The organism is Variovorax paradoxus (assembly GCF_902712855.1).
Lineage (GTDB): Bacteria > Pseudomonadota > Gammaproteobacteria > Burkholderiales > Burkholderiaceae_C > Variovorax > Variovorax paradoxus_Q.
In genome coordinates this window covers 957,312-1,183,082 of sequence record NZ_LR743507.1, presented here as the reverse complement: position 1 = coordinate 1,183,082, position 225,771 = coordinate 957,312, and the positions used below count along the sequence as shown (strand labels likewise).

Annotated in this window: 198 protein-coding genes and 4 pseudogenes (2 of these 202 running past the window's edge); 93 read left to right on the top strand and 109 right to left on the bottom strand. The window is 68.7% G+C overall.

Annotated features, from left to right (window positions below; all coding sequences use genetic code 11):
- The 3 genes from AACL56_RS05470 to thiL form a co-directional block, all read left to right on the top strand.
- Positions 1–1,115, top strand: the 3' portion of a protein-coding gene (locus tag AACL56_RS05470; RefSeq protein ID WP_339088812.1) for a cation:proton antiporter. The gene continues 157 nt to the left of window position 1, outside the view; the window shows 1,115 of its 1,272 coding nt (coding positions 158–1,272); its start codon lies off the left edge, out of view; its stop codon occupies positions 1,113–1,115.
- Positions 1,112–2,320 (top strand): YbdK family carboxylate-amine ligase, encoded by a 1,209-nt coding sequence (locus AACL56_RS05465; RefSeq protein ID WP_339088811.1) that lies wholly within the window; start codon positions 1,112–1,114, stop codon positions 2,318–2,320. Before AACL56_RS05470 ends, AACL56_RS05465 begins: the two co-directional genes overlap by 4 nt.
- A gap of 133 nt (positions 2,321–2,453) precedes the next feature.
- On the top strand, positions 2,454–3,410 hold the full coding sequence (thiL, locus tag AACL56_RS05460; RefSeq protein WP_339088810.1) for a thiamine-phosphate kinase: 957 nt from the start codon (positions 2,454–2,456) through the stop codon (positions 3,408–3,410).
- Between the two features lie 224 nt (positions 3,411–3,634).
- Here the strand turns inward: thiL and AACL56_RS05455 are convergent, their stop codons facing one another.
- The gene (locus AACL56_RS05455) at positions 3,635–4,342 is read right to left on the bottom strand and encodes a DUF3053 domain-containing protein (RefSeq protein ID WP_339088809.1); all 708 of its coding nucleotides are present in this window, start codon (positions 4,340–4,342) and stop codon (positions 3,635–3,637) included.
- A gap of 36 nt (positions 4,343–4,378) precedes the next feature.
- On the bottom strand, positions 4,379–5,275 hold the full coding sequence (locus tag AACL56_RS05450; protein WP_339088808.1) for a LysR family transcriptional regulator: 897 nt from the start codon (positions 5,273–5,275) through the stop codon (positions 4,379–4,381).
- Positions 5,276–5,377: 102 nt separating this feature from the next.
- Here AACL56_RS05450 and AACL56_RS05445 point away from each other — a divergent pair, with 102 nt between their 5' ends.
- Positions 5,378–6,400: a Bug family tripartite tricarboxylate transporter substrate binding protein gene (locus tag AACL56_RS05445; RefSeq protein ID WP_339088807.1), complete on the top strand. Its 1,023-nt coding sequence runs from the start codon at positions 5,378–5,380 to the stop codon at positions 6,398–6,400.
- Between the two features lie 37 nt (positions 6,401–6,437).
- Positions 6,438–8,147 (top strand): FAD-dependent oxidoreductase, encoded by a 1,710-nt coding sequence (locus tag AACL56_RS05440; protein ID WP_339088806.1) that lies wholly within the window; start codon positions 6,438–6,440, stop codon positions 8,145–8,147.
- Between the two features lie 10 nt (positions 8,148–8,157).
- Here the strand turns inward: AACL56_RS05440 and AACL56_RS05435 are convergent, their stop codons facing one another.
- Positions 8,158–9,606, bottom strand: coding sequence for an MFS transporter (locus AACL56_RS05435; protein ID WP_339088805.1), 1,449 nt, complete (start codon positions 9,604–9,606; stop codon positions 8,158–8,160).
- Positions 9,607–9,809: 203 nt separating this feature from the next.
- On the opposite strand from AACL56_RS05435, the gene AACL56_RS05430 reads away from it, so the two are divergent.
- From AACL56_RS05430 to AACL56_RS05415, 4 genes are read left to right on the top strand one after another with little or no spacing between them, the layout of a single operon-like run.
- A complete protein-coding gene (locus AACL56_RS05430) occupies positions 9,810–10,322 on the top strand; it encodes a phosphatidylglycerophosphatase A (protein ID WP_339088804.1) in 513 nt (170 codons plus the stop codon).
- Between the two features lie 5 nt (positions 10,323–10,327).
- Positions 10,328–10,870 (top strand): CinA family protein, encoded by a 543-nt coding sequence (locus AACL56_RS05425; protein WP_339088803.1) that lies wholly within the window; start codon positions 10,328–10,330, stop codon positions 10,868–10,870.
- Between the two features lie 33 nt (positions 10,871–10,903).
- A complete protein-coding gene (locus tag AACL56_RS05420; protein WP_339088802.1) occupies positions 10,904–11,398 on the top strand; it encodes a nuclear transport factor 2 family protein in 495 nt (164 codons plus the stop codon).
- The gene (locus tag AACL56_RS05415; RefSeq protein ID WP_339088801.1) at positions 11,395–11,715 is read left to right on the top strand and encodes a GNAT family N-acetyltransferase; all 321 of its coding nucleotides are present in this window, start codon (positions 11,395–11,397) and stop codon (positions 11,713–11,715) included. Before AACL56_RS05420 ends, AACL56_RS05415 begins: the two co-directional genes overlap by 4 nt.
- Positions 11,716–11,939: 224 nt before the next feature.
- Here the strand turns inward: AACL56_RS05415 and AACL56_RS05410 are convergent, their stop codons facing one another.
- Positions 11,940–13,181 carry an MFS transporter gene (locus tag AACL56_RS05410; RefSeq protein WP_339092803.1) on the bottom strand — a complete coding sequence of 414 codons (1,242 nt, stop codon included), beginning with the start codon at positions 13,179–13,181 and terminating at the stop codon, positions 11,940–11,942.
- A 264-nt stretch (positions 13,182–13,445) separates the two neighbouring features.
- Positions 13,446–14,180 (bottom strand): annotated as a pseudogene (locus tag AACL56_RS05405) (UPF0149 family protein); the annotation flags it as partial.
- Positions 14,181–14,290: 110 nt separating this feature from the next.
- Here AACL56_RS05405 and AACL56_RS05400 point away from each other — a divergent pair.
- The gene (locus AACL56_RS05400) at positions 14,291–15,988 is read left to right on the top strand and encodes an FMN-binding glutamate synthase family protein (protein ID WP_339088800.1); all 1,698 of its coding nucleotides are present in this window, start codon (positions 14,291–14,293) and stop codon (positions 15,986–15,988) included.
- A gap of 64 nt (positions 15,989–16,052) precedes the next feature.
- Complete coding sequence (locus AACL56_RS05395; protein ID WP_339088799.1) at positions 16,053–16,958, top strand: hypothetical protein; 906 nt, start codon at positions 16,053–16,055, stop codon at positions 16,956–16,958.
- Between the two features lie 19 nt (positions 16,959–16,977).
- On the opposite strand, the gene AACL56_RS05390 is transcribed toward AACL56_RS05395, so the two are convergent.
- From AACL56_RS05390 to AACL56_RS05320, 15 genes are all read right to left on the bottom strand, one after another.
- Positions 16,978–19,242 (bottom strand): spermidine synthase, encoded by a 2,265-nt coding sequence (locus AACL56_RS05390; protein ID WP_339092802.1) that lies wholly within the window; start codon positions 19,240–19,242, stop codon positions 16,978–16,980.
- Positions 19,242–20,453 (bottom strand): TadE/TadG family type IV pilus assembly protein, encoded by a 1,212-nt coding sequence (locus AACL56_RS05385; RefSeq protein ID WP_339088798.1) that lies wholly within the window; start codon positions 20,451–20,453, stop codon positions 19,242–19,244. Before AACL56_RS05385 ends, AACL56_RS05390 begins: the two co-directional genes overlap by 1 nt.
- Before the next feature lie 32 nt (positions 20,454–20,485).
- A complete protein-coding gene (locus AACL56_RS05380; RefSeq protein WP_339088797.1) occupies positions 20,486–20,827 on the bottom strand; it encodes a DUF192 domain-containing protein in 342 nt (113 codons plus the stop codon).
- A gap of 8 nt (positions 20,828–20,835) precedes the next feature.
- The gene (locus AACL56_RS05375; RefSeq protein ID WP_339088796.1) at positions 20,836–21,726 is read right to left on the bottom strand and encodes a type II secretion system F family protein; all 891 of its coding nucleotides are present in this window, start codon (positions 21,724–21,726) and stop codon (positions 20,836–20,838) included.
- A gap of 7 nt (positions 21,727–21,733) precedes the next feature.
- Positions 21,734–22,591, bottom strand: a complete 858-nt coding sequence (locus AACL56_RS05370; RefSeq protein WP_339088795.1) for a type II secretion system F family protein — start codon at positions 22,589–22,591, stop codon at positions 21,734–21,736.
- Positions 22,588–24,231, bottom strand: coding sequence for an ATPase, T2SS/T4P/T4SS family (locus AACL56_RS05365; RefSeq protein WP_339088794.1), 1,644 nt, complete (start codon positions 24,229–24,231; stop codon positions 22,588–22,590). The genes AACL56_RS05370 and AACL56_RS05365 overlap by 4 nt, the downstream gene beginning before the upstream one ends.
- A 12-nt stretch (positions 24,232–24,243) precedes the next feature.
- Positions 24,244–25,881, bottom strand: a complete 1,638-nt coding sequence (locus tag AACL56_RS05360; RefSeq protein WP_339088793.1) for a type II and III secretion system protein family protein — start codon at positions 25,879–25,881, stop codon at positions 24,244–24,246.
- A gap of 53 nt (positions 25,882–25,934) precedes the next feature.
- Entirely contained in the window at positions 25,935–26,894 is a 960-nt protein-coding gene (gene cpaB, locus AACL56_RS05355; protein WP_339088792.1) for a Flp pilus assembly protein CpaB, read from the bottom strand.
- 6 nt (positions 26,895–26,900) lie between these two features.
- Positions 26,901–27,113, bottom strand: a complete 213-nt coding sequence (locus AACL56_RS05350; RefSeq protein ID WP_339088791.1) for a hypothetical protein — start codon at positions 27,111–27,113, stop codon at positions 26,901–26,903.
- 11 nt (positions 27,114–27,124) lie between these two features.
- Complete coding sequence (locus AACL56_RS05345; protein ID WP_339088790.1) at positions 27,125–27,862, bottom strand: hypothetical protein; 738 nt, start codon at positions 27,860–27,862, stop codon at positions 27,125–27,127.
- Positions 27,862–28,851, bottom strand: a complete 990-nt coding sequence (locus AACL56_RS05340) for a hypothetical protein (RefSeq protein WP_339088789.1) — start codon at positions 28,849–28,851, stop codon at positions 27,862–27,864. Before AACL56_RS05340 ends, AACL56_RS05345 begins: the two co-directional genes overlap by 1 nt.
- Positions 28,852–28,868: 17 nt before the next feature.
- The gene (locus AACL56_RS05335) at positions 28,869–30,773 is read right to left on the bottom strand and encodes a TadE/TadG family type IV pilus assembly protein (protein ID WP_339088788.1); all 1,905 of its coding nucleotides are present in this window, start codon (positions 30,771–30,773) and stop codon (positions 28,869–28,871) included.
- Positions 30,774–30,809: 36 nt separating this feature from the next.
- Complete coding sequence (locus AACL56_RS05330) at positions 30,810–31,115, bottom strand: Flp family type IVb pilin (RefSeq protein WP_339088787.1); 306 nt, start codon at positions 31,113–31,115, stop codon at positions 30,810–30,812.
- A 135-nt stretch (positions 31,116–31,250) separates the two neighbouring features.
- Complete coding sequence (locus AACL56_RS05325) at positions 31,251–32,189, bottom strand: AraC family transcriptional regulator (protein ID WP_339088786.1); 939 nt, start codon at positions 32,187–32,189, stop codon at positions 31,251–31,253.
- A 388-nt stretch (positions 32,190–32,577) separates the two neighbouring features.
- Positions 32,578–33,027, bottom strand: coding sequence for a putative toxin-antitoxin system toxin component, PIN family (locus AACL56_RS05320; RefSeq protein WP_339088785.1), 450 nt, complete (start codon positions 33,025–33,027; stop codon positions 32,578–32,580).
- A 104-nt stretch (positions 33,028–33,131) separates the two neighbouring features.
- Between AACL56_RS05320 and AACL56_RS05315 the strand changes: the two genes are divergently transcribed.
- Positions 33,132–33,608, top strand: a complete 477-nt coding sequence (locus AACL56_RS05315) for a surface-adhesin E family protein (protein ID WP_339088784.1) — start codon at positions 33,132–33,134, stop codon at positions 33,606–33,608.
- Here AACL56_RS05315 and AACL56_RS05310 read toward each other — a convergent pair.
- A complete protein-coding gene (locus AACL56_RS05310; RefSeq protein ID WP_339088783.1) occupies positions 33,594–34,832 on the bottom strand; it encodes a THUMP domain-containing class I SAM-dependent RNA methyltransferase in 1,239 nt (412 codons plus the stop codon). The genes AACL56_RS05315 and AACL56_RS05310 overlap by 15 nt on opposite strands.
- Before the next feature lie 83 nt (positions 34,833–34,915).
- On the opposite strand from AACL56_RS05310, the gene AACL56_RS05305 reads away from it, so the two are divergent.
- The 4 genes from AACL56_RS05305 (at position 34,916) to AACL56_RS05290 (ending at position 38,654) form a co-directional block, all read left to right on the top strand.
- The gene (locus AACL56_RS05305; RefSeq protein WP_339088782.1) at positions 34,916–36,700 is read left to right on the top strand and encodes an ATP-binding response regulator; all 1,785 of its coding nucleotides are present in this window, start codon (positions 34,916–34,918) and stop codon (positions 36,698–36,700) included.
- Between the two features lie 96 nt (positions 36,701–36,796).
- The gene (locus AACL56_RS05300; RefSeq protein WP_339088781.1) at positions 36,797–37,390 is read left to right on the top strand and encodes a cytochrome b; all 594 of its coding nucleotides are present in this window, start codon (positions 36,797–36,799) and stop codon (positions 37,388–37,390) included.
- Positions 37,387–37,968: a YceI family protein gene (locus AACL56_RS05295; RefSeq protein WP_339088780.1), complete on the top strand. Its 582-nt coding sequence runs from the start codon at positions 37,387–37,389 to the stop codon at positions 37,966–37,968. Before AACL56_RS05300 ends, AACL56_RS05295 begins: the two co-directional genes overlap by 4 nt.
- A gap of 50 nt (positions 37,969–38,018) precedes the next feature.
- Positions 38,019–38,654, top strand: coding sequence for a YceI family protein (locus tag AACL56_RS05290; RefSeq protein WP_339088779.1), 636 nt, complete (start codon positions 38,019–38,021; stop codon positions 38,652–38,654).
- Positions 38,655–38,678: 24 nt separating this feature from the next.
- Here AACL56_RS05290 and AACL56_RS05285 read toward each other — a convergent pair whose 3' ends face one another.
- Positions 38,679–38,933 (bottom strand): hypothetical protein, encoded by a 255-nt coding sequence (locus tag AACL56_RS05285; RefSeq protein ID WP_339088778.1) that lies wholly within the window; start codon positions 38,931–38,933, stop codon positions 38,679–38,681.
- 145 nt (positions 38,934–39,078) lie between these two features.
- Here AACL56_RS05285 and AACL56_RS05280 point away from each other — a divergent pair, with 145 nt between their 5' ends.
- Positions 39,079–39,735, top strand: a complete 657-nt coding sequence (locus AACL56_RS05280; protein WP_339088777.1) for a LysE family translocator — start codon at positions 39,079–39,081, stop codon at positions 39,733–39,735.
- Between the two features lie 19 nt (positions 39,736–39,754).
- Here the strand turns inward: AACL56_RS05280 and AACL56_RS05275 are convergent, their stop codons facing one another.
- The 7 genes and pseudogenes from AACL56_RS05275 to argS form a co-directional block, all read right to left on the bottom strand.
- On the bottom strand, positions 39,755–41,308 hold the full coding sequence (locus AACL56_RS05275) for a phospholipase D family protein (RefSeq protein WP_339088776.1): 1,554 nt from the start codon (positions 41,306–41,308) through the stop codon (positions 39,755–39,757).
- 144 nt (positions 41,309–41,452) lie between these two features.
- A complete protein-coding gene (gene rpoN, locus AACL56_RS05270; protein WP_339088775.1) occupies positions 41,453–43,054 on the bottom strand; it encodes an RNA polymerase factor sigma-54 in 1,602 nt (533 codons plus the stop codon).
- A gap of 154 nt (positions 43,055–43,208) precedes the next feature.
- Entirely contained in the window at positions 43,209–44,003 is a 795-nt protein-coding gene (gene lptB, locus AACL56_RS05265; RefSeq protein ID WP_339088774.1) for an LPS export ABC transporter ATP-binding protein, read from the bottom strand.
- Positions 44,000–44,707 carry a lipopolysaccharide transport periplasmic protein LptA gene (lptA, locus tag AACL56_RS05260; RefSeq protein WP_339088773.1) on the bottom strand — a complete coding sequence of 236 codons (708 nt, stop codon included), beginning with the start codon at positions 44,705–44,707 and terminating at the stop codon, positions 44,000–44,002. Before lptA ends, lptB begins: the two co-directional genes overlap by 4 nt.
- A 191-nt stretch (positions 44,708–44,898) precedes the next feature.
- Positions 44,899–45,546, bottom strand: coding sequence for a thiol:disulfide interchange protein DsbA/DsbL (locus AACL56_RS05255; protein ID WP_339088772.1), 648 nt, complete (start codon positions 45,544–45,546; stop codon positions 44,899–44,901).
- Between the two features lie 149 nt (positions 45,547–45,695).
- A pseudogene (locus tag AACL56_RS05250) lies at positions 45,696–46,459 on the bottom strand (SPOR domain-containing protein).
- A gap of 11 nt (positions 46,460–46,470) precedes the next feature.
- A complete protein-coding gene (gene argS, locus AACL56_RS05245; RefSeq protein ID WP_339088771.1) occupies positions 46,471–48,156 on the bottom strand; it encodes an arginine--tRNA ligase in 1,686 nt (561 codons plus the stop codon).
- A 132-nt stretch (positions 48,157–48,288) separates the two neighbouring features.
- Here argS and AACL56_RS05240 point away from each other — a divergent pair, with 132 nt between their 5' ends.
- The gene (locus tag AACL56_RS05240) at positions 48,289–48,630 is read left to right on the top strand and encodes a hypothetical protein (protein ID WP_339088770.1); all 342 of its coding nucleotides are present in this window, start codon (positions 48,289–48,291) and stop codon (positions 48,628–48,630) included.
- Positions 48,631–48,729: 99 nt separating this feature from the next.
- On the opposite strand, the gene AACL56_RS05235 is transcribed toward AACL56_RS05240, so the two are convergent.
- The 6 genes from AACL56_RS05235 to AACL56_RS05210 all read right to left on the bottom strand — a co-directional run bounded on the left by AACL56_RS05235 (position 48,730) and on the right by AACL56_RS05210 (position 55,605).
- Entirely contained in the window at positions 48,730–50,799 is a 2,070-nt protein-coding gene (locus AACL56_RS05235) for a spermidine synthase (RefSeq protein ID WP_339088769.1), read from the bottom strand.
- Positions 50,800–50,814: 15 nt separating this feature from the next.
- A complete protein-coding gene (locus AACL56_RS05230; RefSeq protein ID WP_339088768.1) occupies positions 50,815–51,267 on the bottom strand; it encodes a DUF2214 family protein in 453 nt (150 codons plus the stop codon).
- Between the two features lie 187 nt (positions 51,268–51,454).
- Positions 51,455–52,381 (bottom strand): LysR family transcriptional regulator, encoded by a 927-nt coding sequence (locus tag AACL56_RS05225; RefSeq protein WP_339088767.1) that lies wholly within the window; start codon positions 52,379–52,381, stop codon positions 51,455–51,457.
- A gap of 90 nt (positions 52,382–52,471) precedes the next feature.
- Complete coding sequence (locus AACL56_RS05220; RefSeq protein ID WP_339088766.1) at positions 52,472–53,452, bottom strand: Bug family tripartite tricarboxylate transporter substrate binding protein; 981 nt, start codon at positions 53,450–53,452, stop codon at positions 52,472–52,474.
- Between the two features lie 4 nt (positions 53,453–53,456).
- Positions 53,457–54,665, bottom strand: coding sequence for a CaiB/BaiF CoA transferase family protein (locus AACL56_RS05215; protein WP_339088765.1), 1,209 nt, complete (start codon positions 54,663–54,665; stop codon positions 53,457–53,459).
- Entirely contained in the window at positions 54,658–55,605 is a 948-nt protein-coding gene (locus AACL56_RS05210) for a hydroxymethylglutaryl-CoA lyase (RefSeq protein WP_339088764.1), read from the bottom strand. Before AACL56_RS05210 ends, AACL56_RS05215 begins: the two co-directional genes overlap by 8 nt.
- A gap of 122 nt (positions 55,606–55,727) precedes the next feature.
- Between AACL56_RS05210 and AACL56_RS05205 the strand changes: the two genes are divergently transcribed.
- Entirely contained in the window at positions 55,728–56,468 is a 741-nt protein-coding gene (locus tag AACL56_RS05205; RefSeq protein WP_339088763.1) for an IclR family transcriptional regulator, read from the top strand.
- A 412-nt stretch (positions 56,469–56,880) separates the two neighbouring features.
- Here AACL56_RS05205 and AACL56_RS05200 read toward each other — a convergent pair whose 3' ends face one another.
- Both AACL56_RS05200 and hisC read right to left on the bottom strand, forming a co-directional pair.
- On the bottom strand, positions 56,881–57,849 hold the full coding sequence (locus AACL56_RS05200) for a Bug family tripartite tricarboxylate transporter substrate binding protein (protein WP_339088762.1): 969 nt from the start codon (positions 57,847–57,849) through the stop codon (positions 56,881–56,883).
- Positions 57,850–57,935: 86 nt separating this feature from the next.
- Positions 57,936–58,919: pseudogene (gene hisC, locus AACL56_RS05195) on the bottom strand (histidinol-phosphate transaminase); the annotation flags it as partial.
- A 200-nt stretch (positions 58,920–59,119) separates the two neighbouring features.
- On the opposite strand from hisC, the gene AACL56_RS05190 reads away from it, so the two are divergent.
- Complete coding sequence (locus AACL56_RS05190; protein WP_339088761.1) at positions 59,120–61,294, top strand: malate synthase G; 2,175 nt, start codon at positions 59,120–59,122, stop codon at positions 61,292–61,294.
- 230 nt (positions 61,295–61,524) lie between these two features.
- A complete protein-coding gene (locus tag AACL56_RS05185; protein WP_339088760.1) occupies positions 61,525–62,856 on the top strand; it encodes an MFS transporter in 1,332 nt (443 codons plus the stop codon).
- A 28-nt stretch (positions 62,857–62,884) separates the two neighbouring features.
- On the opposite strand, the gene AACL56_RS05180 is transcribed toward AACL56_RS05185, so the two are convergent.
- Positions 62,885–63,100 carry a hypothetical protein gene (locus AACL56_RS05180; protein ID WP_339088759.1) on the bottom strand — a complete coding sequence of 72 codons (216 nt, stop codon included), beginning with the start codon at positions 63,098–63,100 and terminating at the stop codon, positions 62,885–62,887.
- Between the two features lie 412 nt (positions 63,101–63,512).
- Between AACL56_RS05180 and AACL56_RS05175 the strand changes: the two genes are divergently transcribed.
- Entirely contained in the window at positions 63,513–64,091 is a 579-nt protein-coding gene (locus AACL56_RS05175) for a fasciclin domain-containing protein (RefSeq protein ID WP_425336987.1), read from the top strand.
- A gap of 34 nt (positions 64,092–64,125) precedes the next feature.
- Here AACL56_RS05175 and AACL56_RS05170 read toward each other — a convergent pair whose 3' ends face one another.
- Positions 64,126–65,079, bottom strand: coding sequence for a LysR substrate-binding domain-containing protein (locus AACL56_RS05170; protein WP_339088758.1), 954 nt, complete (start codon positions 65,077–65,079; stop codon positions 64,126–64,128).
- 82 nt (positions 65,080–65,161) lie between these two features.
- Between AACL56_RS05170 and AACL56_RS05165 the strand changes: the two genes are divergently transcribed.
- From AACL56_RS05165 to AACL56_RS05145, 5 genes are all read left to right on the top strand, one after another.
- Entirely contained in the window at positions 65,162–65,515 is a 354-nt protein-coding gene (locus AACL56_RS05165) for a DUF2917 domain-containing protein (protein ID WP_339088757.1), read from the top strand.
- 128 nt (positions 65,516–65,643) lie between these two features.
- Positions 65,644–66,822 carry an acetyl-CoA C-acetyltransferase gene (locus AACL56_RS05160; RefSeq protein ID WP_339088756.1) on the top strand — a complete coding sequence of 393 codons (1,179 nt, stop codon included), beginning with the start codon at positions 65,644–65,646 and terminating at the stop codon, positions 66,820–66,822.
- Between the two features lie 2 nt (positions 66,823–66,824).
- Complete coding sequence (locus tag AACL56_RS05155) at positions 66,825–67,631, top strand: enoyl-CoA hydratase-related protein (RefSeq protein WP_339088755.1); 807 nt, start codon at positions 66,825–66,827, stop codon at positions 67,629–67,631.
- A 54-nt stretch (positions 67,632–67,685) separates the two neighbouring features.
- On the top strand, positions 67,686–68,942 hold the full coding sequence (locus AACL56_RS05150; protein WP_339088754.1) for a 6-phosphofructokinase: 1,257 nt from the start codon (positions 67,686–67,688) through the stop codon (positions 68,940–68,942).
- Positions 68,939–69,175, top strand: a complete 237-nt coding sequence (locus AACL56_RS05145; RefSeq protein WP_339088753.1) for a cysteine-rich CWC family protein — start codon at positions 68,939–68,941, stop codon at positions 69,173–69,175. The genes AACL56_RS05150 and AACL56_RS05145 overlap by 4 nt, the downstream gene beginning before the upstream one ends.
- Here the strand turns inward: AACL56_RS05145 and AACL56_RS05140 are convergent.
- Positions 69,166–70,542 (bottom strand): zinc-binding metallopeptidase family protein, encoded by a 1,377-nt coding sequence (locus tag AACL56_RS05140; RefSeq protein ID WP_339088752.1) that lies wholly within the window; start codon positions 70,540–70,542, stop codon positions 69,166–69,168. The genes AACL56_RS05145 and AACL56_RS05140 overlap by 10 nt on opposite strands.
- Before the next feature lie 187 nt (positions 70,543–70,729).
- Here AACL56_RS05140 and AACL56_RS05135 point away from each other — a divergent pair, with 187 nt between their 5' ends.
- From AACL56_RS05135 to AACL56_RS05115, 5 genes are all read left to right on the top strand, one after another.
- Positions 70,730–72,181, top strand: coding sequence for a DHA2 family efflux MFS transporter permease subunit (locus AACL56_RS05135; RefSeq protein ID WP_425336986.1), 1,452 nt, complete (start codon positions 70,730–70,732; stop codon positions 72,179–72,181).
- Positions 72,182–72,253: 72 nt separating this feature from the next.
- Positions 72,254–73,393, top strand: a complete 1,140-nt coding sequence (locus tag AACL56_RS05130; protein WP_339088751.1) for an ABC transporter substrate-binding protein — start codon at positions 72,254–72,256, stop codon at positions 73,391–73,393.
- 49 nt (positions 73,394–73,442) lie between these two features.
- On the top strand, positions 73,443–74,216 hold the full coding sequence (locus AACL56_RS05125; protein ID WP_339088750.1) for a class II glutamine amidotransferase: 774 nt from the start codon (positions 73,443–73,445) through the stop codon (positions 74,214–74,216).
- Positions 74,217–74,330: 114 nt separating this feature from the next.
- A complete protein-coding gene (locus AACL56_RS05120; RefSeq protein ID WP_339088749.1) occupies positions 74,331–76,553 on the top strand; it encodes a TonB-dependent receptor in 2,223 nt (740 codons plus the stop codon).
- Positions 76,553–77,821, top strand: a complete 1,269-nt coding sequence (locus AACL56_RS05115; protein WP_339088748.1) for a PepSY-associated TM helix domain-containing protein — start codon at positions 76,553–76,555, stop codon at positions 77,819–77,821. Before AACL56_RS05120 ends, AACL56_RS05115 begins: the two co-directional genes overlap by 1 nt.
- 1 nt (position 77,822) lies before the next feature.
- Here the strand turns inward: AACL56_RS05115 and gshB are convergent, their stop codons facing one another.
- From gshB to AACL56_RS05090, 5 genes are read right to left on the bottom strand one after another with little or no spacing between them, the layout of a single operon-like run.
- Positions 77,823–78,776 carry a glutathione synthase gene (gene gshB / locus AACL56_RS05110; RefSeq protein WP_339088747.1) on the bottom strand — a complete coding sequence of 318 codons (954 nt, stop codon included), beginning with the start codon at positions 78,774–78,776 and terminating at the stop codon, positions 77,823–77,825.
- On the bottom strand, positions 78,776–80,050 hold the full coding sequence (locus tag AACL56_RS05105) for a benzoate/H(+) symporter BenE family transporter (protein WP_339088746.1): 1,275 nt from the start codon (positions 80,048–80,050) through the stop codon (positions 78,776–78,778). Before AACL56_RS05105 ends, gshB begins: the two co-directional genes overlap by 1 nt.
- Before the next feature lie 52 nt (positions 80,051–80,102).
- Positions 80,103–82,604, bottom strand: coding sequence for a branched-chain amino acid ABC transporter ATP-binding protein/permease (locus AACL56_RS05100; protein ID WP_339088745.1), 2,502 nt, complete (start codon positions 82,602–82,604; stop codon positions 80,103–80,105).
- A complete protein-coding gene (locus AACL56_RS05095) occupies positions 82,601–83,476 on the bottom strand; it encodes a branched-chain amino acid ABC transporter permease (RefSeq protein ID WP_339088744.1) in 876 nt (291 codons plus the stop codon). The genes AACL56_RS05100 and AACL56_RS05095 overlap by 4 nt, the downstream gene beginning before the upstream one ends.
- A gap of 34 nt (positions 83,477–83,510) precedes the next feature.
- Positions 83,511–84,713, bottom strand: a complete 1,203-nt coding sequence (locus AACL56_RS05090; RefSeq protein ID WP_339088743.1) for an ABC transporter substrate-binding protein — start codon at positions 84,711–84,713, stop codon at positions 83,511–83,513.
- A gap of 244 nt (positions 84,714–84,957) precedes the next feature.
- On the opposite strand from AACL56_RS05090, the gene AACL56_RS05085 reads away from it, so the two are divergent.
- From AACL56_RS05085 to AACL56_RS05075, 3 genes are all read left to right on the top strand, one after another.
- A complete protein-coding gene (locus AACL56_RS05085; RefSeq protein WP_339088742.1) occupies positions 84,958–85,386 on the top strand; it encodes a nuclear transport factor 2 family protein in 429 nt (142 codons plus the stop codon).
- Positions 85,387–85,396: 10 nt separating this feature from the next.
- Positions 85,397–86,320, top strand: coding sequence for a polysaccharide deacetylase family protein (locus tag AACL56_RS05080; RefSeq protein WP_339088741.1), 924 nt, complete (start codon positions 85,397–85,399; stop codon positions 86,318–86,320).
- 72 nt (positions 86,321–86,392) lie between these two features.
- Positions 86,393–87,145, top strand: a complete 753-nt coding sequence (locus tag AACL56_RS05075) for a GntR family transcriptional regulator (RefSeq protein ID WP_339088740.1) — start codon at positions 86,393–86,395, stop codon at positions 87,143–87,145.
- A 37-nt stretch (positions 87,146–87,182) separates the two neighbouring features.
- Here AACL56_RS05075 and AACL56_RS05070 read toward each other — a convergent pair whose 3' ends face one another.
- The 6 genes from AACL56_RS05070 to leuS form a co-directional block, all read right to left on the bottom strand.
- Positions 87,183–89,051, bottom strand: coding sequence for a potassium transporter Kup (locus AACL56_RS05070; RefSeq protein WP_339088739.1), 1,869 nt, complete (start codon positions 89,049–89,051; stop codon positions 87,183–87,185).
- Between the two features lie 180 nt (positions 89,052–89,231).
- A complete protein-coding gene (gene gshA / locus AACL56_RS05065) occupies positions 89,232–90,569 on the bottom strand; it encodes a glutamate--cysteine ligase (protein WP_339088738.1) in 1,338 nt (445 codons plus the stop codon).
- 135 nt (positions 90,570–90,704) lie between these two features.
- The gene (locus AACL56_RS05060; RefSeq protein WP_339088737.1) at positions 90,705–91,997 is read right to left on the bottom strand and encodes a glutamate-5-semialdehyde dehydrogenase; all 1,293 of its coding nucleotides are present in this window, start codon (positions 91,995–91,997) and stop codon (positions 90,705–90,707) included.
- A gap of 121 nt (positions 91,998–92,118) precedes the next feature.
- Entirely contained in the window at positions 92,119–93,192 is a 1,074-nt protein-coding gene (holA, locus tag AACL56_RS05055) for a DNA polymerase III subunit delta (RefSeq protein WP_339088736.1), read from the bottom strand.
- A 26-nt stretch (positions 93,193–93,218) separates the two neighbouring features.
- Entirely contained in the window at positions 93,219–93,755 is a 537-nt protein-coding gene (lptE, locus tag AACL56_RS05050; protein ID WP_339088735.1) for an LPS assembly lipoprotein LptE, read from the bottom strand.
- 11 nt (positions 93,756–93,766) lie between these two features.
- Positions 93,767–96,397 (bottom strand): leucine--tRNA ligase, encoded by a 2,631-nt coding sequence (leuS, locus tag AACL56_RS05045; protein WP_339088734.1) that lies wholly within the window; start codon positions 96,395–96,397, stop codon positions 93,767–93,769.
- 203 nt (positions 96,398–96,600) lie between these two features.
- Between leuS and AACL56_RS05040 the strand changes: the two genes are divergently transcribed.
- On the top strand, positions 96,601–97,575 hold the full coding sequence (locus AACL56_RS05040) for a Bug family tripartite tricarboxylate transporter substrate binding protein (RefSeq protein WP_339088733.1): 975 nt from the start codon (positions 96,601–96,603) through the stop codon (positions 97,573–97,575).
- 117 nt (positions 97,576–97,692) lie between these two features.
- A complete protein-coding gene (locus AACL56_RS05035; RefSeq protein WP_339088732.1) occupies positions 97,693–98,769 on the top strand; it encodes an NAD/NADP octopine/nopaline dehydrogenase family protein in 1,077 nt (358 codons plus the stop codon).
- Here the strand turns inward: AACL56_RS05035 and AACL56_RS05030 are convergent.
- The 3 genes from AACL56_RS05030 to AACL56_RS05020 are packed head-to-tail and all read right to left on the bottom strand — an operon-like array spanning position 98,764 to position 101,369.
- Positions 98,764–99,360: a peroxidase-related enzyme gene (locus tag AACL56_RS05030; protein WP_339088731.1), complete on the bottom strand. Its 597-nt coding sequence runs from the start codon at positions 99,358–99,360 to the stop codon at positions 98,764–98,766. The genes AACL56_RS05035 and AACL56_RS05030 overlap by 6 nt on opposite strands.
- Entirely contained in the window at positions 99,357–99,884 is a 528-nt protein-coding gene (locus tag AACL56_RS05025; protein ID WP_339088730.1) for a CMD domain-containing protein, read from the bottom strand. Before AACL56_RS05025 ends, AACL56_RS05030 begins: the two co-directional genes overlap by 4 nt.
- A gap of 33 nt (positions 99,885–99,917) precedes the next feature.
- Entirely contained in the window at positions 99,918–101,369 is a 1,452-nt protein-coding gene (locus AACL56_RS05020) for an NAD(P)-binding domain-containing protein (protein ID WP_339088729.1), read from the bottom strand.
- Between the two features lie 132 nt (positions 101,370–101,501).
- Between AACL56_RS05020 and AACL56_RS05015 the strand changes: the two genes are divergently transcribed.
- The 6 genes from AACL56_RS05015 (at position 101,502) to AACL56_RS04990 (ending at position 113,605) form a co-directional block, all read left to right on the top strand.
- Positions 101,502–103,166 (top strand): alpha-amylase family glycosyl hydrolase, encoded by a 1,665-nt coding sequence (locus AACL56_RS05015; RefSeq protein ID WP_339088728.1) that lies wholly within the window; start codon positions 101,502–101,504, stop codon positions 103,164–103,166.
- A 5-nt stretch (positions 103,167–103,171) separates the two neighbouring features.
- On the top strand, positions 103,172–105,343 hold the full coding sequence (gene glgB, locus AACL56_RS05010) for a 1,4-alpha-glucan branching protein GlgB (RefSeq protein ID WP_339088727.1): 2,172 nt from the start codon (positions 103,172–103,174) through the stop codon (positions 105,341–105,343).
- 709 nt (positions 105,344–106,052) lie between these two features.
- Entirely contained in the window at positions 106,053–108,164 is a 2,112-nt protein-coding gene (glgX, locus tag AACL56_RS05005) for a glycogen debranching protein GlgX (RefSeq protein ID WP_339088726.1), read from the top strand.
- A gap of 79 nt (positions 108,165–108,243) precedes the next feature.
- A complete protein-coding gene (glgC, locus tag AACL56_RS05000; RefSeq protein ID WP_339088725.1) occupies positions 108,244–109,560 on the top strand; it encodes a glucose-1-phosphate adenylyltransferase in 1,317 nt (438 codons plus the stop codon).
- A 22-nt stretch (positions 109,561–109,582) separates the two neighbouring features.
- Entirely contained in the window at positions 109,583–111,070 is a 1,488-nt protein-coding gene (gene glgA, locus AACL56_RS04995; RefSeq protein WP_339088724.1) for a glycogen synthase GlgA, read from the top strand.
- A gap of 51 nt (positions 111,071–111,121) precedes the next feature.
- Complete coding sequence (locus AACL56_RS04990) at positions 111,122–113,605, top strand: glycogen/starch/alpha-glucan phosphorylase (RefSeq protein ID WP_339088723.1); 2,484 nt, start codon at positions 111,122–111,124, stop codon at positions 113,603–113,605.
- A gap of 112 nt (positions 113,606–113,717) precedes the next feature.
- Here AACL56_RS04990 and AACL56_RS04985 read toward each other — a convergent pair.
- The 5 genes from AACL56_RS04985 to AACL56_RS04965 form a co-directional block, all read right to left on the bottom strand.
- A protein-coding gene (locus tag AACL56_RS04985; RefSeq protein WP_339088234.1) for an IS3 family transposase occupies positions 113,718–114,988 on the bottom strand; the annotation gives its coding sequence in 2 pieces (ribosomal slippage) (positions 113,718–114,626 and positions 114,629–114,988; 1,269 coding nt in all).
- Between the two features lie 73 nt (positions 114,989–115,061).
- Positions 115,062–115,535 carry an ExbD/TolR family protein gene (locus AACL56_RS04980; protein WP_339088722.1) on the bottom strand — a complete coding sequence of 158 codons (474 nt, stop codon included), beginning with the start codon at positions 115,533–115,535 and terminating at the stop codon, positions 115,062–115,064.
- Between the two features lie 16 nt (positions 115,536–115,551).
- On the bottom strand, positions 115,552–116,247 hold the full coding sequence (locus AACL56_RS04975) for a MotA/TolQ/ExbB proton channel family protein (protein ID WP_339088721.1): 696 nt from the start codon (positions 116,245–116,247) through the stop codon (positions 115,552–115,554).
- Positions 116,248–116,287: 40 nt separating this feature from the next.
- A complete protein-coding gene (gene dapB, locus AACL56_RS04970; RefSeq protein WP_425336985.1) occupies positions 116,288–117,130 on the bottom strand; it encodes a 4-hydroxy-tetrahydrodipicolinate reductase in 843 nt (280 codons plus the stop codon).
- A gap of 98 nt (positions 117,131–117,228) precedes the next feature.
- Positions 117,229–117,789 carry an outer membrane protein assembly factor BamE gene (locus AACL56_RS04965; protein WP_339088720.1) on the bottom strand — a complete coding sequence of 187 codons (561 nt, stop codon included), beginning with the start codon at positions 117,787–117,789 and terminating at the stop codon, positions 117,229–117,231.
- 89 nt (positions 117,790–117,878) lie between these two features.
- Between AACL56_RS04965 and fur the strand changes: the two genes are divergently transcribed.
- Entirely contained in the window at positions 117,879–118,298 is a 420-nt protein-coding gene (gene fur / locus AACL56_RS04960; RefSeq protein ID WP_339088719.1) for a ferric iron uptake transcriptional regulator, read from the top strand.
- A gap of 99 nt (positions 118,299–118,397) precedes the next feature.
- Here the strand turns inward: fur and hprK are convergent, their stop codons facing one another.
- The 4 genes from hprK to AACL56_RS04940 all read right to left on the bottom strand — a co-directional run bounded on the left by hprK (position 118,398) and on the right by AACL56_RS04940 (position 123,012).
- On the bottom strand, positions 118,398–119,357 hold the full coding sequence (gene hprK / locus AACL56_RS04955) for an HPr(Ser) kinase/phosphatase (protein ID WP_126748815.1): 960 nt from the start codon (positions 119,355–119,357) through the stop codon (positions 118,398–118,400).
- Positions 119,358–119,502: 145 nt separating this feature from the next.
- The gene (locus tag AACL56_RS04950) at positions 119,503–119,970 is read right to left on the bottom strand and encodes a PTS sugar transporter subunit IIA (protein ID WP_339088718.1); all 468 of its coding nucleotides are present in this window, start codon (positions 119,968–119,970) and stop codon (positions 119,503–119,505) included.
- Between the two features lie 197 nt (positions 119,971–120,167).
- Positions 120,168–120,497 carry a ribosome hibernation-promoting factor, HPF/YfiA family gene (hpf, locus tag AACL56_RS04945; RefSeq protein WP_081270768.1) on the bottom strand — a complete coding sequence of 110 codons (330 nt, stop codon included), beginning with the start codon at positions 120,495–120,497 and terminating at the stop codon, positions 120,168–120,170.
- A gap of 364 nt (positions 120,498–120,861) precedes the next feature.
- On the bottom strand, positions 120,862–123,012 hold the full coding sequence (locus AACL56_RS04940; RefSeq protein WP_339088717.1) for an ATP-dependent helicase: 2,151 nt from the start codon (positions 123,010–123,012) through the stop codon (positions 120,862–120,864).
- A gap of 238 nt (positions 123,013–123,250) precedes the next feature.
- On the opposite strand from AACL56_RS04940, the gene corA reads away from it, so the two are divergent.
- Positions 123,251–124,237: a magnesium/cobalt transporter CorA gene (corA, locus tag AACL56_RS04935; RefSeq protein ID WP_093053979.1), complete on the top strand. Its 987-nt coding sequence runs from the start codon at positions 123,251–123,253 to the stop codon at positions 124,235–124,237.
- 74 nt (positions 124,238–124,311) lie between these two features.
- Positions 124,312–125,076 (top strand): YoaK family protein, encoded by a 765-nt coding sequence (locus AACL56_RS04930; protein ID WP_339088716.1) that lies wholly within the window; start codon positions 124,312–124,314, stop codon positions 125,074–125,076.
- Here AACL56_RS04930 and AACL56_RS04925 read toward each other — a convergent pair.
- The 10 genes from AACL56_RS04925 to AACL56_RS04880 all read right to left on the bottom strand — a co-directional run bounded on the left by AACL56_RS04925 (position 125,069) and on the right by AACL56_RS04880 (position 136,677).
- The gene (locus tag AACL56_RS04925) at positions 125,069–125,809 is read right to left on the bottom strand and encodes a 5'-methylthioadenosine/adenosylhomocysteine nucleosidase (protein ID WP_425337049.1); all 741 of its coding nucleotides are present in this window, start codon (positions 125,807–125,809) and stop codon (positions 125,069–125,071) included. The two genes, AACL56_RS04930 and AACL56_RS04925, sit on opposite strands and share 8 nt — an antisense overlap.
- 266 nt (positions 125,810–126,075) lie before the next feature.
- The gene (locus AACL56_RS04920; RefSeq protein ID WP_339088714.1) at positions 126,076–127,707 is read right to left on the bottom strand and encodes an ABC transporter substrate-binding protein; all 1,632 of its coding nucleotides are present in this window, start codon (positions 127,705–127,707) and stop codon (positions 126,076–126,078) included.
- Positions 127,708–127,753: 46 nt separating this feature from the next.
- Entirely contained in the window at positions 127,754–128,800 is a 1,047-nt protein-coding gene (locus AACL56_RS04915; protein ID WP_339088713.1) for a dipeptide ABC transporter ATP-binding protein, read from the bottom strand.
- The gene (locus AACL56_RS04910) at positions 128,797–129,822 is read right to left on the bottom strand and encodes an ABC transporter ATP-binding protein (RefSeq protein WP_339088712.1); all 1,026 of its coding nucleotides are present in this window, start codon (positions 129,820–129,822) and stop codon (positions 128,797–128,799) included. The genes AACL56_RS04915 and AACL56_RS04910 overlap by 4 nt, the downstream gene beginning before the upstream one ends.
- A 118-nt stretch (positions 129,823–129,940) precedes the next feature.
- Positions 129,941–130,846: an ABC transporter permease subunit gene (locus AACL56_RS04905; RefSeq protein ID WP_339088711.1), complete on the bottom strand. Its 906-nt coding sequence runs from the start codon at positions 130,844–130,846 to the stop codon at positions 129,941–129,943.
- Between the two features lie 3 nt (positions 130,847–130,849).
- Entirely contained in the window at positions 130,850–131,854 is a 1,005-nt protein-coding gene (locus AACL56_RS04900) for an ABC transporter permease subunit (protein WP_339088710.1), read from the bottom strand.
- 51 nt (positions 131,855–131,905) lie between these two features.
- Positions 131,906–133,585 carry a long-chain-fatty-acid--CoA ligase gene (locus tag AACL56_RS04895; protein WP_339088709.1) on the bottom strand — a complete coding sequence of 560 codons (1,680 nt, stop codon included), beginning with the start codon at positions 133,583–133,585 and terminating at the stop codon, positions 131,906–131,908.
- 99 nt (positions 133,586–133,684) lie between these two features.
- Positions 133,685–135,184: an NAD(P)(+) transhydrogenase (Re/Si-specific) subunit beta gene (locus AACL56_RS04890; RefSeq protein WP_339088708.1), complete on the bottom strand. Its 1,500-nt coding sequence runs from the start codon at positions 135,182–135,184 to the stop codon at positions 133,685–133,687.
- The gene (locus AACL56_RS04885; protein WP_339088707.1) at positions 135,181–135,510 is read right to left on the bottom strand and encodes an NAD(P) transhydrogenase subunit alpha; all 330 of its coding nucleotides are present in this window, start codon (positions 135,508–135,510) and stop codon (positions 135,181–135,183) included. Before AACL56_RS04885 ends, AACL56_RS04890 begins: the two co-directional genes overlap by 4 nt.
- A 24-nt stretch (positions 135,511–135,534) precedes the next feature.
- Entirely contained in the window at positions 135,535–136,677 is a 1,143-nt protein-coding gene (locus AACL56_RS04880) for a Re/Si-specific NAD(P)(+) transhydrogenase subunit alpha (protein WP_339088706.1), read from the bottom strand.
- 407 nt (positions 136,678–137,084) lie between these two features.
- Between AACL56_RS04880 and AACL56_RS04875 the strand changes: the two genes are divergently transcribed.
- The 3 genes from AACL56_RS04875 to AACL56_RS04865 all read left to right on the top strand — a co-directional run bounded on the left by AACL56_RS04875 (position 137,085) and on the right by AACL56_RS04865 (position 138,836).
- Positions 137,085–137,798 carry a response regulator transcription factor gene (locus AACL56_RS04875; protein ID WP_339092798.1) on the top strand — a complete coding sequence of 238 codons (714 nt, stop codon included), beginning with the start codon at positions 137,085–137,087 and terminating at the stop codon, positions 137,796–137,798.
- A gap of 95 nt (positions 137,799–137,893) precedes the next feature.
- Positions 137,894–138,328 (top strand): DUF4019 domain-containing protein, encoded by a 435-nt coding sequence (locus AACL56_RS04870; protein ID WP_339088705.1) that lies wholly within the window; start codon positions 137,894–137,896, stop codon positions 138,326–138,328.
- 10 nt (positions 138,329–138,338) lie between these two features.
- Positions 138,339–138,836 carry an NUDIX hydrolase gene (locus tag AACL56_RS04865; RefSeq protein WP_339088704.1) on the top strand — a complete coding sequence of 166 codons (498 nt, stop codon included), beginning with the start codon at positions 138,339–138,341 and terminating at the stop codon, positions 138,834–138,836.
- Position 138,837: 1 nt separating this feature from the next.
- On the opposite strand, the gene mnmA is transcribed toward AACL56_RS04865, so the two are convergent.
- Complete coding sequence (mnmA, locus tag AACL56_RS04860) at positions 138,838–139,941, bottom strand: tRNA 2-thiouridine(34) synthase MnmA (RefSeq protein WP_339088703.1); 1,104 nt, start codon at positions 139,939–139,941, stop codon at positions 138,838–138,840.
- A 183-nt stretch (positions 139,942–140,124) separates the two neighbouring features.
- Here mnmA and AACL56_RS04855 point away from each other — a divergent pair, with 183 nt between their 5' ends.
- Positions 140,125–141,852: a long-chain-fatty-acid--CoA ligase gene (locus AACL56_RS04855; protein ID WP_339088702.1), complete on the top strand. Its 1,728-nt coding sequence runs from the start codon at positions 140,125–140,127 to the stop codon at positions 141,850–141,852.
- Positions 141,853–142,326: 474 nt separating this feature from the next.
- On the opposite strand, the gene AACL56_RS04850 is transcribed toward AACL56_RS04855, so the two are convergent.
- From AACL56_RS04850 to AACL56_RS04830, 5 genes are read right to left on the bottom strand one after another with little or no spacing between them, the layout of a single operon-like run.
- The gene (locus AACL56_RS04850) at positions 142,327–143,307 is read right to left on the bottom strand and encodes an LLM class flavin-dependent oxidoreductase (RefSeq protein ID WP_339088701.1); all 981 of its coding nucleotides are present in this window, start codon (positions 143,305–143,307) and stop codon (positions 142,327–142,329) included.
- A gap of 43 nt (positions 143,308–143,350) precedes the next feature.
- Positions 143,351–145,042 carry an FxLYD domain-containing protein gene (locus tag AACL56_RS04845; protein ID WP_339088700.1) on the bottom strand — a complete coding sequence of 564 codons (1,692 nt, stop codon included), beginning with the start codon at positions 145,040–145,042 and terminating at the stop codon, positions 143,351–143,353.
- 18 nt (positions 145,043–145,060) lie between these two features.
- Positions 145,061–145,666: a hypothetical protein gene (locus AACL56_RS04840; RefSeq protein WP_339088699.1), complete on the bottom strand. Its 606-nt coding sequence runs from the start codon at positions 145,664–145,666 to the stop codon at positions 145,061–145,063.
- 13 nt (positions 145,667–145,679) lie between these two features.
- On the bottom strand, positions 145,680–147,482 hold the full coding sequence (locus tag AACL56_RS04835; protein ID WP_339088698.1) for a VanW family protein: 1,803 nt from the start codon (positions 147,480–147,482) through the stop codon (positions 145,680–145,682).
- On the bottom strand, positions 147,479–148,084 hold the full coding sequence (locus AACL56_RS04830) for a DUF6891 domain-containing protein (protein ID WP_339088697.1): 606 nt from the start codon (positions 148,082–148,084) through the stop codon (positions 147,479–147,481). Before AACL56_RS04830 ends, AACL56_RS04835 begins: the two co-directional genes overlap by 4 nt.
- 145 nt (positions 148,085–148,229) lie before the next feature.
- On the opposite strand from AACL56_RS04830, the gene AACL56_RS04825 reads away from it, so the two are divergent.
- A complete protein-coding gene (locus AACL56_RS04825) occupies positions 148,230–149,348 on the top strand; it encodes a hypothetical protein (RefSeq protein WP_339088696.1) in 1,119 nt (372 codons plus the stop codon).
- Positions 149,349–149,468: 120 nt separating this feature from the next.
- On the opposite strand, the gene AACL56_RS04820 is transcribed toward AACL56_RS04825, so the two are convergent.
- Positions 149,469–149,849: a helicase SNF2 gene (locus tag AACL56_RS04820; RefSeq protein ID WP_339088695.1), complete on the bottom strand. Its 381-nt coding sequence runs from the start codon at positions 149,847–149,849 to the stop codon at positions 149,469–149,471.
- Positions 149,850–150,107: 258 nt separating this feature from the next.
- Here AACL56_RS04820 and AACL56_RS04815 point away from each other — a divergent pair, with 258 nt between their 5' ends.
- A complete protein-coding gene (locus tag AACL56_RS04815; RefSeq protein WP_339088694.1) occupies positions 150,108–150,587 on the top strand; it encodes a DUF6314 family protein in 480 nt (159 codons plus the stop codon).
- A 15-nt stretch (positions 150,588–150,602) separates the two neighbouring features.
- Here the strand turns inward: AACL56_RS04815 and AACL56_RS04810 are convergent, their stop codons facing one another.
- Genes AACL56_RS04810 through AACL56_RS04795 form a run of 4 tightly spaced genes read right to left on the bottom strand, consistent with a single transcriptional unit; the run spans position 150,603 to position 153,457 of the window.
- On the bottom strand, positions 150,603–151,193 hold the full coding sequence (locus AACL56_RS04810; protein ID WP_339088693.1) for a biotin transporter BioY: 591 nt from the start codon (positions 151,191–151,193) through the stop codon (positions 150,603–150,605).
- A gap of 42 nt (positions 151,194–151,235) precedes the next feature.
- Complete coding sequence (locus tag AACL56_RS04805) at positions 151,236–151,829, bottom strand: CbiQ family ECF transporter T component (protein ID WP_339088692.1); 594 nt, start codon at positions 151,827–151,829, stop codon at positions 151,236–151,238.
- Entirely contained in the window at positions 151,822–152,577 is a 756-nt protein-coding gene (locus tag AACL56_RS04800; protein WP_339088691.1) for an energy-coupling factor ABC transporter ATP-binding protein, read from the bottom strand. Before AACL56_RS04800 ends, AACL56_RS04805 begins: the two co-directional genes overlap by 8 nt.
- 43 nt (positions 152,578–152,620) lie before the next feature.
- Positions 152,621–153,457: an isocitrate lyase/PEP mutase family protein gene (locus AACL56_RS04795; protein ID WP_339088690.1), complete on the bottom strand. Its 837-nt coding sequence runs from the start codon at positions 153,455–153,457 to the stop codon at positions 152,621–152,623.
- 172 nt (positions 153,458–153,629) lie between these two features.
- Between AACL56_RS04795 and AACL56_RS04790 the strand changes: the two genes are divergently transcribed.
- The 3 genes from AACL56_RS04790 to AACL56_RS04780 all read left to right on the top strand — a co-directional run bounded on the left by AACL56_RS04790 (position 153,630) and on the right by AACL56_RS04780 (position 155,288).
- Complete coding sequence (locus AACL56_RS04790; protein ID WP_339088689.1) at positions 153,630–153,974, top strand: hypothetical protein; 345 nt, start codon at positions 153,630–153,632, stop codon at positions 153,972–153,974.
- A 182-nt stretch (positions 153,975–154,156) separates the two neighbouring features.
- A complete protein-coding gene (locus tag AACL56_RS04785; RefSeq protein WP_339088688.1) occupies positions 154,157–154,870 on the top strand; it encodes a YebC/PmpR family DNA-binding transcriptional regulator in 714 nt (237 codons plus the stop codon).
- A gap of 19 nt (positions 154,871–154,889) precedes the next feature.
- Positions 154,890–155,288 carry a GFA family protein gene (locus tag AACL56_RS04780; protein ID WP_339088687.1) on the top strand — a complete coding sequence of 133 codons (399 nt, stop codon included), beginning with the start codon at positions 154,890–154,892 and terminating at the stop codon, positions 155,286–155,288.
- A 71-nt stretch (positions 155,289–155,359) separates the two neighbouring features.
- Here the strand turns inward: AACL56_RS04780 and ssb are convergent.
- Positions 155,360–155,801, bottom strand: a pseudogene (ssb, locus tag AACL56_RS04775) (single-stranded DNA-binding protein).
- 238 nt (positions 155,802–156,039) lie between these two features.
- Here ssb and AACL56_RS04770 point away from each other — a divergent pair.
- Positions 156,040–159,270, top strand: a complete 3,231-nt coding sequence (locus tag AACL56_RS04770) for an excinuclease ABC subunit UvrA (protein ID WP_425336984.1) — start codon at positions 156,040–156,042, stop codon at positions 159,268–159,270.
- Between the two features lie 43 nt (positions 159,271–159,313).
- Positions 159,314–160,210, top strand: a complete 897-nt coding sequence (locus AACL56_RS04765; protein WP_339088685.1) for a DMT family transporter — start codon at positions 159,314–159,316, stop codon at positions 160,208–160,210.
- A gap of 22 nt (positions 160,211–160,232) precedes the next feature.
- Here the strand turns inward: AACL56_RS04765 and AACL56_RS04760 are convergent, their stop codons facing one another.
- The 3 genes from AACL56_RS04760 to AACL56_RS04750 are packed head-to-tail and all read right to left on the bottom strand — an operon-like array spanning position 160,233 to position 164,322.
- Positions 160,233–160,988: a GntR family transcriptional regulator gene (locus AACL56_RS04760; protein WP_339088684.1), complete on the bottom strand. Its 756-nt coding sequence runs from the start codon at positions 160,986–160,988 to the stop codon at positions 160,233–160,235.
- Positions 160,985–162,778 (bottom strand): glycerol-3-phosphate dehydrogenase/oxidase, encoded by a 1,794-nt coding sequence (locus tag AACL56_RS04755; RefSeq protein WP_339088683.1) that lies wholly within the window; start codon positions 162,776–162,778, stop codon positions 160,985–160,987. Before AACL56_RS04755 ends, AACL56_RS04760 begins: the two co-directional genes overlap by 4 nt.
- On the bottom strand, positions 162,775–164,322 hold the full coding sequence (locus AACL56_RS04750; RefSeq protein WP_339088682.1) for an FGGY family carbohydrate kinase: 1,548 nt from the start codon (positions 164,320–164,322) through the stop codon (positions 162,775–162,777). The genes AACL56_RS04755 and AACL56_RS04750 overlap by 4 nt, the downstream gene beginning before the upstream one ends.
- 181 nt (positions 164,323–164,503) lie before the next feature.
- On the opposite strand from AACL56_RS04750, the gene AACL56_RS04745 reads away from it, so the two are divergent.
- From AACL56_RS04745 to AACL56_RS04720, 6 genes are all read left to right on the top strand, one after another.
- Complete coding sequence (locus tag AACL56_RS04745; protein WP_339088681.1) at positions 164,504–165,556, top strand: substrate-binding domain-containing protein; 1,053 nt, start codon at positions 164,504–164,506, stop codon at positions 165,554–165,556.
- Between the two features lie 14 nt (positions 165,557–165,570).
- Entirely contained in the window at positions 165,571–167,082 is a 1,512-nt protein-coding gene (locus AACL56_RS04740) for a sugar ABC transporter ATP-binding protein (protein ID WP_339092797.1), read from the top strand.
- Positions 167,079–168,107, top strand: a complete 1,029-nt coding sequence (locus tag AACL56_RS04735; RefSeq protein ID WP_339088680.1) for an ABC transporter permease — start codon at positions 167,079–167,081, stop codon at positions 168,105–168,107. The genes AACL56_RS04740 and AACL56_RS04735 overlap by 4 nt, the downstream gene beginning before the upstream one ends.
- Complete coding sequence (locus AACL56_RS04730; protein ID WP_339088679.1) at positions 168,104–169,108, top strand: aldo/keto reductase; 1,005 nt, start codon at positions 168,104–168,106, stop codon at positions 169,106–169,108. Before AACL56_RS04735 ends, AACL56_RS04730 begins: the two co-directional genes overlap by 4 nt.
- 41 nt (positions 169,109–169,149) lie before the next feature.
- Positions 169,150–170,028, top strand: coding sequence for a class I fructose-bisphosphate aldolase (locus tag AACL56_RS04725; RefSeq protein ID WP_339088678.1), 879 nt, complete (start codon positions 169,150–169,152; stop codon positions 170,026–170,028).
- A 128-nt stretch (positions 170,029–170,156) separates the two neighbouring features.
- The gene (locus tag AACL56_RS04720) at positions 170,157–174,863 is read left to right on the top strand and encodes an RICIN domain-containing protein (protein ID WP_339088677.1); all 4,707 of its coding nucleotides are present in this window, start codon (positions 170,157–170,159) and stop codon (positions 174,861–174,863) included.
- Between the two features lie 219 nt (positions 174,864–175,082).
- Here AACL56_RS04720 and AACL56_RS04715 read toward each other — a convergent pair.
- A protein-coding gene (locus AACL56_RS04715; protein WP_339088234.1) for an IS3 family transposase occupies positions 175,083–176,353 on the bottom strand; the annotation gives its coding sequence in 2 pieces (ribosomal slippage) (positions 175,083–175,991 and positions 175,994–176,353; 1,269 coding nt in all).
- 194 nt (positions 176,354–176,547) lie between these two features.
- Here AACL56_RS04715 and atpE point away from each other — a divergent pair.
- The 6 genes from atpE to AACL56_RS04685 all read left to right on the top strand — a co-directional run bounded on the left by atpE (position 176,548) and on the right by AACL56_RS04685 (position 182,069).
- Complete coding sequence (gene atpE / locus AACL56_RS04710; protein ID WP_339088676.1) at positions 176,548–176,787, top strand: F0F1 ATP synthase subunit C; 240 nt, start codon at positions 176,548–176,550, stop codon at positions 176,785–176,787.
- Between the two features lie 187 nt (positions 176,788–176,974).
- Positions 176,975–178,180: an ABC transporter substrate-binding protein gene (locus AACL56_RS04705; protein WP_339088675.1), complete on the top strand. Its 1,206-nt coding sequence runs from the start codon at positions 176,975–176,977 to the stop codon at positions 178,178–178,180.
- Positions 178,181–178,330: 150 nt separating this feature from the next.
- A complete protein-coding gene (locus tag AACL56_RS04700; protein ID WP_339088674.1) occupies positions 178,331–179,251 on the top strand; it encodes a branched-chain amino acid ABC transporter permease in 921 nt (306 codons plus the stop codon).
- Positions 179,248–180,258: a branched-chain amino acid ABC transporter permease gene (locus AACL56_RS04695; RefSeq protein WP_339088673.1), complete on the top strand. Its 1,011-nt coding sequence runs from the start codon at positions 179,248–179,250 to the stop codon at positions 180,256–180,258. Before AACL56_RS04700 ends, AACL56_RS04695 begins: the two co-directional genes overlap by 4 nt.
- On the top strand, positions 180,255–181,010 hold the full coding sequence (locus tag AACL56_RS04690; protein WP_339088672.1) for an ABC transporter ATP-binding protein: 756 nt from the start codon (positions 180,255–180,257) through the stop codon (positions 181,008–181,010). Before AACL56_RS04695 ends, AACL56_RS04690 begins: the two co-directional genes overlap by 4 nt.
- 345 nt (positions 181,011–181,355) lie before the next feature.
- Entirely contained in the window at positions 181,356–182,069 is a 714-nt protein-coding gene (locus AACL56_RS04685; RefSeq protein ID WP_425337048.1) for an ABC transporter ATP-binding protein, read from the top strand.
- 14 nt (positions 182,070–182,083) lie between these two features.
- On the opposite strand, the gene AACL56_RS04680 is transcribed toward AACL56_RS04685, so the two are convergent.
- Complete coding sequence (locus tag AACL56_RS04680) at positions 182,084–183,301, bottom strand: multidrug effflux MFS transporter (protein WP_339088670.1); 1,218 nt, start codon at positions 183,299–183,301, stop codon at positions 182,084–182,086.
- A 77-nt stretch (positions 183,302–183,378) separates the two neighbouring features.
- Here AACL56_RS04680 and AACL56_RS04675 point away from each other — a divergent pair, with 77 nt between their 5' ends.
- Positions 183,379–184,332 (top strand): AraC family transcriptional regulator, encoded by a 954-nt coding sequence (locus AACL56_RS04675; protein WP_339088669.1) that lies wholly within the window; start codon positions 183,379–183,381, stop codon positions 184,330–184,332.
- 18 nt (positions 184,333–184,350) lie between these two features.
- On the opposite strand, the gene AACL56_RS04670 is transcribed toward AACL56_RS04675, so the two are convergent.
- The 12 genes from AACL56_RS04670 to gtdA all read right to left on the bottom strand — a co-directional run bounded on the left by AACL56_RS04670 (position 184,351) and on the right by gtdA (position 196,659).
- The gene (locus AACL56_RS04670) at positions 184,351–185,808 is read right to left on the bottom strand and encodes a SulP family inorganic anion transporter (RefSeq protein WP_339088668.1); all 1,458 of its coding nucleotides are present in this window, start codon (positions 185,806–185,808) and stop codon (positions 184,351–184,353) included.
- A gap of 309 nt (positions 185,809–186,117) precedes the next feature.
- Positions 186,118–186,825: an SDR family oxidoreductase gene (locus AACL56_RS04665; RefSeq protein ID WP_339088667.1), complete on the bottom strand. Its 708-nt coding sequence runs from the start codon at positions 186,823–186,825 to the stop codon at positions 186,118–186,120.
- Between the two features lie 67 nt (positions 186,826–186,892).
- Complete coding sequence (locus AACL56_RS04660) at positions 186,893–187,528, bottom strand: SMI1/KNR4 family protein (RefSeq protein ID WP_339088666.1); 636 nt, start codon at positions 187,526–187,528, stop codon at positions 186,893–186,895.
- Between the two features lie 5 nt (positions 187,529–187,533).
- Entirely contained in the window at positions 187,534–188,142 is a 609-nt protein-coding gene (locus tag AACL56_RS04655) for a glutathione S-transferase (RefSeq protein ID WP_339088665.1), read from the bottom strand.
- Between the two features lie 11 nt (positions 188,143–188,153).
- Positions 188,154–189,050 (bottom strand): acyl-CoA thioesterase, encoded by an 897-nt coding sequence (locus AACL56_RS04650; protein WP_339088664.1) that lies wholly within the window; start codon positions 189,048–189,050, stop codon positions 188,154–188,156.
- A 132-nt stretch (positions 189,051–189,182) separates the two neighbouring features.
- Positions 189,183–189,872, bottom strand: coding sequence for a hypothetical protein (locus AACL56_RS04645; protein ID WP_339088663.1), 690 nt, complete (start codon positions 189,870–189,872; stop codon positions 189,183–189,185).
- A 63-nt stretch (positions 189,873–189,935) separates the two neighbouring features.
- A complete protein-coding gene (locus tag AACL56_RS04640; protein WP_339088662.1) occupies positions 189,936–191,282 on the bottom strand; it encodes an FAD-dependent oxidoreductase in 1,347 nt (448 codons plus the stop codon).
- Between the two features lie 124 nt (positions 191,283–191,406).
- Complete coding sequence (locus tag AACL56_RS04635) at positions 191,407–192,384, bottom strand: Bug family tripartite tricarboxylate transporter substrate binding protein (RefSeq protein ID WP_339088661.1); 978 nt, start codon at positions 192,382–192,384, stop codon at positions 191,407–191,409.
- Between the two features lie 78 nt (positions 192,385–192,462).
- Entirely contained in the window at positions 192,463–193,446 is a 984-nt protein-coding gene (locus AACL56_RS04630; RefSeq protein WP_339088660.1) for a Bug family tripartite tricarboxylate transporter substrate binding protein, read from the bottom strand.
- Positions 193,447–193,515: 69 nt separating this feature from the next.
- Positions 193,516–194,781: a 3-hydroxybenzoate 6-monooxygenase gene (locus AACL56_RS04625; RefSeq protein ID WP_339088659.1), complete on the bottom strand. Its 1,266-nt coding sequence runs from the start codon at positions 194,779–194,781 to the stop codon at positions 193,516–193,518.
- 29 nt (positions 194,782–194,810) lie between these two features.
- Positions 194,811–195,515, bottom strand: a complete 705-nt coding sequence (locus AACL56_RS04620) for a fumarylacetoacetate hydrolase family protein (RefSeq protein WP_339088658.1) — start codon at positions 195,513–195,515, stop codon at positions 194,811–194,813.
- A gap of 82 nt (positions 195,516–195,597) precedes the next feature.
- Entirely contained in the window at positions 195,598–196,659 is a 1,062-nt protein-coding gene (gene gtdA, locus AACL56_RS04615) for a gentisate 1,2-dioxygenase (RefSeq protein WP_339088657.1), read from the bottom strand.
- Between the two features lie 120 nt (positions 196,660–196,779).
- Between gtdA and AACL56_RS04610 the strand changes: the two genes are divergently transcribed.
- The 6 genes from AACL56_RS04610 (at position 196,780) to AACL56_RS04585 (ending at position 200,854) form a co-directional block, all read left to right on the top strand.
- Positions 196,780–197,676, top strand: a complete 897-nt coding sequence (locus tag AACL56_RS04610) for a LysR family transcriptional regulator (RefSeq protein WP_339088656.1) — start codon at positions 196,780–196,782, stop codon at positions 197,674–197,676.
- A gap of 100 nt (positions 197,677–197,776) precedes the next feature.
- Positions 197,777–198,226 carry an acyl-CoA thioesterase gene (locus AACL56_RS04605; protein ID WP_339088655.1) on the top strand — a complete coding sequence of 150 codons (450 nt, stop codon included), beginning with the start codon at positions 197,777–197,779 and terminating at the stop codon, positions 198,224–198,226.
- A 100-nt stretch (positions 198,227–198,326) separates the two neighbouring features.
- Positions 198,327–198,827: a phasin family protein gene (locus AACL56_RS04600; protein ID WP_339088654.1), complete on the top strand. Its 501-nt coding sequence runs from the start codon at positions 198,327–198,329 to the stop codon at positions 198,825–198,827.
- A gap of 148 nt (positions 198,828–198,975) precedes the next feature.
- Entirely contained in the window at positions 198,976–199,683 is a 708-nt protein-coding gene (locus tag AACL56_RS04595; protein ID WP_339088653.1) for a TetR/AcrR family transcriptional regulator, read from the top strand.
- Positions 199,684–199,688: 5 nt separating this feature from the next.
- Entirely contained in the window at positions 199,689–200,525 is an 837-nt protein-coding gene (locus AACL56_RS04590) for a hypothetical protein (RefSeq protein ID WP_339088652.1), read from the top strand.
- 74 nt (positions 200,526–200,599) lie between these two features.
- A complete protein-coding gene (locus tag AACL56_RS04585) occupies positions 200,600–200,854 on the top strand; it encodes an acyl-CoA-binding protein (RefSeq protein ID WP_339088651.1) in 255 nt (84 codons plus the stop codon).
- Between the two features lie 192 nt (positions 200,855–201,046).
- On the opposite strand, the gene AACL56_RS04580 is transcribed toward AACL56_RS04585, so the two are convergent.
- From AACL56_RS04580 to AACL56_RS04565, 4 genes are read right to left on the bottom strand one after another with little or no spacing between them, the layout of a single operon-like run.
- Positions 201,047–202,291 carry a CaiB/BaiF CoA transferase family protein gene (locus AACL56_RS04580; protein ID WP_339088650.1) on the bottom strand — a complete coding sequence of 415 codons (1,245 nt, stop codon included), beginning with the start codon at positions 202,289–202,291 and terminating at the stop codon, positions 201,047–201,049.
- Between the two features lie 5 nt (positions 202,292–202,296).
- Positions 202,297–202,611 (bottom strand): polyhydroxyalkanoic acid system family protein, encoded by a 315-nt coding sequence (locus AACL56_RS04575; protein ID WP_339088649.1) that lies wholly within the window; start codon positions 202,609–202,611, stop codon positions 202,297–202,299.
- Complete coding sequence (locus tag AACL56_RS04570; protein ID WP_339088648.1) at positions 202,604–203,821, bottom strand: aminopeptidase; 1,218 nt, start codon at positions 203,819–203,821, stop codon at positions 202,604–202,606. Before AACL56_RS04570 ends, AACL56_RS04575 begins: the two co-directional genes overlap by 8 nt.
- Positions 203,818–205,893, bottom strand: coding sequence for a molybdopterin-containing oxidoreductase family protein (locus AACL56_RS04565; protein WP_339088647.1), 2,076 nt, complete (start codon positions 205,891–205,893; stop codon positions 203,818–203,820). Before AACL56_RS04565 ends, AACL56_RS04570 begins: the two co-directional genes overlap by 4 nt.
- A gap of 51 nt (positions 205,894–205,944) precedes the next feature.
- Here AACL56_RS04565 and AACL56_RS04560 point away from each other — a divergent pair, with 51 nt between their 5' ends.
- Positions 205,945–207,075 (top strand): ABC transporter substrate-binding protein, encoded by a 1,131-nt coding sequence (locus tag AACL56_RS04560; protein WP_339088646.1) that lies wholly within the window; start codon positions 205,945–205,947, stop codon positions 207,073–207,075.
- A 113-nt stretch (positions 207,076–207,188) separates the two neighbouring features.
- Here AACL56_RS04560 and AACL56_RS04555 read toward each other — a convergent pair whose 3' ends face one another.
- A complete protein-coding gene (locus AACL56_RS04555; RefSeq protein ID WP_339088645.1) occupies positions 207,189–208,283 on the bottom strand; it encodes a M14 family metallopeptidase in 1,095 nt (364 codons plus the stop codon).
- Positions 208,280–209,479 carry a M20 aminoacylase family protein gene (locus AACL56_RS04550; protein WP_339088644.1) on the bottom strand — a complete coding sequence of 400 codons (1,200 nt, stop codon included), beginning with the start codon at positions 209,477–209,479 and terminating at the stop codon, positions 208,280–208,282. The genes AACL56_RS04555 and AACL56_RS04550 overlap by 4 nt, the downstream gene beginning before the upstream one ends.
- A 107-nt stretch (positions 209,480–209,586) precedes the next feature.
- On the opposite strand from AACL56_RS04550, the gene argE reads away from it, so the two are divergent.
- From argE to AACL56_RS04495, 11 genes are all read left to right on the top strand, one after another.
- Entirely contained in the window at positions 209,587–210,753 is a 1,167-nt protein-coding gene (gene argE / locus AACL56_RS04545; RefSeq protein ID WP_339088643.1) for an acetylornithine deacetylase, read from the top strand.
- 22 nt (positions 210,754–210,775) lie between these two features.
- On the top strand, positions 210,776–211,999 hold the full coding sequence (locus AACL56_RS04540; RefSeq protein ID WP_339088642.1) for a DUF445 domain-containing protein: 1,224 nt from the start codon (positions 210,776–210,778) through the stop codon (positions 211,997–211,999).
- Positions 212,000–212,152: 153 nt separating this feature from the next.
- Entirely contained in the window at positions 212,153–213,820 is a 1,668-nt protein-coding gene (locus AACL56_RS04535; protein ID WP_339088641.1) for a hypothetical protein, read from the top strand.
- Between the two features lie 132 nt (positions 213,821–213,952).
- A complete protein-coding gene (locus AACL56_RS04530; RefSeq protein ID WP_339088640.1) occupies positions 213,953–214,732 on the top strand; it encodes an MHYT domain-containing protein in 780 nt (259 codons plus the stop codon).
- A gap of 71 nt (positions 214,733–214,803) precedes the next feature.
- Entirely contained in the window at positions 214,804–216,414 is a 1,611-nt protein-coding gene (locus AACL56_RS04525) for an acyl-CoA carboxylase subunit beta (RefSeq protein WP_339088639.1), read from the top strand.
- Positions 216,411–218,393 (top strand): acetyl/propionyl/methylcrotonyl-CoA carboxylase subunit alpha, encoded by a 1,983-nt coding sequence (locus AACL56_RS04520; RefSeq protein ID WP_339088638.1) that lies wholly within the window; start codon positions 216,411–216,413, stop codon positions 218,391–218,393. Before AACL56_RS04525 ends, AACL56_RS04520 begins: the two co-directional genes overlap by 4 nt.
- 34 nt (positions 218,394–218,427) lie before the next feature.
- A complete protein-coding gene (locus AACL56_RS04515) occupies positions 218,428–219,327 on the top strand; it encodes an SDR family oxidoreductase (RefSeq protein WP_339088637.1) in 900 nt (299 codons plus the stop codon).
- A gap of 29 nt (positions 219,328–219,356) precedes the next feature.
- On the top strand, positions 219,357–220,517 hold the full coding sequence (locus AACL56_RS04510; protein WP_339088636.1) for an acyl-CoA dehydrogenase family protein: 1,161 nt from the start codon (positions 219,357–219,359) through the stop codon (positions 220,515–220,517).
- Between the two features lie 13 nt (positions 220,518–220,530).
- A complete protein-coding gene (locus tag AACL56_RS04505; protein WP_339088635.1) occupies positions 220,531–221,697 on the top strand; it encodes an acyl-CoA dehydrogenase family protein in 1,167 nt (388 codons plus the stop codon).
- Between the two features lie 141 nt (positions 221,698–221,838).
- Positions 221,839–222,144 (top strand): YciI family protein, encoded by a 306-nt coding sequence (locus AACL56_RS04500; RefSeq protein ID WP_339088634.1) that lies wholly within the window; start codon positions 221,839–221,841, stop codon positions 222,142–222,144.
- Positions 222,141–222,464, top strand: coding sequence for a Dabb family protein (locus AACL56_RS04495; protein WP_339088633.1), 324 nt, complete (start codon positions 222,141–222,143; stop codon positions 222,462–222,464). The genes AACL56_RS04500 and AACL56_RS04495 overlap by 4 nt, the downstream gene beginning before the upstream one ends.
- Positions 222,465–222,473: 9 nt before the next feature.
- Here the strand turns inward: AACL56_RS04495 and AACL56_RS04490 are convergent, their stop codons facing one another.
- Positions 222,474–223,760, bottom strand: coding sequence for a DEAD/DEAH box helicase (locus tag AACL56_RS04490; RefSeq protein WP_339088632.1), 1,287 nt, complete (start codon positions 223,758–223,760; stop codon positions 222,474–222,476).
- 56 nt (positions 223,761–223,816) lie between these two features.
- Between AACL56_RS04490 and AACL56_RS04485 the strand changes: the two genes are divergently transcribed.
- From AACL56_RS04485 to AACL56_RS04465, 5 genes are all read left to right on the top strand, one after another.
- Entirely contained in the window at positions 223,817–224,197 is a 381-nt protein-coding gene (locus AACL56_RS04485; protein ID WP_425336983.1) for a translation initiation factor Sui1, read from the top strand.
- A gap of 7 nt (positions 224,198–224,204) precedes the next feature.
- Positions 224,205–224,441 (top strand): DUF3820 family protein, encoded by a 237-nt coding sequence (locus AACL56_RS04480; protein ID WP_339088630.1) that lies wholly within the window; start codon positions 224,205–224,207, stop codon positions 224,439–224,441.
- 180 nt (positions 224,442–224,621) lie between these two features.
- Positions 224,622–225,041 (top strand): RNA recognition motif domain-containing protein, encoded by a 420-nt coding sequence (locus AACL56_RS04475; protein ID WP_339088629.1) that lies wholly within the window; start codon positions 224,622–224,624, stop codon positions 225,039–225,041.
- 196 nt (positions 225,042–225,237) lie between these two features.
- On the top strand, positions 225,238–225,726 hold the full coding sequence (locus AACL56_RS04470) for a tripartite tricarboxylate transporter TctB family protein (RefSeq protein WP_339088628.1): 489 nt from the start codon (positions 225,238–225,240) through the stop codon (positions 225,724–225,726).
- 13 nt (positions 225,727–225,739) lie between these two features.
- A protein-coding gene (locus AACL56_RS04465) for a tripartite tricarboxylate transporter permease (protein ID WP_339088627.1) crosses the window boundary here: on the top strand, positions 225,740–225,771 show its beginning. 1,480 nt of this gene lie beyond the right edge of the window; the window shows 32 of its 1,512 coding nt (coding positions 1–32); the start codon lies at positions 225,740–225,742; its stop codon lies beyond the right edge, outside the window.

The window sequence follows — 225,771 nt, the reverse complement described above, 5'->3', positions numbered from 1 at the left end:
TCGGCTATTCGCTGGTGGGTGCGGTGGTCGGCTTCGCCGGCTTCGAGGGCGCGATCTGGCCGCTGCGCGGCATCAGCCTCTTCCTGCTGGAACTGGGGGTGGCGGTGGTGCTGTTCGAGGCCGGCGGCCGGCTGCCGCTGCGCTGGTTCCGCCACAACCCGATGGTGCTGGTGCAGAGCCTGGTGGAGGCCACGCTCACCTACTTCGGCGTGTACTGGATATTGACGCTGCTGGGCCTGCCCGAGCCGGTGGCCAACCCGATCGCGCTGATGGCGATCGTCGCCTCGCCCGCGGTGCTGAGCCGCGTGATCATCGACACCCGCGCCGCCGGCCCAGTCACCGAGCGCGCGATGACGCTGGCCACGCTCAACACCTTCTATGCGCTGGCGCTGGGTTATGCGCAGGCCGGGCTGATCGAGCGTGCGCCGCAGACGATGCTGCAGAAGCTCTACCCCGTGGCGGTGGTGCTGGGCCTGTCCTTCGTGGTGGGCGCGATCATGGCGCTGGCCCTGCGGTCGGCGCTGCGGGTGATGAGCCCGACCAGCGAGAACACCTCCATCCTGCTGCTGGCCATCATCGCGGCGGGCGCCGCGCTCACCGCGCACGTGGGCGGCTCGGCGCCGCTGGCCGCGCTCATCGGCGGCGTGCTGCTCAAGACGCTCAATCCCAAGCCGTGGGCCTGGCAGCGCCAACTGGGCACCGCGGCCTCGCTGCTGACCATGCTGATGTTCGTGCTGGTGTCGATCGTGGCGGCGCAGGCCGACTGGACCTTGCCCGTCGCCAGCGTGGTGCTGGCGGTGATCGGCGTGCGCCTGGTCACCAAGATCGCGGGCGTGGCCATTGCCAATCCGGGCAGCGGCGCCAGCTGGAAGCAGGCCTTCTGGGTCGGCTGCGCGATGTCGCCGCTGTCGTCGATCGCGCTGCTCATCGCCTCCAATTTCGCCACCGCCTCGCCGCTGCTGGGCACCATGATCACGCAGGTCGCGCTGCCCTCCATCCTGCTGATGGAAGTGGTGGGCGCGGTGCTTGCCACGGTGGCCATCCACGCGGTCGGCGAGAGTTCGGTGCCCTGGGCGCCCCAGGCATTCAGCACCACCGAGGACACGCAGCGATGAGCACCGCAGCCACACCCCCCTTTGATCCGGACAGCGACGACGTCCGCTCGGCCCCGTTGCCGACCGATCCGGAAAGCCGCACCGTCAAGCTCGAGCCCTTCAACAAGTCGGAGGCGCTGTCGCTGGGCGTGGAGCTGGAGCTGCAGCTGGTCAACACGCACGACTACGACCTGGCCCCCTACGCCGAGGACATGCTGCGCCTGATGGCCCAGACCCCGCTGCCCGGCAGCGTTGTGCCCGAGATGACCTCGAGCATGATCGAGATCTCGACCGACATCTGCCATTCGGCGCAGGACGTGATCACGCAGCTCTCGCCGATCCGCGAGGCACTGATCCGCAATGCCGACAAGCTCAACATCGCCGTGGTCGGCGGCGGCACGCACGCCTTCCAGCAATGGCACGAGCGGCGCATCTACGACAAGCCGCGCTTTCGCGAGCTGTCGGAGCTGTACGGCTACCTGAGCAAGCAGTTCACGATCTTCGGCCAGCATGTGCACATCGGCTGTCCCGATGCCGATGCGGCGCTGCTCATGCTGCACCGCATGTCGCGCTACATCCCGCACTTCATCGCGCTGTCGGCGTCCTCGCCCTTCGTGCAGGGGCAGGACACGCAGTTCGACTCGGCGCGGCTGAACTCGGTGTTCGCCTTCCCCCTGTCGGGCCGCGCGCCCTTCACCACCAGCTGGAAGGAGTTCGAGGCCTACTTCGAGCGCATGACCCGCACCGGCGTCGTGCGCAGCATGAAGGACTTCTACTGGGACATCCGCCCCAAGCCCGAGTTCGGCACCATCGAGATCCGCGTGTTCGACACGCCGCTCACCGTGGAGCGCGCCGCCGCGCTCGCGGGCTACGTGCAGTCGCTGGCCGCATGGTTCCTGCAGGAGCAGCCCTTCGAGCCGAGCGAGGACGACTACCTCGTCTACACCTACAACCGCTTCCAGGCCTGCCGCTTCGGGCTCGACGCGGTGTACGTCGACCCCGCCACCGGCCAGCACATGCCGCTGCGCGACCACATCCTGATGACCATGACCCAGCTCGAATGGCACAGCGAGGCGCTCAACGCCACGCAGGCGCTGGGCGAACTGCGCACCAGCGTCGAAGCCAACCGCAACGACGCGCGCTGGCTGCGCGAGAAGCAGGGCAAGGAACGGCTGCTGGCGGAAGTGGTGCGGCAGGCGGCGTTGAGGTTCCGCGGCGCGGCCTGACGGTTTCGGCTCCTTCCCCTTCGGGGAAGGTTGGGATGGGGGCAGGCAGAGCGCCCAATGGATACGCCGCTTGCCCCCACCCCGCCCTCCCCGGAAGGGAGGAGAGAGACGGCACCCCTTATGCTCCACCCCCATGGGTGAATTCGACCTGATCACACGCTATTTCAAGCGCCCCGCCACGCGCTCCCCGCTCGGCGTGGGCGACGACTGCGCACTGCTCGCGCCCGCACCGGGCATGCAGCTCGCCGTGTCTTCCGACATGCTCGTGGAGGGCCGGCACTTTCTCTCGACCGTCGAGCCGGCGCGGCTAGGCCACAAGGCGCTGGCGGTGAACCTCAGCGACCTCGCCGCGTGCGGCGCCAAGCCGTTGGCCTTCACGCTCGCACTCGCGTTGCCGGGCGTCGACGAGCACTGGTTCGAAGGCTTCTCGCGCGGACTGTTCGCACTGGCCGATGCGCATGGTTGCGAACTGGTGGGCGGCGACACCACGCGCGGTCCGCTCAACATCTGCATCACCGTCTTCGGCGAAGTGCCGGCCGGCGCGGCGCTGCTGCGCTCCGGCGCACGCGCGGGCGACGACATCTGGGTGAGCGGCACGCTGGGCGACGCGCGGCTGGCGCTCGAGGTGTTTCGCGGAACGATCGCGCTCCCGGCCGAGGCCTTCGAGTCGGCGCGCGCCCGCATGGAGCAGCCCACGCCCCGCGTTGCGCTCGGGCAGGCGCTGCGCGGCATTGCCACGTCGGCCGTGGACGTGAGCGACGGACTGATCGGCGACCTGGGCCACATCCTCGCGTCGAGCCGCGTGGGCGCCACGCTCGACGCCGACGCAGCCGCAACCCTGATCGCCGCCGAGGCACCCGGGCTGAGCACCGAGATCCTGCGCACCTGCGCGCTCTCGGGCGGCGACGACTACGAACTGGTCTTCACCGCTCCCGCCTCGTCGCGCGACGCGGTCGAGGAAGCCGCATCGCGCAGCGCCACGCGCGTCACACGCATCGGCCGCATCGAGCCTGATGCCGGCCTGCGCATCGTCGACGCCGCCGGTGCCCCCGTGTCACAACGCTTCGGCTCGTTCGACCACTTCCTCTGAGAAGCCGCGCCCCTCGCGCAGGCCCGCCCCATCCATAAGCCCAAGGAGTCCCGCCAGCCTGCTGGTGCCGCTGGCAATGGGAGGGAAAGCGACACGAAGTGCGCGCATCCTGGGGGCGAGCCAGAAACACCGAGGAACCGGCTCTGCCGGGCCTCTGGTGTTGCCCCCGGTAGGGGGAAGGAGAAGCGGACACGAAGTGCCGCGAAGCCTGGGGGCGAGTTCAGCTACCCGCGCACCATCGACTGCAGCTTGCGCTGCGCGGCATTGATGGCAGCCGACTGGCTGTTCAGCTGCTGCAGCATCTTGTTGAGCTCGGCCTGCACCGCGGGGTCGGTCACGCTCACGCTGCTGCCCGAGATCTGGATCTTCGACTTGTTCTTCTCGAGAAAATCGCCGATGGCCAGCGCGCTGTCGAACACGCTGTCGAGCGCGGGGAACACTTCCTTGAAGGTGCTGGCCGGCGCGGTCACGGTCTTGTCGTAGGCCTTGTCGTAGACCTGCTTCAGGTCGTCGGGCTGCTTGAGCTGCGCGTGCGCGGCGTCGGCCTTGGCGGTCTGCTGGTCGAGCGCGGTGCGCAGGCCGCCCATGCCGTCCTTCGCGGCCTTGAGGTCGTCGCGGCGCGAAGACAGGTCGGCGATGGAACGCAGTGCACCCTTGGCCATGATCTGCGTCATGGGCTGGCTCACCGATTGGTTCATGCCTTCGTTGAAATCGGTGATCACCGCGTAGTGCTGCGCGTAGTCGCCGAACGAGGCCTTCTCCTCGGCCGTGGGTGTTGGCACGCGCAGGCCGGGCTTGTCGATCACGCGGGTCTGCAGGAACGAAATGAAGGCCTTGCGCTGCTCGGCTTCCTTGTTGCCGCAGCCCGCCAGCGCGAAGCTGAAGACAGCGAGGAGGGCCACGGCGCCGAGACGTTGAATGAAGGTTCTCATGGTGCCGCAGCTCCCTGTTGTATGTTGAGCGAAAAATTATAGGGAGCGCTTCAGTGCCTCGATGAAGGCGCGCGCCGCGGCCGAGAGCGAATGGCCGCGCTTGGTGACGATAGAAATGTCGCGCGCCACGCGCGGCGAGCTCAGCATCTTGATGACCAGCGACGGGTCGGCCTCGGCCCGCGCGAAGGCCGACGGCATGATCGACGCGCCCATGCCGGCCGCGGTCATCCAGATGGCGGTGGACAGGAACGACACCTCGTTCACCACGTCGAGCGCCACGCCCGCCTCGGCCGCGGTGCCGTCGATGAGCGGGCGCACGCCGTAGCCCGGTCGCACGGTGATGAGCGGGTGGTGTGCGAGGTCGCTCCAGCGCACCACGCGGGCACCGGCCAGGGGATGGTCGTCACGGCAGACCAGCGCGAGGTGGTCGCGCATGAGCCGCTGCACCTCCACCTCGGCGCCAGGCCGCTCCGGCGTGCCGATGCCGAAGTCGACATGCTCGCCGAGGATGCGCGCGATGAACTGGTCGGGCGCGCAGTCGTTCACCAGGATGCGCACGCCGGGATGCTGCGCGGTGAACGCGCGCACCGCCTCGGGCAGCAGGAAACCCGCGAGCGTCGGCGTGATGGCCAGCGTGACGCGGCCGCGCTCCAGCGTGGCGAGTTCGCGGAAGTCGGCGGACAGCGAATCGACGTCGCGCAGGATGCGCTCGACCGTCACCATCATCTGCTCGCCTGCGGCAGTGGCCTTCAGCGAACGCGTGGTGCGGTCGAACAGGCGCGTCTCGAGCCCTTCCTCGAGCTGGCGGATCAGCATGCTCACCGCCGACTGCGTGACGAACAGCTTCTGCGCCGCCGCGCTGAGCTTCTTCAGCTGGTAGACGGCGAGGAATGCACGCAGCTGGCGTATCGTAGGACTGAAGTTCGCATTCATCAGGAAAGATGATATTTCATTCGAAATTTCTTGATTTACGAATGAATGGCGCAAGCGTTCAATCCGGCGGCAGAACCGAACACAACAACGCAAGGAGCCGCGATGACCGCACCCCTGGCCGGCGGGACGAACGCACGCCGCCGGCAGCTGACGCTCGCTGCCGCCGGCGCGCTGCTGGGCCGCACGGCTTTCGCGCAGGTGCCCGCGGCGCCGGCGTCGGCCGCGGACTTCCCAAACAGGCCGATCCGCATCGTCGTGACCTTCCCGCCGGGCGGCAGCGCGGACGCGGTGCTGCGCCTGATGGTGCCGCGGCTCAACGAGAAGCTGGGCCAGCCGGTAGTGATCGACAACAAGCCCGGAGCCGGTGGCAACGTGGGCCTCTCGCTGGTGGCCAAGTCGCCGCCGGACGGCTACTCGCTGGGTCTTGGCGCGGCCGGCGCGCTCACCGCGAACGTGAGCCTCTACCCGCAGATGCCTTTCGACCCGGTGAAGGACTTCAAGCCCGTGGGCATGGTCGCGGCCATTCCCTTCGTGATCGTGGGGCATCCGTCGATCGCCGCGCGCACGCAGCGCGAGCTGATCGCGCTGGCCAAGGCGAAGCCGGGTTCTCTGTCGATCGGCCACGGCGGCAACGGCACGGCCATGCACCTGTCGGCGGCGCTGTTCGCGCAGATGGCCGACGTGAAGCTGGTCGAGGTGCCCTACCGCGGCTCGGGCCCTGCCGCGCTCGACGCGATGGCCGGGCAGATACCGCTGGCGCTGGTCGACCTGCCGGCCTCGCTGCAGCAGATCAAGGCCGGCAAGCTGGTGGCCTTCGCGGTGACGAGCGCGCAGCGCGTGCCGATGCTGCCGGACGTGCCCACGGTGGCCGAGGCCGGCCTGCCGGGCTACGACTCCACCGGCTGGTTCGGCGTGGTGGCGCCGGCCGGCACGCCCGCGCCCGTCGTGATGCGGCTCAACGCAGAGATCAACGCCGCACTGGCCGACGAGCAGATCAAGGCGTCGGTCCGCAACCTCGGCGCCGAACCCGCGCCGACCAGTGCGGATGTCTTCGAGGCGTACATCCAGTCCGAGACGAAGAAGTGGGCCAGGGTGATCCAGGCGGCGCACATCCGTCTCGACTGACCGCACCCGCCCGTTCATTGCCCTTGCGCCCATCGACATGCCCGACAACACCGCAGCACTGAAAGCCGACGTGATGATCGTCGGCGCCGGCCCCGTGGGCCTCACCCTGGCCATGGACCTCGCGTCGCGCGGCGTGTCGGTGGTCATCTGCGAGACGCGCCGCTTCGCCGAGCCGCCGAACGTCAAGTGCAACCACGTGGCCTCGCGCACCATGGAGCAGTTCCGCCGGCTGGGCGTGGCGCAGAAGCTGCGCGACGCGGGGCTGCCGGCCGACCATCCGAACGACGTGGTGTTCCGCACCAGCGTCACCGGCACGGAGCTCACGCGCATCCCCATTCCGTGCCGGCGCGACCGCTACACCGAGACCGAGGGCCCCGATGCGTGGTGGCCGACGCCCGAGCCGCCACACCGCATCAACCAGATCTATCTCGAGCCGATCCTGCTGAAGCACACTGCCGCGCTGCCGGGCGTGCAGCTGCTCAACCGCACGCGCTTCGAGGCCTTCACGCAGGACTTCGACGGCGTCTGCGCGGTGGTGAGCAACATGGACGACAGCACGATGCGCACCATCCGTTGCCGCTACATGGTGGGCTGCGACGGCGGCAGCTCGGTGGTGCGCAAGCAGATCGGCGCGAAGCTCGAGGGCACGGCGGTGATCCAGCGCGTGCAGTCGACCTTCATCCGCGCGCCGAAGCTGCGCGCCATGATCCCGGGCAAGCCGGCGTGGTCGTACTACGCGATGAACCCGCGCCGCTGCGGCACGATGTTCGCCATCGACGGGCACGAGACCTGGCTGGTGCACAACCACCTGAACGCGGAGGAGCCCGAGTTCGACTCGGTCGACCGCGACCAGTCGCTGCGCCACATCCTCGGCGTGGGCGCCGACTTCGAATACGAGGTCATCAGCAAGGAGGACTGGGTCGGCCGCCGCCTGGTGTCCAACCGCTTCCGCGAGGGCCGCGTGTTCCTCGCGGGCGACGCGGCGCACCTCTGGGTGCCCTACGCAGGCTACGGCATGAACGCCGGCATTGCCGACGCGCTCAACCTCTCGTGGCTGCTGGGCGCAGTGGTCCAGGGCTGGGGCGACGAGGCCATCCTCGACGCCTACGAGGCCGAGCGGCAGCCGATCACCGAGCAGGTGTCGAAGTTCGCGATGGACCACGCGCAGAAGATGATCCGCGCGCGCCGCGCGGTGCCGCCGAACATCGAGGAGCCCGGGCCCGACGGCGACGCGCTGCGCGCCGACATCGGGCGCGAGGCCTACGAGCTCAACGTGCAGCAGTTCTGCTGCGGCGGCCTGAACTTCGGCTACTTCTACAGCGGCTCGCCGATCATCGTGCCCGACGGGGAACACACGGCGCCGCCCTATTCGATGGGCGAGTTCACGCCGTCGACCGTGCCGGGCTGCCGCGCGCCGCACTTCTGGCTGGCGGACGGCCGCTCGCTCTACGACGCCTTCGGCCCCGGCTACACGCTGCTGCGTTTCGACCGCAGCGTGGACGTGCGGCCGCTCGAGCGCGCCGCGACCGCCTACAGCATGCCCCTCACCGTGCTCGACATCGAGACAGAGGACGTGCCCAAGGCCTACACCCACGCCCTGGTGCTGTGCCGTGCCGACCAGCATGTGGCATGGCGCGGCGCGCACCTGCCGGCCGAGGTCTACGACCTGGTGGGCCTGCTGCGCGGCGAGGGCCCGCGGCTGCGTGCGCGCCGGCGGGCACTGGCCTGGGAAGGCGTGATCGCCTGAGCCTGCGGCTTCATGCGCCGCGTCCCGATGCGGCGCGGCGGGCGAGCCACGCGGCAGCGGCCGGTGCCAGCGCGAAGCTCGCGAACAGCCATGCGGCGGCCGACTGCGCGCCGGCCGGGCCGCCCGGCGTCGTGAGCCCGGCCGCATTCGCCACCAGCCCCGCCACCGCCGCGCCCACGGCCATGCCGTAGAGCTGCACGGTGGTGATCGACGCGGAGGCCAGCCCCTCCTCGCCCTTCGGCGCAAGCGCCATCACGCGCGTCAGCAGGTGCGGCCATCCGATGCCCACGCCGAGGCCCACGGCGGCCAGCGCGACGGCGACCATCAGGGTCTCGGCGGCGTCGCCGAGCACGCCCGGCGACGGCAGCAGCCAGGCCAGCAGCGCGAGCCCCAGCGTGCAGATCACCGGGCCTGCGCGCAGCATGCGGTCGGCGCCGGCGCCGCTGCGTCCCGACGACAGCAGCGACCCCACGCTCCAGCCGCCCGCCATCGCGGCCGTGAGGTAGCCCGCCGCCAGCGGCGAATGGCCGTGCAGCACCTGCAGGAAGTAAGGCACGAAGATCTCGGTGGTGGTGCCGATGAGCAGCAGCGCCACGCTCGCGTAGATGGCCCCCATCGGCGTGCGCATCGAATAGGCGCCGCGCGGCAGCACGCGCACGGTGGCGCGGCTGTCGATGCGCGTGGCGGCGAAGCCGATGGCCAGTCCGAGCATCACGCCGGCCGCCTGCCAGCGCAGGCCGGGCCACAGGCCGCTGGCCGCGATCACCAGCACCGACAACGCGAGCAGGCCGATCTGCACGGCCGGCACGCTGGGCATGACCGCCGGCCGCACATGCGTGACGCCGGCCGAGGGCCGCAGCTGCACAAGCACCAGCAGCGCTTGCGCGGCAGCCACCGGCAGCAGGAACCAGAAGGCCCAGCGCCAGTGCCCGGCCTGCGCGAAGAGGCCGCCCACGGCCGGTCCGCAGAGCGTGGCGACACCCCACATGCCGGACACCAGCGCCACCGCGCGCGGCCAGAGCCGCTGCGCGAACACCAGTTGGATCAGCCCGTAGCTCAGCGCCGCGAGCAGGCCGCCGCCCAGCCCCTGCACCGTGCGGCCCGCGAGCATCCAGGGCATGGACGACGCCACCGCGCAGCCGACGGAGCCGGCGCCGAACACCGCCAGCGCGGCCAGGCAGGCGCCGCGCGGGCCGAGCACCGCGAGCAACCGCACCGACAGCGTGGCGCCGAGGATCGAGCCGACCACGAACAGCGTCGTGCTCCAGGCGTACCAGTCGAGGCCGCCGATCTCGCGCACCACCGACGGCAGCACCGTGGTCACGATGTGCACGTTGACGGCGTGCAGCGCGACACCGCCGGTCAGTGCGAGCGCGCGCCAGCCATTGCGGCCGGTGAAGAGTTCGCTCCACGCAGCAGTGGGCGGAAGGGATTGAAGGGTGGCGGAAGAGGAAGACATGGCAGCACGCACGAAACCGGAGAAGGCCTGGATGCTAGACCTCGATCGTCAATTAAACAAGTTATTGCTTTGATAAATAAAACCATCGCCAGGGGGCGTCGGCCGCAGAATGCGCGACACTCTCGCCCCTGATGCAAGCCGCTTCGTCTTCCACGTCTTCGCCCATGGCCTCCGCTGATTCCGGCACCGCGCTCCGCCCCTCGATGCGCCGCCCCACGCTCGGCTTCCTGCTCTCCCACCCGGCGCACTTCATCGCGCTGGGCTTCGGCTCGGGCCTGCCGCGCGTCGCGCCGGGCACGGTGGGCACGCTGTGGGCGTGGGCCGCGTTCGCGGTGATGCAGCTTTGGTTCACGCCCGCCACCATCGGCTGGATCGTCCTTGCATCGCTGCCGATCGGCTGGTGGGCCTGCACCGTGACCGCGCGCGACATGAACGTCGCAGACCCCGGTGCGGTGGTGTGGGACGAAGTGGTCGCCTTCTGGATCGTGCTCTGGCTGGTCACGCCGGCCGGGCTGCTGGCCCAGGCCATCGCCTTCGGGCTGTTCCGCTACTTCGACGCCGCCAAGCCCGGCCCGGTGGCCTGGGCCGACGGCCTCTTCAAGCAGCACGACGCGGCGCAGGTGCGCTGGTGGCACGCCGGCTTCGGCATCATCCTCGACGACCTGGTGGCCGCCTTCTGCACGCTGCTCGTGATCGCGCTGTGGCGCGCCTGGTGAACACGATGGACACCCTTTCCCCGATGCCCGCGCTCTCCCCCACCTCCCCTGCTGCCCTGGCCGACCTGGGCACACCCGACCTCGTCGTCGCGCTGGCCGCCCTGCTGCAGAAGAAGGGCTGGATGCTGTCCACCGCCGAGAGCTGCACGGGCGGGCTGATCGGCGCAGCCTGCACCGAACTCGCGGGCTCGAGCGTGTGGTTCGAGCGCGGCTTCATCACCTATTCGAACGCGGCCAAGACCGAGCTGCTGGGCGTGGACGCAGCCGTCATCGCGGCCCACGGCGCGGTCAGCGAGCCGGTGGCCCGCGCGATGGCCACCGGCGCCATCGCGCATTCGCCCCCGTCTCGCGTGGCGCTGGCCGTCACCGGCGTGGCCGGCCCGACCGGCGGCACGGCCGAGAAGCCGGTGGGCACGGTGTGGTTCGGCTGGTCGGTCGATGGCGACGTGCGCACCGAGCGCCGCCGCTTCGACGGCGACCGCGCCACGGTGCGCGCGGCCACCGTGCGCCATGCCCTGCAGACGCTGGTCGAACTGCTCGGCCGCTGACCCGCCCCGTTTCTTCACAAGCCCAGAGGCCTCATGACAGCAGCCACCAACGCCCAGACCATCGAGCGCTTCTACAGCGCGTTCGCGAAGCTCGACGCCGCCACCATGGAATCCTGCTACGCACCCGACGCGGTTTTCGACGACGAAGCCTTCTCGCTGCGCGGGCGCCGCGAAGTCGGCGGCATGTGGCGCATGCTGTCGGAAGCGACCAGGGCCAAGGGCGCGGACGTGTGGCGCCTGACCTGGCGCGACGTGAAGGCCGACGGCACCACCGGCAGCGCCCACTGGGACGCGCACTACCGCTTCAGCTCCACCGGCCGCATCGTCGACAACAGCATCGACGCGCGCTTCACCTTCACGCCCGACGGGCTCATTGCGACGCACCGCGACAGCTTTCCTTTCTGGACCTGGTCGCGCCAGGCGCTCGGCACGCCGGGCCTGCTGATGGGCTGGACGCCGATGCTTCGCAAGAAGGTGCGCGCCACCGCGGCAGCCAATCTCGCCAACTACCTTGCACGCCAGCCATGAGCAACCCCGACACCGCCCTCGCCTTTTCCAACAACGAAGCGCAGCACCGCTACGAAGCCGCGCTCGACGGCAAGCTCGCAGCCTATGCCGAGTACAACCTGCTGACCGACGCGATCATGTTCACGCACACCGAGGTGCTGCCCGAGCACGAAGGCAAGGGCGTGGGCTCGGGCATTGCGCGGCACGTGCTCGACGACGCGCGCACAAAGGGCCTGCACGTGATCCCGGTGTGCCAGTTCATCGCCGGCTACATCCGCAAGCACCGCGAGTACGCGGACCTCGTGCGCGCCGACGTGCAGCGCGCCTTCAAGATCTAGAGCTCGCCCCCAGGATCTGCGCACTTCGTGTCGCTGCTCCTTCCCCTACCGGGGGCAACACCTGAGGCCCGGCAGAGCCGGTTCCTCGGTGTTTCCGGACTCGCCCCCAGGATCCGCGCACTTCGTGTCGCTCTCCTTCCCCCTACCGGGGGCAACACCGGAGGCCCGGCGAAGCCGGTTCCTCGGTGTTTCCGGCCTCGCCCCGAGGCTTCGCGTTGCTTCGCCTAGTCGCTATCGGTGGGACGCCGGTGGCCCAACTCAACCGGTTCCTCGGCGTTGCTTGATCGGGCGGCTGCCGTCTTCGGTGCGGGGAGCCAGGCGAAGGCAGCGATGCCCGCCACGAGCAGCACGGCGATGGTGGCCAGCACCGCGGTGAGCGGATCGCTGCCGTGCGCGGAGGCCACGGAGGCGGCCACGCCGGTGCCCCACTGCATGAGCGCGACGCCGAGGAACATGGCCATGGTGAACACCGCCATCGCGCGGCCGGTGAGCGTGGCGGGGTAGGCGCCGCGCACGTCGGCGTATTGCCACACGATGAAGCCCGAGAGCACCCCGATCGCCAGCATGCCGGCGATGTCGAGCCAGGCCGAATGCAGCACAGCGATGAGCGCGAAGAGCGCCGCGTAGCCGAGCGCGCAGATCACGATCCAGCGGCGCCGCGAAGCGCCGTCGCGGTCGAGGCGGCCGAACAGCGGTGCGCCGAACAGCGAGATCACCGACACCGCCAGCGCGACGTTGCCGCTCTGCACCAGCGAGTAGCCGTGCCGTTCCATCATCAGCGGCCCGAGCCACAGGCCGCGCAGCGAGATGAACGCCGCATAGGTGACCGCGCCGAGCACGATGATGCCGAGCGTGTGCGGCATGGCGAACAGCGCGCCGAACTGGCGGATCGCCTCGGGAATCGACTCCCTGACCTGCGGCACGGCCGAAGCGGGCTCGTGCACCCAGCGCCAGATGGCGAGCCACGCCAGCGCCGCGGCCACCGCGAGCACCAGGAAGCCTGCGCGCCATGAATACGCCTGCACCAGCCACGCCAGCGGCGTGCCCGTGACCAGCATGCCCAGCCCGCCGATGGCCAGCACCATGCCCGACACCGTCGCGAAGCGCGCCGCCGGGAAATGCCGCGCGATGAACACCGTGCACACCAGGAAGGCCGGCGCGCAGCCCACGCCGATCAGTGCCTGCCCGGCCACCAGCACGAGGTAGCTCGACGACACCGCCGACAGCAGCGCGCCCGCGATGGCGATCGGAAACGCCACCAGCACCGTGCGGCGCACGCCGTGCAGGTCGATGCCGATGCCCATGAAGAGCTGCATCGCCCCGAACGCAAAGTGAAAAGCCCCCGAGAAGATCCCGAGGGCTTGAGCGGAGAGATGGAAGTCGTTCTGCAGCGGACTCGCCATGATGGCGCCGACCGTGCGGAAGGCCTGGCTGAGGGCGACGCCGGCGCACAGCGCCAGCACCATCACCCAGGCGGAGCGCAGCGTCAGTGGCTGCGCGTCATCGCCTTGCCTTGGGAGCGAGTTCATTCAGGAACGCTGCGGAACCGGCTTTGCCGGGCCGCTGGTGTTGCCCCCGGCAGGGGGAAGGAGAAGCGGACACGAAGTGCCGCGCAGCCTGGGGGCGAGCCAGGAACACCGCGGAACCGGCTTTGCCGGGCCGCAGGTGTTGCCCCCGGTAGGGGGAAGGAGAAGCGACACGAAGTGCGCGCATCCTGGGGGCGAGCCCAGTCAAGCACCGTGGCACTTCTTGTACTTCTTGCCGCTGCCGCAGGGGCACGGGTCGTTGCGGCCGGGCTCGGCCTCCTTGCGGATCGTCTCGACCTTCGGGCCCAGGCTCTTCCAGAGCTGGCGCAGGTCGTACACGGCCCAGATGGCGGCGCCGAAGTCGTCGAGCCGCTGCTGGCTCACGCTGGGTGGCGCGTCGTCGCTGTACATCGACAGCGTGGGCTTGGCCTTGTCGTCCTCGGTGAGCGCAACGATGTTGTCGAGCGCGTCGTCGAGCATCTGGGCGGCTTCCTTGTCGCGGGGCGTGGCCCATTCCTCGGGCCAGTTCTCGACGGCGTACATGAAGCCCAGCGCCCAGACCTGCGCGAACGAGGGAATCTCCTCGCCGGCGACCTCGGCACGCTCTTCTTCCGGCAGGGAAGCGATGGCGCCGCGGGTGTCGAGCACCTCGGGCTGCCAGCTGCGCTCGTCGTCGAGCGTCTCGACCGGGGCGTCGAGGCCTTCCTCGATCTCGCGCCAGCGGCGCTTCCAGTTCCAGACGAACTCCATGTGCTGGGCCGCCGAGAAGCCGTCGCCCAGCAGCACGGGCCAGTATTCGGAAGGCGGAATGGGACGGCGGGTGCAGATCAGCGCGGCCATGAAGCCTTCGCAGAACTCCCATTGGGGAATTTCCTCGTCATGCTCGCGCATGGCGTCCAGGGCCTGGTCGAGGGCGTCGAAATCGTCGGGGCCAAGCGGCTGGTCCTGTGGGGAGGCGCTGGGGCTGCTGTTGGGGAGTCGGGGAGTTCGTCATGGCAAGTTCGGGGCAGCCCTCTATGATGCAGCAGGCTTCGGTCGACACTATTTCTATGCCCACGATTATTCCGTTTCCGGCGCGCTACAGCGCTTTCGCCTTGTGCGTGGCCGGTCTGGTGGCCTGCCTCGCCTTCGTGCTCGTGTCGCCCCATCTGTGGCTGGCCTGGGTGGGCCTGGTGGTGTTCGCGGTACTTTCAGGTACCGGCGTGCACGACCTGCGGCAGGCGCGGCACGCCATCCTGCGCAACTACCCGGTCATCGGCCACCTGCGCTTCCTGCTGGAGTTCATCCGCCCCGAGATGCGGCAGTACTTCATCGAGAGCGACTCCGAGGCCGCGCCCTTCTCGCGCGCGCAACGCTCGCTGGTCTACCAGCGCGCCAAGGGCGACCCCGACAACCGCCCCTTCGGCACCCAGCTGAACGTGACCATCGCGGGTTACGAGTGGATCAACCACTCGATGCAGCCGACGAAGCTCGCCAACCACGATTTCCGCATCGTGATCGGTGGCACGCCGCAGCCGGCCGATGCGAATCCGGCACAGGTGTGTACACAGCCATACAGCGCCAGCGTGTTCAACATCTCGGCGATGAGCTTCGGCGCGCTGTCGGCCAACGCCATCCTCGCGCTCAACCAGGGCGCCAAGATGGGTGGCTTCGCGCACGACACCGGCGAAGGCTCGATCTCGCAGCACCACCGCGTGCACGGCGGCGACCTGATCTGGGAGATCGGCTCAGGCTACTTCGGCTGCCGCAACGACGACGGCAGCTTCAGCCCCGAGCGCTTCACCGCCAACGCGCGCGACCCGCAGGTGAAGATGATCGAGATCAAGCTGAGCCAGGGCGCCAAGCCGGGGCACGGCGGCGTGCTGCCCGCGCCCAAGGTCACGCCCGAGATCGCGGCGGCGCGCGGCGTGCCGGTGGGCGTGGACTGCATCTCGCCCTCGTCGCACAGCGCGTTCTCCACGCCGACCGAGATGATGCACTTCGTCGCGAGGCTGCGCGAGCTCTCGGGCGGCAAGCCGACCGGCTTCAAGTTCTGCCTGGGCCATCCGTGGGAGTGGTTCGGCATCGTCAAGGCGATGCAGGCCACGGGCATCACACCCGACTTCATCGTGGTCGACGGCGCCGAGGGCGGCACCGGCGCGGCGCCGGTCGAATTCAGCGACCATGTGGGCGCGCCGCTGCAGGAAGGCCTGCTGCTGGTGCACAACACGCTGGTGGGCGTCAACCTGCGCCACCGCATCAAGATCGGCTGCGCCGCCAAGGTCATCACCGCCTTCGACGTGGCCCGCATGATGGCGCTGGGCGCCGACTGGTGCAACGCGGCGCGCGGCTTCATGATGGCGCTGGGCTGCATCCAGGCGCAGAGCTGCCACACCGGCCACTGCCCCACCGGCGTGACCACGCAGGACCCGCTGCGCCAGCAGGCGCTGGTGGTGCCCACCAAGGCCGACCGCGTGCGCAACTTCCACCGCAGCACACTGCACGCGCTGCAGGAGCTGGTGCAGGCCGCCGGGCTCGACCATCCACAGCAGATCACCGCGCACCACATCGTGCGCCGCATTTCCGATACCGAGGTGCGCCTGTTGAGCAACCTGGTGATGCAGGTGCAGCCCGGCGCCTTGCTCGGCCCGCTCGACGAGCAGCACAATGTCTTCCGTACCTACTGGCCGCTGGCCAGTGCAGAGAGTTTCCAGCCCGTCACGCAAGGTCCGCAGGGACTGGTGGCGGGCTTCGCATTGGCCGCATGAGCGCAGCGCCGGGCCGCCCCAAGAAAGCTTGTACCGCAGCACGAAGTGCGAAGGTACCGACCTGATGAACCCATTGAGACGAGGCGCCTCCGGGCGCCTGCAATCGCGCAAGGGCGCAGCTTCGGCGCCCGCGCCCCTGGACACGTTGGCGCGCACGCCGGCACCCGGCGACTACGCGGAGTTCCTGCGCACCACGCTGCCGCGCCAGGAGAAGAACGTGGCCAGCCACCGCTTCGGCAGCGAGCGCGTGTGGCTCAAGAAGGCCGGCCCGCGCCACGGCAAGTGGGGCTACCGCGTGATGGCGGCGGTCGCGCGCATGGTGCGGCTGGACATCATCAAGCCCGTGCCCAACCCGGGCGGCGAGGCCGCAATTGCCACCGAGGCGCGCCGGCTGAAGCAGCTGGCCGCCGCGGGCCTGCGCGTGCCCGCCGTGCTGGCGCAGCAGGCCGACGGCCTGCTCATCTCGGACCTTGGCGAAAGCGGCCGTGCCACCGTGGTGCTCCAGGAGCGGCTCGACCAGGCCGCCGCCGCAGGGCCGGCGGCGCTGCTCTCGGTATGGCGCGAAGGGCTTGCGGCCATTGCCGCCGTGCATGTGCGCGGCCAGCACCTGAGCCAGGCCTTCGACCGCAACCTGGTGCAGTGCCCCGACGGCACGATCGGCTACATCGATTTCGAGGACGACCCGGCCGAGGTGATGACGCTGGCCGAATGCCAGGCACGCGACTGGCTCAGCTACCTGCACTCCACGGCCATGATGCTCGAGGCCGCCGCGCCGCAGGCCGCCGGGCAGCACTGGCATGCCGCGCTGGGCGGCGTGAGCGACGAGGTGCGCGACCGCATCGAGAACGCGGCACGGCGCATGAAATGGGCGCAGAAGCTGCCGGCCAGCCGACGCTGGGGGCGCGACACGCAGCGGGTGCGCGCCGTGGCGCGGCTGCTGGGGCGCTGGCACCTGGCGCCGGCCGCCTGAATCCACGCCGGCTTGCGCCTCACTGCTGCCACTTCAGCACGCCCAGCAGGTTGCTGAAGTCGTCCGTCCACAGTGCCGCGCGGGCTGCGGTGTCGGGCGCCATCGGCTCGGCGCGCTCCTGCACCATCGGGTCCGCCATGAAGCGCGCATCTCGCGTCAGCAGCACGTAGTCCGAGGTGTGCTCCAGCGTGGGGTTGCCGCGCTCGGGCTCGAAGCGCACGCGCAGTGCCTGAAGGCCTGCGTCGTCGCCCAAGCGCTTCAGCACGGGCGCCAGGTCCAGGTGCCGGTTGCTGATGTGGAAGGCGATCACGCCGGTGGGCTTCATGTGCCGCAGGTACAGTGCCAGCGCTTCGCGGGTCATCAGGTGCATGGGAATCGCGTCGCCGGAGAACGCATCGACGACCAGCACGTCGAAGCGCTGCGGCCCCTGCGCATCGAGCTCCTGCTGCAGCACCAGCCGCGCATCGCCCGGCACCACCTCGACGTTCGCGGCCGAGTCCGCCAGGAAGGTGAAGTGCGCGCGCGCCGCCGCCGTCACCAGCGGGTTGATCTCGTAGAAGCGCATCGCATCGCCCGCACGGCCATAGGCCGCGAGCGTGCCCACGCCCAGGCCGATCACGCCCACGCGCTGCGGCGCCGCGCGGTTCGCGGCAAGCGCCACGCCGGCGCCCGACTTGGGTCCGTAGTAGGTCGTGGGCAGGCGCCGGTGGATGGCGCCCATCACCTGCTCGCCATGCGAGATCACGCCGTGCATCAGCCGGCGCGACGAAGTGAGCGCGCCCGGAATGCCGAACTGCTCCACGCGCAACGCACCGTAGAAATTGCGCACGCGCAGCGTCGTGCGGTTGTCGGCCTCGAGCACGCTGGAAATCGAGAGCCATGCCACGGCCACGGCCGCGAGCGCGCCGGCCAGGCCCGCGGCGGCGGCCCACGCACGCGCGCGCCACGCGGTGTAGCCGATCGCGAAGCAGGCCATCGCGGTCACCGCCGCGTAGAAGACGTTCAGCGACACCGCGACCGCGTCCATCTTCAGGAAGGCCCCGAAGCCCAGCACCGCCGCGAAGGCGAAGACGAACCACACCCACTGCTGGCGCGCACGCACGAGCCACAGCATGACGAGCCCCGGCACCGCGAGGCTCGCCGGCAGCTCCCAGTAGCCGTTGAAGAAATGCGGCGCGAACACGCCCGCGAAGAGGCCGCCCACCGCGCCGCCGAGCGCCAGCAGCAGGTAGAACCGCGTGAGCCGCGCGGGCCCCGGCCGCGCCCGCGCGAGTTCGCCGTTCGCGAACATGCAGATCGCGAACAGGCCCGCGCAGTAGAGCCCGATGGCTGCGGCAATGGGCAGCGAGCGCTGCGGCGTGGTCAGGTACCAGCCCATCGCCGGCGTGAGCACCAGCACCAGCGGCCAGAAGAGCCAGCGCCGGTACCAGAAGTCGCTGTCGAAGCACAGCACGAAGCTCAGCAGGTACAGCGCGAGCGGCACGATCCACAGCATCGGCACCGAGGCGATGTCCTGCGTGATGAAGGCCGACACCGCGAGCAGCGCGACGGTGCCGAGCGCGGCCAGCACCAGCCACAGTAGCTGGTCGCGCCACGACAGCGGCGGCGCAGGCGATGCCGATGCGGCCTGCGCGGGGGTTTCGGTGCTCACCGGCGCGGGTGCGGCCTTCGCGACCGTCAGCACCGACATGATCGCCAGCACCGCGAACGCGCCGAAGCCCGCCGACCACGCCACGGCCTGCGCATGCAACGCGAACACCGGCTCGAGCACGAACGGGTACACCACGAGCGCCGCCAGCGCCGCGAGGTTCGACAGCGCGAACAGCCGGTAGACCTTTGCCTGCCGCGACTCGGCACCCGCGTGCAGCCGTGCGACCCAGCTCTGCACCAGCGGCCCCGTGGTGCACACCGCGAGGTACGGCAGCCCGACGGTGACCGCCAGCACCGCGAGCACGCCCGCCGCCGGATCGCCCTGGCCGGTCGGCTTCCATGACGCATCCGGAATCACCGGCAGCATCGCGCACGCCGCGAGCAGCAGCAGCGCATGCACCGCGGCCTGCGTGCGCAGCGGCCGGCGCGACAGCCGGTCGGCATAGAAATAGCCGAGCAGCAGCACCACCTGGAAGAACACGAGGCACAGCGTCCACACCGCGGCGGAGCCGCCGAACCACGGCAGGATCTGCCGCGCGATCAGCGGCTGCACCAGGAACAGCAGGAAGGCCGAGACGAAGATCGTGGCCGCGCACAGCGCCAGCGCGCCCGCGCCATTCGCCGCCTTGCGCATCAAGGCGCGGTGCCCGGGTTCGGCACCTTGTCGAGCTGGCCCTTCACCGAACCGTCCCAGATGGCAGGGCAGAAGGAATTGCCGTCGCCGATCTTGTCGGCGGCCGCGTCGATGCCCTTGGCCAGCAGCTGCGAGGCCCACTCGGTGCTGTTGTTTCGCACGAAGGCGAAGATGTTGGTCATGGCGTCCTGCGGCTTCTCGAGCACGTTGATGCCCTCATTGTTGCTCCACGCAGGGTCCCACTGCAGCTCGATGCTGCGGTCGCTCTTCGGGCCGAAGGAATAGAACGGATGCCAGTACATCGGCGACTCCATGCCCACCACGCCGTCGGCCGACAGCGGGATCTTGCCGTTGGCGATGTAGTAGGCGTCGAGCTGGTTCAGGCGGAAGTCGGTGCCCGGTGCGCTGGCGCCGTCGGTCGACAGCAGCTTGAACCATGCCTCGCCCGCGAACTGGTAGCCCTTGAGCGCGGTGAGGATGATCTTGTTGGCCACCGGAATGCCCAGCCGGTAGCCGTAGTGCACGCGCAGGTGCAGCACGCTGGTCTCGCCGAGCGTCTTGTTCGACACGTTGCCGCGCAGCTCCGCGTCGGGCGGCAAGGGATCGCCGATGCCCACGGTGGTGCTCATGGCCTTGGCCTTGAAGTCGTAGGGCAGCGGCTTGCGATAGCGCATGGTGTCGTTGGGGATCTGCATGATCCAGCGGTTCTCGCCGAAGTTCTCGATGAAGCCCCAGTCCACGAAGGTGGTCTGCGTCGGGTTCAGGTACTCGATGCAGGCCGACTCGATCAGGTCGGTGTTGGTGTCGATCCATCCCTTGAACATGCCGCCCACGCTGGCGTCCCTCACGTTCAGCGGCATCATGCCCTTCACCAGCCCCTGCCACACGCTGCCGCGCGTCAGCGCGTTGGTGGTGAGCTCGAGCGCGGCGCTGTTGAGCGTGCTCAGGCCCGGCGTGGTCGAGTTGCCGATGCGGAAGACGAAGGGCAGCGGCATGCCGTTGTTGAGCGAGCCGGCGCGCGCGGCCTCGTGCGCGGCGTATTCCAGCGTAAGGCGCGCGCGGTAGATCAGGCCGAACTGCACCACGCACATCACGAAGAGGATCAGCAGCGGCAGCGCGATCATCGTCTCGGTCATGGAGGCGCCGCGCTGCGCCCGCACCGCAAGGTGCCGCGCCCGTGCCGGACGGTGCCTGTGAAGAATGGAATGCATGGCCTTCGCCTCCTGGATGTTCCTGCGTGTGCTCACCAGCCGGACAGCTGCAACCCCGGGCGCAGCGCCAATCGGCGCGCCTGTCCGGCGGCCAGTTCAAGCACGCTGGCCGCGCCGATGCACATGGCCATGCGCATCGGGCGCAGGCTCTCGACCACGCGCGCGATGCCGCCGTGCCGGTCGAGAAAGACGACATCGATCGGATAGCGCATGCCCACCGTGTGCACCGAGCTGCACCGCATGATCAGCAGGCCTTCGCTGGCATCCAGCCGCGGCCGGCCGAGCAGGCCGCGCGTGCGGTCCCAGCCGCGCTCGGCCACGCGAACGGGCCCGAAAGGCTGGGCCTGGGAAGAGCGGAGGGAGACGATGCGCATGGACGGTTTCAGCGGTTCTGGGTTTCGAGGAACTGCATCACCAGCGGGAAGAAGATGATGATGAAGGTCACCGGGAAGATGAAGATCACCAGCGGCCCGATCATCTTCACGGGTGCCTCCATGGCGAGCTTCTCGGCCATCTGGAAGCGCTCGGTGCGGCGCTGGTCCGAGATGGCGGACAGCGTGTCGGCCAGGCTCGCGCCGAGCGACTCGGCCTGCGTGAGGTTCGACACGAGGCTCTTGATGTGCTTGTTGTCGAGGCGGTCGGCCAGCGCGTTGAGAGCGTCCATGCGGCTCGCGCCGGTGCGCATCTCGCGCATCATGCGGTCGAACTCCTGGCCCAGCGCGCCGCCCGGCCCCTTCTGCACCGCCTGCGCGATCGCGCCGGTGAGGCTCAGGCCGGCCTGGCAGCACAGCGTGATCATGTCGAGGTAGCCCGGCAGCGTGCGCAGGATGTCCTTCTCGCGGCGCTTGCGCCGGTCGCGCATCCACATCACCGGGTACAGCCACCCCGCCACGCACGACGCAAGCGTGACCCACACCTTGGTAGCCGCCATCGCATCGAGCAGGCCGGCGGTCCACAGGCCGAGCGCGGCCACGACGATCAGCGACACCACCTGCACCGCGATGAATTCCTCGGCCTTCAGCACGAACTCCAGTCCTGCCAGCTGCAGCTGCCGCTTGCGCTTGACCAGCATCGAGGTCGGCGCGATCTCCGACACGTGGAACTGCAGGATGTTCACCACCGGCCACACCAGCCGCAGCATGCGTGGCAGCGGGTCCATGTGCGTGCGCTCCGAAGGCCTCGCCTTGCGGATCAGCGAGATCATGTAGAGCAGCAGGATCACGCCCGTGGTCGCGCACAGGAAGATGATGGCCAGGAGGATCAGCGAGCGCATGGCTGTCTCAGATGTCGATGGCGACGATCTTGCGGATCATCGCGTAGCCCAGCAGCAGCATGATGGCGATCACGGTCAGCACGATCCAGCCGATCGTCGTGGAAAACAGGAGGCCCATGGTCGGCTGCATTAGGTACAGCACGCCCATCAGCAGCAGCGGAAAGAGCGTCATCACCAGCCCCTGGATGCGCCCCTGGGCAGTGAGCGCCTTGATGCGGCCCTCGAGGATGGCCTTGCGGCGCAGCGTCTCGGCCAGCACCTGCAGCGGCTCCGACAGGTTGCCGCCGACTTCCTTGGACACGCGCAGCGCCACCACCACCAGCACGAAGTCGGGAATGCCCAGCCGCTGCGACATCTTCTGGATGGCGTCGTCGAAGCTCACGCCCAGGCGTTGTTCCTTGAGCACAAGGCCGAATTCCTGGCCCAGCGGCCCGACCTGGTCGCGCACCAGCACCTGGATGGCGACCGACAGCGCGCTGCCGGCGCGCAGCGCGCTCGCGATGAAGAGCAGCGCATCGGGCAGCTCGGATTCGATCTGCTGCCGGCGCTTCTTGCGCTGCCACGCGAACCAGCGCGCGGGCAGCAGGTAGAGCACCACCGCGGCCACCACGCCGCCGATCAGGTTGCCGGAGATGAGCCAGCCGATGCCGCCGCACAGCGCCACCAGGAACGCATGGCCCGATGCGAACGCCACCGCATGCTGCGCCTGGAACTCCGAGAGGTTCAGCGTGCGGCGTCCGCTCGCCTGCAGCTTCGCCATCACCTTGCCGACCAGCTCCGGCGAGCGCTGCAGCAGCAGGTAGCCGCACAGCGTGATGAAGCCCATGCCGCAGAGCACGGAAGCCAGCAGGATCATGCCCTTCATGGCACGGTCTCCCCGAAGAGGTATTCGAGGTCGAGCTTCAGGCCGTGCTCCTGCAGGCGCGTGAAGAATTCGGGCACGGTGCCTGCCGCGGTGAAGTGGCCCACGGTCTTGAACGAGTCGTCCACGCCGGTCTTGCGGAAGGCGTACACGTCCTGCATCTGGATCATGCCGTCGGCGAAGCCGGTGATCTCGGTGATCTGCGTGACCTTGCGGCTGCCGCACGGAAAGCGCGTGAGCTGCACGATCAGGTCGACCGCCGAGGCGATCTGCTCGCGGATCGCCGCCACCGGGATGTTCATGCCCGCCATGGTCACCAGCACCTCGAGCCGCGACATCGCGTCGCGCGGCGAGTTGCTGTGCAGCGTGGTCAGCGAGCCGTCGTGGCCGGTGTTCATGGCCTGCAGCATGTCCAGCGCCTCGCCGCCGCGGCACTCGCCCACCACGATGCGGTCGGGCCGCATCCGCAGCGAGTTGCGCACCAGGTCGCGGATGGCGATGGCGCCCTTGCCCTCGATGTTGGCCGGACGCGATTCCAGCGACACCAGGTTGGGCTGGCCCAGCGAGAGCTCGGCAGCATCCTCGATGGTCACGATGCGCTCGTTCGGCGGAATGAAGTTCGACACCATGTTCAGCAACGTCGTCTTGCCGGTGCCGGTGCCGCCCGAGACGATGATGTTGAGCTTCTCCTCCACCGCGATGCGCATGAAGTCCACCATCTGCGCGGTGATCGAGCCGGTGCGGATCATCCCCTCGTGGCCCATGCGGTTCTTCGGGAACTTCCGGATCGTGACGCTGGGCCCGCGCAGCGCGAGCGGCGGAATGATCGCGTTCACGCGCGAGCCGTCCTTCAGGCGCGCGTCCACCATCGGCGAGCTCTCGTCGATGCGCCGGCCCAGAGGCGTCACGATGCGCTCGATGGCGCCGAGCACCGCGATGTTGCTGGTGAAGGCGACGTTGGTGCGCTCCAGCCGGCCCGCGCGCTCGATCCAGATCTCGTCGAAGCGGTTGACCATCACTTCGGTCACGCTCTCGTCCTTCAGCAGCACCTCGAGCGGGCCCAGGCCGATGGCTTCGTCCAGCAGCTGCTGGCTCAGCAGCGCGCGGTCGAGCTCGGCCGGCAGCTCGCGCGTATCGCGGATGATCTCTGCGATGAGCGCGCGGATGTTGGAGCGCAGCTCCTCGTCCTTCATGTTCGCGGTGTCGATGCGCCGGTTGTCCAGCTGCTGCAGCAGCGTGCGGTGCAGCGAACGGCGCCATTGCAGCAGCGGGTCCTCGATGGCGAGCGAGGTCTCGGCCATCTGCGCCGCCTCGGCCGCGTCCTGCGGCTCGGCGCCCGCGGGCCTGAGCGCGGTGTCGAGCGACACCACCAGCGTGTGGCCGCCGATGATGATCTCCTCGCCGCCCTTCATCGGTCCGAAGCGCGTGACGCGGTTGCCGTCGACCCAGGTGCCGAACAGGCTGCCCAGGTCCTGCACGAACACCTCCTCATCGTGCAGCACGAACTGGGCGTGCAGCTTCGCGACGTTCCATCCCGACAGCACGATGTGGTTGCCGCTGTCCTTGCCGACCTGGAGTTCCGCGACGTCGATCGGGACCTCGCGCACGGCCTGCTGCGGGGAATTGACGAAGACCTTGTGCATGGCGGCGTTGCCTCAGGGAGCGACGGGCTGGCCGGGCGTGCCCGCGGGGATGCCGCCGATGTCGGCGGCAGGCGCCGGCGGGCGCGTGCCGTCGGGGTCGGACTTGTCCTCGGTCAGCGTGCCGAAGTTGCGGCCGACGTCCTGCTCGATCTGGCGCGCACGCTCGATGCGCGGCTGGCTGTAGGCCGGGTCGACCACGCGCGGCGTGATGAACACCACCACTTCCTGCTCCTTGTCGGTGTCGTTGTCGGCACGGAAGGCGCGCCCGATGATCGGCGTCTTGCGCAGGCCCGGCACGCCGTCGCTGGCGCGCGTGGACTCGCGGCTCAGCAGGCCCGACAGCACGATGGTCTCGCCGGCCTTCACGTTGAACTCGGTGTCGGTGCGGCGGATCAGCAGGCCCGGAATGCCCTGCACCGCCACGCTGCGGTCGATGCTGCTGACCTCGGTGAGGATGCTGCCCGAGATGTTGCCCTCGCCGTCCGCGATGGGCTTGATGTTCAGCCGCACGCCGTAGGGCTTGAACTCGACCGAGCCCGCGCCCTGCGTGCTGAGCGCGGGAAGCGGGATCTCGCCGCCGGCGAGGAACTTGGCCTCGCCGCCGCTGCGCGTGGAGAGGTTGGGCGAGGCGAGCAGGAAGGCGTTGCCGCGCTGCACCAGCAGGTTGATCTGCGAACCCAGCGTGAGGCCGATGCCCAGGTAGGCCTGCGGTGTGCGCCGGTTCTGGCTCAGCAGCGCCGCGCCCTGCGGCGTGGAGGTGTTGAACGGCGAGCCCTCGGGCAGGACGCGGTAGTTGCCGCTGGAGGCGATGTCCGAGAACAGGCCGAAGTTGAAGCCGTCGCCCGAGCTCTGCCAGCGCACGCCCAGGTCGTCGAGCGCGGTCTTGCTGAACTCGACGATGCGCACCTGGATGTCCACCATGCGGTCCACGCGGATGCGGTCGGCCGTGGCCAGCGACACCACCGCGGGCGCATAGAGCTGGGCCACCGTGTTCAGGCGCTCGACCGCGGCGGGGTCGAGGTTGTTGCCGTCCATGATGATGCGCTCGCCGATGCGGCGGATGTTCACGCCCGAGATGCCGTGCGTGATCTCGCGCAGCTCGTCGGCGATGCGGTCGAGGTCGACCACGTTCACGCGCACCTTGAGCTTGCGCACGGTGCCGTTCTTGTCCCAGACGTGCAGCGTGCTGTCGCCGGCGTCCTGCGCGGTGATGAGCATGTTGGCGCCGTCGAGCACGCGCGCCTCCAGCACCTTGCCGCTGCCGATCGCCACGCGAGCCACGCCCGGCATCTTGACCAGCACCATCTGGCCGACATAGAGCGTGAGCGTGTCGGGCAGCCGTTGCAGCACGGTGGCGCGCGCGGCGATGCGCTGCAGTTCACCTTCGGTGATGGATGCCTGCGGCGCGGGCTGCGCCGGTGTGCGGATGCCGGGCGACGCCTCGGGTGCGCGGGACACCGGCATGTTGGCAGGCGGCGACGGGAACGACGGCGCGGCCGAGGACCGCGACGGCAGCGCCGAAGCACCGGCGGGGCCGACCGTGCCGGAGGGCACCGGCGAGGCCGCCGCGCCCGGGTACGGGCCCTGCGCCTGGGCCTGGAGAACAAGACACAGCGCCGTCGCTGCCAAGGTGCATCGCTTGAGATTCATCGAACTTTTCTGGAGATCAGGAAAACGCACGCGCCTGTCGGGGCGGGAAGACTTCAGCGCACCGGCAGTTCCGCCGGCGGCAGCGAGGCGCCCAGGCCCGCACCGCCGGCCCGGCTCTGGTTGCCGGCGCCGCCGACGATGTATTCGACGCCGGGCCGCGAAGGCGCGGTGGACACCGCCATCGGGCGCGCGCGCTGCGGCCTGAAGCCGCTCACGATGGCGTCGAGGTCGACCGCGTCGACCCCGCTGGTCATGGTGGCTCGGTCGTCCGGATTGCGCAGCGTGGCGATGATCTTTCCGAGGCGCTGCGCCAGGATGAGCTTCTGCGCGTCCTGCGGCTGGATCGCCACGGTGACGGTGGAGTAGCGCTGCTGCGCGTACGGATCGGTGTCGGCCGAGACGTCGGAGCGCTTCCTCATGGCGGCGAACTGCTCCGCGGTGATCTGGCCGGTGGCGCGCACCTCGACGTCCTGCAGCAGCGGGATCACCACCGACGGGTCGTTGGCCGCGTTCTTGTCGACCATGTACATGAAGTCGATGCGGTCGCCCGCGCGCAGCATGCCCGAGATGGAGCTGATCTCGTCCACCGGGATGGTGATGGCGCGCACGCCCTGCTCGATCTCCTGCGCGAACACCTTGCGCGGCGCCGAGAAGAACGAGGCCAGCAGCGGCTTGCCGGCGGCCACCGGCACGGAGAGCTGCCGGCCCGCGAACTGCGAGAAGGTCTCGGGCGTGAGCGCGTCGTTGTGCACGTACTCGTTGGGCACCGAGCGCTTGGCCACCATGCCGGGCAGCACGGTGGCGCCGTCGGCGATGTTCTGGCGCGCGACCACCACGTCGCGGCGCTGGCTGTCGGCGTCCTTCTCGAGGCTGGCGGCGATCTCGCGCTCGCTGGCCCTCAGGTAGTACCAGCCGAGGCCGGCGGCCAGCAGGCCGAGCATCAGGGCACCGATCAGGGGGGACAGCCGTTTGACGCTTTGCTTGAACTTGAGAAGTCCCGGAGATGATTTCATGCCACGCTACAGAGGATAGGAAAGGGTGTACGAGTAGGTCGACCACGCATCGCGGAAGGCCTTGATGAGCAGCTCGATCACGGAGCGGTCGGCGCCCGGGAAGGTGGCGAACAGCATCACCGCGAGGATGCCGGCGACGATCACGTATTCGGCGATGACCTGGCCGTGCTGGGCCCGGCGGGAAGAAGCACGTTGCAGGCGGCGGTGGCGTGGACGCATGGCGGTCGCTCTCATTCCGGCGTGGTCTGGCTGGCGACGATGAAGTAGCCGTCGTCGCGCCTCGAGATGGTCACGACCATCTCCTCGCTGTTGCGGCGGAACACGAGCGCCGAGCGCGTGCCGCCCTCGATAGTGCGGTCCTGCAGCAGGGTCCAGCCCAGGCGGATCATCTGTTCGCGCAGGTAGAGCGCGTTGGTCTCCACGCTCACGCCGTTGGTGACCACGATCGTGCGGTTGCGCTGGCCCTCGTCGAAGGAGAGCGTGTCCGAGACCACCTGCGAGCCGGGCGGGCGCGGAAAGCCCTTGCCGATGCGCTCGGCGCGCTCCTGCATGCGCTGCTCGCTCTGCGGCTCGTCGTAGACCAGCGCCGCCACCAGCCTGCCGGCGGTGCCCTCGGGCCGTGCGCGCAGCTGCACAGTGACCTGGTACTTGCCGAATCGCGCGCCGAGCACGCGCATCGGGCCGACGGTGTTCACGCCATAGCCGGCCTTGTCGGCCAGCCATTTCTCGTAGTAGCGCGACACGGCCTCCATGGACTCCGTGGACTCGATGCCGCGGATCTGCATGGGAATGGTGTTCTGCTCGATGTACTCGGCGATCCAGAAGGTCTTCGCGCCCGAGGGAGACGGAATCGCCGGCCAGTCGAGCTGGGGCGGTGCCGCAGCGGCCGCAAGGGGCACGAGCGGCGCGCCGCACAGGCACAGCCAGGCGGCGAGCATCCATCGCAGGAACGGCGCGGGCACGGTCATCAGGGCAGCGTGTTGACCACGGGGGTCGGCGGGAAGGCGCGGTAGTAGCGGAAGTGGTCCTTGACGCTGCCGCCGTTCGCCTCGCCGTCGCCGCCGGTCTCGCCGGTGGCTCCGGGCGGGATGCGCTCGAAGCGGTCCAGCGGCGTCTTCTCGAGGGCATCGCCCGGCGTGAAGCCCATGGTGAGGTTGTTCATGTCGAAGGCCGGAAAGATCTGCTTGATCTGGTAGGCCGTCTGGTGCATGCCGCCGCGCAGCTGCTGGTAGAAGGCGCCGTCGAGCAGCTTCAGCGGCACGAGGCCCTGGATCTTCGATTCCTCGCGGTTCGTGCCGCCGGCGTTCCACGCTTCGGTGAGCATGGTCATCTGCTCGCTCATGTCCAGCGCAGGCACCAGCGTGAACTTGGTGTTGGTCTGGCTCACCTTCACCTCGTGGCGCAGGTAGCCGCTGCTCACCATCTGGAACTTGCCCAGCGGCCCGGTGATCGCGTTGGAACCCAGCGCGGCCTGCGCCACCCGGATGCCGTCGAACACCACGTCGCTGGCATTGAGCAGCGACGGCATGGGCGCGGCCGTGCTCGACGCGGTGACCGCCGTGGTGCGCGGATCGATCGCCGGCACCGTCGGCTCGAACTCCGCGATGTCGGCGGCGTGGATCGAGATGCCGGGCTCGGTGCGGTCGCGGAAGATGTGGCGGCGCAGGTCGCGCGTGACTTCCGCATCGGTCTTCTTGATGGCGCCCGACGCACCCTTGGCTTCCGTGTCGTCGATGCCGTGGCTTTCGGGCATCCACACGGTGCGCTGCCAGGCGACGAGCCTGGCGGCGGCCACGGTCTGCATGCGCTTGGTGCCGTATTCGGCAATGGCCGGGATCGCCGCCAGCGTGATGGCCGCGAAGCTCGCGATGAGCAGGGTCTCGACCATCGCATGGCCGCCAGCGGCGGCACGCCCGCGAGGCAGGCGTGCGGAAAGGCGTCGGTGCGGGCGTGTCATGCGCGGGGCTTTCCTCGTCAGTTGCCGTTGTCTTCGTCGGCCGATCCGCCGACGGCCGCGCCACCCATGGCGATGGCGCGTGCCCACAGCGAGGGCTCCACGTTGTGCACGTGCCAGTAGGGGCTGAAGAGGCTGCGGTGCTCGATGTAGCCGCCGGCGAAGCCCACGTTGTACTTTCCGACCGTCGAAGGATCGGCGACCGCGTTGTCTCGCCGCGCCCAGCGGTCCTGCGGCCGGCGGAAGTAGACCTGCGAGGTCGACACTGCCTTGATCTCGCGGCCCTGGAAGTTGTCTCGCAGGCCCGCCTTGCCGTCGGCCGCGGAATTGCCGAAGCCGGCGACCTCGCCGGTGCGCACCTTGTCGCCGCCCTTCTGCACCACGAGCGTGAAGGCTGGTCCCTTGTCGGTGTTCTTGCCCCACTTGAGCGGGTTGGCGCCCTTGAAGCCGTTCTGCGCGAGCCAGTTGTCCGACTCGTTGGCCACCATCGGCGGATGGTCCTTGATCTCGGTGAAGCGGGGCATCGCCCAGTTCTTCGTCAGGCCGGTGCCGATGTCGGTGCGCGGGCTGTAGTGCAGCTTGGCGTTGAACACCAGCACCGCCATCGGCGCCAGCAGGATCTCGCCGTTGCTGTCGCGCGCGGCCCGCTCGAAGGACTCGCGCTCCATGTACGCGGTGTCGCCGATCTCGCCGTTCAGGCCGCCGTAGGTGCGGCCTTCGCGTGCGTAGCTGCGCAGCGTGAGGCGCTGGCCTTCCCAGCTCTTCATGTAGTTGGGTCCGCCCGCGGCGGCCGCGCCGGCGCCGAGCCCGAAGCGGCCGCGCAGGATGTCGTCCCAGCCGCCGATGAGGTCGGTGTAGAGCACCCCGATGGGCAGCTTGATCTCGATCGAGTCGGCCGACTGCCAGCGGATGCGCCCGGTCTCGTCGCCCACGGCGCCCTCGGTGGCGACGAGTTCGGTGCCGCCCTTCCACTCGAGCAGCCCGCCCATCATGTCGCCGGTGACATCGCCGAAGCCCGGCGGCGTGACCGGACTGCTGGAGATCATGCCCTGCAGGGCGCCCGACATGCCCGAGGCGACCCAGCCGAGCACGTTCGGCAGGAAGCGGCGGTTCTTGGTCCAGTCGTCGCGCGTGGCCTGCGCGGCGTGCGCGAAGCGCAGCACCTCGTTGAACTCGTCGTCGTCGAACGAGAGGCTGCCCGACTGGTGGTAGGTCCTGAGATAGGTGCCGATGTCGGCCACGAACTTCACGACGAAGAGCGCAGTTTCTGCGGGCGGGACCGACGCGTCGGGGTCGTTCGAGTTGATGACGTCCTTCACCAGCTGCGGCAGCTGCGCGGTGGTGCCCACGAGCATCGCGACCTGGCTGGCCGAGATGCCCTGGTTGAACGCGCGAAGGATGTCGACACCGATCTGCAGCGGCTTTGCGGAGGGCTCGACGAAACCGGCGATGCGGTCGGCCGTGCGCTGCAGCCGCTGCGCCTTGGCGAGGTTGCCCAGGTACTGCAGGAAGAAGATGGGCCCCACGATCGGTATGCGGCTGCGCTCCAGGTTGCGCACGCCCTTCAGCGCTTCTGCGACGACCAAGCCTTCCTGGATGTTGGCCGCGCTCGTGATGAGCATGGCCATCGAGGTCTGAACGCTCGCCAGCGTCGCGATGCTCGCCTCGTTGGCGGCCATCGCGCGGTTGGTGTAGGCCATGTAGTTGAGGGCGCGCGCCGTGAGCACGCTGGCGCTGTAGGTGGTCGCGTCAGCCGTGTTCTGCAGCTTCATCTTCTCGCGCGTGGCGGTGGCGGTGTTGTAGACCACCAGCACGGCGAGGAAGATGATCGGCAGCATCGCCACCAGGTACACGATCGCCTGGCCCGACTGGCGCCGGCGCGAACCGGCAGTGGCCCTGGAGAGCGATGCGGCCGCTGGAGGCATCACGCGATCCGGCTCGGCACGTGATGTGTGTGCGCCTTACTTCGCGCCGTCCGCACCGCCCTTGGTGTAGGTGCTCATGTTCATGTTCACGTCGGCGTTGGTGGATGCCTTGCCGGCGGCGGTCTGCGCCTTCGTGACTTCGGCGGAGCCGGTCTTGCCGCCCACTTCCTGCGCCATGCCGGCGACCTGGTTGCGCATGGTCTGGCCGAAGAAGCTGAACACCGCGATGGCGGCGATGGCGATGAGGCCGAGGATCACGAGGTACTCCGTCATGCCTTGTCCGCGAATCTTGATCTGCGAGGCAACGAGACGGCTCAGATGGGTCAGGCGATTGATTTGCATGAAAGAGGTTCCTGAAAGGTGGCTGAAAGAAGCAGCCGGATCGTAGGGACGCTCTTGCATTGCGTTCGATACACTTTTTGCGATTACCGATACGAATTGACTTTCTGATAACAGTGTCGCAATAGCGCGTGGCCTTTAGTTCTCCGAACTCGCGGCGCCTTCCAATCGCAGCTGGCTCTGCCTTCGAAATTCGGTCGGCGTGACACCCTTGATCTCCAGGAACTTTCGATTGAAGTTGGAGACGTTGTTGAAGCCGACCTCATAGCAGATCGACGTGACGTAGCGATCGCTGTGCATCAGCATCAGGCAGGCCTTGTTCACGCGCACCTGGTTCACGTAGCTCAGGAAGCTGTGGCCCGTGGCGCGGCGGAAGAGCCTGCTGAAGCGCCCGGCGTGCATGCCGAGCTCCGCGGCGATGTCGCCCGCGCTCACGTCCTTCGACGGATCGCTGGCAATGCGCGTGACCACGTCGTTGATGCTCTCCAGGTGCGGGTCGCCGTCGGTCTGCATGCCCGACAGCAGTCGGTAGTCGTCGCACTGCGCCATGTCGGCGAGGAAGTCGCAGAACAGGCTGAAGCGCTTGAGTCCGCGCGCGGCCTTCACGCTGCGGAAGTGCTGCTCCGCACGTTCGGCCATGCCGAAGAACTCGATGCCGAAGCGTGCGCGCTCGAGCATGCGCACCGCTTCGAGCAATTCGGGAATACGCTGCGCCGCTTCGAAGATCGGATCGTGCAGGAACTGGATCACCAGGTCGCGCTGCGGGACGCCCTCGGGCGGTGCATCGAGCGAGATCCAGTTGTGCGGCAGCTTCGGACCGCACAGCACGAGATGGCCCGGATCGAAGGAGCCGATCCAGTCGCCGACGAAGGCCTGCCCCGACGTGGCGACGATGAGATGCAGCTCGTACTCCTCATGGCAATGCCAGCGCGCCAGCGGCGTGGGAAATCCGTGTTCGAGGCAACGCACGAGACCCACTTCCTCGGCGGGCTCGTAGCCGAGGTCGGGTGAGCGTGCGAGCTCGACCTCCAGTTCGGGCAGCAGGTGACGCGGCGATCGCAGATGTGAACTCGGCATGGCTTTGCTTGAAGGACTGGCGCATTTCCGGCGATCGGCCGCACCGCACGCAGGTTGCGCGCAGGCGGAGGACGATCGTGGTGTTCGAAGTCGGCATGGCTCGCTTCAGGCGCTCCCGCATGGGGGCCGCGCGAACCGCTTCGGCGCGCCGGAAGATAGTGGGGAGCCCTTGCAAATGCCAGACCCTATGCGGGCGACAGCGGACGATATGCGCGCATGGCAAGCACCCCGGGCAGGCGCAAGGCATGCCTGCCGGGTTTGTCTATACAGCTGAGACAACGGCAACTCCCTCCGTGGTTTGCCGATGAGTAGATCCGATGGACGAAGTTGTCTGTAAGTCGAAGCGATGCCGTCGCGAAGTAAGCCTTTTTCGCGCGGCAACGAAGGTTCACATCGCGGCGAACACCGCCTGCACCACCACGCCCTGCAAAGCCAAACGTTTGCGCATGGTGAGCACCGCCTGGTCCTTGCTGATGAGGCGCGCGCGCTGCGCGACCGCGAGATCGATGAAGACCTGGTCGTCGGGATCCTTGCACACGCATGGTGCACGCGGCGGCGCATCGGCCACGACGTGCACGCGCGCATCGAACGCCGCGAGCACGCCGGCTGCTTCCATCTGCCGCTGTGCGAGCCGCTTCGCGATGAGCGGATAGCCGAGCACGCGTGCGAGTTCGCTGCGCATCGGCGCGGTGGCGAGCCAGCGCAGTTCGCCGGCCGCGAGCGCGCCGGCCAGCGGCGCGCAGTCGGGGTTGTCGAACACGAGCAGGTCGAGCGCGATGTTGGTGTCGATGACGACGGGGCCGGCGGCTGCCGGGATTGCGGGTTCTGTCAACGTCATGTGATGCATGGGGTATTTCGCCGATGTTGCACCATGCAGGTCCTCGTCAGGCTCGCGTCGGCTGGCTTCGGAACAATGCCGCAGCCTCCTTGCCCTCTTCCTTCATGAAACGACTTCCGCTGTTCTGCATTGCCATCTTCGCCTGCACGTGCGCGAGCGCCGAATGGCTGACGCTCGCAGGCTCGCCCGGCGACGGCGACAACGACTACGTGCAGGTCGATCCGACCCGTGTCGAGACCGAGGGCTCGCACCGCATCGTCAAGCTGCGGCTGAGCCTGGCGCGGCCGCGCACCACCTCGCGCGACGGCATCGTGTTCCGCTCCTTCGATGCGAAGGTCGATGTCGACTGCGTTGCGCGCAACGCGCGTTATGTGAGCGCCACCTACTTCGGGCAGCCGAACTTCGTGGGCGAACCCATCGCGGTTCGGCACTTCGCACAGGACGATGTCCGCCCGATGACACTGGGCGGCGCGCCGCGCGAACTCGCGGCACGCACCATCAATGCGGCCTGCAGCGTGCGGCCGAAGGACACCAGGGAGCAGCAGCAGCCCGCGCCGGAGGCCGAGCTACTTCCGCGCTGAGCCGGCGACCATGTCGAAGCGGAACAGCCGGCATTCGATCGGGCCGTTCCACATCGGCACGCGGCGCGACTCCTTCAGGCGCATCTGCCTGGGAAGCTTGAGGTCGGGCGTGAGCACCCAGGCAGTCCAGCCGGCGTAGTTCTTCTTCCAGTGGGTGGCGAGCTGCGGGAAGAACTCGCCGCCGCCGCCTTCGTCCGACTGCGCCGATTCGCGCGCACCCGACCGCCCGGCACCTGAAGCGCCGGCCACGCCGCCCACCTCGATGCGCTCGCCATACGGCGGGTTGAGCATGATCACGCCCGACTCGACCGGCGGCATGCGCTGCAATGCGTCGCCGCCGCGGAACTCCACCGCCTGTGCCACGCCGGCACGCTCGGCATTGCGCTCGGCGAAGTCGACCATGCGGTGCGACACGTCGGAGCCGAATATCCGCACGCCGCGGTCGGCGACGGCGGCTTCGGCTTCCTGGCGGATGGCGTGCCAGACATGCGCCTGGAACGGCAGCAGCTTCTCGAAGCCGAAGCGCCGCAACGCGCCGGCGGCCATGCCGCGCGCGATCTGTGCGGCCTCGATGGCGATGGTGCCGCTGCCGCAGCAGGGGTCGTACAGCGGCTGCGCCGACACCTCGCCCGTCTCGGGGTTCCACCAGCCGCTGGCGGCCAGCATGGCCGCGGCCAGCGTTTCCTTCAGCGGCGCGTCGCCCTTGTCCTGGCGCCAGCCGCGCTTGAAGAGCGGCTCGCCGGAGGTGTCGATGTAGAGCGTGCAGGTGTCGGTGGTCAGGTGGGCGAACACCCGGCAGTCGGGCCATTGGGTCTCGATGCTCGGGCGCACGCCATGGGCCTTTGCACGGAAGCGGTCGGCCACGGCGTCCTTGATGCGCAGCGTGGCGAAGTTCAGGCTCTGCAGCGGGCTGTGCTGCGCGGTGGTCTCGATCTTGAAGGTCTGCTTCGGCGTGAACCAGATCTCCCAGGCCACACCGCTGGCAATGGCGTAGAGGTCGTTTTCGTTGCGATAGGGCCCATGGGCCAGCTCGACCAGCACGCGCTGCGCGAGCCGGCTGTGCAGGTTGAGCTTGAGGGCGTCGCGCCAGTCGGCGCGCACGCGCACGCCGCCACGCAGCGTGAGCAGGTCCTGGCCGGCGCGGCCGGTCAGGGCGTGCACCTCCTGGGCGAGGAATTCCTCGACGCCGGCGGCGCAAGGCAGGAAGAAGGAGAGATCGTTCACGGAAATTTCGCCATCGGGAAGCCCGAGCAGAGGACCTCCATTGTCGCCGCGTCACAAACCTTCTCTATATAGTCGATTCGCCGATGAACTCCACGCCCGCACATTCCACCGCCGGAAGCGACCGCTTCGAGATCCAGTGCGAGGTGCTGCGGCTGTCGATCCGCCCGATCGGGCCGGTGCTGCTGGTGCAGTACCTGCTGAACTGCGGCGTGGCGGCGCTGTTCGCCTGGCAGTACTCGCCGGCGCGTGCGCTGGTGTGGATCGCGCTCATCACCGCGGTCACGCTCATGCGCGGCTTCTTTCCCCAGCGCCTGCCGGAACCGTTCACGCCCGAGACCCTGCGCGCGGCGCAGCGCACGCACACCACGCGCACCGGCATCTGGGAGCTGGCCCACGGGCTGGCCGGCGTGCTGCTGTTCGCACCCGCGAACGTCGACCTCCAGCTGCTGCTGGGCCTGATCCTCATGGGCATGACGCTGTCGTCGGCCTTCTCGGTGTCGTTCTACACACCGGCCACGCAACTGGCGATCACGCTGCTGCTGGCACCGATCATCGTCACCGGCCTCTGGCTGGGCGCGCCGGTGATGATGGCTGTGGCGGTCATCGGCATCGGGCTCACGGCCATGATGTGGAAGCTGGTGGCCGAGCACTCGCGGCAGCTCGAGGAGAACATCGGCCTGCGGCTCAACGAGCGCACGCTGCGCGAGCAGGCGCTGGCAGGCCTGCGCGCCTCCGAGCAGGCGCAGGCCGAGCGGCTGCGCTTCTTCTCGGCGGCCAACCACGACCTGCGCCAGCCGGTGATGGCCATCGGCCTGCAGGCCGAGGTGCTGCGCCAGCAGCTGATCGGCGGTGCCGACATGCAGGCGGTGCAGCGCACGGTCGGCTCGCTGGCCCGCGCGCAGCAGGCCCTCGAAGGCCTGACCAACCAGCTGCTCGAGATCGGCCGCATCGAAGCGGCCGTCGATCCGCTGCGCCCCGCGGCGGTGGCGCTGGCGCCGCTGCTGCACGAACTGGCGCGCCAGGCGGGCGACGGCCGCGTGGGCGTGCGCTGCCCGCCGGGCGCCATCGCCTGGACCGACACCGTGTCGCTGCGCCGCGTGCTGGCGAACCTGGTCGACAACGCGATCAAGTTCACGCCCCGCGGGCGGGTGCTGCTGGCGGTGCGCGCGCGCCGGCGCGCCGGCGGCTTGGTCTGGCGCGTCGAGGTGCGCGACAGCGGCATCGGCATCGCCGCCGACGCGCAGGCACGCGTGTTCGACGACTTCGAGCAGATCGGCAACGTCGAGCGCAACCTTCAGCGCGGCCACGGGCTGGGGCTGGCGATCGTGAGGCGCCTGGCGGCGCAGCTGGGCATCGAGGTGTCGCTGCGCTCGTCGCCGGGGCGCGGCTCGGTCTTCGGCTTCGAGCTGCCGGCGGTCTCGCCCGGCCTCCTGGCCACCGTGCCCACCGCGGCACCGGCCGCCGCCGACGACGACACGATCGCCGCTACCGGCACGCTGCGCCCCGGGCTGGCCGTGCTGGTGGTGGAGGACAACGCGGTGGTGGCCGACAGCATTTCCGCTCTGCTGCGGCAGTGGTCGGTGGAGCCGCGCGTGTACGCCAGCGCGGCGGAGGCCCTGGCGCTGGCCGACCTGCGCGCGCTCGACGCGGCGCTGTGCGACATCCGCCTGCCGGGCGCGCTCGACGGTATCGCGCTGGCCGAGCGGCTGCAGCGCCAGAAGCCCGAGCTGGCGATCGCGCTGATCTCGGCGGACATCAACGAAGCCACGCACCGGCTCGCGGTCGAGCGCGGCTGGCATGCATTGCGCAAGCCGGTCCAGCCGGAAGAGTTGCGCGGCGTGCTGCTGCGGGCGCAGCTGCGCGGCTGACGACCCGGCGGGCCGGAACCCGGTTGGCACGCGCCGTGCAATCCTGTCATGCCTTAAGAGATATGCTCCGCGCACAGGCCGCAGGTCCTGCCCCCGATGTCTGCAGACGCCCCTTCCTTTCCTCCCGCCGTTGCGCCGCTCAGCCCGCGCTATGACCCGTTCGCCATGGCCCTGCACTGGCTGCTCGCGACGCTGATCGTCGGCTCGCTCGGCGTCGGGCTCTACATGACGGGACTGCCGTTCTCGCCGCTGCGGCTGAAGGTCTACAGCTGGCACAAGTGGGCGGGCCTCACGATCCTGGCGCTGTCGGCGCTGCGGCTGCTCTGGCGGCTGGGTCACCGTCCGCCGGCGCTGCCGCCGGGCATGTCGCGCCTGCAGCTCGCGGGCTACCGCGTGAGCCACGCGCTGATGTATCTGCTGTTCTTCGCAGTGCCGCTTTCAGGCTGGGCCTACAGCTCGGCCATGGGCATGCCGGTCGCGTGGTTCGGCGTGCTCGCGCTGCCCGACTTCGTGGCGGTGAACCAGCCCTTCGCCGAAGCGGTGCTGCAGCCGCTGCACCGCAACTGCGCCTTCACGCTGGCAGGCGTCGCACTGCTGCACGTGGCCGCCGTGCTGAAGCACCACTGGATCGACCGCGACGGTCTGCTCAAACGCATGTGGCCCGCGCCACGCAAGGAATCCGCCCGATGAATCCGCATTTTTCACGCCTGCTGCCGTTCGCGGCGCTGGCCTTCGCCGCAGCGCTGCCGGCACTCGCCGAGCCCCCGGCCTCGAAGCTGGTGGCCGACAAGAGCCAGATCGTCTTTGTCACCAAACAGATGGGCGTGCCGGTGGAAGGCACGTTCAAGAAGTTCGACGCGCAGGTCGCATTCGATCCGAAGAAGCCCGAGGGCGGCACCGTCGCGCTGCAGATCGACACGGCCAGCGCGGGCTTCGGCATTCCGATGAGCGACGCCGAGTTGCCCAAGGCGCCCTGGTTCGACGCGGCGCACTTTCCGCAGGCCAGGTTCCAGTCGGACGCCATCAAGGCGCTGGGCGACGGCAGGTTCGAGATGGCCGGCAAGCTCACGCTCAAGGGCACGACGAAACCGGTGACGGTGCCGGTGGCCATCACGGCGTCGGGCGGCAGCGCGGTGGCCACCGGAAGCTTTACGATCCAGCGGCTCGACTACAAGGTGGGCGACGGCGAGTGGACCGACACCTCGGTGGTCGGCAACGACGTGCAGGTTCGCTTCAGGTTCACGCTCACCGGGCTGGGCCCGCTGTGAGCCGCCGTGCCGGCCGGGCGCCCTCTTCTCCAGTTTCCAGAACGCAAGCCATGAACAAGCTCCTTTCCGTCGCCGTGCTGTCCGCCGCGGCCCTCGCCTGCGCGAGCGTCCCGGCCCAGGAGTACACCGCGCCGGCGGTGGCCGCCAAGCCTTCGGGCGGCCCGGCGAAGAATGCCGCCTACGTGGTCGATCCCACCCACACCTTCGTGATGTACGAGATGGGCCACTACGGCACCACCACCAACCGCGGGCGCTTCAGCACCAAGGACGGCACGGTGAAGATCGACGGCTCGGGCGCCAGCGGGTCGGTCGACATCACGATGGACATCACGTCCATCAACACCGGTGTCGACCTGCTCAACCGGCACGTGCAGAGCAAGGACTTCTTCAACGTGGCGGAGTTTCCGACCGGGCGCTTCGTCGCCGACAGGATCGAGTTCAGCGGCGACAAGGTGGTCGACGTGCCCGGCAAACTCACGCTGATGGGGCAGACCCGGCCGGTGACGCTGAAGGCGGTGCGCTTCAACTGCTACCTGAGTCCGCTCATCAACCGGCAGGTGTGCGGCGGCGACTTCGAGACCACCGTGGAGCGCAGCGACTGGGGAATCACCTGGGGCCTGAACTTCGGCTTCGAGAACAAGGTGAAACTGCTGGTGCAGGTCGAGGCGGTCAACATCCAGCCCTGACCCCGGCCCGCCGTGGCCGGGCGCTCAGCGGGCGACCGGCTTGCGCGAATCTGCGGCGCGGAGGTGCTTGGCACCGTCCTTGGGCGATTTCAGCCAGTTGCGCGCGGCGGTGATGGCGCGCGGGAGGTTCAGCAAGGCAAGCATCCAGCCGCCGGTGGCGACCGTCATGAGCGCGCCGAACAGCAGTTGCTCGGCGATGGGGGCGTCGCCCCAATAGAAGAAACTGAGCAAAAACGCCAGCGCTACTGCCCAGACGGTCAGGAGAAGAAGGTTTTTCATTTTTGGCATCGTTGTTACTCCGATGGACAAAATGTAAACCAAAAGTTATCTGTGTACTACTTAGAGTTTAATTTTCAATCTTTGATGAACGTGCATTTGTGCACGCACTTCGGCCATTCGTAACAGGACCGCGAGACAGAACCCGATGAACAACACGCTTTCCCTGCTCGGAATTGCCGGAGCGATGGCCGTCGGCGCCATGAGCCCGGGCCCCAGTTTCGTGATGGTCGCCCGCACGGCGATGGTTTCCCGCCCCGAGGGACTGGCAGCCGCACTCGGCATGGGCGCGGGCGGGCTGCTGTTCGCGATCGCGGCGCTGGCCGGCCTGCAGGCGGCTTTTCTGGCGGTGCCGGGGTTGTATCTGGCGATCAAGGGATTCGGCGGTGCCTATCTGGTGTACCTCGGGGTACGCATCTGGCGCGGCGCGCGCCAGCCGCTGTCCGTGGCACAGGAATCGGGTAACTCCCCCGGCCAGCCGGCGCGCAGCGGTGTCCGGCGCGGGCGCACCTTCCTGTACGGCCTGGCCACGCAGGTCAGCAACCCGAAGACGGCGGTGGTCTACGCCAGCATCTTTGCCGCCTTTCTGCCGCACGACGTGCCGCTCGCGCTGGCGCTGGCGGTGCCGGCAGTCATCTTCTGCATCGAAACCGGCTGGTACACGGTGGTGGCGCTGGCGCTGTCGTCGGCGGCACCGCGCTCGGCCTACCTGCGCCACAAGGCCTGGATCGACCGCATGGCCGGCGGTGTGATGGGCCTGCTGGGCCTGCGGCTGGTGTGGTCGGCGGTGCGCGGCGGGACCTGAAAGAGGCCCGCGCACAGGCTCAGAGCACGCTTTCGGGCGTCAGCGGCGCCAGGATCTCGAGCATGATCCGGTCCCACAGTCCCGAGTCGGGCTCCTCGGTCAGCACGGTGAGCTTGCCGGCGTCGTCGCTGGTCCATTCGAGGCGCGACTCGTTGCTCCCCTGCGCAAAACGCAGCCGGTAGGCGCCCTGCTGCTTGAGCACGTCGAGCAGCTTGAGCACCTGCTGCGCCATCTCGGGGCTGTGGATGATCAGCCCGATCTCGGTGTTGGCCGACTCCGAGCGCGGATCGAAGTTCATGGAGCCGACGAACAGCGTGCGTCGGTCGATCACCGCCGACTTGGCATGCAACCGCCCCACCGAGGTGCCGAACAACCCCAGGCGCACGCTGCGCCGAGTGCGGGTCGAGCTCAGCTCGTACAGGTCGGCGCCGAGCTTGAGCATGTCCGCGCGATAGCGGCGATAGGCGGTGTGCACCAGCGGCTCGTCGGTGGCGGCCAGCGAATTGGTGACCACGCTGATCTTCACGTCGCGCCGGCGGATCTCGCGCATCACCTCCAGCCCGGTCGCCCCCGGAATCAGGTAGGGCGAAACGATGGTCACCTCTGAGCGCGCACGGCGCATCTGCTCGACCACGTTGTAGCGAACGCTGTCCACGTCGAGCAGCGGCACGCCGCCATAGGAGGCGGTCTTGCCGATCACGCGGTCGGGCGAATCGGCATAGGCCTCGGCCAGGGTCCAGATCAGGTTGAGCTTGCCGCTGTCCAGATCGTCCGCCATCGGGCTGTAGCCCAGCAGGTCGTTGGGCGCGGGCGGCGGCGGGGGCGGCGTGGTGTCGGGCGCGGTGGCGATGTCGAAGCGGCGCTGCAGTTCCTCGCGCGACAGGTCGATGGCCACGATCGATTCGACCGGCCGCACGTAGACGCTGTTCCAGTACTGGTCGAACAGGCTGCCCAGCCGCGGGATCAGCGCACCGGAGACGAAGGTGTCGAGGTCGAGGAAGTTCTCGCCCGCGGTGCGCCGGAAGTACTGGTTGCCGATGTTCCGCCCGCCCGCCACCGCCATCGCGCCGTCGGCGATGAACAGCTTGTTGTGCATGCGGCGGTTGACGCGGCTGAAATCGAACAGCGACGCGGTGAAGCGCTTCAGCAGGCTGCCGCGCCCGGCCGGGAACGGGTTGAACAGGCGCAGCTCCACATTGGGCGTGGCGGCGAAACCGCGCAGCAGCTCGTCCTCGCCCGAGGTGTAGAGGTCGTCCATCAGCACCCGCACGCGCACGCCGCGCAGCGCGGCGTCGCGCAGGGTGCGCAGCAGGTAGCGGCCGGTCTCGTCGTTCTCGATCTGGTAGTACTGGACGTCCAGCGTGCGCTGCGCGCGGCGGGCGAGCTGGATGCGGGTGTCGAAGGCGAAGTCGCCACCGGGCATCAGGCGGAAGCCGCTCAGGTCGGGGTCTGGCTGGGCGGCCATCGCGATCCTGCCCAGCGCCGTGTCGGCCGAGACGGCCATGGCCTTGGTGGGCGCGCGCGGGGCCTCGTCGGGCAGCGTGGCACAGCCGCTGACAAGCAGCACGAGCATGGCAAGCACCACAGCCACGCTCCGATGCCACGCGAGCCCATTCGAGGAACACCGCGGAACCGGCTCCGCCGCTCCGCGGGTGTTGCCCCCTGCAAGGGGGTTGGCGAAGCGACACGAAGTGCGCATGGCCTGGGGGTGTGCCAATTACAAGGCTTTACGCAGGTTGGCAGGGGCGATGCGCAGTGCTTCGCGGTACTTGGCGACGGTACGGCGCGCGCACTCGATGCCCTGCTCCTTCAGCATCTCGGAGATCTGGCTGTCCGACAGCGGCTTCTTGATGCTCTCGGAACTCACGAACTGCTTGATGAGCGCGCGCACCGCGGTGCTCGACGCGTTGCCGCCGGTCTCCGTGCCCAGCGCGGAGCCGAAGAAGTACTTGAGCTCGACCGTGCCGTACGGCGTGGCCATGTACTTGGCGGTGGTCACGCGCGAGATGGTGGATTCGTGCAGGCCCAGCTCGTCGGCGATCTCGCGCAGCACCAGCGGGCGCATGGCGAGCTCGCCGTGCACGAAGTAGCTCTTCTGCCGCTCGACGATGGCGTTGCTCACGCGCAGGATGGTGTCGAAGCGCTGCTGGATGTTCTTGATGAACCAGCGCGCCTCCTGCAGCCGCTGCGACAGCGCCTGGCTGCCCTCGCCCTTGTGCGACTTGAGCGCGCCGGCGTAGATGTCGTGCACACGCAGGCGCGGCATGACCTCGGGATTCAACATGACGCGGAACTTGACGTTGGTGCCGCGGCCCGTCTTGGTGACGATAACGTCCGGGATGACGATGTTGCGCTCGACGTCGACGAAGCGCCGTCCAGGCTTGGGCTCCAGCCGTGCGATGACCTGCAGCGCCGAGCGCACCAGCTCCTCGGAACTGCGGGTGAGCGTGGCCAGCCGCTTGAAGTCGCGCCGCGCGAGCAGTTCCATCGGCTGTTTGCAGATCGCCATGGCGGTCTTGCGGACCAGTTCGTCTTCCTCGGTGTCGTCCTCGCCGGCCATGGCGCGCAGCTGGATGGTCAGGCATTCGCCCAGGTCGCGCGCGCCGACACCGGCGGGCTCCAGGCTCTGCAGCAGGCCGAGCGCCACCTGGAAGTGGTGCACGAGGTCGTCGAACTGGTCGTTGTCGTCGCCGGCCAGGCCCGAAGCGAGCGCGGGCAGCGAGTCTTCGAGGTAGCCGTCGTCGTTGAGCGATTCGATCAGGAAGCGCAGCGCGGCGTTGTCGTTCTCGTTCAGCCGCAGGCTCAGCGCCTGGCGGTGCAGGAAGGACTGCAGCGATTCCTGGCTGCGCGCGAGCTCGGTGGCGTCGGCGCGTTCGTCGTCGCCCAGGTTGTTCTGGCGCGCGGGCGCATCGCTGCCCCATTCGCTGTCGTCGGGCGCCATGTCGACGGTGCCGTCGCCTTCCCAGTCGGGCTCGCGCTCGGCGATCTCGGCGGCGGGACCGTCGGAATCGGTGGCGGCGGTGCCGGTTTCCGTGGAAGCGGTGGCGGTGCTGGCTGCCGGGGGCGCATAGTCGCTCTCGCCGTCGATGCTGCCGCCGCCGTCGTCGTCGCGCGGGACCGGCGCATCGGCCGTGTCGAGCCCGAACTCCTCGCGCGCGGCTTCTTCGGCCGTGCGCTCGAGGAACGGGTTCTCGTCCAGCATCTGCTCGACCTCCTGGCTCAGCTCGAGCGTGGAGAGCTGCAGCAGCCGGATGGACTGCTGCAGTTGGGGCGTCAATGCCAGATGCTGCGAGACGCGAAGGGACAGCCCTTGCTTCATGAAGAAGTGGCTCCCCCCCAGGCTGCGCGCTTCGCGCTGCGCCAACCCCCTGCCGGGGGCGGGCTGGCCGCTTCGGGCGGCCGTGCGCGGCGGCCCTCCCAAGCGGACCCCGCGCGCATGGCGACCATGCCTGCCGTTGACCCTCGCAACATGGTCACATCCGGAAGTGCTCGCCGAGGTACACCCTGCGCACTTCGGCGTTGTCGACGATCTCCGAAGGCGTGCCTTGTGCCAGCACGTGTCCATCGCTGATGATGAATGCGTGATCGCAGATGCCCAGCGTCTCGCGCACGTTGTGGTCGGTGATGAGCACGCCGATGCCGCGTTCCTTCAGGAAGCTGATGATCCGCTGGATCTCGATCACCGCGATCGGGTCGATGCCGGCGAAGGGCTCGTCCAGCAGGATGAAGCGCGGCTGGGTGGCCAGCGCACGCGCGATCTCGACGCGGCGGCGTTCGCCGCCGGACAGCGCCAGCGCGGGCGAATCGCGCAGGTGGTCCACCCGCAGGTCGGCCAGCAGCTCGGCCAGGCGCTCCTCGGTGTGCGCCTTCGACAACGGCGCCATCTTGCCGTTGGCGTCGGGCTCCTGCTGCAGCTCGAGCACGGCGCGCACGTTTTCCTCGACCGTGAGCTTGCGGAAGATCGAGGCTTCCTGCGGCAGGTAACTCAGGCCCATGCGCGCGCGGCGATGGATCGGCATGTGGGCGATGGGCTCGCCGTCGATGGTGATGTCGCCCGCGTCGGCACGCACCAGCCCGACGATCATGTAGAACGAGGTGGTCTTGCCGGCGCCGTTGGGGCCGAGCAGCCCGACGACTTCGCCCTTCTGCACGTCGAGCGAGACGTCCTTCACCACCGTGCGGCTGCCGTAGCTCTTCTTCAGGCCGCGCGCCACCAGGCGGCTGCCCGGCGCGCCGTTGGCGTCCTGCGTTCCAGCGGATTCGATCACTTGCGGGTTTCTCCCTCGTCACTGAGCGTGTTGCTCGGGCGCAGGCCCTTGCCGGGCGCCGGGGTGGGTGCGGGCGGCGGTGCCTTGGCACCGGCCGGGGCGCCCGGGGCTGGCTGGGTCGCCGACTTGGGGGTCAGGATGGTCCTGACGCGTCCGCCCGGGCCCGACGCGTTGACGGCGGTGTTCGGCGGCACGGTGGAACCGTTGACGGTGTAGGTGTCGTTGCTCTGGTCGTAGACGATCAGCGCGCCCTGGCTCTCGTCGTTCGGCGTGGCGCCGAGCAGGCGGCGCATGACGGCGTTGCGGATGAACTTGACGTTGTCGGCACGGCTGTCGTATTCGATGACTTCCGATTCGCCCTCGATCCACTCGTCGGGCGCGTTGCGCTTCTGCTTGTAGTAGGCGCGCTTGCCGGGTGCCGCGGTGACCACGCCGTACTGGTAGCCCTCGGCGTCCTGGCGCACATCGAGGCGCGCGCCGCGGATGATGATCGTGCCCTTCGTCACCAGAACGTTACCCGTGAACACGCTGGTCTGCTTCAGGTCGTCGTAGCGCATCGCATCCGACTCGATGTTCATCGGCTTGGTGCGGTCGGCGGTCTCGGCCAGCGCGCCCGAAGCGAGACCGGCCAGCAGGAGAGCGCCGGCGGCCATGCGGCCGATGCGACGAAGGAGGGGAGTGGTGGAGTAAGAATGCAATGTCATAGAGGCACGAAACTTGCTCGGCATTGTATGCGGCTGATTGCGTCAGCCCCGCACGCACAGATGGAAAAAGCCCGCCGAGGCGGGCTTGACTTTCGTTCCAGCTTTCTACCAGAACACCGCGGAACCGGCTTTTGCCGGGCCGCAGGTGCCGCCCCCTGCGGGGGTTGGCGAAGTGATGAGAAGTCCGGGGATCAGCCCTTCTTTGCCTCGCCGATCAGGTAGTTCACGACCTGGAGCACCTTGGTCATGTTGCCGGCGGTCTCGCCATCGACATACCAGCGGCCGGCCACTGCCATGGCGGGGACGCCCGCCACCTTGTAGGCGTCGGTCATCTGCGTGGCGCGCTTCGCCTTGCTGGCGACGCTGAACGAGGTGAAGGTTTCCTTGAACTTGGCACCGTCCAGGCCGTTGGCGGTGGCCCAGGCAATGATGTTGGCGTCGCCGTTCACGTTCTGGCGCTGCGCGTGGATCGCGTTGAACACCTTCGGCTGGAACTCGTCGACCTTGCCCATGGCTTCCAGCGCGTAGTACAGACGCTGCTTGGCCTCGACGTCGTTGCCCACGAACGGCACGGGAATGCGGCGGAACGCGACTTCCTTCGGCAGCGTCTTGACCCAGGCTTCGAGGGCCGGTTCGAAGTCGTTGCAATGCGGGCAGTTGTAAGAGAAGAACTCGACCACTTCGATCTTGCCGGCCGGCGCGTCGACCGGTGCGCGCTTGTCGAGCACCAGGTACTCGGTGCCGGCCTTGGGCGCGCGCGCCTGGGCGTTGGCCGGGTTGGCGGCCAGGGACAGCAGCCCGAGCGAGGTGGCGGCCAGCGAAAAGTCACGACGTTTCATTGAAAGGGTTCTCCAGTTGGTACGGCAGACTGAGCCGGCGCGTGGCGGGGAGTTCCCCCGCCCCCGGCGCGCACAGGCTTAGCGCGATGGATGGTGGCGGCAAACGCCGCCGCGCGGAGCTTAAGGGCTATTCGTGTCGTTTGCGGGGGTCAGCGCTGCACGCGGACCAGCGCAGATTCCATGCCGCCGCCGTCGAGGCGGTCCTTCAGGCGGTCGGCATCGTCCTTCTTGTTGAACGGGCCGGCGCGCACGCGGTAGACGGTGCGGCCCGCCTGCTCGCGCTCGGTGACCTTGGCTTCCACGCCCATCAGCGAGAGCTTGGCGCGCTGCGCCTCGGCGTCGTCGGTGGTGCGGAAGGCGCCGGCCTGCACGAAGTACATGAACGGATCGGCGCCGGAACTGGCGGCCGCATTGCTGTTGGCGCTCGGCGCGGCGGACGCCGTGGTGGTGGCGCCGCTGTTGCCGGACACGCTGCCGGAGCGTGCACGGGCCAGATCGCCCAGCGGATCGTTCGACGGCGGCAGCGCGTTGGCTTCGGCCGGCACCGGCGCGGTGCGCGGCGGCTTGGGCGGACCACCACGGGCACCGGTGCCGCGGTGGTGGGCGGTGGGGTGCCGGGGGCGACGGCGGCGGTGGCCGGTTCACCGGTGATCGGGTTGACCGGGCCGGTCGCGGCGGGCGCCGGCTTGGCAGCCCCCGCCTTGCCGGCCAGCGGCGCGTTCGGATCCCAGTCGCGGTTCTTGCGGGCCTCGGCCTCGTCCTGCTCGGCGCCGCCGCGCTGCGTCTTGGTCACGAACGGGATCGGCACCTTGGTCACGTAGACCGCGATGCCCAGCGCGACACCCAGGCCGAGCACCAGCCCGATGATCAGGCCGATGACGATGTTGCCGCGTTGTCTGGTTGTCTTCTTCATGGTGAGGTGGTTCACATCTTGCTCGGCGCACTGACGCCGAGAATCGCGAGGCCATTGTGCAGCACCTGCGCGGTGGCGGCGACCAGCGCCAGGCGGGCCAGCTTGACCTTCTCGTCGTCGACCAGGATGCGCTCGGCGTCGTAGTAGCTGTGGTAGCTGGCGGCCAGTTCGCGCAGGTAGAAGGTGACGTCGTGCGGCGCGAAATCGCGTGCCGCGGCGGTCAGCATGGCGGGGTACTTGGCCAGCAGCAGCATCAGGGCCTGCGCGGCCGGGCTTTCCAGCGGCGACAGGTCGGCGTTTTTCAGCGTGGCGGCGTCGCCGCCCCAACCGGCGAGCACCGAGCAGATGCGCGCATGCGCGTACTGCACGTAGTACACCGGGTTGTCGTTGTTCTTCGTGACGGCGAGGTCGACGTCGAAGGTGTATTCGGTGTCGGGCTTGCGGCTGAGCAGGAAGAAGCGCACCGCGTCGGTGCTGGTCCACTCGATCAGGTCGCGCAGCGTGACGTAGCTGCCGGCGCGCTTGCTGATCTTGACCTCCTCGCCGCCCTTCATGACACGCACCATGGTGTGCAGCACGTAGTCGGGATAGCCCTCGGGAATGCCTTCGCCCGCCGCCTGCAGCCCGGCGCGCACGCGCGCGATGGTGCCGTGGTGGTCGGTGCCCTGGATGTTGATGACCTTGTGGAAGCCGCGCTCCCACTTGGCGATGTGATACGCCACGTCGGGGACGAAGTACGTGTACGTACCGTCCTGCTTCTTCATCACGCGGTCCTTGTCGTCGCCGTAGTCGGTCGACTTCAGCCACAGCGCGCCGTCCTGCTCGTAGGTCTTGCCGGCAGCCACGAGCTTGCGTACCGCGGCATCGACGCGGCCGCTGGTGTAGAGGCTCGACTCCAGGTAGTACTGGTCGAAACGCACGCGGAAGGCCTGCAGGTCCAGGTCCTGCTCGCGGCGCAGGTAGGCCACGGCGAATTCGCGGATGGCCTCGATGTCCTCGATGTCGCCGGTCGCGGTGACTTCGCGGTCTTCCGACTTGACGGTCTTCTTCGCCTTGAAGTCGGCGGCGATCTCGGCGATGTAGTCGCCGTTGTATGCCGGCGCCTTCTCACCGCTGGGCCATTCGGCGTCGCCGGGCTTGAAGCCGCGGGCACGCAGCTGCGTGCTGTTGGCCAGCGTCTGGATCTGCACGCCGGCGTCGTTGTAGTAGTACTCGCGCCACACGCTCTCGCCCTGCGAGGCGCGCAGGTTGCAGATGGCGTCGCCCAGCGCAGCCTGGCGGCCGTGGCCCACGTGCAGCGGGCCGGTCGGGTTCGCGGAGACGAACTCCACCAGCACCTTCTCGCCCGTGGCCGGCTGCTGGCCGAAGGCCTCGCCCGCCGACAGCACCTCGCGCACGATCTGCTGCTTGGCGGCCGTCTTGAGACGGATGTTGAGAAAACCGGGACCGGCGATCTCGATCGCCTCGACCCATTGGGCGAAGGCGGGGGTGGCGAGCAGCGCGGTGCTCAGTCGCTCGGCCAGCTCGCGGGGCTTCTGGCCCAGCGGTTTGGCGAGCTGCATGGCGGCCGTGCTGGCGAAATCGCCATGGGCAGCCACCTTGGGCGACTCGAACGCGGCCTTGGAGCCGGCGCCGGGCGAGAGGGATTCGAGCGTGTTCGCGAGCGCCGCGAGCAGCTCCTGTTTGACCAATAGCATGCGCAAATTTTACCGGGGGCAAACCCGGGGCCAGTTAACGATCGTCATCCAACCGGCAACTTCGGCCGTTGAGGTGGTCGGCCCCGGGGCGGGGCAACTGTCACAACCAACCTTGCAAGGACACATCCCATCATGAAGAAGCTCCTTTCCCTGGTCGCCTCCACCGTCGCCCTCGGCGCCTGCCTGTCTTTCAGCGCCTACGCCCAGGACAAGGCCGCCGCGCCCGCGGCAGCCCCCGCCATGGCCGCACCGGCTGCCGGCGCCACGTGTGACGCCAAGGCCGTCGACAAGAACGGCAAGGCCCTCGCCGGCGCCGCCAAGGCCAGCTTCGTCAAGAAGTGCGAGAAGGACAACAAGTCCGCCGCCGCCCCCGCCTGCGCCGCCAAGGCCGTGGACAAGAACGGCAAGGCCCTGGCCGGTGCCGCCAAGAACAGCTTCATGAAGAAGTGCGAAGCCGACGCCGCCAAGGGCTGAGCCCGCGCCGCTGCTGACACTTGTGAAAAGACGCCCGCTGCATGCGGGCTCTTTTTTTTTTTTGGGGGGGGGCCGCGCCTGTCCCGGACGTCCGTACGTCTATTTCAGCGCGCCCAGCAGGTTGTTGAAGTCGTCGGTCCAGGGGCGCTGGTCTGCTTCGGTGGCAATGGGCGTCGCTACCGCGCCCACCGGCTCGCGCGACAGTACCTGCGGGTTTCGCGCCACCAGCACCCAGTCGGTGCGACGCAGCCATTCGGCCTGCTCGGCCTCGTCGTGCACCAGCACCGCGTGAAGCCCGCGCGTCTCGGCCACCTTCGCGATCACCGGCGCCAGGGCCAGGAACCGGTTGGTCACGTGGAAGGCGATCACGCCATCGGGCCGCATGTGCCGCAGGTAGGTGTCCATCGCCTCGGCCGTGAGCAGGTGCACCGGCACCGAATCGCCCGAGAAGGCGTCGACCGCCAGCACGTCGAAACCCTGCACCGGTTCGCGCTCCAGCGCCAGACGGGCGTCGCCGAGCACGCGCTCGATGCGGGCGGCGCTGTCGCGCAGGAAGGTGAACTCCTCGTCCGCCAGCGCGAACACCTGCGGGTTGATCTCGTAGACCCGGTAGACGTCGCCGCGGCGGCCGTAGGCTGCAAGCGTGCCGGTGCCCAGGCCGATCAGGCCCACGCGGCGCGGCCCGTCCGGCGCGGCGGCGATCGCGCGGCCGATGCCGGAGGTCTCGCCGTAGTAGGTGGTCGGCACGCGCCGCCGTGCCGGGTCGAGGAACTGCGCGCCGTGCTTCACCGAACCGTGCGCCAGCTGGCGCACGCTGTCGGACGGCGGATCGCGCGCGGTGTCGTACGCCAGCAGCGAGCCATAGAAATTGCGCTGCAGGCTGCGCGCACCGGCGCGGTCGCTGCCGACCTGCAGCAGCAGGAAGAGCGTGCAGCAGGCCGCGAGCGCCACGCAGCAGCCGCGCAGCCACGCCCGCTGCCGCAGCACGGCGACCGCCGCGAGCGCGGTCAGCATCAGGCCGAGGCCCAGTTCGTAGTACGCGGCCAGCACGTGCGGCGCGACCAGCCCCACCGCGACCCCGCCCAGCGCGCCGCCGAGCGACAGCATCAGGTAGAAGCGCGTCAGGTAGCGCGGGCCCGGCCGCAGCCTCGCGGTCTCGCCGTGCAGGAACATGCACAGCACGAACAGGCCCGAGACGTAGAGCGGCAGGGCCACATGCACTTCGGCGCCGATGCGGTTCTGCAGCCCGAACGCGCACAGCAGCAGCATGGCGGCGGCCAGCGGCAGGAACACGCCGCGGCGGTACCAGCGGTCGCTCTCGAAGCACAGCACGAAGGTCAGCAGGTACAGCGACAGCGGCAGCACCCACAGGAACGGCACCGCGGCCACGTTCTGGGTGATGTGGTTCGTCACGGCCAGCAGCAGCCATGACGCCAGCGCCGGCAGCGCGAGCCACAGCAGTTGGTCGGCGACGCGGGGCGGCGTGCCGGCCATGGCGGACTGGCCCGGCGCGGACGTCGTGGGCGTCGTGGGCGTCGTGGGCGAAGGCGGGGGCGTCTCGTCGGCGGACCACTGGCGGGCCATGTACAGCGTGGTGCCGGCGCACAGCAGCACGAACGCCGCGTAGCCCCACGACCATCCATGCGCCTGCTGCAGCAGCGAGCTGCGCGGCTCGATCAGCACCGGATAGCTCAGCAGCGACAGCAGCGAGGCCAGGTTCGACAGCGAGAAGTAACGGTACACCTGCGCGCCCCACGGCGTGCGCGCCACCCACGACTGCACCAGCGGCCCGGTGGTCGACAGCAGGAAGTACGGCAGGCCGATGGTGCCGAAGAGCAGGCCCAGGATGCGCCAGGCCGGGTCTTCGGTGCCCGCCGGCTTCCACTGCGCGCCCACCACGATCGGCAGGAACGCCAGGCTGGCGAGCAGCAGCGCCACGTGCAGCATGGCCTGCGCGCGCAGGCGCAGGCGGCGGGTGACCCAGTCGGCGTACGCGTAACCGCCCAGCAGCACGACCTGGAAGAACACCATGCAGATCGACCACACGGCGGCCGAACCGCCGAACCACGGCAGGATCTGTTTCGCGATCAGCGGCTGGACCAGGAACAGCAGGAACGCGCTGCTGAAGATGGTGCCGGCAAACAGGAACTGGATGCCGGGGTGTCGCATGACGGCGGCGCGTGCCTACTTGCCGAAGCCGCGGGCCAGGAACACGGCCACCAGCGGAATCAGCGCGATCAGGTGCGCCTGGATCATCACCAGCTTGCGCGTCTTCTTCACGTCGTCCTCGGCGGGCAGCTTGCCGGTGGCGCGCAGCGTCTTGCGCCAGCGGAAGTAGGTGAGCGTCGGAAAGATCGACACCACGCCGACGATGATGAAGAGCCCCAGCTTCACGTGCAGCAGCGGGTTGGTCCAGTACCAGGCCGTGCCCTTCACGCCCCACCAGGTGCGCGCGATGCCGGTGGCGAGCACCGCGATGGCGGCGATGCCGTAGACCATGTCGACCCTGGCCAGCCGCTCCACCACCGCTGCATTGAGCCACTGCACGCGGCACAGCGCCGCTTCGCTGGAGATGAACACGACCATCGTGAGGATGGCCAGCAGGTGAAGGTAGGCGAGGATGGCTTCGAGGGTCATCGAGATTGGCTCGCCCCAGGCTTCGCGCACCTCGTGTCGCTTCTCCGACCCCCTGCCGGGGGCAACACCCGAGGCCCGGCAAAACCGGTTCCTCGGTGTTCTGCGAAAAGACTCGGGCGCCGTCGTCTCAGGGAGCGACTATGGAATTTTGGAATGTGGGCAGATTGTGACGCAGCGTCTACTGTGTCTACACCCTTCCGCCCCAGAATTCCGGGTTGCCGTACTGCTCCTTGAGGAAATCAAGCCACAGTCGCACGCGCAGCGGCAGGTGCTTGGCGCCGGCGAACACGGCGTAGATGCCGTTGGGCGGGGCGGCGAACTCGTCGAGCAGGGGCACCAGCAGGCCGGCGTCGATCTCGGCCTCGACCTCCCAGGTGCTGCGCCACGCGATGCCGTGGCCGGCCAGGCACCAGTCGTGCAGCACCTGGCCGTCGGAGCAGTCGAGCGGACCGCTGGGGCGCAGGTGGATCAACTCCTGCGCGCCGCTCTCGGCGGTGATGCGAAAGGCCCAGCCGCGCGTCTGCGAGGCGTCGCTCGACAGCGTGAGGCAGGCAAAGCGCGACAGCTCGCCCGGATGCTTCGGCTTGCCGTGCCGCCGCACGAACTCGGGCGTGGCGACGCAGCGGCGGCGGTTGTCGGCCAGCCGCACGCTCACCAGCGAGGAGTCGGGCAGGTCACCCACGCGCACCGCGCAGTCGAAGCTCTCGCCGGTGACGTCGACCACGCGGTCGCTGAGGTTCAGCGAGATCGTCACTTCGGGGTGCAGCGCGTGGAAGCGCGGCACCAGCGGCGCGACGTGGCGGCGCCCGAAGCCGGCCGGCGCGGTCACGCGCAGGTGCCCGCTGGCCTTGACGCCACCTGCGCTGACGCTGGCTTCGGCGTTGGCGAACTCGGTGAGCAGGCGTTGGCAGTCCTCCAGAAAGGCACTGCCCTCGTGCGTGAGCGTGATGCGCCGCGTGGTGCGCACCATCAGCTTCACGCCCAGGCGCTCCTCCAGCGCGTCGAGCCGGCGGCCCATGATGGCGGGCGCCACGCCCTCGGCCTTGGCCGCGGCCGTGAGCCCGCCCCGGGTCGCGACCGAGACGAAGGATTCGAGCTGCTTCAAGCGGTCCATGGGGCGGAAACTATATCGTCCTCATCGTCCTGTATCCGTCCGCCCGCCGGGCAGGCACCGCCTGTTCGCGCCAGCCCGGTACTTTGGGGCTTATTCCGGGCGAACGCCGGCCGAGCGCACCGCCGCGCCCCAGCGCGCGTGTTCCGCCTTGATGTACTGCGCCGCCTGCTCCGGGCTGCCGCCGACGGGCGTGCTGCCTTCGGCCAGCAGCTGCGAAATGGTGGCGGGCTTGGCCAGCGCCTTGTCGACGGCGGCGTTCAGCTTCTTCACGATGTCGGGGCTGGTGCCTGCCGGCACGACCAGGGCCTTCCAGTCCACCGCCTCGAAGCCCTTGTAGCTCTCGGCCACGGTCGGTACCTCGGGCATCACCGGCAGGCGCTTGGCCGAGGTGACGGCCAGCGCGCGCAGCTTGCCGCCCTTCACCATCGCCAGCGCGCCCTGCGGCGTGGCGAACATGCAGTCGGTCTGGCCGCCCAGCAGGTCGGTGATGGCGGGCGCGGCGCCCTTGTAGGGCACGTTCAGCACCTTGAAGCCCGCGCGCTTGGCCAGCACCTCGCCGGCCATGTGGCCCAGCGTGCCGGTGCCCGCGAGCGCCTGCTTGATCTCGCCCGGATGGGCCTTGGCGGCCGCGATCAGGTCGGCCAGCGACTTGTAGGGCGCGTCCGCGCGCACCACCAGCACCACCGGCTGCGACGCCACCACGGCCACGGGCACGAGGTCCTTCAGCGCGTCGTAGGGCATCTTGGGAAACAGCGTCGGGTTGATCGCCAGGTTGGCGGTCTGGCCCAGGCCGATGGTGTAGCCGTCGGGCTTGGACTTGGCGACCACGTCCATGCCGATGTTGCCGTTGCCGCCCGCGCGGTTGTCGACGATGAAGGTCCACTTCGTGTCGTCGATCACCTTCTGCGCGATCAGCCGCGCCACGATGTCGGTGGCGCCGCCGGGCGTGTAGGGCACGACCAGGCGCACCGGCTTGTCGGGCCAGGCGCCGTCGGCGAGGGCGGGCGCGGCGTTCAGGCATGCGGCAGCCGCGGCGCACGCCAGCAAGGCGCGCCGTGAGATGGAATTCATGGGGTCAGTCTCCGAGGGTGATGTGGTGTGTCTCGAGCGCAGCGATCTCTTCATCGCTGTAGCCCACTTCCTTCAGCAGCTCGCGGCTGTGCTCGCCGATGTGCGGCGGCTGCAGCCGGATGCCCGGGCGTTCGCCGTCCAGCGTGAACGGCGCCAGCGGCACCTTGGCCATGCTGCCGTCGTTCATGCGCACCGGCGCGAGGCCGCCGGTGGCGTTCAGGTGCGGATCGTCGAACAGCTCCTGCGGCTTGGTGATGGGCGCGAACGGCAGTTCGTTCTGCTCGAACACCGACGCGAGCTCGGCCGCGCTGTGGTTCGCCAGGTGCGAGCGCAGGATGGGCATCATCCATTCGCGCGCCCGCACGCGGTCGTTGTTGGTCTTCAGGCGCGGGTCGGCCAGCATGTCCTCCAGGCCGAAGGCCTTGCAGAAGATGGCCCACTGCTTGTCGCTCACGGCCGCCAGGAAGATCTGCTCGCCGTCCTTCACCGTGAACACGTCGTACACGGCCCAGGCCGAGATGCGGCTGGGCATCGGGTCGGCGGGCTTGCCGGTGGCGGCGAACTGCATCATGTGCTGCGCCACCAGGAACACGTTGTTCTCGAACAGCGCCGACTGCACCTCGCAGCCCTTGCCCGTGAGCTCGCGCTGGCGCAGCGCGGCCATGGCGCCGATGGCGCCGAACATGCCGCCCATGATGTCGTTCACGCTGGTGCCCGCGCGCAGCGGGTCGCCCGAGCGCCCGGTCATGTAGGCCAGGCCGCCCATCATCTGCACCACCTCGTCGAGCGCGGTGCGGTGGTCGTACGGGCCGGGCAGGAAGCCCTTGTGGCTCACGTAGATCAGGCGCGGGTTGAGCTTGCTCAGCGTCTCGTGGTCGAGCCCCAGCTTCTTCATGGTGCCGGGCTTGAAGTTCTCGCTCACGATGTCGGCCGTGGCGATGAGCCGCAGCGCGGCCTCCACGCCTTCGGGCTGCTTCAGGTCGAGCGCGATGCTCTTCTTGTTGCGGTTGAAGGTCGGGAAGAAGCCCGAGCCCGAGCCCAGCAGGCGGCGCGTGTTGTCGCCCTCGATCGGTTCGACCTTGATGACCTCGGCGCCGAGGTCGGCCAGCAGCAGGCCGCAGGTCGGGCCCATGACCATGTGGGTGAACTCGACGACGCGCACGCCGGCGTAGGGCAGCGGGTGGGCGGCGTTGGCTGTGTTTGCTTCAGACATGTGCGGTGTGTTCCTGGGCAAGACCTTGGACGAAGCCCTTCGGCAGGCCGGCTTCGGGCGTCATGCCGTAGACCGGTTCGCCCGGCAGGCCGGCCATGAGCGGCGCGCGCGCCGCGATGAGTTTCTGGATGTCGATGCCGGTGCGCACGCCCATGGCCTCGAACATGAAGACCAGGTCTTCGGTCACGGCGTTGCCCGACGCGCCGGGCGCATAGGGGCAGCCGCCGAGCCCGCCGAGCGAGGCGTCGAAGGTGCGCACGCCCTCGTCCCACGCGGCCAGGCAGTTCGCGATGCCCAGGCCGCGCGTGTTGTGCATGTGCGCGGCGCCCGCGTGTTGGCCGAGCTCGGCGCGCAGGCGCCTGAACAGGCGGCGCACCTGCGCGGGGTTGGCGTAGCCCACGGTGTCGGACAGGCCCGATTCGTCGGCGCCCGCTTCGATGCACTGCGCGGCCAGGCGGATCACGTCGTCCTCGGGCACCAGCCCCTGCAGCGTGCAGCCGAAGGCGGTGGAAATGCCCGCTTCGAGCTTCACCTGCGGCGCGGTGGCGCGGCGCAACTCGGCGATGGCGCGCACCTCCTCGACCATTTCTGTCGGCGTCTTGCGCACGTTGGCCAGCGAATGCGCCACGCTGGCGGACACCGGCATGGTGAGCTTGTGCACGCCCGCCTCGAGCGCGGCCTGCGCGCCCTTGCGGTTGGGCACCAGCGCCATCACCACGAGGCCGGGCAGCGTGACGGCGTGGCGCACCACGTCGGCGGCGTCGGCCATCTGGGGCAGCAGCTTCGCGGGAACGAAGGAAGCGACCTCGATCTCGCGCACGCCAGCGGCGTGGAGCGCGTCGATCCAGCGCAGCTTGTCGGCGGTGGGCATGGTCGCCTTCACCGATTGCAGGCCGTCGCGCGGGCCCACCTCGCTGATGAGGACGTCGGGGGATGTCATCGAGGGTGTCTCCTGGGACGAAGCTCGGATGCTTCGCTTGACAATTCTATCTGACAGAACTAAATTCCAATCAACAGAATTAGACCGTCGATCCCGCCGGCTGTCAACCCAAGGCCCGTCCCATGCCCCGCAAAGCCCAGACCGAATCCGTGTCCGACCTCAACGCCGCGCCCGGCGGCGCCGCCGCGGTCGATCGCGCCCTGAGCCTGCTGTCGGCCTTCCAGCCCGGCGACGAGGCGCTGACGCTCGCGCAGTTCGCCGAGCGCACGCAGCTGTACAAGAGCACCGTGCTGCGGCTGCTCGCCTCGCTCGAGCATGCGCGGCTGATCCGCCGGCAGGACGACGGGCGCTATGCGCTCGGCATGGAGATCGCGAGGCTGCACGGGCTCTATGCCGCGTCGCAGTCGCTGGACCGCATCGTGCTGCCGGTGCTGCGCGCGCTCGTCGCGGCCACCGGCGAGAGCGCGGCGTACCACGTGCGGCAGGCGCAGGGCGACAGCTGGGTGCGGCTGTGCCAGTTCCGCGTCGATTCATCGCATGTGGTGCGCGACCACGTGCGCGCGGGCGACCTCCTGCCCAACGACCGCGGCGCCGGCGCGCGCGTGCTGATCGCCTTCGGCCCGGAAGCCGAGCTGCCGCGCGGCGCCAAGGAGCGCAAGCTGTACGACGGCATCCGCGCGCAGGGCTGGTGCGCTTTGGTCGGCGACCGCACCGCCGAGCTGGCGGGCATCTCGGCGCCGGTGTTCCATGCGGACGGCAGCCTCGCCGCGGCAGTCACGCTGACGATGCCCACGCACCGGTACGACGAGGCTTATGTCGAGCCCGTGCGCGCCGCGGCGAAGGGGCTCAGCGGGCAGGTCTGATCGGCTTGCCCAGTCCTGGCCAGAAACACCGACGAACCGGCTCTGCCGGGCCGAAGGTGTTGCCCCCGGAGGGGGTACGAGAAGCGACACGAAGTGCGCGAAGCCCGGGGGCGAGTCCAGGAACACCGAGGAACCGGCTCTGCCGGGCCTCCGGTGTTGCCCCCGGTAGGGGGAAGGAGAAGCGGACACGAAGTGCCGCGCATCCTGGGGGCGAGCCAAGAACACCAAGGAACCGGCTTCGCCGGGCCTTAGGTGTTGCCCCCGGTAGGGGGAAGGAGAAGCGGACACGAAGTGCCGCGCATCCTGGGGGCGAACCAAGAACACCAAGGAACCGGCTTCGCCGGGCCTTAGGTGTTGCCCCCGGTAGGGGGAAGGAGTAGCGACACGAAGTGCGCGAAGCCTGGGGGCGAGCTTATGCCTCTGCCTTGAAGCCCGAGTTCTTGATCGGCATCTCCCAGCGCTTGAGGTGCGCCGCCTGGATGGCCGCGAGCTCCGCCGGCCCGGCATGCGCGGGCACCAGGCCCAGCGAATAAATCTTCTCCTGCACGTCGGGCATGCGCATCGCGTCGGCCACCGACCTGTCGATGCGTGCGACCAGCTCGGGCGGCATGCCCGGCGGGCCGTACAGCCCGAAGAAGGCATCGGCCGTCACGTTGATGCCCGCCTCCTGCAGCGTCGGCACGTCGGGCAGCGCGCGGCTGCGCTGAGCGCCCGTCACCGCGAGGATGCGCACCTTGCCCGCGCGGTGGTGCTCGATGGTCTCGGAGGCCGTGTCCACCATCAGCGGCACCTGCCCGCCGATGAGGTCCTGCGCGGCGGGCGCGCCGCCGCGGTAGGCCACGTGCGTCATCGGCACGCCGGCCGCCTGCGCGATGAGCTGTCCCGCGAAGTGCGGCACGGTGCCCGCGCCCGAGGTGGCGTAGTTGGCCTTGGCGGGGTTGGCCTTCATCCAGGCCAGCACCGCCTTCAGGTCGCCGGCCGGCGCACCGGGGCCGGCCGTCACGGCGAAGTCGAATGTGCTGCCGAGCGAGATCGGCGTGAAGTCCTTCGCCGGGTCGTAGCCGAGGTTCGGGTAGAGCCACGGGTGGATCACCATCGCGCCGCTCGGCGAGAAGGCCAGCGTGTAGCCGTCCGGCGCGGTGCGCCGGAGTTCGCCCAGCGCCAGCCGGCCGGCCGCGCCCGGCTTGTTGTCGATGATCACGTTCTGGCCGAGCGACACGCGCATCTTGTCGGCGAGCACGCGCGCCACCACGTCCACAGACCCGCCCGGCGGAAAACCGACCAGTATCCGGACCGTGCGGTCTTGCGCGAACACCCACGGCGCGGCGGCCGTGGCGGCAAAGGCAGCAGCGGCGCGCGCTGCGAACTGTCGGCGTTTCATCGTCTTCGTCTCCTCGGGGTGGTGGTCTGAAGAAAACCGGCCCGGCCGGCGCGGCCTGGGCTCATGTCAACGCATCTCGACGAATCTCAGCGCAGCGCAGCCAGCAGCGCCCGGTTCTGCTCCGGCAGGCCGATGCTGATGCGCAGCCATTCGGGCAGCCCGTAGTTGCCCAGCAGCGAGACTTCGATGCCGGCCGCCAGCAGCCGCGCGTGCACGGCCTGCGCGTCGCCGACCTGCACCATCAGGAAGTTGCCCGACGACGGCACGTACGGAAGGCCGAGTTCGGCGAAGCCCGCCGCGAGCTGCTCGCGGCCCGCGGTGTTGAGTTGGTAGGTGCGCGCAAGGAAATCCGCGTCGCCCAGCGCGGCCACCGCCGCGGCCTGCGCCGGCGTGGTCACGTTGAAGCGCGGGCGCTGCGCGTTCATGCGCAGGGCCAGCGCCGGCTGCGACACGGCGTAGCCGATGCGCAACCCCGCCAGGCCGAAGGCCTTGGAAAAGGTGCGTGCCACGATCAGGTTCGGCAGGCGGCGCACCCACCCGATGCTGTCGTAGCGCTGCGCGGGCGAGAGGTATTCGGTGTAGGCCTCGTCCAGCAGCACCGTCACGTGCGAAGGCACCGACTGCAGGAAGGCCAGCAGCGGCGCGGCTTCGATGAAGGTGCCGGTCGGGTTGTTGGGATTGGCGACGAACACCAGCCGCGTGTCGTCGCCGATGGCGGCGCGCATCGCATCGAGGTCGTGGCCGTGCTCGCGCGCCGGCACCACGGTGGCGCGCGCATGGGCGTGCGCCGTGGCCTGCGCATAGACCACAAAACCGTACTGGGAGTAGACGACGCCCTCGCCCGGCTTCAGACTCACCTGCGCCGCGAGCTCGAGGATCTCGCTCGAGCCGCTGCCGAGCGTGAGCCAGTCCGGCGGCACGTCGAGCCGGGCAGCCAGCGCGTGCTTCAGCGCCGTGCCGTTGCTGTCGGGATAGTTGCCCGCGCCTTCGAGCGCCGCGGCCGCCGCGCGGCGGGCCGATTCGGGCATGCCGAGCGGGTTTTCGTTGGAAGCCAGGAGGATCATGGAAGCAGGCCGGATTTATTTAAGAACTTAAATATATCGCCGGCCTTCGGCGCCTTTATTGGTGCCTACCCTCGTCGAGATGCCACTGCCAACCGCTCATTACCCTCATTTTTGTCACAGATAAATCCCGCTTCCGGCTCTTACTTGCCAACAAGGTATCGAATAAAGTTCATTCCAGGATTGCATCTTTCTCAAGGAGAACCCCCATGACCGCCCGCACCACCGCCCACGGACTCCAGGTCGCGACCGAACTCCACCGCTTCATCGAAGACAAGGTCCTGCCCGCCACCGGCGTGGCCAGCGACGTCTTCTGGAAGGGCTTCGACACCATCGTGAGCGACCTCGCGCCGAAGAACATCGCGCTGCTCGCCGAACGCGACCGCCTGCAGACCGAGCTCGACGCCTGGCACAAGAAGAACCCCGGCCCGATCGCCGACATGCCGGCCTACCGCGCCTTCCTGGAAAAGATCGGCTACCTGCTGCCGCAACCCAAGGGCACGAAGGCCACGACCGCCAATGTCGACGCCGAACTCGCCCAGCAGGCCGGCCCGCAACTGGTGGTGCCGATCCTGAACGCGCGCTATGCACTCAACGCCGCCAACGCACGCTGGGGCTCGCTGTACGACGCGCTCTACGGCACCGACGCCATCCCCGAGACCGGCGGCGCCGAGAAGGGCAAGGGCTACAACCCCGCGCGCGGCGCCAAGGTCATCGAGTTCGCGCGCAGCGTGCTCGACCAGGCCGCACCGCTGGCCAACGGCTCGCACAAGAACGCCACCGGCTACAGCGTGAAGGACGGCAAGCTGGTCGTCGCACTGCAGAGCAGCAGCACGGGCCTCGCCGATGCTTCGCAGTTCATCGGCTACCAGGGCGACGCCGCGGCGCCGTCGTCGGTGCTGCTCAAGCACAACGGCATCCACCTCGACATCCGCATCGACCGCAGCACGCCCATCGGCAAGACCGACACCGCCGGCGTGAGCGACCTGGTGCTCGAAGCCGCGCTCTCGACCATCCTCGACCTGGAAGACTCGGTGGCCGTGGTCGACGCCGCCGACAAGGTCGTCGCCTATTCCAACTGGCTCGGCATCGTCCAGGGGACGCTGACCGAGGAAGTCGCCAAGGGCGGCAAGACCTTCACGCGCGGACTGAACCCCGACCGCGAGTACACCGGTGCCGACGGCAAGCCCGTGAAGCTGCACGGCCGCTCGCTCATGTTCCTGCGCAACGTGGGCCACCTGATGACCAACCCGGCCATCCTGTATGCGGGCGGCAAGGAAATCCCCGAAGGCATCCTCGATGCCGTGGTCACCACCACCATCGCCACCATCGACCTCAAGCGCAAGGGCAACTCGCGCACCGGCAGCATCTACATCGTCAAGCCGAAGATGCACGGCCCGGCCGAAGTGGCCTTCGCGAGCGAGCTGTTCGGCCGCGTCGAGCAGCTGCTCGGCCTGCCCGCCAACACGGTGAAGCTCGGCATCATGGACGAGGAGCGCCGCACCAGCGTGAACCTGAAGGCCTGCATCGCCGAAGCGGCTGCGCGCGTGGCCTTCATCAACACCGGCTTCCTCGACCGCACCGGCGACGAGATGCACACCGCCATGCAGGGCGGAGCGATGATCCGCAAGGGCGACATGAAGTCCAGCGCGTGGATCGGCGCCTACGAAAAGAACAACGTGCTGGTCGGCCTCTCGTGCGGCCTGCGCGGCAAGGCGCAGATCGGCAAGGGCATGTGGGCCATGCCCGACCTGATGGCCGCGATGCTCGAGCAGAAGATCGGCCATCCCAAGGCCGGTGCCAACACCGCCTGGGTGCCCTCGCCCACCGCCGCCACGCTGCACGCGCTGCACTACCACCAGGTCAGCGTGACCGCGGTGCAGCAGGAACTCGAGAAGATCGACGCCGACGCGGAGCGCGACAACATCCTCAACGCGCTGCTGCAGGTGCCGATCGCCGCCGAAGCCAAGTGGACAGACGCCGAGAAGCAGCAGGAGATCGACAACAACGTGCAGGGCATCCTCGGCTACGTGGTGCGCTGGATCGACCAGGGCGTGGGCTGCTCGAAGGTGCCCGACATCCACAACGTCGGCCTGATGGAAGACCGCGCCACGCTGCGCATCTCCAGCCAGCACATCGCCAACTGGCTGCTGCACGGCGTGGTCACGAAGGCGCAGGTCGACGAGACCTTCCAGCGCATGGCCAAGGTGGTCGACGAGCAGAATGCCGGCGACCCGCTGTACCTGCCGATGGCCGGAAACTTCGACACCTCGGCGGCGTACAAGGCGGCGCAGGACCTGGTGTTCAAGGGCATCGAGCAGCCCAGCGGCTACACCGAGCCGCTGCTGCATGCTTGGCGTCTGAAGGTGAAGGGCGAGGCTTGATGCCCGGTCCGACCGGCACATGAAATGACGGCGCCTTCAGGCGCCGTTTTCATTTGGTCGTGCGCTTGCGGAAAAGGGCGACGCCACGTGCTTTGCCGATTTCCAGGTGCCATCGCGGAAATCGCCGCATCAACAGCAGCCGGGATGCAATGCACCGATCGCCCCGCGACGCATCACGCGCGTCGATCCATTAGCATTCAAGCCGCCTCATCTTCCCGGCCTCTCCCCTCATGAACCCGAACGCGGCGTCCAAACCCGCGGAGCGCAACGGCGACGCCGCCACGCGCTCGCGCCCCTCCCGCCTTTCCCGTCTTTCCCATTGGTCGGCTTCCGCATCCGCGATGCTGGTCGCGCTGGCATCGGCCTTCGCACTGAGCCAGGCCTTCCGCACGGTCGGCGCCATGATGGCCACGCCGCTGTCCGGCCACTTCGGCCTGTCGCCGCAGCAGCTCGGCATATGGGCCGGCACTTTCCACTTCGCCTTCGGGATCATGCAGCTCGCGATGGGCGTGTCGATCGACATGTTCGGCGTGCGCCGCACGGTGCTCACCGCGTTTCCGCTCGCGGTCGCGGGCGCCGCGCTGTGCGCGGTGGCGCCGAACTACCACGTGCTGCTGCTCGGGCAGGCGCTAATCGGCGTCGGCTGCGCACCGGCGTTCCTGGCGTGCACGGTGTTCATCGCGCGGCACTTCGACGCCGCGCGCTTCACCGCCATGTCGGGCATGGTGATGAGCATGGCCGGCCTGGGCATCGTTTTCACCGGCACGCCGCTGGCGCTGCTGATCGAAGCGGCATCGTGGCGCGCGGGCTATGCGGTGCTGGCGGGCATGGCGGTGCTGTCGTGGATCGTCATCTTCTGGCGCGTGCGCGAGCCCACGCGTGCGCCAGCCTCTGCGGACAGCGTGCAGGCCGCACCGGCCGGGCGCCAGTCGCTGGGCAAGGCGGTGCGCGAACTGCTGCCGCTGTTCGCCATGCCGCACACGCTGGGGCTGGTGTGCTTCGCGTGCGTGTCCTATGCGGCGTTCATCACGCTGCGCGGCCTGTGGCTCGGGCCGGTGCTTCACGAGCGCCATGGCCTCTCGCTGGTGGCCAGCGGCAACGTGGCGCTGGTGATGACGGTGGCCGGCATGATCAGCCCGGCGCTGTTCGGCCGCATGGACCCGGGCGGCGTGGCGCGCACCCGCTGGATGATGGGCTGCGCGCTCGCCGGCGCGCTGATGTTCGCGGCCATGGCGTTCACGAATTCGAGCGCCATCGACATCGGCCTGCCGATCGTCTACGGCTTGCTCTCGGGCTACAGCGTGCTGCAGTACGCGTACACCAAGAACGCCTATCCGGCGGCCATGACGGGCCGCGCCCTGGCGCTGATGAACATGGCGATGTTTCTCGGCGTGTCGCTGATGCAGTGGACCACCGGCGTGGCCGCGTCGTGGGCGGTGGCGCATGGCGCGGAGCCGTTTCGCGCGGTGTTCCTCACGGTGGCGGGCATGCTGGCCGCGGGCACGCTCGCGTTCCTCGTGCTGCCGCGAAAGGCCGGCGCCGCCGTTCCCCCGCACTGCTGACGACGACGCCGCCGCCACGGCCGCTGCGTCATTCCTCCGCCAGGCGGCGCGCCGCCTTCTGCAGCGCCACCTTTTGCGCACGCCGTTCGGCACGGTGCGTGCGCAGGTGGCGGCCCGCCCTCTGGTTCGATTCGCCGCGAGCCATCGCGGCCACCACGGGGTTGCGCGGTGCCGCGACGGGCACCGAAAAGTAGAACCGGCCCAGGCGCTTCTTGTCGTCGCGGGCCTTTCGTTGAGCACTCATGTGCACACACTCCAGAAACAGGAAAGCCCCGGCGAATGGCTGCGCGGGGCCCTTGTCGATGGGCCTCGGCGGATGCATGGATGCACATCCGGCCGGGGCGGTCGGTGTGCGGGTCAGGTGTTCAGGAAACGGTTCATTGACTGCGTTGTGCACCAGGGAGGTCGATCGTCGCCGGGCGCGGTGAAAAGAAACTGTTGCTGAAAAACGAAGGGCGGATTCTGTCGAGCGTGTGTGCGATGCGCAAGCGCGTCGCGCAGGCCTGTGGCGCAAAGCCGACGCGCCACCGATTCGAAGCCGCATGCGAATCCAAATGCGAAACGCCCCCGTATCCGACTCAAGCGCATCGCGCCCCCGTGCTGACGGCGGTTTCCGCAGACACCTTTGAACAATCATTTCCTCAAGGAGACTTTCGATGAAAAAACTCGTGATCGCACTCGGCGTTTCGGTCCTGCTCGGCGCTTGCGCGGGCGGCATGGGCATGAGCGGCAGCGGCAGCAGCGGCATGTCGTCGAACCCGATGGTCGGCGGCGCCGCGATGTACCCGACGAAGGACATCGTCGACAACGCGGTGAACTCGAAGGACCACACCACGCTGGTCGCCGCGGTCAAGGCCGCCGGCCTGGTCGACACGCTGAAGAGCCCCGGCCCGTTCACCGTGTTCGCACCGACCAACGCGGCCTTCGCCGCACTGCCGGCCGGTACGGTCGACACGCTGCTCAAGCCGGAGAACAAGGCCACGCTGACCAAGGTGCTCACCTACCACGTGGTGCCCGGCAGGATGGACGGCCCGGCGCTCATGAGTGCCATCAACGCGGGCGGCGGCAAGGCCGTGCTGAAGACCGCCAGCGGCGGCACGCTCACCGCCACCATGAGCGGCAAGGACGTGCTGGTGACCGACGCCAAGGGCGGCACGGCGATGGTGACGATCGCCAACGTGTACCAGTCGAACGGCGTGATCCACGTGGTGAACAAGGTGCTGCTGCCGGGTTGATGCTCCCGGCAACCGGCACCGGCGTGGCGGACCTTCAGGTCCGCTGCGCCGCTTTCATCTGCTCGGCCTCGTCGCGCAGCCACTGCGCGAACTCCAGCGCGTCGCGGTTGCCTGCGGCGCGGCGCGAGGTTTCCACGAAATAGCCGCGCCTCGACGCCGCCCCTTCGCCCAGCGGCGCCACCAGGCGCCCTTCGCGCAGCAGCTCGTGCAGCAGCGGCAGCCGCCCGATGACCACGCCCTGCCCCGCCACCGCGGCGGCCACGGCATCGGCGTATTGCGTGAAGCGCAGCGTGCTCTTCATGCGCAGGTCTTCCAGCCCCATCACCTTGAGCCACGGCTCCCAGTCGGCCGTGGGTGCCTCGCTGTGGTCGGGGTAGTCGACCGTGAGCAGCGTGAGCTTCGCGAGGTCCGCGGGCACATGCAGCGCACCGGCGAGCGCGGGCGAGCACAGCGGCATCACCGTTTCCTCGAACAACGCGCGGCCCACGCCCCTGGCGATGGGCATGAGGCGGACGGCGACGTCGATGCGGCTGCGCTCCATGTCGAGCACGTCGAGCGTGGCCGACACGCGCACGTCGACCTGCGGGTGGCTGCCGGTGAAGTGCGCGAGCCGCGGAATGAGCCACAGCGAGGCGAAGCCCGGCGTGGTGGTGATGGCGACCTGCCGCGGCGCCGAGCTGGCGCGCACGCGCGCCGTGGCGTCGCGCAGCCGCTCCAGGCTGTCGGTGACGGCGCGCTGCAGCACGCCGCCAGCCTCGGTGAGCGACAGCGCGCGGTGGCGGCGCTCGAACAGCGGCACACCCAGGTGGGCCTCGAGCTGCTGGATCTGCCGGCTGACGGCCGACTGCGTGAGATGCAGTTCGCCTGCCGCCAGCGTGAAGCTCAAACGACGCGCGGCCGCCTCGAAGCTGCGCAGCAGTTCGAGCGGCGGCAGCTCGCTGACGTTGCCAGCCGCCGCGCCAAGCGTCTTCGCATTCTCTGGGTGCATGCAACGAGTTCCGAATGACCGCGTGTAAAGCCAGGGTCGGCTCACTATATTCATTCGCATCACGAATGCAATGGAGCTTGCCATGAGCGCCGACCACCGTTTTTCCGACCCTTCTTCCCATCCTTCCTCGAATGCATCGCGCTTCCATGTGAGCCTGCCCGTGCGTGCCGTCTTCGCCGTGCCCGACGGCGCGGGTGTGGGCATCGAGTGCCGCAGCGGCTCGGTATGGGTCACGCTCGACCGCGATCCGCGCGACATCGTGCTGGCGCCGGGCGAACGTTTCGAGAGCAGCGACCATCGCCGCGTGCTGGTGTCGGCGCTCGAAGCCTCGTGCATCACGGTGTCGGACGCGCAACCGGCCGCGATGCCCCTGGCGCGCCGCCCCCGCGCGCGGTCGCCTTGGCGACTCCTGCCCCACGGGTTGTCCCCGGCTTGACCATGGCCCATGGGCATCGAACCATCGATGCCCATGAGTTCTCTCGCACCGTTGGCCGCCGTCGTTCGTGACGGGCGGCTTTTTTGCGTCCGGACCTCCCCGATCTACTTTTCGTGAAGGACATGAAGATGGCAGAGGCATACATCGTTGCCGCCGCACGCACGGCCGGCGGCCGGCGCGGCGGCAAGCTCTCGGGCTGGCACCCGGCGGACCTCGCCGCGCAGGTGATCGACGCCCTCGTGGCACGCAGCGGCATCGATCCGGCGGCGGTGGAGGACGTGATCCTCGGCTGCGTGAGCCAGGTGGGCGAGCAGGCCACCAACATCGCGCGCAACGCGGTGCTGGCGTCGAAGCTGCCCGAGTCGGTGCCGGGCACCTCGGTCGACCGGCAATGCGGCTCGTCGCAGCAGGCCCTGCACTTCGCGGCGCAGGCCGTGATGTCGGGCGCGATGGACGCGGTGATCGCCGGCGGCGTCGAGAGCATGACGCGCGTGCCCATGTTCACGCCCAACGCGCTGCCGGCCAAGGCGGGCCTGGGCACCTACATGAGCCCCGCGATGAAGGCACGCTACCCCGGCGTGGAGTTCAGCCAGTTCACCGGCGCGGAGATGATCGCGAGGAACTACGGCATCGAAAAGGACGCGCTCGACCGCTATGCGCTGGAGAGCCACCAGCGTGCGATCGCGGCCACGCGCGCCGGCGCGTTCAACGAGGAGATCGTGCCCATCGAGATCCTGTTGGCCGACGGCACCGGCGCGGGCGAACGGCACACGGTGGACGAAGGCATCCGCTTCGACGCCACGCTGGAAGGCATCGCGGGCGTGAAGCTCATCGCCGAGGGCGGTCGCTGCACGGCCGCCACCGCCAGCCAGATCTGCGACGGCGCCAGCGGCGTGCTGGTGGTCAACGAGCGTGGGCTGAAGGCGCTGGGCGTGAAGCCGCTCGCGCGCATCCATCACATGAGCGTGATGGGGCACGACCCGGTCATCATGCTGGAGGCGCCGCTGCCGGCCACGCAGCGAGCGTTGAAGAAGGCAGGCATGAAGATCGGCGACATCGACCTGTACGAGGTGAACGAGGCCTTCGCGCCGGTGCCCATCGCGTGGCTGCAGGCGCTGGACGCCGACCCGGCGCGGCTGAACGTGAACGGCGGCGCCATCGCGCTGGGCCATCCACTGGGCGCCTCGGGCACCAAGCTGATGACCACGCTCGTTCATGCGCTCGGCCAGCGCGGCAAGCGCTACGGCCTGCAGACCATGTGCGAGGGCGGCGGCATGGCCAACGTCACCATCGTCGAGAGGCTCTGACGATGAGCGACCAGGCGCCCTTCATCCTGTACGCGCTGAGCGACGGCATCGCCACGCTCACGCTGAACCTGCCCGCCAAGCTCAACCCGATCGCGCGCGACCTGCAGGTGGAACTGCGCGACGCGCTGGAGCGCATCCGCGACGACCGCGCGGTGCGCGCCGTGATCCTCACGGGCGCGGGCAAGGCCTTCTGCGTGGGCGCGGACCTGAGTGCGATGTCGCCCGGCGAGGAAGGCAAGTCGCTCGGCACGCAGACGGCCGAGTGGATGCAGACGCTCAGCAATCCGCTGATCGAGACGCTGCGCACGCTGCCGGTGCCCGTGGTGGCCGCGGTGAACGGTCCGGCGGCCGGCGCGGGCGTGGGCCTGGCGCTGGCGGCCGACGTGACCATCGCGGCGCGCAGCGCCTACTTCTATCTGCCGTTCCTGCCCAAGCTCGGCATCGTTCCCGACCTGGGCTGCACCTGGGCCATTCCGCGACGCGCCGGCCGGGCGCGCGCGATGGGCATGGCGCTGCTCGACGAGCGCGTGGGCGCGGGGCGTGCCGTGCAGTGGGGGCTGATCTGGGCCTGCGCGGACGACGAACAGCTCATGGACGAAGCCAGGAGCATCGCGCAGCGGCTGGCGCGCCTGCCCGCGCATGCGGTGATCGAGGCGCGCGAAGCCTTCGACGCCTCGGAACGGCACACGTTGAAGGAACAGCTGCACTACGAGAGCGAGCGCCAGCGCGAGCTGATCGACAGCCCGAGCTTCCGCGAGGGCGTGAGCGCGTTCCTGCAGAAGCGCGCGCCGCAGTTCGACAGCCGCTGACACTCTGAAACCCCGGCACTGGCGCCTGCCTGAGGGCTGCGGGAGAATGCCCGCATGCCCATCCTCAATGCCTTCTACGCCCAGTCCGGCGGCGTCACATCGGTCATCAACGCATCGGCCTGCGGCGTCATCGAGACGGTGCGCCGGCACCCGGAACGCATCGGCAAGCTCTATGCCGGGCGCAACGGCATCATCGGTGCGCTGACAGAAGACCTGATCGATACCGGCGCCGAATCGGCCGAGGCCATCGCGGCGCTGCGCAGCACGCCTTCGGGCGCGTTCGGATCGTGCCGCTACAAGCTCAAGTCGCTCGAGAAGAACCGCCGCGAGTACGAGCGGCTCATCGAGGTGTTCAAGGCGCACGGCATCGGCTACTTCTTCTACAACGGCGGCGGCGATTCGGCCGACACCTGCTTCAAGGTGAGCCAGCTGTCGCAGTCGATGGGCTATCCGCTGCAGGCCATCCATGTGCCGAAGACCATCGACAACGACCTGCCGCTGACCGACTGCTGCCCCGGCTTCGGCTCGGTCGCGAAGTACGTGGCGGTGTCGACCATCGAGGCGTCGTTCGACGTGCGCTCGATGGCAGCCACGTCCACGAAGGTGTTCGTGCTCGAGGTCATGGGCCGGCACGCCGGCTGGATCGCGGCGGCAGGCGGGCTCGCGGCGGACCAGGGCATTCCGGTGGTGGTGCTGTTTCCCGAGATCGAGTTCGACAAGGCGCGCTTCATCGCACGCGTCGACGAGCTGGTGAAACAGCACGGCTACTGCTCGGTGGTGGTGTCCGAAGGCTGCCATCACCCCGACGGCACCTTCCTGGCCGAGCAGGGCACGCGCGATGCGTTCGGCCATGCGCAGCTCGGCGGCGCGGCGCCGGTGGTGGCGCAGATGGTGAAGGACGCGCTGGGCCACAAGTTCCACTGGGCCGTGGCCGACTACCTGCAGCGCGCGGCGCGCCACATTGCCTCGGCCACCGACGTGAAGCAGGCCTACGAGCTGGGCCGGCGCGCGGTCGAACTGGCGCTCGAAGGCCGCAACGCGGTGATGCCCACCATCGAGCGCACCTCCGACCTCCCCTATGCCTACACGCTCGGCAGCGCGCCGCTCGAAGCGGTGGCCAACGTCGAGAAGCCGATGCCGCGCGACTTCATCTCGGAGGACGGCTACGGCATCACCGAGAAGTGCCGCCGCTACCTGCTGCCGCTGATCGAGGGCGAGGACTACCCGGCCTACAGCGGCGGCCTGCCGGTGTACGTGACGCTGCAGAACGTGGCCGTGCCGAAGAAGCTGCCGGCCTTCGAGATCGCATGACCATGGCTGGCGTGGCCCCCGGCCTGATCGACGCCACGCGCTGCCCGCTGTGCGGCGAGCAAAACCGCTGCGCGATGGAGATCGAACGGGAGACCGGACAGGCGCAGCCGCCGTGCTGGTGCATGCAGGTCGACTTCAGCAACGCGCCGCTGACGAACCTGCCCGAGTCGATGCGCGGGCTCGCGTGCATCTGCGCGCGCTGCGCGACGGGCGCGCAGGTGCCTCAGGACTGAGCGGCGGCCTGCGGCGGGGATGGCGGCGGAGATTGCGCCTGCGACTGCGGCTCCGGCTGCGCCGGGTTCGCATCGTCCGACGGCGCGGGCGCCACGGCGGGGTCGGGCGCCGGCGCGGCCACCTCGCTGGCCAGCACCATGCTCGGCGCATCGCCGGGCCGCTGCTGCGTGACCACCTGGTGGATGAACTGCAGCTTGCCTACCGCCGCGCGCGGCAGCACGAAGGGGTAGTAGTCGGGCTGCCCCATGCTGCGCGACAGCTCGTTGAGCACGTTGGTCAGCCGCACCCAGCCGTTGATGAAGTCCAGGAACTTGCCCGCATCCTCGTGGTCGGGCTGCCACAGGTCGTCGGGCGTGAAGAGGTCGCTGGTGAGTTCGACGTTGGTGGCATCCACGCCGAAGCTCATCGCCGTGTCGGCGGTATCGGCCATGTGCAGGTAGTGCGCCCAGGTCTCGGCCCAGTCTTCCCAGGGGTGCGTGCTGGCGTAGCTGCTCACGAAGCGGTCGGCCCAGTCGGGCGGCGGGCCCTGGTCGTAGTGGGTCTGCAGCGCCGCGGCATAGTCGGCGCGGTCGTCGCCGAAGAGCGCGCGGAAGTCGTCGATCCACGGCGTGGGCAGCACCAGCAGGTCCCAGTAGTAGTGGCCGATCTCGTGGCGGAAGTGCCCCAGCAGCGTGCGGTAGGGCTCGCGCATCTCGGCGCGGATGCGCTCGCGCACGGCGTCCTCGGCCTCCTCGGCGTTGAGGGTGATCACGCCGTGCTGGTGGCCGGTCATGACGTGCGGACCGCCGGGCATGTTGCTGAGGAAATCGAAGGTCAGGCCGTGCGCCGGGTCGGCATGGCGGCTCACCACCGGCAGGCCGAGCGCCAGCAGTTGCGACAGCAGCCGCCGCTTGGCGGATTCGAGCTTGCGCCAGAGCTCGCCGTTGCTTTCCACCGAAAGATCGGGAATGGTGCGCGTCACGCTGCACGCGAGGCAATAGCCGGCCGCAAGGCCATGCACGTCTTCTGGCGGCGCCTCGCCCTCGCGCGCGGCGGGCACCATCCAGTTGCAGGCCGCCGCCGTCATCAGGTTGGCGCAGCGATGGTAGGTGGGGCCGCCGGGATCGCCGAACACGGTGAAAGTGTCGGGCTGCGCACCACCGCCCTCGGCCGGTGCGAGCGGCACCACGCCGAGGCGGTCGATCACGTAGCCCAGCGGCGTATGGCAGGCGAGGCATTCGCTGTTGCGAAGGAACACGGGACGCCCGCACTGGCACCGGTAGGCACGGCTGACGGTGGGCGCCGCGAGTTCGGTCGCGAGCGTGGGGGCGCCTTCCTCGGGCACGGGAGCGGCGGCGGCTTCGTTCGGTTCGGCTGTGGTGTCCATGTGGTTGTTCTGCGATTTCCTGGCACGGCGGGACGGCCGACGCATTGTGTTCCGCGCCCGGACACCGCCCGCACCGCAAACGCCGATATGCTTGTAGGACGACGGACCCCGACACATTCCGCCGCCCCATGACCTCCCCACAAGCCCCCGAAGCCGCGAGCACGCCGGCCACCCCACCATCGGCACCTTGCGCGAGCGCTATGGCGAACGCTACCGCTGGTACCTGCTGCTGTCGGTCATGGTGGGGACGATGGCGTCGATCATGTCCTCGACCATCGTCAATGTGGCGATCCCCGGCATGAGCCACCACTTCTCGCTCGGCCAGGAGCGCGCGCAGTGGGTGAGCTCGGGCTTCATGGTGGCGATGACGGTGTCGATGCTCACCACGCCCTGGCTGCTGTCGCGCTACGGCTACCGCCGCACCTACGTGGGCACGATGCTCCTGCTGCTGGTGGGCGGCATCGTGGGCGGCGTGGCCAACGACTTCTCGCTGGTGCTGCTGGCGCGCGTGGCCGAAGGGCTGGCGGCGGGCGTGGTGCAGCCCATTCCGGCCATCATCATCCTGCGCGCCTTCGAGCCGCACGAGCAGGGGCGCGCGAGCGGCATCTTCGGCATGGGCGTGGTGCTGGCGCCGGCCATCGGACCGAGCATCGGCGGGGTGCTGGTCGACCTGTTCGGCTGGCGCTCGATCTTCTTCATGGTGGTGCCGTTCTGCCTGGCCTCGATCTGGCTCGCCTACAAGTTCGTGCCCAGGACGGCGCCCGGCGGCGTGGCCGCGGTGCGCGGCAGCGGACTCGACGCGCGCGGCCTCGCGCTGGGCACGGTGGGCACGCTGTGCCTGCTGAACGGCCTGGTCGAGCTGCGCGGCGATTCGCCGCTGCAGGCCGGGCTGCTGCTGGCCGGTGCGCTGGCCTCGTTCACCGCCTTCGTGTGGTGGCAGCGCCGGCTCGCGGCCTCGGGCGGCACGCCGCTGATGAACCTGGCGCTCTTCAAGTACCGGCAGTTCGCCATGGGCAGCGTGGTCGCCTTCATCTACGGCACGGCCCTGTTCGGATCGACCTACCTGCTGCCGGTGTACATGCAGGTGGGGCTGAGCCTGTCGGCCTCGCACGTGGGCACCATCCTGCTGCCCGCGGGGCTGGTGCTCGCACTTACCATCGCCGGCGTCGGCCGTCTCGCCGACAGGCAGCCGACGTGGCTGCTGGTGACGATCGGCCTCGCGCTGCTGGCGGCCTCGTTCGCGCTGATGATGGTGCTGCGGCTGGACAGCGCGCTCTGGCTGCTGGTGGCCTTCGCGGTCATCGGGCGCATCGGGCTGGGCTTCATCCTGCCCTCGCTCAACCTGGGATCGATGCGGCCGCTGGCCAAGCCGCTCATTCCGCAGGGCGCGAGCGCCATCAACTTCGTGCGCATGCTCGGCGGCGCGGCGGGCGTGAGCCTGTGCGCCATCGTGCTCGAGTGGCGGCTCGCGGCCCACGGCGATTCGCTGGCCAACCCGGTGAGCAGCCCGGCGCGGCTGGCCGCGTTCGACGAGGTGTTCGCCATGCTGGCAGGACTGTGCGCGCTGGCGATCTGCGCGGCGTGGCAGCTGCGCCAGCAACCGGAGCCACCGGACGAGCCTGCGCGCAACACGGGGTAAACCCCGGCGGCGGATGGCAGGGCTTTCGCATTCAATTGTTTTCAGTTGTATCTCGACCGCCCCTTCCATCCCATGCATCGCAGAAATTTCATCGCCGCCTCCGCTGCGGCCGTGGCCGGCTTCGGCCCGCTGTCTTCCGTTCGCGCCGCAGAGAGCGGCGTCAGCGACACCGAGATCGTGCTCGGCCACACCGGCATCCTCAGCGGCCCGCTGGGCGCGCCCATCAAGGTGGTGATGGCCGGCGCGGGGCTGGCTTTCGACGCCGCCAATGCACAGGGCGGGCTCTCGGGCCGCAAGATCAGGCTGGTGTCGCTCGACGACGAACTGGTGCCCGAGAAGGCGGTGGCCAACTACGAGAAGCTGCTGGGCGAGCATCGCGCCTTCGCCTTCTTCGGCTGCGTGGGCTCCGGCACCACCGCGGCGGCGGCCAAGGTACTGAACCAGAGCGGCGCGCCGATGGTGGGCGGCTATGCGGTGTCAGACTCGGCACGCGACAGGGTGGCCGGTTCGGGCTATTTCGTGCGCGCCACCTTCGCACGCGAAGCGCAGGCGCTGGTGCAGCACCTGACGACCATCGGCGTCTCGCGCATCGCGGTGGCCTATCTCGACAACCCGGGTGGCGCGGAAGTGGCAAAGCTGGTCGATGCGGCGCTGGCCGCGCTGCAGCTCAAGCCCGTGGCCGCCGTGCCGGTGAAGGGCGACGGCTCGACCAACGAGAGCGCGGGCAAGACGCTGGCCGAGAGCAAGGCGCAGGCCGTCATCATGTACCTGGGCGGCGGCATCGGCGGCGAGGTCATGAAGAGCGCCTGGTCCGCGGGCGGCCGGCAGATGTTCTACGGCATGTCGATCGTGCCCGGCGACGTCACCGCGAAGCTGGTGGGCGACAAGACCAGCGGGCTGGCCATCTCGCAGGTCGTGCCGTACCCGTGGAGCGAGGTCGACGCCGGCACCAAGGAATACCGCCAGCTGGCCGAGCGCGCCAAGGTCGACATCGGCTACCTGAGCTACGAGGGCTACGTGAATGCGCAGGTGATGATCGAGGCGCTGCGCCGCACCGGGCGCGACCTCACGCGCGCCAGGCTGCACGCCACGCTCAAGAGCATGAAGCTGCGCGTGAGCAACATGGAGGTCGACTTCACCGGCGCGAGCAACACCGGCTCGCGCTTCATCGAGATGGTGCGGGTGACGAAGGAGGGCAAGTTCCTGCGCTGAACGCCCGCGCTGGACAAGGGGCGCGCCGAATCGCGTTCTAATGGCACCCATGTGCCAATTGCTAGGGATGAACTGCAACACGCCGACCGACGTGACCTTCAGCTTCACGGGGTTCGCGCAACGCGGCGGCCGCACCGACCACCACGCCGACGGCTGGGGCATCGCGTTCTTCGAGGATCGCGGGCTGCGCCACTTCGTCGACCACCAGCCGGCGTGCGAGTCGCCGGTGGCGGAGCTGATCCGCCGCTACCCCATTCAAAGCCGCAACGTCATCGCGCACATCCGCAAGGCGACGCAGGGCGAGGTCAATCTGCAGAACTGCCATCCTTTCGTGCGCGAACTGTGGGGCCGCTACTGGGTGTTCGCCCACAACGGCGACCTGAAGGACTTCCGCCCGCGGCTGCACGGCAACTTCCATCCGGTGGGCAACACCGACAGCGAGCACGCCTTCTGCTGGATCATGCAGGAGCTGGCCAAGTCGCATGCGGGCGTGCCGAGCATCGAGGAACTCACGATCACGCTGCGCGAACTCGCGCCGCAACTCGCGAGCCACGGCACCTTCAACTTCATGCTGTCCAACGGCCAGGCGCTGTGGGCGCACGCCTCCACCCACCTCTGGTACGTGGAGCGGCGCCATCCGTTCGTGACGGCGCAGCTGTCCGATGAAGACCTTGCGATCGATTTTGCGCAGCACACCACGCCCACCGACCGCGTGGCGGTGGTCGTGACAGCGCCGCTCACCACCAACGAGACGTGGACGCAGTTCGCCCCGGGCGAGCTGAATGTCTTCGTGGACGGGCAACGGATGGCGTTCGACGTGTAAACAAAAGTGCGGTCTTTTGGCTGACACTTTTTCGCAACAACGCAAGAAAGTATCGGTGGAACGCGGAAAGCAGATGAACAATAACGGTTCTCATTTGCACTTTTCCGATTGCCCATGCCTGCTCCTTCCTTCTATCTCCGGCCGACCGTGGCTGCATCGCTGCTCGCGTTCCACGCCGTCGCAGCCCTGGCCCAGACCGCCGCGACCGAGCCGGCTGCCGAAGCGTCCGCGAGCGGCACGCTGTCCACCGTCACCGTCGAGGCCAGCGCCGACGCCTCGGCCGAGGGCCTGACCAAGCCCTATGCCGGCGGCCAGGTGGCACGTGGCGGCAGAGTCGGCATCCTGGGCAACCAGGACATGATGAGCACGCCGTTCTCGAGCACCAACTACACGAACGAACTCATCCAGGACCAGCAGGCCAAGAGCGTGGCCGACGTGCTGCTGAACGACCCGTCGGTGCGCCAGGCCCGCGGCTTCGGCAACTTCCAGGAGCTCTACGTGGTGCGCGGCTTCCCCGTGTACTCGGACGACGTCTCCTACAACGGCCTGTACGGCATGCTGCCGCGCCAGTACATCACCTCCGAATTCTTCGAGCGCGTCGAGGTCTTCCGCGGCGCCAACACCTTCCTGAACGGTGCGGCCCCCGGCGGCTCCGGCATCGGCGGCGCCATCAACCTGCTGCCCAAGCGCGCGCCCAACGAACCCCTCACCCGCGTCGGCTTCGGCGTGCAGACCGGTGGCCAGGGCTACGTCAACCTAGACCTGGCTCGCCGCTTCGGTCCCGACGACAGCCTGGGCGTGCGCGTGAATGCGGTGCGCCGCGATGGCGGCACCGGCATCAGGAACGAGAGCCAGCAGGTCAGCGCCTTCGGCATCGGCCTCGACTGGCACAACCGCAACGTGCGCCTGTCGGCCGACTTCGGCTACCAGGACTTCGACCTGAAGGACGGCCGCCCGAGCCTCACGCCCTCTTCCACGCTGCCGATCCCGCGCGCGCCCGACGCCCGCACCAACTTCGCCCAGCCCTGGTCCTACTCCAAGGAAAAGGACAAGTTCGCCACCTTCCGCGGCGAAGTCGACATCACCGACAACATCACGGCCTGGGCCGCCGGCGGCGTGCGCCGCAGCGAAGAAGACAACGTGCTGTCGAACCCGACGCTGACCAACGTCTTCGGCGACACCAGCAACACGCGCTTCAGCAACACCCGCAAGGACCGCATCGGTACCGCCGAGATCGGCGTGCGCGGCAACTTCACCACCGGTCCCGTCAAGCACACGGTGGTGGCCTCGGCGGCCAAGTACAGCAACGACCGCGACAACGCCTACGCCATCTCGGCCGGCAGCGTGCGCAACAACATCTACACGCCGTATCCCTCGCCGTACCCGGTGGCCAACGGCACCGGCGGTTCTGTCGGAAACACGCTCGCAGACCCGCGCCTGACCGACAAGATCGACACCTCGAGCGTGGCCGTCGCCGACACCATGGCCTTCATGGACGACCGCCTGCTCGTCACGCTGGGCGTGCGCCGCCAGACCATCGAGCAGACCAGCTTCGCATACACCACGCTCAGGCAGACCAGCACCTACGACAAGAGCAAGACCACGCCGGTGGCCGGCATCGTGTTCAAGATCACGCCCACGGTGTCGGCGTACGCCAACTACATCGAAGGCCTGGTCAAGGGCAATGTGGCGCCTGGCACTGTGAACAACCGCCCGGTCACCAACAGCGGCGAAATCTTCGCGCCGTACCAGGCCAAGCAGAAGGAAGTCGGCGTCAAGTACGACGGCGGCACGCTCGGCGCGAGCGCTGCTTTCTTCACCACCGACCAGCCCACCTACGCCTACTCGGGCCAGACCTACGGCCTGTACGGCAAGCAGCGCAACCAGGGCCTGGAGTTCTCGGTGTTCGGCCAGCCCACCAAGGGCCTGCGCCTGCTGGGCGGCCTGACGCTGCTCGACGCCAAGCAGAAGCAGACGCAAGGCGGCGCCACCGACGGCCTCACCGCCATCGGTGTGGCCAAGCAGCAGGCCAACCTGGGCGCCGAATGGGACGTGCCCGGCCTGCGCAACCTCTCGCTGAATGCGCGCGTGCTCTACACCTCGAAGCAGTATGCCAACGCCACCAACACGCAGTCGGTGCCGTCGTGGACGCGCGTGGACATCGGCGCGCGCTACCTGGTCGACCTGGGCAACAGCCGCACGCTGACGCTGCGCGCGCGCATCGACAACCTGTTCAACAAGTCGTACTGGGCCTCGGTGGGCGGCACGCAAGGCTCCAACTACCTCGTGCTGGGTGCACCGCGCACCTTCGCGGTGAGCGGCACGATCGACTTCTGATGCGCGCCTTCGCGACCGCAGTCCACCGCTGGGCGGGACTCGCGGTCGCGTTGTTTCTGATCGTCTCGGGGCTGACCGGCGCCGTCATCTCGTGGGACCACGAGATCGACGGCTGGCTCAACCGCAAGCTCTACGACACCACGGCGCGCGGCCCGTTCAAGGACCCCTTCGAACTGGCCGCCGCCGTCGAACGGCACGACCCGCGCGCGCGGGTTGCCTACCTTCCGCTCGGCTTCGAGGAGGGCCACGCAGCCGGGTACTTCGTGCAACCGCGCACCGACCCGGCCACCGGCAAGCCCTACAGGCTCGGCTACAACCAGGTCTTCGTCGACCCGGTGACGGCCGAGGTGCGCGGGCAGCGCGACGCGAGCGCCGTGTCGCTCAGGCCCGAGACCCTGATGCCCTTCCTGCGCAAGCTGCACTACATGCTGCACGTGCCGGCAATGTGGGGCAGCGACCGCATCGGCTGGTGGATCATGGGCACGGTGGCGCTGGTGTGGCTGCTCGACAGCTTCGTGGCGCTCTACCTGACCATGCCGAGACGGTTGCGCCGGTCGGTGCAGCCGGAACACCGCCCGCCTGCCGCCTGGTGGCAACGCTGGAAGCCGGCCTGGACCGTGCGCTGGGCCGCCGGCGGCTACAAGCTCAACTTCGATCTGCACCGCGGGGTCGGGCTGTGGATCTGGCTGCTGATCGTCGTGATCGCCTTCACCTCGTTCTCGCTGAACCTCTACAAGGAGGTTTTCTATCCGGTGCTGTCGCTGGTCTCGAAGACCACGCCCGGTCCTTCGGCGCTGGTGCCGCTCGCGCCGCTGGGCACGCGCATCGAGCCGACCATCGGGTTCCGCGAGGTGGTGGCGCAGGCCGATGCGCAAGCGCGGCGCCGCGGCTGGACCACGCCGCTGGGCGGCGTGTTCTACAACGCGCGCGGCGGCTTCTACAACGTCTCGTTCTTCGACCACGCCACGCACGACGACAGCGACGGCATGGGTCTTTCGAACCTCTACATCGACGGGCGCGACGGCCACGTCATCAGCAGCAACCGGCCATGGCACGGCACCGCGGCCGACGTGTTCGCGCAGCTGCAACTGCCGCTGCATGGCGGGCGCATCCTCGGACTGCCGGGACGCATCCTGATGTCGGTGATGGGCCTGCTGGTGGCGATGCTGTCGGTCACCGGCATCGTCATCTGGGCGCGCAAGCGGCGCTCGCGCGTGCTGCAGCAGCGGCAGCGGCGAATGGCACCGCCGACGGCTGCGAAGGCCTGAGTCAGGCCTTCGCCAGATGCGCCTCCAGCGCATCGATGAACATCTTCGGCACGTCGAAGCCGGTCTGCTCGGTGATTTCCTGGAAGCAGGTCGGGCTGGTCACGTTGATCTCGGTGACCGCGTCGCCGATCACGTCGAGCCCGATCAGCAGCAGTCCGCGCGGCGCCAGGGCGCGGCCCACGGCTTCGGCGATCTCGCGGTTGCGCGGCGTGAGCGGCTGGGCCACGCCCTTGCCACCGGCCGCGAGGTTGCCGCGCACCTCGGTGCCCTGCGGAATGCGCGCCAGCACGAAGGGCGCCGGCTCGCCCGCGATGATCAGGATGCGTTTGTCGCCCTGCACCACCTCCGGCACGAAGCGCTGCACCATGATGGTCTCGGCGCCGTCCTTGTTGAGCGTCTCGACGATGGAGCCGAGGTTCAGCGCGTCCTGCTTCACCCGGAAGATGCCCATGCCGCCCATGCCGTCGAGCGGCTTCAGGATGATGTCGCCGTGCTCCGCGTGGAAGTCGCGCACGGCCCCCGCGCTGCGCGTGACCAGGGTGGGCGTGACGAACTGCGGAAACTCCATGATCGCGAGCTTCTCGGGGTGGTCGCGCAGCGCGCGCGGCGAGTTGACCACCTGCGCGCCCTCGCGCTCGGCCTGCTGCAGCAGGTGCGTCGCGTAGATGTACTCGGCGTCGAAGGGCGGGTCCTTGCGCATCAGCACGGCGTCGAAGTCCTTCAGCGCCTTGGCTTCGGTGATGTCGACCGTGTACCAGTCCCTGGCATCGCCGGTGAGCGTGATCTGCCGGACCGTCGCCGTCACCTGGCCGCCCGACTTCCACTGGATGTCCTGGGGCAGGCAGGCCGCGATGCGATGGCCGCGGCGCTGGGCCTCGCGCATCATCGAGAAGGTCGTGTCCTTGTAGATCTTGAACTGGTCGAGCGGATCGGCGACGAAGAGGATGTTTTTCATCAGATGTTCTTTCCGGCGCCGGGAGCGGCGGCCTCTGGGGTATCGGGCGCGATGTTGCCGGAAGCGGCGATGTCCTTGCCGGCGGGGGCCTTTTCGACGGCCGGCGCCCGGCGCCCGAGTTGCTGCACCGCCAGCGCCACCGCGCCGGCCACCACACCCCAGAAAGCCGAGCCGATGCCTGCCAGCGTGACGCCAGAGAGCGTCACCAGGAAGGTGATGAGCGCCGCCTCGCGGTGCGACTCGTCGCGCACCGCGGCCGCCAGACCGCCGCCGATCGTGCCCAGCAGCGCCAGCCCGGCGATGGCCGCGACCAGTTCCTTGGGAAACGCGGTGAGCAGGCCCGTGACAGCCGCTCCGAACAGCCCGATCACCACGTAGATGGCGCCGCAGCTCACTGCCGCCGTGTAGCGCCGCGCCGGGTCTTCGTGCGCCTCGCGGCCCATGCAGATGGCCGCGGTGATGGCGCTCAGGTTGAGCGCGAAGGCGCCGAACGGGGCCAGCACCAGCGTGGTCAGCCCGCTGATGGTGATGAGCTTGCTGACCGGCAGGTCGCCGTAGCCGGCTGCGCGAATGGCGGCCACGCCCGGCAGGTTCTGCGAGGCCATGGTCACAACGAACAGCGGCAGCGCCAGGCTGACGATGGCCTGCCACGTGAAGACCGGCATCGTGAACACCGGCCAGGTCAGCGAGAAATGCACGCCCGACCAGGCCAGCTGGCCGCGCGCCGCCACGAAGACGGTGGCCACCAGCAGCGTGAGCGGTACGGCGTAGCGCGGCAGCAGCCGCTTGGTTGCAAGGTAAGTGCCGAGCATCAGCAGCACCAGCGGGAGCGCGGTCTGCGCGGCGATGAATGCGCCGAGCCCGAAGCGCGCCAGCACACCCGCGAGCAGCGCGGAGGCGATGGCCATCGGAATCCGGTTCATCACGCGCTCGAACCAGCCGGTGGCGCCCGCAAGCACCACCAGCACCGCGCAGACGATGAACGCGCCCACCGCCTCGTTCATGCTGTGGCCCATGCCGGCCACTGCCAGCACGGCCGCGCCGGGCGTGCTCCAGGCGATCATCACCGGCTTGCGCCACCACAGCGACGGCAGCGCGGACGCCAGTCCCATCCCGAGGCCCAGCGCCCACATCCAAGAAGCCGCCAGCTCGGGCGTGGCGCCGAAGGCCTGCGCAGCCTGGAACACGATGGCCACCGAACTCGTGAAACCCACGAGCACGGCGACGAAGCCCGCGGTGAAAGCGGAGAGGCTCAGGTCCTTGAAAAAACGCATCGCGCGATTGTGCCGGGAGGCCGGCACGGCCGCATCCAGCCGCCTCGAAGGTTCAGGCCGCGCCCAGGTAGGCCTTCGCCAGCGCGCCGTCCGCGGCGATCTCCGATGCGCTGCCCTGTGACACGATGCGCCCGCCTTCCATCACATAGGCCCGGTCGCACAGCGCCAGCGCCAGCGCAGCCATCTGGTCGACCAGCAGCACCGTGAGCCCTTCGGCCCTCAAGCTGTCGAGCGCGTCGAACAGCTCCGCGATGATCTTCGGTGCCAGTCCCAGCGAAGGCTCGTCGAGCAGCAGCACGCGCGGCCGCGACATCAGCCCGCGCGCGATGGCCAGCATCTGCTGCTCGCCGCCCGAGAGCAACCCGGCGCGCTGGTGCAGCCGCTCGCGCAGGCGCGGGAAGCGCCCGAGCATGGCTTCGGTGCGCGCGTCGATGTCGCGGCCGTCCAGGAAGGCGCCCAGGCGGATGTTGTCGCGCACGCTGAGCTCGGGGAACACCTGCCGCCCCTCGGGCACCAGCACCAGCCCGCGCGCCACGATGCGCTCGGCCGGCAGGCCCGCGAGCTCCGTGCCTTCGAGGTGGATGCCGCCGCGCACCGGCCGGTGCAGTCCGGCCAGCGAGCGCATCAATGTCGACTTGCCCGCGCCGTTGGCGCCCAGCAGCGCCACCAGTTCGCCGCGACGCACGCGCAGGTCGATGCCGTGCAGCACCGGCTCGGCACCGTAGCCCGCAACCAGTGCGCCGATGCCGAGCACCTCCGGTGCATCCGCCGGCAATGGGGAGCGCGGCGCTTTCGTGGATGAATCGGCTGTCAGCGCTTCGCCCAGGTACGCCTTGCGCACCGCCGGGTCGGCCTGGATCGCGGTGACATCGCCCACCGCCAGCCGCTGTCCCGCATCGAGCACCACGAGGTGGTCGGAGATGTCCATCACCAGTTCCATGTCGTGCTCGACCAGCAGCACGCCGATGCCCGCCGCCGCGATGCGCTGCAGCAGCGCCGCGAGCCGCGTCTTGTCTTCGCGCGACAGGCCGGCGGCGGGCTCGTCGAGCAGCAGCGCCTGCGGTGATGTGGCCAGCGCGCGTGCGATTTCGACGAGGCGGCGGTCGACGTGTGCGAGGCCGTCGGCCGGCGTGTCGGGTGAGCCCGCATAACCGCAGAAGGCCAGCAGCCGGCGGGCCTGCGCGCGCGCTTCGCCCGACCGGTAGCGCCGCGCGGCCAGCAACGGCCCGAGCGTGCCGCGCCCCAGCGCGAGCGCCACGTTGTCTTCCACGCTCAGGCTGCCGAAGAGTTGCGAGGTCTGGTAGGTGCGCGCCACCCCGGCGCGCGCGATGCGAAAGGCGCGCAGCCCCTGCAGCGGCTCGTCTCCCAGGCGGAAGCCGCCACCCGTGGGCCTGTAGAAGCCGCTGAGCATGTTGAGAACGGTCGTCTTGCCCGCGCCGTTCGGCCCGATCAGGCTGGTGATGCCGCCCGCGTGCGTGCCGAAGGCCAGGCCGCTCACGGCGCGCACGCCGCCGAACTGCATCGTGAGGCCGTCGGTGCGGATCGGTGCGCCGACCTTGCGCGGTGCCAGGCCCGCGCCGTCGCGTTGCAGCGGCGGCGCCATCGGCCGCACGGCGAAGCGCCCCATCGCGCGGCGCCACAAACCCGCGGCACCGTCGGGCGCCGCCCACAGCACGACCAGCAACAGCACGCCGAAGAACAGCAGCCGGTACTCCTCGAGACTCGCGAGCACCTCGGGCAGCAGCGCCACCACGAGCGCGCCGACCAACGGCCCCGCGACCGAACCCGCGCCGCCGATCATCACCACCAGCACGAAAAGAATCGACTGGCCGAAGCCGAAGGTGTGCGGCGTGACAAAGCCGGACAGCGGCGCGAACAGCCCGCCCGCTGCGCCCGCGCACAGCGCCGACAGCGCAAAGGCGACCGTCTTGATGCGCAGCGGATCGAGCCCGATCGACTCGGCGGCCGTCTCGCTGTCGCGCACCGCGCGCATCGCCGCGCCCCAGCCGCCGCGCGACAGCAGCGCGAAGGCCGCAAGCGCCACGCCGGCCGTGAGCACGGCCAGCATGGCCGCCGCGCGCTCGCCCTGCGCCAGCCCGAACAGCGATGGCCCCGCGATGCCCATGATGCCGTTCTGCCCACCCGTGAGGTCGCGCGCCTCGACGATGGCGTGCTCCACGATGAAGCCGAAGGCGATGGTGATCATCGCCAGGTACGGCCCCTTCGCGCGCAGCGCGGGCAATGCGAGCAGGGCGCCCATCGCACCCGCGACGAGCGCGCCCACCGGCCATGCGGCCCAGAAGCTCCAGCCCGCCTTGCTCGTGAGGATCGCGACCGCATAGGCGCCGATCGCATAGAAGCCGACGTGCCCGAACGACATCTGGCCCGTGAGCCCGAGCAGCACGTTGAGGCCGATGCCCACGATCGCGAACAGCGCGACGTTGGCAAGCACGAAGACGTAGTAGCCGTTGACCGTGGCCGCGAGCGCGACGCCCACCACCATCGCAACCACGAGCCCGAGAAGCGCGGGCCAGCGCAGGCCTGCCGCGCTCATACCTTCTTCACCGCCGCGCGGCCGAAGAGCCCCTGCGGCCGCAGCGCGAGCACCACGATCACCAGGCCGAAAGTCAGGATCTGCGTGTAGCCCGAACCCAGCGTGGCGGTGACGAGCGCCTCGGCCAGGCCGAAGAGCAGCCCCGCGCCCATTACGCCCCAGGCGCTGGTGATGCCGCCGAGGATCGCGACCGCGAAGGCCTTCAGGCCGAAGAGCGTGCCCATGTCGGCCTGCACGTTGAACAGCGGCGCGATCAGCACGCCCGCCACGCCCGCGAACACCGCCGACAGCGCAAAGGCCGCGGCCACCGCGCGCCGGATCGGGATGCCCATGAGCCGCGCAGCCGCCGGGTTCTGCACCACGGCCAGCATGCCCACGCCCCAGCGCGTGCGCCGCGCCACCACATGCAGCGCCGCGGCCAGCGCGAGGCCGGCCAGGGGGATCAGCAACTGCAGCGGGTACACGCCCAGCCTCACGTCGCCGACCTGCAGCGGCGTGAGCGCCAGCGGTGACGGCAGGCTGCGCGGTTCCTTGCCGAAGGTGAACATCACGAGGTTGTCGACCACGATGCCCAGCGCCACGGTGGCCATCAGCCAGCTCTCGGACCCGCGGCTCGCAAAGGGCCGCACCGCCGCGAACTCGACCGCCAGCCCGTACACGCCGCACAGCGCCAGCGCGAGCACGATGGCCAGCGGCATCGGCCAGCCCAGCGTCTGCGCGAACCAGAACGTGAAGACCGCGCCCAACATCATCGCGCTGCCCTGCGCGAAGTTGACAGTGCCCGAAACGGCGAAGGTGACGTAGAAGCCCAGGGCGATCAGCCCGTACATGCTCCCCAGCCCCAACCCGCTGATCCATGCGGAAAGCAGCATTGCGCGCGGTCCTTTTCTTTCGTCCCTGTCGTGCTTACTTCGACGCGACCAGGCCCACGGGCAGGATGCGGTTGTCGATGAACTGCGCCCACACGTAGTCGCCGGCGGTGACGGCGTCGTGCACCGCGGGCGAGAAAGGCTTGTCGTAGGTCTTGATGAGGCCTTCGTACCTGCCGATCTTGTAGAACCCCTGGCGCACCGCATCGCCGTCGGTCGAGCCGGCCGCGGCAATGGCCAGCGCGGCCAGCTGCATGCCGTCGTAGGCGTTGGCCACGCCCACCGCGGGCGTGATGTCGTCCGGGCCCTTGATGGCCGGATACCTGGCCTTGAGCGCGGCGATCACCTTCTCGCCCACCGGCGACTGCTTGCCGAAGAAGCTGTAGGTCTGCACGAAGTGCACGTTCTTGCCGTTGGGGCCGGCCAGCTCGGTGAATCGGCCGCCCGCGGGCCCCCAGTGGGACACGATGGGCACCTGCCAGCCCATGCGGTCGAGCGACTTCACCACCTGCGCCGAAGGACCGACGTTGCCGACCATGAAGAGCGTGTCGGCGCCAGCGGCCTTCAGGCGCGTGAGCTGCGGCACCACGTCGACGTCGTTGCCGTCGAACTTCTCCACGCCCACGGCCTTCAGGCCCTTGGCGGCGAGCGCCGCATGCAGGCCCTTCTCGTTCGATTCGCCCCACGGGTTGTTCACCAGGATCATGCCGAACCTGCTGGCCTTGAAGGTCTTCTGGGCGTAGTCGAGCATGCCCACGTTGACGATCTCGTCGACCGCCGACACGCGGAAGGCATAGTTGGGATTGGCGCCGTTCTTCGTGATCGGCGTGCCCGCCGCCCAGGGGCCCATGAAAGGGGTCTTCTCCTGGTTGGCGATGGGCACGATGGCCATCGACACCGGCGTGTCGAGCCCGCCGAAGAGCACCGCCACCTTCTCCTTGAAGATCAGTTCGCGCGCGGCCACCACGCCCTTGGCGGGGTTGGCCTCGTCGTCGCGGCGCACCAGCTCGAGCTTGCGCCCGCCCAGCAGGCCGCCCTTGGCGTTGATCTCGTCGATGGCCACGGTAAGGCCGCGCGTGATGGCTTCGCCGGCCAGTGCCGACTGGCCCGACAGCGCCGTGACCAGGCCGACCCTGATCGGCTCGGCGGCGAAGGCCGCACCGTGGGAAAGGCAGGCAGCGGCAACGGCAACGGCTGCAAGGCACAACGTGCGGCGGTTGAAGCGAGGCGAACGGGACATGGCGGACTCCTGGGTCGAAGAGAAGCAGGGGATGGACAGGGATGAGGCACCCAACAAGGTGCATCGAAATGCGCCGAAGCGACTGGCCAGCCCGGATGCAAGCGGCATGCCAAGTTGACAATTCATCATTCAAATTGTCGACAATTTATATTCGAGCGTGTCGACGATCGGGCACAGGAATTGCACGATTCCGCCACGACATACCGCCGTGCACCGCCATGGCTCACAACGACTGGAGAACCGCATGACCACACCCGCCGCACCAGCACCCCACACGCTCGACCCCGCCGCGGTGGTCGACGAATTCCTTCGCCTCGTGATGATTCCCGACCCGCAGTCGGCCTCGCGCTTCACCGCGCCCGACATCCGCATCCGCTTCACCGGCAACCGCCCGATGAGCGCGCCGGGCGACACCTCGGCCTTCAATGCGAAGCGCTATGCATGGGTCAAGAAGAAGATCGAGCGCACCGAAACGGTGGCCGGCGGCACGCCCGAGGACACCGTGGTCTACAGCCTCGGCACGCTGTATGGCGCATGGCCCGACGGCACCGCGTTCGAAGGCAACCGCTATGTCGACCGCTACGTGGTTCGCCACGGGCTCATCGTGCAGATGGACGTGTGGAACGACAGCGCGGAATGGCTGCTGGTGCGCGCCGGTCTCGCCGTGCTGTGAGGCTGCGGGCATGACAACGCGCTGGCCCGACCGGCTCCCTTCGCACGACCGCTTCGACTACCGCCCCATCACGCGGCGGCCCGACTACGTGTGGCCCAACGGCGCGAGGCTGGCGGTGTACCTGGGCTTCAACGTGGAGCACTTCGCGTTCGGCGACGGGCTGGGCGCGTGCATCGGCCCGGCCTCGCCGCAGCCCGACGTGCTGAACCACGGCTGGCGCGAGTACGGCAACCGCGTAGGTGCCTGGCGCTGCCTCGAACTCTTCGACGCGCTCGCGCTGCCGACCGGTGCGCTCATCAACACCGCGCTGTACGACCACTGCCCCGAGCTGGTGCAGGCATTGGTGGCGCGCGGCGACGAACTGATCGGCCACGGCCACAGCAACGCCGAGCGCCAGGGCGTGCTCGACGAGGAACACGAGCGCGCGTTGCTGCTGCGCTGCCGCGAGCGCATGGCGCGCGAAAGCGGGCAGGCGCCCGCGGGGTGGCTGTCGCCGTGGATCTCGGAGAGCGCGGTCACGCCCGACCTGCTGGCCGAGACAGGCTACGGCTACACGCTCAACTGGTGCCACGACGACCAGCCGGTTCGCATGCGCACGCGTGGCGGCGGTGCGCTGTGGTCGGTGCCGTATCCGCAGGAACTCAACGACATCCCGATGATCGTCGGCCGCATGATGGACGCGAAGGACTTCAGCGCGATGGTGATCGACAACTTCGAGGAGATGCTCGGGCAGTCGCGCGCACAGCCGCTGGTGATGGGCCTTGCGCTGCACCCGTACATCGTGGGCCAGCCCTACCGCCTGCGGCACCTGCGCACCGCACTGGCCCACCTGGCGCATGCGCGCGACCGCGGCGACATCTGGTTCACCACGCCCGGCGCCGTCGCCTCGCACATGACGAAGCTCGCAACGCAGCGGCCGGCAGAATTCGGCTGAGATCACGGGTTCGGCGGGCCCGTTCGATAATCGGCCGCGTTGCCCCACACCGCGCCGTCCGCCGTTCACTCCATGGCCCGTTCTCCCTCGCCGCCCAAGCCAGCCGCCCGGCGCAAGCCATCGCCCCCAGCCGAAGCCGCCGCACCGGCAGCCGAGGATGGCGACATCGAGGAACGCATTTACCGATCGGTCTTCGAGGGCGTGACCGGGCAGCGCCTGGCGCCGGGCACCAAGCTGCCCGAAGCCTCGCTGTGCGAGCTGTTCGGCGTGAGCCGCGCACTGGTGCGCAAGGTGCTGCAGCGCCTGGCGCACGACCACATCGTCGAACTCCGGCCCAACCGCGGCGCCATCGTCGCGATGCCCTCGCCGGATGAGACCCGGCAAATCTTCGAGGCGCGCCGTGCGCTCGAGGCCGCATTGGTGCGCATGGCGGTGCGCAACGCCACGAAGGCCGAAGTGGCCGAACTGCGCCGGCACCTGAAGGAAGAGCATGCGGCCATGCACCGCTACACGCAGCCCGACTGGGCACGGCTCGCGAGCTCGTTCCACCTGCGGGTGGCGCGGCTGGCGCGCAATCCCATTCTGGAGCGCTACCTGAGCGAACTCATGTCGCGCTGCTCGCTGATCGTGGCGCTGTACGAGCCGCCCGGCAATGCGTCGTGCGAGCACGAGGAGCACGCGGCGGTGGTCGATGCGATCGCACGCGGGGACGAGGACACCGCGGTGCGCGCGATGGAAGAGCACCTGCTGGTGCTCGAGCGGAACATTGCGCTGGACCGGCCTGCGTCGCAGCGCAGCCTGGGCCAGATGCTGGGGCTGGGCTGAGCCCTGGGCCCAGGGCCCAGGGCCCCCAGCGGCCCCGTCAGATCTCGATCTTCGACCCCAGCTCCACCACCGCGTTGTTCGGCAGGCCGAGGAAGGCCGCTGCGCCGCTCGCGTTGTGGTGCATCTGCGCGAACAGCTTCTCTCGCCACGGCGCCATGCCGCTGCCGAGCGTGGGAATGACGACGTCGCGCGACAGGAAGTAGCTGGTGGTCATGGGCTCCAGCTGGCAGCCGCGCATGCGTGCGTTCTCGAGCGCGCGCGGCAGTTCGACGTCGTTCTTGAAACCGTAGTGGACGATGATCTGCCAACAGTGGTTGCCGAGCGGCTCGATCTCGATGCGCTTGTCCATCGGGATCCACGGCACCTCGTGGTTGCGCACGGTGACGAACATGTTCTGCTCGTGCAGCACCTTGTTGTGCTTGAGGTTGTGCAGCAGCGCATTGGGCACGGTGCCCGGCTCGGCGGTGAGGAACACGGCGGTGCCCTCCACGCGCACCGGCGGGCTCACGAACACCGAATCGAGGAACGACTTCAGGTCAATCGCGTCGGCATGCTGCGCCTCTCCCATCAGGCGACGGCCTTCCTTCCAGGTGATCATCAGCGTGAACACGAAGCCGCCGATCAGCAGCGGGAACCAGCCGCCTTCGAACAGCTTGAGCAGGTTGGACGCGAAGAACAGGAAGTCGACGATGAAGAAGGCCGCAGTCGACACGATGCACAGCGCCAGCGGCAGCTTCCATGCGTAGCGGATCACGAAGAAGGTCAGGATCGTGGTGATCAGCATGTCCGTGGTCACCGCGATGCCGTAGGCCGCGGCAAGGCTGCTCGACGAGCGGAACATCACCACCGCCAGCACGATGGCCACGAACAGGCCCCAGTTGACCAGCGGGATGTAGATCTGCCCGGCCGTGCGCACGCTGGTGTGCTCGATGTTCAGGCGCGGCAGGTAGCCCAGCTGGATCACCTGGCGCGTGACGCTGAAGGCGCCGGTGATGAGGGCCTGCGACGCGATCACCGTGGCTGCGGTGGCCAGCAGCACCAGCGGAACGAGCGCCCACTCGGGGGCCATCATGAAGAACGGGTTCTTCACTGCCTCGGGGTTCTCCAGCAGCAGTGCGCCCTGGCCGAAGTAGTTGAGCGTGAGCGCCGGCATGACGACAGAGAACCAAGCGAGCCGGATCGGGCGCTTGCCGAAGTGCCCCAGGTCGGCATACAGCGCCTCGGCGCCTGTCACGCACAGCACGGTGGCGCCCAGCAGGATGAAGCTGGTGCCCGGGTTGTCCCACATGAACTTCAGCGCATAGAACGGATTCAGCGCCTTCAGGATCTCGGGGTGGTGCACGATCTGCGACACGCCGAGTACCGCGATCGCCATGAACCACGCGAGCGTGACGGGGCCGAAGAACTTGCCGATGCCCGCCGTGCCGCGCTTCTGCACCACGAACAGGCAGAACAGCACCACCAGCGTGAGAGGAATGACGTAGTGCGTGAAGTGCGGCGACACCACTTCCAGGCCCTCGACCGCCGAGAGCACGGAGATTGCGGGGGTGATGACGCCGTCACCGTAGAAGAGCGAGGTGCCGAAGATGCCCACCACCAGCAGCAGGTGGCGCAGCCTGGGCTTGTCGGCCACCGCGCGCGACGCCAGCGCGAGCATGGCCACGAGGCCGCCCTCGCCTTCGTTGTCGGCGCGCAGCACCAGCACCACGTACTTGATGGAGACGATGACGGTGAGCGTCCAGAAGAACATCGACAGGATGCCGTAGACGTTCTCGACGGTGAAAGGCACATGGCCGTGGCCGAACACTTCCTTGACGGCGTACAGCACGCTGGTGCCGATGTCGCCATAGACGACGCCGATGGCGCCGACGATCAGGCCGGCTGAGAGAGATTTGGGGGCTGACACGAAGTCGATGGGAAAAGGACAGGCTGCTGGTATCGGCGCGTCAGACACGCCGGGGTGCGATGGATGCGAACTTTAGTACACCAGCGTGCGCTCGCATCACCCCTCCCGCCCTTTTGTTTCCGTTGATGTGGGGCCGCTATTTTGCCGCCGCCCGCCGTCGCCGCAAGACGGCCCCCGGAATCATTCGTAGATTTCGGCGTCCGGATCGGTCGCTTCCATTTCGTAGCTGGCGGCCACCATCGCGAGCCGGCCGACCACGCCATACATGTAGAAGCGGTTGGGCGCACTGGCGCCAGGCTTGGCGCCCGGCTGAGGCAAGTGCGCACTTTCAGAGAACGCGAGCGGCACGTAGCTCGCACCCGGCAGCTTCAGGTTCTCGTCGGCCGCGCGCTCTGCGTGCACCCGGTAGAAGCCGCCGACCACGTAGCGGTCCATCATGTAGACGACCGGTTCGGCCATGCCGTTGTGAACGCGTTCGTTGGTGAGCACGCCTTCCTGCACGATGAGCTCGGTGGGCTCGCGCAGCTCGCGCGGTTCGCGTGACTGGCTGGCCTTGGTGGCCGGCACGGCGGGCGCGGGCGCGGTGCCGCGTGGCTTGCCGATCAGCGACTCGACATCCTTGGCGTCGCGCACCGTCACCACGCCGGGGCTGCCGCTGCCGCTGTGGCCGCCCTTGACCACCACGAATGGCTTCTCGTTGATGCCGTATTCCTTGTACTTGCGGCGCACCTTGGTGAGCACCGCGTCCACGTGGCTGGTCAGCACGTCGATGCCGCGGCCGCCGGCCACGTCGACGCCTTCGGCGCGCGCATAGATCGGGTTGATGAGCCACGGGTCGATGCCCAGCAACTTGCCGAAGCGCTTGGAAAGCTCCTCGTAGCTGTGCAGGTGGTTGCTCTTGCGGCGCACCGACCACCCCGCGTGCAGGGGCGGCAGCAGATACTGTTCGTGAAGATCCTCGAGGATGCCGGGCGTTCCTGCGGAAAGCTCGTTGTTGAGGAGAATCGTGCAGGGATCGAAATTCTTCAGGCCCAAACGGCGCTTGGTGCGCACCACCGGCTCCAGCGTGACGGTGTCACCGTTCGGCAACTCGATCTTCTTGGGTGTCTTGATCGCCGGATCGATCGACCCGATGCGCACATTGAGCCCCGCCATGTGGAAGATGCGCACCAGTTGCGCGACGTTGGCGAGATAAAAGGTGTTCTTCGAGTGGTTTTCCGGAATGACGAGCAGATTGCGCGCCTCCGGACAGATCTTCTCAATGGCAGCCTGCGCGGCCTGCACGGCCAGCGGGAGCATTTCCTTGGTGAGGTTGTTCCAGCCACCGGGAAAAAGGTTGGTGTCGACCGGAGCGAGCTTGAAACCTGCATTGCGGATGTCCACGGCGCTGTAGAAAGGCGGCGTGTGCTCCATCCATTCGAGCCGGAACCAGCGTTCGATGGCAGGCATCGAGTCGAGCACCCGCTGCTCCAGTTCGTTGATCGGGCCGGTCAGGGCGGTGACGAGATGCGGAACCATGCGGCGGCCTTGTTGGTTTTGTGCTTAAAGGTGGAGCGGAATTGTAGGATTTGGGGATGGCCGCCCCAATGACAAGACCGTGCAGGGCCTGCGCGGCAGACTTGGTTCGACCGGTCCGCCTTGCACGGCAATGCCTCAGCTGCGGACTTCGCCCTGCCCGAGCACGACGTACTTGAGCGAGGTCAGTCCTTCGATGCCCACCGGTCCGCGGGCGTGGAACTTGTCGGTGCTGATGCCGATTTCGGCGCCCAGCCCGAACTCGAAGCCATCCGCGAAGCGCGTGCTCGCATTGACCATCACGCTGGCCGAATCGACCTCGCGCAGGAAACGCTGCGCATGCACGTGGTCGCGCGTGACGATCGCGTCGGTGTGGTGGCTCGAATAGCGGTTGATGTGCGCGATGGCCTCGTCCACGCCGGCCACCACCTTGATGCTGATGACCGCCGCGAGGTATTCCTCGGACCAGTCGGACTCGACGGCATCGACCACCTTGGCCTGCGGGCTCGCGGCACCCTCAGCGCGCAGGATGGCGGCGGCGGCCGGGTCGCAGCGCATCTCCACGCCCTTGGCCGCGAAGATGGCCGCGATCTCAGGCAGGAAATCGTCGGCCACCGCGGCCGACACGAGCAGGCCTTCCGCGGCGTTGCACGGGCTGTACTTCTGCGTCTTGGCGTTGTCGACGATGCGCAGCGCCATGGCGAACTCGGCCGTGTCGTCCACGTAGACGTGGCAATTGCCGTCCAGGTGCTTGATGACGGGCACCTTGGCGTCGCGGCTGATGCGCTCGATCAAGCCCTTGCCGCCGCGCGGAATGATCACATCGACGAATTCGGGCATGGCGATGAGCTGGCCGACGGCTTCGCGGTCGGTGGTCTGCACCAGTTGCACCGCGTCGACCGGCAGGCCGGCCTCGGCCAGTGCCTCGGACACCAGCAGCGCCAGCGCCTTGTTCGATTCGATGGCTTCCGAACCGCCGCGCAGGATGGCGGCGTTGCCGCTCTTGATGGCCAGGCTAGCGGCCTCGATGGTCACGTTGGGCCGGCTCTCGTAGATCATCCCGAACACGCCGATCGGCACGCGCATCTGGCCCACGCGGATGCCGCTGGGCTGCTGCTTCATGCCGATGATCTCGCCGATCACGTCGGCCATGCCGGCCAGTTGCTCGCAACCGAGGGCAACGGTCTCGATGACCTTGGGCGTGAGCTTGAGGCGATCGACCATCGGCGCCGACAGGCCCGCGGCCGTGGCGCGCTCCAGGTCTTTTTGGTTGGCGACCGCCAGCACAGGGCCGGCTTCGCGAAGACGCTTGGCAAGCGCCTTCAATGCTATGTTTTTGGTAGCTGCATCCGCTCGGGCCATGAGGAATGCAGCTGCTTTGGCTTGCAGACCGAGGGTCTGCATGTGCTCGCTGACGTTGAACGCGTTCATGCCCGGCATTTTCCTGCATTTGGATGACCCGCAGGCTTCGCGCATTTCGTGTCGCCTCTCCAACTCCTTCCAGAGGGCAACACCCACGGCCCGGCGAAGCCGGTTCGCGGGGGTTCCAGCCTCAGGCCCTGCGCGGCGGCGGGGCCGCGCTGCTGCACGCGCGGCACAGCATCAGTGCAAGCCGCTGCAAGGCCTGCCAGCCGCTGGCGGGCCAGTCGGGTTGCTTGAGGCCCTTCACGATGCCATCCACGAGGTGCGCCGCACGCAGCAGTCGCGCCAGCATGCGGTCGTCGAGCCGCGGCAGCACGCGCTCGAAGGCACGTTCGCGCGGCCCCCAGATGCGGTTCTCGCGCAATGCCATCGGCAGCGGGCGGCCGGAGGCCATGGCGTCCTTCACGCGCTTGAGCGCACGGATGTCTTCGGCGATCGTGTAGTGCACCAGCACCTCGGCCTCGCCTTCGGCCTGCAGGCCATCGAGCATCCGCGCCACGCGCTGCGGGTTGCCCGCCAGCACGGCCTCCGACAGCTTGAACACGTCGTAGCGCGCCACGTTGTTGACCGCGCCCTCGACCTGCTCCCAGCTCAGCTCGCCCGCCGGGTGCAGCAGCGCGAGCTTCTGGATTTCCTGGTGCGCGGCCAGCAGGTTGCCCTCCACGCGATCGGCGAAGAACTGCAGCGTGCGCTGGCCTTCGTCGCCGGGCATCACGCGCTGGCCCTGGTGGCCCAGGCGCTGCGCGATCCATTGGGGCAGCGCGCTGCGCTCGATCGGGTCGACCTGGATGCTCGCGCCGTTGTTCTCCAGCGCCGAGAACCATGCGCCGGTTCGCGTGGCCTTGTCCAGCCTCGGCAGCATCACCAGCGTGAGCGTGCTGTCGTTGCCGGGGGCCGATTCGGCCAGCTGCTGCAATGCCGCGCTGCCGTCCTTGCCGGGCTTGCCCGACGGAATGCGTATCTCGACGATCTGCTTGTCGGCGAACAGCGAGAGCGAGCCGCCCGCGGCGAGCACCGCGCTCCAGTCGAAATGCGCGCCGGCCACGGTGTACGAGCTGCGCTCGGTGTAGCCCTGCGCGCGCGCCGCGGCGCGGATGGCGTCGGCCGCTTCCTGCGCGAGCAGCGGCTCGTCGCCATGGATCGTGTAGAGCGGCTTGAGGCCCTTCTGCAGGTGGGCCCCGAGTTGGGCACTGGCAAGTTGCATGGAGATCGGGTTGCCGGAGCGCGGGCTCAGAGTTCCTTGACCGCGGCCAGGCGGCGCATCAACTGCTGCGCGATATCCGATTGCATGTCGCGGAACAGCAGGTCGGCTTCGCCTTCCTTGGCCAGGGCGTTGGTTTCGTTGAAGCTCAGGTCGCGCGTCTGCGAGACCTCGGTGGCGGGCAGCAGGTCCTTGCCGCCCGGTGTATGCAGGCGGAATCGGACACGCAGCTGAAGCTGGACTTCGCGCACCAGGCCTGCCGAATTGGTAGAAATCACAAAGCGGGTTCGATCCTCGCCCAGGATTTCCAGCACCACATCGGCCTTGGCGGCGTCTTCCGCCGACAACACAGTCACCGTTCCGGTGGCCCGCAGTTCGCGCCGTATCTGGTTGATCATCGCCGACTTGAGCAGCGCGTCGCTGCCCGACACCGACAGCGTCTTGAACGCGAAGACTGGCGCCTTGCGCAGCTCGAAGCCGCAGCCGGCCAGGCCGAGCGACGCGCCCGCCGCCGTCAGACCGAGGAGAAAGCCGCGGCGCGGCAGCGAGGCATTGCGAGTGTTCATGCTTGAGCCGTTCAAATGACCACGTTGACCAGGCGGCCGGGAACCACGATCACGCGCTTGGGTTGCGCGCCTTCGGCAAAAGTGACGAAGTCGTCGCAGGCCAGCGCGAGCTTCTCGATCTCGTCCTTCGATGCGCCGGCCGGCACGCTGAGCTTGCCGCGCAGCTTGCCGTTGACCTGCAGCATCAGCTCGATCTCGTCCTGCACCAGCGCGCCCACGTCGACCGTGGGCCAGGCCGCGTCGAGCAGGCCGCCCAGGTCCTCGTCGTAGCCGAGCTCGCTCCAGAGCTGCTGCGCGATGTGCGGCGTGGCCGGGTAGAGGCAGCGCAGCAGGATGCCGAAGCCCTCTCGCACCGCCGCGGCGTCGCCGGAGCCGCCATCGGGCTTGAAGCCTTCCAGCGCGTTGAGCAGCTTCATAGCGCCCGACACCACCGTGTTGTATTGCATGCGCTGGTAGTCGTAGTCGACCTGGCGCAGCACCGTGTGCACCTCGCGGCGCAGCGCCTGGGCGCCCTTGCCGAAAGCCTGTCCGGCGATGGCCGTGCGCGCGGACTCGGCCTGCGCCACGCCGAAGTTCCACACCCGGCGCAGGAAGCGGTAGCTGCCTTCCACGGCCGCGTCGTTCCACTCGAGCGTGGCTTCGGGCGGCGCGGTGAACATGGTGTACAGGCGCGCGGTGTCGGCGCCGTACTTCTCGATCAGGTCCTGCGGGTCGACGCCATTGCGCTCGCTCTTGCCCATCTTGCCCACGCCGCCGTATTCGACACGGGTGCCGTCGGCGGTGGTGCCTCCCACGATGCGGCCCTGCGCGTCGAGCACCGTCGTCACCTCGGTGGGCGGGAAGTAGTCCTTGCCGCCCTTCTCGTTGCGCTTGTAGAAGATGTGGTTGAGCACCATGCCCTGCGTCAGCAGCTTGCTGAAGGGCTCGTCGGCCTTCACCAGGCCCAGGTCGCGCATCACCTTGGTCCAGAAGCGGGCGTACAGCAGGTGAAGAATCGCGTGCTCGATGCCGCCGATGTACTGGTCCATCGGCATCCAGTAGTCGGCGCCGCCGGCCACCATGGCCTCGTCGTTCTTCGGGTCGCAATAGCGCATGAAGTACCACGACGAATCGACGAAGGTGTCCATCGTGTCGGTCTCGCGCCGCGCGGCCTTGCCGCACACCGGGCAGGTCACGCCGGCGTGGAAGCCCTCGTGCTTGTTCAGCGGGTTGCCCGAGCCGTCCGGCACGCAGTCGGTGGGCAGCACCACCGGCAGGTCCTTCTCGGGCACGGGCACCGCGCCGTGCTCCTCGCAATGGATGATCGGGATCGGCGTGCCCCAGTAGCGCTGGCGGCTCACGCCCCAGTCGCGCAGGCGCCAGGTGGTCTGCAGCTCGCCCAGGCCCTTCTGGCCCAACGCATGCGCCACGGCGGCCACGGCCTCCTTGTAGGTCATGCCGCTGAAGTTGTCCGAGTTGATGGTCACGCCGCGCTGCTTGTCGCCGTACCAGTCCTGCCACTTGTGATAGTCGAAGTGCGGCTCGTCGTCGACCAGCACCACCTGCACGATCTCGATGCCGTACTTGTTGGCGAAGGCGAAGTCGCGCTCGTCGTGCGCGGGCACGCCCATCACGGCGCCGTCGCCGTAGCCGATCAGCACGTAGTTGCCGACCCACACCGGCACCTGTTCCTCGGTGATCGGGTGCGTCACCGTGAGGCCGGTAGGCACGCCCTTCTTTTCCTGGGTGGCGAGCTCGGCCTCGGTGGTGCCGCCGCTCTTGCATTCCTCGATGAAGGCCGCGACCTTCGGGTCCAGCGTGGCGGCGTGCGCGGCCAGCGGATGCTCGGGCGCCACGGCGCAGAAGGTCACGCCCATGATGGTGTCGGCGCGCGTGGTGAACACGTACATGCGGCCGTCCTGGATGAGCTTGCCGCCCGCATCCTTGATGTCATGCGTGAAGGCGAAGCGCACGCCCTCGCTCTTGCCGATCCAGTTCTCCTGCATCAGCTTGACGCGCTCGGGCCAGCCCGGCAGCTTGTGCTGGGTGTGCTCGAGCAGCTCTTCGGCGTAGTCGCTGATCTTCAGGTAATAGCCCGGGATCTCGCGGCGCTCGACCGTGGCGCCGGTGCGCCAGCCCTTGCCGTCGATCACCTGCTCGTTGGCCAGCACGGTCTGGTCGACCGGGTCCCAGTTCACGACCTGGGTCTTGCGGTAGGCGATGCCCTTCTCGAGCATCTTCAGGAACAGCCACTGGTTCCACTTGTAGTAGCTCGGGTCGCAGGTAGCGATCTCGCGGCTCCAGTCGATCGCCAGGCCCATGGCTTGGAGCTGGCCCTTCATGTAGGCGATGTTCTCGTAGGTCCACTTGGCCGGCGGCACGCCGTTCTTGAGCGCCGCGTTCTCGGCCGGCAGGCCAAAGGCGTCCCAGCCCATGGGCATCAGCACGTTGTAGCCGCTCATGCGCAGGTAGCGCGTGAGCATGTCGTTGATCGTGTAGTTGCGCACGTGGCCCATGTGCAGCTTGCCGCTGGGGTACGGCAGCATCGAGCAGGCGTAGTACTTCTTGCGGCTCGCGTCCTCGGTGACGCGGTAGGCATCGGCGGCGCTCCATTGCGCCTGGGCAGCGGACTCGACGTCGCTGGGTTTGTAGCTGGGATTCATGGCGGTTCGGCAAGAGCCCGGCGCGGAGTGGCCGGGAACGCGGGATTATCGCGCCGGACTAGACTTGCCCCCAGGATGCGCGTACTTCGTGTCGCTTCTCCTTCCCCACAGGGGGCAACACCCGCGGCCCGGCGGAGCCGGTTCCGCGGTGTTTCGCGAAGAATGCATGCCTGCCCGTTCAACGCCGCGGACGAAAACACACCATGAAACTGCGCCTGAAACACCTCGCACTGGCCTTCGCGGCGGCAGCCGGCCTCGCCGCCCTGCCGCTGCGGGCCCAGCAGAACGACAAGCCCCTGCGCATCGTCGTGCCCTTCGCCACCGGCGGCGCGCAGGACGTGATCGCCCGCTACCTGGGCGCCAAGCTGACCGACCGGCTGGGCCAGCCGGTCATCATCGACAACAAGGCCGGCGCCGGCGGCATCGTGGCCGCCGAGTCGGTGGCCAAGGCGACCGACGGGGCCACGGTGCTTCTGGCCACTGGCGGTGCGGTCACCATCGCTCCGCACCTTCAGGCCAGGCTGCCCTACGACCCGGCGCACGACCTGGTGCCCGTGGCCTTGGTGGCCGACACGCCCATGACGCTCTCGGTGCGCACCGAAAGCCCCTACAAGACCGTGGCCGACGTGCTGCGCGACGCCAAGGCGCGGCCCGGACAGGTGACCTACGCCTCGACCGGCAACGGCACCGTCTCGCACCTGACCGGCGCCCTGCTGGCCCAGGCCGGCGGCGTGGAACTGCTGCACGTGCCCTACCGGGGTGCCGCCCCAGCCATGACCGACCTGCTGGGCGGACAGGTGGCCACCATCGTGACCAGCGTGGCGTCCATCGAACCCATGGTCGCCAGCGGCAAGGCGCGCGTGCTCGGCACCTTCTCGCACGCGACCCTGCCCAGCATGGGCTCGGCCCCGACCATCGGCGAGGCGACGAAGCTGCCGGGCATGGAAGTGCCGGTCTGGGTGGGCGTGATGGCGCCGGCGAAGATGCCGGCTGCCAGCATCGACAAGCTGTCGGCCGCGCTGGTCGAGGTCTGCAACCTGCCGGAAACGAAGCAGCGCTTCGCCCAGCTGGGCGCGGTCAACACCTGCGGTGGCGCGGCGGCGCTGGGCAAGGTCGTGACGGAGGACAGCCAGCGCTGGGCCAAGGTCATCAAGCAGGGCGGAATCAAGGTTGACTGACCTGGCACTCCCCCAGGCTTCGCGCACTTCGTGTCGCTTCGCCTACCCCCTCGCCGGGGGCAACACCGGTGGCCCGGCAGAGCCGGTTCCACGGTGTTCCTGGACGGAAGCGCGATCTTGACTGCCGCGATACGACTCCGTCGCGTCGGCATCGCCGGCACCGGTGCCGTCGCGCTGGCCAGCGCCGCATGGCTGCGCCACGCGGGCCACGGCGTCACGCTCTGGTCGCCGGGCGGCCGGGGCGCCGAGGCCCTGCGCACGCAGCCGCTGGAAGCCGGCGGCGTGCTGCCGTGCACCGTGACGGTCGAGGTCGCCGACGACGCGGCCGCGCTCTGCGCCGCCTCCGACGTGCTGCTGCTCGCCCTGCCGGTCAACGGCCACCGGCGCGTGATGGATTCGCTGCTGCCCTTCCTGCGCGACGGACAGGCGGTGATCGTCAGTTCGATGGCGTCGCTGTCCTCGCTCTATCTGCACGAGGCCGCCCGCCGCACCGGCAGGCAGGTCACGGTCGCCAGCTTCGGCACGACCGTGCTGACCGCGCGGCGCGAATCCGCCACGCAGGTCAAGGTGATGACGCGACGCAAGGCGGTCGGCGTTTCCGCCCTGCCCGCTTCGAGCGCCCACGAGGCCGTGGCGCTGTGCACCGACCTCTTCGGCGAGGGTTTCTCGGTGCAGGGCAGCGCGCTCGCGAGCGCGCTCGCCAATGTCAATCCGCAGTCTCACGGCCCGCTGGCGGTGTTCAACTGGACGCGCATCGAGCGCGCGGAGAACTGGCCGCAGTACCACTGCATGACGCCCGGCGTGTCGCGCGCCATCGAGGCGCTCGACACGGAGCGCCGCGCCGTGGCGGCCGCGTTCGGCATCGAAGTCGGGCCGATCGAGGCGCACTTCGCGCGCTCCTTCGGTACCGCGTCGGAAAAGCTCGCCGACATCGCCGCCGAACTGCACGCCAAGCGCGGTGGCCCGCCCGGCCCCACGCAGGTCGACACCCGCTACGTGACCGAGGACATGCCCTACGGCCTGGTGTTCGTCGAGGCGCTCGGCGCCCTGGCCGGCGTGCCGACGCCCGCGACGCGCACCATCGTGGACGCGGCATCGCTGGTCAACGGCGTCGACTACCGCCAGCAGAACGACCTGCTCGGGCCGCTGGGGCTGGCCCGAGAAACCGTCGCGGGGTTGCTCGCTCGCCTATGACGCGGCAGTTTCGGGGAACACCGGCTCCCCGAGGTTGAGCATCAGGCGGTTGGCCCAGGCGAACAGGGCCACCGAATGGATCAGGTCCAGGATTTCCAGTTCGCCGAGCCCCACCGCCTTCAGCGCAAGGATGTCGTCCGGCGACACCTTGCCGGGCTCCGCGCCCAGGCGGATCGAGAACTCGACGATGGCCTTCTCGCGCGGCGTGGTGCCGGCGGTGGCGGGCTCCTCGAACACCTGCGAGATCACGTCGTCGCGCTTGGCCAGCTGCTCGAAACGCTGTGCATGCACCGAGGCGCAGTACACGCAGCCGTTCACGCGGGACTCGACCGTGGCGCCCAGCTCGCGCTCGGCGCGCGGCATGCCGCCCGGCGCGAACATGATCGCGTTGAACGCGATGGAGCGCTGCAGCAGGATCTCGGGCTGGTGCGCCAGCACCAGGAAGTACGGCGAGCTGCGCGCCTGCGGGCTCATCTCGTCGAGCGCCGCGAGCTGGGCCGGCGTGGCGGTGTCGACGTTCACCACGTCGAGCCATGGCTTCCACTTGAGCACGTCGGTGGTGAAGCCCTTGATGCGGATCGGGAACGTCATGCCGAGGCCTCCGCGCCCGCCAGCGCCTTGAGTCCCGCGACGACGCGGACCTGGTAGGACAGGAAGGCGATCAGCTGGCTCAGCGCCACGAGCGCGGGCGTCGACAGCCCCTGCGCGGCCAGCGCCTCGATGGCGGCGCGGTCGCCCTCGATCGGGCGCTCGATGAGCCTGCCCGCGAAGGACAGCATCGCGCGCAGCCGCGGGTCGGCGAGCGAGTCGATCTCGCCGCGCTCCACTGCGTCGGTCACGGCGGCATCGGCGTTTTCGCCGGCCAGCCGGTCGCGGTAGTGCGCAACGAGGGTGGTTGCATTCGAAACGCGGCACGCATGCAGGGCGACCAGCAGGTGTTCGGTGCGCGACAGCCCTTCGACCGCGTGCGAGAACATCGCGTCGTGGCTGCTCTGGGTGGCCGCCACGACCTTGTCGCGCTGCCGCCGCAGCGCCCAGGTCGGCTGGTCGGGCGAGAGGGGCACGGCGTCATCGACCACGTCGATGGCCGGCGGCGCCACGGAAAGATTCGTCATGCGAAGTCCTTGGAGAAGAAAGAAGGCCGCGGGTCAGGCGCGTTCGCCGGGCGGCAGCGCGGGGACCCATTCGTCGCCGAACAGTTCGGGCTCGGCATAGGCCTCGAGGTTGGCGTAGTGGTGATCGAAGTCTTCGCGGTAGAACAGGCTGGCGATGCCGCCCGCCAGGCGCCTCGCGCCTTCGCTGATGGCCGGGATGTCGCCCGACACCGTGCCGTGCGACAGCGCCGCCGGGTAGCAGAAGCAATGGATGCGCGCGAGCCCCGGGCATTCGCCCGGCACGCGCTCCTGGAACTCGAACACCGGCCCGAGGTCGGGCGAATCGGCCAGCTCCTGGTCTTCGTCGCCGGGCGCGGGCGTGAAGCGGTCCTTCCAGGTGCGGACGAAGGGGGCGATGGCGGCGAATTCCGGCCGGTGCGCCCAGTCGACCTTGAAGCCGGTCGAGACGATCAGGAAGTCGAACTCGAAGTCGCCCTTCGGCGTCGACACGCGCATCGCGTCGCCCGCCTGCGCGACCGACAGCACGGGGCATCCGAAGTTGAAGAAGGCATGCGGATGGCGCGACACCCGCAGCGTGCTGCCGTGCGGCGGCGGCACGTTCAGCACGTTGATGTAGTGACGCACGCGCCACTTGAGCGCGTCCGGCAGGTCGTAGTGCCCCTGCGTGAGGCCGGGCACGCCCGCGCCCTTGCCCTTGTTGACGCGCGGCAGGTCGGCACGGCGGATCAGCAACTCGACGCTGCGCGCACCGGCTTCCAGCGCGGTGGCCGCGCTGTCCATGGCCGAGGAGCCCGCGCCGATCACGCCCACGCGCAAGCCCTTGAGCAGGCCGTAGTCCATCTCGTCGGACGAATGCGCCCATTTCGCGCGCGGCAGCGCATCGACGAAGGCCGGCACCGCCGGCCCGCCGAGCCCGTCGCGTCCCGTGGCCAGCACCACGCGCCGTGCCAGCACGCTGCGCTCGCCCTGCGGCGTGCGCAGCTCGAGCCGCACGCCGCTGGCGTCGGGCAGCGGGTGGATGCCGGTCACGGCGGTGTCGTTGCGCACGTCCACGCCCATCACGCGGCGGTACCAGACCAGGTAGTCCATCCACTGCAGGCGCGGGATCTTGTCCATCGCCGTCCAGGCCTCGCGCCCGAACTGGGCTTCGAACCAGGCGCGGAAGGTCAGCGCGGGCAGGCCCATCGCGGGACCGGTGAGTTCCTTGGGCGAGCGCAGCGTCTCCATGCGCGCGGTGGTCGCCCACGGGCCCTCGCTGCCTGCGGGCGAGCGGTCGAACACCACCGGGCGTATGCCTTGCTGCATCAGCGCGACCGAGGCGGCGAGGCCGGCCTGGCCGCCGCCGACGATGGCCACGTCGAGCATGGCTTCGCCATTCATCTGCCGGGGCGGCATCCAGTTGCGGCCGGGCCAGCCGAGGTATTCGAGGTCCTGGGCGAGCCGCGCCTCGAGCGCGGCGAGGGGGGAAACGGAATCTGAGGTCATGTCAAAAAGCGGCAACGGCGCCCAGTGTAGAAAGCTTCGCGGATCGCCGACGCGCGGCCGGGGCGCATGCAGGCCGGAACCACTGGCCCGGATTTCGCATGCCACAATGATTTTCAGACCACAGGGGCCGGCATGGGCAACACGAGCAAGAGCGAATGGTGGCGCGGCGCGGTGATCTACCAGATCTACCCCCGCAGTTTCATGGACAGCAACGGCGACGGCATCGGCGACCTGCCGGGCATCACCTCCCGCCTCGAGCATGTGGCCCGCCTCGGCGTCGATGCCATCTGGGTCTCGCCCTTCTTCCGCTCGCCCATGAAGGACTTCGGCTACGACGTGTCCGACTACCGGGCGGTCGATCCGATCTTCGGCACGCTGGCCGACTTCGACGCCATGCTGGCGCGCATGCATGCGCTGGGGCTGAAGCTCATCATCGACCAGGTGCTCTCGCACACCTCCGACCAGCACGCCTGGTTCGCCGAGAGCCGCAGCTCGCGCGACAACCCGAAGGCCGACTGGTACGTGTGGGCCGACCCGAAGCCCGACGGCACGCCGCCGACCAACTGGCTGTCGGTGTTCGGCGGCTCGGCCTGGCAATGGGACGCGCGCCGCAGACAGTACTACCTGCACAGCTTCCTGGCCGAGCAGCCGGACCTCAACTTCCACTGCGCCGAGGTGCAGCAAGCCTTGCTGGGCGAGGTGCGCTTCTGGTGCGAACGCGGCGTGGACGGATTCCGCTTCGACGCCTGCAACCACCAGTTCCACGATGCGCTGCTGCGCGACAACCCGCCGGCATCGCTGGCCTCCATCGACGAAGTCAGCACGGTGCGCGCCGAGAACCCCTACGCGATGCAGCAGCACCTGTACGACAAGAGCCAGGTCGAGAACCTGGCCTTCCTCGAAAACCTGCGCCGCCTGCTCGACGGCTACGGCGCGGTGGCGCTGGGCGAGGTCGGCGACGAGAACGCACCGCCCGTCATGGCGCAGTACACCGAGCTCGGCAAGCGCCTGCACCTGGCCTACAGCTTCAGCCTGCTGACGGCCGACCACACGCCGAAGCACCTGCGCCACCAGGTCGAGGCGCTCGACGGCGCGCTCGCACCCACCGGCGGCTGGGGCTGCTGGGCGGTGTCGAATCACGACGTGCCGCGCGTGGCTTCGCGCTGGAGCGGCGGTGCGCCCGCCAACACGCGGCGCGACCGGCTCTGGCTCGCGTTGCTGCTCACGCTGCGCGGCAGCGCCAGCATCTACCAGGGCGAAGAGCTGGGCCTGCCCGAGGCCGACGTGCCCTTCGAGCTGCTGCAGGACCCGTACGGCCGCGCCTTCTGGCCGGAATTCAAAGGCCGCGACGGCTGCCGCACGCCGATTCCCTGGACCGCTGAGGCGCCGCACGGCGGCTTCACCACCGGCACGCCCTGGCTGCCCGTCGACGGCGCGCACCTGCCGCTGTCCATCGAGCGGCAGGCCGACGACCCCGGATCCATGCTCGCCTTCAGCCGCAGCCTGCTGCACTGGCGTCGCACGCAGCCGCTGCTGCGCAGCGGTGCCATCGCCTTCATCGACGCGCCCGAACCGTTGCTGCACTTCGAACGGCGCGACGGCGGCCGGTCGCTGCAGGCGATCTTCAACCTTGGCGGCGAGCCGGTGTCCGTGCCCTTGCCCGACGGCCTGGTGCCCCTTGTCGGACAGCCGCTCGCGTCCACCGCTGTCGTGCAGGGCGCGGGCGAAAGGCGCATGCTGGTGCTCGAGCCGTATGGCGTCTTCCTCGGCGCGCCCGCCGGCGAAAGACAAAGCTGACCACCATGCCCCTGAAACCGTTGCCCCGGTCCGACATCCATGCACTGATGCACGCCGAGCATGGCGACCCCTTCGCCGTGCTCGGACCGCACGAGACGCCCGAAGGCCTGGTGGTGCGCGCGCTGCTGCCCGGCGCACAGCGCGTGGCCGTGGTGCATTCGCGCACCGGCTGGCCGCTGGCCATCCTGGCGCGGCACGAGGGTTCCGACCTGTTCAGCGGCCTGGTGCCTGCGGCCGAGGCCCGCATGGGCTATTCGTTCCAGGTTGACTGGGACTCGCACACCTCGCGGCTCGAAGACCCTTACCGCTTTCCGTTCGTGCTCGGCGAGACCGACGTGTGGCTGCTGGCCGAGGGCACGCACCTGCGGCCGTGGGAGCGGCTGGGGGCGCACCTGCGCGAGTTCGACGGCGTCAAGGGCGTGGCCTTCGCTGTCTGGGCACCGAACGCGCGGCGGGTGTCGGTGGTCGGCAACTTCAACAACTGGGACGGCCGGCGCCATGCGATGCGGCTGCGCCGCGAATGCGGCGTGTGGGAGATCTTCGCGCCGCACGTGTCGGTGGGCGACAGCTACGAGTTCGAGATCCTGTCGTCGCAGGGCGAGGTGCTGCGCAAGGCCGATCCCTTCGCCTTCTCGTCGCAGCTGCGCCCCGACACCGCCTGCGTGGTGCAGCCCCTGCCCGCGCCCGTGGCGATGCCCGAAGGCCGCGCAGCGGCCAACGAGCGCCACGCGCCCATCAGCATCTACGAAGTCCACCTCGGCTCATGGCGCCGCAAGAACGGCCACGAATGGCTGGACTACCGCGAACTGGCCGACACGCTTGTGCCCTACGCGCGCGACATGGGCTTCACGCACATCGAGCTGCTGCCGGTCAGCGAGCATCCGTTCGACGGCTCCTGGGGCTACCAGCCGATCGGCCTGTACGCGCCGACCTCGCGCTTCGGCACGCCGGGCGACTTCCGGCATTTCGTGGAAGCCGCGCATGCGGCCGGCCTGGGCGTGATCCTCGACTGGGTTCCTGCGCACTTCCCGACCGACGCGCACGGCCTGGGCCGCTTCGACGGCACGGCGCTGTACGAGTACGCCGATCCGCGCGAAGGCTTCCACAATGACTGGCAGACGTTGATCTTCAACTTCGCGCGCACCGAGGTACGCAACTATCTGGTCGGTAATGCGCTGTACTGGCTCGAGCGCTACGGCGTCGACGGCCTGCGGGTCGACGCAGTGGCCTCGATGCTTTACCGCGACTACAGCCGCAAGGCCGGCGAGTGGGTGCCGAACGCGCTCGGCGGCCGCGAGAACCTCGAGGCGATCGACTTCCTGCGCCGCATGAACCAGGTGGTGGGCGTCGAGCGTCCGGGCACGGTGACCATCGCGGAGGAATCGACCAGCTTTCCCGGTGTGACGCGGCCGCCGGAAGACGGCGGGCTGGGCTTTCACTACAAGTGGAACATGGGCTGGATGAACGACACGCTCGCCTATGCGGGCACCGACCCGGTCTACCGCAAGCACCATCACCAGCAGATCACCTTCGGGCTGATGTACGCCCACACCGAGAACTTCGTGTTGCCGCTTTCGCACGACGAGGTGGTGCACGGCAAGGGATCGATGATCGGGCGCATGCCCGGCGACGAATGGCAGAAGTTCGCCGGGCTGCGTAACCTGTACGGCTACCTCTGGGGGTATCCGGGGAAGAAGCTGCTCTTCATGGGCGGCGAGTTCGCGCAGCACGCGGAGTGGAATGCGGACCGGGGACTGGACTGGCACCTGCTGGAGCACGCGTCGCACCAGGGCGTGCGGCGGCTGGTGCGAGACCTGAACAACGTGTACCGGCACTTTCCTGCGCTGCATGAGCTGGACAACGACGGGGCCGGGTTCGAGTGGATCGTGCATGACGATGCGGACCAGTCGGTGTTTGCCTTTGTGCGCAAGGCGCGGGATGGGGCGTTTGTCGTGGTGGTGTGCAACTTCACGCCCTTGCCTCGACATTCGTATCGGCTCGGCGTGCCTTGTGCGGGGGCCTACCGCGAGATCATCAATACCGATGGTTCGGTGTATGGGGGAAGTGGCGTGGGGAACGGCATCGTGGAAAGTGCGCCGACCGCCTGGCATGGGAAGACGGACTCGATTGTTGTCAGCGTGCCGCCACTGGCTACCGTGATGTGGGTGGTTGTTTGACAGGCCTGGAATCGTTTTGCTTTCCGAGGCCGGGTCTCGCCCCGGCGGGCGACTTACTTTCTTTTGCTTCGCCAAAAGAAAGTAAGCAAAGAAAAGGCGACCCTGCTGTCTGCGTCCCTACGCTTCGCTTCGGGCAACCTGCGGTGCTCGACGCAAGAGGGGGCCCGCAGAACTCGCTTCGCTCAAACAGCTGCGGCCCTGATCCCTCCTACGTCTGCGCTCCTCGGCGCGGCCAGAAGGGAGCTGGAAACCAAACGGGCCATCGTTGCGCTCGGCCTTTTCCACAGCCCGAACTGGCCTTCGCTTCGCTCGACCGGGGATACAGTTTCAGAACCCGTCTCGACGGCACCAACCGCACCCAAAGACCCAACACGACAGCCACCCCCTTCCAAGCACGGCAGGCGCAAAGCGCCTTCCGTGCCTTGGTGGCCGAGCGAAGCGAAGGCCCGAACGTCTTCCCTCCCCTCTGGCTGCGCCGAGGAGCGCAGCGTTTCGCGGATCAGGGCTCGCAGCTGTTTGAGCGAAGCGAGTTCTGCGAGACCCCGCGAAACGCGAGCACCGCAGGTTGCCCCGTAGCGCAGCGAAGGGGTCGCAGACAGTGGGGTCGCCTTTTCTTTGGCTACTTTCTTTTGGCGAAGCAAAAGAAAGTAGCTCGCCCGCCGGGGCGAGACCCGGCCTCGGAAAACAAACCAATCCAAGTGCAAAAAGAATGCTGAGCCCAGGCACTCCATTCCCCCTGGGCGCAACGTTGTCCCCCCACGGCGTCAACTTCGCCATCACAGCCCCCACCGCAGAGTCCATAGAACTCTGTCTCTTCGACAGCACCGGCCAGAACGAACAGCAACGCCTCCGCCTGCCAGCGTGCACAGACGGCGTCTGGCACGGCCTGCTCCCCGCAGGCCGCGAAGGCCTGGTCTACGCCTACCGCGTCCACGGCCCGTGGGCGCCACATGAAGGCCAACGCTTCAACCCCGCCAAGCTGCTGCTCGATCCGTATGCGAAAGAGATCGTCGGCCGCTACGACGGCAGCGACCTGTTCCTCGGCCACGACCCGGCGAATCCCGATCGACGCGACAGCCGCGACAACGGCCCCGTCGCGCTCAAGGCGCGTGTGACGGCGAGGGCAAGCGCCGCAACGCCGGCAGGCCATGCGCGCATTGCGCCAGGAGAGCGCGTCCTCTACGAACTGCACGTCCGCGGCCAGACCCGCCTGCACCCCGGCGTGCCCGCCGCCTTGCGCGGCACCTACGCCGGCCTCGCCGAACCCGCCGTCCTCGACCACCTCCAGCGCCTCGGCGTGACGACGCTGAGCCTCATGCCCGTGCAGCACCGCGCCGACGAGCAGCGCCTGCAGCACATGGGCCTGAGCAACTACTGGGGCTACACCACCATCGGCTGGTTCGCCCCCGAGTCACGCTACTGGAGCGGCCGCCCCGGCACCACTCCCGCGAGCGAATTCCGGGCGATGGCCGATGCCGTCCACGCGCGCGGGATGGAGCTCGTGATCGACGTGGTCTACAACCACAGCGCCGAGACCGACGAGTTCGGCCCCACCCTGTCGATGCGCGGCATCGACAACGCGCTGTACTACCACCTGCGCCCCGACGACCGCGCCCTCTACGAGAACTGGACCGGTACCGGCAACTGCCTGAACCTCGGCGAGCCGCGCGTGCTCCAGCTCGTGATGGACAGCCTGCGCTTCTGGGCCTGCGAAATGGGCGTCGACGGCTTCCGCTTCGACCTGGCACCGATCCTGGCGCGCGATGCCCGACGCGGCTTCGACCCGCGCGCGCCCTTCCTCGCCGCCATCGCGCAGGACCCGGTTCTCTCGCGGACCCTGCTCATCGCCGAGCCCTGGGACATCGGCCCCGGCGGCTACCGCCTGGGCGAGTTCCCGCCGGGCTGGCTCGAATGGAACGACCGCTACCGCGACACGCAGCGCGGCTTCTGGCTGCGGCAGGACCGCGACGACCGGGCCGGCCTCGGCGAGTTCGCGCACCGCTTCACCGCATCGAGTACGCAATTCGCCCACAGCGGTCGCGCGCCGACCGCCAGCGTCAACTTCATCACCGCGCACGACGGCTTCACGCTGCGCGACCTCGTGAGCTACGACGAGCGCCACAACGAGGCCAATGGCGAGGACAACCGCGACGGCCACGGCCACAACATGAGCAACAACTGCGGCGTCGAAGGCCCGAGCGACGACCCCGCCGTGCGCGCCCTGCGCAGCCGCCTGCAGCGCGCGCTGCTCGCCACGCTCATGCTCTCGCAGGGCACGCCGATGCTGCTGGCCGGCGACGAGCTGGGCCACAGCCAGCAGGGCAACAACAACGCCTACTGCCAGGACAACGAGACCACCTGGCTCGCATGGGTCGGCGCGTCCGCGCCCGACAGCGAGGCCGCGCGCCTGAGCGCCTTCGTGGCGCGCCTCGCAGCGCTGCGGCGCGAGGCACCTGCACTGCGCAGCAACCGCTGGTGGCCCGCCGATCCGGCCGAGGGCGCGCCCGGCATCCGCTGGCTCCGCCCCGACGGCGCGCCGATGACCCCGGACGACTGGCGCACGGGCACGGCCCTTGCAGTCCTCTTCACCCATGCGGCAACGACGGCGAACGACACCGGGCAGGACGACGGGCGCAACGGCGGCGGCTGGCTGGTCATGGTGAACGCGGGCGCGCAGGATGTCGCCTTCACACTGCCTCCGGGCGCATGGCGCAGCTGCCTGGCCACCGCCCCCGAGCTCGATCCGGCGGGCGGGGCCCACCCTCTTGCCGACGACCCGGCGCACGTGCCTTTCTCGAGCCTCAGGATTGCAAGAACGTAGAAGCCATGGACACACCGCGGTGCTAGTCTCGATGCAGAAACTTTGAAGACCGACTCCAACGAACGAACGGAGACACAAGATGGACAAATTCACACCCCAGGCGCAAGCCCAGCCTCCGCACGAGCTGCAGGCCCATCAACTGGTGCGCCGCACCATCGCCCTGGTGCTGGCCGGCGGGCGCGGCTCGCGCCTGAAGCAACTGACCGACCGGCGCGCCAAGCCGGCCGTGTACTTCGGCGGCAAGTTCCGCATCATCGATTTCGCGCTGTCGAACTGCCTGAATTCAGGCATCCGGCGCATGGCGGTGGTCACGCAATACAAGTCGCACTCGCTCATGCGCCACCTGCAGCGCGGCTGGAGCTTCCTGCGCGCCGAGCTCAACGAGATGGTCGACGTGCTGCCCGCGCAACAGCGCGTGGGCGACGAGCACTGGTACCGCGGCACCGCCGATGCGGTGTTCCAGAACCTGGACATCATCCAGACCCGCTCCACCAAGCACGACTACGTGGTGGTGCTGGCCGGCGACCACATCTACAAGATGGACTACTCGCTCATGGTGAAGGACCACGCCGAGCGCGGCCTGGGCTGCACCGTCGGCTGCATCGAGGTGCCGCGCATGGAGGCCACGGCCTTCGGCGTGATGGCGGTGGACGAGGACCGCCGGATCACCGACTTCCTCGAGAAGCCGGCCGATCCGCCCGCCATGCCCGGCCATCCCGACACGGCGCTGGCGAGCATGGGCATCTACGTGTTCGACTCCGAGTACCTCTACCGGCTGCTGGAGGAAGACAGCGTCAACCCCGACTCGAGCCACGACTTCGGCAAGGACATCATCCCGCGCGCCGTGGCGCAGGGCCGAGCGCTGGCGCACCCGTTCGGCATGTCGTGCGTCACGCGGGCCTCGCGCGGACCGGACGCCAAGACCTACTGGCGCGACGTGGGCACGATCGATGCATTCTGGGCCGCCAACCTCGACCTGGCCGCCATCACCCCGGAGCTCGACATCTATGACACCGACTGGCCCATCTGGACCTACCAGCGGCAGCTGCCGCCGGCCAAGTTCGTGCTCGACCGCAACGGCCAGCACGGCATGACCGTCAACACCATCGTCTCGGGCGGCTGCATCGTGTCGGGCTCCAAGGTCAGCAGCTCGGTGCTGTTTTCCGGCGTGCGCATCCATTCCTTCTGCGAGATCAACGAGGCGGTGCTGCTGCCCGACGTGGAAGTCGGCCGCGGCTGCCGGCTCAGCAAGGTGGTGATCGACCGCGCCTGCGTGATCCCCGACGACATGGTGATCGGCGAGGACGCGGCGGCGGACGCCGCACGCTTCGAGCGCACCGAGAACGGCGTGGTGCTGGTCACGCGCGAGATGCTCCGCCGGCTCGAAACCGCCTGAGCCCACGTCCGACGCTTCCACGATGCGAATCCTCCAGGTCAGCGCCGAACTCTTTCCCCTCCTCAAGACCGGCGGCCTGGCGGACGTCGCCGGCGCATTGCCGATCGCGCTCAGGACCGAAGGACAGGACGCGCGCGTGCTGCTGCCGGGCTTTCCGGCCATCGTGTCGGGCGTTCGCGACCTCGCGCCCGTGGCGGAGTTCGACGCGCCCTGGGGCGAACGCTTCGGCCTGCGTTTCGGACACGTCGCCATCGACGGCGCGCCGGCCATTCCGGCCTACGTGATCGACGCGCCCGCGCTCTACGACCGGCCCGGCAACCCGTACGAGGATGCGTCGCGCCAGCCTTACGGAGACAACCACCGGCGCTTCGCGCTGCTCGGCTGGGCTGCGGCACGACTCGCGCAGGGACTCGATCCGCTGTGGCGGCCCGAGGTGGTGCACGCGCACGACTGGCACGCGGCGCTCGCGCCGGCTTACCTGCACTTCGCGCGCGAGGCGGGCCTGCTTGCAGGCGCCCGCGTGGGCACCGTGTTCACCGTGCACAACCTGGCCTACCAGGGCCTGTTCGCGCCGTGGAACTTCACCGAGCTGGGCCTGCCCGGACCGGCGTTCCAGATGAACGGCATCGAGTACCACGGCCAGGTCTCGTTCATGAAGGGCGGCCTGAACTATGCCGACCGGCTCACCACCGTGAGCCCGACCTACGCGCAGGAGATCCAGACGCCCGAACAGGGCTGCGGGCTCGACGGCCTGCTGCGCCAGCGCAGCGGCGTGCTCAGCGGCATCCTCAACGCGGTGGACGACAAGGTCTGGGACCCGTCGCACGATGCGGCCCTGGTGCAGGGCTTCCACACGCCCGAAGGTCGGCACATGGCCGGCAAGGCGCGCTGCAAGTCGGTGCTGCAGCATCAGCTCGGGCTGGCCGAGCGGCCCGATGCGCCGCTGTTCATCCTCGTGAGCCGGCTCACCGAGCAGAAGGGGCTGCACCTGGTGCTGGGCGGGCTCGATGCGCTGCTGGCCCAGGGCGGCCAGCTGGCGCTGCTCGGGGCCGGCGAGGCATGGCTCGAAGACGCCTTCCGGCAGCGCGCGGCGGCCGCGCCCCAATCGGTCAGCGTCACCATCGGCTACGACGAGACGCTGGCGCACCGGCTCTTCGGCGCGGGCGACGTCACGCTGGTGCCCTCTCTCTTCGAGCCCTGCGGCCTCACGCAGATGTACGGCCTCAAGTACGGCAGCCTGCCGCTGGTGCGCCGCGTCGGCGGCCTCGCCGACACGGTGGTCGACAGCTCGCTCGAGGACATGGCCAGCGGCGAGGCCACCGGTTTCGTGTTCGACCGCTTCGACGTGGCAGACTACGAGCGCGCGGTGCGCCGCGCCTTCGCCCTCTACCAGCGTGCGCCCGACTGGCGCCGCGTTCGCGGCCATGCCATGCGCCGCAGTGCCGACTGGGCCGCCGCGGCAGCCCGGTATATCGCCGTTTACCAGCAGGCCATCGACACCGCCCCGTAAGCGGCGGCCTGAACGCCACGGCGCCCCCTCAACCTCCACGGACCCACACCCATGACGATCAAGGACTTCGCCTACGACCATCCCGACCGCGACGTCGCGGCCTTCAAGCGCGCGGTGGCCAACAAGCTGATCTACGCGGTCGGCAAGGACCCGGTCGCCGCCAGCCAGGACGACTGGCTCAACGCCACGTCGCAGGCGGTGCGCGACCAGCTCGTCGAGCGCTGGATGATGACCACGCGCGCCAACTACGCGCAGGACCTCAAGCGCGTGTACTACCTCTCGATGGAATTCCTCATCGGGCGCACCTTCACCAACGCGCTGCTCGCGGTCGACCTGTACGACACGGTGCGCGAGGCGCTGGCCGACTTCGGCGTCGACATGGAAGCGCTGGCCGAGCGCGAGCCCGATGCGGCCCTGGGCAACGGCGGCCTCGGCCGGCTGGCAGCCTGCTTCCTCGACTCGATGGCCACGCTCGGCGTGCCGGGCATGGGCTACGGCATCCGCTACGAGTACGGCATGTTCCGCCAACGCATCGTCGACGGCCAGCAGGTCGAGACGCCTGACTACTGGCTCACGCGCGGCAACCCCTGGGAATTCCAGCGGCCGGAGGTGAACTACCGCGTGCGCTTCGGCGGGCACGTGCAGAAGCGCGAGAGCGCCAACGCGCCCTACGGCGCGGCCGACTGGGTCGACACGCACGACGTGCGCGCCGTGGCCTACGACACCATCATCCCGGGCTACGGCACGCAGGCCACCAACACGCTGCGGCTGTGGTCGGCGCGCGCCACCGAGGAGATCGACCTGTCGGCCTTCAACCGCGGCAACTACATGGGCGCGGTCGAGAGCAAGAACCAGTCGGAGAACGTGTCGCGCGTGCTCTATCCCGACGACTCCACGCCGTCGGGGCGCGAACTGCGCCTGCACCAGGAATACTTCTTCTGCAGCGCCAGCGTGCAGGACCTGCTGCGCCGCTACCTACGCAACCACAAGACCTTCGAGCACCTGTCGGAGAAGGTCAGCATCCATCTCAACGACACGCACCCCGTGCTGGCGGTGCCCGAGCTGATGCGGCTGCTGCTCGACGAGCACGGCCTGTCGTGGGACGAAGCCTGGGCGCACACGCAGAAGGTGTTCAGCTACACCAACCACACGCTGATGCACGAGGCGCTGGAGACCTGGCCGGTCGAGATGCTCGGGCGCATCCTGCCGCGCCACCTGCAGATCATCTACGACATCAACGCGAAATTCCTGGCCACCGTGGCGCAGAAGGCCGGCAACGACGTCGAGCTGATGCGCCGCCTGTCGCTGGTCGACGAGGCCGGCGAGCGCCGCGTGCGCATGGCCTACGTGGCGGTGCTGGCGAGCCACTCGGTCAACGGCGTGTCGGGGCTGCACTCGGAGCTGATGAAGCAGTCGATCTTTGCCGACTTCGCCAGGATCTTTCCCGAACGCTTCAACAACAAGACCAACGGCGTCACGCCGCGCCGCTGGCTGGCGCAGGCTAACCCGCCGCTGGCGTCGCTGCTCGACCAGCGCATCGGCAAGGGCTGGCGGCGCGACCTGTCGCAGCTCGAGGCGCTCAGGCCGATGGCCGAGCAACCGGCCTTTGTGCGCGCGTTCCGGCACGCCAAGCGCGAGAACAAGCTGCGGCTGGCGAACTGGGTCGAGCAGCACCTGAAGATCGACATCGACACCGACGCGATGTTCGACGTGCAGGTCAAGCGCATCCACGAATACAAGCGGCAGCTGCTCAACGTGCTGCACGTGGTGGCGCGCTACCACCGCATCCTCGATGCGCATGCGGCGGGCGGCACGCCCGACATGGTGCCGCGCGTGGTGGTGTTCGCGGGCAAGGCCGCCTCGGCTTACGTGATGGCCAAGCTGGTGATCCGGCTCATCAACGACGTGGCGAGCACCATCAACGCCGACGAGCGCGTGGGCAAGCTGCTGAAGGTGGTGTTCCTGCCGAACTACAGCGTGAGCCTGGCCGAGATCATCATGCCGGCCGCCGACCTTTCGGAGCAGATCTCCACCGCCGGCACGGAAGCCTCGGGCACCGGCAACATGAAGTTCGCGCTCAACGGCGCGCTGACCATCGGCACGCTGGACGGCGCCAACGTCGAGATGCGCGAGAACGTGGGCGCGGAGAACATCTTCATCTTCGGCAACACCACGCCCGAGGTGGCCGACATCCGCGCCCGCGGCTACCAGCCGCGCGACATCTACGAGGGCAACGCCGAACTCAAGCGCGTGCTCGACGCGATCCGCGACGGCGTGTTCTCTCCGGGAGAGCCGGCGCGCTACCAGGGCATCTACGACGCGCTGGTGAACTGGGGCGACCACTACCTGCTGCTCGCCGACTACGCGAGCTATGTCGCCAGGCAGGCCGACGTCGATGCGCTGTACCGCGACCCGGATGCATGGATGAAGATGGCGATCCTCAACGTGGCGGGCATGGGCGCGTTCTCGTCGGACCGCACGATCGCGCAGTACGCGCACGAGATCTGGAACACGAAGCCGGTAGTACTTGGCTAACCCCCAGGCTTGCCCACTTCGTGTGGCCGCCCACCCCCTTGCAGGGGGCGACACCTGCGGCCCGGCAAAGCCGGTTCCGCGGTGTCTGACCCGTCCTGCCATAGGTTGACACCTATGAAGGACACACAGCCGGCTTGATCCAGCCGGCAACGGACGCCCGATGAACCTCATCGGGCGTTTTCAATTTTAGGGACAGGTGCGGTCTCTCTTGGTTGTAGATCTGCACGGCCTGCTGGACCATCCGGCTGGCCTGGGTCAGATCGGCAGGCCGGTGCAGCAGGAACTCCATCTTCAAGATCCCGTTGACGCGCTCGGCCAGCGCGTTCTGATAGCAGTCGTAGCCGTCCGTCATCGAGCAGGCGATGCCGTGGCGGCGGTGGATTTCCTGATAGTCGTTCGAGCAGTACTGGATGCCCCTGTCCGAGTGATGCACCAGCATTTGCCCAGTCTTGCGGCCCTTGAGCGCCACCTTCAGCGCCCGGCTGACCTGCTCGGTGTGCAGGCTGTCGTGCACGTGATGGCCCACGATCTTGCGCGACCACGCATCCGTCACCAGGCTGAGATAGACGAATCCTTGATCGGTCGGCAGGTAGGTGATGTCAGCCACCCAGACCTGCTCGCTGCCGGTGGGGCGCACCTGATCCGGCCCCTGCTTGAGCAGGTTGGGATGACGGCGCAACCGGTGATGGCTGTCGGTGGTCTTGTGATACGCCCGCCTGGGCTGAACCAGCATGTGGGCCTCGCGCAGCACGTCCAGCAACGCATCGCGCCCCAGGCTCGCGTTGGCCTGGTGCAGCGGCTGCTTGAGAAGATGGTGCAGCTTGCGCGCGCCCAGCCGCGGCTGGCGCAGGCGCACGGAACGCACAAGCTCGATCACTGTGTCAGAACGGGCACGGCATTGCTGCTGGTGCTGCAGTTGTTGGTAGTAAGCCTGGCGGCTGACGCCCCAATGGCGGCAAGCCCTCAACACGCTCAGCCCCGGGACGAGCTTTTGCGAGAGGACTTGCCCGAAGGCTTTTTTACGACACGCACCCCATAGTCCTTCTTCAGGACATCGAGCACGGCCTCGAACAACTGAGCCTTCTCATTGGCCTCGCGAAGCTGGACTTCGAGAGCCTTGATCCTCTGCTCAGGAGTCAGCGGCGCAGCGGATGGCGATGCGGAATTCTTGATCGGTACTGGCATGGGAAGCCGACATGATGCCGAACCCCAGCTCTGGCGGCCATGCTTGCGCAGCCACACCAACACCGTCGAGCGACCCTGGATGCCGTAGCGCTCCTGGGCCTGCTTGTACGTGAGCTCGCCTTTTTCTACCTGATCGACCACCGACAGCTTAAAAGCCAGCGTGTAGTCGCTCTGCGTGCGTTTGATGCCTGATTCCATTGACTTGCCTTTTCTGAGAGGAAAAGGTGTCAACCCAGGTCAGGACGGGTCAGTCCACGAAAAAAGAGTCAGATCAGCGAGGTGGCTTCTGCGGCGCAGCCTCCGCCTCGGTCACGAACCCGATGCGGCTGAGCCCTGCCTTGTTCGCGATGCCCATCAGCGCCACCACCTTGCCGTAGGGCACGGTCTGGTCGGCGCGCAGCTGCACCTCGGTGTCCTTGCTGTCGGCGGCGGCCTTTTCGAGTTGCTGCGCCAGTTCCTCGTCGGTCACGGCCTTGTCGTTCAGGAAGACCTTGCCCGACGCATCGACCGACAGGCTGACGAACTTGGGCGTCTCGTTAGGCTGGCCCGCGTCGGTCTGAGGCAGGTCGAGCTTGATCGAACTGGCCATCAGCGGCGCGGTGATGATGAAGATCACCAGCAGCACCAGCATGACGTCGACCAGCGGCGTCACGTTGATGTCGGACAGCGGCCGCTGCGCGCCGGCGCCCATGGCGCGCCCGCCGCCTCCGGTGCTGCTGCCCAGTGAAGTGCGTCCGAAGGCCATGTGGCTTGTGCCTTACTCAGACCGGCATCGGCCGCGCGGGCGGCGGCTCAGCCGGCGCCGGCGGCGCGCCGAAGCTGCCCAGCAGGTCGTGCGCGAAGCCTTCGAGCTCGGCCTCGATGCGGCCGATGACGCGGCCGAAGACGTTGTAGGCGAGCACGGCCGGAATGGCCACTGCGAGGCCGAAGGCCGTCATGACCAGCGCCTCGCCCACCGGGCCGGCCACCTTGTCGATGGTGAAGCCGCCGGTCTGCCCGGCAATGCCCGACAGCGCGCCGTAGATGCCCCACACCGTGCCCAGCAATCCGACGAAGGGCGCCGTGGCGCCGACCGTGGCCAGCAGGATCTGGCCGGCCTGCAGGCGGCGCAGGGCGCCATGCAGTGCGTCGCGCAGTACACGGGTCAGGCGCTGGTTGCGATCGACAACGGCACCCAGCGTGCCTTCGGGCGCGCCCGTGGCGACATGCCGGATGGCCGAGACCGCGGGCGACACGAGCGTCGCCCTGTCGAAGGTCTTGAGTTTCTGCTCGGCGTCGGCCAGCGTGGACGACTGCCAGAACGCAGCGATGCTGCGCAGCACGTCACGGGTGCCGCCGCGCAACAGCCAGGCCTTCCAGAAGATGATGACCCAACTCGCGATCGACATCGCCAGCAGCAGCGCCGCCACCGAACGGCTGACGCCGTCGCCATGGGTCAGCAGTTCGAGCACGCTCATCGGCGGTGGTCCTTCGGTTCAGCGCAGGCCGGGCACGTCTTCAGCGAAGACCCAGCACGTCGTACATGTCGAACAGGCCGGCGCGCTGGGCGGCCAGGAATCGCACCGCGCGCAGGCTGCCCTGCGCGTAGGTGGTGCGGCTCGACGACTTGTGGGTGATCTCGATGCGCTCGCCCGTGCCGGCGAACAGCACGGTGTGGTCGCCCACGATGTCGCCGCCACGGATGGCCGAGAACCCGATGGTGGAGGGGTCGCGCTCGCCGGTGATGCCTTCGCGGGCGTACACGGCGCATTCCTTCAGGTCGCGGCCCAGCGCGTCGGCGATGACTTCGCCCATCTTGAGCGCGGTGCCCGAGGGCGCGTCGACCTTGTGGCGGTGGTGCGCCTCGATGATCTCGATGTCGTAGCCGGTGGACATGGCCTTGGCCGCCATCTCGAGCAGCTTGAGCGTGACGTTGACGCCCACGCTCATGTTGGGCGCCATCATGATGGCGATGTCCTTGGCGATCTCGGCGATCTCGGCCTTCTGCGCGTCGCTGAAGCCCGTGGTGCCGATGACCGCCTGCACGCCGAGTTCGCGGCACACCGCGAGGTGGGCGAGCGTGCCTTCGGGGCGGGTGAAGTCGATGAGCACCTGCGCGTTCTTCAGGCCAGTGCGCAGGTCGGACACGATCGGCACGCCGCTGTCGAAGCCGAGGAAGGCGCCCGCATCGGTGCCGAGCGCGGGACTGCCGGCGATGTCGAGGGCACCGGCGAGGTGGCAGTCCGGCGCGTTGCGCACGGCCTCGATCAGCATGTGGCCCATGCGGCCGGAAGCGCCTGCAATGGCGACGCGGCGCGGCGCGGAGGTCGAACTGGAACTGGCGGAGGTGGATTCAGTCACGCGGATTCAATCATGTAGGTACACGGGAACACGGGACGGAGCACCGCCTGACTCGGCGGGCCCCGCCCGCTACGGCTGTCTTGTGGCTGCCGATGCGCTCAGCGCGCCGCTTCGAGCGGGGGGTAGGCGGCCGGCAGCGGCGGGAGGGAAGCCTGTGCGTCGGCGGAGTCGGCCTTCTTCTCGTCCTTGGCAGGCGCGAATTTCTTGAGCTCGTCTTCCGTGGCCTCGAGCGGCGGCACCTTGCCTGATTTCTTGCGGGTGTCGAGCGTGGCGACGAAGTCTTCTTCGCTGGGCATCTCGTCGCCTTCGAAGCGGTCCATGAGCTCGCCGTTGAAGAACACGGTCAGGTGGCGTTCCTGCGGGTCGACGCCCTGGCGGCGGATGGTGAACACGTAGTCCCAGCGGTTGGCGTGGAAGACGTCGGTCAGCAGCGAGGTGCCGAGGATTTCACGTACCTGCTGGCGCGACATGCCGGGCTTGAGCGCCGCGACCTGTTCCTTCGACACGAAATTGCCCTGCACCACTTCGACTTTGTAAGGAGTCACGGCCGACAGCGCGCCACGCGTGCGTTCGCTGAAACCGCTGCAGGCACCGAGGCAAAGCGTGGCGGCCACGGCGGCGACCAGCAGCCAGGGACGGCGTTGGAGAATGGCAGGCATGGGAGGAAAAGGGGGTAGCGATATGATCGGCCATTGTAGCGGCAGCCCTTTTCAGGGCCTTTGCCGCAGCCCAGGGCGCAGGAATCAACATGGCCAACATCGACGAACTCAAGAATACCGGCCTCAAGGCCACATTGCCACGCCTGAAGATCCTCGAGATCTTCCAGACCGGCAGCCAGCGGCACATGACGGCGGAAGATGTCTTCCGCGTGCTGCTCAACGAACACTCCGACATCGGCCTGGCCACCGTCTACCGCGTGCTGACCCAGTTCGAGCAGGCCGGCATCCTCGAACGCAGCCATTTCGAGAGCGGCAAGGCGGTCTACGAGCTGAACGAAGGCACGCACCACGACCACCTGATCTGCACCTCGTGCGGCAAGGTCGAGGAGTTCTACGACGCCGAGATCGAGCGCCGCCAGCAGCTGGTGGCCAAGGACAAGGGATGGATCCTGCAGGACCACGCCATGTCGCTGTACGGTCTTTGTGGAGACTGCGTCAAGAAGCGTTGATCGCGCAGCCTTTCGCTTCGCTTCACTGCGCGTGACCCGGACGGGAGCGCAGCTCCTCCGTGTGACCGCCCGCCGGCAGCCGCCCTTCACGCGGCCTGCTCAGTCCCCGTCTCGGGAGTTTTCCATTGCCTTGTGGTGGCGCGCCACGAAGTCGGCATAGGTATCGATGCCGCGCAGCTGCAGGATCGAGTTGCGCACCGCCGCCTCCACCAGCACGGCGATGTTGCGCCCCGCCACCACCTGGATGATGACCTTGCGCACCGGGATGCCCAGCACGTCCTGCGTGAGCGGCGCCGAGGGCATGCGCTCGTAGTCGCGCTCGAAGCTGTCGCGCCGCACCAGGTGCACGATGAGCTTCAGGCGCATCTTCCGCCGCACCGCCGTCTCGCCGAAGATCGCGCGGATGTCCAGCAGGCCGATGCCGCGCACTTCCAGCAGGTTCAACAGCAGGTCGGGGCAGCGGCCCTCGATCGTGTTCTGGTTGATGCGGTAGAGGTCGACCGCGTCGTCGGCCACGAGGCCATTGCCGCGCGAGATCAGCTCCAGGCCGAGTTCGCTCTTTCCGAGCCCCGACTCGCCCGTGATCATCACGCCCATGCCCAGGATGTCCATGAACACGCCGTGCATCGAGGTGCGCTCGGCGAAGTGCTTGGACAGGTAGGCGCGCAACAGGTCGATCACGAAGGCCGACGATTCCCGCGTGGCGAAGAGCGGCAGCTGCGCGCGTTCGCAGATCGACAGCAACTCGTCGGGCGCGGCCTGGCCGTCGGCCAGCACCAGCATCGGCGGCTCGAGCGTGACGATGCGGGCGATGCGCCGGGCGCAGTCTTCCTGGCTTCCACGCGTCAGGTAAGCCACCTCGCGGGCGCCCAGGATCTGCACGCGGTACGGATGGATGTAGTTGAGATAGCCGACGAGGTCGGCAGCGGACTGCGCGCGGCTGATGACCTCGGGATCGAACTGGCGTTCGGACGCGCCGAGCCCTGCGAGCCATTCCCAGCGGAGCGATCCGCGGAACTCCTCGAACATGGCATCGGCGCTGATGACGGTCGGCTTCATGCGTTCAATGGATGGCGCTCAGCGCAGGGTTTTTGCGTTGCGCAGAATACCGTGGAACCGGCTTTGCCGGGCCACCGGTATTGCCCCCCGGCAGGCGGTTGGCGAAGCGACACGAAATGCGCGCAGCCTGGGGGCGAGCCACAGGTTAGGCGATCTGCGTCGACTGCCAGCCGGCGATCAGGCCGTGCAGGGCGGCCGCGTCGGTGCTGGACTTGATCTGTTCGCGCAGGCTGGCGTCGCTCAGCAGCTCGGCGATTTCAGAGAGGATTTCGAGGTGCTTCTGCGTGGCCGCTTCGGGCACCAGTAGGAAGATCAGCAACGCAACGGGTTGCTCGTCGGGTGCATCGAAGCCGATGGGATTGGCCAGCTGGAACACGGCGGCCATCGGTGCCTTCAGGCCCTTGATGCGGCCATGCGGAATGGCGACACCGTGGCCCAGACCGGTGGAGCCGAGGCGCTCGCGCGCGAACAGGCTGTCGGTGATGAGGGCACGGCCCAGGCCGTGAAGGCTCTCGAACAGCAAGCCGGCTTCTTCGAAAGCACGTTTCTTGCTGGTGGCGTCAACGCTCACGAGCACTTGAGCGGGCGGCAGGATGGACGCGAGGCGATTCATGGTGGGTGCAGAGCGGGGGCGATTATGCACCCGCTTGGTAAAAACCCCCAGTCCCTCTATCTACTTTCTGTCTACATGTTGCCCGAAGGCCTCGCCGGCCCTCTGTAAGTGCGACAAATTGGCCAAAGCCCTACCTTCGCACTCGGACAAAGCAAAAGGCCGCCCGAAGGCGGCCTGGCAGGAGCCGGGGCTCTTGTTTACATCAGGCGCTTGGGCGCCGCGTGATGGTGGTCCTGCAGGCGATCCTTGTGGCGCACCACCTGGCGGTCGAGCTTGTCGACCAGTTCATCGACTGCAGCGTAGAGATCAGCGTGGCTCGACTCCGCGAACATGTCATTGCCCTTGACGTGGATGTTGCACTCCGCCCTTTGGCGGCGTTCCTTTTCCTTCTGCTTTTCCACCGTGAGGATCACCTTGACGTCGACCACCTGGTCGAAGTGGCGGGTGATCCGGTCCAGCTTGCTCGTGACGTAGGTGCGCAAGGCAGGTGTGACGTCGAGGTGATGACCGCTGATCGTCAAATTCATGAATGACCTCCTGGAATTGACGGTTGGGGAAATGACCCCGCTCCGGAATGAAGCGTGGCCGGGGAACTCTGTGTACGTAGGGGGTGGGAAGGGGAAACGGAAGGGATTCTGTTGAATCGGGAGACGGTCGATTCACTATGCCCAAGCTGTCACGGTATTGCAATACCAGGGTTGCCCGGGCGGCCTGCACTTTCCGCACCGCTCTTTAAGCGCTCGCGAATCCATAGCACGACAGGCACACCAGTCCTGCGCAGCGGCCGCATGCACGCATGTGTTTCAGCACGAAAGACGCGGTGACCCTGTCGGCCGAAGGGCCGAAGGGGCTGAAGTCGCGATGGGCGGATGGACGAGGCCAGCCGAGGGCTCAACGCCAGGCCGCGCGCATCCGGTTGCGCAGGTCGATCACCGCGCTCGGCGGCGGCACTGCGGGCGGGCGCTCCGGTGGCGGCGGCCATGTCTGCTGCTCGAAGCCTGCAAGGTCTCCGTCCGCGATGAAACGCGTGCGGTTGGCGTACAGGTGCCGGTCGCCGCGCGCCGCCTGCTGCGTGACGTAGAAGCGCTGCGGCACCAGCAGGTGCAAATGGTCGCGCGCGCGGGTCATCGCCACGTACAACAGCCTGCGCTCTTCCTCCAGTTCCTGCGCGCCCTGCGCCACGTCGGCCGGCATGCAGCCGTCGACCACGTTGAGCACGTGCACGGAGTTCCACTCCTGCCCCTTGGCCGAGTGGATGGTCGACAGGATCAGGTAGTCATCGTCGAGCAGCGGCGGGCCCGGCCGGTCGCTGGTGGCCTCGGGCGGGTCGAGCGTGAGCTCGGTGAGGAAGCGCTCCCGCGAGCCGTAGCCGGCCGCCAGGCGCGCGAGTTGTTCCACGTCGGCGCGGCGCACGCCGGAGGTGTCTTCGTACAGCCGTTCCAGGTGCGGCTGGTACCAGTTCATCGCCACCTCGACATCGGCCGGCCACTTGAGCGCGGGCTCGCGCAGTGCCGCATAAGCCGCAGCGAAGTCGGCCCACTGCGCGCGGGCCGCGGAAGGCGGCACGAAATCGCGCACCGCCGCGGCCGGGTCGGCGGCCGTGTCCATGGCGTCGAGCAGCCGCGCGCCCGTGGCCGGCCCGATGCCCGGAATGAGCTGCGTGACGCGAAAGCCCGCCATGCGCCCGCGCGGGTTCTGCGCGAAGCGCAGCACCGCGAGCAGGTCCTTCACGTGCGAGGCTTCGAGAAACTTCAGCCCGCCGAACTTGACGAACGGGATGTTGCGGCGCGCCAGTTCCAGCTCGAGCCCGGCGCTGTGCGACGAGGTGCGGAACAGCACCGCCTGCGACTTGAGCGCCAGCCCGCCCTCGCGGTGCGCGAGCACCTTGTCGGCCACCCAGCGCGCCTGCCCGGCCTCGTCGGGCACGAGCACCAGCTGCGGCTTGCCGGCCGAGGGCTTGTCGGTCCACAGCGTCTTGGCGTGCCGCTCGGCCGCGTGCGCGATCACGCGATTCGACACGTCGAGGATGGGCTGCGTCGAGCGGTAGTTGCGCTCCAGCGTGACCACGCGCGCCTGCTGCGTGAACTGCGACGGAAAGTCCAGGATGTTGCGCACCGTGGCGCCGCGAAACGAATAGATCGACTGCGCGTCGTCGCCCACCACCGTCACCCCGCGGCCGTCGGGCTTGAGCGCCAGCAGGATCGAGGCCTGCAGCTTGTTGGTGTCCTGGTATTCGTCGACCAGCACATGGTCGAAGCGCGCGCCGATCTGCGCGGCCAGCGCCGGCTCGGCGGCCATTTCGGCCCAGTAGAGCAGCAGGTCGTCGTAGTCGAGCACGTTCTGCTGCTGCTTGGCCTCGACGTAGGCGCCGAAAAGTTTCCTGAGTTCGGCCTCCCACTCGTCGCACCAGGGAAAGGCCTCCTTCAGCACCTGCCCCAGCGGCGCGCGCGTGTTGACGCAACGCGAGTAGATCGACAGGCAGGTGCCCTTGCGCGGAAAGCGGTTCACGGTGGACGACAGGCCCAGCTCATGCCGCACCAGCCCCATCAGGTCTTCGGCGTCGCCGCGGTCGTGGATCGTGAAGCTCTCGTCGAGCCCGATCTGCGCCGCGTACTCGCGCAGCAGCCGCGCGCCGATGCCATGGAAGGTGCCGGCCCACGGCAGCGCCGGCGGCGCCTCGGCCTTCAGCCCCAGCACCCTGGCCAGCACCTGGCCGGCGCGGCGCTCCATTTCCTGCGCGGCCCGGCGCGAGAAGGTCAGCAGCAGCAGGCGCTGCGGATCGACACCGCCCGCGATGAGATGTGCCACCCGGTGCGCCAGCGTGCTGGTCTTGCCCGAACCGGCCCCGGCAATGACGAGCAGCGGACGATCGTCCTGCGCTGCAGCGGCGTCGCCGAGCGCGTTGCCCACGCCGTGCTCGACCGCCGCGCGCTGCGCTTCGTTGAGCGTGGCCAGCGCAGCGGCGAGGCGCTCCGACTGGGTTTTCGGCGCGGCGGGACGGGCAAGAGGAGCGGGGGAAGTGGAGCGCGCAGCGGTCTGCATGGGTTGCGACTTTACTGTATGCCCGTCCAGTTCCGCCACCATGCCGACATGTGGCCGGTGACATAATCGCGCCTCGCTGCAACCGGAGACTCTTCCCATGGAAACCGCCCCGTCTCGGCAGCTTTCAACTCCCTTTCGCTGACGCGATTTCCTGAAACGGTTCATCGCTCACGTCGGGGTCGGGAATTGAAAGCGCCCCTCCCCGCCCCACGTTTCAGTCATACCCGGGAGTGAGCCCATGCTCAACATCTTCACGCTTGCCAACGGCCGCCTCGTCCAGGAAGAGATCGAGGCGCTCGAAGAGCTTTCCAAGTTCCAGCCGATCTGGGTCGACCTCGAGTCGCCGACGCTCGAAGAGAAGCGCTGGATCAAGCAGTACTACGGCCTGTCCATCCCCGAAGACGCGATGGACGAGGACATCGAGGAATCGGCCCGTTTCTACGAGGAAGACAACGGCGAGCTGCACATCCGCTCCGACTTTCTGATCGACGACGACGAAGACCCGCGCACCGTGCGCGTCGCCTTCATCCTCAACCAGCACAACACCGACCTGCGCAGCCGCGGCGTGCTGTTCTCGATCCACGACGAGGACGTGCCCGTGTTCCGCCTGCTGCGCATGCGCGCGCGCCGCGCACCCGGCCTCATCGAGGACGCGAAGGAAGTGATGCTCAAGCTCTTCGACGCCGACGCCGAGTACTCGGCCGACACGCTGGAGAACATCTACGACGAGCTTGAGGTGGCGGGCAAGAAGGTGCTGTCGGGCAACGTCAGCGACGAGCTGGCCGGCGAGGTGCTCGGCGCCATCGCGCGGCAGGAAGACTTGAACGGCCGCATCCGCCGCAACGTGATGGACACGCGCCGCGCGGTCAGCTTCATGATGCGCAGCAAGATGCTCAACGCCGAGCAGTTCGAGGAAGCGCGGCAGATCCTGCGCGACATCGAGTCGCTGGACAACCACACGGCCTTCCTGTTCGACAAGATCAACTTCCTGATGGATGCGACCGTCGGTTTCATCAACATCAACCAGAACAAGACCATCAAGATCTTCTCGGTGGCCAGCGTGGCGCTGCTGCCGCCCACGCTGATCGCGAGCATCTACGGCATGAATTTCAAGTTCATGCCCGAGCTCGACTGGGCGATGGGCTACCCGTATGCCATCGTGCTGATGGCGGCCAGCGCGCTGGTGCCGATGTGGTACTTCCGCCGGCGCGGCTGGCTCAAGTAAGCCTCTGCCACGGGCCTCGCCCGCGGCCCCGGTGCTAGAGTGGCCGGCAGCCGAGCGCTGACCGGAGGGCCACTGTGCGCAGACTTCGCTTCCTCACAAACCGCCATCGCGCACCGTCGACCAACACGGCGCTGGGCCTGCTGCTGGCCTTCAACGCCGGCGCGGTCAACGCAGGCGGGTTCCTCGTGCTGCACATGTACACCTCGCACATGACCGGGTTCGCCTCACAGCTGGCGGACGGCATGGTGCTGGGCAACCTCAAGCTGCTGCTGAACGCGCTGGGCGCGATCCTGGCCTTCCTGACCGGCGCCGCCGTGTGCGCGGTACTCGTGAACTGGGGCCGCCAGCACCGCATGCACGGCGTGTACGCCCTGCCATTGATGCTCGAGGCCGCGCTGATGTTTCCTTTCGGGCTCATGGGCGCCATCACGCTGACCTGGGCCACGCCCTTCGCGGTTCCGCTCACCGTACTGCTGCTGTCCTTCATCATGGGACTGCAGAACGCGGTGGCGTCGAAGACCTCGCGCGGCAGCATCCGCACCACCCACATGACCGGCAACATCACCGACATGGGCATCGAGATCGGCAAGATGCTCTACTGGAACGGTCGTTCGAAGTCGGCACCGGCGCACGCGGTGCCGGTGCGGCACGACCGCAGCCGCATGCGCCGCGCCGGCGGGCTGGTCGGCATGTTCGTGCTCGGTGGCGCGATGGGTGCGCTGGGCTTCAAGTACGTGGGCTTCGTCTGCGTGGTGCCGCTGGCGGCGCTGCTGCTGGCGCTGTCGGTCCCGCCGCTGCTTCGCGACATTCCGCGCCGCCGCACGCCTTCGCTCAGCTGAGTTCGGCCGGCAGCGAAGCCAGCCACGCATCGATGAGCGCGAGGCTGTAGCGGCTCGCCACCGCCACGACGAAGCGGGAGAAGTCGCCGTGTGCGGCATCGTCGGCGCGATCGGAAATCGTGCGCATGGCCGTGAAGGGCGCGCCATAGTCGTGGCACACCTGCGCCACCGAGGCGCCCTCCATCTCGACCGCGAGCGCATCGGGCAGCGCGTGCTGCAGCGCCGCGCTCTCCGCGGTGGTCGAGACGAACCTGTCGCCGCTCACCAGCAGGCCGCGATGCACCTTCGGCGAATTCAGGCCGAACTCGTCGACGGCCTCCTGCCCCACCAGGGCGACCGGGTCGCGCAGCGTCTCCCGCGCCACAGCCGCCAGCGCATCGCCCATGGCGGCGTCGGCAGCAAAACGCGACAGGCCCATCAGCGGCACTTCGTACTTCGGAAAGATTGGCGAGGCGTCCATGTCGTGCTGCAGCAGTTCGGTGGCCACCACCACGTCGCCCACGTTCACGCCCGGCGCCAGGCCGCCTGCGACCCCGGTGAACACGATGGCCCGCGCACCGAAGCGCTCCAGCAGCACCGTCGCCGTGACTGCTGCCGCGACCTTGCCGATGCGCGACAGCACCGCAACCACCGGCCGGCCGTGCAGATGGCCCACCCAGAAGTCGCGCCCCGCCGCGCGCACGCGCTGCTCGTCGGGCATCAACGCAAGCAGCGCCCCCAGTTCCTCGTGCATGGCCGCGACGATGGCGATCGGCCGGCGGGACAAGACGTCAGAAGCCAAGGCAGGTCTTTCTCTCTTCATTCAAGGAACACCGCGGAACCGGCGCCGCCGGGCCGCAGGTATTGCCCCCGGGCGGGGAGTAGGCGAAGCGGACACGAAGTGCCGCACAGCCTGGGGGCGAGTCCAGAAACACCGCGGAACCGGCTTCGCCGGGCCGCAGGTGTTGCCCCCTGCAAGGGGGAAGGCGAAGCGACACGAAGTGCGCGCAGCCTGGGGGGTTACTTCATATCCACGCCGTAGAAGGTGTGGCGGCCGAAGGGGCTCAGCTTGAAGTCGACCACTTCCTTGCGCACCGGCTTCAGCTGCACTGCGTGCGCGATGGTGAACCATGGCGCCTGCTCCTTGAAGATGACCTGCGCCTTCTTGTAGAGCGCGTCGCGGTCGGCCTGCTTGGTGGTGCTCTTGGCCTTCACCACGAGGTCTTCGTACGGCTGGTAGCAGAACTTGGACACGTTGCTGCCGCTCGCCGACTTGGCGGAGGCGCAGCCCAGCAGCGTGTAGAGAAAGTTGTCCGGGTCGCCGTTGTCGCCGGTCCAGCCCATCATGCCCATCTGGTGCTCGCCGGCCTGCAGGCGCTTGCGGTACTCGCCCCATTCGAAGCTCTTGATCTCGGCCTTCACGTTGATCTTGGCGAGGTCGGCCTGCATCAGCTCGGCAATGCGCTTGGCGTTCGGGTTGTACGGGCGCTGCACCGGCATGGCCCAGAGATCGGTCGTGAAGCCATCGGGGAAGCCGGCCTGCGCCAGCAGCTTCTTCGCGGCTTCGGGATCGTACGGGTCGTCCTTGACCGCGTCGTTGTAGGACCACATGCTCGGCGGGATCGGGTTCTTCGCGGCGACACCGGTCGACAGGTACACGCCATCGATGATGGCCTTCTTGTTGATCGCCATGCTGACGGCCTTGCGCACGCGCACGTCGTCGAACGGCTTCTTCGTCGTGTTGAACGACAGGTAGCCCACGTTCAGCCCGGGCTGCTCGAGCACCTGCACGTTCGGGTCCTTGCGGATCGCGTCCAGGTCGGCCGGGTTCGGGTACGGCATGACGTGGCACTCGCCCTTCTGCAGCTTGGCCCAGCGCACCGATGCGTCGGGCGTGATGGCGAACACGAGGTCGTCGATCTTCGCCTTGCCGCCCCAGTACTGCGGGAAGGCCTTGAAGCGGATGATCGCGTCCTTCTGGTACTGCACGAGGTAGAACGGCCCGGTGCCGATCGGGTCCTGGTCGACCTTCTCAGGCGTGCCGGCCTTCAGCATCGCAATGGCGTATTCCTTCGACTGGATGCCCGCGTACTGCATCGCCAGGTTCGCGAGGAACGGCGCCTCGGGCTGGTTGAGCACGATCTTCACGGTGTAGTCGTCGATGCGGTCCACCGTCTTCAGCAGCTTGGGCATGCCCATGTCGTTGAAGTACGAGTGGTTCTGGCTCGTGACCTTGAAGAAGGGATCGCTCTCCTTCCACTGGCGCTCGAGCATGAAGATGAAGTCGTCGGCATTGAAGTCGCGCGTCGGCTTGAAGCTCTTGCTGGTGCTGTGCCACTTCACTCCCTTGCGCAGGTGGAAGGTGTAGACCGTGCCGTCGGCCGAGATGTCCCACTTCTCTGCAAGGCCCGGCACGACCTTGGTGCCGCCGCGCTCGAACTCGACGATGGTGTTGTAGACCTGCGTGGTCACGTCGAACGAGGTGCCGGTGGTGTTCATGCCCGGATAGAAATTCTCGGGACTGCCTTCGGAGCAATACACCAGCGTCTTGGCGGACACGGCGCCGCAGGCCAGGGTCAGGGCCGCCAGCGCTGTCGGTGCCAGGAGCGCCAGCTTTCGTGAGCGGCGCGAAACGGTGGACTGGGTCGTCATGTGGACTCCTTGAGACACGGTTGAGAGAACGGGAAACAAGCGGACGCTAGGAATGCGCCGCCGTCGAGACGGCGGCCATCGGCACGTCGGCGCGCACCGCCGGCGCACCGTCGAGAAACTGCTCGGCGAAATGGCAGGCCACCTGCCGCTCGTCGAGCACGCGCGGCAGCGGGCGCTCGTCGCGGCAGCGCTGCGCCACATGCGGGCACCGGGTGCTGAACACGCAGCCCGCGGGCGGGCTCAACGGCGACGGCAGCTCGCCCTTGAGCACGATGCGCTGGCTGCTGAGCCCCGGCGTCGAAGCCAGCAGCGCCTGGGTGTACGGATGCAGCGGCCGCGCGAAGATGCGCGACTTCGGCCCCTGCTCCACCGCGTGGCCGAGGTACATCACGAGCACGTCGTGCGCGATGTGGCGCACCACGCCGAGGTCGTGCGAGATGAAGAGGTAGGCCAGGCCCAGCTCGGCCTGCAGGTCGGCCAGCAGGTTCAGCACCTGCGCCTGGATCGACACGTCGAGCGCCGACACCGGCTCGTCGGCCACCAGGAGGCGCGGCTGCAGCATGAGTGCGCGCGCGATGGCGATGCGCTGGCGCTGGCCGCCCGAGAACATGTGCGGATAGCGGTTGGCGTACTCGGGGCGCAGGCCCACGCGCGCGAGCATCTCGCGCGCCCTGGCCGCGCGCTCCGCCTTGCCCAGCGCGGTGTTGATGGCCAGCGGGTCCTCGAGCACGGTCGAGATCTTCTTGCGCGGGTTGAGCGAGCCGTAGGGGTTCTGGAACACCAGCTGCACGGCCTGTCGCAGTTCGCGCCTGCGCTCGGCGGGCGGATCGACCGCATCGGCCCCGACCAGCCTCAGCTGGCCCGCCGTGGGCTTCTCGATCAGCGCGACCATGCGCGCCAGCGTCGATTTGCCGCAGCCCGACTCGCCGACCACCGCCAGCGTGCGGCCGCGCTCGACGCGAAACGAGATGTCGCCGACCGCCCGCAGATGCGCCGGCGCGCGGAACATCCCGCGGCGGATGTCGTACGTGCGCTGCAGCTTCGTCGCCTCGACCACCACGTCGGCCGGTGCGCCGCCTGCCGCGATGCTCATGGCAACACCTCCGCCGCCTGCCGCCTCGGCGGGTCCTGTGCGATGGCCGCCATGCGATCCGCGTCGCCCAATGGGTAGTGGCAGCGCACCTGCGCACCCTGCCATTCGCGCAGCGCCGGCCGCACCTGGCAGGCGCGCTCGGTGACGTAGCCGCAGCGCGGTGCGAACAGGCAGCCTGCCGGCCGGTCGTGCACGCCCGGGACCACGCCGCTGATGGTGGCCAGGCGCCCTTCGGGCGCGGCCCGCTCGGGCAGCGCCGCCAGCAGCGCTTCGGTGTACGGATGCTGCGGCGACGCGAAGAGCCGGTCGACACGCTGGTGCTCCATCACCTGGCCCGCGTACATCACCGCGATGCGCTGCGCCATCTCGCTCACCACACCCATGTTGTGCGTGATGAGCACGAGCGCCATGCCGCGCTCCTTCTGGAGGTCGCGCAGCAGGTCGAGGATCTGCGCCTGGATGGTCACGTCGAGCGCGGTGGTCGGTTCGTCGGCGATCAGCAGGCGCGGATTGCAGGCGATGGCCATCGCGATCATCACGCGCTGGTTCATGCCGCCGGAGAGCTGGTGCGGGTAGCTGCCCAGGCGCGACGACGCAGCCGGAATGCCGACCTGCTCGAGCAATTCGGTCGCGCGCCGCTTCGCCTCGCGCTTGTCGAGCTTGAGGTGCAGCCGCAGCGTCTCCATCAGCTGGAAGCCGATGGTGAAGCAGGGGTTGAGGCTGGTGGTCGGCTCCTGGAAGATCATCGCGACCTCCTTGCCGACCAGCGCACGGCGGGCCTTGTCGGAGATGCCGAGCAATTCCTTGCCGGCAAAGCGCATGTGGTCGGCGCGCACGCGGCCGGGAAAGCCGACGAGGCCCATGAGCGCCATCATCGTCACGCTCTTGCCCGAGCCCGACTCGCCGACGATGCCGAGCACCTCGCCCTCCTCTAGCGAGAGACTCACCCCATCGACCGCATGGAGCACGCCGCCCTGCGTGGGGAATTCGACGTGCAGGTCCTTGATGTCCAGAAGACTCATCTCGTCCCCAGTCTTCGCGCTCTGCGTGCCGCTGCGACGACCCTCTTGCAGGACGCGATACCGGCGGCCCGGCGAATCGGGCGCGGCGGCATCCCCGGAATGAGGAACTCGATGTTTTTCATCTTTTGAGCTTGGGGTCAAGTGCGTCGCGCAGCCCGTCGCCCAGCAGGTTGAAAGCCAGCACTGCGGCAAGGATCGCCAGCCCGGGGAATGTCACGACCCACCAGGCGCGCAGCACGAACTCGCGCGCGTCGGCCAGCATGGTCCCCCATTCGGGCGAAGGCGGCTGCGCGCCGAGGCCGAGGAAGCCGAGCGCCGCGGCGTCGAGGATGGCCGTCGAGATGCCGAGCGAGGCCTGCACGATCAGCGGCGCGGCACAGTTGGGCAGCACCTCGCGGAACATCAGGCGCAGCGTGCCGGCGCCGCTCACGCGCGCGGCGGTGACGTAGTCGCGAGAGACCTCGGCGATGACGGCGGCACGCGTGATGCGCACGTAGTGCGGCAGCACCACGATGGCCACGGCCAGCATCGCGTTCACGAGCCCCGGCCCGAGGATCGCGACGATCACGATGGCCAGAAGCAGGCTGGGCAGCGTGAGCACGATGTCCATCATGCGCATGATCGCGATCTCGAGCACGCCGCGAAAGAAGCCCGCGATCAGCCCCAGCACCACGCCGACGGCCACCGACAGCGCCACCACCGCGACGCCGATCGACAGCGACAGCCGCGCGCCATGCATCAGCCGCGACAGGATGTCGCGCCCGATCGCATCGGTGCCCAGCAGGTAGCTCATGGAGCCGCCCTCCTGCCATGCCGGTGGCTTCAGGAACGCGGCGCTGTTCGTCTCGTTGGGCGCGTGCGGTGCGAGCCATGGCGCGAACAGCGCGACGAGCAGCAGTGCCACGATGACGGCCAGCCCGATGACCGCGCCGCGGTTGGCGGAGAACGCGGTCCAGAACTCGCGCCACGGGCCGGGCGGCGCGGCGGTCTTCGCGCTGGAAACGATGCTGGGAGAGGTCGCCATGAATCAGCGCCGGATTCGCGGGTTGATGACGCCGTAGGCCACATCGACCAGCAGGTTGACCAACATCACGATGCCGCCCAGAAGCAGCATGCCGCCCTGCAGCACCGGATAGTCGCGACGGCCGATGGCCTCGATGAGCCACTTGCCCACACCCGGCCACGAGAAGATGGTCTCGGTGAGGATCGCGCCCGTGAACAGCACGCCCACCTGCAGTCCGATGACGGTGACCACCGGGATCAGCGCGTTGCGCAGCGCATGCAGCCCCACCACCCGGAAGCGCGAGAGGCCCTTGGCGCGCGCAGTGCGGATGTAGTCCTCGCCCAGCACCTCGAGCATGGCCGAGCGCGTCATCCGCGCGATCACCGCGAGCGGCACCGTGCCGAGCACGACGGCCGGAAGGATCAGGTGGTGCAGCGCCGACCAGAAGGCGTCCGTGTCGCCGGCGCGCAGCGCATCGACGAGCAGGAAGCCGGTTTCGGGCTCGACGAAGTACTGCACCGCGATGCGGCCCGACACCGGCGTCCAGCCGAGCTGCACCGAGAAGAAAAGAATCAGCAGCAGCCCCCACCAGAAGATCGGCATCGAGTAGCCGGTCAGCGACGTCGCCATCACGCCGTGGTCGAAGATGGAGTTGCGCCGCACCGCCGCCAGGATGCCGGCGGGCAGCCCCAGCAGCAGCGCGAAAAGAATGGCGCACACGGCGAGCTCGACCGTGGCCGGAAACAGCGCGAGGAACTCGCCGATCACGGTGTCCTGCGTGATCAGCGACTTGCCGAGGTCGCCGTGCAGCACGCGGCCGATGTAGATGCCGTACTGCACGATCACCGGCTTGTCGAAGCCATAGGCGGCGCGCAGTTCGGCATGCCGCGCAGGATCGATGCCGCGCTCGCCGGCCATCGTCTCGATCGGGTCGCCCGGCACCAGCCGGATGAGGAAGAAGGCGAGCAGCGTCATGCCGATGAAGGTCGGCACCAGCAGGCTCACGCGGGTCAGGATGAATCGAAACATCGACCCGCGAATATGCAAGATCGATGCCGTGGCCCCACCCGGGCCGAACCCTTACTTTTTCGAGTCGCGCAACTCGCGGCGAAGGATCTTGCCGACCGGCGTCTTCGGCATGTCGCTACGAAACTCTACGATTCGCGGCTGCTTGTAACCCGTAAGGTTCGATCGGCAGTATTCGCGCACCTGCGCCTCGGTGAGCGCGGGGTCCTTCTTGACGATCACGAGCTTCACGGCCTCGCCGGTCTTCTCGTCGGGCACGCCCACGGCCGCGCATTCGAGCACGCCCGGAATGAGTGCGACCACGTCCTCGATCTCGTTCGGGTACACGTTGAAGCCCGAGACCAGGATCATGTCCTTCTTGCGGTCGACCACCTTGAAGTAGCCGCGCTCGTCGACCACGCCGATGTCGCCGCTCTTGAAGTAGCCGTCGGGCGTCATGACCTTGGCGGTCTCGTCGGGCCGCTGCCAGTAGCCGGCCATCACCTGCGGACCCTTGATGGCGATCTCGCCGCGCTCGCCCGTGGGCACTTCGTTGCCTTCGTCGTCGAGCAGCTTGAGCCAGGTGCCCGGCAGCGGCAGGCCGATGGTGCCGGTGTACTCGGTGCTGTTGGTCGGGTTGCAGGTGGTCGACGGCGAGGTCTCAGACAGGCCGTAGCCCTCGCAGATCGAGCAGCCCGTCTTCTCGAGCCACAGCTTGGCAACCGCGGCCTGCACGGCCATGCCGCCGCCCACCGAGATCTTGAGGTTCTTCCAGTTGACGGTGTTGAAGTCGGGGTGGTTCGCCAGTCCGTTGAACAGCGTGTTGACCGCGGGGAAGCTGTGGATGGTGTGCTTCGACAGCTCCTTCAGCACGCCGGGAATGTCGCGCGGATTCGGGATCAGGATCAGCTTGCCGCCCGTGCGCATGTTCAGCATCATGCCGACCGTGAACGCGAAGATGTGATACAGCGGCAGCGCACACACGCTCGTGGGCTGCTCGCCGGCCGGCACCTTCTTCATGGCGGGCTCGTTCCAGGCCTCGGACTGCAGCACATTGGCGATCACGTTGCGATGCAGCAGCACCGCACCCTTCGACACGCCGGTGGTGCCGCCCGTGTACTGCAGCACGGCCACGTCGTCGGGCCCGATAGCCACGGGTTTGACGGTGCCGCCGGCGCCCTTGTCGAGGGCTTCGTTGAAGCGCACGGTGCCCGGCAGGCTGAAGTGCGGCACGAGCTTCTTGACGTTGCGCACCACGTAGTTGACGAGCGCCCCCTTGAGGAAGCCGAGGCGGTCGCCCATGGACGCCAGCACGATGTGCTTGATCGGCGTGGACGCGATGCACTGCTGCAGCGTGGTGCCGAAGTTTTCCATGATGACGATGGCCTTGGCACCCGAGTCCTTGAGCTGGTGCTCGAGCTCGCGCGGCGTGTACAGCGGGTTCACGTTGACCAGGATCAGGCCCGCACGCAGGATGCCCGCCACCGCGATCGGGTACTGCGGGCAGTTGGGCATCATCGCCGCGACGCGGTCGCCCTTCACGAGGCCCAGTCCCTGCAGGTAGGCCGCGAAGGCCTTGCTCTGCCTGTCGGTCTCGCCGTAGCTGATGTCCTTGCCCATGAAGCTGTAGGCCGTGCGGTCGGCGTACTTCCTGAAGCTCTCCTCCATGAGCGCGACCAGCGATGGATAGTGCGAGGCATCGATGTCGGCGGGCACGCCTTGCGGGTAGCTGCTGAGCCAGGGGCGGTCGGTCATTGGATTTGTCTCCTCCGGGGATCTGACAGTTGAAAACGAAAACGGCGCACGAAGCGGCGCCGCGAAGACTCGCCCGCGCAGCGGGCGTGGACCTTCGGCCTATTCGATGGCCTTGCCCATATCTTCCACTACTTTTTTAGCATCGCCAAAGACCATCATGGTCTTGTCCATGTAGAACAGCTCGTTGTCCAGGCCCGCGTATCCGGCGGCCATCGAGCGCTTGTTCACGATGACGGTCTTGGCCTTGTAGGCCTCGAGGATCGGCATGCCGTAGATCGGGCTGCCCTTGGTGTGCGCGGCGGGGTTCACCACGTCGTTGGCGCCAAGGATGATCGCCACGTCGGCCTGTCCGAACTCGCCGTTGATGTCCTCCATCTCGAACACCTGGTCGTAAGGCACCTCGGCCTCGGCCAGCAGCACGTTCATGTGGCCGGGCATGCGGCCCGCCACCGGGTGGATCGCGTACTTGACGGTGATGCCCTTGTCGGTGAGCTTCTGTGCGAGCTCCTTCACCGCATGCTGCGCGCGGGCCACGGCCAGGCCGTAGCCCGGCACGATCACCACCGTCTCGGCATTGCCGAGCACGAAGGCCGCGTCGTCGGCGCTGCCGGACTTCACCGGCCGCTGCTCCTTCGCGCCACCCGTGGCCGCCGCAGCCTCGCCGCCGAAGCCGCCCAGGATCACGTTGAAGAACGAGCGGTTCATGGCCTTGCACATGATGTAGCTCAGGATGGCGCCCGAGGAACCCACCAGCGAGCCGGCCACGATCAACATCGCGTTGTTCAGGCTGAAGCCGATGCCCGCCGCCGCCCAGCCCGAGTAGCTGTTGAGCATCGACACCACCACCGGCATGTCCGCGCCGCCGATCGGGATGATGATGAGCACGCCCATGACAAAGGCCAGCGCCAGCATCGCGAAGAACGCGGCCCAGCTTTCGGTGGCCACGAACAGCAGGCCCAGCGCGATCGTCAGCAGGCCCAGCACGAGGTTGAGCATGTGCTGGCCCTTGAACTGCACCGGCGCGCCCTGGAACAGGCGGAACTTGTACTTGCCCGAGAGCTTGCCGAAGGCGATGACCGAGCCGCTGAATGTGATCGCACCGATGGCCGCACCGAGGAACAGCTCGAGCCGGTTGCCGTAGGGAATGGCGTAGCGCACGAAGCCGTCGAGGATGACGGCGCCGTCGGGCGTCTGCGCGCCGATGAGCGCAGCCACCGGCGCAGCCGTGATGCCGAACGCCCAGGGCTCGGCCACCGCGGCCACGCCGATGAACACCGCGGCCAGGCCGATCATGCTGTGCATGAAGGCGACCAGCTCGGGCATCTTGGTCATCTCGACCTTGTTCGCCATGAAGGCGCCGAGGCCGCCGCCGACCACCACGGCCGCCAGCACCCAGGCGATGCCGGTGCCGAAGTCGACGTTCAGCGAACGGGTAAGCCCGTGGATCAGCGCAATGGTCGTCAGCACGGCGATCGCCATGCCGGTCATGCCGAAGATGTTGCCGCGGATCGACGTGGTGGGATGGCTCAGGCCCTTCAAGGCCTGGATGAAGCAGACGCTGGCAACGAGGTACAGCAGCGTGACAAGGTTCATGCTCACTTGGCGGCTCCCTCTTCTGCCTTGGGCGCGGCCTTGCGTTCCTTCTTCTTGAACATCTCGAGCATCCGGCGCGTGACCAGGAAGCCGCCGAAGACGTTCACCGCAGCCAGCGCGACGGCCAGCACGCCCATGGTCTTGCCCAGCGGCGTGGTGGTGAGCGCGGCCGCGAGCATGGCGCCCACGATCACGATGGCGGAAATGGCGTTGGTCACGGCCATCAGCGGCGTGTGCAGCGCGGGCGTGACCGTCCACACCACGTGGTAGCCCACGTAGATGGCCAGCACGAAGATGATGAGGTTGATGACGGTATGGGAAACGGGATCCATGGCTTCTTCTCCTCGGCGGGCGTGTTACTTCTTCGTGACCTGGCCGTCCTGCGTGACGCGGCAGGCGGCGACGATGTCGTCCTCGAGGTCGATCTTCAGCGCGCCCTCCTTGGTGACGATCAGCTTGAGGAAGTCGAGCACGTTGCGCGCGTAGAGCGCAGACGCATCGGCCGCCACCAGGGCCGCGAGGTTGGTCTCGCCGACGATGGTCACGCCGTGCTTGACCACCGTCTTGTCGGCCTCGGAGATCGGGCAGTTGCCGCCCGTCATTCCCCCGTTCGCGTCGGCCCCCTTGCCGGCGGCGATGTCGACGATCACCGAGCCCGGTTTCATCGACTTGACCATGTCCTCGGTGATGAGCGTCGGCGCGGCGCGACCCGGAATCAGCGCCGTGCTGATGACCACGTCGGCCAGCGCGATGCGCTTGGCCACCTCTGCCTGCTGACGCGTGAGCCAGCTGGCAGGCATCGGCCGTGCGTAGCCGCCGACGCCTTCGGCGGCATCCTTTTCTTCCTGCGTCTCGTAGGCAACGTCGATGAACTTGCCGCCGAGCGACTCGATCTGCTCCTTGACGCTCGGGCGGACGTCCGACGCCTCGATGACGGCGCCCAGGCGCTTGGCCGTGGCAATGGCCTGCAGGCCCGCCACGCCGACACCGAGGACGACCACTCGCGCGGCCTTCACCGTGCCGGCGGCCGTCATGAGCATCGGGAAGAAGCGCTGGTATCTGTCGGCCGCGATCATCACGGCCTTGTAGCCGGCGATGTTGGCCTGCGAAGAGAGCACGTCCATGCTCTGCGCGCGGGTGGTGCGGGGCGCGGCCTCGAGGGCGAAGCCCGTGACCCCCGCCGCGGCCAGGCGCTGCAGGCCGGCGGCATCGAAGGGGTTCAGCATGCCGATGACCACCGCGCCCGACTTGAGCAGCCCGGTCTCGGCATCGGTGGGCGTGCGCACCTTGAGCACCATGTCTGCGGAGAACGCGCCCGGCTGGTCCGTGATTTCAGCGCCTGCCGCCTGATAGGCCGCATCGGTGACGCTGGCGGCAACGCCGGCCCCGGACGCCACTCGTACCGCATGCCCTGAAGCGACCAGCTTTTTCACGGTCTCGGGTGTAACGGCCACTCGGGTTTCGCCAGCCAGTGTTTCGGCAGGCACGCCTATCAGCATAGAGATCTCCTCAGAGCAAGGGGGCACACGAACGCGCGCAGAGCTTACAGCAAGATTACAAGCGCCCACTGTCGCCTAGATGGCGACGACCACGGCTTCGAGGGCCGATGAAGGCGGGCATCAATGCTCCTCAATTGATAGCGCTCTCGCCGTTTGCAAACGTTCGGCATGGCTGTGCTTCTCATCCGGTCGCTGCTCGGACAGGCTCCATGAATCCAATCCGTCTTAAGTTCTCAGTTGCGGAAGTCGATCTGTTTTCAATTGTTGTCAAATGTGCCCTTACGCGCCCAAAATCTCTTATTGCGTGCACTAATTACAAAATCGCGGGTTTGCTTCAGTCGCAGATAGATACACTTCGGCCCGATCGCCAGCCTGCGGGACTGGCGACGGAGGAAGAAGGAGATCGAATGCGTGTTGCTGTACTCGACGACGGCCTGGATCAACTGACACTGATCCATCAAACCATGGTGGCGCTCGGCCATGAGTGCCATCTTTACAAGCTGGGACGAACCCTGTTGCACGCCCTGCGCAGGCAGACGTTCGACTTCCTTATCCTGGGCTGGCGCCTTCCCGACATGCGCGGACCGGACGTGGTGAGAACCATCCGCGGCGATCTCAAGAGCCGGTTGCCCATACTCCTGGTGACACGCGACTGCGGCGAGGGCGATCTGGTCGAAGGCCTCGACTCGGGCGCCGACGATTTCATGGCGAAACCGTTGCGCACCGTCGAACTCGAGGCCCGCGTGAAAGCGCTGCTGCGGCGCTCGTATCCCGCGCGCGAAGAGGCTGAGCTGGTGTTCGGCTCCTATCACTTCTTTCCGCCATCGCGCGTGCTGAAGGTTCGCGGCATGCCGGTCGACCTGAAGAACCGCGAGTACGAACTCGCGCTGTTTCTCTTCCAGAATCTCGGGCGGCTGCTGTCGCGCGAACACCTGCACGAAGCGGTCTGGGGCCTCGGCATCCAGGCACTCTCGCGTTCGCTCGATACGCACATCTCGCGCCTTCGGACAAAGCTCGACCTGCGGCCAGCCAACGGGTTCCTGCTGCTCGCCATCTACGGCCTCGGATACCGGCTCGAAGCGGTCGACCAGGACGCATTGCGGAACTCGGGCAAGCGTTAGGCAAATGCCCTTCGCGCCGATGCAGCGCGCAGGGGCAGAGCAGGTGGAACTCTCCGACACAGACGTCTCCAACGGCAATCCAGGAAAAAGATTTCATGAAACATATCGTCCGGCTGCTGTTGACCGGCGCATTGCTCTGGTGCCGGCTGGCGCCGTCCACCGCCCAGGAAGTGGAGGCCAGCGACATGGTGCGCGGCGGCATGCAGGCAATCCAGATGATCGACCGGGGCCAGGCCGGCGAACTCTGGGACGGTGCAACCGCGGCCACCCGCAAGCGCGTGTCGCGCGCCGACTTCATCAGCGTGGTCGCCAGCAGCCGCCTCTCTCTCGGTGAACCGCAAATACGCACCTGGGTTGCCGTGAATCGCCAGGTGCTGGCCAATGCGGATGCCGACACCGCGGGTCACTACGTCACCATCGAATACGAAACCCGCTTTTCCAGCAAGCCCGGCGCCACGCGGCGCGAAGTCGTGAGGTTTCATCTGGACCCCGACCGGTTGTGGCGTTTCAGCGGCTATGTGCTGCGGTAAGAATCAACGAATGACCAACGCCCATTCAATCCGCTGGAAACCCAATGTCACCGTGGCGGCAGTGATCGAACGCGACGGGCGCTTCCTCCTGGTCGAGGAGCAATCGGGAGACGGACTGCGGCTGAATACGCCCGCAGGGCATCTCGATCCCGGGGAATCCCCTGCCGAAGGCTGTGCACGCGAAACGCTCGAAGAAACAGCCCACCATTTCACGCCAACTTCGCTCATCGGCATCTACATGGCACGCTCGCGGCCCGCCGCGGAGCGCGGCGAGGACGTGACCTACATGCGCTTCGCATTTGCCGGCGAACTGGGCGATTTCGACGCGGGCCGGCCGCTCGACGAGGGCATCGTGCGCACCGTGTGGATGACGCTCGAAGAAATCCGCGGGAGCGTGGAGCGGCATCGCAGTCCGCTGCTGCTCCAGTGCATCGAGGACTACCTGGCCGGCGAGCGCCACCCGCTGGAGCTGGTCCACGTCGACGCGTCGGTGCGCGTGACGCCCTGACTCAAACGATCACGCCGCCGCCCAGGCAGCGTTCACCGTCGTACAGCACGGCGGACTGACCAGGCGTGACCGCCCATTGCGCCGCGCCGAACCGCAGGCTGAATCCCGCAGCGGAATCGCCCGCTTCCATCTCGCACGCGGAATCGGCCTGCCGGTAGCGGGCCTTCGAGCCGTAACTTCCCGGGGCCGGTACTTCTCCGGCCACCCAGCTGGCGTCGTCCGCTTTCAGTTCCGATGACAACAGCCACGGATGGTCGTGACCCTGCACCACCCACAGCGTGTTCTTCTCGACATCCTTGCGTGCAACGAACCATGGCGAATGGTCGCCCGAGCCGCGTTGCGCGCCTTTTTCCTTCACGCCACCGATGCCCAGCCCCTGCCGCTGGCCCAGCGTGTAGAAGCTCAGGCCCTGGTGCTCGCCGAGCTTGCGGCCGCGGTCGTCCTTGATCGGGCCCGGCTCCTTGGAGATGTAGCGGTTCAGGAAGTCCCGGAACGGCCGCTCACCGATGAAGCAGATGCCGGTCGAGTCCTTCTTCTTCGCGTTGGGCAGGCCGATTTCTTCCGCGATGCGGCGCACCTCGGTCTTGTGCAGCTCGCCCACCGGGAACAGCGTCTTCGACAGCTGCGCCTGGTTCAGGCGGTGCAGAAAGTAGCTCTGGTCCTTCGACGGGTCGAGCCCCTTCAGCAGGTCGTGCCTGCCCGTGGCTTCGTCGAGCCGCACGCGCGCGTAATGGCCGGTGGCGATCTTCTCCGCGCCCAGCCGCATGGCGTGGTCGAGGAACGCCTTGAACTTGATCTCGGCGTTGCAAAGCACGTCGGGGTTGGGCGTGCGCCCGGCCTTGTATTCGCGCAGGAACTCGGCGAACACGCGGTCCTTGTAGTCGGCCGCGAAGTTGACGTGCTCGATCTCGATGCCCAGCACGTCGGCCACGCTGGCGGCATCCACAAAGTCGATGTTCGACGAGCAGTACTCGCTGTCGTCGTCGTCTTCCCAGTTCTTCATGAAGATACCGACCACCTCGTGCCCCTGCTGCTTGAGCAGGTGCGCCGTCACGGCGGAGTCCACCCCGCCGCTCAGTCCCACCACGATCCGTTGCTTTGCCATAAGCCCGCCATTGTCCCAGCCCCGCGGTAGGGGCCGGCGGCGTGTGGGAAATCGGGAAAACCCGTGTCGCCGGCTTGTCAGCGCCCGCTCCTCGCGCCGCAGACCCGGCGCTACAGTGCCGCTGACGAGGCGGCACAGATCCGCCAGAGCGACTCGCAACCCAGCACCGCGGAGACAAGACGCATGCCTACCCCCACCCCCTCGACGGCTTCCGCCGATGACCTGCCCTGGACACGCAACTACCCCGGCGGCATGCGCTGGGATGCCGAACTGCCCGTCAAGCCGGTGCAGCAGATGCTCGACGAGGCCGTCGCACGCTGGCCCGACCACTCCGCCGTCGAGTTCATGGGCCAGTCGCTCACCTACAGGCAACTGGGCGATGCGGTCGACCGCGCCGCCAAGGGCCTGCAGGATCTGGGCGTGAAGCCCGGCGTGCATGTCGGCCTCTACCTGCCGAACACGCCGCACTACCCGATCGCCTTCTTCGCCGTGCTCAAGGCCGGCGGCACGGTGGTCAACTACTCGCCGCTCGACGCCGAGCGCGTGCTCGCCCACAAGATCGAGGACAGCCGCACCGACATCCTCGTCACGCTCGACCTCGTCAATCTCTATCCGCTGATGGCGCGCCTGCTCGACAGCTCGCGCCTGAAGACGCTGGTGGTCGGCAGCCTCGGCGACTACGGTGCCATGGGCGACAAGGTGCAGGCCCAGCTGCATGCCGCCGGGCAGATCGCCCCGGTGCCCGTCGACGCGCGCCATGTGCGTTTCACCGACCTGCTGAAAAGCGAAGGCGCGCACCAGACCTATCCGCTCGGCGACCTGGCAGAAGAGATCGTGGTGCTGCAGTACACCGGCGGCACCACCGGGCTGCCCAAGGGCGCGATGCTCACGCACGCCAACCTGACGTCGGCCTCGGCCCAGTACTACGAATCGACGCGCGGCGAGCCGCCGATCCTCGACGAAGGCAAGGAGCGCTTCCTGGTGGTGCTGCCGCTCTTCCACATCTTCGCGCTCAGTGCCGCGATGCTGCTCGGCGTGCGCCTGGGTGCGGCGCTGGTGCTGCACACCCGCTTCGACGTGGACGCGGTGATGAACGAACTCGCCGCCAGCAGGATCAGCGTGTTCCCCGGCGTGCCGACGATGTACACCGCCATCCTGTCGCACCCCAAGGCGAAGGAGATGGACCTGCGCTCGCTCAAGTTCTGCGGATCGGGCGGCGCGCCGCTGCCGGTGGAAGTGGAGCAGCGCTTCTTCGAACTCACCGGCTGCCACCTCAACGAAGGCTGGGGCATGACCGAGACCTCGCCCGTGGGCACCTTCACGCCCGCGCGCGGCGTGCGCAAGGCCGGCTCGTGCGGCATGCCGCTGCCGCAGGTGCGCATCAAGCTCGTGAGCCTGGACGACCCGGCGAAGGACGTCACTGCCTTCGGCGAGCCCGGCGAGCTGTGCATCAAGGGCCCGAACGTGATGAAGGGCTACTGGAACAACCCGAAGGCCACGGCCGATTCGATGACCCCCGACGGCTACTTCCGCAGTGGCGACGTCGCGAAGATGGACGCCGACGGCTACTTCTACATCGTCGACCGCACCAAGGACATGCTGCTGTGCGGCGGCTACAACGTGTACCCGCGCGTGCTCGAGGAAGCCGTGTACGAACACCCGTCCGTGGCCGAGGTCTGCGTGATCGGCATTCCCGACGACTACCGTGGCCAGTCGCCGAAGGCCTTCGTGAAGCTCAAGGAAGGCGCAGGCGAACTCACGCTCGACGCGCTCAAGGCCTTCCTGAAGGACCGCCTGGGCAAGCACGAGATGATCGGCGCGCTCGAGATCCGCGCCGAGCTGCCCAAGACGGCCGTCGGCAAGCTCTCGAAGAAGGACCTCGTCGACGAGGAAGCCCGCAAGCGCGCCTGAAGCATCCGCGCCGCGCTTTCCCACAGGCCACAGGCAAGCCGCCTTTGCCGGACCTCAGCCGCTACCGCGGCGAAGCAAGGCGAAGTCCGGAACACCGAGGAACCGGCTTTGCCGGGCCTCCGGTGTTGCCCCCGGCAGGGGGAAGGAGAAGCGACACGAAGTGCGCGAAGCCTGGGGGCGAGCCAAGACCATCGAGGAACCGGCTCTGCCGGGCCTCCGGTGTCTCCCCCGGTAGGGGGCAGGAGAAGCGAACGAAGTGCGCGAATCCTGGGGGCGAGCCAGGGACACCACGGAACCGGCTTTGCCGGGCCGTCGGTGTCGCCCCCGGCAGGGCGAAGGAGTAGCGACACGAAGTGCGCGAACCCTTGGGGGCGAGCCAGAGACACCACGGAACCGGCTTTGCCGGGCCGTCGGTGTCGCCCCCGGTAGGGGGAAGGCGTAGCGACACGAAGTGCGCGAAGCCTGGGGGCGAGCCTATTGAAACGCGCCGGCCAGCAGCTCGTACGAGCGCAGCCGGGCTGCGTGGTCGAACACCTGCGAGGTGATCATGAGCTCGTCGGCGCCGGTGCGCGCCACGAAGGCCTCGACGCCCTTCTTCACGGTCTCGATCGAGCCGACTGCGGAGCATGACAACACCGAGTCGAGCAGTGCGTTCTCCGCCGGGCCGACCTTCTGGCGGTAGCCCTCCACCGGAGGCGGCAGGCGCCCGGGGCGGCCGCTGCGCAGGTTCACGAAGGCCTGCTGCCACGAGGTGGCGCGGAATTCGGCCTCTGCGTCGGTGTCGGCGGCGAACACATTGAAGCCCAGCATCACATAGGGCTTGCTCAGCTGCGCGGAGGGCTTGAAGGTCTCGCGGTAGATCTGGATGGCCTGCATGATCTGCTGCGGTGCGAAGTGCGAGGCGAAGGCGTAGGGCAGGCCGAGGTGCGCCGCCAGCTGCGCGCCGAAGGTGCTCGAGCCGAGGATCCACACCGGCACCTCGAGCCCCATGCCCGGCACGGCCTTCACGGCCTGCTGCGGATTCTTCGACATGAAATCCATCAGCTCGACCACGTCCTGCGGGAACTGGTCCGAGTCCGACTCGAGGTTGCGGCGCAAGGCCCGCGCGGTGCGCTGGTCGGAGCCGGGCGCGCGGCCCAGGCCGAGGTCGACGCGCCCCGGGTACAGCGACTCCAGCGTGCCGAACTGCTCGGCGATCACCAGCGGCGAGTGGTTCGGCAACATCACGCCGCCGGCGCCGATGCGGATGGTGGAGGTGCCAGCCCCCACATACGACAACAGCACGGCGGTGGCCGCGCTGGCGATGCCCGGCATGCCGTGGTGCTCCGCCAGCCAGTAGCGCGTGTACCCGAGCTTCTCGCCGTGCTGCGCCAGCGAGAGCGAGTTGCGGAACGACTGCGCGGCGTCGCTGCCCTCGGTGATCGGGGAAAGGTCGAGGATGGAGAACGGAATCATGGCGCGATCATGGCGCGATCCGCCAACGCCGTCAGGCGAGGGGCTATTCGGTTTGGTATAGCGTGCTCACGGTCGCGAAGTCGCGGGCGTTCTGCTCCACGTTCACCTGGAACGGCACGCTCTCGCCCGGCGCGATGGCCGGCAGGTTGTCCATCAGCTTGAAGCCGGTGAGCTGCCCATTGCGGTCGCGCAGGCTCACCCACAGCCGCACCTTGCCGACGATGGCCGTGCCCGGATTCGTCACGCTGCCCGTGACCTCCACGCTGCGGTAGGTGAAGCGCTGGCTGAAGTTCAGCAGCACGCTGCCCGTTTCGGCCTTGGTGCCCGTCACCCGCACCTCGAGCGGCTTGCGCGGACCCGGCAGCGCGGCGCGCCGCATCGGCTTCCATTCGATGCGCGTCTGCGTGATGCGTTCGACGTCGCGCGGCTCGAGCAGGATGGGAAAGCGCTCGCCCGGATACAGATAGGCCAGCCCGGTGATGGCGGTGCTGCCGTCCGCCTTGTTGCCGCCGAAGCGCGAGATCGCCCCGCCGGGCGCAAGCACGATCGCGTCGTTGCTGCGGTTCACGAGTTCGGTGAGGAACAGCGGGCGCTGGATGTTGCTGCGACCCGCCACCAGCGGCAGCAATTCGAGCTGCTTCTCGTCGAAGCGCTCGCTGTCGTCGGCCAGCAGGTCGTCGGTGCCCAGGCGCAGGTCGGGGTTGAAGCTTTCCGGCCCGCCCGCGGTGCGAATCACGCGGTCGGCGTTCAGCACCGGCGTGCGCGAACCCGAAGCTTCGACCGTGCTGTAGCCGATGCGGTAGTCCCAAGAGGCAATGGCCGCCGCGCGGCCGAAGCGCGCCACGCTCACGTCCACCGACGTGCGCGTACCCGGCGGCACCTCGTTGGCCTGGCCATAGCCGTGGCCGAAGCCGATCACCTGCCCCGCGTCGTCGTAGAGCGTGGCCAGCACCTCGATGCCGCCGATCACCGCGGCGTCCTTGCGGTCGTTGGTGATGCGGCCGACCAGCCTCACGCGCTCGCCCTGCTGGATGAGGCGCACGCGCGAAAAGGTCATGCGCGGGCCCTGCACCGCGTTGTAGGGCTCGGCCAGCTTCTGCACGCGCAGGTCCTGCCGCGTGACGTTCTTTCCGCTCGGCATGTCGATCAGGGCGGGCGCGCTTTCGCCGGGCTCGAGCACGGCCACCGGCAGCATCTCGCTGCGCTCGTCGAGCCTGGTGTCGCCGTCGTAGTAGGTGGCGCGGATACCCGCGCGCGACAGCGGCTTGCCGGTCTCGTTGCGCGCGACCACCAGCAGCTTGGCCTGCGCAGAGCTGCCGCTGCCCACCAGCACCTGGCGCGGCTCGGCGAGCTTGAGACCGTCGGTGGGAATGGTGCGGTCGCCCAGTGCGGCAACCACCGGGCGCTGTCCGCCCGACGCACTGCTCGTGTCCGCGCCGCGGCTGCCGACGAAGATGCCCACCACGCCGACGAGCGCCACCACACCCACCGCCACGGCCACCGCGATGCCGGCCTTGCGCATCGCGAGCGCCTGCCTCTGCGCCTCTTCGGCCGCGAGCCTGCGGCCCGCTTCGTTCTTGACCTGGTTGAGCACGCGTTCGAGCCGGTCGGACACGTTGTCCTCCACCAGCGTGACCGAGCCGCAATGCCCGCAGGTGTATTCGTTGAGTCCGGTGCGCTTGAGCACGCTGCTGCCGCATTCGCCGCACTTGAGTGTCTGGAGGTCGATGGTCATGCTGGGCCTTTCGACGACCTACCAGCCGAAGACATCGGCGAGGTCCTCGGCCGCATCGGCGCTGCCGAGCAACGGGGCGAGCCGCTCGACAACGCGCTCGCGGTGCACCGGATCGACGACGCAATCGTCCTCGTCGGTGAAGATGCCGTCGCCCGCCTCCTCCCACACCTGGCCGATGGTGCCGAGGCACGCGGCCATCTCGAGGATGTCGGCGAACAAGGGCTCGTCTTCCTGCCACGCGCCCGTGCCGTGCATCGCGAACTGGATGGCGCCGGTGCGCACGTCGAAGATGAACGGATCGGCGCCCTGGTCGGCCACCACGAGCCAGTGGTCGGGCCAGTCGGCGATTCGCTCGCCGGTGATGCCGTGCCAGCGGTAGCCCGCCTGCAGCGCCCACAAGCGCGAGAGCGCAGGGATGCTGAAGGGGTTGCCCGTGGTCGGCACCGTGAGACCGGCATGCCCGACGCGCTCGTTGATCCACTCGCCGAGCGGTCCGACCTGCTCGTAGAAGGCGGCGATCGCGGCCGGCAGCGGGATATCGCCATGCCAGTGGTCGGCGGCGGATTGCGGCGCCAGCGCGCCGTGGGAAGCCAGTGCCGCGCGGGCCTGTTCGATCGATGCCAAGTGAGTTCTCCGTTCAGGCCAGCACGGCCTGCAATGCGTTGCGCAGCGCGTCGACGTCGCCGGGTGCGACCTCGTGCACGCCCTCCAGGCCCGCGAGGCCGCAGGCCGTCGATGCCACCACCGGCACGCCGGCCGCGACCGCACGCAGCAACGCGCGCGGTGCATGCTCGACGTGCGCGGGCAGCACGACGACCGCGGCACCGGCCAGCCAGTCGCCTCGCCAGTTCATGTGTTCGATGTGCGACGCGTCGCCGATGCCCTGCCAGAGCCGCGCGTCGTCCGACGCAGCGCCGAGCACACGCAGGCGGCACGGCCGGTCCTGCAGCGCCGCGGCGAGTTCGCGCGCGCCCTTGCGTGCCAGCGCGCTCGCGGCGAACACGACGATCGGCAGTTCGTGGCTTTCGCGTGGCGCCGCTTGTGCGGCGGGCAGCGTCCACGCGAGCCGCTGCAGCGCGGCTTGCGGTGCGAGCTTTGCCAGCGCATGCGCGACCCCGGCATGCGGCGTGACGATGGCCGATGCGCGCGCCAACGCGAGCGCTTCCGCGCGCACCAGCGACGGGTCGGCGCGGAAGTCGCGCAGGGTGGCGTCGTCCGGCCAGCGCAGCGACGCGGCATCGAGCCGCCGCTCGATGTCGGCCATCGGTAGTGCGCTGGCCAGCACGGTGATGCGGCGCCCGTCGAGCGCGCCGATGCGCTGCAGATGCGGCAGCAGCGCCTGCTCGACCACCAGATGCGTGTGAGCCGGCGCCAGCCGTGCGGCAAAGGCCAGGGCGAGCCAGCGCTGTCCATCGATCAGGCTGGCCTGCCGCCGGCCCACATGCCGCGCCCAGAGCCGCTGCCACAACGCGCGGCGCAGGCTTGCGGCCCAGGCCTTCGAGGCCCGCCCGCTGTCCTCTTCCAAAGGCTCGCGGTGCCAGCCTGCAGGGGGAACGCGCCAGAACGCGAGCCGCATCGGCACCGGCTGCATGCGCTGCACCTGCGGATGCGCAGTGCGCAGGTAGCGCGCGAACTCCGGCGTCCAGCCATCGACCAGCACCGCCGTGCGGCCCTCAAGGGCGAGGCCGGCTTGCGGGCGGTGGCGAAAGCACGCGGCCTGTTCGCAACTGAGGCAGCCGCGCGCCACGGGCAGCGCGGTGGCTGCGCCGTCGCCCGTGCGCCGCAGCATGACAGGTGCGACGGCCGCCGGCATCGGCGCCTGCGCGCGGATGCGAAGCACCAGTTCCGTTTCGGTCAATTCCACTTCGAGCCGCCACGCATGCCTGGCGCGCAGCTTGAGGTCGACATAGTTCCAGAACACCGTTGCATCGACCGCGTCGCCGTCCGGCGCGTTCACGCGTTCGATGCGCGCCGTGTGCCCGTGGCGCTCCACCAGCTCGAACCCCGCGCGCACGGCCAACGTGGCGAGTGCGTTCGACAGCTGGCACAGGCCTCCGGCCAGCGTCGGTACCACGCAGCCGCCGCGCACCTCGCGCCCCAGCACGAAGCCGCGCCCCGCACCGGGCCGCCCCAGCTGGCGCCAGAAACTCAGCAGCTCTCCCGCCGGCACCTCGACGGCGTCGAAGGCCGGGCGCGCGACGCGCAGGTTCTGCACCTTGCCGGCCACCAGCGGGAATTCGTCCGCACGGCCGTCGGACCACAGCGGGCTGCGGTGCTGTGCGAGCACCGGCGCGTCGGCCAGCGCATGGCCGCCTTGCCAGCGCCGCGCCGACGGCCGCAGCATCTCGCGCAACGCGTGCGCCGTGGCGAGCAGCCTGGAGCGCAGCCAGAAGTCGATCGCGTCGATGCGGCGCGGCGGCTGCCAGGCCTGCACGCTCACGCGGACGGGCCTCGCTTGCGCCATTGGCCGAGGTCGGCCTCGATGCGCTCGTTGATGTTGCCGCTCCATTGCGCGCCGAAGCCGGCAGCGCGCAGCAGTTCGACGATGCGATGGCCCACGACCACCGTGTTGGCCTCGCGCTGCTCGATCTCGGGGATCATGCCGCCGCTGAACGCCAGGTGCAGCCGTCCGGTGCGCACCGCCGTGTCGAGGTCCTGCGAGTGATAGAAGCAGCAGCCGCGGATGCCCGAGTCGAGGCGGCCCGCGGCGCGCCACTGTTCGCGCACGTCGTCATGGCCGTCGGCCAGGGTATTGCCGGCGCGGTGCAGCGCGATGATCTTCTCGCCGCGCAGCTGCGCGAACACCGCCTCGAGCCGGTCGTACTCGGTCTGCACAGGCCAGCCGGCTTCGGCGGCACGCTTGGCGGCGCAGGCGCGCGCGGCCTCGGCCTTGACCCAGGCGCGGTCCTCGGCGGAGAGTTCGTCCGGGTCGAGGTATTCGTCGGTGATCATCCATTCGACGTCGGCATCGGGATGAAAGCCGCTCCACACGAGATCGTGGATGCGTCCGCGCGTGTCTTCGGGGTCGAGAGTGAGGGCCATGCGTGTTGGGTTGCCGCATTGGCGGCGACGGATCATGCTTTCTTGATTGCCGGCGGGAGCGCCTTGATTCTCGCCCACCGCACCAGGATGGCGCATTAATGCGAAAGCATGAGACCTTGCGGCCACCCTTCCGCGCCGCGCCATCATGAAGGATGCACCGGGGCAAGGCAATGCGCCTTTCGGCGAAGAACGCGCGGCCGCAGGGCGCCGAGCCGGCACCGCCGCCATGCCGGGCGAATGGCTATGCTCGCGGCTCTTCATGCCGCTGCGCCACCCTTCCATCGACCTGATCGCCCACACGCTCGGACAGGCGCCGGGCCATGCGCGCTCGTCGTCCGACGGGCGCTACCAGGCGGCGATGGTGGGCACCGACACGCTGATCGTCGACATCGCCTCGCGGCGCATGCACCGCGCGCCCGGCGTGTACATGCGCGAGTTCGACGACGCGCCGCCCGAGGGCATCGCCGCGCCCGCGCTGCGCGTGGAAGGCGAGGAAACCGCCACCGCCTTCGCGCCCACGTGGACCGACGTGCAATGGATCGCGCTGTCGGACCCGGCACCCGCCGGTTTCTGGTCGCCCTGGCCGGACCCGCGCGTGGTCGGGCTGCCGCCGCTGGCCGAACGCCTCGCGACCGAATGGACCTCCGACGCGCCGCAGGCCACCGAGCGCGTGAAGCGGTCGGCCGCGGGCTGGATCGGATGGCTGGTCGCGCTGGCGGTGCTGGGCTTCATGGCGTCGTTCGGCTTCGAGGCCATCACCTGGTCGCTGCGCGGCGGCTGGGAATGGCTGTGGCTGCTGGCGGGTGTTCCCTTCTTCGGCATCTTCTCTGTGGCGACGGTGACGTTCATCGCGACGACGCTGCGCGAGCGCCGCCGTGTGCGCGTGGCGCTGGAGAACATGTCGCTGGAGGTCGGCGAAGGTTTTCGCATGAATGCGCCGCTGGACCAGCGCCTGCGTGCCACGGTGCCGGCCGCGCGCGACGGTGAACGCACGGTGGCGCCGGAACGCATCGTCGTCCGGCTGATGCAGCGGGCGATCCGCCACGAACCCGGCGGCCGTGCGGTGCTGGTGGACGAGTGCCGCGACGAGACCGCCGCGCTGTGCGGGGACGCGCGCGAAGACCGGCGCATCTATGCATGGACGCTCGGCGCGCACGCCGCACGCGAGGGTGCGTCGCAATGGTTCGTCGCGCTGCACGATGCGGCCATGCCGGACGGGCCGCCGTTCCTCGTGGCGGCGTTGCGCGAATTGCCTTTGCGCTGAGGCGCATGGGCGCCGAGGCGCCTAGCCGCGGCCCCTCGCTGATGCACAAAAAAAAGGCCGGCCATGCAATCGCATGGCCGGCCTTCTGTGCTTGTCCAGCCCGCAGGCTGGTGCAGCGGATTACAGCGGCAGGTTGTCGCCGCGGGCGGCAGCGCGGGCTGCGGCACGCACGGCCGCGCGGTCCACCGTGCTGGCGACCAGCGGTGCGACACCGGCGGTAGCGCCTTCGGCATACGGGTCGGCGCTGTGGGCGGCGGCCACGGCTTCGGCACGGACGGCAGCACGGTTGGCGGTCGACACGATCACGGGCGCCGGGCCGGCGTTGGCACCGGTGGCGTAGGGATTGGCGCTGTGGGCGGCGACCACGGCCTGGCTGGCGACGTCGGCACGGCTGGCGGCCGAGGTCAGTTGATGCACGCCGTCGTACGTTTCGGCGTGGGCGGCACCGGCGGCGGCCAGCAGGGCGATGGAGATGGCGGAGAGGAGCTTCGAGGCGGTCATTTGGTTGTCCTTTGTTCGTTCAGTTCTTTTTGCACTTGGATGATTTCGAACCGGTCTTGGGTGGGTCACCGTCCCTCCGGGGGCGGCCACCTCGCTCGGGGCCCTGTTCTTTCGGGTCAACCGGGTGGCTGGTCCGTGAGATGAATTGTGCGCCTCGATCTAAGTAAAAACCCTTAGACAAACGAACCACGGTGTTCACACATTGGAAACAATCACCCCGTCCGGGAGCGGGTGCGCCCCTTGCCGTAGAGTCGCCGCATGCATGCGCCGGCTTCCACCCCTCCGACCATCCGGGCCCCGTGGGGCACGCCGGGCACCGTGTTCGACCGGCTGACAGGCGCTTGGACCCTGGAGCGCACCATCGAGGGCCAGGCCACGATGACGGGCATGGCGGTGTTCACGCCCACGGCGCAGGGTTGGTCGAGGTACCGCGAGGAAGGCCGCATCCGCCTGGCCGATGGCAAGGAGTTCGACGGCCACCGCGAGTACCTGTTCGAAAGGGCCCCTGGCGGCTTCGTCGTGCATTTCGCCGAGAGCCCCCCACGCCTGTTCCTCGCCATCGAGGTGGTACGCGACGGCGACGCGCTGGCCGGCTCGGCCACGCACCTGTGCACGCCCGACACCTACGACAGCAGCTACCGCTTTCTCGCGGACGGCAGCTTCGTCATCCGCCACACGGTGCACGGTCCGCGCAAGGACTACCTGTCGGCCACCGTCTTCAGGCGGCACGCCGGATAGCCGGCCGGGCCCTTCTCAGTCGCGATCGAGCCGCCAGCCCGGCAGGCCCCGCATCACCGTCTGCACGAGCATCGCGCAGACGCCGCACTTGATCAGGTCGCCGGGAATGAAAACCAGCATGGCCAGCGCAGCCTGCGACAGCGACATGTGGGCGATCCACGCGAGCCCGGCGATGCCGACGGCATAGACCACCACGATCCCGCCGACCAGCGACGACAGGAAAGCCGCCGCCAGCAGCGGCAGGCCGGTGGCGCCCGCCATGCGGCGCATTGCCAGGCGCATCAGCAGGCCGCAGGTGAATGCACCGAACATCCACCCGAACAAGAAGCCCGAGGTCGGTCCGACGAAGACGCTCAGCCCGCCGCGGCCGCCCGGCAGCAGCGGCAGCCCCAGCGCCACGGCCAGCAGGAACAGCGCGATCGCCAGGAAGCCGCGGCGCGGTCCGAGCAGGCAGCCCGCCAGCATCACGCCCAGCGACTGCAGCGTGATCGGCACGCCGAACGGCAGGTCGATCTTGGGGATCAGGCCGAACACCGCCATCAGCGCCGCGAACAGCGCGATGTAGGACAGCGAACGGGACGAAGTGAGGGAGCCTGTGGTGGTCATGGCGTTCGCTATCGGAAAAAGGTCGGGTGGAAACGGAAGGGATCAGCGGCCGAGCCGCGCGGCCAGCGCATCGGCGACGCGCTCGGCCGTCTGCAGCGTGCGGATGGTGAGCGGTGCAAGAAGCCGCAGGCCGCCGCCGTGGCCCGTGCGCGCCCGGTAGGCATCGTCCAGCCGTTGCCACTGCACATAGAAATTCTCGGCGAAGCGCAGCATCAGGCCAAGGCCGAGCGCGATGCGCTCCGTCGGAACGCCGAAGCGCTGCAGCGGGTGCAGCACCGCCTCGAGCACCGCCAGCAGGTCCTCGAAGCGCGTGGTCAGCGTGAGCATCAGCGCGAGCGTGGCGGCGCTGCCGAGGCGCAATGCGCTGGCCGCGCCCAGCACGGTCGTGCCCATGGCCCAGTGGAAGCCGACGATCAGCCCGCCCGCGATGGCCACGCCGAGCAGCATGCGAACGCGGCGCCATGCGGGCGGCCCGAGCGACGCGAACAGCAGCAGCGCCGCCGCGCAGGCCGCCGCCAGGACCGCAGGGCGGTCGACCAGCACCAGCAGCGTGCCGCACGCCGACAGCACCGCCAGCTTCAGCCATGCCGCCATCGCGTGCATCCAGGTGGGCTGCTCCGAGTAGAGGCTACGCACCGCGCCCCCGCTCGGCCGCCGCGCGCTCGCGCACGTTCTCCGAATAGGCCTCGCACACCTCGCGGCCCGGACCGTCCGCGCGCACCCGACCCTGATCGAGCCACAGCACGCGCTCGAAGTCGTGCACGTGCTCCAGCAGATGGGTGGACACGACGATCTGCTGGTCGGTCGCGTCGAGCTGCGCGGCCAGCCGCGCCTGGCTCAGCAGGTCGAGGCTGGCGAAAGGCTCGTCGAGCAGCAGGGTCGCGGGCCGGCTGATCTGCAGCGCCAGCAGGCACACCTGCTGGCGCTGGCCCTGGCTCAGCTCGCCCACGGCGCGCCCGGCCCAGTCCTGCAGCCCGCGCTGCGCGAGGAATTCGCGCGCCTGCTGCCGCGCCGTCTGCCGCGCCTCGCCACGTGCCGTGAGGCTGAAGGCGAGTTCCTCGGCCACGGTCGGAAAGATGATCTGGTCGTCCGGGTTCTGGAACATCAGCCCCACATGCCGGGAAAGCTGCTTGCGGTCGGCCTGCGTGTCGCAGCCGTGCACCGTGACGCGCCCCTGCGCCGGCTGGTCGAGCCCGCTGATCAGCCGGAACAGGCTGCTCTTGCCCGCGCCGTTGTCGCCGACCAGCCCGATGCGCGATTCGTCCAGCGCGATCGTGAGGCCTTCGAACACCCGCCGGTTGCCGCGCACCAGCGTCACCGCCTCGAGGCGGATGCTGCGGGGGGCGCTGGAAGCGCCGGGCTGTGGCGGGGTCGGCGGCGGCAAGGGGCCGCCACTGTACCCGAACGCGCGGGCGCAGCTGCAGGGCTCAGGGCGCGGTGGCGAAGAGCCCGTTGAGTTCGCCGACCGACAGCATCCCCTCGCCCATTGCTCCGAACCTGCCCTGCGCGAAGGCCTCCGCGGCGATGCGTCCGACCAGCCCCAGCGCCGATTGCAGCGGCCCGCAGCCCAGGCTGATGCGCCGCGCGCCCGCGCGTGCGAGCGCCTCGGCCGGCGGCGCCCCGGCGTAGCCCGCGTACACGTTCAGCGGCAGCTTCACCGCGTCCGACAGGCGGGCGATCTCCTCGGGGTGGGTCATGCCGGGCACGAAGATGCCGTCCGCGCCCGCCTCCGCGTACAGCCGCGCGCGGCGCAGCGCCTCCTCGAAGCGCGCCGCCGGGTCGTCCCAGGGCACGAAGTAGGCGTCGGTGCGCGCGTTGATGAAGAAGCGGTCGTCCAGCCTCCGGATGGCGGCGATGCGCGCGCACAGCACCTCCGGCGGCGCCAGGTCCGACGTGCCGGGCACCGTGCCGTCCTCGATGTTGATGCCGGCCACGCCCATGCCGACGAGCCGCGCCGCCACGCCCGCCACGGCCTGCGCGCTGTCGCCGAAGCCGCGCTCGATGTCCACGCTCACCGGCACCCGTGCCACGCGGCAGATGCGGGCGCAGCCTGCGACCAGCTCCTCGGCCGGCATGCGCTCGCCGTCCGCGTAGCCGAGCGTCCAGGCCATGGCCGCGCTGGTGGTGCCGATGGCCGTCGCCCCGGCGCGCTCGACGACGCGGGCGCTCACCGCGTCCCATGCATTGACCAGCACCAGCGGCCCGGGGCCTGCATGCAGGCGGTGGAAGATGTCGGCTTGGCGTGAGGCGTCGTCGGATCGCATGGTCGTTTCTTTCGGGGGAAGTGGGAACGAACACAGCGTAGACGGGACGGGCCGGCCGGACTTGGAGAAAACTGCGGTTCGCACCCGGCACCCGGCACCCGGCACCCGGCACCCGGCACCCGGCACCCGGCACCCGGCACCCCATAGGATCGGGCACGAAAGGAGCATCGCGATGGACAGCGAAATCATGTCGACCTCGCCCGACGGGCGCTACACCGTCCGCACCACGCCCTGGGAAGCGCGCAACACGCTGTGGGTGTACCCGCCCGAGGTGGTGGCGCAGGACACCGGGCGCGTGGTCTTCCGCTTTGCCGACACGCACTGGTCGGCCGACAGTTCCACCTGGGAGAGCGCGTCGCGCGTCCGGCTGGCGCTGCGGAAGTACCCGGGCGGCCAGCCGCGCGGCAGCGTGGTCGCATGCATCGACTGCGCGCTGGGCACGGGTGAGTTCGAGGGGCGGCGCATGGCGCTGGCCAGCCTGGAAGCGGTGCTCGACGACGCGCTGCAGGCCGCCTGAGTCCGCCCTCCGGGGCGTCGGCCCAGGGCCGGCACGCCGCCGCCATGCCGGCCGGTTCCCAGGCGCCTGCGCTGCGGCTACAGTAGTCGCCCCAATCGGTCATCCAGCCCTTCCGCCAAGAGTCTGCCAAGAGTCAGGCAAGCGCCAGACCCGGCCGCAACACACATTCAAGGAAACACGTCATGGGCGCCCAATGGAAAGCGAAACACAAGGATCTGGCGGCCAATGCCAAGGGCCGGCTGTTCGGCAAGCTCGCCAAGGAAATCATGATGGCCGCGCGCAACGGCGCCGATCCGGCTGGCAACTCGCGCCTTCGCCTCGTGGTGGAGCAGGCCCGCAAGGTCTCGATGCCCAAGGACACGCTCGACCGCGCCATCAAGAAAGGCGCCGGCCTCACCGGTGAATCGGTGCATTTCGAGCACGTGATCTACGAAGGCTTCGCGCCGCACCGCGTGCCGGTGATGGTCGAGTGCCTGACCGACAACGTGAACCGCACCGCGCCCGAAATGCGCGTGCTGTTCCGCAAGGGCCAGCTGGGCACCTCGGGCTCGGTGTCGTGGGACTTCGACCACGTCGGCATGATCGAGGCCGAACCCGCCAAACCCGATGCCGACGCCGAAATGGCCGCCATCGAAGCCGGCGCCCAGGACTTCGAGCCGGCCACCGAAGACCATCCCGTGGTCTTCCTCACCGACGCCACCGACCTCGACCTGGTGAGCCGCGCGCTGCCGGCGCAGGGCTTCACCGTGCTGTCGGCCAAGCTGGGCTACAAGCCCAAGAACCCGGTCGACCCGGCCAGCCTGAGCGCGGCGGACCTGGAAGAGGTCGAGACCTTCCTGGCCGCCATCGACGCGAACGACGACGTGCAGAACGTGTTCGTCGGCCTCGCAGGCTGACGCCGGGCGCGTGCCGCGCATGCTTTCCGGCAGGTGCCTGTGCGGCGCCGTCCGCTACGAAGTGGCCGACGCCTTCGCCTACGCGCTGAACTGCCACTGCACGGACTGCCGGCGCGCGACGGGCTCGGCCTTCAAGCCTTTCGCCGGCATCGAACGCGGCAGGCTCTCGATCACGCAGGGCGAGGACCGGGTGAAGGTGTACGGCCAGCCGGACGCAGGCGACATCCACTGCGAACATTGCGGCTCGCTGCTCTGGTCCGTGGTGCGCGACGGGCAGTTCGTGCACGTCACGCTGGGCACGCTGACCGACCCGCCGGCGATCCGGCCGGGCGCGCACATCTTCGTGGGCTCGAAGGCGCCATGGTTCACGATCGCGGACGACCTGCCCCAGTACCAGGGGCACGTCAGCGACGGCTGAACGCCCCGTCCCATGAAAAAAGCCGGCCTCTTTCGAGGCCGGCCTTGCGTGCGGGACGGTGGAACCGTCGATCAGAAGGGGATGTCGTCGTCCATGTCGTCGAAGCCCGACGACGACTTGGCCGGCACCGCCGTAGCCGCCGTCGTCATCGCTCGGACCCGACGGGCCGCCCTGGCCCTGGCGGCTGCCGAGCATCTGCATCTGGTCGGCGCGGATCTCGGTGGTGTACTTCTCGATGCCGTCCTTGTCGGTCCACTTGCGCGTGCGCAGGCTGCCTTCGACGTAGACCTGCGAGCCCTTGCGCAGGTACTGGCCGGCGATTTCGGCCAGGCGGCCGTTGAAGACGATGCGGTGCCACTCGGTGGCTTCGCGCATTTCGCCGCTTTGCTTGTCTTTCCAGCGATCGGTGGTGGCCACTGTGACGTTCGCGACCTGATCGCCGCTCGGGAAGGTCCGCATTTCGGGGTCGCGCCCCAGGTTGCCGACGACGATGACTTTATTGACCGATGCCATATGCACTGCCCCTGATAAGTAGATGGAGGAGGAGGTTGAGAGGAGCCTCGGATTGTGCCCCATGGCGTGCCGTCCGGCGCCTTGACCCATCGCCGCCGGTCGGCAGGCAACGGCCCTTGGGCCGGCGTCCTGCGATGCGCCACGCGATCGGCGGACCAGAGCACCGCGGCGGTGCATGCAGCCCATGCGAAGCCCGCGCGCCGAAACCGCCGGAGCCCTCCCCCTCGCCATGAAATCGATGGCGGTCTATCATGTCCGGTTGCCCTCGGACGATCGCCCCTTGAATTCAAAAGCCACTGACAAAGCCGCAGCAGCAGACCGGGAAGAACAGGCCGACCGCGAACGCGACGCCTATCTCGGCGCGGTGCTGGCGCAGCAGCGCATCAGCATCCGCGGTGCGCGCACCCACAACCTGAAGAACGTCGACCTCGACATTCCGCGCAACAAGCTGGTGGTCATCACCGGCCTGTCGGGCTCGGGGAAGTCGAGCCTGGCCTTCGACACGCTCTACGCCGAAGGCCAGCGGCGCTACGTGGAAAGCCTCTCGGCCTATGCGCGGCAGTTCCTGCAGCTCATGGACAAGCCCGACGTCGACGTGATCGAGGGCCTGTCGCCCGCCATCAGCATCGAGCAGAAGGCCACCAGCCACAACCCCCGTTCCACCGTGGGCACGGTGACCGAGATCCACGACTACCTGCGCCTGCTGTTCGCGCGCGCCGGAACGCCCTACTGCCCCGAGCACCACCTGCCGCTGCAGGCGCAAACCGTCTCGCAGATGGTCGACGCGGTGCTGGCGCTGCCCGAGCCGCGCCGGGCCGCCCCAAGCGGCGAGAGCCCCCTCGGGGGGCAGCGAGGACACGACAGTGCCGAGCGTGGGGGCGAACCGTATCAACCACGCCTCATGATCCTGGCGCCTGTCGCGCGCGAGAAAAAGGGCGAGTTCCTCGAGCTCTTCGCCGAGATGCAGGCCGCGGGCTACGTGCGCTTCCGCGTCGACGGGCAGACCTACGAATACAACGACCTGCCCAAGCTCAAGAAGACCGAGAAGCACGACATCGACGTGGTCATCGACCGCCTGCGTGCGCGCGCCGACATGCAGCAGCGGCTGGCCGAGAGCTTCGAGGCGGCGCTGCGCCTGGCGGAAGGCCGGGCCATTGCACTGGAACTGGGAACCGAAGGTGCGCCCGACAAGGAGCACCTGTTCAACGCCAAGTTCTCCTGTCCGATCTGCCACTACTCGCTGTCGGAACTCGAGCCGCGCCTGTTCTCGTTCAACTCGCCAGTGGGCGCCTGCCCCAGCTGCGACGGCCTCGGCCACCGCGAGGTGTTCGACCCGGCGCGCGTGGTGGCGTTTCCGTCGCTGTCGCTGGCCAGCGGCGCCATCAAGGGCTGGGACCGCCGCAACGGCTACTACTTCAGCATGATCGAGAGCGTCGCCAAGCACTACAAGTTCGACGTCGACGCGCCCTTCGAATCGCTGCCCGCCTCGGTGCAGCAGGTGCTGCTGAACGGCTCGGCCGCGGAAGAGATCAAGTTCAACTACGTCATGGAGTCGGGCAACTTCGCGGGCAAGAAGCTCACGAAGAAGCATCCCTTCGAAGGAATCATCCCGAACATGGCGCGGCGCTACCGCGAGACCGATTCGGTCATGGTGCGCGAGGACCTCGCACGCTTTCGCAACCTGCAGCCGTGTCCCGACTGCGGCGGCTCGCGGCTGCGGCCCGAGGCGCGCAACGTGTTCCTGGTGGACGAGTCGATCAAGGCGGCCGACGGCGGCGAGCCCCGGTCTGCAGGCGCCGAACCGCCTCGCATGGCCATCTTCGAACTGAGCCGCCTCACGCTGCGCGACTCGCTGGCGTGGTTCCAGAAGCTCCAGTTGCGCGGCGCCAAGGCCGAGATCGCCGACAAGGTGGTGCGCGAGATCGGCCTGCGCCTGAAGTTCCTCAACGACGTGGGCCTGAACTACCTGAGCCTCGACCGCAGCGCCGAGACGCTTTCGGGCGGCGAGGCGCAGCGCATCCGCCTGGCCTCGCAGATCGGCTCGGGCCTCACCGGCGTGATGTATGTGCTCGACGAGCCCAGCATCGGCCTGCACCAGCGCGACAACGACCGCCTCATCGGCACGCTGAAGCACCTGCGCGACATCGGCAACAGCGTGATCGTGGTCGAGCACGACGAGGACATGATCCACGCCGCCGACCACGTGATCGACATGGGCCCTGGTGCCGGCGTGCACGGCGGGCGCGTGATGGCGCAGGGCACGTACGCCGAGGTGTCGGCCAACCCCGACTCGCTCACGGGCCAGTACCTCTCGGGCACGCGCAAGATCGAAGTGCCCAGGCGGCGCACGGCATGGCTGCCGGTGGTGAGCAAGCCCGCGTTCAACGAAGGCAGGAAGGCCTCGCGCTTCCCGCCGAGCCCGGCCGCCGAACGCCGCGCCGCGCGCGAAGCCGCCCACCTGGCCACGCAGACCGACCTGCAGGAGATCCGCGTGGTCGGCGCCACCGGCAACAACCTGAAGAACGTGAGCGTGGCCTTCCCTGTCGGCCTGCTGACCTGCGTGACCGGCGTGTCGGGCTCGGGCAAGTCGACGCTGGTGAACGACACGCTCTACGCCGCCGTGGCGCGCACGCTGTACCGCGCGCACGACGAACCGGCCGCGCACGAGGCCGTCGAAGGCATCGAGTACTTCGACAAGGTCATCAACGTCGACCAGAGTCCCATCGGCCGCACGCCGCGCAGCAATCCGGCCACCTACACGGGCCTGTTCACGCCCATCCGCGAACTGATGGCCGAGACCAACACCGCGCGCGAGCGCGGCTACGGCCCGGGGCGCTTCAGCTTCAACGTGGCGGGCGGCCGCTGCGAGGCCTGCCAGGGCGACGGCGTGGTCAAGGTCGAGATGCACTTCCTGCCCGACGTGTACGTGCCCTGCGAGGTCTGCCACGGCCACCGCTACAACCGCGAGACGCTCGAGGTGCTCTACAAGGGCAGGAACATCGCGCAGATCCTCGAGATGACGGTCGAGACCGCGCACGAATTCCTGAAGGCCGTGCCGACCATCGAGCGCAAGCTGCGCACGCTGCTCGACGTGGGCCTGAGCTACATCAAGCTCGGACAGTCGGCCACCACGCTGTCGGGCGGCGAGGCGCAGCGCGTGAAGCTCGCGCTGGAGCTCAGCAAGCGCGACACCGGCCGCACGCTGTACATCCTCGACGAGCCGACCACCGGCCTGCACTTCGCCGACATCGAACTGCTGCTGAAGGTGCTGCACCAGCTGCGCGACGCGGGCAACACCATCGTCGTGATCGAACACAACCTCGACGTCATCAAGACGGCCGACTGGCTGATCGACATGGGCCCCGAAGGCGGCGCGGGCGGCGGCACCGTGGTGGGCGAAGGCACGCCGGAAGACATCGCGGCGAACGAGGCGAGCCACACGGGACGGTATCTGAAGCGCCTGCTGTAGCGCAGCCTGCGCGTTTGCATGGGCCGCGCCACAATCGCGGCCCATGCCTTCCTTCACACCGCGACAGTTCGTCCTCCTCGTGCTCCTCACGCTCGCGTGGGGCTTCAACTGGCCGGTGATGAAGCTCGGCGTGGCCGACTACCCGCCGCTGGGCTTTCGCGCGATCTCGATCTGGCTCGGCCTGCCGGTTCTGGCGCTGGCGCTGGTGTGGCTCAAGGTGCCGTTCCGGGTGCCGCGCAGCGCGTGGCCCGAGCTGCTGTGGCTGGGCGCCACCAACATGTTCGTCTGGCACGCCTGCATCATCCTTGCAGTGAAAGCGCTGTCGGGCGGGCGCGCGGCGATCCTGGGCTACACGATGCCGGTGTTCTCAGCGGTCATCGGTGCGCTGCTGTTCTCGGCCGCGCTCACGCGGCGCGCGTGGCTGGGCGTGGGCGCCTGCGCGCTCGGCGTGGGGCTGTTGCTGTGGCACGAGCTCACGAACCTTTCGGGCCGGCCCGGCTATGTGGCGTTGGCACTTGTCGCGGCGGCCACGTGGGCACTTGGCACACAACTGCTGCGCCACACCCGCATCGGCCTGCCCACGCTCACGCTGTCGTTCTGGATGACGGCGATGACGGCCGTGGTGATGACGGTGCTCTCGCTGCTCTTCGAGCGCGAGCAGCTCTACTGGCCGGGTCGCGTGGCATGGGGATCGATCCTCTACAACGCGGTGCTGATCTTCGGGTTCGCGCATGCCGCGTGGTTCTACCTGGCGCGCGGCCTGCCGCCGATCGCATCGACGCTGAGCGTGATGTTCATCCCGGTGCTCGGCGTGTTCAGCGGCGCCGTGTGGCTCGGCGAGGTCGTGCACTGGCAGGACTGGGTGGCCGTGGCGCTGATGATGGTCTCGATCGCATCGGTGCTGTGGCCCTCTCGCAGCACCGCGCCGACGAAGGGCTGAAGCTTGCGGCCCCGCGGCTGCGTCAGGTCGTCGTCTGCACGTGCAAGCGGCTGGTCTTGCAGCGGTGCAGCGCGCGGTAGTGCTCCAGCGGCCGTCCGTTGGCGCCGTAGGCGATCGACTCGATGCGCAGGAGCGGCTCGGGCTGCGGCAGGTTGAGCAGCTCGCAGGTCTCGGCGTCGGGCAGCACCGCGTCGATCCAGCGTTCGGCGCGCACCAGCCGCAGGCCGTACTGGCGGCGCAGCACGTCGTACAGCGAGCGGTCGTCCAGCCGCGTGCGGTGCAGCCCCGGCGCGAGGTCGGCGGGCACCGCGGTCTCCACCAGCAGGCGCAGCTCGCCGTCCACGCTGCGCAGGCGCTTGAGCGCCACCACCTGCGTGCCGTCGGTCAGGCCGAGCGAGGCGGCCTCCTGCTCGGTGGGCGCGCGCAGCTCCTGCACGAGGATCTGCGTGCGCACCGAGCGGCCCTTGCGCTCCATCTCGTCGGAGAAGCCGAGCACGGTGGAGACGAAGTCCTCGTCGCGCTCGCGCGCCGACACGAAGGCGCCGCGGCCCTTGATCTTGTAGATGAGGTTGTTGCGCACGAGGTCGGCCAGCGCCTCGCGCACCACGATGCGCGAGATGCCGAACTGTTCGCCGAGCTCGGCTTCGGACGGCAGCTTGGCGCCGATGGGCAGGACGCCCTGCAGGATCTGCAGGCGCAGCGCGTCGCGGAACTGGGCCCACAGAGGGGATTCGGAGCTCCGGTCGAGCACGGTCGGGATGTCGTTCGCAGAGTTCACGTTGAAGCTTGGCCCAGGGCCTGAGGGGTCGTCAATGATGCATCGAAAGACGCGGGGGCATCGGCGGGGGCATCGGCGTGGGCATCGCAGGGCACGGGCGACAGCCGCACGCCGTGGCGCTCGCGCAGCGCGGTGGCGCAGGCCTGCAGCTCCCTGTGCGCGTGCGCCGCGTCCCAGCCGAGCGCCTCGGCCGCGATGCCCGCCATCTCGGCGAGCGCGGCATCGGTGACCAGTCCGCGGATCGCCAGCAGCGTGCGGCGGATCACGAGGTCGTCGAGATGCACCACGCCGGTCTCGAGGCAGAGCCACGAAAGTTCGGCCACCGAATAGTCGCTCGCATGCCGCAGCGGCACGTCGCCGGAAGCGCCCAGGCGTTGCGCCAGCGGCATTGCCTTCGAGCCGTAGCGCCGCAGCAGCGTCTGCGCCCGCGCACGGCCGATGCCCGACGACGCCACCATGCGCTCGACGAAGCGTTCCCTGGCCGGCGCGTCGACCGGCAGCTCGGCGCCGCCGCCGATGGGCATCGACTCGGTCGATGCGGTGCGCGCGCGGCCCAGCTGCTGCAGCACCTCGTCGGTGGCCTCCTCGGCCAGCGCGCGGAAGGTCGTCCACTTGCCGCCGACGAGGCCGACGATGGGAATGTCGCGCGTCGCGTTCGGCGCATCGAGCACCACCGAGTGGTCGCGCGAGATCTGGCCCGGGCTGTCGGCGTCGGAGCGCGCCAGCGGTCGCACGCCGACATAGGTGTAGACCACGTCGCCGCGGCCGAACGACAGCCTGGGGAAGACCTCGGCCAGCACCTCGAGCAGGTAGTCGACCTCGGCCGGCTCGGTGCCGATCTGGTCGGGATCGTCCACCGGGATGTCGGTGGAGCCCACCAGCACGCGGTCGAGGAACGGGTAGACGATGCACACGCGCCCGTCGACCGCCTCGAAGTACGCCATGCGGCCTTCGAGCGCGTCGCGCAGCGCGGGATGGTCGAGCACGAGGTGCGAGCCCTTGGTGCCCATCACGCGCGAGCCCGCGCCGCCCAGCACCGCCGTGCTGCGGTCGAGCCACGCGCCGCTGGCGTTCACCACGGTGTCGGCGGTCACGCGCACCACCGCGCCGGTGATCTCGTCGCGCAGCGTGAGGATGTTGCCGGCGCAGCCCGTCACGCGGCAGTAGTTCGCCGCGGCCGAGCGCGGCTGGTCACGGCAGGCATCGCCGATGAGTTCGAGGATCAGCCACTCGGGATGGCTGATCCATGCGTCGAAAAAGGTGGCCGTCCATCGCACCGCGGTGCGGAACAGGTTGCGGTCGCCCGGCGGCACGCGGCCGATGCGATGGTTGGGCATCACTCGCTGGCGCCGGCCCAGCAGGTCGTACAGCCGCAGGCCCGCGGCCACCGCCAGCAGTCCGCGCGTGCGCTGCGGCGGCGTGCGGCCGAAGAACTTGAGTGCGCTGCTCATCAGCCCGCCGAAGAAGCTCGACAGCGGCACCACGGTCTTCAGCGGCTGCACCAGGTGCGGCGCATTGCGCAGCAGCAGGTTGCGCTCGCGCGTGGCCTCGGCCACCAGCGAGAAGCTGCCGTTCTCCAGGTAACGCAGGCCGCCGTGGATCATGCGCGACGGCGCACTGCTGGCGCCTGCGCTGAAGTCGCCCTTGTCGACGATGAGGCAGTCGACGCGCTGCAGCGAAAGATCGCGGAACACGCCGACGCCGTTGATGCCGGCGCCGACGATGACGGTCGAGAAATGGCGGTCGGCCAGGGCTGCGGGGCGCACGAAGGGCAGTTGCCACGCGCTCATCGGAAAACCTCCGTGCTGTGCGCTGCGGTGCGGGCGCCTTCGGGCAGCCGGGCGACGCCCGTGGCACCTCCCGCCAGATGTGAAAACACAGGGGACATGGTGTCGATCAGTTCGTTGAAGCCGGCGTTGAAGTCGGCGTGGGCGCGCGCCTGGGCGGCGTCGGGTTCGACCGTGTCGCAGGGCGCGAGCAAGGCGCTGCCCTGCTCCGCGCAGTCGATGCCTTGCGACATGGCGGCGTAGATGGCGGCACCGCGCGCCCCGGTCTCGTCCTCGGCGCAGCGCTCGACCGGGTGGCCGAGCAAGCCGGCAAGCAACCGCACCAGGCGCGTATCGCTCGCACCGCCGCCGAGCACGGTCGAGGCCGACACGGGCAGGCCGCAGGCGGCAAGCCGCGCCGTATGCCGCACATGCAATGCCGCCACCGCGTCGACCACCGCGCGCGCCATGTCGCCGCGCGTGTGGTGGCTCTTGAGCCCGACGAAGCCCGCCGTGAGGCCGCCGCCGCCATTGACGAAGGGCAGGAAGCGCAGGCCGCCGGCGCCCAGCGGCACCGACATCGCCAGGTCGACCACGGCGCGCGCGTCGGGCAGGCCGAGCACGCCGGCCAGCCACGCGATGTTGGCCATCGACGAAGGGCTGTTCTCCATGTAGAGCCGCCTGTCCGCGCGGCCGAAGTTCACCACGGCCGCCACATCGGGCTTGGGCTCCAGCACCGGGCCGATCACCGCGTTGACGCACCAGGTGCCGAAGACCGAGACCGCGCGTTCGCGTCCTTCGGCGCAGATGGCGGTCATCGAGGCCAGCAGGTCGATCGCGCCCATCGCCACCGGAATGCCCGCCGGCAGGCCGCACAGCGCCGCCTCCGCGGGCCGCAGCCGGCCGATCACCTCGCCGCCCGGAACCAGCGGGCCGAAGGCGCGCGGGCCGAGGTCGGCGATGCCCGAGGCGTCGAAGGCCGCCTGCGACCACGTGCCCGATGCGATCGAGACCAGACCCGCGGTGCTCGCATCGCTGGCGTCGGTGGCGATCTCGCCGGTCAGCAGGAAGCCGAGGTAGTCCTTCGCGAACAGCAGCCGTCGCACCGTGCCGCGCTGCACCGCGTCGGTGCCCAGCAGCTCGGCCGCGATCACCGTGGGCTGGCCCGGCCACGGCCTGCAGCCGACGTCCGCGAAGAGCGCGTCGCCGTGGCGCAGCGACAGCGAACGTGCGCGCGCATCGGCCCGCTGGTCGGTCGAGGCGATGGCCCTTCCGCCCACGAGTTGGTTGCCGGCATCGAGCGCGTAGAGCCCGGCGCCGTGGCCCGTGCAGCCGATGGCGCGCACCTCGGCCGCGCGCACGCCGATTTGGTGGGCGACGTCGCGCAGCACATGGGTCAGGGCTGCGCGAATGGCCGTGGCGGCCACCTCGCATCCCCCTCCAGGCAGCCGGTCGTGCGGCAGCGGCATGCGCGACAGGGCGACGGCCCGGCCGCTTTCGGCTTCGAGGGCCAGGGCTTTCAGGCTGCTCGACCCCATGTCGATGCCGATCAATATATTTGGCTTCATGTCATAACAGCTTCGGCTGAATAAAAGCGCACTGCCAGTAGCGTTTCCCCTAGTTATCCTGCCAAATGGGCAACGCGTACATTCTAGCCTGTCATAACAACTGTCGTGACATCGAGGATCAAGGCGCTGCCTTCAAACGCAGCAACAACAAGCTGTGCCACTCAACGTGAGGAGACAAAAAATGAGGCGTAATTTCCTGAAGTCCGCCGCGGCAGCCGGCATCGGCCTGGCGGGCGCGAGCGCACTGGCGCAGCAGGCCGCGGCTCCGGCGGCGGGCGCTGCCGGCGGCGGGCTGCGAGGCAACGCGAGCGACGTCTACGTGATGAACGTGATGGTGTCGGGCGTGGAGTACTGGTTTCCCGTCTACGAAATGATGAAGCAGCTCGGCCGCACGCTGGGCGTTCGCACCCGCTACTCGGGCACGCCCGAGTACGACGTGAACAAGCAGCTCGCGTCGTTCGAGCAGGAGCTGGCGCGCAAGCCCGCGGGCATCCTGCTGCACCCGATGAACCCCGACCCGTTCATCGAGCCCATCAACCGCGCAGCGGCGATGGGCATCCCGGTGGTCACCTTCGCGGCCGACTCGCCGAACTCCAAGCGCACTTCTTTCGTCACCTCCGACAACGACCGCGAAGGCACGCAGGCGGCCGACGCCATCGCCGCGTCGCTGGGCGGCAAGGGCGAGTACGCGGTGCTGGAGAACCCCGGACAGGACAACCACGACCGCCGCATCGCCGCGTTCGTGAACCGCATGAAGGCCAAGCACCCGGGCATGAAGCTGGTCGGCCGCGCCGCCAGCAACCAGGACCCGAACAAGGCCTACCAGGCGGTGCTGAGCCTGGCGCAGGCCAACCCGAACCTGGGCGCGCTCTTCATGCCCGAGGCGAACTCGGCGCTGGGCGCGGCACAGGCCAAGGTCGAAACCAAGAAGAACATCAAGGTGATGTGCTGCGACGTGAACGCCAAGATCCTGGACATGATCAAGTCGGGCGACGTGTTCGGCTCCATCAACCCCAACCAGGGCATGCAGGGCTACATGGGCATGATGATGCTGTTCCTGGCGAAGAACCCCACGCTCATCGATCCGATGAACGACGCCAAGCGCAACGGCACCAACCCGATGGCCGTGCCCTTCCTCGACAACGGCCTGTCGGTGGTCAGCAAGGCCAACGCCGACGACTTCTACTGGGACAAATACCTCGCGCGCCGCGGCACCAAGGGAATCGGCGAGTGAGTGAGCACGACGCAATGAGCGCGCTGCTCGAATTGCGTGGAATCAGCAAGCGCTTCGGCGCTTCGCGCGCGCTCGCGGGCGTGGACTTCTCGCTGGCGCGCGGCGAGATCCACGCGCTGTGCGGCGAGAACGGCGCCGGCAAGTCCACGCTGATGAACATCATCGACGGCATCCACCAGCCGGACGAGGGCGAGATCTCGCTCGACGGCCGCGCCGTGGTCATCGACGGACCGGCCCAGGCCATGCGCCTGGGCATCGGCCTGGTGCACCAGGAGATCGCCCTGTGCGGCGACGCCACCGTGGCCGAGAACATCTTCATGCCGGAGATCAACGCCGGCAAGAGCGCGTGGATGAACTACGCCAGCCTCAACGAGCGCGCCGCGACGGTGCTTCGGCGGCTGGGGCAGGACATCGACCCCGCCTGCCTGGTGAAGGACCTGAGCATCTCCACGCAGCAGCTCATCGAGATCGCCAAGGCGCTCACGCTCGACTGCAAGGTGCTGATCCTCGACGAGCCCACCGCCGCGCTCACCGACAACGAATCGGCCGCGCTCTTCAAGGTGCTGCACGACCTGCAGGCGCAGGGCATCGGCATCATCTACATCAGCCACCGCATGGCCGAGATCTTTGCGCACTGCACGCGCGTGACGGTGCTGCGCGACGGACGCAACGTGCACAGCGGGCCGCTGTCCGAGCTCGATGCCGACGGCCTGGTGCGCCGCATGGTCGGGCGCGACCTCGGCAACTACTACCCGCCGAAGCAGGACGACGCGGCGCACGGGGAGCCGGTGCTCGAGGTACGCGACATCGCCGACGGCGAGCGCGTGCACGGCGTGTCGTTCACGCTGCGGCGCGGTGAGATCCTCGGCATCGCGGGCCTCATGGGTGCCGGGCGCAGCGAACTCGCCGAAACGGTATGCGGCCTGCGCACGGCCACGCGCGGCACGGTGCGCCTGCGCGGCAGGACCCTGGCCATCCGAAAGTACAGCGACGCGCTGCGCGAGGGCATCGCCTACCTCAGCGAGGACCGCAAGGCGGCCGGCGTGTTCCTCGACCTGCCCATCGCGCAGAACATCGCCTCGATGGCGCTGAAGCGCGTGAGCTCGCGCTTCGGCCTGCTGCAGCGCCCGGCCGAGCACAGGCTGGCCGTCGAGCTGGGCGTCAGGCTCAGGCTGAAGAGTGACGGCGTGGACATCGACGTGGCAAGCCTGTCGGGCGGCAACCAGCAGAAGGTGGCCATCGCCAAGCTGCTGGCCACCAATCCTTCGGTGCTGCTGATGGACGAGCCCACGCGCGGCGTGGACGTGGGCGCCAAGTCGGAGATCCATCACATCCTGCGCGAGCTGGCCAGCCAGGGCGTGGGCGTGATCGTGATCTCCTCGGAGCTGCCCGAGATCATCGGGCTGTGCGACCGCGCCCTGGTGATACGCGACGGCCGGCTCGCCGGCGAAGCGCAGGACGACGACATGACGGAAGAGGCGCTGCTGCGGCTGGCCTCGGGACTATGCGAACAGGAGACAGCATGAACTACCCGGCTCAACTCGACGCGGGCGCGGCCCCGGGCCTCCAGCCGCGCCAATCGGGCGGCGGCCCCGCAAAACCATCGTCCAGGCTCGCGAGCATGCGCGAGATGGGCCTGCTGCTGATCATCGCGGCGATGTGCGTGGCCATGAGCTTCGCCTCGCCCTACTTCCTCACGTGGGACAACGTGCGCGCGATGCTGCTGTCGTTCTCCATCGAGGGCATCGTGGTGGTGGGCATGACCATCCTGCTGATCGTCGGCGGCATCGACCTGTCGGTGGGCTCGGTGGTGTGCTTCGCGATGGTGGTGACGGGCAAGCTCTTTCTCATGGGCTTCGACCCGTGGACGGCAGGGCTCATCGCCATCGCCGCGAGCGCGGGCATCGGCGCGATGATCGGCGGCTGCGTCACGCGCATCGGGCTGAACCACTTCATCGCCTCGCTGGCCTTCATGGTCATCGTGCGCGGCCTGTGCCTGGCGCTCACGCAGGGAACGCCGCAGTCGCTGTTCTCGCTGCCGGCCTCGTTCAAGTTCATCGGCCAGGGCACGCTGTTCGGCGTGCCGGCGGTGATCCTGATCTTCCTGGCGATCGTGGTCGTCAGCGACTTCGTGCTGCGCCGCTCCACCCTGCTGCGCCGGGTGTTCTACACCGGCAGCAACGAGAAGGCCGCGCTGTACTCGGGCATCCGCGTGGGCCACGTGAAGTTCTGGGTCACTGTGCTGTGCGCGGCCTCCGCAGGTCTCGCAGGCGTGATCTACACCGCGCGCTTCGGTGCCGCCACGCCCACCTTCGGCATGGGCATGGAACTCAACGTGATCGCCGCAGCCGTCATCGGCGGCGCCAGCCTCAAGGGCGGCTCGGGCACGGTGCTGGGCGCGGTCCTCGGCCTGGCGCTGCTGTCGGTGGTGACCAGCTCGCTGATCCTGCTGGACGTGTCGCCCTACTGGCAGGACGTGATCAAGGGACTGATCCTGCTCGCGGCCGTGACCATCGACCACCTCATGAACACGAGAAAGACCAAGCGATGAGCAACAGCAGCAACGCATCGATGAAGAAGACCACCCTCGGCCCTTCGGGCATCGCGTGCTCGACCATCGGCCTGGGCACCTGGGCCATGGGCGGCTGGATGTGGGGCGGCGGTGACAACGCCGCCGCCGTGCTGGCGATCCAGGCCTCGCTCGACGCGGGCGTGACGCTGATCGACACCGCGCCGGCCTACGGGCTCGGGCGTTCGGAAAGCATCGTCGGCACGGCACTGAAGGGGCGGCGACAGGAGGCGGTCGTCGCCACCAAGTGCGGGCTGGTGTGGCACACGCAGAAGGGAACGCACTTCTTTGAAGAAGACGGCCACCCGGTGCACCGCCATCTGGGCCGCGAGTCGATCTTCCATGAGTGCGAGGAAAGCCTGAAGCGCCTGCAGACCGACTACATCGACCTGTACATCACGCACTGGCAGGACAGCACGACGCCCGTCGAGGAAACGATGGGCGCGCTGCTCGACCTCAAGAAGCAGGGAAAGATCCGCGCCATCGGCGTGAGCAACGTGAGCCCCGAGACGCTGGCGGAGTACCTGCGATACGGGCCGGTCGATGCCGCGCAGGAGCGCTACAGCCTGATCGATCGCGAGATCGAGCAGACGCTGGTGCCGCTGTGCACCGAGCACAACGTGGTGGTGCTCGGCTACTCGTCGCTGGCGCTCGGCCTGCTCGCCGGCCCCATCGACCCCGCGCGCCAGTTCACCGGCGACGACCAGCGTGCCGCCAATCCGCGCTTCAGCGCGGAGAACCGCGCGAAGCTGAAGGCCTTCTTCGAGGAACTGGAGCCGCTGCGCCAGCACCTCGAATGCTCGTTCGGACAACTGATGATCGCCTGGACGCTGGCGCGCGGCAGCGTCCAGGTGGCGCTTTGCGGTGCACGCGTGAGCAGGCAGGCCACGGAGAACGCGGGCGCCGGCGCGGTGCAGTTGCGCGACGACGCGCTGGCGCTCATCGACGCCGCCGCAGGCAGGCACCTGCATGCGCTCGCCTGATCCCCCGTCCCTCTTCACCTCAACTTAAGGATCTCTTTCGTATGTCGAAGGACAAGACCGCACGCCTGAACCGGCTGCTGACCAATGGACGCTGCCTGGACATCGCGCTCGATCACGGCGTGTGCAACGAGCCCTCGTTCCTCAACGGCCTGGAAGACATGCCGGCGATCGTCGAGAGACTGGTGGCCGCGGCGCCCGACGCCCTCCAGCTCAACCACGGGCAGGCCGACCTGCTGCAGGACCGCCCGGGACGCGACAAGCCCGCGCTGGTGCAGCGCATCGACATGGGCAACCCCTACAACGCCACCGCGCACCGCGTGATGTGGGCGGTGCTGCAGAACGAACACGACCCGGTGCTGCCGGCCGTGCAGCGCGACGCCGCCTGCGTGGTGGTGAACCTGTTCATGCTGCCCAACGAGCCCGACCTGTTCCGCCAGTGCGTGCAGAACATCGCGCGGGTGCGCGCCGACTGCGACCGCTACGCCATGCCGCTGATGATCGAGCCGCTGGTGATGCGCCCGCACAGCGAACAGGGCGGCTACATGGTCGACGGCGACGCGGAGAAGATCGTGACGCTCGTGCGCCTCGCGCGCGAGATGGGCGCCGACATCGTCAAGGCCGACCCGACCACCGACCCCGCCGAATTCCATCGCGTGGTGCAGGCCGCGCGCTGCCCCGTGCTCGTGCGCGGCGGCGGACGCGAAGACCTGCAGCAGGTGTTCGCGCGCTCTCGCGTGCTGATGGACCAGGGCGCGGTGGGCATGGTGTACGGACGCAACGTCTACCAGCACGCCAACCCGTCGGCGGTGGTGGACGCACTGATGGCCATGATCCACCGCGGCGCGAGCGCCAGGGAGGCCTGGGACATCTACGAAGCGGGCGGCGCAAGAAGACACGAGGACAAACGCAACGCGAGCTGAAGACGCAGCGCCGTCGAGAAAAAAGAGGAGAGGGAGAGGCTGTACGGCCGGCGGCGGACTCGTCGCCGGCCGGGGTGTGCCCTGCGCGCGCACTTCCTTCGAACGAACCCGACAACCTGGAGGCCACGATGAAGATCCGGTATTACTTGATGGCGCTGCTGCTGCCGTTCGTCACGCTGTTGACGCACGCGGCGATCACGGGGGTCAGTCCAATGACGACCCTGAACAACATGGCGGCCGCGGTCTCCGCGGCCGTGGCCGACCCGCTCCCGCTGCAGGGTCCGGGGCTGGGCAACCTCACCTACACCTCGGGCGAACTGTTCAAGCCGGTGTCGATGATCACCAGCCCCGCGCATCCGCTCGACCCGGCGCACAGCAGCGCCTACGAATCGCGCGAGGTGCCCGCCACCTACCCGGGCCGCAAGGACTACGGCATGAACGCCGGCATCATGGTCAACGGCTACTTCCTCACCTCGTTCGCACCGGACAGCGGCCTCGGCCCGGGAGGCTTCCTGCTGTACGACGTGTCGAACCCGCGCCAGATCCAGCTCGTCAAGAAGATCTACGAGCCCGAGGCGCGCACCAAGGAGTTCCGCGAGACGCACTCCTTCGGCACCGCGAAGATCGGCGGCAAGACCTACGTGGTGCTGCCGAGCATCAACGGCGTCGAGTTCTGGGACTTCACCGACGTCAACGACATCAAGCAGGTGAAGAAGCTGGCGCTGCCCGGCGTGAACGGCGGCGACTACGAGAACGTGGCCTGGCAGCTGTGGTGGCAGGCGCCCTACCTGTACGTGGCGTCGGCGGGCCGTGGCATCTTCATCGTCGATGCGACCGACCCCGCGAATGCCGTGATCGCCAACCGCGGCGCGGGCAAGCCCAACCCCGTGCCCACCGGCGAGCTCGGCGGCTTCCGCATCGGCCCGATCTTCACCATGGGCAACCACATGGTGCTGACGGCAATGGAAAGCAACGGCGGCTTCGCGAGCCTGGACATCGCCGATCCGCTCAACCCCAAGGTGCTCGACACCATCGTCGGCAGCACGCCGTTCTACTACGCGACCTGCTTCGACGGCAGGAACCTGCATGCCTCGGCGCGCAACAGCGGCGCGAAGATGTACAGCTACGACCTGAGCGACCGCTCGCGCTTCGTGGCCGAGGACAACCGGCTGGTGATCGACGAGCAGCTCTATTGCGCGACGCAGGACAACTTCGTGATCCAGGGTGCGCAGACGCGCATCCACAAGGTCGACGTGAGCAATCCGCTGAACCATGTGGAGGTGGGCCGCGGCAGCATCCTGCGCGAGGACGATCCGAACTTCACGCACTCCGACAACGGCCAGGTCGCGATGTTCGGCAACCTAGTCTTCGTGGGCAACGACCACGGCTCGGGCAGCGGCTTCGTGGTGCACCAGGTCGACCCGGACACCACCCGGCCCGAGGTGAAGCAGGTCTCGCCCGCCAGCGGTGCGAAGCAGCAGGCGCTGACCTCGCGCATCGGCCTGGGCATGACCGACAACATCCGGCCCGAGAGCGTGAACGCCAACACCTTCATCGTGCGCCCGGTGGGCGGCAACACGCTGGCAGGCACGTACAGCGTGCAGCTCGGCATCATCAACTTCTCGCCCGAGCAGCCGCTGCAGCCCGGCACCAGCTATGAAGTGTTCCTGCCCGCCAACGGCGTGAAGGACTATGCGGGCAACGCCATCGGCGCGGACTACAAGTCGGTGTTCCACACCGGCAACGCGAGCGACATCAGCCTGATGCACCACTGGACGCTGGCGGGCAATCTGTCCGACCAGATCGCCGCGAACAACGGCACGCCAGCCGGCGGCGACGCCTTCGAGAGCATCGGCCTGAACTTCGCGAACCGCACCGCGGGCGTGCCGCTGAAGAACGACACGGTGGCCACCGTGCTCGGCGGCACGGCGTCGCTGAGCTTCTACATGAAGACCACGCAGGCCGGCGGCCCCAACTCGTGGACCGCGCCCGGCATCTTCGGGCGCGACCAGACGGGCGGTGCCGACGACGTGTTCTGGGGCTGGATCGACAGCGGCGGTCGCATCAAGCTGTCCGTGGGCAACGACGGCGGCACCACCTCCACCGCGGCGGTGAACGACGGCGCCTGGCACCACGTGGTGATGACGCGCGACGCGGCCTCCGGTGCGCAGGCGGTGTATGTCGACGGCGTGAAGACCACGTCGGCCGGCCTCGCCGGCACCAAGGGGCTGGCGAACAAGTTTCAGGTGCTGGGCCAGATCCAGGGCAACGCCGCGCTGTTCAAGGGCACGCTGGCGGAGGTGCGCGTCTACGGCCGCGTGCTGAGCGACGCGGACGTCGCCACGCTGCGCAGCCAGGCCATCATCGGGGACCCCGGCATCGGCGGCGGACCGAAGGTGGTGAACGGCCAGCTGGTGTTCAACCCGGCCACGCTGGGCGCGAGCGGCGCGCAGTACCGGTGGAACTTCGGCAACGGCACGATCACCGGGTTCGCGAACCAGCCCAACTACACCTACACCTACACGAGCCCCGGCCATTACACCGTGACGCTCACGGTGCGCGACACGCTCGGCCGCGAGACCTACTACACCTACAACGTGACGGTGATCGCACCGGTGACGGCGCGCGCGCCCACGCACACGACCAACATCGCGGGCGACGCCAGCTCGGTGTATTCCGTCAACCCCGACAGCGGCACGGTGGCGGCCATCGATGCGCAGACGCTGGCCAAGCGCTGGGAGACGCGCGTGGGCGACGAGCCGAAGACGCTGGCCGTGGGCCCCGACGGACGCATCTGGGTGTCGGTGCACGGCGAGGACAAGCTGGTGGCGCTGAATGCGGCGGACGGTGCCGTCTCGGCCACGGTGTCGCTGGCCTACGGCAGCGGCCCTTACGGCGTGGTCTTCACGCCCGATGGCGGCAAGGGCCTGCTCACGCTCGAGAGCAAGTCGGCGCTGATGAGCTTCGACCCGGCCAGCGGCAACGCCACCGGCACGGTCCCGCTGCAGGGCGAAGTGCGCGGCATCGCGGTGAGCGCCGACTCGCAGGTGGCCTACGTGACGCGCTTCAAGTCGAAGATGACCGGCGGGCAGCTGCACAAGGTGAACCTGCAGAACCTGGGAGCCATCGGCACCATCGCGCTGCCGGTGGACACCACCACCGTCGACACCGAGAGCCGCGCGCGCGGCGTGGCCAACTACCTGAGCCAGGTGGTGATCTCACCCGACGGCACGCGCGCCGTGCTGCCTTCGAAGAAGGACAACATCGTGCGCGGCAAGTTCAGGGACGGCAACAACCTGGTGCACGACCAGACGGTGCGCTCGATCCTGTCGCAGGTCGACCTGCAGCAGGCGGCGGAGAAGTTCGACGAGCAGATCGACTTCGACGACCGTGCGCCGGCGCGCGCGGCGCTCTTCTCGCCGGCGGGCGACTACATCTTCGTGGCGCAGATGGAAGGCAACCGGGTGGCGATCGTCGACACCTACACGCGGGCCGTGCGCGGCGAGATCAACGCCAGCAGCGCGCCGCACGGGTTGTACCTGGACGCGGCGCGCAAGCGGCTGTTCGTCAACAACTTCCTGGCGCGCTCGGTGACGGTGCACGACGTGGCCACGGTGCTGTCGGCGGAAAGCAACGCGCCGACCTTCCTGCAGACCGTGCAGACGGTGGCCACGGAGCCGATGGCCGCTGCGGCGCTGCGCGGCAAGCAGGTGTTCTACAACGCCTCGGACCGCCGCATGAGCAAGGACAACTACATCTCCTGCGCGAGCTGCCATGCGGACGGCGGCGACGACGGCATGGTGTGGGACTTCACCCAGCGCGGCGAAGGCCTGCGCCGCACCATCAGCCTGCAGGGCAAGCGCGGCACCAGCCACGGCAAGCTGCACTGGACGGCCAACTTCGACGAGGTGCAGGACTTCGAGAACGACATCCGCAACGAGTTCGGCGGCACCGGCTTCCTGACCAACGCCGACTTCGCGGCCACGGCCGACCCGCTCGGCACACCCAAGGCCGGAAGGAACGCGCAGCTCGACGACCTCGCGGCCTACCTGAACTCGCTCAACAAGTACATGCGCAGCCCTGCGCGGACCGCGGACGGCAACCTGAGCGTGGAGGCGGCGCGCGGCCAGACCGTGTTCAACACGGCGCAGTGCGCCACGTGCCACACCGGCGGCACGCTGCGCGACGGCCTGCGGCACGACGTGGGCACGATCCAGCTGTCGTCGGGCAAGGGCAGCAACCTGCCGCTGGGCGGCGTGGGCTTCGACACGCCGACGCTGTCGGGCACGTGGAACGCGGCATCGTTCTTCCACAACGGCCAGGCCGCCTCGCTGCAGGCCGTGCTCGACAGCGGCCACGGCAACGCCACAGGCCTGCCGCCGTCCGACGTCATTGCGTTGCGCGAGTACGTGCGCTCGCTCGACACCGCCCCGCCGTTCGTCGCGCGCCTGCGCTCCGAGCTCAGCGGCATGTGCGTGAACATCAAGGGCGGCGCCGCCGCGAGCGGCACGACCGCCGTGCAATGGCCTTGCGGCAATGCCAGCCACGAGAAGTTCACGGTGACGCCGATCCTGGGCGGCTACGTGCAGTTCGTGGCCGAGCACAGCGGGCTGTGCCTGGCGCAGAACGGCACGGCAACGACGAATGCGCCCGTGATCCAGGTGGCCTGCTCGGTGGGCAACGCGGCGCAGTGGAGCGTGGTCGGCGGTGCCCTGAAGAACCGGGCGTCGGGTTCGTGCCTGGACGTGCCGAACAGCTCGACGACGCAGGACACGGCGCTCATCACCTGGACCTGCAACGGCGGCAACAACCAGAACTGGGCACAGATCCCGTAGCTGGGCTCGCCCCCAGGATTCGCGGCACTTCGTGTCCGCTTCTCCATCCCCCTGCCGGGGCAGCACCTGAGGCCCGGCAGAGCCGGGTCCTCGGTGTTTCTGGCCCGCCCCCAGGCTTCGCGCACTTCGTGTCGCTTCTCCTACCCCCTACCGGGGGCAACACCGGAGGCCCGGCAAAGCCGGTTCCGCGGTGTGACCCGTCCTGCCATAGGTTGACACCTATGAAGGACACACAGCCGGCTTGATCCAGCCGGCAACGGACGCCCGATGAACCTCATCGGGCGTTTTCAATTTTAGGGACAGGTGCGGTCTCTCTTGGTTGTAGATCTGCACGGCCTGCTGGACCATCCGGCTGGCCTGGGTCAGATCGGCAGGCCGGTGCAGCAGGAACTCCATCTTCAAGATCCCGTTGACGCGCTCGGCCAGCGCGTTCTGATAGCAGTCGTAGCCGTCCGTCATCGAGCAGGCGATGCCGTGGCGGCGGTGGATTTCCTGATAGTCGTTCGAGCAGTACTGGATGCCCCTGTCCGAGTGATGCACCAGCATTTGCCCAGTCTTGCGGCCCTTGAGCGCCACCTTCAGCGCCCGGCTGACCTGCTCGGTGTGCAGGCTGTCGTGCACGTGATGGCCCACGATCTTGCGCGACCACGCATCCGTCACCAGGCTGAGATAGACGAATCCTTGATCGGTCGGCAGGTAGGTGATGTCAGCCACCCAGACCTGCTCGCTGCCGGTGGGGCGCACCTGATCCGGCCCCTGCTTGAGCAGGTTGGGATGACGGCGCAACCGGTGATGGCTGTCGGTGGTCTTGTGATACGCCCGCCTGGGCTGAACCAGCATGTGGGCCTCGCGCAGCACGTCCAGCAACGCATCGCGCCCCAGGCTCGCGTTGGCCTGGTGCAGCGGCTGCTTGAGAAGATGGTGCAGCTTGCGCGCGCCCAGCCGCGGCTGGCGCAGGCGCACGGAACGCACAAGCTCGATCACTGTGTCAGAACGGGCACGGCATTGCTGCTGGTGCTGCAGTTGTTGGTAGTAAGCCTGGCGGCTGACGCCCCAATGGCGGCAAGCCCTCAACACGCTCAGCCCCGGGACGAGCTTTTGCGAGAGGACTTGCCCGAAGGCTTTTTTACGACACGCACCCCATAGTCCTTCTTCAGGACATCGAGCACGGCCTCGAACAACTGAGCCTTCTCATTGGCCTCGCGAAGCTGGACTTCGAGAGCCTTGATCCTCTGCTCAGGAGTCAGCGGCGCAGCGGATGGCGATGCGGAATTCTTGATCGGTACTGGCATGGGAAGCCGACATGATGCCGAACCCCAGCTCTGGCGGCCATGCTTGCGCAGCCACACCAACACCGTCGAGCGACCCTGGATGCCGTAGCGCTCCTGGGCCTGCTTGTACGTGAGCTCGCCTTTTTCTACCTGATCGACCACCGACAGCTTAAAAGCCAGCGTGTAGTCGCTCTGCGTGCGTTTGATGCCTGATTCCATTGACTTGCCTTTTCTGAGAGGAAAAGGTGTCAACCCAGGTCAGGACGGGTCAGTGTTCCACGAAAGGCCGGCCGTTTCACGGCCGGCTTTTTTTTCTTTTGCGCGCGGTCTGCCCATGACCTGCCACGTCATGGACCGCATGCACCGCCTCTGGGAAAGTACCTCCATCGATCAACCAACCAGGAGAAAACACCATGACCGGCTTCAACATCCTTCCCCTCGCAGTCGCCTTGCTGATCGGCGTCGCGGCCCTCGGTTCCTGCCTCGGCATCGGGCTGGTCGGACAGAAGTTCCTGGAGGGCACCGCGCGCCAGCCCGAGCTTGTCGACACGCTGCAGACCAAGTTCTTCCTGGTGGCGGGCGTGACCGATGGCGCATTCATCATCGCCACCGGTATCGGCCTCTGGTTCGCCACCGCCAACCCGTTCGGATGAGCACCGCGCCGCGCGCCGCAGGAGGCGCGTGCACCAGGAAGTGACACGATGAATTGGCACCATTCGTGCTAGCACCGTTGACACCGAATTGTTTATAGTTAAAGTATTTAGCTATCAACGGTTCAATGTTGACGGTACCGCAGGGAGCGGTGCCTGCGTCGTTTCACTATTCCTAGCCGGAGAATCCATGAGCCACCTGTCCCCGAAGTCGCCCGCGCTGCCGCGCACCCTGCTTTCGCTGCTGCTGTGCGGTGCGGCCCTCGGCACCGCGGCATCGGCCGCGGCCGCACCGGTCAAGGTGGGCTTGGCCCTCGACATCTCAGGGCCATTCGCGGCACTCGGCGCAGAGGCGCGCGACGGCTTCGCGCTCGGCATCAAGCAGCTGGGCGGCAAGCTGGGCGGCCAGGACGTCGAGTTCGTGCAGGCCGACATGGCCGGCAGTCCCGACCAGGCCAAGCAACTGGTCGACCGCATGATCCAGCGCGACAAGATCGACCTCTTCAGCGGCCCCATCGGCTCCAACGTGGCGCTGGCCGTGGGCCCGACGCTCTTCAACGCCAAGGTGCCCTACCTCTCTGCCAACGCGGGCCCGAGCCAGTTCGCGGGTGCGCAGTGCAACGCCTACTTCTTCGGCACCGCCTATCAGAACGACCAGTTCCACGAGGCCGCAGGCAAGTTCGCGCAGGACCGCGCATTCAAGAAGATCGTGCTGATCGCGCCCAACTACCCCGCCGGCAAGGACGCGCTGGGCGGCTTCAAGCGCCAGTTCAAGGGACAGGTGGCCGACGAGCTCTACACCAAGCTCGGCCAGATCGACTACGCCGCCGAACTCGCGCAGCTGCGTGCGTCCAAGCCCGACTCGATCTATTTCTTCCTGCCCGGCGCGATGGGCATCAACTTCATCAAGCAGTTCGTGGGCGCGGGTCTGTCGAAGGACATCACGCTCGTCACCAGCGGCTTCTCGGCCGACGAGGACGTGATCGGTGCCGTGGGCGACCCGATGCTCGGCCTGTTCAACACCTCGCACTGGGCGCACGACCTGGACAACGCGGCCAACAAGCAGTTCGTGGCCGCGTTCCGCAAGGAATACAACGGCCGCTATCCGTCGGTGTACGCGGCCCAGGCCTACGACGCGATCCTCGCGATGGACGCGGCCGTGAAGCAGGCCGGTGGCAACGCGCAGAACCGCGAGGCCGTGGTGGCCGCGCTGAAGAAGGCCAACTACGCGTCGACGCGCGGCAGCTTCAAGTACGCGAACAACCACTACCCCATCGAGAACTTCTACCTGCGCGTGATCGGCAAGGACGCGCAGGGCAAGGTCACGAACAAGCTGATCAACACGGTGCTCACGAACTACGGCGACAGCTACGCCGACAAGTGCGGGCTCAAGTAACGCCCCCGGGCGGCACAACGCTCGCCCCCAGGCTTCGCGCACTTCGTGTCGCTTCTCCTCCCCCCTGCCGGGGGCAACACCTGAGGCCCGGCAGAGTCGGCTCCTCGGTGTTCCTCGAATGAAAACGCGGGCAAACCTGCTGGTTCTTCTATGAGTGGAATTCTTGTTCTCGAGCAGTTGCTCAACGGCCTGGGCTACGGCCTGATGCTGTTCCTGCTGGCCGCGGGCCTCACGCTGGTGTTCGGCATCATGGACGTGCTGAACCTGGCGCACGGCTCGCTGTTCATGGCCGGCGCCTACGTGGCGGCCGAGGCGCACACGCGCACAGGCTCGTTCGCGGCGGCCATCGTCATCGCGGTGGCGGTCACGGTGGTGGTGGCGCTGCTGCTCGAGGTGCTGCTGATGCGCCGGCTCTACACGCGCGACCACCTCGCGCAGGTGCTGGCCACGTTCGGCGTGATCCTGGTGGCCGACGACATCGTGAAGATGGTGTGGGGACCGTCGCCGGTGATGGCACCGACGCCGGCCGCGCTGTCGGGGCCGGTCAACCTCATGGACGGCCTGCCCTACCCTTCGTACCGGCTTGTCATCCTGGTGGGCGGCCTGCTGGTGGCGCTTGCGCTCTACCTGTTGGTGAACCACACGCGCATCGGCATGCGTGTGCGCGCGGGCGCGTCCGACCGGCCGATGGCCGAGCTGATGGGCGTGCGCGTGGGCCGCATCTTCAATGGCGTGTTCCTGCTCGGTGCGGCGCTGGCCGCGCTGGCGGGCGCGCTGATGGGGCCGATCGTCGCGGTGCAGGTAGGCATGGGCGAAGCCATCCTGATTCCTGCGCTGGTGGTGCTTGTGATCGGCGGCATCGGCTCGGTGCGCGGCGCTTTCGTGGCCGCACTGCTGGTGGGCGTGGTCGACACCGTGGGTCGTGCCTTCGTGCCGATGCTGCTGCGCGCCACGCTGCCGCCGGCCACCGCGGCCGACCTGGGCCCGCTGTTCGCCGAGGTCGCGATGTATGCGCTGATGGTGGTGGTCCTCATCTTCCGGCCGTCCGGGCTGTTCTCCGCGAGATCATGAGTTCATCTTCCTCGTCTTCATTCTTCTCGCGAGCCCTCGGCGCCGGGCTGCTGCTGGCGCTGCTCGCGGTCTTCCCGCTGGTGGCGCCATTGTTCGGCCTCGAGTTCTACATCGGCTTCGTGCGTCGCGTGCTCATCGCGGCGCTGGCCGCGGCGAGCCTGAATTTCATCCTCGGCTTCGGCGGCATGGTGGCGCTCGGGCATGCGGGCTTCATCGGCATGGGTGCATACACGGTGGTGGCGCTCAGCGACGCGGGCGTGATGTCGGGCTGGCTCCTCTGGCCGGCCGCGGCACTGGTCGCTGGCCTGGTGGCGGCGCTCATCGGCACGGTGGCGCTGCGCACGCGCGGCGTGTACTTCATCATGACCACGCTGGCCTTCGCGCAGATGCTGTACTTTGTGGTGGTGTCGCTGCGCAAGTACGGCGGCGACGACGGCTACACGCTGATGTCGCGCCCCACGCTGCTGCCGGGGCTGGACCTGGGCAACGAGTCGAACTTCTACTGGGTGGTGCTGGCCATCGTCGCGCTGGCGCTGTGGTGGCTGCACCGCGCAACGCAATCGCGCTTCGGCCACGCGCTCATGGGCATCCGCGACAACGAGACGCGCATGCGTGCGCTCGGCTACCCGGTGTTCCGGCTGCAGCTGGTGGCCTTCGCCATCGCAGGCGCCATCGCGGGCCTTGCAGGAGCGCTGCTGGCGGGCGGCAACGGCTTCGTGAGCCCGGCCACGATGCACTGGACGCAGTCGGCCACGCTGCTGGTGATGGTCGTCATCGGCGGGCTGGGGCGCAGCTGGGGCGGGCCGGTGGGTGCCGTCGTCTGGCTGGTGCTCGAAGAGGCCTTGAAGCAGCACACTGAGCATTGGCACATGCCGCTTGGGTTGTTGCTGATCGCCGTGGCGTTGTGGGCACCCAAGGGACTTGCTGCCCTGTACAAGCGCCGCCTGCCCCTCACCCCAACCCTCTCCACCACCCTTTCACCGGAAGGGCGAGGGAGCAAGCCATGAGCCTTTTCAGAATCGAAGGATTGGTCAAGCGCTTCGGCGGCCTGCTGGCGACCGACCATGTGAGCCTTACCGTCGAGCGCGGCGAAGTGCATGCGCTGATCGGGCCGAACGGCGCGGGCAAGACCACGCTGGTCAACCTCATCACCGGACTGCTGAAGGCCGACGCCGGCCGCCTGCTGCTCGACGAGCGCGACATCACCGCGCTGAAGGACCACCAGCGCGTGGCCGCCGGCATGTCGCGCTGCTTCCAGGTGACGCGCGTGTTCCCCAAGGAAACCGTGCACGACAACCTGATGCTCGCGGCGCAGGCCCATGCGGGCAGCAGCCTGCGCTTCATGGCGCCGCGCGCGAACGAGCGCGCCTTGGTCGACCGCGCCGTGGCGCTGGCCGAACGCGTGGGCCTGGCCGGCGAACGCGAACGCATCGCGGGCACGCTGCCGCACGGCGCGCAGCGTGCGCTCGACGTGGCACTCGCGCTCGCGGCCGAGCCCAAGCTGCTGCTGCTCGACGAGCCCATGGCCGGCATGGGCCCGGATGAATCGGCGCGCATGGTGGAACTCATCGAATCGCTGCGCGCGTCGATGGCCATCCTGCTGATCGAACACGACATGGACGCGGTGTTCCGCCTGGCCAACCGCCTCACGGTGCTGGTGCAGGGCAAGGTGCTGATGAGCGGCACGGCCGACGAAGTGCGCGGCCACCCCGACGTGCAGGCGGTGTACCTCGGCACCGAGGCGGAAGGGCATTCATGACTCGCCTTCAGGCTGCGCGCACTGCGTGTCGCTTCGCCTACCCCCTGCCGGGGGCAACACCGGAGGCCCGGCAAAGCCGGCTCCTCGGTGTTCCTGGCTCGCCCCCAGGCTGCGCGGCACTTCGTGTCCGCTTCGCCTACCCCCTGCCGGGGGCAACACCGGAGGCCCGGCAAAGCCGGTTCCTCGGTGTTTCTGGCTCGCCCCCAGGCTGCGCGGCACTTCGTGTCCGCTTCGCCTACCCCCTGCCGGGGGCAACACCGGAGGCCCGGCAAAGCCGGCTCCTCGGTGTTTCCCGTCCTGACAACGCCCGCCTCGCACGGTCGAGAACGACGAGACACTGAGATGCTGCTAGAAGCGAAATCCATCGAGGCCGGCTACGGCGCGAGCCAGGTGCTGTTCGGCATCGACATCGACATCCGGCCCGGCGAGGTCGTCGCGCTGCTCGGGCGCAACGGCATGGGCAAGAGCACGCTGCTGAAGGTGCTCACGGGCACGCTCCCGCCGATGCGCGGCAGTGTGCAGTTCGGGGGCGAGGCCATCGGCGGACCGGACAGGTCGATGAAGCCCGACGCGATCGCTCGCCGCGGCGTGGCCATCGTGCCCGAGGGCCGTCACGTGTTTCCCAACCTCAGCGTGGACGAGCACCTGCGCGCCTTCGCGCGGCCGAGGCCGGGCAGCGCGCCGCGCTGGACGGTCGAGGCGCTCTACGGCCTGTTCCCGCGCCTCGGCGAACGCAAGGCCAACGCGGGCAACCAGCTCTCGGGCGGCGAACAGCAGATGCTGGCGATTGCGCGCGCGCTCTCCACGCACCCGCGCCTCTTGATCCTCGACGAGGCCACCGAGGGCCTGGCCCCGGTGATCCGCGAGGAGATCTGGAACTGCATCGCCACGCTCAAGGCCGAGGGCGAGGCCATCCTCGTGGTCGACAAGTACGTGCAGCGCCTGCTGCCGCTGGCCAACCGGCATGTGATCCTGGAACGCGGCCGCGTGGTGTGGCAAGGCGACTCGGCATCGCTCGACGCCGACCGGTCGCTGTGGACGCGCTACCTGGGCGTCTGAAGACCGCGGCCGGGTCAGGCGCTGGCGGTTCCGGACCCCGCCGCCCGCGCATGCCCCAGCGTGCGCAGCGCGAGCAGCAGCACGGCCACCGCGCAGCACGCGATGCCCGCCACCATCGGCAGCGGCGTGCCGTCGGCGAATGGCGACACCAGCGCCACCACCACCGCGCCGCCCACGAAGTTGAGCGTGCCGAGCAACGCCGACGCGGTGCCGGCGCGCGCCGCGTGCGCTTCCATCGCCACCACGAACGTCGACGGCACGATGACGCCGTTGAGCCCGTACAGCCCCATCAGCAGGCCGACCAGCACGCCGAGCCGGTCGACGCCCGCGAGCGTCAGCACCAGCAGCAGCACCGCGATCGCTGCGCTGGCCGCGACCGCGGTGCGCAGCACGCGCCGCACGCCGAAGCGCGCGGTGAGCCAGCCGTTCGCCTGCGACGCCAGGATCATCGTCACCGCATTGAGCGCGAACAGCACGGCGTAGGTGCGCGGCGGCACGCTAAAGTGCGTGCCCATCACGAACGACGAATTCGCCACGTACACGAAGAAGCCCGACAGCGTGAGGGAGGCCATGAAGGCCACGCCCAAAAAATGCCGGTCGCGCAGCAGCACGCCATAGGCGGCCATCGCGGCGCGCAGGCTGCTTTGTGCGCGCGCAGCCGGTGGCCGCGTTTCGGGCAGCAGCACGACGACCATCGCCGCGGCCAGCACGGCCAGCGCGCCGACCACCCAGAACACCGCGCGCCAGCCCGCGGCCCCGGCCACGAAGCTGCCCGCCAGCGGCGCCAGGATCGGCGACACGCTGTAGACCAGGATCAGCAGCGACATGAGGCGCGCCGCATCGGCGCCGGTGTGCAGGTCGCGCACCACGGCGCGCGGCGTCACCATGCATGCGCAGGCGCCCAGGCCCTGCAGCAGCCGGAAGGCGATGAGCACGCCGATGTCCGGCGCCAGCGCGCAGCCGATGCTCGCGAGCACGAACACCGCGAGGCCCACGTACATCGGGCGCTTGCGGCCGAAGATGTCCGACAGCGGGCCGGCCACCAGCTGGCCCGCGCCGGTCGCGATGAAGAAAGCCATCAGGCTGGCCTGCACCGCGCGCGGGCCGGCGCCCAGCGACAGCCCGATCGCCGGCAGCGCAGGCAGGTACATGTCGATGGCGCTGGGCCCGATGGCGGTGAGCAGGCCCAGCACCACGGCGTAGCGTGAAAGTCGAGCGTTCGAGGAGGACATGCGCCAATGCTCGCGCCGCATGCTGAATGATTGAATAATCAAAACCCCACTTTTCCTATTCGTTCGTACAAATCACCATGGACCCGCTGTCCGACGTCCTGTCGATGCTCACCGTGAGCAGCACGCTGTCCTCGCGCTTCGAGGCGCGCGGCCGCTGGGCCTTCCGCTATCCGCACTACGCCTCGCACATCAAGCTGGGCTGCGTGCTCGAAGGCCGGCTGCGAATGCAGGTCGAGCGCATGGGCGACGGGGTGCTGCTGGAAGCCGGCGACTTCTACCTGCTGACCAACGGGCAGCCCTTCACCGCCGCCACCGATCCGCCGGGGCCGATGCAGGACGGCGTGCAGGCAAGCCGCGACCACCGCGGCCCCGACGGCGTGATGCGGTTCGAGGGCCAGGGCGCCGAGGAGGGGCCAGTGGTGGTCATGGCCACAGGCCGCTTCACGCTGGCCGGCGAAGCGGGCGAACTGCTGCTGCGCCACCTGCCGCCGTTCATCCACCTGCGCGCAAGCGACCCAGGCACGCGGCCGCTCGCCGGCCTGCTGGACCTGCTGGGCTGGGAAACGGCCGAACTGCGGCCGGGCGCCTCGATCGCACGCACCAACCTCGCTGCGCTGGTGCTGGTGCAGGCGCTGCGCGTGCACCTGGCGAACGCGCCGCAGCCCGAGGGCTGGCTCGGCGCGATGGCCGATGCGCGCATCGGCGAGGCGCTGTCGTGCATGCATGGCGACATCGCGCAGCCATGGACCGTCGAGCGCCTCGCGCAGTCGGCCGGCATGTCGCGCACCGCCTTCGCGCTGCGCTTCAAGGCGCTCACGGGCGCGACGCCGCTCGACTACCTGGGCGGCTGGCGCATGACGGTGGCACGCAACGCGCTGCGGCACAGCGACGAAGCCATCGCGCGCATCGCCGAGCGCATCGGCTACCAGTCGGAGACCGCATTCAGCGCCGCGTTCCGGCGCACGGTCGGCGAGAGCCCGGGGCGCTTCCGCACGCTGGCGCGTGCGCAGGAAGCCGCCGCCGCGGGCTGACGACGCGGCCGGCGCCGCTCAGTCGGGCGCTGCGTCCAGCTGCAGCACCAGGTCGCGGCTCGCCTGGTTCATGCCGGCGACGTCCACCGTGCTGCCGTGCTTGCGCAGCCGGTCGACCACCTTCTTCAGTGCGGCCACGGCAGTGACGTCCCAGAAGTGCGCCTGCGTCACGTCGATGCACACCGGTGCACCGTCGATCTCGCGCACGTCGAAGGCGTCGACAAGCATGTCGGCCGAGGCGAAGAAGACCTGGCCGGTGACGCGGTACACGCGCGTGCCGTCGTCGGCCAGCCGCATGTGAACGTGCAGCAGGCGCGCCACCTTGAAGGTGAAGAACACGCCGCTCAGCATCACGCCGGTGGCCACGCCCGCGGCGAGGTTGTCGGTGGCCACGGTGACGGCCACCGTCGCGAGCATCACCGCACTCGACATTCGCGGATGCCGCACCAGCGTGCGCAGCGAGCCCCAGTCGAAGGTCGAGGCCGACACCATCACCATGATCGCCACCAGCGCCGCCACCGGCACCTGCGACACCCAGGGCTTGAGCAGCACCATGAGGATCAGCAGGAATGCGCCCGCGAACAGCGTCGACAGCCGTCCGCGTCCGCCGTAGCGCACGTTGCTCACCGTCTGGCCGATCATTCCGCAGCCCGCGATGCCGCCGAAGAAGCTCGCGGCCACGTTGGCCACGCCCAGGCCGCTGCACTCGCGGTTCTTCGAGCTCGGCGTGTCGGTGAGTTCGTCGACCACGCTGGCGGTCATCATCGATTCGAGCAGGCCGACCATCGCGATGGCGAACGCCGGCAGCGCGATGATGCGCAAGGTGTCGAGCGTCAGTGGCACTTCTGGCAACGCGAAGGCGGGCAAGGCGCCCGGCAGCTGGCCCAGGTCGGCCACGGTCTTGAGCGGCAGGCCGAGCCAGTGGCCCGCGAGCGTGACCACCACGATGCACACCAGCGGCGACGGCACCGCAGTCGTCAGGCGCGGCAGCAGGTAGATCACGGCCAGACCGAGCCCGACCATGGCCCAGGTCGCGGTGTTGGCGCCGACGAAGTGCGGCATCTGCGCCGCGAAGATCAGGATCGCCAGCGCGTTGACGAAGCCGGTGCGCACCGACGACGACACGAAGCGCATCAGCACCCCGAGCCGCAGCAGGCCGAACACGATCTGCATCGCCCCGGCCAGCACGCCGGCCGCCAGCAGGTACGGCAGGCCATGTGCGTGCACCAGCGGTGCGGCGACCAGCGCCACGGAGCCGGCGGCGGCCGACACCATGGCCGGCCGTCCGCCCGTGAACGCGATGACGATGCCGATGACGAACGAGGCGAACAGCCCGACCGCCGGATCGACGCCCGCCACGAAGGCAAAGGCGATGACTTCGGGAATGAGCGCGAAGGTGGCGACGGCGCCGGCCATCAGCTCGCGGGGAATGCTCGGGCACCACTCGGTGCGCAGGCGACTGTGTTGGGAAGACATGGAAGAGGGAAAGCAGCCCGCATGCCGCCGACGGGGCATGCGGGACAAGGGCAGGACGGTGAGACCGCTGCGCGGCCCCGTGGAGGCTTCGGCGGCCGCGGCCGCCGCGTCGCTGCGCGGGCGTCAAGGAGGCGTCGGCCGCGAGCAGCCGGATTGACGGCGGCGGATGGGAAAGCGCGGGAGCCTCGAACACATGGGGCGCGATTGTAGGGAGAGCCCCTGTCCTTCGGCGGCGGTCGGGCTTCGGTGGCGGCTCTGCGGCCCTCGCATGCATTTTTTCGCGGGCCCTTGCGTGCCCGCGGTGCAAGGTCACACCGAACGCGTGATGCCGCCGTCCACCCGCAGGTTCTGCCCGGTGATATAGCCCGCGCCTTCCGAGGCGAGGAAGCCGATGACGGCGGCGATCTCGCTGCTCTTGCCGTAGCGGCCCATCGGGATGCGCGAGCGGAACTCGGCCTTCTCGGGCAGGCTGTCGATGAAGCCCGGCAGCACGTTGTTCATGCGCACGTTGTGCGCGGCGTACTTGTCCGCGAACAGCTTGGTGAAGGCCGCCAGCCCGGCGCGGAACACGCCCGAGGTCGGGAACACCGGGTCGGGCTCGAAAGCGGCGAAGGTCGAGATGTTGATGATCGTGCCGCCGCCCTGCTGCACCATCAGCGGCGCCACCAGCCGCGCGGGGCGCACCGCGCCCAGCAGGTACACGTCCAGGCCGCGGTGCCAGTCCTCGTCGGTGATGTCGAGGATCGGCGCGCGCGGGCCGTGGCCGGCGCTGTTGACCAGCACGTCGACGCGGCCCCATTCGCTGCTCACGCGGTCCACGAGGCGCTTCAGGTCGTCGTTCGACTGGTTCGAGCCTGTGACGCCGATGCCGCCGAGTTCGGCCGCCAGCGCCTCGCCCTTGCCCGACGACGAAAGAATGGCCACGCGGAAGCCGTCGTCCGCGAGCCTGCGCGCGGCCGCCGCGCCCATGCCGCTGCCGCCTGCGGTGACGATGGCGACCTTCTTCTGATCTGACATGCTGGGTTCCTTGGTTGCGATGAACCCCCGAATTTAGCCAGCCGGGACGGCGCCCGCGCGGCCGTGGCTATTCGCCGATGTCCCAGCGCGCCTTCACGGGGAAGGGTTCGGCGTGTTGCCGCTCGAAGCGCTGGAGCTCCTCTTCCATGCGGTCCTGCGGGATCAGCGAGAGCACCGGCTCGGGCCGCGCACGCGGGCCTGTCCTGTAGGGCCGCTGTTCGATCGGCAGGCGGCTCAGGGCCTGCAGCCAGGCCGCGGTCTCCGCGTCCATGAAGGCCGTCACGGCGGCCACGTCGGCGACGACGCGTTCGGCCATCTCTTCCTCCGCAAGATCCGCCTCCTCTAGCCAGCTCAGGTCCGCGAAGGTCTGCAGCAGCTTGGCGCAGACGAAGTCGGAGAACGACGCGTGGTCGATGCGGCTCTCGTCGGCGTCGTGCCACACCAAGGCCACGCCCACGCTGCCGTCTTCCAGCGGCGCCAGGCAATAGGCGTCGCCCGCGCCCGACTGCGCGAAGGGCAGGAAGCGGCGGCCGTCCTGCCACTTGGCATCGAGCCACTCGTCGAGCGTGCTGGCCGCCTCGGCGGTGTCGATCCATTCGAAGTCGCTGAAGCTGGCCAGTTCGGGCTGACCGGCGGCCAGCAAGTGCGCGAGCAATGGCGGGATGTCGATGCCGGTGCGGCGCGACAGATCGCTGAAATCCATTCCGCTCACACGGAGGGCATGGTCGCCTGCATCGACGCGCGCTGGTTGAAGACGTCGAACCACTTCGCGCTGTTCGGCGCCCCGGTACGCCAGTCGACGTCGGGGAAGCGGAAGTCCATGTAGCCGAGCGCGCAGCCGAAGGCGATGGTGCCGATGTCGACGCGGTCGCCGAACGAAGGCGCCGCCGTCTCCAGCCATTCGAGACCGGTGCGCACCTTGGCCAGCTGGCCGTCGGTCCAGTCGGCCCAGCGCAGTTCCTCGGGGCGCAGCACGTTCTCGTAGCGCGCGAGCAGCGCGGCACCGGTCATGCCGTCGGCCAGCGCGAGCTCGGTCAGGCGCGACCAGCGCGCGGCACCGTCGGCCGGGAACAGCCTGCCGCCGTGCGTGGCGTCCAGGTATTCGCAGATCACGCGGCTGTCGAACAGCACCTGACCGTCGTCGGTGAGGAAGGTCGGCACCTGGCCGAGCGGGTTCTTCGGGATGATGGTGGCGTCGCGCTTCACCGGACCGGCCGCGCTGGGCAGCTTTTCGATGCGCCCGGCCACGCCGAGCTCGTGCGCCACGACCATGCACTTGCGCACGAAGGGCGATGCGGGGGAAAAGAAGATTTTCATCGGGCGAGGTCTCAGGGTTGCGGTTTGCGGCGGATGCGCAGCATGCCTTCCTGCGCGGCCGAGGCCACCAGGCGGCCGTCGCGCGCGTAAAGGCTGCCGCGGCACAGGCCGCGCGCGCCGCCGGCACTGGGCGAGTCGAGCACGTACAGCAGCCAGTCGTCCATGCGGAAATCGCGATGGAACCACATGGCGTGGTCCAGGCTGGCCGGGCGCACCTGGCCGCTCATGAAGCTCAGGCCGTGCGGCAGCATCGCGGCGCGCAGCAGGCCGTGGTCGGAGGCGTAGGCCAGCAGCGCGCGGTGCACCATGGGATCGTCGGGCAGCGGCGCGACGGCACGCATCCAGATGGCGCTCTGCGCCGAGGTCGGGCGCACGGCGGGCGCGATGAGGTCTTCGGCATCGACACGGCGGTACTCGATGCCGTGCGGCTGCGTGGCCTTGGCGCGCCAGGGGTCGGGCAGCCGGTCGCCCAGGGCGATGCGCTGGTCGAGTTCGCTCGCGAGGCCGTCCGGACCTTCCACCTCGGGCATGTCGAACTGGTGCTCGACGCCGTCGTCCACGGTCTGGAACGAGGCCGACATCTCGAAGATGATGCGCTCCTGCTGGCGCGCCACCACATGGCGGGTGGTGAAGCTGCGGCCGTCGCGCACGCGATCGACGCTGTATTCGATGGGCGCATGCTCGCCAGGCAGCAGGAAGTAGGCGTGCATCGAATGCACCGGGCGTTCCGCGCCCACGGTGAGGCTGGCGGCCATCAGCGACTGGCCGAGCACCTGGCCGCCGAACACGGCGGGCGTGCCGATGTCCTCGCTCTGGGCACGGAAGCGATCGCCGCCCAGTGGCTCAAGCTGCATGAGCGCGACGAGTTCGTTGACGAGGTGGGAAGCGGTGGCGGAGTCGATGATCATCGGGGAGCAGTCAGGACAGGCAAAAAAGCAACCCTCAACCATAGCAAAGGCCGCGCCCGCAGCCTGTCGCAGGCCGGTCAGGCGGCGCGCGAAGCCGCGTCCGGCCCTTCTCCGGGCAAGGCCTGCCTGCGGCTACTTGTAGAAGCACACGCCCATGAAGCGGGCGCTGCAGCCGGCATCCGTGCCGCCCTGCACCACGCGCACCGGCACGCCGGCCAGCAGCATCGAGCCGTCGTCGGCATACACCAGCGGCGACGGCGCGGCCTGGCTGAAGGCGCCGCTGAGCGTTTCCTGCTCGACGTACTTGAGGTACTGGCGGCGCGAGAAGTCGATCTTGTCGGCCGACTTCAGCGGCACCGCCGCGTAGCGCTTGCCGTACACGGTGCCGAAGTAGCGCAGCGCGGGGCCGGTGCGGTCGCCGTACTTCACGTCGGCCTTCGCAAAGCCGGTCTGGATGAGGAAGGCGCGGTCTTCGGGCGTCAGGTCGGCGTCGAAGGCCATCAGCACGTACTGCCCTTCGAAGCTCTGGTTGCGCGCGACCTTGAACTCGCCGATCAGCGCGGGCGTGACCTTGGCGCGGCCGTCCCAGCGCAGCAGCGCCGCCACCGAAGGGTCGCCGTCGAACACGTAGTGGTAGTTCTCGCCGGCCACGGCGACCTTGCGGCCGTCCTTGGCCGCCACGAAACTCACCAGCCGGTCTTTGCCGTGGACGGGGTCGCCTTCGGGCGTGCTGGCACAGCCCGCCTGCAACAGGCCGAGAGCGGCGCAGGACAGCGCCAGGAAGATGCGACGTGCAGGGGTCGACAGCGAAGGAAATTGCACTTTTCGTCCGGGGTTCGAGTTCATCAAGCCCCGGACTCTAGCGCCATGTCGCGCCCGCCGTGCTCAGCGGTCGAGGTCGGCGCCGTCGGCCGCCAGCTTCGCCTGCAGCGCCGCCACATCCACGCCGGCGAACGCAGTGCCGCCCAGCGATGCCGCGGCCGTGCCCGCGGCCTGCCCCATCACGAAGCAGCCGCCGCTGGCGCGCGCGGCCGACTGGCCTTCGTGCGTCATCGATGCGCAGCGCCCGGCCACCAGCAGGTTGTCGACGGTCCGCGGCACCAGCATGCGCCACGGCAGGTGGTTGTAGGCATTGGCTTCGTCGCGCGGGAAGGCCCATTCGATGCGGCCGTCGGCGTGCATCTCCATCGGCCAGGCGTTCAGGCCGATGTTGTCGTCGAACTTCGCCGAGCCCAGGATGTCCTCGCGCCCGAGCGCATACAGGCCCTGGATGCGCCGCGTTTCGCGGATGCCGACCTGCGGCGCGATCTCCACGATGGCCGACTGCGCGAAGCCCGGCACCTCGGCCTTCAGGAACTGGAAGTACGCGGCGATCTGGCGGCGGCCCTCGAGCTCGCCTTCGGTGAGCTCGCGCGCATCGACGCCGTTCATCGCATGGCCCTGGGCGTTGCGGATCTGCGTGACGTTGGCGCGCCATTCGCGCGGGTCGCGGTTGGGCCGCAGGATCGCGCCCTCGCGCGGAAACTTGTACTTGCCCGGCTTCTGCGCCTCGGTGCGCGCCATGTAGTCGTTGATGGCCTTGAACTCGCCCACTGCTTCCAGCGCGGCCGGCGCGTCGACCTGGCCGATGCGGAACATGGTGGTCGGGAACAGCCCGCTGCCGTGTCCGTCGCCCACCTCGAAGGGCACGCCCGCGAAAGCGGCCACGTCGGCGTCGCCGCTGGCGTCGATGAAGGCATTGGCACGGATCGCCTGGCGCCCCGACTTGGTCTCGACCACCAGCGCCGCGATGCGGCTGCCGTCGCGCACCACCGATGCGGCCAGTGCGTGGAACAGCAGCTTCACGCCGACGCTCTCGAGCAGCTGGTCGGCCGCGAGCTTGTAGGCCGACGTGTCGTACGAGCGCACGCAGATGCGCCCGCCCATGCCGTTCTGCGGCTCGTTCATGCCGCTGAGCGCGGCGATGCGCTCGATCAGTTCGTCGACCACGCCGTGCACCAGTTGCGTCATCTCGCCCCTGCGCTTGCCGTACAGGCCAGCGAAGTTGGTGACGCCGCCCGCGGTGCCCATGCCGCCGAGGAAGCCGTAGCGTTCCACCAGCAGTGTGTTCGCGCCGTGGCGTGCGGCGCTCACGGCGGCGGCGATGCCGGCGGGGCCGCCGCCGACCACCACCACGTCGTACTCGCCGAACACCGGCAGTTCGCGTGCCGGTTCATGCAATGTGGAAGTCATTCGAATAGGTCCATGGATGTCTGTTCGTAAAACACCGCGAAGCCGGCCTTGCCGGTCCGCCGGTGTGGCCCCCTGCAGGGACGCTGTCGAAGCGACGCGACGTGCGCGAAGCCTTGAAGGTTGCTCACTGCAGCTTGATGCCGCGGGCCGAGATGATCTTCGTCATGATCGCCGCCTCTTCGGTCACCCGCGTGCGCATGCCGTCCGGCGAGGTGCCCACGGCCTGCCAGCCCTGCTCGAAGAGCTTGCGGCGCACGTCCGGGTCCTTCATGACGACTTCGAGCGTGCTGCTGATGCGCGCCTGCGCGGCCTTCGACAGGTTGGCCGGGCCGAGCAGCGCCACCCACACCTCGAGGTTGAAGTCCTTCACGCCGGCGTCCGACAGCGGCGGGATCTCGGGCACCAGCGCGCTGCGCCCGCCGGTCAGGCCGATGGCCTTGAGCTTGCCGGCCTTGATCTGCGGCATGGCCACGCCCGGCGGGATCAGGCCCATCTGCACCTGGTCGCCCAGCATGGCGGTGATGACCTGCGGGTTGCCCTGGTAGGGCACGTGCTCGGGCTTGAAGCCGTTCACGCGGGTCTTGAGCAGTTCCATGCCCAGGTGGCCCACCGAGCCGATGCCCACCGAGCCGTAGTTCCACTTGTCGCCGGCCTTGCGGCCCGCATCGAAGAAGGCGGTGCCCGAGGGCAGGTTGTTCTGCGCCACCAGCACCAGCGGCGCGGTCGCGATCAGCGACAGGTAGGTGAAGTCCTTGACCGGGTCGTACGGCAGCTTGGCGTACAGCATCTTCGACGACGTGAGGTTGCCGTTGATGACGATACCCAGCGTGTGGTCGTCGGTGGCCTTGGCCACCTGGTCGGCGGCGATGTTGCCCGAGGCGCCGGCCTTGTTGTCCACCACGATCGGCTGGCCCAGCGCCTTGGACAGCGGCTCGGCGATGGTGCGCGCCGCGATGTCGGGCGTGGAGCCGCCCGGAAAGCCCACCAGCAGGCGGATCGGCTTGGTCGGCCAGGCGGCGTTCTGTGCGCTCGCGGTCGTCGGCAACACGGCGGCGGCGGCCAGGCCGCAGGCAATCAGGAGGGCTCTCTTGGTGGCTTGCATGGAAATGTGAAAAATTGTCAGAAAAACGAAGAGGGCCAGCTTAACTGCCGAGCAAACGACTGGGCAAGTCGGCCCCCGCTATTCGAGGCTGATGTTGCCCCTGCGCACCAGCTCGCCGTACACCTTCGACTTGGCCTCGGCATTGCGCTCGATTTCCTCGGGCGACCAGGCCAGCGGCTCGAAGGCGAAGGTGTCGAAGCGGGCGCGAATCTCGGGATCGGCGATGACCTTGGCCACGTCGGCATTGATCTTCGCCTTGATGGCCGCCGGCACGCCCTTGGGCGCGAGCAGCGACACGAACGAATTGACTTCCAGCGAAGCCGGGCCGCCGGCCTCGGCCATGGTGGGCACGTCGGGCATCTGCGGAATCCGCCTGGGCGCGGCGACGGCGATGTAGCGCAGCTTGCCGGCCTTGTAGATGCCCTGGCTCGACGGGATGCTCGCGAACGCCCACGGCACCTCGCCGGTGCCCACGTTGGAATACAGCTGCGACACCTCGCGGTAGGGCGCGTGGCGCATGCGGATGCCGGTGAGCGCCTCGAGCTGCTGCGCGCCGAGGTGGCCGGGGCTGCCGACGCCCCACGAGCCGTAGACCACGGCATCGGGGTCGGCCTTGGCCGCGGCGATCAGGTCGCCCATGTTCTTCCACTTCGAATCGGCGCCCACGGCCACGAAGAAGGGGGTGCGGAACAGCGAAGCCACCGGGTCGAAGTGCTGCAGCGTCACGAAGTTCTTCGACTTGTACAGGTGCGGCAGCGCGGCCACGTGCTCGCTGTCGAGCTGCAGCAGCGTGTAGCCGTCGGGCGCGGCGCGCCTCGCCTGGTCGATGGCGATGAAGCCGCCGCCGCCGGGCTTGTTGTCGATGACCACGCGCTGGTTCCACAGGCGCGAGAGCTTGTCGGAGACGAGACGCAGCACCGCATCGGGGCCGCTGCCGGCCGCGAACGGCGTGACCAGGGTCACCGGCTTGCTGGGAAAGTCGGATTGGGCCGATGCCCCGGTGGCCGCCGCCAGGGCCATGAGGGGGATGACGCTGCTGAGCAGTGCGCGCGAGAACTTCATGTCGTTTGTCTCCTGGGCATGGGCCTGGATGGCCGCCTCGATGGTTATGGATGATGAAAGAAACAGATGTCAGTGCGGCGCAAGCACCGCGGCGGCTTCGGCCGTTGCCGCGGCCGTCATGCGCAGCGCCTCCGGCGCATCGTCCAGGCAATGCTCCGGACGCCACGCATAGAGCCACTCGACCGCATCGTAGAAGCGTTCGGGCGAACGGCCGACCCACAGGCTGTTGCGCACCAGGCGTTCCACGCCCCTGGCATGGTAGAGACGGCCCATCTCGCGCACGGACAGCACCACGCGCGCGGTGCGGGCGACGCGCGCCGCCTCGTAGAGCTTGAACGCGGCGGGCATGTCGAAGCCGCAGGCCTTCACCGCTTCGCCGAGCGTCACCGCATCCTCGAGCGCCATGCAGGCGCCCTGCGCCAGGTACTGCATCATGGGATGCGCCGCGTCGCCCAGCAGCGTGGCGGGGCCGTCGCTCCAGCGCTCGACCGGGTCGCGGTCGGCGGTGCTCCAGCGGCGCCACGAGGTCGGGCGGTCGAGCAGCTGGCGCGGGCGCGCGTGCACGCCCTCGAAGTACGACAGCACTTCTTCCTTGCTGCCGTCGGTCACGCCCCACTCTTCCTGTTCGCGGCTGTGGAAGGTGACGACCAGGTTGTATTGCTCGCCGTGGCGCAGCGGGTAGTGCACCAGATGGCAGTTGGGGCCGGCCCAGACCACGGGCGCGTTCCAGCGCAGGTCGGCGGGCATGTCGGCCGCGGGCACCACGGCGCGGTAGACCACGTGGCCCGACACGCGCGGCGCGTCGCCGATCAGCTTGGCGCGCACCACCGACTTCACGCCGTCGCAGCCGACGATGGCGTCGGCCTGGAAGCGGCGGCCGTCCTTCGTGACCGCGGTCACGCCCTGCGCGCCGGCGTCGATCGACTCGACCTGCGCCGAGGTGTGGAAGCGGATGAGCGGATGCTGCTTCACCGCTTCGTGGATCGCGCCGTGCAGGTCGGCGCGATGGCTCACCGCATAAGGATTCCCGAAGCGCGCGCGGAAGGCCTCGCCCACCGGCACCGAGGCCACTTCGCCGCAGTCGACGGCATCCATCATCACGAGCCGGTCGGTGAACACCGAGCCGCGGCGCACTGCCTCGCCCACGCCCAGCGCGTCGAGCGCCGCGAAGGCATTGGGGCCGAGCTGCAGGCCGGCACCGATCTCGCCGATGGCGGCGCTCTGCTCGAGCAGGTCGATGGAAACACCCAGGCGCGCGAGCGCCAGCGCGGCGGCCATGCCGCCGATGCCGCCGCCGACCAGCAGCACGGTGGGAGGGTTCTTCGATGGAGTCATGGCGGGCCTGCGCTTTCCGGAGGATTCAGTCAGTCGATTCGCACGGTCAGCGACGGCAGCCGCTCGATGCTCACCTTGATGGTCTGGCCGGCCTTCACCGCACCCACGCCTTCGGGCGTGCCGGTGAAGATCAGGTCGCCGGGCTGCAGCGCGAACAGGGTCGACAGGTTGGCGATGACCTCGTTCACCGACCAGATCAGGTGCGTGATGTCGCTGCTCTGGCGCACCTGGCCGTCGACCTCAAGCACGATGGCGCCGGCGTTGATCTCGCCCACGTCGGCCACGGTGCGCAGCGGCGCGATCGGCGCGGAGAAGTCGAAGGCCTTGCCGATTTCCCACGGACGGCCCTGCTCGCGCATCTTCATCTGCAGGTCGCGGCGGGTCATGTCCAGGCCCACGGCGTAGCTGTGGATGTGGCTGGCGGCCTGCTCGACCGGGATGTTCGAGCCGCCCTTGCCGATGGCCACCACCAGCTCGGCCTCGTAGTGGTAGTTGCTGGTGAGCGTCGGATAGGGCACGGCGCCGGTCGCACCTTCGGCCACGGGCACCACCGAGGCGTCGTCGTTGGGCTTGCAGAAGAAGAACGGCGGTTCGCGGTCGGGGTCGAAGCCCATCTCGCGCGCATGTGCGGCGTAGTTGCGGCCGACGCAGTAGACGCGGCGCACGGGGAACTGCTTGTCGGAGCCCACGATAGGCAGGCCGACGACGGAAGGGGGCGTGAAGACGAAGGACATGGAGGCTCCTGCCGCGCGGAGGCGGCAACGGTCGGACAAAAACGGAAAGGACGAAAAAGAGGAAGCGCCAGCGTTCAGCGGTCTACGCTTCTTCCAGGAAGGCTTCGCGCAGGATGCCCATGGCCTGCTGCACGGGGCGGTCGGAGAAGCTGAAGAGCACGGTGTCTTCGCCGGGCGACGACAGCCGCAGCGGCGCCCACGACGGCACCACGAAGGTGTCGCGCGGACCGAAGTCGAAGCGCTGGCCGGCGATCTCCGCCGTGCCGTGGCCCTCGACCACGCTGTACACGGTGCCGTCGGTGGCGCGGTGCGTCTTGCCGGCGAAGCCCTTGGGGCAAAGCTGCAGCTGGGTCGAGATGGTCGGCATCGGCGAGCCGCCCGTCAGCGGATTGATGTAGCGCAGCTTGTGGCCGAGCCAGGCGTCGGGCGCCTCCTGCTTCTGCAACTGGGCCAGTGCCTCGCGGCTGCGCGCATAGGGGTAGTTGAAGATCGGCGAGGTGGCCGACACGTGGTCGTGGCGCACCGGCACCATGTTGTGGCCGAAGCGTGCGAGGCTGTGGCCTTCGGGGCGCGACACATGCTGCACCTTGGCGTCGTCGTTCTCGGCGAAGCCGGCGTCGAAGAAGCGCAGCATCGGGATGTCGAGGCCGTCGAGCCAGACCACCGGCTCGACCGTGCCGCCGATGCCTTCGTTGCCATGGTCGTGCCAGGCCCACGAGGGCGTGATGATGAAGTCGCCGGGGTACATGGTGGTGCGCTCGCCGCCGACCGTGGTGTACGCGCCCTTGCCGTCGACGATGAAGCGCAGGGCCGATTGCACGTGGCGGTGCGAGGGCGCGACCTCGCCCGGCATGATGAGCTGCAGGCCGGCATAGATCGACTGCGTGATCGACGAGTTGCCCGGCAGCGCCGGGTTCTCGAGCACCAGCACGCGGCGCACGGCCTCGTCTGCGGTGATGAGATCGGCCGACTCCATCAGCAGCGGGCGGATCTCGTCGTAGCGCCACAGTGCGGGCACGCAGGGCGTCTGCGGTTCGCGCGGCACCAGGGCGTGCAGCGATTCCCACAGCGGGGTGAGGTGCAGCGGTGCGATGCGGGCGTAGTAGTCGCGGCGCTCGGCCGCATTGGTTGGCGCGGGTTTCATGGCGTGGGTGTCTCCGTGGCGGCATTCTTCACCCGCACCACTATTTCCTCAAGACCGGTAGCCAATACACGGAATTCGAAATTTCGATAATGGTGCCTTTCGCCTGAACCAGCTGCTCCCATGTCCAAGCTCGATCTCGAATGGCTCGCCGTGTTCGACGAGGTCTACAAGACCGGCAACGTCTCCAAGGCCGCCGAGCGGCTGGGCATGGCGCAGGCCGCGGCCAGCACCGCGCTGAACAAGCTGCGCGCGCACTTCGACGACCGCCTGTTCACCCGCACCGCGCAGGGCATGCAGCCGACGCCGCATGCCGAGCGCATCTACCCGAACCTGCGCGAGGCGCTGGCCCAGCTGGCGCAGGCACAGGGCAACCGCAGCAGCTTCGAGCCCTCGCAGGCGCAGCGGCGCTTCCGCATCTGCATGACAGACATCAGCGAGGTGGTGCTGCTGCCCGGCCTGCTCGACCACCTGCGCCGCGCGGCGCCGGGGGTGCACATCGAGACCGAGATCATCTCCACCATCAGCGGGCGGCGCCTGCAGGACGGCGAGGTCGACCTGGCGGTGGGCTTCATGCCGCAGCTGGACGCGGGCTTCTACCAGCAGACGCTGTTCATGCAGAACTTCGTGTGCCTGGCGGCGCAGAACCATCCGCGAATCGGCGCGCGGCTCACGCGCAAGCGCTTCGAGGCGGAGGCGCACGCGGTGGTGTCCACGTCCGGCACGGGGCATGCCATCGTCGACACCACCATCGCGCGGCTGGGCCTGAAGCGCGACGTGGTGGTGCGGCTGTCGAGCTTCCTGAGCGTGGCGCGCATCGTGGCGCACACCGAGCTGATCGTGGTGGTGCCGCGCATCCTGGGCAAGGTGCTGGCCACGCAGGAGCCGGTGAAGCTGCTGGAGCCGCCCTTCGCCCTGCCCGCCTACGCCGTGAAGCAGCACTGGCACGAGCGCTTTCACGCCGACCCGGGCAACGCCTGGCTGCGGCGCACGCTGGCGCAGCTGTTCAGCGGCAGCTGAGCGTGCCTGCGGGCACGACGGGCGGCGTCCGCGGAGGTTCGGGCGCTCGCATAATCGCGGCTCCCCACATCCCACAGCCCTAGCGAAAAGGCGGCCTTCCATGTCCTCGATCACCCTGCGATTCCTCGCAGAACCCAGCACCGTCAACTTCGGCGGCAAGGTCCACGGCGGCACGGTCATGAAGTGGATCGACGAGGCCGGCTACGCCTGCGCGACCAGCTGGGCCAAGCGCTACTGCGTCACCGCTTTCATCGGCAGCATCCGCTTCCACCGCCCGATCATGATCGGCGACCTCGTCGAGGTCGAAGCCCGCCTGGCCTACACCGGCACCACCAGCATGAACATCTCCGTCGAGGTGCGCAGCGGCGACATGAAGGGCGGCGCGATGGAAAAGACCACCGAATGCCTGATCGTGTTCGTCTCGGTCGACTCGCACGGCCGGCCGCTGCCGGTCGAGGCCTTCGTGCCCGGCACGCCCGGCGAAATGGCGCTGGCCGAGCGCGCCAAGGCGCACCTGGACGCCAGCCGCGCGGCCGGCAACACCCCCTGACGGCTGGCCCGGCGCGTCGCGCCTAGGCGGAAAGCTCTAACGACGAGGGACGCGGGCGGCTAGAGTGCTGCGCTCGACCCCCTTTCCAGGAACTTCCCGCATGGCCACCTCTTCTTCCGACGACGACAGCAACAAAGCCTCCGACCGCATCAAGGACTCCGCCCAGCAGATCTGGCTCGCCGGCCTCGGTGCCTTCGCCAAGATGCAGCAGGAAGGCAGCAAGGCCTTCGAGGCGCTGGTCAAGGACGGCGCCGGCATGCAGAAGAAGACCCAGCAGGCCGCCGAGGAAACCCTGGCCCAGGCCCAGCAGCGCATGGCGGGCTTCGCCAGCGAGTTCGGCACCAAGGCGGCCGGCCAGTGGGGCAAGCTGGAGAACATCTTCGAAGACCGCGTGGCGCGTGCGCTCGAGAAACTCGGCGCACCCACCGCTGCCGACATGGCCGCGCTGCAGGCGCGCGTCGAGGCGCTCGAGGCACAACTGAAGAAGCAGCAGCAACAGCACCCGTCGGCGGCCGCGCCGCGCAAGAGCTCGGCACGCCCGGCGGGCAAGGCGGCCACGCCCGCAGCGAAGAAGACCCTGCGCCGCAGCAAGGCCGGCTGACCTCCGGAGCGGGCTGCGCCAAGCGGCCCTGATTTGCGGCACTGCACAAGAAAATGTGTGCCGCAAAACATGTCCCGCACCGTCCATGGTGCGGCGTACATACGCTAGAGTGTCCCCAAGAGACCACGAGACATCCGGGGGCACCGACATGGCAAAGAAGGCGCCACGCCGCACAGCGCAACGCATCCTCGAAGCCGCTTTGGACCTGTTCAACCGCTTCGGGGAACCGAACGTTTCCACCACGCTCGTGGCGGGCGAGCTCAACATCAGCCCGGGCAATCTTTATTACCACTACCCGGCCAAGGAAGAGCTGATCAACAAGCTCTACGAAGGCTACGAGGCCGAGCTCAACGAGCTGCTGCACGCCAGCGAAGGCGTGCACGACGTGGAGGACGCGTGGTTCTTCATGCACACGCTGTTCGAACTGATCTGGCGCTACCGCTTCCTGTACCGCGACCTCAACGACCTGCTCAGCAAGAACCGGCACCTGGAGACCCAGTTCCAGCTGGTGCTGAAGAACAAGGCGCGCGCCATCCGCCAGATGATCGCCGGACTCAGCCGCGCCGGGCATCTCGACATCGACGTGCACGAGGTCGACACGCTCGCGCAGAGCATGGTGGTGGTGCTGACCTACTGGCTGAGCTACGAATACGTGCGCAACCCGCGAGAGGCGCTGGAGCCCGCGCATGCGCAGGGCGCGCTGATGCGCGGCGCCCACCACACCCTGCACCAGCTCGCCCCCTACCTCGGAAGGGAACAGCGGCGGCATCTGCTGACACTCAGCCACGCCTACAACGGCGAAGATGCCGCCGGCAGCGGCAGCAACGCGACATCTCCTGTCGACATGGCGGTCTAGACAACATGCCCCACCCCGACTTCAAACCGCTCTCGCTGATGTCCGCTCATCCCGTTGCCGTCAACGCGGAGCCTTGGACGCCCTTTCCCTGGTCCGACGTGCCGCGCTACGACGCCCGCAGCGTGGCCGCGCACTGGCCGCGCCTTCATGCCGGGCACGAGTTGCCGGTGCCGCCCGAGACCTCACCGCTGGCCGAGGGCTGGGCGCTGTACCACAGCGGCGAGTTCGAACGCGCCGCCGCCATCGGCCTGCTGAACGGCGCCGAAGGCATGGCACTGGCCAACCAGGCGACCGCCATCTACGCCAACTACCTGGAGCCGCGCGAGGCGGTGCGGCTCGCAATGTTCCGCCAGGTGATCGAGCGCGCCGGCACGCAGGTCGCGGCCGAACCCGAGAACTGCCAGGCGCTCTATTGGCAGTCGTATGCGCTGGGCCGCTACAGCCAGGGCATCAGCGTGGCGCGCGCGCTGGCGCAGGGCCTCGGCAGCAAGCTCAAGGGCGCGCTGGAACGCGTGATCGAACTGCAGCCGCGGCATGCCGATGCGCATCTGGCGCTGGCCTCGTTCCACGCCGAGGTCATCGACAAGGTCGGCGCGCTGGTCGGCCGCATGACCTACGGCGTGCGGTCGGAAACCTCGATCGACCTGTTCGAGCGCGGGCTCGAGTTGCACCCCCACTCCGCCGCGGGAATGATGGAGTTCGCCCGCGCGCTGCTGATGCTGCATGGCGAATCGCTCCTGGGCGACGCCACGCGGCTCTACGAACGCGCGGCGGCGCTCAAGCCCGCGGACGCGCGCGAACGGCTCGACGTGGAGCTGGCGCGGGCCGGCCTGAAGGACTGAGCGAAAGACCGAGCCGGTACCAATGGGTACCGCGCCATCTAAGATGCGGGTTTTCCGCTTTCCAACCTGACGCCATGTCCGACCTCAACGCCCAATTCGAAGCCGCCCAGGCCAACTCCAAGCTGCTCGCCGAGCGCCCAGACAACCCCACGCTGCTGAAGATCTACGGCCTGTTCAAGCAGGCCACCGAAGGCGACAACACCGCCAAGAAGCCCAGCTTCAGCGACATCGTCGCGCGCGCCAAATGGGATGCGTGGACCGCCCAGAAGGGCGCCAGCGCCGACGAGGCCAAGCAGAAGTACATCGACCTGATCGAGTCGCTGAAATAAGGCTCGCCCCCAGGATGCGCGGCACTTCGTGTCCGCTTCTCCTTCCCCCTACCGGGGGCAACACCCGAGGCCCGGCGGAGCCGGTTCCTCGGTGTTCACGGCTCGGCCCCGGGGCTGCGCGCACTTCGTGTTGCTTCGCCTTCCCCTTATTGGAGACACACCTACGGTCCGGCGAAGCCGGTTCCGCGGTGTTCACGAAGGAGAGCCCACGATCCCGCGTGCATGCAGCGCGGCGATCTGTTCCTCGCTCAAACCGATTTCCTTCAGTACCGCGTCGGTGTCCGCGCCCAGGGCGGGCGCGTTGCTCCGGTGGCTGGCCGGCGTGAGCGACAGCTTGGGCACGAAGCCGGGCACCGCGAGCGCGCTGCCGTCGGGCATTCGCACCTGCTGCAGCATGCCGCGCGCGGCGTAGTGCGGGTCGGCGGCGATGTCGGCGATGGTGTAGATGCGCCCGGCGGGCACGTGCGCTGCGTCGAGGGCGGCCAGCACGTCGTCGACCGTGCGCTGCGCGGCCCAGTCGCCGATGGCGGCGTCGAGCATCTCGACCTGCGCCACGCGGCCGGTGTTGCCCGCCAGCGCGGGGTCGGCGGCCAGGTCGGGCCGGCCGATGCATGCCATGAGCCGGCGGAAGATGCTGTCGCCGTTGCCCGCGACGATGGCGTAGCCGCCGTCGGCGCAACGGTAGGCGTTGGTCGGCGCGATGCCCGGCAATGCGCTGCCGGCGGCTTCGCGCACCGCGCCGAAGGCGCCGTACTCGGGCAGCAGGCTTTCCATGCAGTTGAAGACGGCTTCGTAGAGCGCCACGTCGATCACCTGCCCGCGCCCCTTGGGATGCTCCGCGCTCACCGTCGCATGCCGGTGCTGCATGGCCAGCAGCACGCCGATCACGCCGTGCAGCGAGGCCAGGGTGTCGCCGATCGACACGCCCACGCGCACCGGCACGCGGCCCGGCTCGCCCGTGAGGTGGCGCAGGCCGCCCATCGCCTCGGCCACCACGCCGAAACCGGGCCGGTCGCGGTAGGGGCCGGTCTGGCCGTAGCCGCTGATGCGCAGCATCACCAGCGCGGGGTTGGCGGCCAGCAACGCCTCGGAGCCCAGGCCCCAGCCTTCCATGGCGCCGGGGCGGAAGTTCTCGATCAGCACGTCGGCCTCGGCTGCGAGCTTCCGCACGATGGCCTGCGCCTCGGGCTCGCGCAGGTCGAGCGCCAGAGAGCGCTTGTTGCGCGACTGCACTTGCCACCACACCGAGGTGCCGTCCTTCAGCAGCCGCCAGGTGCGCAGCGGATCGCCCGCGCCGGGCGGCTCGATCTTGATGACCTCGGCGCCGAAGTCGCCCAGCGTGCGCGCCGCGAAAGGCCCGGCGATGAGCTGCCCGAGTTCGACGACCTTGAGACCGGCCAGCGGGCCGGTGGCCGTGGAGATGTCGCCTGTCGTCACGCCTGTCAGGCGGTGCGGGTGCCGCCGCGCCGCGACTCGAGCATCGCGTCGAGGTTGCGCGTGATCTTCTGCTCGATCATTTCGCTGAAGCTGCTGAACAGGAAGCCCAGCGTGGCGTCCAGCCGGAAGGTGCTGCCGGTGACCTCGACGGTGCCGTCGATGCCCGCGCGGGTGAAGGTGGCCACGTCGCGGCCGTCGCCCTGGGTGTAGACGCATTCGAGGCCGAACTCCTGCTCGGCCTGCTCGATCCATTTGTGCGCGACGGCGCGCGCGCCAGCGATGCCCAGCGTGTGGTTGCGTTCGATGTGGATGTCAGGCACCGTGATCTCCGGTTTTGTGCTTTGGGCTGGATTGGGTTTGCAGGACACCGCTGGCCGCTTCGAGCGCGCTGCGGCGTTGCGCATCGGTCGGCAGCGCGGCGATGCGCTTGACCTCAGTGTAAAAGCGCGGCCAGTCGCGGCCCTGGCGCTCGAACAGCGCCTCGAAGCCGGGCACGAGGTCGTCGTAGGCGCCCTGCGCGCCGAAGGCGGCATTGTTGGCGCGCGACACCCAGGCGTCGTAGGCGTTCTGGCGCGGGCCGCTCCAGCCGGCCTTGAGTTTCAGGTAGCGCTCGCGGAAGTCGGCCATGGCGGCCTGCTTCATGGCCTCGACCTTCGTCCAGTCCCCGGCCTTGGCTTCGGGCGATTCGTAGACCTTCGTGAGCGCACGGCGGGTGTCGAGCGCGAGCGCGCGGAAGTCCTGCCGCTGGCCGTCGAACTGCGCGTACTCGCGCCGCGCAGGTTCGCCGGCCTCGCGCTGCAGCCACATCGCGCCGCCGATGCGCTCAACGGCGGTGGCGTACGACTCGTTGAACACCGTGTCGCCGGACACGTAGAGCACCTGGTGCGCCAGCTCGTGGAACACGAGGCGCGCGAGTTCGCCTTCGGGGTAGCCGATGAAGGTGGACAGCAGCGGATCGCCGCCGGCCCAGTTCATCCAGCCGAGCGTGGAGTACGCGGGCACGGGGTACACGGCCACTTCCATGCCGTTCGTCTTCTGCGTCTCGGCCTCGGCCCTGGCGGCGGCCTCGTCGTAATAGCCGCGGTAGCCCACGCAGCCCGCCACCGGAAAGCACCAGCTCTTGAGCGTGAGCGAGTACGGCGGCGCGGCCACCACGTTCCATACCGCGGCGGCGCGGTGCAGGTCGGCGTACGACTTGTAGCTCGGGTTGTCGGGCAGGCCGAGCTGCGCCGTGGCGAAGCTGCGGATGCGCTGCGTGAGCTCGAGCTTGGCCTTCAGCGCCGCCGACACCGCCGGGTCGGCCAGCCACTCGGGCACGGGCTTGGCCGCCCGCATGATGCCGATGTGGCCGCTGGCCGACTGCCAGTAGTAGCCCAGGTCGGCACAGCCGGTCAGGGCGAGCAGCGCAAGGCAGGGCAGGACTCTTCGTGCAACACCGCGAAACCGGCTCTGCCGGGCTGCGGGTGTCGCCCCGTGCGAGGGGGCAGGCGTTGCGGCACGAAGTGCGCGAAGCCTGGGGGTAAGCCTCATGCGGCTTCGACCTCGACGAGGCAGTCGTAGAAGGTCGGGCCGCGCCCGATGTCGGTGAGGCGTTGGCTCGTGAGTTCGTTGACGTTGGTGCCGTCCACGCCGAGCTTGCGCCACCAGATGCCCATGCCGTGAACCACGCCCTGGCGCGCGCGGCGCGAGACCTCGGCGCGGCAGCGGTGCTCGCCGCGCTGATTGAACACGCGCACCAGCGCGCCGTCCTCGATGCCGCGCGCGGCGGCATCGGCCTCGTTGATCTCCAGCAGCGGTTCGACCTCGATGGCGCGCAGGCTGGTCACGTTGACGAAGGTCGAGTTCAGGAAGTTGCGCGCCGGCGGCGAGATCATGGCCAACGGAAACTCGGCCGAACTGCCGGCCGGCTCCCAGTTGGGAACGTGGTCGGGCACGCCGTTCTGGCCCATGGCTTCCAGCCGGGCGCTGAAGAATTCGCAGCGGCCCGACGGCGTGGGGAACCCACCCTCGGCGTAGGGGGCCTCGGCCAGCTTCACGCTGGTGAAGCCCTGCGCGAGCAGTTCGGCGAAGTCGATGGCGTCCCCGGCGAAGGCGGTGCGGCACAGCGTTTCATCGGAGTCGGAGAAGCAGGGCTCGGTGAAGCCCATGCGGCGCGCCAGTTCGCGGAACACCCAGGCATTGCTGCGGGCCTCGCCGCGCGGCGCCACGGCCGGGCGGTTGAGCAGCACGTCGGTATGGCCATAGCTGCAGTGGATGTCCCAGTGCTCCAGCTGCGTGGTGGCGGGCAGCAGGTAGTCGGCGTAGTCGGCGGTGTCGGTGCGGAACTGCTCCAGCACCACGGTGAACAGGTCTTCGCGCGCGAAGCCCGCCACCACCTTGGCCGACTCGGGCGCCACGGCCACCGGATTGCTGTTGTAGACCACGATGGCCTTCACCGGGTTGGCGGTGTCCAGCAGCGCGTCGCCGATGGTGCTCATGTTGATGGTGCGCGGACGGCGCCCGGCCAGCAGATCGGGCCGCTGCAGCGCCGCGCGGTCGACCGGGTAGTGGCCCGAACTGCTCAGCAGCACGCCGCCTGCGCGCTCGCGCCACGCGCCCACCAGCGCCGGCAGGCAGGCCACCGCGCGCGCCGCGTTGCCGCCGCCGCGCACGCGCTGCATGCCGTAGTTCAGGCGGATGGCAGCGGGCTTCGTGGTGCCGTAGGCCTTGGCCAGGGCCACGATCTGTTCTTCGGGAATGCCGCAGACCTCGGCCGCCCGCGACGGCGGCCACTGCAACGCGCGCTCGCGCAGCTGCTCGAAGCCCAGCGTGTGGGCGGCGATGTAGTCGTGGTCGAGCCAGTCGTGCACGATGAGCTCGTGCATCATGGCCAGCGCCAGCGCCGCGTCGGTGCCCGGCAGCAGCGCGACATGCTCGTCGCACTTGTCGGCGGTCTCGGTCTTGCGCGGGTCGATGCACACCACCCGTGCGCCCGCACGCTTGGCCACCTGCACATGGCGCCAGAAATGCAGGTTGCTGGCGATCGAGTTGCTGCCCCAGATCAGGATCAGCTTCGCCTCGGCGAAGAACTCGATGCGCATGCCGACCTTGCCGCCCAGCGTGTAGACCATGGCCTCGCCGCCGGCCATGGAGCAGATCGTGCGATCGAGCAGCGAGGCACCCAGCTTGTGAAAGAAGCGGCGGTCCATCGACTCGCCCTGGACCAGACCCATGGTGCCCGCATAGCTGTAGGGGACAATGACTTCGGGTTTTCCCTGTAATACTTCAAGATGCGCGGCGATGTCGTCCAGCGCGTCGTCCCAGCTCACCGGCTCGAACTGGCCGGAACCCTTGGGACCGACGCGTTTGAGCGGCTGCAACAGCCTTTCGGCGTGGTCGTTGCGCTCGATGTAGCGGGACACCTTGGTGCAAAGCACGCCGCCGGTGTGCGAATGCGCGGCATTGCCCTGCAGCTTCACCGCCACCCCGTCCTTGACAGTGGTGACGAGCGCGCAGGTGTCCGGGCAGTCGTGGGGGCAGGCGCCGAGCACGGTCTCTACGACCGGCCGGGAGGCCGCTTCGGGGGGTGCTTCTTCGAGCAGGGAATCCGGTGCGTGGGGCATCGGGCAAGTCTAATTTGTGCGCGTGCCAGAGCGCGGGAGGGGGTTTTGAACATGACGATGAATCGACGACATTTTTCTTTGGCCGCAGGCGCGGCCGCGGCGCTGGGCGGCTTCGGCATCGCCCGCGCGCAGGGCGACACGCCGCTGGTGCTCGGCCAGTCGGCGCCGTTCACCGGCCCTTCCGCGCAGCTGGGGCTGCAGTTCCACCAGGGCGCCAGGCTGTTCCTGGACCAGTACAACGCCCAGCCGGGCCGCCGCAACGTGGTGATCAAGAACCTCGACGACGGCTACGAGCCCGACCGCTGCGCGGCCAACACGCAGAAGCTGATCGACGAGGACGTGTTCGCGCTGTTCGGCTACGTCGGCACGCCGACCAGCCTGGCGGCGCTGCCGCTGGCGGTGAAGGACAAGGTGCCGTTCATCGCCCCGCTCACGGGCGCGATGTCCCTGCGCGAGCCCTTCCAGAAGAACGTGTTCCACCTGCGCGCCTCCTACAACGACGAGACGGCGCTGATGGTCAAGCAGCTCACCCACCTGGGACTGAAGAAGATCGCGGTCTTCTACCAGAACGACGCCTACGGCAAGGCCGGCCTCGACGGCGTGACGCTGGCGCTCGGCGAACAGCAGCTCAAGCCGGTGGCGCTCGGCACGGTGGAGCGCAACTCGGCCGACGTGGCGCAGGCGGTGAAGAACGTCATGGCCGCGCGGCCCGACGCGGTGGTGCAAGTGGGTGCCTACAAGGCCTGCGCGGCCTTCATCCGCGAGGCGCGCAAGGCCGGCTTCGGCGGCACCTTCTTCAACCTGTCCTTCGTGGGCACGCAGGCCCTGTCGGACGAGCTCGGCAAGGACGCCGCGGGCGTGATGGTGACGCAGGTGATGCCCTCGCCCTTCAACCAGGCCAACGCGCTGGCACGTGAATTCACCGAGGCGGTGCGCAAGGCCGGCAACGGCGCCACCGCCAATTTCTCGGGCCTCGAGGGCTACCTGGCGGCCAAGGTGCTGACGGAAGGCCTGCGCAAGGCGCCGGGCAAGCCGACGCGCGAAGGCCTCGTCGCCGGGCTGGAAAGCATCGACCGCCAGGCCTTCGGCGGCTTCGAGGTGTCGTTCTCGGCCAAGAACCACGTGGCATCGAAGTTCGTCGAGCTGTCGATGCTCACGGGCGACGGCAAGGTCCGGACCTGAACCTCTTTTCGTGACATGGCGCAATACCGCGGAACCGGCGTTGCCGGGCCGCAGGTATGGCCCCTCGAAAGGGTTGGCGCAGCGACGCGAAGTGCGTGAAGCCTGGGGGTGGGTCAGGCCGTCAGGCCATCGACCGCCTGGAACATGGCCTGGCGGGCCTGGCTGACGATCTGCCCTCGCCAGGCGTCGGTGTCGGTGTAGAACGCCTCCACCATCCGCGCCCGGATGCCGTCGGCCAGGTCGGCCGGCGCTTCCGGATGCTTGTGCAGCCAGTGGTCGGCGCGCAATGCGCCGGTCACCTCGAGGATGGGCAGCGTGCCGTACTCGAGCGCGATGCCGGTGTACTCCGCCTGCGGGCACTCCTCGTACACCGAGTCCCACATCAGCCCGCGCAGCAGCGCCGAGGTGGAAGAACCGTCGTAGATCGAGGTCACCGGCGCGGCCGGCGAGCCCCACCATGCGTTGGCGCGTGCGTAGGCCGCCTTGTCGTCCCTGCCCGCGTAGATGCGCTCGCCGAGGCCGTTGGGGCCGAGCCCCGTGTGCAGGTCGATCCAGGCGATGCGTTTCGCGCAGCCCGCGTGGCGGCGCAGCACGCCGCGGATCGTCTTGTTGCTCCAGGTCGGCGCATTGCCGCCGAAGAACAGGCCGTCGTCGAACTGGTATTGCCCGCTGGTCACGGCCGCCTGGTAGGCGGTGGTGCCGTGCTTGTCGATCCACTTCGCCACGGCCGCCTGATTCTCCGGCGTGGGCGGCCAGGTGTCCGGCAGCAGCAGCGCGTGCAACCCGGCGTAGGCCTCGTTCACCGGCACCGGCTTCGAGAAATCGATGAAGTTGCGGTTCAGGTCGACGTTCTCGTGCGTCACGCGCCGGCCGTGCGAAAAGCCGTGCGGATTGAGCGCATGCACGTAGAGCACCGACACGCCCTGCGCCTTGGCTTTCTCGCGCCACTCGGCGTCGTGCAGCGCGAACACCTGCACGCCGCTGCCGCAGTGGCCTTCCACGCCGTGGCAGGCGCTGGTGACGACCAGCATGCGCTCGGCGTCGGCATCGCCGTCGAGCGCCACGTCCATCGACAGCTCCTCGCCCTCGCGGCCCTTCAGCGGATGCGCGTGCGGCTCCACCGTGAGGCCCGCGTTCACGCAGGCCTGCAGGAACTTCTGCCGCGCCTGGGCATAGCGCGGCGAGAACGCCTCGGCGACGCCGATCATGCGCCGCCGCCGGGCTTGAGGAACTGCTCGGCGATCTGCACCCAGCAGGTCGCGCCCAGCGGAATCAGCTCGTCGTTGAAGTCGTAGCTGGCGTTGTGCAGCGTGCACGGACCTTCGCCGTGGTGCACGTCGCGGTGCGCGCCGTCGCCGTTGCCGATGAAGGCGTAGGCGCCGGGCTTGGCCTGCAGCATGAAGGCGAAGTCTTCCGAGGTCATGGCGGCTTCCTGGCGCAGGACGTTGTCGGGCCCGACGATCTCGCCCATGACGCGGCGCGCGAAGTCGGCTTCGGCCTCGGTGTTGATGGTGGGCGGGTAGTAGCGCTCGAAGCGGAAGTCGCAGGTGGCGTCGTGCGCCGCGCAGATGTGCTCGGCGATCTGCTTCATCTTCGCCTCGATCATGTCGAGCACCTCGATCGAGAAGGTGCGCACCGTGCCCGACAGCTCGCAGTTGTCCGGGATCACGTTGTTGGTCTCGCCGGCGTGGATGGTGGTGACCGAGATGACGGCCGAATCGGTCGGCTTCATCTTGCGCGTGAGGATGGTCTGGAAAGCCTGCACGATCTCGCAGGCGATCGGCACCGGGTCGATGCCGGTCTGCGGCAGCGCGGCATGCCCGCCCTTGCCGATCACGTTGACGAAGAACTTGTTGCCCGAGGCCATCACCGGGCCGGGGCTCACCGCGAACTGGCCGGCCTTCATGCCGGGCCAGTTGTGCATGCCGAACACCGCATCCATGGGGAACTGCTCGAACAGCCCTTCCTTGATCATCTCGCGCGCACCGCCGCCGCCCTCTTCCGCCGGCTGGAAGATCAGGTAGACGGTGCCGTCGAAATTGCGGTTCTTCGCGAGGTGCTGCGCCGCCGCAAGCAGCATCGCGGTGTGGCCGTCGTGCCCGCAGGCGTGCATCTTGCCGTGGTGCTGGCTGGCGTGGGCGAAGGTGTTGAGCTCGGTGACGGGCAGCGCGTCCATGTCGGCGCGCAGGCCCACGGCGCGGCTGCTGCTGCCGTTCTTGACGATGCCCACCACGCCGGTGGTGCCCAGGCCGCGGTGAATCGGGATGCCCCACTCCGTGAGCTTGCCGGCCACCACGTCGGCGGTGCGGACTTCTTCGAAGCAGAGTTCGGGATGGGCGTGGAGGTCACGTCGGACGGCGGCGATGCCGGCCGCCTGCGTGACGAGCGAATCGATGAGTTTCATGAGGCACAGTCTAGGCTTTGAGCATTCACCCGCAAAGACCGTGCCGGGCAAACCCTCAGGCCGCGGCCGCCGCACGCGCAGCGCCGACTTCCGGGAGAATGCGCCGCATGCTCCACACGCTTTCACCCCAAAGCCTCCTGCTGGCCCAGACCCTGGTGCGCATGAACACCATCAGCGCCAACAGCAACCTCGAACTGATCGACTTCGCGCAGAGCCACCTCGCGGCCCTGGGCGTGAAGAGCCGCATCACCTACAACGCCGAGCGCACCAAGGCCAACCTGTTCGCCACGCTCGGCGAAGGCAAGCCGGCCGGCGTGATCGTGTCGGGCCACACCGACACGGTGCCGTGGGACGGCCAGGACTGGAGCGTCGACCCCCTTTCCGCCGTGGTGCAGAACGAGAAGCTCTACGGCCGAGGCTCGGCCGACATGAAGAGCTTCATCGCCATCGCGCTGTCGAATGCAAAGCGCTTCCTCGAGAGCGACTCGCCCTTCGCGGTGCATTTCGCGTTCAGCTACGAGGAAGAGATCGGCTGCTTCGGCGTGAAGGAACTCATCGCCGACATGCGCGAAGCCAACATCAAGCCGCTGGCCTGCATCGTGGGCGAGCCCACCAGCATGGTGCCGGCCATCGCGCACAAGGGCGTCTACCGCTACAAGTGCTGCGTGCGCGGCAAGGAAGCGCATTCCTCGCTCACGCCCAAGTCGGTCAACGCCATCGAGATGGCGGCCCGGGTCATCGGCAAGGTGCGCGACATGGCGGAAGATTTCGAGCGCAGCGAGCCGCGCTACGAGGGCTTCGACGTGCCCTTCAGCACCGCGAGCGTGGGCCAGTTCCACGGCGGCATCGCGGACAACGTGGTGCCGCGCGACGCGGAGTTCCGCTACGAGTTCCGCGACCTGCCGACCGCCGACGCACGGCGCATGCAGGCCGACGTGGTCGCCTATGCGGGCGGCCTGGAGCCGGCCATGAAAAAGGTGGCGCCCGATGCCGGCTTCCAGTTCGAGACCATCTGCGAGATCCCGAGCTTCCTGGGCTCGGCCGACGACCCGATCACCCTGCTGGCGCAGCGCCTGGCCAGCGAGGACCGCACCACGCTGGTGGCCTTCGGCACCGAGGCGGGCCTGTTCAAGAACGCCGGCATCCCCACGGTGGTGTGCGGCCCCGGCAGCATCGAGCAGGCGCACCAGCCCGACGAGTTCGTGAGCCTCGAGCAGCTCGCGCGCTGCGAGCTGTTCATGGAGCGCCTGGCCTCGACACCGGCCATTGGCTGACCGGGCCACCGCACCGCAGCGCATGAAGCGCGTCGCGCTCGGACTGCTCTGCGGCGCGGCGCTGCTCTATGCGCTGGCCAGCGCGCTGCATGCGCAGCATCCGGCCTGGGGCTACGTGGCCGCCTTTGCCGAGGCCGCCATGGTCGGCGCCATCGCCGACTGGTTCGCGGTGGTGGCGCTGTTCCGCCACCCGCTGGGCCTGCCGATCCCGCACACGGCCATCATCCCGAGCAACAAGGACCGCATCGGCGCCAAGCTCGCCGGCTTCATCTGCGACAACTTCCTGAGCACCGCGCAGGTGCTGGACAAGCTGCGGCAGTTCGATGCGGCAGGCCGCATCGCCGACTGGCTGGCGCGCCCGGCCAGCGGCGAGAAGCTCGGCGAATGGGGCGTGGCCGCCGCGCGCTACGGCCTGTCGGCCTTCGACGACGAGCGGGTGCGCGACTTCATGGGCCGAGCCGTCGCGGCCGGCCTCGAGAAGATCGACCTCTCGCGCCTCACCGGCCAGGCGCTCGACGCACTCACCGCCGGCGGCCGCCACCAGGCGCTGCTCGACGACGTGCTGCAGCAGGTGGCCGGCCTGCTCGAGGGCGACGAGGTGCAGGCGCACATCACCGAGGCGATCGCGCGCGAGATCAGGACGCTGCGCTACGTGGGCCTCGACCAGGTGGCCGCCAAGATGGCCACGCGCAAGATCGTCGCGGCCGTGGCGCGCACCATCGGCGAGCTGGCGGCCGAGCCCGACCACCCGATGCGCAAGCGCTTCGACCACTTCGTCGACGACTTCGTGGTGCGCCTGAAGCTCGACCCCGAGTTCCAGCAGCGCGGCGAACAGATCCGCGCCGAGCTCATCGCGCACCCCGCGCTGGGCGACTACCTGCACGGCCTGTGGGGCGAGCTGCTGGCCTGGCTGCACGACGACCTGGGCCGCAGCGACTCGGCCATCCGTCGCCGCATCGCCTCGATGGCCGGTGCGCTGGGCAGCCGGCTGCAGGGCGACGAGGCCATCCGCCGCTGGATCAACGAGCAGATCGAGGCCGCCGCGCCGCTGGCCATCGAGCGCTACCGCGAGGACATCCGCCGCTACATCGAGGAGCGCGTGGGCGATTGGAACGCGCAGGAGATGACGGTCGAGCTCGAGCGCCACATCGGGCGCGACCTGCAGTTCATCCGCATCAACGGCACGCTGGTGGGCGGGCTGGTAGGGCTGCTGATCCACACGGTCACGCAGCTGCTGCGCGGCTGAGCATCGGGCAGCGGGGCAGCGGGGCGGCCGGGCAGCCGGGCGGGCCCGGGTAATCCACAGCGGACGAAAGTCCGCATCATGTCTCCGGAGCGACTTCGCCGCTTCGTGCGCCTCCTAGACTGCCTCGCGCAACCACAAGAGGAGACACGCACCATGCCCCGTCGACGCCTCCGCGAAAGCCTCCGTGCCGCCGCGCTGACCGCCACCCTCGCCTTGCTCGCCGCCTGCAGCAGCCTCCCGCCGCCGTCCACCCGGCCCGCCTCCTGGGCCGCGCCCGAGGCGCTGGTCGCACCCTCTTCCTTCGCCGGCGTGCACGGCCTGGCCATCGACGCCAAGGGCCGCCTGCTCGCGGGCTCGGTGGTGGGCAACACGCTGTGGGAAGTCGACCGCAGCACCGGGGCGGCCAAGGTGCTGATCGATGCGCCGGAGGGCCAGGCCGACGACATCGCCGTGGGCCCGAAGGGCGAACTCGCATGGACCAACTACCTCATGGGCATGCTGCGCTATCGCGAGAACGACGGTGCCCCGCTGCAGGTGCTGGCCAAGGACCTGCCCGGCCTCAATTCGCTCGACTTCGACCGCCGCAACGGCAAGCTCTACGCCTCGCAGGTGTTCCTGGGCGACGCGCTGTGGGAGATCGACCGCACGGGCCAGAAGCCGCCGCGGCTCATCAAGAAGGACATGGGCGGTTTCAACGGCTTCGAGGTCGGGCCCGACGGCATGCTCTACGGCCCGCTGTGGTTCAAGGGCCAGGTCGTGAAGATCGACCCGGCGAACGGCACCATGACCGTGATCGCGGACGGCTTCAGTATCCCGGCCGCGGCCAACCTCGACGGCAAGGGCAACCTGTGGGTGGTCGACGCGCGCAGCGGCGAGCTGGTGAAGGTGGAGCTTGCCAGCGGACGCAAGACCGTCGCGAAGCAGCTGCGGCCATCGCTCGACAACCTGGCCATCGCCAGGGACACGCCCGACGGCACGATTTACATCTCGAACATGGCCAACAACGAGGTCATGGCTTTCGACCCCGCCACCGGCGCGCTGCGCACGCTCACCAGCGGCAAGGTGGCGGTGCCGGCCGGCATGAAGATCGACGGCAACGACCTCTGGGTGGCCGACGTGTTCGGCTTCCGCCGGGTCGACGTGCGCACGGGCGAGGTGCGCGACGTGTTCCGCATGCAGCGCGAGCCCGAGCTGGACTACCCCTTCGCAGTGGGGTTGTCGCCGAAACTGTTCGCGCTCACCTCGTGGTTCACCGGCTCGGTGCAGCTGGTCGACCGGCAGACGCTGAAGACGGTGGACACGCTTCACGGCCTGAACGCGCCGTTCGACGCCATCCCCATGCCCGACGGCAGCGTGGTCTACGCAGAGATCGCGACCGGCAGCATCACGCGCGCGAGCGGGCCGAAGTTTGCGCAGAAGTCAGTGCTTGCCAGCGGATTGAACGGCCCGGTGCAGATGGTGCTCGGCCAGGACGGCGCGCTCTACGTCACCGAGGCCGCGGGCAAGCTGCTGCGCCTGCCGCTCGACGCCAGCGCGCCGCTGCGCACCGTGGCCGACGGGCTGGCGCTGCCGGAAGGCCTGGCGCAGACGCCGTGGGGCAGCTTCGTCGTGGCCGAGAGCGCGGCGCACCGGCTGGTAGAGATCGACCCCGCCACCGGCAGCCGCCGCACGGTGGCCGAGAACCTGCCGATCGGCCTCGCCGCCGGGCCGGGACTGCCGCCGCCGTACGTGGTCACGGGCGTGGCCGTGGGACGCGACGGCACCGTCTACATGAGCGCCGACCGGAACAATGCGATCTATCGGATTCGCCCCGTCAGGTAGCGTAACAAGAAGTGTAATTTTCTGTTTACTTTTTAAAACAGACATTACAAACTGGCCGGGACGCCGCGCGGCGTCCCGGCGGCATCCGGCAGCCGGGGGTTTGCGAGGCGTTCTTTCCAGAAAGGAAAACGCATGACTCCGCTCGTCGTAGGCCAGTTGCTGTCGCCCGAGTACTCCCCGGGCATGGTGGCGCTCTCCTTCCTCATCTCCTTCGCGGGTTCGCTGGTGGCACTGATATGCGCCGGCCGCATGATCGGCGCGGACGGCAAGCCCAACCTCGCCATCGTGGCCTGCGCCGCGGTCGCGCTCGGCGGCATCGGCATCTGGTCGATGCACTTCATCGGCATGCTGGCGTACCGGCTGCCGATCGCCATCTCGTACAACATGCCGCTCACCGTGGTGTCGCTGGTGGCGGCCATCCTGATCTCGGGCGTCGCCCTGTACATGGCGGGCGGACGCCGCAAATTCAGCCGCTCGGGCTGGCTGGGCGGCAGCCTGCTGGCCGGTGCCGGTGTCTGCGTGATGCACTACATGGGCATGTTCGCGATGAACATGCGCGCCTCGATGGACTTCGACGTGGTGCAGGTCGTGCTGTCGGTGCTCATCGCGGTCAGCGCAGCCGCCGCGGCCCTGTGGCTGGCCTTCAACCTGCGCAAGTTCACGCACAAGGTGGCGGCCGCCGCCGTGATGGGCGTGGCGGTGTGCACCATGCACTACGTGGGCATGGCCGCGGCCAGCATGGTGTGCACCGCCGCCGCACCGGTCGACGCGCTGGCCATCGGCGGCAGCTCGATGGGGCTCACGGTGTTCGGCACGGCCGGCGCGGTACTGATCTTCATCTACTGGGTGGTCACCGGCAACAGCCTCGACACCACGCCCGCCGCCGGCGTGCGGCGCCCGCACACCAGCTAATTGGCACAAGCGGGCGCGAGGCCCGCCTCCTACAGTCCGTGCAGAGCGAAAGAACGACCTGCACAGACGCCATGCCCTTCATCGAATCCCGGCTGCAGACGGCCAGCGACACCTTCCGGGCCAACCGCGCCGGCATGCTCGACCTGCTCGGCCAGGTGCGTGCGCACGAGGCCCGCGCCGCCGCGGCCTCGAACGCCTCGGCCGAGCGCTTCGCCCGGCGCGGGCAGCTGCTGCCGCGCGAGCGCCTCGCCCTGCTGCTGGACACCGGCGCCCCCTTCCTGCCGCTGGCGTCGCTGGCCGGGCTGGGCCATGACGACCCCGACCTGTCGAGGAGCGTGCCCGGCGGCGGGCTGCTCTCCGGCATCGGCCAGGTGGCGGGCGTGCGCTGCATGGTGAACGCATCGGACTCCGGCATCGACGCCGGCGCGCTGCAACCGATGGGGCTGGACAAGCAGCTGCGCGTGCAGGAGATCGCGCTGGAGAACAGGCTGCCCTACGTGCAGCTGGTGGAAAGCGCCGGCGCCAACCTGATGCAGTACCGCGTGCAGGACTTCGTGCGCGGCGGCAACATCTTCCGCAACCTCGCGCGGCTGTCGGCCGCGGGGCTGCCGGTGGTGACGGTGACGCACGGCTCCTCGACCGCTGGCGGCGCCTACCAGACGGGCCTGTCCGACTACATCGTGATGGTGCGCGACCGCACGCGCGCCTTCCTCGCGGGGCCGCCGCTGCTGAAGGCCGCCACCGGCGAGGTCGCCACCGAGGAAGAACTGGGCGGCGCGGTGATGCACACGCACGTCTCGGGGCTGGGCGACTACCTGGCGGAGGACGACCGCGACGCGATCCGCATCGCGCGCTCCATCCTGGGCGGGATCGACTGGGCACGCGACGAAGCCCCGCGCCGGTTCGCTGCGCCGCGCTACGACGCCGAGGAGCTGCTCGGCATCATGCCGAGCGACGGCCGGCGGCCCGTCGACATGCGCGAGGTCGTCGCGCGCATCGCGGACGGCTCGGAGTTCCTCGAGTTCAGCGAGCACTACGGCAGCGCCACCGTCTGCGGCCACATCCGGCTCGAAGGGCATGCGGTGGGCCTCGTCACCAACAACGGCCCGATCGACTCCGACGGCGCGACCAAGGCCACGCACTTCATCCAGGCCTGCTGCCAGTCGCGCACGCCCATCGTCTACCTGCAGAACATCACCGGCTACATGGTGGGCCGCGCGCACGAGGAGGCCGGCATCATCAAGCACGGCGCCAAGATGATCCAGGCCGTGACCAACGCGAGCGTGCCGCAGATCACGCTGCACTGCGGCGCCTCCTACGGCGCGGGCAACTACGGCATGTGCGGGCGGGGCTTCGCGCCGCGCTTCTGTTTCAGCTGGCCCAACGCGCGCACCGCCGTCATGGGCGGCGAGCAGGCCGCGAAGACCATGGCCATCGTGATGGAGGCCGGCATGGCGAGAAAGGGCGCCGTCGACCACGCGAAGATCGACGCCATGCAGCAGCAGATCGTCGAGCGCTTCGAGCGCCAGATGAGCGTGTTCACCACCAGCGCGCTGCTGCTGGACGACGGCGTGATCGATCCGCGCGACACCCGCGCGGTGCTGGCCGAGGTGCTGTCGGTGTGCCGCGATGCCGATGCGCGCGTGCCGCAGCCCATGCAGTTCTCGGTGGCACGGCCATGAGCGCCAGCTTCGACAAGATCCTGGTCGCCAACCGCGGCGAGATCGCGGTGCGCGTGATGCGCACCGCGCGCGCCATGGGCTACCGCACGGTCGCCGTGTACTCGAGCGCCGACGCATGTGCCGAGCACGTGCGCCAGGCCGACCAGTCGGTGCACATCGGCGATCCGCTGCCCGCGCAGAGCTACCTGGACATCGACGCGATCGTCAGGGCGGCGCGCACCAGCGGCGCCGGTGCGGTGCACCCCGGCTACGGCTTCCTCGCGGAGAACGCCGACTTCGCGCAGGCCTGCCGGGACGCGGGCCTGGTCTTCATAGGCCCATCGCCCGAAGCCATCCGCGCGATGGGCGACAAGGCCGGCGCCAAACGGCTGATGCAGGCCGCAGGCGTGCCGTGCATCCCGGGCTACCAGGGCGAGGACCAGCGCACCGACACGCTCGCCGCCGAGGCCGAGCGCATCGGCTGGCCGGTGATGATCAAGGCCACGGCCGGCGGCGGCGGGCGCGGCATGCGGCTCGCAGCATCGGCCGCGCAGTTCGCCGAGCTGCTGCACAGTGCGCAGTCCGAAGCGCTCAACGCCTTCGGCAACGCCACCGTGATCCTCGAGCGCGCCATCGTGGCGCCGCGCCACATCGAGATCCAGGTGTTCGCCGACCGCCACGGCAACGCGATCCACCTCGGCGAGCGCGACTGCTCGGTGCAGCGCCGGCACCAGAAGCTGATCGAGGAGGCGCCTTCGCCCGCCGCGTCGGCGGCGTTGCGCGAACGCATGGGCGCCGCCGCTGTCGCCGCTGCCAAGGCCATCGCCTACGAAGGCGCGGGCACGCTCGAATTCCTGCTCGACGCCGAAGGCCAGTACTGGTTCATGGAAATGAACACGCGGCTGCAGGTCGAGCACCCCGTGACCGAGGCGGTGACCGGGCTTGACCTGGTCGAACTGCAGCTGCGCGTGGCCGCTGGCGAGCCGCTGCCGCTCGCGCAGCAGGACGTACGCATCGCCGGCCACGCCATCGAAGTGCGCCTGTGCGCCGAAGATCCGTCGCAGGGCTTCATGCCGCAGAGCGGCACCTTCGCGGCGTGGCGGCCGTCGCCGGCGCTGCGCACCGAACACGCGCTGCGCGACGGCGCGGCCGTGCCGCCGTTCTACGACTCGATGGTCGCCAAGCTCATCGCCCACGGCCGCACGCGCGACGAAGCGCGGCACCGGCTCGTCGCCGGCCTGCACGGCACCGTGGCGCTCGGCATCGCGACCAACCAGCAACTGCTGCAGCGTGCGCTGTCGCACGAAGTGTTCGCCGACGGCGCGGCGACCACCGCCTTCGTTGCGGATCATCTCGATGCGCTGCTCGCGCCCGACGCCGCCGCCGAAGCGCGCGCCGCGATGCTGGCCGCGCTGCTGCTGCAACTCGGCGAACGCGGCTGGCCGTCGCCGCTGGCACACGCGCTGCCCAACGCCCTGCGCTTCTCGCTCGACGGCACCGTGCACGCGACGCGCGTGACGCCGCGCGGCCACGGAGCGTTCGACGTGGCACTGGAAGGCCACGACGCCGAAAGACTCGCGCTGCTCGCGTGGGAGGGCGACGGCACCGTGCGCTTCCTGTGCGGCGGTCTGTCCGAACAGGCGCTCGTCGTGCGCGAGCGCGGCAGAGACCGCGTCTTCTTCAACTTCCGCGGCCGCGCGTTCCGACTCGACGACCTCACGCACGTGGCCGTGGCGCGGGCCGGCGATGCCGGTGGCGACGGCCTGCTGCGGGCCTCGATGAACGGCCGCGTCATCGCGCTGCTGGTGGCCGAGGGCGATGCCGTCGTCGCCGGCCAGCCGCTGGTCACGCTCGAGGCGATGAAGATGGAGCACGTGCACTGCGCGCCGCGCGCGGGCCGGGTCGCGCTGCGTGTCGCGGTCGGTGCGCAGGTGGCGGCGCGGCACGTGGTCGCAGAAGTCGCCGAAGTCGCAGAAGCGCCCGAAATGGCCGGCGCCTGATGCGCTTCAAGACAAGTTTCCGAAAGTCTCCGACATGAATGCTTCTTCCCGCTATCGCTCCGTCTTTGTCCCCGGCCTTTTCGCCGGCCGGGTCATCGTGGTCACCGGCGGCGGCTCCGGCATCGGCCGCTGCACCGCGCACGAACTGGCCTCGCTCGGTGCGCACGTGGTGCTTGTAGGCCGCAAGCAGGAAAAGCTCGATGCGGTGAAGGCCGAGATCGAAGCGGCCGGCGGCCTGGCCAGCACGCAGGCCTTCGACATCCGCCAGGAAGAAGCGGTGCGCGCCGCAGTGAGCGCCGTCGTCGCCGCGCAGGGGCGCATCGACGGGCTCGTCAACAACGCGGGCGGCCAGTACATCACGCCGCTGCATGCCATTTCGGCCAAGGGCTGGGAAGCGGTGATCCACACCAACCTCACCGGCGGCTTCCTGGTCGCGCGCGAGTGCTACCTGCAGAGCATGCAGGCGCGCGGCGGCGCCATCGTCAACATCGTGGCCGACATCTGGGGCTCCATGCCCAACATGGGCCACAGCGGCGCCGCGCGCGCCGGCATGGTGAGCTTCACCGAAACCGCGGCCGCCGAATGGGCGGCGAGCGGCGTGCGCGTGAATGCGGTGGCACCGGGCTACATCGCGTCGAGCGGCATGGACCACTACCCGCCCGAGGCCGGCGACATGCTGCGCGCCATGCGCAAGACATTGCCCGCGGGCCGTTTCGGCACCGAGGCCGAGACCGCCGCCGCCATCGCCTTCCTGCTGTGCCCGGCGGCCAGCTTCATCAGCGGCACGGTGCTGCGCGTGGACGGCGCCCGCCCCCAGGTGCGCATGGGCTGGCCGATGGAACTGCCCGACGCGCAGGCGCAGCAGCGCGACGCCGTGAAGCCCTTCGAGGGCTTTCACCTGACACGGACGCCGCGCGTGTTCCAAGACCGCTGAAGAACGACGAAGACAGACGGAGACCACGCATGCACTACACGCACGAACACCTCGAGATCCAGAAGACCCTGCGCCGCTTCATCGACGAAGAGATCAACCCGCATGTCGACGAATGGGAAGAGGCCGAGATCTTTCCCGCTCACGAGGTCTTCGGGAAGCTCGGCAAGCTCGGCCTGCTGGGCCTGAACAAGCCCGAGGCCTTCGGCGGCGGCGGCCTCGACTATTCGTACGCCATGGCCATGGCCGAGGCGCTGGGCCACATCAGCTGCGGCGGCGTGCCGATGGCCATCGGCGTGCAGACCGACATGTGCACGCCTGCGCTCGCGCGCTTCGGCAGCGACGCATTGCGCCGCGAGTTCCTGGCACCCGCCATCGCCGGCGACATGGTCGGGTGCATCGGCGTGAGCGAGCCCGGTGCGGGCAGCGACGTGGCCGGCCTGAAGAGCCACGCGCGCAAGGACGGCGACGACTACCTCATCAGCGGCCAGAAGATGTGGATCACCAACAGCCTGCAGGCCGACTGGATGTGCATGCTGGTCAACACCAGCGACGGACCGGTGCACCGCAACAAGTCGCTGGTCATGGTGCCCATGGACAGCCCCGGCATCGAGAAGGCGAAGAAGATCCGCAAGATCGGCATGGACTCGAGCGACACCGGGCTCATCTACTTCGACAACGTGCGCGTGCCGCAGCGCTTTCGCATCGGCGAGGAAGGCCAGGGCTTCATCTACCAGATGCAGCAGTTCCAGGAAGAGCGGCTGTGGGCCGCGGCCAGCTCGCTCGAGCCGATGGAGGACTGCATCGCGCAGACCATCGAGTGGGCACAGCAGCGCCACATGTTCGGCGCCACGCTGGCCGACCAGCAATGGGTGCAGTTCAAGCTGGCCGAGCTCAAGACCGAGGTGGAGGCGCTGCGCGCGCTCACCTACCGCGCGTGCGACCTGCATGTGCAGGGCGAGGACGTGCTCGAACTCGCGTCGATGGCCAAGCTCAAGACCGGCCGGCTCACGCGGCAGGTGGCCGACACCTGCCTGCAGTTCTGGGGCGGCATGGGCTTCACGCTCGAGAACCGCGTCTCGCGCCTCTACCGCGACGGCCGCCTGGGCTCCATCGGCGGCGGCGCGGACGAGGTGATGCTCGGCATCCTCGCGAAGACCATGGGCATCGCCAAGCGCCCCCCGCGCGGCTGACGGGCGCCCGCGCATGAACGCCGAACTGCAGGCCGACCGCGCGTCGCTCGTCGACACCGTGCGGCGCTTTGCCGAAAGCGAGATCGCGCCGAACGTGCAGGCGTGGGACGACGCGGGCGAGTTTCCGCGCGCGCTCTACGCACGCGCCGCCGGGCTGGGCCTGCTGGGCCTGGGCTATCCAGAGGAATGGGGCGGCACACCGGCCTCGTATTCGCTGAAGCTGCCCGCGTGGGTCGCGCTCGCGCGCCACGGCAAGAGCGGCGGCGTGCTCGCCAGCCTCTTCTCGCACAACATCGGCCTGCCGCCGGTGGTGCTGCACGCGAGCGATGCGGTGCGCCGGGAAGTGGTGCCGCCGGTGCTGCGCGGCGAGAAGATCGCCGCGCTCGCCATCACAGAGCCCGGTGGCGGCTCCGACGTGGCGGCGCTGCGCACCACGGCACAGCGCGACGGCGGGCACTACGTGGTGAACGGCGAGAAGACCTTCATCACCTCCGGCATGCGCGCCGACTGGATCACCGTGGCCGTGCGCACCGGCGAGGGTCGCGGCGCGGGCGGCGTCTCGATGCTGCTCGTGCCGGGCGATGCGCCGGGAATCTCGCGCACGCGCCTGTCGAAGATGGGCTGGCTGTGCTCCGACACCGCCACGCTGCACTTCGACGACGTGCGCGTGCCGGCGCGTTACCTGCTCGGCGAGGAAGGCACGGGCTTTCGCATGATCATGGGCAACTTCAACGGCGAACGCATCGGCCTGGCCGCGGGTGCGCTGGGCTTCGCGCAGGCCTGCCTCGACGAGGCGCTGGCCTGGGCGCGCGATCGCAAGACTTTCGGCCACGCGCTCATCGAGCACCAGGCGGTGCGCCACAAGCTGGTCGACATGCAGATGCGCATTGCTTCCACCGAGGCGTGGATCGAGGCCGTGTCGGCCGAGGGCGACGCACTGGAGGCGGCCGGCCGCTTCAACGCGCCGGAATGGGTCGCGCAGATCTGCATGCTGAAGAACCACGCCACGCAGACGATGCAGTTCTGCGCCGACCAGGCGGTGCAGATCCTGGGCGGCATGGGCTTCATGCGCGGCACGGTGAGCGAGCGCATCTACCGCGAGGTGAAGGTGATGATGATCGGCGGCGGCGCCGAGGAGATCATGAAGGAGCTGGCGGCGAAGCAGTTGGGCTGGCCGTAGCCGCGCGCGGCCCTCGCACGCGGCCTCTTCCTTCGCCATCGGAAAACTGTTCTTCACCGCCGGCGTACGCGGCGCATGGCGTTTCGCGCGCGGCGTGCGTACCATCGATCCGCCCATCCGACTGAAGAAGCAGGAGCCCGCGTGATCTTCGTTTTTCATCTTCTCGACAAACCCGGCACGGCCGAGCTACGCACCACGGTGCGGCCCGAGCACAAGGCCTACCTTGCCGGCGTCGCCGACCGCATCGCCTTCGCGGGCCCGCTGCTGGCCGACGACGGAAAGACCATGGTCGGCAGCCTGCTGGCCATCGACTTCGACAGCCGCGCCGACGCCGAGGCATGGCAGGCCGGCGAGCCGTTCACCCGCGCCGGCCTCTACGCCAGCAGCTCGGTGCTGGCGTTCACCAACCTCTGGCCGCAGAAGGCCGGATTTCCACCGGCCGCATGAGCGAGCGAGCCCCGTCCATGCTCAAGCACATCGTGATGTGGAACCTGCGTGGCGACACGCCGGAAGAAAAGACAAAGGCCCGCGGCCTTCTCAAGGAGAAGTTCGAGTCGCTGCGCGGGCGGATACCCGGCCTGCTGCACCTGGAAGTGGGCGTCGACTCGAGCCGCGCAGGCTATGCCTGCGACGTGGTGCTCTACAGCGAGTTCGACAGCCAGGCCTCGCTCGACGGCTACGCCACCCACCCGGCGCACCTGCAGGTGCGCGAGGAACTGGGCGACCTTCGCATCGCGCGGCATCAGGTGGACTACGCGGTGGATTGAGGCGCTGCGTCAGTCCTTCTTCTCGGGCGTTCCGGACGACTCATCCTGCGTGGCGGCTTTCGCCGCCGCCGCACGCAGCTTGTCCTTCTTGCTCGGCCGCTTGCCCTTGATGCCGCCCGTGCCCGACGCATCGACCACCGGCACCGCCACTTCCGTCGGCTCGAAGCCTTCGACGCGTTCGCGCGGCAGGCTCAGGCCCTGGCGCTTCTCGATCAGGCGGAAGTGCGCCTCGGTCGATGCGCTCACGAAACTGATGGCCAGCCCGCTCTCGCCGGCGCGGCCGGTGCGGCCGATGCGGTGGATGTAGTCGGTCGGCGAACGCGGCAGGTCGTAGTTGATGACCACGGGCAGCTGTGCGATGTCGATGCCGCGCGCCGCCAGGTCGGTGGCGATCACCACGTCCCAGCGGTTCTGCTTGAACTGCGAAAGGATGCCGGTGCGCGTGCCCTGCGCGATGTCGCCGTGGAAAGGCACGGCGTAGATGCCGTTCTTGTAGAGCTTCTCGGCCACGATCTGCGCGGCGTGCTGCGTGGCGACGAAGACCAGCACGCGGTCCCATTCGCCTTCGTGCTGCTTGAGCAGGTGGCGCAGCAGCTGCGTGCGGCGGATGGCGTCGACCTCGATCACGCGCTGCACGATGTTGGGCTCGGTGCCGGGCTCGCCCTGCACGTCGACCACCGCGGGCTCGCGTAGCATGCCGTCGGCCAGCGCCTGGATGGCGGGCGGGAAGGTGGCGGAGAACAGCAGGTTCTGCCGCTGCTGCGGCAGCAGCGCGAGGATGCGGCCGAGCTCTTCGGCAAAGCCCAGGTCGAACAGGCGGTCGGCTTCGTCCAGCACCAGCATCGACACACCGCCGAGCTTCAGCGCGTTGTGGTCGGCCAGGTCGAGCAGGCGGCCCGGCGTGGCGACGACGATGTCGGCACCGCCGCGCAGGCTCATCATCTGCGGGTTGATCGACACGCCGCCGAAGGCAACGACGATCTTCAGGCGCTCGGGCAGGTGCTGCGCGAGGCTGCGCAGGGTCTCGCCGACCTGCGCCGCGAGTTCGCGCGTGGGCACGAGCACCAGCGCGCGCACGCGCCGCGGGCCTCGCGCGGGTTCCGCCACGAGGCGCTGCAGCAGCGGCAGGGAGAATGCGGCGGTCTTGCCGGAGCCGGTCTGCGCCGAGCCCCGCACGTCGCGGCCTTGCAGAATCGCGGGGATGGCCGCGGCCTGGATGGCGGTCGGCGCGGCGTAGCCGCTTTCGGCGGCAGCGTGCACGAGCGCAGGCACCAGGCCCAGTGAGTCGAATGGCATGTGAGCAGACAGAGGGAAGATTCCCGAGAGATGGACAGAGAGAAGAGATGTATCGGATGTCGACGATGAAACAGCGCAATCAGGCAGGCAGCACCCTGGTCTATTCCACCGAGGCGGGCGGTCGCATGTGCCCCGGCTGCGGCGAACCCGTGGCCGGCTGCCGCTGCAGGGAACTCGCTGCGCGCGTGCCGGCCACCGACGGCATTGTGCGTGTATCGCACGAGACCAAGGGGCGAAAAGGCAAGGGCGTGACCGTGGTGAAGGGCGTGGCGCTGAACGCGGAGGGCCTCGCGGCGCTCGGCAAGCAGCTGAAGACGGCCTGCGGCACGGGCGGCACGGTGAAGGACGGCGTGATCGAGATCCAGGGAGACCATCGCGAGACGGTGATCGCAGCGCTCGTGAAGCAGGGCCACACGGTGAAGCGGGCAGGAGGCTGAGCGCGCGATGAAACCCGAAGACCTCCAGCGGCTGGTGACGCTCCAGATGCCATTCGGCAAGCACAAGGGAACGTTGATTGCCGATTTGCCCGGCAATTACCTGAATTGGTTTGCACGCGAGGGTTTTCCCTCAGGAGAAATTGGCCGGCTGCTCGAGTTGATGCATGAAATAGACCACAACGGGTTGTCCGACCTGCTGAAACCGTTGCGAAACCGCCCGCCGCGCCAGGGTGTTTCTCAATAACACACGAATTTCCCACAAATTTTGCAATTCGCGCTTGATAATCCGGCCCACGTGTCTGTGAGCCTTGTCTCCCGTGCACGTAATTCGGTGATCGGTCAGTTTCGCGCCACAGCGCACTTGTTTGTTGTGATTCTGGGACTCCATCGCTTTGTCTTGTTGGTTTGAATTAGGAGTCCCTCAATGGGCAAGAAACTCTACGTAGGCAACCTCGCCTACTCCGTGCGTGACAACGACCTGGAACAAGCTTTCGGCGAGTTCGGCGCAATCGTCAGCGCAAAGGTCATGATGGAACGTGACACCGGCCGTTCGAAGGGCTTCGGCTTCGTCGAAATGGGTACGGATGCCGAAGCACTGGCAGCCATCGAAGCCATGAACGGCCACTCGCTGCAGGGCCGCGCCCTGACGGTGAATGAAGCCCGTCCGATGGAAGCTCGTCCCCCCCGTACCGGCGGTGGCGGCTACGGCGGTGGTGGCGGCGGCTACGGCGGTGGTGGCGGCGGCTACGGCGGCGGCGGCGGTGGCCGCAGTGGTGGCGGCGGCGGCTACGGCGGTGGCGGCGGTGGTTACGGCGGCGGCGGCGGTGGCCGCGGCGGCTACTAAGCCCTCGCATCCGCATCCGCGAGAGCTTCGGCTCTCCGCATGAAAAAGAAGCTCCTTCGGGAGCTTTTTTCATTTCCGGCGCGCGGCATCGGGAGAACCCTGCCCGGCCGCTACGCATTTGTCCGTAGCGCACCGGTCAGCCAACGGTCAGGCCCGCAGAACGACCCTCACTCCTCCATTCCAAGAGGGGCGAGAGATGCGAATCAAGAGTCAGGCGGACTTCTTTTCAGGAGTCATGTTCACCACCGTGGGCGGCGCGTTCGCGATCGGCGCGACCACCTACACCATAGGCGACGGGGCCCGCATGGGCCCCGGCTACTTCCCGCTGATGCTCGGCATCCTGCTGGCCATCCTGGGCGCGATCATCATGTTCCAGGCGATGGTGGTGGAGACCACCGACGGCGACCCGATCGGCAAGTGGGCCTGGAAGCCGCTGGCCTTCGTGCTCGGCGCCAACCTGGCGTTCGGCGTGCTGCTCGGCGGACTGCCCAGCGTCGGGCTGCCGGCCATGGGAATGATCATCGCGATCTACGCGCTCACCATCATCTCGAGCATGGCGGGCGAGCACTTCAAGCTGCGCGACGTGCTGGTGCTGGCGACCATCCTGGCGGCCGGCAGCTACGTGGCCTTCATCTGGGCGCTGAAGCTCCAGATCCAGGTCTGGCCTACCTTCATCTCGGGTTGAGGAGCGCACCGCCATGGAACTGTTCCACAACCTCGCGACCGGCTT

What these genes read in the sequence shown, in the direction of transcription:
- AACL56_RS05465 (WP_339088811.1), top strand. Translation starts at nt 1,112, where the DNA reads ATGAGCACCGCAGCCACACCCCCCTTTGATCCGGACAGCGACGACGTC.
- thiL (WP_339088810.1), top strand. Translation starts at nt 2,454, where the DNA reads ATGGGTGAATTCGACCTGATCACACGCTATTTCAAGCGCCCCGCCACG.
- AACL56_RS05455 (WP_339088809.1), bottom strand. Translation starts at nt 4,342, where the DNA reads ATGAGAACCTTCATTCAACGTCTCGGCGCCGTGGCCCTCCTCGCTGTC.
- AACL56_RS05450 (WP_339088808.1), bottom strand. Translation starts at nt 5,275, where the DNA reads ATGAATGCGAACTTCAGTCCTACGATACGCCAGCTGCGTGCATTCCTC.
- AACL56_RS05445 (WP_339088807.1), top strand. Translation starts at nt 5,378, where the DNA reads ATGACCGCACCCCTGGCCGGCGGGACGAACGCACGCCGCCGGCAGCTG.
- AACL56_RS05440 (WP_339088806.1), top strand. Translation starts at nt 6,438, where the DNA reads ATGCCCGACAACACCGCAGCACTGAAAGCCGACGTGATGATCGTCGGC.
- AACL56_RS05435 (WP_339088805.1), bottom strand. Translation starts at nt 9,606, where the DNA reads ATGTCTTCCTCTTCCGCCACCCTTCAATCCCTTCCGCCCACTGCTGCG.
- AACL56_RS05430 (WP_339088804.1), top strand. Translation starts at nt 9,810, where the DNA reads ATGCGCCGCCCCACGCTCGGCTTCCTGCTCTCCCACCCGGCGCACTTC.
- AACL56_RS05425 (WP_339088803.1), top strand. Translation starts at nt 10,328, where the DNA reads ATGGACACCCTTTCCCCGATGCCCGCGCTCTCCCCCACCTCCCCTGCT.
- AACL56_RS05420 (WP_339088802.1), top strand. Translation starts at nt 10,904, where the DNA reads ATGACAGCAGCCACCAACGCCCAGACCATCGAGCGCTTCTACAGCGCG.
- AACL56_RS05415 (WP_339088801.1), top strand. Translation starts at nt 11,395, where the DNA reads ATGAGCAACCCCGACACCGCCCTCGCCTTTTCCAACAACGAAGCGCAG.
- AACL56_RS05410 (WP_339092803.1), bottom strand. Translation starts at nt 13,181, where the DNA reads ATGGTGCTGGCGCTGTGCGCCGGCGTCGCCCTCAGCCAGGCCTTCCGC.
- AACL56_RS05400 (WP_339088800.1), top strand. Translation starts at nt 14,291, where the DNA reads ATGCCCACGATTATTCCGTTTCCGGCGCGCTACAGCGCTTTCGCCTTG.
- AACL56_RS05395 (WP_339088799.1), top strand. Translation starts at nt 16,053, where the DNA reads ATGAACCCATTGAGACGAGGCGCCTCCGGGCGCCTGCAATCGCGCAAG.
- AACL56_RS05390 (WP_339092802.1), bottom strand. Translation starts at nt 19,242, where the DNA reads ATGCGCAAGGCGGCGAATGGCGCGGGCGCGCTGGCGCTGTGCGCGGCC.
- AACL56_RS05385 (WP_339088798.1), bottom strand. Translation starts at nt 20,453, where the DNA reads ATGCATTCCATTCTTCACAGGCACCGTCCGGCACGGGCGCGGCACCTT.
- AACL56_RS05380 (WP_339088797.1), bottom strand. Translation starts at nt 20,827, where the DNA reads ATGCGCATCGTCTCCCTCCGCTCTTCCCAGGCCCAGCCTTTCGGGCCC.
- AACL56_RS05375 (WP_339088796.1), bottom strand. Translation starts at nt 21,726, where the DNA reads ATGCGCTCGCTGATCCTCCTGGCCATCATCTTCCTGTGCGCGACCACG.
- AACL56_RS05370 (WP_339088795.1), bottom strand. Translation starts at nt 22,591, where the DNA reads ATGAAGGGCATGATCCTGCTGGCTTCCGTGCTCTGCGGCATGGGCTTC.
- AACL56_RS05365 (WP_339088794.1), bottom strand. Translation starts at nt 24,231, where the DNA reads ATGCACAAGGTCTTCGTCAATTCCCCGCAGCAGGCCGTGCGCGAGGTC.
- AACL56_RS05360 (WP_339088793.1), bottom strand. Translation starts at nt 25,881, where the DNA reads ATGAATCTCAAGCGATGCACCTTGGCAGCGACGGCGCTGTGTCTTGTT.
- cpaB (WP_339088792.1), bottom strand. Translation starts at nt 26,894, where the DNA reads ATGAAATCATCTCCGGGACTTCTCAAGTTCAAGCAAAGCGTCAAACGG.
- AACL56_RS05350 (WP_339088791.1), bottom strand. Translation starts at nt 27,113, where the DNA reads ATGCGTCCACGCCACCGCCGCCTGCAACGTGCTTCTTCCCGCCGGGCC.
- AACL56_RS05345 (WP_339088790.1), bottom strand. Translation starts at nt 27,862, where the DNA reads ATGACCGTGCCCGCGCCGTTCCTGCGATGGATGCTCGCCGCCTGGCTG.
- AACL56_RS05340 (WP_339088789.1), bottom strand. Translation starts at nt 28,851, where the DNA reads ATGACACGCCCGCACCGACGCCTTTCCGCACGCCTGCCTCGCGGGCGT.
- AACL56_RS05335 (WP_339088788.1), bottom strand. Translation starts at nt 30,773, where the DNA reads ATGCCTCCAGCGGCCGCATCGCTCTCCAGGGCCACTGCCGGTTCGCGC.
- AACL56_RS05330 (WP_339088787.1), bottom strand. Translation starts at nt 31,115, where the DNA reads ATGCAAATCAATCGCCTGACCCATCTGAGCCGTCTCGTTGCCTCGCAG.
- AACL56_RS05325 (WP_339088786.1), bottom strand. Translation starts at nt 32,189, where the DNA reads ATGCCGAGTTCACATCTGCGATCGCCGCGTCACCTGCTGCCCGAACTG.
- AACL56_RS05320 (WP_339088785.1), bottom strand. Translation starts at nt 33,027, where the DNA reads ATGACGTTGACAGAACCCGCAATCCCGGCAGCCGCCGGCCCCGTCGTC.
- AACL56_RS05315 (WP_339088784.1), top strand. Translation starts at nt 33,132, where the DNA reads ATGAAACGACTTCCGCTGTTCTGCATTGCCATCTTCGCCTGCACGTGC.
- AACL56_RS05305 (WP_339088782.1), top strand. Translation starts at nt 34,916, where the DNA reads ATGAACTCCACGCCCGCACATTCCACCGCCGGAAGCGACCGCTTCGAG.
- AACL56_RS05300 (WP_339088781.1), top strand. Translation starts at nt 36,797, where the DNA reads ATGTCTGCAGACGCCCCTTCCTTTCCTCCCGCCGTTGCGCCGCTCAGC.
- AACL56_RS05295 (WP_339088780.1), top strand. Translation starts at nt 37,387, where the DNA reads ATGAATCCGCATTTTTCACGCCTGCTGCCGTTCGCGGCGCTGGCCTTC.
- AACL56_RS05290 (WP_339088779.1), top strand. Translation starts at nt 38,019, where the DNA reads ATGAACAAGCTCCTTTCCGTCGCCGTGCTGTCCGCCGCGGCCCTCGCC.
- AACL56_RS05285 (WP_339088778.1), bottom strand. Translation starts at nt 38,933, where the DNA reads ATGAAAAACCTTCTTCTCCTGACCGTCTGGGCAGTAGCGCTGGCGTTT.
- AACL56_RS05280 (WP_339088777.1), top strand. Translation starts at nt 39,079, where the DNA reads ATGAACAACACGCTTTCCCTGCTCGGAATTGCCGGAGCGATGGCCGTC.
- AACL56_RS05275 (WP_339088776.1), bottom strand. Translation starts at nt 41,308, where the DNA reads ATGCTCGTGCTGCTTGTCAGCGGCTGTGCCACGCTGCCCGACGAGGCC.
- rpoN (WP_339088775.1), bottom strand. Translation starts at nt 43,054, where the DNA reads ATGAAGCAAGGGCTGTCCCTTCGCGTCTCGCAGCATCTGGCATTGACG.
- lptA (WP_339088773.1), bottom strand. Translation starts at nt 44,707, where the DNA reads ATGACATTGCATTCTTACTCCACCACTCCCCTCCTTCGTCGCATCGGC.
- AACL56_RS05255 (WP_339088772.1), bottom strand. Translation starts at nt 45,546, where the DNA reads ATGAAACGTCGTGACTTTTCGCTGGCCGCCACCTCGCTCGGGCTGCTG.
- argS (WP_339088771.1), bottom strand. Translation starts at nt 48,156, where the DNA reads ATGCTATTGGTCAAACAGGAGCTGCTCGCGGCGCTCGCGAACACGCTC.
- AACL56_RS05240 (WP_339088770.1), top strand. Translation starts at nt 48,289, where the DNA reads ATGAAGAAGCTCCTTTCCCTGGTCGCCTCCACCGTCGCCCTCGGCGCC.
- AACL56_RS05235 (WP_339088769.1), bottom strand. Translation starts at nt 50,799, where the DNA reads ATGCGACACCCCGGCATCCAGTTCCTGTTTGCCGGCACCATCTTCAGC.
- AACL56_RS05230 (WP_339088768.1), bottom strand. Translation starts at nt 51,267, where the DNA reads ATGACCCTCGAAGCCATCCTCGCCTACCTTCACCTGCTGGCCATCCTC.
- AACL56_RS05225 (WP_339088767.1), bottom strand. Translation starts at nt 52,381, where the DNA reads ATGGACCGCTTGAAGCAGCTCGAATCCTTCGTCTCGGTCGCGACCCGG.
- AACL56_RS05220 (WP_339088766.1), bottom strand. Translation starts at nt 53,452, where the DNA reads ATGAATTCCATCTCACGGCGCGCCTTGCTGGCGTGCGCCGCGGCTGCC.
- AACL56_RS05215 (WP_339088765.1), bottom strand. Translation starts at nt 54,665, where the DNA reads ATGTCTGAAGCAAACACAGCCAACGCCGCCCACCCGCTGCCCTACGCC.
- AACL56_RS05210 (WP_339088764.1), bottom strand. Translation starts at nt 55,605, where the DNA reads ATGACATCCCCCGACGTCCTCATCAGCGAGGTGGGCCCGCGCGACGGC.
- AACL56_RS05205 (WP_339088763.1), top strand. Translation starts at nt 55,728, where the DNA reads ATGCCCCGCAAAGCCCAGACCGAATCCGTGTCCGACCTCAACGCCGCG.
- AACL56_RS05200 (WP_339088762.1), bottom strand. Translation starts at nt 57,849, where the DNA reads ATGAAACGCCGACAGTTCGCAGCGCGCGCCGCTGCTGCCTTTGCCGCC.
- AACL56_RS05190 (WP_339088761.1), top strand. Translation starts at nt 59,120, where the DNA reads ATGACCGCCCGCACCACCGCCCACGGACTCCAGGTCGCGACCGAACTC.
- AACL56_RS05185 (WP_339088760.1), top strand. Translation starts at nt 61,525, where the DNA reads ATGAACCCGAACGCGGCGTCCAAACCCGCGGAGCGCAACGGCGACGCC.
- AACL56_RS05180 (WP_339088759.1), bottom strand. Translation starts at nt 63,100, where the DNA reads ATGAGTGCTCAACGAAAGGCCCGCGACGACAAGAAGCGCCTGGGCCGG.
- AACL56_RS05175 (WP_425336987.1), top strand. Translation starts at nt 63,513, where the DNA reads ATGAAAAAACTCGTGATCGCACTCGGCGTTTCGGTCCTGCTCGGCGCT.
- AACL56_RS05170 (WP_339088758.1), bottom strand. Translation starts at nt 65,079, where the DNA reads ATGCACCCAGAGAATGCGAAGACGCTTGGCGCGGCGGCTGGCAACGTC.
- AACL56_RS05165 (WP_339088757.1), top strand. Translation starts at nt 65,162, where the DNA reads ATGAGCGCCGACCACCGTTTTTCCGACCCTTCTTCCCATCCTTCCTCG.
- AACL56_RS05160 (WP_339088756.1), top strand. Translation starts at nt 65,644, where the DNA reads ATGGCAGAGGCATACATCGTTGCCGCCGCACGCACGGCCGGCGGCCGG.
- AACL56_RS05155 (WP_339088755.1), top strand. Translation starts at nt 66,825, where the DNA reads ATGAGCGACCAGGCGCCCTTCATCCTGTACGCGCTGAGCGACGGCATC.
- AACL56_RS05150 (WP_339088754.1), top strand. Translation starts at nt 67,686, where the DNA reads ATGCCCATCCTCAATGCCTTCTACGCCCAGTCCGGCGGCGTCACATCG.
- AACL56_RS05145 (WP_339088753.1), top strand. Translation starts at nt 68,939, where the DNA reads ATGACCATGGCTGGCGTGGCCCCCGGCCTGATCGACGCCACGCGCTGC.
- AACL56_RS05140 (WP_339088752.1), bottom strand. Translation starts at nt 70,542, where the DNA reads ATGGACACCACAGCCGAACCGAACGAAGCCGCCGCCGCTCCCGTGCCC.
- AACL56_RS05130 (WP_339088751.1), top strand. Translation starts at nt 72,254, where the DNA reads ATGCATCGCAGAAATTTCATCGCCGCCTCCGCTGCGGCCGTGGCCGGC.
- AACL56_RS05125 (WP_339088750.1), top strand. Translation starts at nt 73,443, where the DNA reads ATGTGCCAATTGCTAGGGATGAACTGCAACACGCCGACCGACGTGACC.
- AACL56_RS05120 (WP_339088749.1), top strand. Translation starts at nt 74,331, where the DNA reads ATGCCTGCTCCTTCCTTCTATCTCCGGCCGACCGTGGCTGCATCGCTG.
- AACL56_RS05115 (WP_339088748.1), top strand. Translation starts at nt 76,553, where the DNA reads ATGCGCGCCTTCGCGACCGCAGTCCACCGCTGGGCGGGACTCGCGGTC.
- gshB (WP_339088747.1), bottom strand. Translation starts at nt 78,776, where the DNA reads ATGAAAAACATCCTCTTCGTCGCCGATCCGCTCGACCAGTTCAAGATC.
- AACL56_RS05105 (WP_339088746.1), bottom strand. Translation starts at nt 80,050, where the DNA reads ATGCGTTTTTTCAAGGACCTGAGCCTCTCCGCTTTCACCGCGGGCTTC.
- AACL56_RS05100 (WP_339088745.1), bottom strand. Translation starts at nt 82,604, where the DNA reads ATGAGCGCGGCAGGCCTGCGCTGGCCCGCGCTTCTCGGGCTCGTGGTT.
- AACL56_RS05095 (WP_339088744.1), bottom strand. Translation starts at nt 83,476, where the DNA reads ATGCTGCTTTCCGCATGGATCAGCGGGTTGGGGCTGGGGAGCATGTAC.
- AACL56_RS05090 (WP_339088743.1), bottom strand. Translation starts at nt 84,713, where the DNA reads ATGTCCCGTTCGCCTCGCTTCAACCGCCGCACGTTGTGCCTTGCAGCC.
- AACL56_RS05085 (WP_339088742.1), top strand. Translation starts at nt 84,958, where the DNA reads ATGACCACACCCGCCGCACCAGCACCCCACACGCTCGACCCCGCCGCG.
- AACL56_RS05080 (WP_339088741.1), top strand. Translation starts at nt 85,397, where the DNA reads ATGACAACGCGCTGGCCCGACCGGCTCCCTTCGCACGACCGCTTCGAC.
- AACL56_RS05075 (WP_339088740.1), top strand. Translation starts at nt 86,393, where the DNA reads ATGGCCCGTTCTCCCTCGCCGCCCAAGCCAGCCGCCCGGCGCAAGCCA.
- gshA (WP_339088738.1), bottom strand. Translation starts at nt 90,569, where the DNA reads ATGGTTCCGCATCTCGTCACCGCCCTGACCGGCCCGATCAACGAACTG.
- AACL56_RS05060 (WP_339088737.1), bottom strand. Translation starts at nt 91,997, where the DNA reads ATGAACGCGTTCAACGTCAGCGAGCACATGCAGACCCTCGGTCTGCAA.
- holA (WP_339088736.1), bottom strand. Translation starts at nt 93,192, where the DNA reads ATGCAACTTGCCAGTGCCCAACTCGGGGCCCACCTGCAGAAGGGCCTC.
- lptE (WP_339088735.1), bottom strand. Translation starts at nt 93,755, where the DNA reads ATGAACACTCGCAATGCCTCGCTGCCGCGCCGCGGCTTTCTCCTCGGT.
- leuS (WP_339088734.1), bottom strand. Translation starts at nt 96,397, where the DNA reads ATGAATCCCAGCTACAAACCCAGCGACGTCGAGTCCGCTGCCCAGGCG.
- AACL56_RS05040 (WP_339088733.1), top strand. Translation starts at nt 96,601, where the DNA reads ATGAAACTGCGCCTGAAACACCTCGCACTGGCCTTCGCGGCGGCAGCC.
- AACL56_RS05030 (WP_339088731.1), bottom strand. Translation starts at nt 99,360, where the DNA reads ATGACGTTCCCGATCCGCATCAAGGGCTTCACCACCGACGTGCTCAAG.
- AACL56_RS05025 (WP_339088730.1), bottom strand. Translation starts at nt 99,884, where the DNA reads ATGACGAATCTTTCCGTGGCGCCGCCGGCCATCGACGTGGTCGATGAC.
- AACL56_RS05020 (WP_339088729.1), bottom strand. Translation starts at nt 101,369, where the DNA reads ATGACCTCAGATTCCGTTTCCCCCCTCGCCGCGCTCGAGGCGCGGCTC.
- AACL56_RS05015 (WP_339088728.1), top strand. Translation starts at nt 101,502, where the DNA reads ATGGGCAACACGAGCAAGAGCGAATGGTGGCGCGGCGCGGTGATCTAC.
- glgB (WP_339088727.1), top strand. Translation starts at nt 103,172, where the DNA reads ATGCCCCTGAAACCGTTGCCCCGGTCCGACATCCATGCACTGATGCAC.
- glgX (WP_339088726.1), top strand. Translation starts at nt 106,053, where the DNA reads ATGCTGAGCCCAGGCACTCCATTCCCCCTGGGCGCAACGTTGTCCCCC.
- glgC (WP_339088725.1), top strand. Translation starts at nt 108,244, where the DNA reads ATGGACAAATTCACACCCCAGGCGCAAGCCCAGCCTCCGCACGAGCTG.
- glgA (WP_339088724.1), top strand. Translation starts at nt 109,583, where the DNA reads ATGCGAATCCTCCAGGTCAGCGCCGAACTCTTTCCCCTCCTCAAGACC.
- AACL56_RS04990 (WP_339088723.1), top strand. Translation starts at nt 111,122, where the DNA reads ATGACGATCAAGGACTTCGCCTACGACCATCCCGACCGCGACGTCGCG.
- AACL56_RS04980 (WP_339088722.1), bottom strand. Translation starts at nt 115,535, where the DNA reads ATGGCCTTCGGACGCACTTCACTGGGCAGCAGCACCGGAGGCGGCGGG.
- AACL56_RS04975 (WP_339088721.1), bottom strand. Translation starts at nt 116,247, where the DNA reads ATGAGCGTGCTCGAACTGCTGACCCATGGCGACGGCGTCAGCCGTTCG.
- AACL56_RS04965 (WP_339088720.1), bottom strand. Translation starts at nt 117,789, where the DNA reads ATGCCTGCCATTCTCCAACGCCGTCCCTGGCTGCTGGTCGCCGCCGTG.
- fur (WP_339088719.1), top strand. Translation starts at nt 117,879, where the DNA reads ATGGCCAACATCGACGAACTCAAGAATACCGGCCTCAAGGCCACATTG.
- hprK (WP_126748815.1), bottom strand. Translation starts at nt 119,357, where the DNA reads ATGAAGCCGACCGTCATCAGCGCCGATGCCATGTTCGAGGAGTTCCGC.
- AACL56_RS04950 (WP_339088718.1), bottom strand. Translation starts at nt 119,970, where the DNA reads ATGAATCGCCTCGCGTCCATCCTGCCGCCCGCTCAAGTGCTCGTGAGC.
- hpf (WP_081270768.1), bottom strand. Translation starts at nt 120,497, where the DNA reads ATGAATTTGACGATCAGCGGTCATCACCTCGACGTCACACCTGCCTTG.
- AACL56_RS04940 (WP_339088717.1), bottom strand. Translation starts at nt 123,012, where the DNA reads ATGCAGACCGCTGCGCGCTCCACTTCCCCCGCTCCTCTTGCCCGTCCC.
- corA (WP_093053979.1), top strand. Translation starts at nt 123,251, where the DNA reads ATGCTCAACATCTTCACGCTTGCCAACGGCCGCCTCGTCCAGGAAGAG.
- AACL56_RS04925 (WP_425337049.1), bottom strand. Translation starts at nt 125,809, where the DNA reads ATGCACGAGGAACTGGGGGCGCTGCTTGCGTTGATGCCCGACGAGCAG.
- AACL56_RS04920 (WP_339088714.1), bottom strand. Translation starts at nt 127,707, where the DNA reads ATGACGACCCAGTCCACCGTTTCGCGCCGCTCACGAAAGCTGGCGCTC.
- AACL56_RS04915 (WP_339088713.1), bottom strand. Translation starts at nt 128,800, where the DNA reads ATGAGCATCGCGGCAGGCGGCGCACCGGCCGACGTGGTGGTCGAGGCG.
- AACL56_RS04910 (WP_339088712.1), bottom strand. Translation starts at nt 129,822, where the DNA reads ATGAGTCTTCTGGACATCAAGGACCTGCACGTCGAATTCCCCACGCAG.
- AACL56_RS04905 (WP_339088711.1), bottom strand. Translation starts at nt 130,846, where the DNA reads ATGGCGACCTCTCCCAGCATCGTTTCCAGCGCGAAGACCGCCGCGCCG.
- AACL56_RS04900 (WP_339088710.1), bottom strand. Translation starts at nt 131,854, where the DNA reads ATGTTTCGATTCATCCTGACCCGCGTGAGCCTGCTGGTGCCGACCTTC.
- AACL56_RS04895 (WP_339088709.1), bottom strand. Translation starts at nt 133,585, where the DNA reads ATGACCGACCGCCCCTGGCTCAGCAGCTACCCGCAAGGCGTGCCCGCC.
- AACL56_RS04885 (WP_339088707.1), bottom strand. Translation starts at nt 135,510, where the DNA reads ATGGATCCCGTTTCCCATACCGTCATCAACCTCATCATCTTCGTGCTG.
- AACL56_RS04880 (WP_339088706.1), bottom strand. Translation starts at nt 136,677, where the DNA reads ATGCTGATAGGCGTGCCTGCCGAAACACTGGCTGGCGAAACCCGAGTG.
- AACL56_RS04875 (WP_339092798.1), top strand. Translation starts at nt 137,085, where the DNA reads ATGCGTGTTGCTGTACTCGACGACGGCCTGGATCAACTGACACTGATC.
- AACL56_RS04870 (WP_339088705.1), top strand. Translation starts at nt 137,894, where the DNA reads ATGAAACATATCGTCCGGCTGCTGTTGACCGGCGCATTGCTCTGGTGC.
- AACL56_RS04865 (WP_339088704.1), top strand. Translation starts at nt 138,339, where the DNA reads ATGACCAACGCCCATTCAATCCGCTGGAAACCCAATGTCACCGTGGCG.
- mnmA (WP_339088703.1), bottom strand. Translation starts at nt 139,941, where the DNA reads ATGGCAAAGCAACGGATCGTGGTGGGACTGAGCGGCGGGGTGGACTCC.
- AACL56_RS04855 (WP_339088702.1), top strand. Translation starts at nt 140,125, where the DNA reads ATGCCTACCCCCACCCCCTCGACGGCTTCCGCCGATGACCTGCCCTGG.
- AACL56_RS04850 (WP_339088701.1), bottom strand. Translation starts at nt 143,307, where the DNA reads ATGATTCCGTTCTCCATCCTCGACCTTTCCCCGATCACCGAGGGCAGC.
- AACL56_RS04845 (WP_339088700.1), bottom strand. Translation starts at nt 145,042, where the DNA reads ATGACCATCGACCTCCAGACACTCAAGTGCGGCGAATGCGGCAGCAGC.
- AACL56_RS04830 (WP_339088697.1), bottom strand. Translation starts at nt 148,084, where the DNA reads ATGGCCCTCACTCTCGACCCCGAAGACACGCGCGGACGCATCCACGAT.
- AACL56_RS04825 (WP_339088696.1), top strand. Translation starts at nt 148,230, where the DNA reads ATGAAGGATGCACCGGGGCAAGGCAATGCGCCTTTCGGCGAAGAACGC.
- AACL56_RS04820 (WP_339088695.1), bottom strand. Translation starts at nt 149,849, where the DNA reads ATGACCGCCTCGAAGCTCCTCTCCGCCATCTCCATCGCCCTGCTGGCC.
- AACL56_RS04815 (WP_339088694.1), top strand. Translation starts at nt 150,108, where the DNA reads ATGCATGCGCCGGCTTCCACCCCTCCGACCATCCGGGCCCCGTGGGGC.
- AACL56_RS04810 (WP_339088693.1), bottom strand. Translation starts at nt 151,193, where the DNA reads ATGACCACCACAGGCTCCCTCACTTCGTCCCGTTCGCTGTCCTACATC.
- AACL56_RS04795 (WP_339088690.1), bottom strand. Translation starts at nt 153,457, where the DNA reads ATGCGATCCGACGACGCCTCACGCCAAGCCGACATCTTCCACCGCCTG.
- AACL56_RS04790 (WP_339088689.1), top strand. Translation starts at nt 153,630, where the DNA reads ATGGACAGCGAAATCATGTCGACCTCGCCCGACGGGCGCTACACCGTC.
- AACL56_RS04785 (WP_339088688.1), top strand. Translation starts at nt 154,157, where the DNA reads ATGGGCGCCCAATGGAAAGCGAAACACAAGGATCTGGCGGCCAATGCC.
- AACL56_RS04780 (WP_339088687.1), top strand. Translation starts at nt 154,890, where the DNA reads ATGCTTTCCGGCAGGTGCCTGTGCGGCGCCGTCCGCTACGAAGTGGCC.
- AACL56_RS04770 (WP_425336984.1), top strand. Translation starts at nt 156,040, where the DNA reads ATGGCGGTCTATCATGTCCGGTTGCCCTCGGACGATCGCCCCTTGAAT.
- AACL56_RS04765 (WP_339088685.1), top strand. Translation starts at nt 159,314, where the DNA reads ATGCCTTCCTTCACACCGCGACAGTTCGTCCTCCTCGTGCTCCTCACG.
- AACL56_RS04755 (WP_339088683.1), bottom strand. Translation starts at nt 162,778, where the DNA reads ATGAGCGCGTGGCAACTGCCCTTCGTGCGCCCCGCAGCCCTGGCCGAC.
- AACL56_RS04750 (WP_339088682.1), bottom strand. Translation starts at nt 164,322, where the DNA reads ATGAAGCCAAATATATTGATCGGCATCGACATGGGGTCGAGCAGCCTG.
- AACL56_RS04745 (WP_339088681.1), top strand. Translation starts at nt 164,504, where the DNA reads ATGAGGCGTAATTTCCTGAAGTCCGCCGCGGCAGCCGGCATCGGCCTG.
- AACL56_RS04740 (WP_339092797.1), top strand. Translation starts at nt 165,571, where the DNA reads ATGAGCGCGCTGCTCGAATTGCGTGGAATCAGCAAGCGCTTCGGCGCT.
- AACL56_RS04735 (WP_339088680.1), top strand. Translation starts at nt 167,079, where the DNA reads ATGAACTACCCGGCTCAACTCGACGCGGGCGCGGCCCCGGGCCTCCAG.
- AACL56_RS04730 (WP_339088679.1), top strand. Translation starts at nt 168,104, where the DNA reads ATGAGCAACAGCAGCAACGCATCGATGAAGAAGACCACCCTCGGCCCT.
- AACL56_RS04725 (WP_339088678.1), top strand. Translation starts at nt 169,150, where the DNA reads ATGTCGAAGGACAAGACCGCACGCCTGAACCGGCTGCTGACCAATGGA.
- AACL56_RS04720 (WP_339088677.1), top strand. Translation starts at nt 170,157, where the DNA reads ATGAAGATCCGGTATTACTTGATGGCGCTGCTGCTGCCGTTCGTCACG.
- atpE (WP_339088676.1), top strand. Translation starts at nt 176,548, where the DNA reads ATGACCGGCTTCAACATCCTTCCCCTCGCAGTCGCCTTGCTGATCGGC.
- AACL56_RS04705 (WP_339088675.1), top strand. Translation starts at nt 176,975, where the DNA reads ATGAGCCACCTGTCCCCGAAGTCGCCCGCGCTGCCGCGCACCCTGCTT.
- AACL56_RS04700 (WP_339088674.1), top strand. Translation starts at nt 178,331, where the DNA reads ATGAGTGGAATTCTTGTTCTCGAGCAGTTGCTCAACGGCCTGGGCTAC.
- AACL56_RS04695 (WP_339088673.1), top strand. Translation starts at nt 179,248, where the DNA reads ATGAGTTCATCTTCCTCGTCTTCATTCTTCTCGCGAGCCCTCGGCGCC.
- AACL56_RS04690 (WP_339088672.1), top strand. Translation starts at nt 180,255, where the DNA reads ATGAGCCTTTTCAGAATCGAAGGATTGGTCAAGCGCTTCGGCGGCCTG.
- AACL56_RS04680 (WP_339088670.1), bottom strand. Translation starts at nt 183,301, where the DNA reads ATGTCCTCCTCGAACGCTCGACTTTCACGCTACGCCGTGGTGCTGGGC.
- AACL56_RS04675 (WP_339088669.1), top strand. Translation starts at nt 183,379, where the DNA reads ATGGACCCGCTGTCCGACGTCCTGTCGATGCTCACCGTGAGCAGCACG.
- AACL56_RS04670 (WP_339088668.1), bottom strand. Translation starts at nt 185,808, where the DNA reads ATGTCTTCCCAACACAGTCGCCTGCGCACCGAGTGGTGCCCGAGCATT.
- AACL56_RS04665 (WP_339088667.1), bottom strand. Translation starts at nt 186,825, where the DNA reads ATGTCAGATCAGAAGAAGGTCGCCATCGTCACCGCAGGCGGCAGCGGC.
- AACL56_RS04660 (WP_339088666.1), bottom strand. Translation starts at nt 187,528, where the DNA reads ATGGATTTCAGCGATCTGTCGCGCCGCACCGGCATCGACATCCCGCCA.
- AACL56_RS04655 (WP_339088665.1), bottom strand. Translation starts at nt 188,142, where the DNA reads ATGAAAATCTTCTTTTCCCCCGCATCGCCCTTCGTGCGCAAGTGCATG.
- AACL56_RS04650 (WP_339088664.1), bottom strand. Translation starts at nt 189,050, where the DNA reads ATGATCATCGACTCCGCCACCGCTTCCCACCTCGTCAACGAACTCGTC.
- AACL56_RS04640 (WP_339088662.1), bottom strand. Translation starts at nt 191,282, where the DNA reads ATGACTTCCACATTGCATGAACCGGCACGCGAACTGCCGGTGTTCGGC.
- AACL56_RS04635 (WP_339088661.1), bottom strand. Translation starts at nt 192,384, where the DNA reads ATGCAAGCCACCAAGAGAGCCCTCCTGATTGCCTGCGGCCTGGCCGCC.
- AACL56_RS04630 (WP_339088660.1), bottom strand. Translation starts at nt 193,446, where the DNA reads ATGAAGTTCTCGCGCGCACTGCTCAGCAGCGTCATCCCCCTCATGGCC.
- AACL56_RS04625 (WP_339088659.1), bottom strand. Translation starts at nt 194,781, where the DNA reads ATGACTCCATCGAAGAACCCTCCCACCGTGCTGCTGGTCGGCGGCGGC.
- AACL56_RS04620 (WP_339088658.1), bottom strand. Translation starts at nt 195,515, where the DNA reads ATGTCCTTCGTCTTCACGCCCCCTTCCGTCGTCGGCCTGCCTATCGTG.
- gtdA (WP_339088657.1), bottom strand. Translation starts at nt 196,659, where the DNA reads ATGAAACCCGCGCCAACCAATGCGGCCGAGCGCCGCGACTACTACGCC.
- AACL56_RS04610 (WP_339088656.1), top strand. Translation starts at nt 196,780, where the DNA reads ATGTCCAAGCTCGATCTCGAATGGCTCGCCGTGTTCGACGAGGTCTAC.
- AACL56_RS04605 (WP_339088655.1), top strand. Translation starts at nt 197,777, where the DNA reads ATGTCCTCGATCACCCTGCGATTCCTCGCAGAACCCAGCACCGTCAAC.
- AACL56_RS04600 (WP_339088654.1), top strand. Translation starts at nt 198,327, where the DNA reads ATGGCCACCTCTTCTTCCGACGACGACAGCAACAAAGCCTCCGACCGC.
- AACL56_RS04595 (WP_339088653.1), top strand. Translation starts at nt 198,976, where the DNA reads ATGGCAAAGAAGGCGCCACGCCGCACAGCGCAACGCATCCTCGAAGCC.
- AACL56_RS04590 (WP_339088652.1), top strand. Translation starts at nt 199,689, where the DNA reads ATGCCCCACCCCGACTTCAAACCGCTCTCGCTGATGTCCGCTCATCCC.
- AACL56_RS04585 (WP_339088651.1), top strand. Translation starts at nt 200,600, where the DNA reads ATGTCCGACCTCAACGCCCAATTCGAAGCCGCCCAGGCCAACTCCAAG.
- AACL56_RS04570 (WP_339088648.1), bottom strand. Translation starts at nt 203,821, where the DNA reads ATGAGGCTTACCCCCAGGCTTCGCGCACTTCGTGCCGCAACGCCTGCC.
- AACL56_RS04565 (WP_339088647.1), bottom strand. Translation starts at nt 205,893, where the DNA reads ATGCCCCACGCACCGGATTCCCTGCTCGAAGAAGCACCCCCCGAAGCG.
- AACL56_RS04560 (WP_339088646.1), top strand. Translation starts at nt 205,945, where the DNA reads ATGACGATGAATCGACGACATTTTTCTTTGGCCGCAGGCGCGGCCGCG.
- AACL56_RS04555 (WP_339088645.1), bottom strand. Translation starts at nt 208,283, where the DNA reads ATGATCGGCGTCGCCGAGGCGTTCTCGCCGCGCTATGCCCAGGCGCGG.
- AACL56_RS04550 (WP_339088644.1), bottom strand. Translation starts at nt 209,479, where the DNA reads ATGAAACTCATCGATTCGCTCGTCACGCAGGCGGCCGGCATCGCCGCC.
- argE (WP_339088643.1), top strand. Translation starts at nt 209,587, where the DNA reads ATGCTCCACACGCTTTCACCCCAAAGCCTCCTGCTGGCCCAGACCCTG.
- AACL56_RS04540 (WP_339088642.1), top strand. Translation starts at nt 210,776, where the DNA reads ATGAAGCGCGTCGCGCTCGGACTGCTCTGCGGCGCGGCGCTGCTCTAT.
- AACL56_RS04535 (WP_339088641.1), top strand. Translation starts at nt 212,153, where the DNA reads ATGCCCCGTCGACGCCTCCGCGAAAGCCTCCGTGCCGCCGCGCTGACC.
- AACL56_RS04530 (WP_339088640.1), top strand. Translation starts at nt 213,953, where the DNA reads ATGACTCCGCTCGTCGTAGGCCAGTTGCTGTCGCCCGAGTACTCCCCG.
- AACL56_RS04525 (WP_339088639.1), top strand. Translation starts at nt 214,804, where the DNA reads ATGCCCTTCATCGAATCCCGGCTGCAGACGGCCAGCGACACCTTCCGG.
- AACL56_RS04520 (WP_339088638.1), top strand. Translation starts at nt 216,411, where the DNA reads ATGAGCGCCAGCTTCGACAAGATCCTGGTCGCCAACCGCGGCGAGATC.
- AACL56_RS04515 (WP_339088637.1), top strand. Translation starts at nt 218,428, where the DNA reads ATGAATGCTTCTTCCCGCTATCGCTCCGTCTTTGTCCCCGGCCTTTTC.
- AACL56_RS04510 (WP_339088636.1), top strand. Translation starts at nt 219,357, where the DNA reads ATGCACTACACGCACGAACACCTCGAGATCCAGAAGACCCTGCGCCGC.
- AACL56_RS04505 (WP_339088635.1), top strand. Translation starts at nt 220,531, where the DNA reads ATGAACGCCGAACTGCAGGCCGACCGCGCGTCGCTCGTCGACACCGTG.
- AACL56_RS04495 (WP_339088633.1), top strand. Translation starts at nt 222,141, where the DNA reads ATGAGCGAGCGAGCCCCGTCCATGCTCAAGCACATCGTGATGTGGAAC.
- AACL56_RS04490 (WP_339088632.1), bottom strand. Translation starts at nt 223,760, where the DNA reads ATGCCATTCGACTCACTGGGCCTGGTGCCTGCGCTCGTGCACGCTGCC.
- AACL56_RS04485 (WP_425336983.1), top strand. Translation starts at nt 223,817, where the DNA reads ATGTCGACGATGAAACAGCGCAATCAGGCAGGCAGCACCCTGGTCTAT.
- AACL56_RS04480 (WP_339088630.1), top strand. Translation starts at nt 224,205, where the DNA reads ATGAAACCCGAAGACCTCCAGCGGCTGGTGACGCTCCAGATGCCATTC.
- AACL56_RS04475 (WP_339088629.1), top strand. Translation starts at nt 224,622, where the DNA reads ATGGGCAAGAAACTCTACGTAGGCAACCTCGCCTACTCCGTGCGTGAC.
- AACL56_RS04470 (WP_339088628.1), top strand. Translation starts at nt 225,238, where the DNA reads ATGCGAATCAAGAGTCAGGCGGACTTCTTTTCAGGAGTCATGTTCACC.